Origin of the sequence: Pedococcus bigeumensis (genome assembly GCF_006438965.1) — a bacterium.
Taxonomy (GTDB): domain Bacteria; phylum Actinomycetota; class Actinomycetes; order Actinomycetales; family Dermatophilaceae; genus Pedococcus; species Pedococcus bigeumensis_A.
Map to the genome: position 1 here is coordinate 400641 of NZ_RCZM01000001.1, position 228306 is coordinate 628946.

At 70.3% G+C, this 228306-nt stretch carries 215 protein-coding genes, 4 tRNA genes and 1 other RNA gene (2 of these 220 running past the window's edge); 126 read left to right on the forward strand and 94 right to left on the reverse strand.

Features of this window, described 5'->3' with window-relative positions; genetic code table 11:
- The 3 genes in view from EAH86_RS01780 to EAH86_RS01790 are tightly spaced (at most 1 nt apart) and all read right to left on the reverse strand, a layout consistent with a single transcriptional unit that may run on beyond the window.
- A protein-coding gene (locus EAH86_RS01780; RefSeq protein ID WP_140736900.1) for a hypothetical protein crosses the window boundary here: on the reverse strand, positions 1 to 848 show its 5' portion. It extends 148 nt beyond the left edge of the window; the window shows 848 of its 996 coding nt (coding positions 1-848); its start codon is at positions 846 to 848; the stop codon falls past the left edge of the window.
- 1 nt (position 849) lies between these two features.
- Entirely contained in the window at positions 850 to 1491 is a 642-nt protein-coding gene (locus EAH86_RS01785; RefSeq protein ID WP_140736901.1) for a cytochrome b N-terminal domain-containing protein, read from the reverse strand.
- A complete protein-coding gene (locus EAH86_RS01790) occupies positions 1488 to 1691 on the reverse strand; it encodes a hypothetical protein (RefSeq protein WP_140736902.1) in 204 nt (67 codons plus the stop codon). The genes EAH86_RS01785 and EAH86_RS01790 overlap by 4 nt, the downstream gene beginning before the upstream one ends.
- 377 nt (positions 1692 to 2068) lie before the next feature.
- On the opposite strand from EAH86_RS01790, the gene secA reads away from it, so the two are divergent.
- Positions 2069 to 4999 (forward strand): preprotein translocase subunit SecA, encoded by a 2931-nt coding sequence (secA, locus tag EAH86_RS01795; RefSeq protein WP_140736903.1) that lies wholly within the window; start codon positions 2069 to 2071, stop codon positions 4997 to 4999.
- Between the two features lie 103 nt (positions 5000 to 5102).
- Here the strand turns inward: secA and EAH86_RS01800 are convergent, their stop codons facing one another.
- Entirely contained in the window at positions 5103 to 5642 is a 540-nt protein-coding gene (locus tag EAH86_RS01800; protein WP_140736904.1) for an Rv3235 family protein, read from the reverse strand.
- A complete protein-coding gene (locus EAH86_RS01805; protein ID WP_140736905.1) occupies positions 5639 to 6538 on the reverse strand; it encodes a LysM peptidoglycan-binding domain-containing protein in 900 nt (299 codons plus the stop codon). Before EAH86_RS01805 ends, EAH86_RS01800 begins: the two co-directional genes overlap by 4 nt.
- Positions 6539 to 6713: 175 nt before the next feature.
- On the opposite strand from EAH86_RS01805, the gene EAH86_RS01810 reads away from it, so the two are divergent.
- The gene (locus tag EAH86_RS01810) at positions 6714 to 7280 is read left to right on the forward strand and encodes a hypothetical protein (RefSeq protein WP_140736906.1); all 567 of its coding nucleotides are present in this window, start codon (positions 6714 to 6716) and stop codon (positions 7278 to 7280) included.
- 35 nt (positions 7281 to 7315) lie between these two features.
- Here EAH86_RS01810 and EAH86_RS01815 read toward each other — a convergent pair whose 3' ends face one another.
- Positions 7316 to 7540, reverse strand: coding sequence for a helix-turn-helix domain-containing protein (locus tag EAH86_RS01815; RefSeq protein ID WP_140736907.1), 225 nt, complete (start codon positions 7538 to 7540; stop codon positions 7316 to 7318).
- 258 nt (positions 7541 to 7798) lie between these two features.
- On the opposite strand from EAH86_RS01815, the gene EAH86_RS01820 reads away from it, so the two are divergent.
- Both EAH86_RS01820 and EAH86_RS01825 read left to right on the forward strand, forming a co-directional pair.
- Complete coding sequence (locus tag EAH86_RS01820; RefSeq protein ID WP_140736908.1) at positions 7799 to 8473, forward strand: hypothetical protein; 675 nt, start codon at positions 7799 to 7801, stop codon at positions 8471 to 8473.
- Entirely contained in the window at positions 8470 to 9711 is a 1242-nt protein-coding gene (locus EAH86_RS01825) for an AAA family ATPase (protein WP_140736909.1), read from the forward strand. The genes EAH86_RS01820 and EAH86_RS01825 overlap by 4 nt, the downstream gene beginning before the upstream one ends.
- Here EAH86_RS01825 and EAH86_RS01830 read toward each other — a convergent pair whose 3' ends face one another.
- Entirely contained in the window at positions 9712 to 11061 is a 1350-nt protein-coding gene (locus tag EAH86_RS01830) for a hypothetical protein (protein WP_241668131.1), read from the reverse strand.
- Complete coding sequence (locus EAH86_RS20145) at positions 11058 to 11504, reverse strand: cupredoxin domain-containing protein (RefSeq protein ID WP_161988540.1); 447 nt, start codon at positions 11502 to 11504, stop codon at positions 11058 to 11060. Before EAH86_RS20145 ends, EAH86_RS01830 begins: the two co-directional genes overlap by 4 nt.
- 40 nt (positions 11505 to 11544) lie before the next feature.
- Between EAH86_RS20145 and EAH86_RS01840 the strand changes: the two genes are divergently transcribed.
- From EAH86_RS01840 to EAH86_RS01850, 3 genes are all read left to right on the forward strand, one after another.
- Positions 11545 to 12969: a WS/DGAT/MGAT family O-acyltransferase gene (locus EAH86_RS01840; RefSeq protein WP_140736911.1), complete on the forward strand. Its 1425-nt coding sequence runs from the start codon at positions 11545 to 11547 to the stop codon at positions 12967 to 12969.
- Positions 12966 to 13988: a patatin-like phospholipase family protein gene (locus tag EAH86_RS01845; RefSeq protein WP_140736912.1), complete on the forward strand. Its 1023-nt coding sequence runs from the start codon at positions 12966 to 12968 to the stop codon at positions 13986 to 13988. The genes EAH86_RS01840 and EAH86_RS01845 overlap by 4 nt, the downstream gene beginning before the upstream one ends.
- A 108-nt stretch (positions 13989 to 14096) precedes the next feature.
- Entirely contained in the window at positions 14097 to 14519 is a 423-nt protein-coding gene (locus EAH86_RS01850) for a DUF6912 family protein (protein ID WP_140736913.1), read from the forward strand.
- Positions 14520 to 14527: 8 nt separating this feature from the next.
- Here the strand turns inward: EAH86_RS01850 and EAH86_RS01855 are convergent, their stop codons facing one another.
- Complete coding sequence (locus EAH86_RS01855) at positions 14528 to 15349, reverse strand: alpha/beta fold hydrolase (protein ID WP_161988541.1); 822 nt, start codon at positions 15347 to 15349, stop codon at positions 14528 to 14530.
- Positions 15350 to 15429: 80 nt separating this feature from the next.
- Here EAH86_RS01855 and pruA point away from each other — a divergent pair, with 80 nt between their 5' ends.
- Positions 15430 to 17058 (forward strand): L-glutamate gamma-semialdehyde dehydrogenase, encoded by a 1629-nt coding sequence (gene pruA / locus EAH86_RS01860; RefSeq protein WP_140736915.1) that lies wholly within the window; start codon positions 15430 to 15432, stop codon positions 17056 to 17058.
- 89 nt (positions 17059 to 17147) lie between these two features.
- Here pruA and EAH86_RS01865 read toward each other — a convergent pair whose 3' ends face one another.
- From EAH86_RS01865 to EAH86_RS20390, 7 genes are all read right to left on the reverse strand, one after another.
- Positions 17148 to 17639 carry a DUF2505 domain-containing protein gene (locus tag EAH86_RS01865; RefSeq protein ID WP_140736916.1) on the reverse strand — a complete coding sequence of 164 codons (492 nt, stop codon included), beginning with the start codon at positions 17637 to 17639 and terminating at the stop codon, positions 17148 to 17150.
- Between the two features lie 72 nt (positions 17640 to 17711).
- Entirely contained in the window at positions 17712 to 18605 is an 894-nt protein-coding gene (locus EAH86_RS01870) for a biotin-dependent carboxyltransferase family protein (RefSeq protein ID WP_140736917.1), read from the reverse strand.
- Positions 18602 to 19285 carry a 5-oxoprolinase subunit B family protein gene (locus tag EAH86_RS01875; protein WP_140736918.1) on the reverse strand — a complete coding sequence of 228 codons (684 nt, stop codon included), beginning with the start codon at positions 19283 to 19285 and terminating at the stop codon, positions 18602 to 18604. Before EAH86_RS01875 ends, EAH86_RS01870 begins: the two co-directional genes overlap by 4 nt.
- A 67-nt stretch (positions 19286 to 19352) precedes the next feature.
- Positions 19353 to 20126: a LamB/YcsF family protein gene (locus tag EAH86_RS01880; protein WP_140736919.1), complete on the reverse strand. Its 774-nt coding sequence runs from the start codon at positions 20124 to 20126 to the stop codon at positions 19353 to 19355.
- The gene (locus tag EAH86_RS01885; RefSeq protein ID WP_140736920.1) at positions 20123 to 20644 is read right to left on the reverse strand and encodes a hypothetical protein; all 522 of its coding nucleotides are present in this window, start codon (positions 20642 to 20644) and stop codon (positions 20123 to 20125) included. The genes EAH86_RS01880 and EAH86_RS01885 overlap by 4 nt, the downstream gene beginning before the upstream one ends.
- Complete coding sequence (locus EAH86_RS01890) at positions 20641 to 20988, reverse strand: hypothetical protein (RefSeq protein WP_140736921.1); 348 nt, start codon at positions 20986 to 20988, stop codon at positions 20641 to 20643. Before EAH86_RS01890 ends, EAH86_RS01885 begins: the two co-directional genes overlap by 4 nt.
- Positions 20989 to 21078: 90 nt before the next feature.
- A complete protein-coding gene (locus tag EAH86_RS20390) occupies positions 21079 to 21237 on the reverse strand; it encodes a DUF6131 family protein (RefSeq protein ID WP_170212756.1) in 159 nt (52 codons plus the stop codon).
- A 222-nt stretch (positions 21238 to 21459) separates the two neighbouring features.
- On the opposite strand from EAH86_RS20390, the gene EAH86_RS01895 reads away from it, so the two are divergent.
- Positions 21460 to 26346, forward strand: a complete 4887-nt coding sequence (locus EAH86_RS01895; protein WP_140736922.1) for an NAD-glutamate dehydrogenase — start codon at positions 21460 to 21462, stop codon at positions 26344 to 26346.
- Here the strand turns inward: EAH86_RS01895 and EAH86_RS01900 are convergent.
- Positions 26343 to 26747, reverse strand: coding sequence for a hypothetical protein (locus EAH86_RS01900; RefSeq protein WP_140736923.1), 405 nt, complete (start codon positions 26745 to 26747; stop codon positions 26343 to 26345). The genes EAH86_RS01895 and EAH86_RS01900 overlap by 4 nt on opposite strands.
- 64 nt (positions 26748 to 26811) lie before the next feature.
- On the opposite strand from EAH86_RS01900, the gene EAH86_RS01905 reads away from it, so the two are divergent.
- The 4 genes from EAH86_RS01905 to EAH86_RS01920 all read left to right on the forward strand — a co-directional run bounded on the left by EAH86_RS01905 (position 26812) and on the right by EAH86_RS01920 (position 30229).
- Positions 26812 to 27522, forward strand: a complete 711-nt coding sequence (locus EAH86_RS01905) for an MOSC domain-containing protein (protein WP_140736924.1) — start codon at positions 26812 to 26814, stop codon at positions 27520 to 27522.
- 127 nt (positions 27523 to 27649) lie between these two features.
- Positions 27650 to 28528, forward strand: a complete 879-nt coding sequence (locus EAH86_RS01910) for an SMP-30/gluconolactonase/LRE family protein (protein WP_140736925.1) — start codon at positions 27650 to 27652, stop codon at positions 28526 to 28528.
- Positions 28521 to 29378, forward strand: coding sequence for an arylamine N-acetyltransferase family protein (locus EAH86_RS01915; protein WP_140736926.1), 858 nt, complete (start codon positions 28521 to 28523; stop codon positions 29376 to 29378). Before EAH86_RS01910 ends, EAH86_RS01915 begins: the two co-directional genes overlap by 8 nt.
- Positions 29379 to 29509: 131 nt before the next feature.
- Positions 29510 to 30229, forward strand: coding sequence for a metallophosphoesterase family protein (locus EAH86_RS01920; RefSeq protein WP_161988542.1), 720 nt, complete (start codon positions 29510 to 29512; stop codon positions 30227 to 30229).
- On the opposite strand, the gene EAH86_RS01925 is transcribed toward EAH86_RS01920, so the two are convergent.
- Positions 30206 to 30754, reverse strand: a complete 549-nt coding sequence (locus EAH86_RS01925) for a cyclic nucleotide-binding domain-containing protein (RefSeq protein ID WP_140736928.1) — start codon at positions 30752 to 30754, stop codon at positions 30206 to 30208. The two genes, EAH86_RS01920 and EAH86_RS01925, sit on opposite strands and share 24 nt — an antisense overlap.
- 89 nt (positions 30755 to 30843) lie before the next feature.
- On the opposite strand from EAH86_RS01925, the gene EAH86_RS01930 reads away from it, so the two are divergent.
- Positions 30844 to 32337 carry a sensor histidine kinase gene (locus tag EAH86_RS01930; protein WP_140736929.1) on the forward strand — a complete coding sequence of 498 codons (1494 nt, stop codon included), beginning with the start codon at positions 30844 to 30846 and terminating at the stop codon, positions 32335 to 32337.
- An 82-nt stretch (positions 32338 to 32419) separates the two neighbouring features.
- Here the strand turns inward: EAH86_RS01930 and EAH86_RS01935 are convergent, their stop codons facing one another.
- Together EAH86_RS01935 and EAH86_RS01940 are read right to left on the reverse strand one after the other, a co-directional pair.
- Positions 32420 to 32668, reverse strand: coding sequence for a WhiB family transcriptional regulator (locus EAH86_RS01935; RefSeq protein WP_140736930.1), 249 nt, complete (start codon positions 32666 to 32668; stop codon positions 32420 to 32422).
- Positions 32669 to 33031: 363 nt separating this feature from the next.
- Complete coding sequence (locus EAH86_RS01940; protein ID WP_140736931.1) at positions 33032 to 33910, reverse strand: LLM class flavin-dependent oxidoreductase; 879 nt, start codon at positions 33908 to 33910, stop codon at positions 33032 to 33034.
- A gap of 153 nt (positions 33911 to 34063) precedes the next feature.
- Between EAH86_RS01940 and EAH86_RS01945 the strand changes: the two genes are divergently transcribed.
- Positions 34064 to 34471: a hypothetical protein gene (locus EAH86_RS01945; protein ID WP_140736932.1), complete on the forward strand. Its 408-nt coding sequence runs from the start codon at positions 34064 to 34066 to the stop codon at positions 34469 to 34471.
- Positions 34472 to 34579: 108 nt separating this feature from the next.
- Here the strand turns inward: EAH86_RS01945 and EAH86_RS01950 are convergent, their stop codons facing one another.
- Positions 34580 to 34990, reverse strand: a complete 411-nt coding sequence (locus EAH86_RS01950; protein ID WP_206665699.1) for a PPOX class F420-dependent oxidoreductase — start codon at positions 34988 to 34990, stop codon at positions 34580 to 34582.
- Complete coding sequence (locus tag EAH86_RS01955) at positions 34987 to 39369, reverse strand: FtsK/SpoIIIE domain-containing protein (protein ID WP_140736933.1); 4383 nt, start codon at positions 39367 to 39369, stop codon at positions 34987 to 34989. Before EAH86_RS01955 ends, EAH86_RS01950 begins: the two co-directional genes overlap by 4 nt.
- A gap of 179 nt (positions 39370 to 39548) precedes the next feature.
- On the opposite strand from EAH86_RS01955, the gene EAH86_RS01960 reads away from it, so the two are divergent.
- From EAH86_RS01960 to meaB, 9 genes are all read left to right on the forward strand, one after another.
- Complete coding sequence (locus tag EAH86_RS01960; protein ID WP_241668132.1) at positions 39549 to 40760, forward strand: CpaF family protein; 1212 nt, start codon at positions 39549 to 39551, stop codon at positions 40758 to 40760.
- A gap of 4 nt (positions 40761 to 40764) precedes the next feature.
- Positions 40765 to 41631, forward strand: coding sequence for a type II secretion system F family protein (locus tag EAH86_RS01965; protein ID WP_140736935.1), 867 nt, complete (start codon positions 40765 to 40767; stop codon positions 41629 to 41631).
- The gene (locus tag EAH86_RS01970; RefSeq protein ID WP_140736936.1) at positions 41628 to 42560 is read left to right on the forward strand and encodes a type II secretion system F family protein; all 933 of its coding nucleotides are present in this window, start codon (positions 41628 to 41630) and stop codon (positions 42558 to 42560) included. The genes EAH86_RS01965 and EAH86_RS01970 overlap by 4 nt, the downstream gene beginning before the upstream one ends.
- A gap of 53 nt (positions 42561 to 42613) precedes the next feature.
- The gene (locus EAH86_RS01975) at positions 42614 to 42823 is read left to right on the forward strand and encodes a hypothetical protein (RefSeq protein ID WP_140736937.1); all 210 of its coding nucleotides are present in this window, start codon (positions 42614 to 42616) and stop codon (positions 42821 to 42823) included.
- 3 nt (positions 42824 to 42826) lie between these two features.
- Positions 42827 to 43222: a TadE/TadG family type IV pilus assembly protein gene (locus EAH86_RS01980; RefSeq protein ID WP_140736938.1), complete on the forward strand. Its 396-nt coding sequence runs from the start codon at positions 42827 to 42829 to the stop codon at positions 43220 to 43222.
- Entirely contained in the window at positions 43222 to 43686 is a 465-nt protein-coding gene (locus EAH86_RS01985; RefSeq protein WP_140737476.1) for a pilus assembly protein, read from the forward strand. Before EAH86_RS01980 ends, EAH86_RS01985 begins: the two co-directional genes overlap by 1 nt.
- Before the next feature lie 50 nt (positions 43687 to 43736).
- The gene (locus tag EAH86_RS01990) at positions 43737 to 44153 is read left to right on the forward strand and encodes a pilus assembly protein TadG-related protein (RefSeq protein WP_161988543.1); all 417 of its coding nucleotides are present in this window, start codon (positions 43737 to 43739) and stop codon (positions 44151 to 44153) included.
- Between the two features lie 194 nt (positions 44154 to 44347).
- A complete protein-coding gene (locus tag EAH86_RS01995; RefSeq protein WP_140736940.1) occupies positions 44348 to 45568 on the forward strand; it encodes an acetyl-CoA C-acetyltransferase in 1221 nt (406 codons plus the stop codon).
- The gene (meaB, locus tag EAH86_RS02000; RefSeq protein ID WP_140736941.1) at positions 45569 to 46531 is read left to right on the forward strand and encodes a methylmalonyl Co-A mutase-associated GTPase MeaB; all 963 of its coding nucleotides are present in this window, start codon (positions 45569 to 45571) and stop codon (positions 46529 to 46531) included.
- Between the two features lie 109 nt (positions 46532 to 46640).
- On the opposite strand, the gene EAH86_RS02005 is transcribed toward meaB, so the two are convergent.
- The gene (locus tag EAH86_RS02005) at positions 46641 to 47108 is read right to left on the reverse strand and encodes a group II truncated hemoglobin (RefSeq protein WP_140736942.1); all 468 of its coding nucleotides are present in this window, start codon (positions 47106 to 47108) and stop codon (positions 46641 to 46643) included.
- Between the two features lie 89 nt (positions 47109 to 47197).
- On the opposite strand from EAH86_RS02005, the gene EAH86_RS02010 reads away from it, so the two are divergent.
- The 10 genes from EAH86_RS02010 (at position 47198) to EAH86_RS02055 (ending at position 59704) form a co-directional block, all read left to right on the forward strand.
- A complete protein-coding gene (locus EAH86_RS02010; RefSeq protein ID WP_140736943.1) occupies positions 47198 to 48751 on the forward strand; it encodes a serine/threonine-protein kinase in 1554 nt (517 codons plus the stop codon).
- Between the two features lie 10 nt (positions 48752 to 48761).
- Complete coding sequence (locus EAH86_RS02015; protein WP_140736944.1) at positions 48762 to 50450, forward strand: FAD-dependent oxidoreductase; 1689 nt, start codon at positions 48762 to 48764, stop codon at positions 50448 to 50450.
- Positions 50451 to 50491: 41 nt separating this feature from the next.
- The gene (locus EAH86_RS02020; RefSeq protein ID WP_140736945.1) at positions 50492 to 50920 is read left to right on the forward strand and encodes a DUF4265 domain-containing protein; all 429 of its coding nucleotides are present in this window, start codon (positions 50492 to 50494) and stop codon (positions 50918 to 50920) included.
- A 49-nt stretch (positions 50921 to 50969) separates the two neighbouring features.
- Positions 50970 to 51977 carry a GNAT family N-acetyltransferase gene (locus EAH86_RS02025; RefSeq protein ID WP_161988544.1) on the forward strand — a complete coding sequence of 336 codons (1008 nt, stop codon included), beginning with the start codon at positions 50970 to 50972 and terminating at the stop codon, positions 51975 to 51977.
- A 63-nt stretch (positions 51978 to 52040) separates the two neighbouring features.
- On the forward strand, positions 52041 to 52349 hold the full coding sequence (locus EAH86_RS02030) for a thiamine-binding protein (RefSeq protein WP_140736947.1): 309 nt from the start codon (positions 52041 to 52043) through the stop codon (positions 52347 to 52349).
- 180 nt (positions 52350 to 52529) lie between these two features.
- On the forward strand, positions 52530 to 55649 hold the full coding sequence (locus EAH86_RS02035; protein WP_140736948.1) for an FtsX-like permease family protein: 3120 nt from the start codon (positions 52530 to 52532) through the stop codon (positions 55647 to 55649).
- The gene (locus EAH86_RS02040; RefSeq protein ID WP_241668133.1) at positions 55646 to 56545 is read left to right on the forward strand and encodes an ABC transporter ATP-binding protein; all 900 of its coding nucleotides are present in this window, start codon (positions 55646 to 55648) and stop codon (positions 56543 to 56545) included. The genes EAH86_RS02035 and EAH86_RS02040 overlap by 4 nt, the downstream gene beginning before the upstream one ends.
- Entirely contained in the window at positions 56538 to 57287 is a 750-nt protein-coding gene (locus EAH86_RS02045) for an ABC transporter ATP-binding protein (protein ID WP_241668134.1), read from the forward strand. The genes EAH86_RS02040 and EAH86_RS02045 overlap by 8 nt, the downstream gene beginning before the upstream one ends.
- A gap of 10 nt (positions 57288 to 57297) precedes the next feature.
- Positions 57298 to 57813: a MarR family winged helix-turn-helix transcriptional regulator gene (locus EAH86_RS02050; protein WP_140736949.1), complete on the forward strand. Its 516-nt coding sequence runs from the start codon at positions 57298 to 57300 to the stop codon at positions 57811 to 57813.
- Between the two features lie 151 nt (positions 57814 to 57964).
- Positions 57965 to 59704, forward strand: coding sequence for an acyl-CoA mutase large subunit family protein (locus EAH86_RS02055; protein ID WP_140736950.1), 1740 nt, complete (start codon positions 57965 to 57967; stop codon positions 59702 to 59704).
- Here the strand turns inward: EAH86_RS02055 and EAH86_RS02060 are convergent.
- Positions 59701 to 60342 (reverse strand): TetR/AcrR family transcriptional regulator, encoded by a 642-nt coding sequence (locus tag EAH86_RS02060; RefSeq protein ID WP_161988545.1) that lies wholly within the window; start codon positions 60340 to 60342, stop codon positions 59701 to 59703. The two genes, EAH86_RS02055 and EAH86_RS02060, sit on opposite strands and share 4 nt — an antisense overlap.
- 137 nt (positions 60343 to 60479) lie before the next feature.
- On the opposite strand from EAH86_RS02060, the gene EAH86_RS02065 reads away from it, so the two are divergent.
- The 4 genes from EAH86_RS02065 (at position 60480) to EAH86_RS02080 (ending at position 64580) form a co-directional block, all read left to right on the forward strand.
- Positions 60480 to 61217: a hypothetical protein gene (locus tag EAH86_RS02065; RefSeq protein ID WP_161988546.1), complete on the forward strand. Its 738-nt coding sequence runs from the start codon at positions 60480 to 60482 to the stop codon at positions 61215 to 61217.
- Entirely contained in the window at positions 61214 to 62203 is a 990-nt protein-coding gene (locus EAH86_RS02070; RefSeq protein ID WP_140736953.1) for a hypothetical protein, read from the forward strand. The genes EAH86_RS02065 and EAH86_RS02070 overlap by 4 nt, the downstream gene beginning before the upstream one ends.
- Before the next feature lie 14 nt (positions 62204 to 62217).
- A complete protein-coding gene (locus tag EAH86_RS02075; RefSeq protein ID WP_140736954.1) occupies positions 62218 to 63201 on the forward strand; it encodes a tetratricopeptide repeat protein in 984 nt (327 codons plus the stop codon).
- A 65-nt stretch (positions 63202 to 63266) separates the two neighbouring features.
- The gene (locus tag EAH86_RS02080; RefSeq protein WP_140736955.1) at positions 63267 to 64580 is read left to right on the forward strand and encodes an ATP-grasp domain-containing protein; all 1314 of its coding nucleotides are present in this window, start codon (positions 63267 to 63269) and stop codon (positions 64578 to 64580) included.
- Positions 64581 to 64911: 331 nt separating this feature from the next.
- Here EAH86_RS02080 and pgm read toward each other — a convergent pair whose 3' ends face one another.
- The 6 genes from pgm to EAH86_RS02110 form a co-directional block, all read right to left on the reverse strand.
- Positions 64912 to 66558, reverse strand: a complete 1647-nt coding sequence (gene pgm, locus EAH86_RS02085) for a phosphoglucomutase (alpha-D-glucose-1,6-bisphosphate-dependent) (RefSeq protein WP_140736956.1) — start codon at positions 66556 to 66558, stop codon at positions 64912 to 64914.
- Positions 66555 to 67106 (reverse strand): VanZ family protein, encoded by a 552-nt coding sequence (locus EAH86_RS02090; RefSeq protein ID WP_140736957.1) that lies wholly within the window; start codon positions 67104 to 67106, stop codon positions 66555 to 66557. Before EAH86_RS02090 ends, pgm begins: the two co-directional genes overlap by 4 nt.
- Entirely contained in the window at positions 67103 to 69301 is a 2199-nt protein-coding gene (gene glgB / locus EAH86_RS02095) for a 1,4-alpha-glucan branching protein GlgB (protein ID WP_140737479.1), read from the reverse strand. Before glgB ends, EAH86_RS02090 begins: the two co-directional genes overlap by 4 nt.
- Before the next feature lie 467 nt (positions 69302 to 69768).
- The gene (locus tag EAH86_RS02100; protein ID WP_140736958.1) at positions 69769 to 71208 is read right to left on the reverse strand and encodes a maltokinase N-terminal cap-like domain-containing protein; all 1440 of its coding nucleotides are present in this window, start codon (positions 71206 to 71208) and stop codon (positions 69769 to 69771) included.
- Positions 71201 to 72910, reverse strand: coding sequence for a maltose alpha-D-glucosyltransferase (treS, locus tag EAH86_RS02105; protein WP_140736959.1), 1710 nt, complete (start codon positions 72908 to 72910; stop codon positions 71201 to 71203). The genes EAH86_RS02100 and treS overlap by 8 nt, the downstream gene beginning before the upstream one ends.
- Positions 72910 to 75159 carry an alpha-1,4-glucan--maltose-1-phosphate maltosyltransferase gene (locus EAH86_RS02110; protein WP_140736960.1) on the reverse strand — a complete coding sequence of 750 codons (2250 nt, stop codon included), beginning with the start codon at positions 75157 to 75159 and terminating at the stop codon, positions 72910 to 72912. Before EAH86_RS02110 ends, treS begins: the two co-directional genes overlap by 1 nt.
- Positions 75160 to 75192: 33 nt before the next feature.
- Between EAH86_RS02110 and glgP the strand changes: the two genes are divergently transcribed.
- Positions 75193 to 77772 carry an alpha-glucan family phosphorylase gene (glgP, locus tag EAH86_RS02115; protein WP_140736961.1) on the forward strand — a complete coding sequence of 860 codons (2580 nt, stop codon included), beginning with the start codon at positions 75193 to 75195 and terminating at the stop codon, positions 77770 to 77772.
- A 104-nt stretch (positions 77773 to 77876) separates the two neighbouring features.
- On the opposite strand, the gene EAH86_RS02120 is transcribed toward glgP, so the two are convergent.
- The 3 genes from EAH86_RS02120 to EAH86_RS02130 form a co-directional block, all read right to left on the reverse strand.
- The gene (locus tag EAH86_RS02120; protein WP_140736962.1) at positions 77877 to 78737 is read right to left on the reverse strand and encodes an LLM class flavin-dependent oxidoreductase; all 861 of its coding nucleotides are present in this window, start codon (positions 78735 to 78737) and stop codon (positions 77877 to 77879) included.
- Between the two features lie 179 nt (positions 78738 to 78916).
- Positions 78917 to 79540, reverse strand: coding sequence for an antibiotic biosynthesis monooxygenase (locus EAH86_RS02125; protein ID WP_206665701.1), 624 nt, complete (start codon positions 79538 to 79540; stop codon positions 78917 to 78919).
- Positions 79541 to 79686: 146 nt separating this feature from the next.
- Positions 79687 to 81183, reverse strand: coding sequence for an FAD-dependent monooxygenase (locus EAH86_RS02130; protein ID WP_140736964.1), 1497 nt, complete (start codon positions 81181 to 81183; stop codon positions 79687 to 79689).
- A 389-nt stretch (positions 81184 to 81572) separates the two neighbouring features.
- Between EAH86_RS02130 and EAH86_RS02135 the strand changes: the two genes are divergently transcribed.
- The gene (locus EAH86_RS02135; RefSeq protein ID WP_161988547.1) at positions 81573 to 83375 is read left to right on the forward strand and encodes a GAF domain-containing sensor histidine kinase; all 1803 of its coding nucleotides are present in this window, start codon (positions 81573 to 81575) and stop codon (positions 83373 to 83375) included.
- On the opposite strand, the gene glgX (EAH86_RS02140) is transcribed toward EAH86_RS02135, so the two are convergent.
- A complete protein-coding gene (gene glgX, locus EAH86_RS02140; protein ID WP_140736966.1) occupies positions 83372 to 85528 on the reverse strand; it encodes a glycogen debranching protein GlgX in 2157 nt (718 codons plus the stop codon). The genes EAH86_RS02135 and glgX (EAH86_RS02140) overlap by 4 nt on opposite strands.
- Positions 85529 to 85563: 35 nt before the next feature.
- Here glgX (EAH86_RS02140) and EAH86_RS02145 point away from each other — a divergent pair, with 35 nt between their 5' ends.
- From EAH86_RS02145 to EAH86_RS02160, 4 genes are read left to right on the forward strand one after another with little or no spacing between them, the layout of a single operon-like run.
- A complete protein-coding gene (locus EAH86_RS02145; RefSeq protein ID WP_140736967.1) occupies positions 85564 to 86052 on the forward strand; it encodes a T3SS (YopN, CesT) and YbjN peptide-binding chaperone 1 in 489 nt (162 codons plus the stop codon).
- Positions 86049 to 86843, forward strand: a complete 795-nt coding sequence (locus EAH86_RS02150) for an enoyl-CoA hydratase/isomerase family protein (RefSeq protein WP_140736968.1) — start codon at positions 86049 to 86051, stop codon at positions 86841 to 86843. The genes EAH86_RS02145 and EAH86_RS02150 overlap by 4 nt, the downstream gene beginning before the upstream one ends.
- Before the next feature lie 3 nt (positions 86844 to 86846).
- On the forward strand, positions 86847 to 87797 hold the full coding sequence (locus EAH86_RS02155; protein ID WP_140736969.1) for a class I SAM-dependent methyltransferase: 951 nt from the start codon (positions 86847 to 86849) through the stop codon (positions 87795 to 87797).
- 37 nt (positions 87798 to 87834) lie between these two features.
- Positions 87835 to 88500 (forward strand): acyltransferase, encoded by a 666-nt coding sequence (locus tag EAH86_RS02160; RefSeq protein ID WP_241668135.1) that lies wholly within the window; start codon positions 87835 to 87837, stop codon positions 88498 to 88500.
- Between the two features lie 17 nt (positions 88501 to 88517).
- Here the strand turns inward: EAH86_RS02160 and EAH86_RS02165 are convergent, their stop codons facing one another.
- Together EAH86_RS02165 and EAH86_RS02170 are read right to left on the reverse strand one after the other, a co-directional pair.
- Complete coding sequence (locus tag EAH86_RS02165; protein WP_140736970.1) at positions 88518 to 90053, reverse strand: 1,4-alpha-glucan branching protein domain-containing protein; 1536 nt, start codon at positions 90051 to 90053, stop codon at positions 88518 to 88520.
- A 27-nt stretch (positions 90054 to 90080) separates the two neighbouring features.
- Entirely contained in the window at positions 90081 to 90497 is a 417-nt protein-coding gene (locus EAH86_RS02170) for an MmcQ/YjbR family DNA-binding protein (protein ID WP_206665702.1), read from the reverse strand.
- 195 nt (positions 90498 to 90692) lie between these two features.
- Here EAH86_RS02170 and arfB point away from each other — a divergent pair, with 195 nt between their 5' ends.
- On the forward strand, positions 90693 to 91178 hold the full coding sequence (gene arfB, locus EAH86_RS02175) for an alternative ribosome rescue aminoacyl-tRNA hydrolase ArfB (protein WP_241668136.1): 486 nt from the start codon (positions 90693 to 90695) through the stop codon (positions 91176 to 91178).
- A gap of 31 nt (positions 91179 to 91209) precedes the next feature.
- Here the strand turns inward: arfB and EAH86_RS02180 are convergent, their stop codons facing one another.
- Positions 91210 to 91977: a class I SAM-dependent methyltransferase gene (locus EAH86_RS02180; protein WP_206665703.1), complete on the reverse strand. Its 768-nt coding sequence runs from the start codon at positions 91975 to 91977 to the stop codon at positions 91210 to 91212.
- A gap of 194 nt (positions 91978 to 92171) precedes the next feature.
- Here EAH86_RS02180 and EAH86_RS02185 point away from each other — a divergent pair, with 194 nt between their 5' ends.
- From EAH86_RS02185 to EAH86_RS20905, 3 genes are all read left to right on the forward strand, one after another.
- On the forward strand, positions 92172 to 92954 hold the full coding sequence (locus EAH86_RS02185) for an electron transfer flavoprotein subunit beta/FixA family protein (protein WP_140736972.1): 783 nt from the start codon (positions 92172 to 92174) through the stop codon (positions 92952 to 92954).
- A 48-nt stretch (positions 92955 to 93002) separates the two neighbouring features.
- Complete coding sequence (locus EAH86_RS02190; protein WP_140736973.1) at positions 93003 to 93962, forward strand: electron transfer flavoprotein subunit alpha/FixB family protein; 960 nt, start codon at positions 93003 to 93005, stop codon at positions 93960 to 93962.
- A 263-nt stretch (positions 93963 to 94225) separates the two neighbouring features.
- Positions 94226 to 97897, forward strand: coding sequence for a M6 family metalloprotease domain-containing protein (locus EAH86_RS20905; RefSeq protein ID WP_140736974.1), 3672 nt, complete (start codon positions 94226 to 94228; stop codon positions 97895 to 97897).
- 275 nt (positions 97898 to 98172) lie between these two features.
- Here EAH86_RS20905 and EAH86_RS02200 read toward each other — a convergent pair whose 3' ends face one another.
- Positions 98173 to 99633 (reverse strand): S8 family serine peptidase, encoded by a 1461-nt coding sequence (locus tag EAH86_RS02200; RefSeq protein ID WP_194150726.1) that lies wholly within the window; start codon positions 99631 to 99633, stop codon positions 98173 to 98175.
- 246 nt (positions 99634 to 99879) lie between these two features.
- Here EAH86_RS02200 and EAH86_RS02205 point away from each other — a divergent pair, with 246 nt between their 5' ends.
- From EAH86_RS02205 to EAH86_RS02215, 3 genes are read left to right on the forward strand one after another with little or no spacing between them, the layout of a single operon-like run.
- Complete coding sequence (locus EAH86_RS02205) at positions 99880 to 101067, forward strand: cysteine desulfurase family protein (protein ID WP_140736975.1); 1188 nt, start codon at positions 99880 to 99882, stop codon at positions 101065 to 101067.
- On the forward strand, positions 101067 to 102152 hold the full coding sequence (mnmA, locus tag EAH86_RS02210; RefSeq protein ID WP_140736976.1) for a tRNA 2-thiouridine(34) synthase MnmA: 1086 nt from the start codon (positions 101067 to 101069) through the stop codon (positions 102150 to 102152). The genes EAH86_RS02205 and mnmA overlap by 1 nt, the downstream gene beginning before the upstream one ends.
- 5 nt (positions 102153 to 102157) lie before the next feature.
- Positions 102158 to 102553, forward strand: a complete 396-nt coding sequence (locus EAH86_RS02215) for an MmcQ/YjbR family DNA-binding protein (protein ID WP_140736977.1) — start codon at positions 102158 to 102160, stop codon at positions 102551 to 102553.
- Positions 102554 to 102654: 101 nt separating this feature from the next.
- Here the strand turns inward: EAH86_RS02215 and EAH86_RS20745 are convergent, their stop codons facing one another.
- Entirely contained in the window at positions 102655 to 102969 is a 315-nt protein-coding gene (locus tag EAH86_RS20745; protein ID WP_241668137.1) for a hypothetical protein, read from the reverse strand.
- Between the two features lie 814 nt (positions 102970 to 103783).
- Here EAH86_RS20745 and EAH86_RS02225 point away from each other — a divergent pair.
- Positions 103784 to 104329 (forward strand): hypothetical protein, encoded by a 546-nt coding sequence (locus tag EAH86_RS02225; RefSeq protein WP_140736979.1) that lies wholly within the window; start codon positions 103784 to 103786, stop codon positions 104327 to 104329.
- A 145-nt stretch (positions 104330 to 104474) separates the two neighbouring features.
- The gene (locus EAH86_RS20150; protein ID WP_161988548.1) at positions 104475 to 104750 is read left to right on the forward strand and encodes a hypothetical protein; all 276 of its coding nucleotides are present in this window, start codon (positions 104475 to 104477) and stop codon (positions 104748 to 104750) included.
- Positions 104751 to 104769: 19 nt separating this feature from the next.
- Here the strand turns inward: EAH86_RS20150 and EAH86_RS02235 are convergent, their stop codons facing one another.
- Positions 104770 to 105138, reverse strand: coding sequence for a YciI family protein (locus tag EAH86_RS02235; RefSeq protein WP_140736980.1), 369 nt, complete (start codon positions 105136 to 105138; stop codon positions 104770 to 104772).
- Positions 105139 to 105290: 152 nt separating this feature from the next.
- Here EAH86_RS02235 and EAH86_RS02240 point away from each other — a divergent pair, with 152 nt between their 5' ends.
- The 5 genes from EAH86_RS02240 to EAH86_RS02260 all read left to right on the forward strand — a co-directional run bounded on the left by EAH86_RS02240 (position 105291) and on the right by EAH86_RS02260 (position 109378).
- Entirely contained in the window at positions 105291 to 105878 is a 588-nt protein-coding gene (locus EAH86_RS02240) for a DUF6529 family protein (RefSeq protein ID WP_140736981.1), read from the forward strand.
- Between the two features lie 92 nt (positions 105879 to 105970).
- Entirely contained in the window at positions 105971 to 106216 is a 246-nt protein-coding gene (locus EAH86_RS02245) for a hypothetical protein (protein ID WP_140736982.1), read from the forward strand.
- Positions 106217 to 106337: 121 nt separating this feature from the next.
- Positions 106338 to 107303 carry a S1C family serine protease gene (locus EAH86_RS02250; RefSeq protein ID WP_140736983.1) on the forward strand — a complete coding sequence of 322 codons (966 nt, stop codon included), beginning with the start codon at positions 106338 to 106340 and terminating at the stop codon, positions 107301 to 107303.
- An 88-nt stretch (positions 107304 to 107391) separates the two neighbouring features.
- Positions 107392 to 108393: a methionine synthase gene (locus EAH86_RS02255; RefSeq protein ID WP_140736984.1), complete on the forward strand. Its 1002-nt coding sequence runs from the start codon at positions 107392 to 107394 to the stop codon at positions 108391 to 108393.
- A gap of 7 nt (positions 108394 to 108400) precedes the next feature.
- Positions 108401 to 109378 carry a DMT family transporter gene (locus tag EAH86_RS02260; protein WP_140736985.1) on the forward strand — a complete coding sequence of 326 codons (978 nt, stop codon included), beginning with the start codon at positions 108401 to 108403 and terminating at the stop codon, positions 109376 to 109378.
- A gap of 9 nt (positions 109379 to 109387) precedes the next feature.
- Here the strand turns inward: EAH86_RS02260 and EAH86_RS02265 are convergent, their stop codons facing one another.
- Positions 109388 to 110896 (reverse strand): long-chain-fatty-acid--CoA ligase, encoded by a 1509-nt coding sequence (locus EAH86_RS02265; protein WP_140736986.1) that lies wholly within the window; start codon positions 110894 to 110896, stop codon positions 109388 to 109390.
- A 142-nt stretch (positions 110897 to 111038) separates the two neighbouring features.
- Between EAH86_RS02265 and ligA the strand changes: the two genes are divergently transcribed.
- From ligA to EAH86_RS02285, 4 genes are all read left to right on the forward strand, one after another.
- Positions 111039 to 113201 carry an NAD-dependent DNA ligase LigA gene (gene ligA / locus EAH86_RS02270; protein WP_140736987.1) on the forward strand — a complete coding sequence of 721 codons (2163 nt, stop codon included), beginning with the start codon at positions 111039 to 111041 and terminating at the stop codon, positions 113199 to 113201.
- On the forward strand, positions 113198 to 113665 hold the full coding sequence (locus EAH86_RS02275) for a DUF664 domain-containing protein (RefSeq protein WP_140736988.1): 468 nt from the start codon (positions 113198 to 113200) through the stop codon (positions 113663 to 113665). Before ligA ends, EAH86_RS02275 begins: the two co-directional genes overlap by 4 nt.
- A gap of 340 nt (positions 113666 to 114005) precedes the next feature.
- Positions 114006 to 115400, forward strand: a complete 1395-nt coding sequence (locus EAH86_RS02280; RefSeq protein WP_140736989.1) for an HNH endonuclease signature motif containing protein — start codon at positions 114006 to 114008, stop codon at positions 115398 to 115400.
- Between the two features lie 167 nt (positions 115401 to 115567).
- The gene (locus tag EAH86_RS02285; protein WP_206665704.1) at positions 115568 to 116962 is read left to right on the forward strand and encodes a tannase/feruloyl esterase family alpha/beta hydrolase; all 1395 of its coding nucleotides are present in this window, start codon (positions 115568 to 115570) and stop codon (positions 116960 to 116962) included.
- A 57-nt stretch (positions 116963 to 117019) separates the two neighbouring features.
- Here the strand turns inward: EAH86_RS02285 and EAH86_RS02290 are convergent, their stop codons facing one another.
- Complete coding sequence (locus EAH86_RS02290; RefSeq protein WP_140736990.1) at positions 117020 to 117811, reverse strand: FadR/GntR family transcriptional regulator; 792 nt, start codon at positions 117809 to 117811, stop codon at positions 117020 to 117022.
- Between the two features lie 149 nt (positions 117812 to 117960).
- Here EAH86_RS02290 and EAH86_RS02295 point away from each other — a divergent pair, with 149 nt between their 5' ends.
- The 8 genes from EAH86_RS02295 to EAH86_RS02330 all read left to right on the forward strand — a co-directional run bounded on the left by EAH86_RS02295 (position 117961) and on the right by EAH86_RS02330 (position 127050).
- Positions 117961 to 118506, forward strand: a complete 546-nt coding sequence (locus EAH86_RS02295; RefSeq protein ID WP_206665705.1) for a gluconokinase — start codon at positions 117961 to 117963, stop codon at positions 118504 to 118506.
- Positions 118503 to 119909 carry a GntP family permease gene (locus EAH86_RS02300; protein WP_425325202.1) on the forward strand — a complete coding sequence of 469 codons (1407 nt, stop codon included), beginning with the start codon at positions 118503 to 118505 and terminating at the stop codon, positions 119907 to 119909. The genes EAH86_RS02295 and EAH86_RS02300 overlap by 4 nt, the downstream gene beginning before the upstream one ends.
- Before the next feature lie 174 nt (positions 119910 to 120083).
- Positions 120084 to 121199, forward strand: coding sequence for a peptide chain release factor 2 (gene prfB, locus EAH86_RS02305; protein WP_140736991.1), 1116 nt, complete (start codon positions 120084 to 120086; stop codon positions 121197 to 121199).
- A 151-nt stretch (positions 121200 to 121350) separates the two neighbouring features.
- Positions 121351 to 122040, forward strand: a complete 690-nt coding sequence (gene ftsE, locus EAH86_RS02310) for a cell division ATP-binding protein FtsE (protein ID WP_140736992.1) — start codon at positions 121351 to 121353, stop codon at positions 122038 to 122040.
- A gap of 53 nt (positions 122041 to 122093) precedes the next feature.
- Positions 122094 to 122999: a permease-like cell division protein FtsX gene (gene ftsX, locus EAH86_RS02315; protein WP_140736993.1), complete on the forward strand. Its 906-nt coding sequence runs from the start codon at positions 122094 to 122096 to the stop codon at positions 122997 to 122999.
- A 157-nt stretch (positions 123000 to 123156) separates the two neighbouring features.
- On the forward strand, positions 123157 to 124455 hold the full coding sequence (locus EAH86_RS02320; protein WP_140736994.1) for a M23 family metallopeptidase: 1299 nt from the start codon (positions 123157 to 123159) through the stop codon (positions 124453 to 124455).
- 152 nt (positions 124456 to 124607) lie between these two features.
- Positions 124608 to 125093: an SsrA-binding protein SmpB gene (gene smpB, locus EAH86_RS02325; protein WP_194150738.1), complete on the forward strand. Its 486-nt coding sequence runs from the start codon at positions 124608 to 124610 to the stop codon at positions 125091 to 125093.
- Positions 125094 to 125103: 10 nt separating this feature from the next.
- Positions 125104 to 127050 (forward strand): DUF2207 domain-containing protein, encoded by a 1947-nt coding sequence (locus tag EAH86_RS02330; RefSeq protein WP_241668138.1) that lies wholly within the window; start codon positions 125104 to 125106, stop codon positions 127048 to 127050.
- Between the two features lie 84 nt (positions 127051 to 127134).
- On the opposite strand, the gene EAH86_RS02335 is transcribed toward EAH86_RS02330, so the two are convergent.
- Both EAH86_RS02335 and EAH86_RS02340 read right to left on the reverse strand, forming a co-directional pair.
- Positions 127135 to 127308, reverse strand: coding sequence for a CsbD family protein (locus tag EAH86_RS02335; RefSeq protein WP_140736997.1), 174 nt, complete (start codon positions 127306 to 127308; stop codon positions 127135 to 127137).
- Positions 127309 to 127449: 141 nt separating this feature from the next.
- Positions 127450 to 130827: a pyruvate carboxylase gene (locus EAH86_RS02340; protein ID WP_140736998.1), complete on the reverse strand. Its 3378-nt coding sequence runs from the start codon at positions 130825 to 130827 to the stop codon at positions 127450 to 127452.
- Between the two features lie 339 nt (positions 130828 to 131166).
- On the opposite strand from EAH86_RS02340, the gene EAH86_RS02345 reads away from it, so the two are divergent.
- Complete coding sequence (locus EAH86_RS02345; protein WP_140736999.1) at positions 131167 to 131739, forward strand: hypothetical protein; 573 nt, start codon at positions 131167 to 131169, stop codon at positions 131737 to 131739.
- Between the two features lie 118 nt (positions 131740 to 131857).
- Here the strand turns inward: EAH86_RS02345 and EAH86_RS02350 are convergent, their stop codons facing one another.
- The gene (locus EAH86_RS02350; protein ID WP_140737000.1) at positions 131858 to 132469 is read right to left on the reverse strand and encodes an NAD(P)-dependent oxidoreductase; all 612 of its coding nucleotides are present in this window, start codon (positions 132467 to 132469) and stop codon (positions 131858 to 131860) included.
- A 110-nt stretch (positions 132470 to 132579) separates the two neighbouring features.
- Between EAH86_RS02350 and EAH86_RS02355 the strand changes: the two genes are divergently transcribed.
- Together EAH86_RS02355 and EAH86_RS02360 are read left to right on the forward strand one after the other, a co-directional pair.
- Positions 132580 to 132981, forward strand: coding sequence for a winged helix-turn-helix transcriptional regulator (locus tag EAH86_RS02355; protein WP_140737001.1), 402 nt, complete (start codon positions 132580 to 132582; stop codon positions 132979 to 132981).
- Between the two features lie 64 nt (positions 132982 to 133045).
- A complete protein-coding gene (locus tag EAH86_RS02360; protein WP_241668139.1) occupies positions 133046 to 133735 on the forward strand; it encodes a CAP domain-containing protein in 690 nt (229 codons plus the stop codon).
- 139 nt (positions 133736 to 133874) lie between these two features.
- Here EAH86_RS02360 and EAH86_RS02365 read toward each other — a convergent pair whose 3' ends face one another.
- Positions 133875 to 134516, reverse strand: a complete 642-nt coding sequence (locus EAH86_RS02365; protein WP_140737002.1) for a fasciclin domain-containing protein — start codon at positions 134514 to 134516, stop codon at positions 133875 to 133877.
- A 311-nt stretch (positions 134517 to 134827) separates the two neighbouring features.
- Between EAH86_RS02365 and ssrA the strand changes: the two genes are divergently transcribed.
- Positions 134828 to 135194, forward strand: a transfer-messenger RNA (tmRNA) gene (ssrA, locus tag EAH86_RS02370).
- A 188-nt stretch (positions 135195 to 135382) separates the two neighbouring features.
- Positions 135383 to 136189, forward strand: a complete 807-nt coding sequence (locus tag EAH86_RS02375; RefSeq protein ID WP_140737003.1) for a phosphatase PAP2 family protein — start codon at positions 135383 to 135385, stop codon at positions 136187 to 136189.
- Positions 136190 to 136268: 79 nt separating this feature from the next.
- Here EAH86_RS02375 and EAH86_RS02380 read toward each other — a convergent pair whose 3' ends face one another.
- The 7 genes from EAH86_RS02380 to EAH86_RS02410 form a co-directional block, all read right to left on the reverse strand.
- The gene (locus tag EAH86_RS02380; RefSeq protein WP_140737004.1) at positions 136269 to 136892 is read right to left on the reverse strand and encodes a hypothetical protein; all 624 of its coding nucleotides are present in this window, start codon (positions 136890 to 136892) and stop codon (positions 136269 to 136271) included.
- A 21-nt stretch (positions 136893 to 136913) separates the two neighbouring features.
- Positions 136914 to 137543 (reverse strand): GTP cyclohydrolase II, encoded by a 630-nt coding sequence (locus tag EAH86_RS02385; RefSeq protein WP_140737005.1) that lies wholly within the window; start codon positions 137541 to 137543, stop codon positions 136914 to 136916.
- Entirely contained in the window at positions 137540 to 138250 is a 711-nt protein-coding gene (locus EAH86_RS02390) for a RibD family protein (RefSeq protein ID WP_140737006.1), read from the reverse strand. Before EAH86_RS02390 ends, EAH86_RS02385 begins: the two co-directional genes overlap by 4 nt.
- A complete protein-coding gene (locus EAH86_RS02395; RefSeq protein WP_241668140.1) occupies positions 138243 to 139346 on the reverse strand; it encodes a lysylphosphatidylglycerol synthase transmembrane domain-containing protein in 1104 nt (367 codons plus the stop codon). The genes EAH86_RS02390 and EAH86_RS02395 overlap by 8 nt, the downstream gene beginning before the upstream one ends.
- A gap of 143 nt (positions 139347 to 139489) precedes the next feature.
- Positions 139490 to 140680 (reverse strand): glycosyltransferase family 4 protein, encoded by a 1191-nt coding sequence (locus EAH86_RS02400; protein ID WP_241668141.1) that lies wholly within the window; start codon positions 140678 to 140680, stop codon positions 139490 to 139492.
- On the reverse strand, positions 140677 to 141075 hold the full coding sequence (locus tag EAH86_RS02405) for a 6-pyruvoyl trahydropterin synthase family protein (protein ID WP_140737009.1): 399 nt from the start codon (positions 141073 to 141075) through the stop codon (positions 140677 to 140679). Before EAH86_RS02405 ends, EAH86_RS02400 begins: the two co-directional genes overlap by 4 nt.
- Before the next feature lie 3 nt (positions 141076 to 141078).
- Entirely contained in the window at positions 141079 to 142071 is a 993-nt protein-coding gene (locus tag EAH86_RS02410) for a zinc-dependent alcohol dehydrogenase (RefSeq protein ID WP_140737010.1), read from the reverse strand.
- A gap of 93 nt (positions 142072 to 142164) precedes the next feature.
- Here EAH86_RS02410 and EAH86_RS02415 point away from each other — a divergent pair, with 93 nt between their 5' ends.
- From EAH86_RS02415 to EAH86_RS02425, 3 genes are all read left to right on the forward strand, one after another.
- Positions 142165 to 142926: a CDP-alcohol phosphatidyltransferase family protein gene (locus tag EAH86_RS02415; RefSeq protein ID WP_241668142.1), complete on the forward strand. Its 762-nt coding sequence runs from the start codon at positions 142165 to 142167 to the stop codon at positions 142924 to 142926.
- Positions 142923 to 144659: a CDP-alcohol phosphatidyltransferase gene (locus EAH86_RS02420; protein ID WP_241668143.1), complete on the forward strand. Its 1737-nt coding sequence runs from the start codon at positions 142923 to 142925 to the stop codon at positions 144657 to 144659. Before EAH86_RS02415 ends, EAH86_RS02420 begins: the two co-directional genes overlap by 4 nt.
- Before the next feature lie 77 nt (positions 144660 to 144736).
- On the forward strand, positions 144737 to 145114 hold the full coding sequence (locus EAH86_RS02425; RefSeq protein ID WP_170212758.1) for a hypothetical protein: 378 nt from the start codon (positions 144737 to 144739) through the stop codon (positions 145112 to 145114).
- 27 nt (positions 145115 to 145141) lie between these two features.
- Here the strand turns inward: EAH86_RS02425 and trxA are convergent, their stop codons facing one another.
- Together trxA and EAH86_RS02435 are read right to left on the reverse strand one after the other, a co-directional pair.
- The gene (trxA, locus tag EAH86_RS02430; protein ID WP_140737011.1) at positions 145142 to 145531 is read right to left on the reverse strand and encodes a thioredoxin; all 390 of its coding nucleotides are present in this window, start codon (positions 145529 to 145531) and stop codon (positions 145142 to 145144) included.
- Between the two features lie 2 nt (positions 145532 to 145533).
- Entirely contained in the window at positions 145534 to 146160 is a 627-nt protein-coding gene (locus tag EAH86_RS02435) for an SIMPL domain-containing protein (RefSeq protein ID WP_140737012.1), read from the reverse strand.
- A 23-nt stretch (positions 146161 to 146183) separates the two neighbouring features.
- Here EAH86_RS02435 and EAH86_RS02440 point away from each other — a divergent pair, with 23 nt between their 5' ends.
- The 12 genes from EAH86_RS02440 (at position 146184) to EAH86_RS02495 (ending at position 157352) form a co-directional block, all read left to right on the forward strand.
- Positions 146184 to 146852, forward strand: a complete 669-nt coding sequence (locus EAH86_RS02440; protein ID WP_140737013.1) for a class I SAM-dependent methyltransferase — start codon at positions 146184 to 146186, stop codon at positions 146850 to 146852.
- Positions 146842 to 147420 carry a hypothetical protein gene (locus EAH86_RS02445; protein ID WP_140737014.1) on the forward strand — a complete coding sequence of 193 codons (579 nt, stop codon included), beginning with the start codon at positions 146842 to 146844 and terminating at the stop codon, positions 147418 to 147420. Before EAH86_RS02440 ends, EAH86_RS02445 begins: the two co-directional genes overlap by 11 nt.
- A 17-nt stretch (positions 147421 to 147437) precedes the next feature.
- Positions 147438 to 148892 carry an NAD-dependent malic enzyme gene (locus EAH86_RS02450; protein WP_140737015.1) on the forward strand — a complete coding sequence of 485 codons (1455 nt, stop codon included), beginning with the start codon at positions 147438 to 147440 and terminating at the stop codon, positions 148890 to 148892.
- A complete protein-coding gene (locus tag EAH86_RS02455) occupies positions 148885 to 149316 on the forward strand; it encodes a VanZ family protein (protein ID WP_241668144.1) in 432 nt (143 codons plus the stop codon). Before EAH86_RS02450 ends, EAH86_RS02455 begins: the two co-directional genes overlap by 8 nt.
- 215 nt (positions 149317 to 149531) lie before the next feature.
- On the forward strand, positions 149532 to 151886 hold the full coding sequence (locus EAH86_RS02460; RefSeq protein ID WP_140737016.1) for a DEAD/DEAH box helicase: 2355 nt from the start codon (positions 149532 to 149534) through the stop codon (positions 151884 to 151886).
- A gap of 128 nt (positions 151887 to 152014) precedes the next feature.
- Complete coding sequence (locus tag EAH86_RS02465) at positions 152015 to 152581, forward strand: YqgE/AlgH family protein (protein WP_140737017.1); 567 nt, start codon at positions 152015 to 152017, stop codon at positions 152579 to 152581.
- A 97-nt stretch (positions 152582 to 152678) separates the two neighbouring features.
- Complete coding sequence (locus EAH86_RS02470; protein WP_140737018.1) at positions 152679 to 152981, forward strand: DUF3039 domain-containing protein; 303 nt, start codon at positions 152679 to 152681, stop codon at positions 152979 to 152981.
- A gap of 200 nt (positions 152982 to 153181) precedes the next feature.
- On the forward strand, positions 153182 to 154144 hold the full coding sequence (locus tag EAH86_RS02475) for a zinc metalloprotease (RefSeq protein ID WP_140737019.1): 963 nt from the start codon (positions 153182 to 153184) through the stop codon (positions 154142 to 154144).
- A 115-nt stretch (positions 154145 to 154259) separates the two neighbouring features.
- Entirely contained in the window at positions 154260 to 156014 is a 1755-nt protein-coding gene (locus EAH86_RS02480; RefSeq protein ID WP_140737020.1) for a DEAD/DEAH box helicase, read from the forward strand.
- 101 nt (positions 156015 to 156115) lie between these two features.
- Positions 156116 to 156502, forward strand: a complete 387-nt coding sequence (locus EAH86_RS02485; protein WP_140737021.1) for a DMP19 family protein — start codon at positions 156116 to 156118, stop codon at positions 156500 to 156502.
- Between the two features lie 69 nt (positions 156503 to 156571).
- Positions 156572 to 156979, forward strand: a complete 408-nt coding sequence (locus EAH86_RS02490; protein ID WP_140737022.1) for a hypothetical protein — start codon at positions 156572 to 156574, stop codon at positions 156977 to 156979.
- A 163-nt stretch (positions 156980 to 157142) separates the two neighbouring features.
- Positions 157143 to 157352: a dodecin gene (locus EAH86_RS02495; protein ID WP_140737023.1), complete on the forward strand. Its 210-nt coding sequence runs from the start codon at positions 157143 to 157145 to the stop codon at positions 157350 to 157352.
- A 90-nt stretch (positions 157353 to 157442) separates the two neighbouring features.
- On the opposite strand, the gene EAH86_RS02500 is transcribed toward EAH86_RS02495, so the two are convergent.
- A complete protein-coding gene (locus EAH86_RS02500) occupies positions 157443 to 157925 on the reverse strand; it encodes an Lrp/AsnC family transcriptional regulator (RefSeq protein WP_140737024.1) in 483 nt (160 codons plus the stop codon).
- 107 nt (positions 157926 to 158032) lie between these two features.
- On the opposite strand from EAH86_RS02500, the gene hppD reads away from it, so the two are divergent.
- Positions 158033 to 159253, forward strand: coding sequence for a 4-hydroxyphenylpyruvate dioxygenase (hppD, locus tag EAH86_RS02505; RefSeq protein ID WP_140737025.1), 1221 nt, complete (start codon positions 158033 to 158035; stop codon positions 159251 to 159253).
- 125 nt (positions 159254 to 159378) lie between these two features.
- Positions 159379 to 160365, forward strand: a complete 987-nt coding sequence (locus EAH86_RS02510) for an RDD family protein (RefSeq protein WP_140737492.1) — start codon at positions 159379 to 159381, stop codon at positions 160363 to 160365.
- A gap of 76 nt (positions 160366 to 160441) precedes the next feature.
- Here EAH86_RS02510 and fahA read toward each other — a convergent pair whose 3' ends face one another.
- Both fahA and EAH86_RS02520 read right to left on the reverse strand, forming a co-directional pair.
- Positions 160442 to 161692, reverse strand: coding sequence for a fumarylacetoacetase (gene fahA / locus EAH86_RS02515; protein WP_140737026.1), 1251 nt, complete (start codon positions 161690 to 161692; stop codon positions 160442 to 160444).
- Position 161693: 1 nt separating this feature from the next.
- Positions 161694 to 162548: a hypothetical protein gene (locus EAH86_RS02520; protein ID WP_140737027.1), complete on the reverse strand. Its 855-nt coding sequence runs from the start codon at positions 162546 to 162548 to the stop codon at positions 161694 to 161696.
- Positions 162549 to 162624: 76 nt separating this feature from the next.
- Between EAH86_RS02520 and EAH86_RS02525 the strand changes: the two genes are divergently transcribed.
- Both EAH86_RS02525 and EAH86_RS02530 read left to right on the forward strand, forming a co-directional pair.
- Positions 162625 to 163914, forward strand: a complete 1290-nt coding sequence (locus tag EAH86_RS02525) for a homogentisate 1,2-dioxygenase (protein ID WP_140737028.1) — start codon at positions 162625 to 162627, stop codon at positions 163912 to 163914.
- A 166-nt stretch (positions 163915 to 164080) separates the two neighbouring features.
- A complete protein-coding gene (locus EAH86_RS02530) occupies positions 164081 to 165979 on the forward strand; it encodes a bifunctional metallophosphatase/5'-nucleotidase (RefSeq protein WP_241668145.1) in 1899 nt (632 codons plus the stop codon).
- 45 nt (positions 165980 to 166024) lie between these two features.
- On the opposite strand, the gene EAH86_RS02535 is transcribed toward EAH86_RS02530, so the two are convergent.
- The 10 genes from EAH86_RS02535 to EAH86_RS02580 all read right to left on the reverse strand — a co-directional run bounded on the left by EAH86_RS02535 (position 166025) and on the right by EAH86_RS02580 (position 178438).
- Positions 166025 to 166450 (reverse strand): Rieske (2Fe-2S) protein, encoded by a 426-nt coding sequence (locus EAH86_RS02535; RefSeq protein ID WP_140737029.1) that lies wholly within the window; start codon positions 166448 to 166450, stop codon positions 166025 to 166027.
- A 128-nt stretch (positions 166451 to 166578) separates the two neighbouring features.
- Positions 166579 to 167664, reverse strand: coding sequence for a uroporphyrinogen-III synthase (locus EAH86_RS02540; RefSeq protein WP_140737494.1), 1086 nt, complete (start codon positions 167662 to 167664; stop codon positions 166579 to 166581).
- A 23-nt stretch (positions 167665 to 167687) separates the two neighbouring features.
- Complete coding sequence (gene cobA, locus EAH86_RS02545; RefSeq protein WP_140737030.1) at positions 167688 to 168938, reverse strand: uroporphyrinogen-III C-methyltransferase; 1251 nt, start codon at positions 168936 to 168938, stop codon at positions 167688 to 167690.
- Positions 168935 to 169357: a nitrite reductase small subunit NirD gene (gene nirD / locus EAH86_RS02550; RefSeq protein WP_140737031.1), complete on the reverse strand. Its 423-nt coding sequence runs from the start codon at positions 169355 to 169357 to the stop codon at positions 168935 to 168937. Before nirD ends, cobA begins: the two co-directional genes overlap by 4 nt.
- Complete coding sequence (gene nirB, locus EAH86_RS02555; RefSeq protein ID WP_140737032.1) at positions 169354 to 171933, reverse strand: nitrite reductase large subunit NirB; 2580 nt, start codon at positions 171931 to 171933, stop codon at positions 169354 to 169356. The genes nirD and nirB overlap by 4 nt, the downstream gene beginning before the upstream one ends.
- Positions 171934 to 171943: 10 nt before the next feature.
- Complete coding sequence (locus EAH86_RS02560; RefSeq protein WP_140737033.1) at positions 171944 to 173581, reverse strand: FAD-dependent oxidoreductase; 1638 nt, start codon at positions 173579 to 173581, stop codon at positions 171944 to 171946.
- A complete protein-coding gene (locus EAH86_RS02565; protein ID WP_241668194.1) occupies positions 173578 to 175734 on the reverse strand; it encodes a molybdopterin oxidoreductase family protein in 2157 nt (718 codons plus the stop codon). The genes EAH86_RS02560 and EAH86_RS02565 overlap by 4 nt, the downstream gene beginning before the upstream one ends.
- Before the next feature lie 110 nt (positions 175735 to 175844).
- On the reverse strand, positions 175845 to 177233 hold the full coding sequence (locus EAH86_RS02570) for an MFS transporter (RefSeq protein ID WP_140737035.1): 1389 nt from the start codon (positions 177231 to 177233) through the stop codon (positions 175845 to 175847).
- A 133-nt stretch (positions 177234 to 177366) separates the two neighbouring features.
- Positions 177367 to 177759, reverse strand: coding sequence for a YybH family protein (locus EAH86_RS02575; protein WP_161988549.1), 393 nt, complete (start codon positions 177757 to 177759; stop codon positions 177367 to 177369).
- An 88-nt stretch (positions 177760 to 177847) separates the two neighbouring features.
- Entirely contained in the window at positions 177848 to 178438 is a 591-nt protein-coding gene (locus tag EAH86_RS02580) for an isochorismatase family protein (RefSeq protein ID WP_140737037.1), read from the reverse strand.
- 90 nt (positions 178439 to 178528) lie between these two features.
- On the opposite strand from EAH86_RS02580, the gene EAH86_RS02585 reads away from it, so the two are divergent.
- Positions 178529 to 179119: an RNA polymerase sigma factor gene (locus EAH86_RS02585; protein ID WP_140737038.1), complete on the forward strand. Its 591-nt coding sequence runs from the start codon at positions 178529 to 178531 to the stop codon at positions 179117 to 179119.
- Positions 179116 to 180126 carry a hypothetical protein gene (locus tag EAH86_RS02590; protein ID WP_140737039.1) on the forward strand — a complete coding sequence of 337 codons (1011 nt, stop codon included), beginning with the start codon at positions 179116 to 179118 and terminating at the stop codon, positions 180124 to 180126. Before EAH86_RS02585 ends, EAH86_RS02590 begins: the two co-directional genes overlap by 4 nt.
- A gap of 5 nt (positions 180127 to 180131) precedes the next feature.
- On the opposite strand, the gene EAH86_RS02595 is transcribed toward EAH86_RS02590, so the two are convergent.
- On the reverse strand, positions 180132 to 181451 hold the full coding sequence (locus EAH86_RS02595; protein WP_140737040.1) for a nicotinate phosphoribosyltransferase: 1320 nt from the start codon (positions 181449 to 181451) through the stop codon (positions 180132 to 180134).
- Positions 181452 to 181513: 62 nt separating this feature from the next.
- Here EAH86_RS02595 and clpS point away from each other — a divergent pair, with 62 nt between their 5' ends.
- From clpS to EAH86_RS02630, 7 genes are all read left to right on the forward strand, one after another.
- The gene (clpS, locus tag EAH86_RS02600) at positions 181514 to 181804 is read left to right on the forward strand and encodes an ATP-dependent Clp protease adapter ClpS (protein ID WP_140737495.1); all 291 of its coding nucleotides are present in this window, start codon (positions 181514 to 181516) and stop codon (positions 181802 to 181804) included.
- Position 181805: 1 nt separating this feature from the next.
- Positions 181806 to 182483 carry a DUF2017 domain-containing protein gene (locus EAH86_RS02605; protein ID WP_140737041.1) on the forward strand — a complete coding sequence of 226 codons (678 nt, stop codon included), beginning with the start codon at positions 181806 to 181808 and terminating at the stop codon, positions 182481 to 182483.
- 88 nt (positions 182484 to 182571) lie between these two features.
- Entirely contained in the window at positions 182572 to 183423 is an 852-nt protein-coding gene (gene murI / locus EAH86_RS02610; RefSeq protein ID WP_140737042.1) for a glutamate racemase, read from the forward strand.
- Positions 183420 to 184190, forward strand: coding sequence for an MBL fold metallo-hydrolase (locus EAH86_RS02615; protein WP_140737043.1), 771 nt, complete (start codon positions 183420 to 183422; stop codon positions 184188 to 184190). Before murI ends, EAH86_RS02615 begins: the two co-directional genes overlap by 4 nt.
- A 24-nt stretch (positions 184191 to 184214) precedes the next feature.
- Complete coding sequence (locus EAH86_RS02620; protein ID WP_140737044.1) at positions 184215 to 184709, forward strand: ASCH domain-containing protein; 495 nt, start codon at positions 184215 to 184217, stop codon at positions 184707 to 184709.
- A 50-nt stretch (positions 184710 to 184759) separates the two neighbouring features.
- Entirely contained in the window at positions 184760 to 185281 is a 522-nt protein-coding gene (locus tag EAH86_RS02625) for an ASCH domain-containing protein (RefSeq protein WP_140737045.1), read from the forward strand.
- A gap of 9 nt (positions 185282 to 185290) precedes the next feature.
- Positions 185291 to 186010 (forward strand): MBL fold metallo-hydrolase, encoded by a 720-nt coding sequence (locus tag EAH86_RS02630; RefSeq protein ID WP_140737046.1) that lies wholly within the window; start codon positions 185291 to 185293, stop codon positions 186008 to 186010.
- A 7-nt stretch (positions 186011 to 186017) separates the two neighbouring features.
- Here the strand turns inward: EAH86_RS02630 and EAH86_RS02635 are convergent, their stop codons facing one another.
- Positions 186018 to 186830, reverse strand: a complete 813-nt coding sequence (locus EAH86_RS02635; protein WP_140737047.1) for a deoxyribonuclease IV — start codon at positions 186828 to 186830, stop codon at positions 186018 to 186020.
- A gap of 170 nt (positions 186831 to 187000) precedes the next feature.
- Here EAH86_RS02635 and rph point away from each other — a divergent pair, with 170 nt between their 5' ends.
- Both rph and rdgB read left to right on the forward strand, forming a co-directional pair.
- Complete coding sequence (rph, locus tag EAH86_RS02640; RefSeq protein WP_140737048.1) at positions 187001 to 187747, forward strand: ribonuclease PH; 747 nt, start codon at positions 187001 to 187003, stop codon at positions 187745 to 187747.
- Positions 187744 to 188352 (forward strand): RdgB/HAM1 family non-canonical purine NTP pyrophosphatase, encoded by a 609-nt coding sequence (rdgB, locus tag EAH86_RS02645; RefSeq protein ID WP_140737049.1) that lies wholly within the window; start codon positions 187744 to 187746, stop codon positions 188350 to 188352. Before rph ends, rdgB begins: the two co-directional genes overlap by 4 nt.
- 19 nt (positions 188353 to 188371) lie before the next feature.
- Here rdgB and EAH86_RS02650 read toward each other — a convergent pair.
- A tRNA-Leu gene (locus EAH86_RS02650) sits at positions 188372 to 188453 on the reverse strand.
- Between the two features lie 649 nt (positions 188454 to 189102).
- On the opposite strand from EAH86_RS02650, the gene EAH86_RS02660 reads away from it, so the two are divergent.
- On the forward strand, positions 189103 to 189693 hold the full coding sequence (locus EAH86_RS02660; protein ID WP_140737051.1) for a TMEM175 family protein: 591 nt from the start codon (positions 189103 to 189105) through the stop codon (positions 189691 to 189693).
- A 3-nt stretch (positions 189694 to 189696) separates the two neighbouring features.
- Entirely contained in the window at positions 189697 to 190332 is a 636-nt protein-coding gene (locus EAH86_RS02665) for a DUF1684 domain-containing protein (RefSeq protein ID WP_140737052.1), read from the forward strand.
- A 175-nt stretch (positions 190333 to 190507) separates the two neighbouring features.
- Here the strand turns inward: EAH86_RS02665 and EAH86_RS02670 are convergent, their stop codons facing one another.
- Positions 190508 to 192061 carry a S53 family peptidase gene (locus tag EAH86_RS02670; protein ID WP_140737053.1) on the reverse strand — a complete coding sequence of 518 codons (1554 nt, stop codon included), beginning with the start codon at positions 192059 to 192061 and terminating at the stop codon, positions 190508 to 190510.
- Positions 192062 to 192267: 206 nt separating this feature from the next.
- Between EAH86_RS02670 and EAH86_RS02675 the strand changes: the two genes are divergently transcribed.
- Positions 192268 to 193599: a CoA transferase gene (locus EAH86_RS02675; RefSeq protein WP_241668146.1), complete on the forward strand. Its 1332-nt coding sequence runs from the start codon at positions 192268 to 192270 to the stop codon at positions 193597 to 193599.
- Here the strand turns inward: EAH86_RS02675 and EAH86_RS02680 are convergent.
- The 4 genes from EAH86_RS02680 to EAH86_RS20400 are packed head-to-tail and all read right to left on the reverse strand — an operon-like array spanning position 193596 to position 196273.
- Positions 193596 to 194345: an energy-coupling factor ABC transporter ATP-binding protein gene (locus EAH86_RS02680; protein ID WP_140737054.1), complete on the reverse strand. Its 750-nt coding sequence runs from the start codon at positions 194343 to 194345 to the stop codon at positions 193596 to 193598. The genes EAH86_RS02675 and EAH86_RS02680 overlap by 4 nt on opposite strands.
- A complete protein-coding gene (gene cbiQ / locus EAH86_RS02685) occupies positions 194342 to 195103 on the reverse strand; it encodes a cobalt ECF transporter T component CbiQ (RefSeq protein WP_140737497.1) in 762 nt (253 codons plus the stop codon). The genes EAH86_RS02680 and cbiQ overlap by 4 nt, the downstream gene beginning before the upstream one ends.
- 1 nt (position 195104) lies before the next feature.
- Positions 195105 to 195587, reverse strand: coding sequence for a PDGLE domain-containing protein (locus EAH86_RS20395; RefSeq protein WP_170212759.1), 483 nt, complete (start codon positions 195585 to 195587; stop codon positions 195105 to 195107).
- Positions 195584 to 196273 (reverse strand): energy-coupling factor ABC transporter permease, encoded by a 690-nt coding sequence (locus EAH86_RS20400; RefSeq protein ID WP_170212760.1) that lies wholly within the window; start codon positions 196271 to 196273, stop codon positions 195584 to 195586. The genes EAH86_RS20395 and EAH86_RS20400 overlap by 4 nt, the downstream gene beginning before the upstream one ends.
- Before the next feature lie 121 nt (positions 196274 to 196394).
- Here EAH86_RS20400 and bcp point away from each other — a divergent pair, with 121 nt between their 5' ends.
- Positions 196395 to 196865, forward strand: a complete 471-nt coding sequence (gene bcp, locus EAH86_RS02695) for a thioredoxin-dependent thiol peroxidase (RefSeq protein WP_140737055.1) — start codon at positions 196395 to 196397, stop codon at positions 196863 to 196865.
- A 36-nt stretch (positions 196866 to 196901) separates the two neighbouring features.
- Positions 196902 to 197192, forward strand: a complete 291-nt coding sequence (locus tag EAH86_RS02700) for a DUF3618 domain-containing protein (protein WP_140737056.1) — start codon at positions 196902 to 196904, stop codon at positions 197190 to 197192.
- Positions 197193 to 197281: 89 nt separating this feature from the next.
- Here the strand turns inward: EAH86_RS02700 and EAH86_RS02705 are convergent, their stop codons facing one another.
- The 5 genes from EAH86_RS02705 to EAH86_RS20155 all read right to left on the reverse strand — a co-directional run bounded on the left by EAH86_RS02705 (position 197282) and on the right by EAH86_RS20155 (position 201695).
- Positions 197282 to 197764: a rhodanese-like domain-containing protein gene (locus EAH86_RS02705; RefSeq protein ID WP_241668147.1), complete on the reverse strand. Its 483-nt coding sequence runs from the start codon at positions 197762 to 197764 to the stop codon at positions 197282 to 197284.
- Positions 197761 to 198246 (reverse strand): cysteine dioxygenase, encoded by a 486-nt coding sequence (locus tag EAH86_RS02710; protein WP_140737057.1) that lies wholly within the window; start codon positions 198244 to 198246, stop codon positions 197761 to 197763. Before EAH86_RS02710 ends, EAH86_RS02705 begins: the two co-directional genes overlap by 4 nt.
- A 451-nt stretch (positions 198247 to 198697) precedes the next feature.
- Positions 198698 to 200491 (reverse strand): sensor histidine kinase, encoded by a 1794-nt coding sequence (locus tag EAH86_RS02715; RefSeq protein WP_140737058.1) that lies wholly within the window; start codon positions 200489 to 200491, stop codon positions 198698 to 198700.
- 145 nt (positions 200492 to 200636) lie between these two features.
- The gene (locus tag EAH86_RS02720) at positions 200637 to 201275 is read right to left on the reverse strand and encodes a hypothetical protein (RefSeq protein ID WP_140737059.1); all 639 of its coding nucleotides are present in this window, start codon (positions 201273 to 201275) and stop codon (positions 200637 to 200639) included.
- 276 nt (positions 201276 to 201551) lie between these two features.
- Complete coding sequence (locus EAH86_RS20155; protein WP_161988550.1) at positions 201552 to 201695, reverse strand: hypothetical protein; 144 nt, start codon at positions 201693 to 201695, stop codon at positions 201552 to 201554.
- Positions 201696 to 201886: 191 nt separating this feature from the next.
- On the opposite strand from EAH86_RS20155, the gene EAH86_RS21000 reads away from it, so the two are divergent.
- Positions 201887 to 202108 (forward strand): DUF3263 domain-containing protein, encoded by a 222-nt coding sequence (locus tag EAH86_RS21000; protein WP_425325210.1) that lies wholly within the window; start codon positions 201887 to 201889, stop codon positions 202106 to 202108.
- A gap of 38 nt (positions 202109 to 202146) precedes the next feature.
- Here EAH86_RS21000 and EAH86_RS02730 read toward each other — a convergent pair whose 3' ends face one another.
- The 7 genes from EAH86_RS02730 to orn form a co-directional block, all read right to left on the reverse strand.
- Positions 202147 to 202518: a hypothetical protein gene (locus EAH86_RS02730; RefSeq protein ID WP_140737061.1), complete on the reverse strand. Its 372-nt coding sequence runs from the start codon at positions 202516 to 202518 to the stop codon at positions 202147 to 202149.
- A 445-nt stretch (positions 202519 to 202963) separates the two neighbouring features.
- Positions 202964 to 205354 carry an FdhF/YdeP family oxidoreductase gene (locus EAH86_RS02735; protein ID WP_140737062.1) on the reverse strand — a complete coding sequence of 797 codons (2391 nt, stop codon included), beginning with the start codon at positions 205352 to 205354 and terminating at the stop codon, positions 202964 to 202966.
- A 313-nt stretch (positions 205355 to 205667) separates the two neighbouring features.
- Positions 205668 to 205743, reverse strand: a tRNA-Lys gene (locus EAH86_RS02740).
- Between the two features lie 57 nt (positions 205744 to 205800).
- Positions 205801 to 206436 carry a copper resistance CopC family protein gene (locus EAH86_RS02745; RefSeq protein WP_241668197.1) on the reverse strand — a complete coding sequence of 212 codons (636 nt, stop codon included), beginning with the start codon at positions 206434 to 206436 and terminating at the stop codon, positions 205801 to 205803.
- Positions 206437 to 206526: 90 nt separating this feature from the next.
- Positions 206527 to 207279, reverse strand: a complete 753-nt coding sequence (locus EAH86_RS02750; RefSeq protein WP_241668198.1) for a class I SAM-dependent methyltransferase — start codon at positions 207277 to 207279, stop codon at positions 206527 to 206529.
- A gap of 22 nt (positions 207280 to 207301) precedes the next feature.
- Positions 207302 to 207377: transfer RNA gene (locus EAH86_RS02755), tRNA-His, on the reverse strand.
- Between the two features lie 152 nt (positions 207378 to 207529).
- The gene (orn, locus tag EAH86_RS02760) at positions 207530 to 208159 is read right to left on the reverse strand and encodes an oligoribonuclease (protein WP_206665706.1); all 630 of its coding nucleotides are present in this window, start codon (positions 208157 to 208159) and stop codon (positions 207530 to 207532) included.
- An 87-nt stretch (positions 208160 to 208246) separates the two neighbouring features.
- Here orn and EAH86_RS02765 point away from each other — a divergent pair, with 87 nt between their 5' ends.
- The 3 genes from EAH86_RS02765 to EAH86_RS02775 all read left to right on the forward strand — a co-directional run bounded on the left by EAH86_RS02765 (position 208247) and on the right by EAH86_RS02775 (position 210794).
- Entirely contained in the window at positions 208247 to 209446 is a 1200-nt protein-coding gene (locus EAH86_RS02765; RefSeq protein ID WP_140737065.1) for a PrsW family intramembrane metalloprotease, read from the forward strand.
- Positions 209447 to 209456: 10 nt separating this feature from the next.
- A complete protein-coding gene (locus tag EAH86_RS02770) occupies positions 209457 to 210704 on the forward strand; it encodes a M20 metallopeptidase family protein (protein WP_241668148.1) in 1248 nt (415 codons plus the stop codon).
- Between the two features lie 13 nt (positions 210705 to 210717).
- Positions 210718 to 210794, forward strand: a tRNA-Arg gene (locus EAH86_RS02775).
- A gap of 143 nt (positions 210795 to 210937) precedes the next feature.
- Here EAH86_RS02775 and thpR read toward each other — a convergent pair.
- Positions 210938 to 211504, reverse strand: coding sequence for an RNA 2',3'-cyclic phosphodiesterase (thpR, locus tag EAH86_RS02780; RefSeq protein ID WP_140737067.1), 567 nt, complete (start codon positions 211502 to 211504; stop codon positions 210938 to 210940).
- 60 nt (positions 211505 to 211564) lie between these two features.
- Between thpR and EAH86_RS02785 the strand changes: the two genes are divergently transcribed.
- The 5 genes from EAH86_RS02785 (at position 211565) to ettA (ending at position 218516) form a co-directional block, all read left to right on the forward strand.
- On the forward strand, positions 211565 to 212332 hold the full coding sequence (locus tag EAH86_RS02785) for a hypothetical protein (RefSeq protein WP_140737068.1): 768 nt from the start codon (positions 211565 to 211567) through the stop codon (positions 212330 to 212332).
- 265 nt (positions 212333 to 212597) lie between these two features.
- On the forward strand, positions 212598 to 214304 hold the full coding sequence (locus EAH86_RS02790) for a dynamin family protein (RefSeq protein ID WP_425325203.1): 1707 nt from the start codon (positions 212598 to 212600) through the stop codon (positions 214302 to 214304).
- A complete protein-coding gene (locus EAH86_RS02795) occupies positions 214301 to 216013 on the forward strand; it encodes a YfjP family GTPase (protein ID WP_170212761.1) in 1713 nt (570 codons plus the stop codon). The genes EAH86_RS02790 and EAH86_RS02795 overlap by 4 nt, the downstream gene beginning before the upstream one ends.
- A 162-nt stretch (positions 216014 to 216175) precedes the next feature.
- A complete protein-coding gene (gene ssb, locus EAH86_RS02800; protein ID WP_241668199.1) occupies positions 216176 to 216790 on the forward strand; it encodes a single-stranded DNA-binding protein in 615 nt (204 codons plus the stop codon).
- Positions 216791 to 216833: 43 nt separating this feature from the next.
- Positions 216834 to 218516 carry an energy-dependent translational throttle protein EttA gene (ettA, locus tag EAH86_RS02805; protein WP_140737070.1) on the forward strand — a complete coding sequence of 561 codons (1683 nt, stop codon included), beginning with the start codon at positions 216834 to 216836 and terminating at the stop codon, positions 218514 to 218516.
- A 37-nt stretch (positions 218517 to 218553) separates the two neighbouring features.
- On the opposite strand, the gene EAH86_RS02810 is transcribed toward ettA, so the two are convergent.
- A complete protein-coding gene (locus EAH86_RS02810) occupies positions 218554 to 218874 on the reverse strand; it encodes a hypothetical protein (protein ID WP_140737071.1) in 321 nt (106 codons plus the stop codon).
- Positions 218875 to 218922: 48 nt separating this feature from the next.
- Here EAH86_RS02810 and EAH86_RS02815 point away from each other — a divergent pair, with 48 nt between their 5' ends.
- The gene (locus EAH86_RS02815; RefSeq protein WP_140737072.1) at positions 218923 to 219855 is read left to right on the forward strand and encodes an LLM class F420-dependent oxidoreductase; all 933 of its coding nucleotides are present in this window, start codon (positions 218923 to 218925) and stop codon (positions 219853 to 219855) included.
- A 2-nt stretch (positions 219856 to 219857) separates the two neighbouring features.
- Here EAH86_RS02815 and EAH86_RS02820 read toward each other — a convergent pair whose 3' ends face one another.
- Positions 219858 to 220457 (reverse strand): TetR/AcrR family transcriptional regulator, encoded by a 600-nt coding sequence (locus EAH86_RS02820; protein WP_241668149.1) that lies wholly within the window; start codon positions 220455 to 220457, stop codon positions 219858 to 219860.
- Between the two features lie 86 nt (positions 220458 to 220543).
- Here EAH86_RS02820 and EAH86_RS02825 point away from each other — a divergent pair, with 86 nt between their 5' ends.
- From EAH86_RS02825 to EAH86_RS02840, 4 genes are read left to right on the forward strand one after another with little or no spacing between them, the layout of a single operon-like run.
- Positions 220544 to 221689, forward strand: a complete 1146-nt coding sequence (locus tag EAH86_RS02825; protein WP_140737074.1) for an acyl-CoA dehydrogenase family protein — start codon at positions 220544 to 220546, stop codon at positions 221687 to 221689.
- Between the two features lies 1 nt (position 221690).
- Positions 221691 to 222449, forward strand: a complete 759-nt coding sequence (locus EAH86_RS02830) for an SDR family oxidoreductase (RefSeq protein ID WP_140737075.1) — start codon at positions 221691 to 221693, stop codon at positions 222447 to 222449.
- On the forward strand, positions 222446 to 223237 hold the full coding sequence (locus EAH86_RS02835) for an SDR family oxidoreductase (RefSeq protein ID WP_140737076.1): 792 nt from the start codon (positions 222446 to 222448) through the stop codon (positions 223235 to 223237). Before EAH86_RS02830 ends, EAH86_RS02835 begins: the two co-directional genes overlap by 4 nt.
- A gap of 46 nt (positions 223238 to 223283) precedes the next feature.
- Entirely contained in the window at positions 223284 to 224270 is a 987-nt protein-coding gene (locus EAH86_RS02840) for an NADPH:quinone oxidoreductase family protein (RefSeq protein ID WP_140737077.1), read from the forward strand.
- Positions 224271 to 224291: 21 nt separating this feature from the next.
- On the opposite strand, the gene EAH86_RS02845 is transcribed toward EAH86_RS02840, so the two are convergent.
- Entirely contained in the window at positions 224292 to 224786 is a 495-nt protein-coding gene (locus EAH86_RS02845) for an SRPBCC family protein (protein ID WP_140737078.1), read from the reverse strand.
- Entirely contained in the window at positions 224783 to 225163 is a 381-nt protein-coding gene (locus EAH86_RS02850; protein WP_140737079.1) for an ArsR/SmtB family transcription factor, read from the reverse strand. Before EAH86_RS02850 ends, EAH86_RS02845 begins: the two co-directional genes overlap by 4 nt.
- Positions 225164 to 225263: 100 nt before the next feature.
- Between EAH86_RS02850 and EAH86_RS02855 the strand changes: the two genes are divergently transcribed.
- Complete coding sequence (locus tag EAH86_RS02855) at positions 225264 to 225821, forward strand: nitroreductase family deazaflavin-dependent oxidoreductase (protein ID WP_206665707.1); 558 nt, start codon at positions 225264 to 225266, stop codon at positions 225819 to 225821.
- On the opposite strand, the gene fabG is transcribed toward EAH86_RS02855, so the two are convergent.
- Positions 225794 to 226549: a 3-oxoacyl-ACP reductase FabG gene (gene fabG / locus EAH86_RS02860; protein ID WP_140737080.1), complete on the reverse strand. Its 756-nt coding sequence runs from the start codon at positions 226547 to 226549 to the stop codon at positions 225794 to 225796. The two genes, EAH86_RS02855 and fabG, sit on opposite strands and share 28 nt — an antisense overlap.
- Positions 226550 to 226814: 265 nt before the next feature.
- On the opposite strand from fabG, the gene glgX (EAH86_RS02865) reads away from it, so the two are divergent.
- A protein-coding gene (gene glgX, locus EAH86_RS02865; RefSeq protein ID WP_140737081.1) for a glycogen debranching protein GlgX crosses the window boundary here: on the forward strand, positions 226815 to 228306 show its 5' portion. It continues 674 nt past the right edge of the window; the window shows 1492 of its 2166 coding nt (coding positions 1-1492); the start codon lies at positions 226815 to 226817; the stop codon falls past the right edge of the window.

The window sequence follows — 228306 nt, forward strand, 5'->3', positions numbered from 1 at the left end:
CACACCTGCGCATCGGCGTTCTCCGAGGTGGAGAAGGGCGGTACCTGGTACCAGAACGTATAGAGCCACATCCACGGCTGCCCTGGGTAGTCGCCGGTCTCGTTCATCATTCCCCACTGGTCGCCACCGAGGTGTTGGGCGCGGGCGCTGTCCTCCAGGTAGGCGCCGTCACTGAGCAGCAGGAGGGCTCGAGTCTGGTCCCCGCCGTAGAAGTTGCCGGACGACGTCAGCTGACCTTCCAGACCGCCCGAGAGGGCGACGTCGAGGAACGACCGCGTGAGCACCGGCACGGGGCCATAGCTGCCCGCGGCAACGGCCGCAGGGTTGCCATCGGGCGCCTTGCCCAAGGCGTCGGCGTATGCCGTGGCCCAGCCGATGCGCGTGTCCGCGGCGGCGCTGCGCCAGGTCGCGAGGGCCGCCATGGTCGGGGCGTCCGCCCGGGCCTGCGTGAGTGGTGCCAGGACGAGGGCGGCCGAGTCCACCGGAATGCGGACGCCGCCCCACTTCTGCAGCGGTGCACGCAGGACCTTCTGCCCTTCGGCGGCGCTGTTGTACGGCGCGCCGTACGAGGCGCTCGTGCTGGTTCCAGCCAGCTCCGCGGCAGCAGTCGCCACGACGTCATTGGGAGCGGCCTCGGCCCACCCCGCCATGGTGATGGCGGGTTCGTCGGGGGAGGAGAAGATGGCGGCGAGGCCGACCGTCAGCAGGGACACGGCGATCAGGGCGGCGACGAACTCCTTGACCAGGTCGTAGGGCCTCGTCGCGAAGGAGTGCGAGTCGCGCGTGCGGTCTTCCTTGGCGCGCCGACCCTGCTGCGCGACGGGCCTCGTGCGGGTTGGGATTGCCATCTCACTCACCGTCCTCGGCGTCGATCGGGGGCACTACTCCGTGCCGGCGCACCAGCACCACGTGCATCACGGTGATGGCGCCGACAGCAAGCGGCAGCAGGACGACATGCCACAGGAGCATCTGCCCGGGGTTGAGCACGTTGAACCAGGCGCCCACCCCGATGGAGTTGATGCCGTCCTTGGCCTCCGCACTGATCCACTGGGAGTCGAAGTTCGACTGCGACAGGTACCCGGTGAACGCCGTGCCGATGGAGGCCAGGAAGGCGACCGCACCGGTGACCCAGGTCAGCACGCGGTTGCCCCGCCAGGCCGCCATCCAGAACTTGCCCCAGAGGTGGATGACCATGAAGCCGAAGAAGAGCTCCACGCTCCACAGGTGCAGGGAGTTGACGAAGTGACCGAGCGACGACACGTGCCACCACGCCGAGCCGCCCACCGCCAGCACGCACCCGGTCGCCACGACGACGGTCAGGGCCGCCAGGGTCAGGACGCCGAAGACGTAGATCCAGGAGGAGACGTAGACCGGCTGGCGGTCAGGCAGGGCCTGACCCGGGGGAACGGTGCTCACGATCCGCTCGCGCAACGCGTTCGTCCAGCTATCGGGCGGGCGGTGGACCCGCTCGGCCCGAGGGACGCTGCTCATGACTGGTCCCCGCCCTCGTCCGCGGGCCTGTGGCCCACTGGGGCACCGGCATGTCTTCGGCCGAAAGGCACGAGGAGGGCGACGACGAAGAGCAGGACCATCGCCGCGATGATCAGCAGGTTGGCCAGCTCGATGCTGAACCAACCCCAGCTGAGGACGTGCCCGCTGGGGGCGAAGACCACCGACGCCATCTGGACCATGTCGACCTCGACTCGTGAGCAGACGATCTGATGTCGCCCAACTGATCCATGGTGGGAGTCCTGGAGAGGGGCTCGGAAGGGCCATTGGTCCCGACCACCAGGACCTCCTCGCACTCTGACACCCCAGGTGGGGGAGCCGCGCACCGGCAAGGTGCGCCCGCGGCATACCTCGGCGTTGGCTCCCACGGGGTATGCCGGGTGGGCGCGGAACCGGGGCGCGCTCCGGCACGTTCGGCGGCTGGGGGAGTGTTCCCCCGCCCGCGCGTCCACGGTGACGGGTCGACTCGACTAGCCTAGGTCGGGCCGTTGCCACCCGGATGTCCACGGCTGCGATCGTCCGGGCGTAGCAGGAGATCAGAAACCTCAGGAGATATTGCGTGTCCAAGATCGTCGAAAAGCTGCTGCGTGCCGGTGAGGGCCGCATCCTCAAGAAGCTCCACGGGATCGCCGCCCAGGTGAACTCGATCGAGGAGGACTTCGCCAAGCTCACCGATGCCGAGCTGCGGGCGGAGACTGACGTCTTCCGCAAGCGGCTGGCCGATGGCGAGACGCTCGACGACCTCCTCCCCGAGGCCTTTGCCGCGGTCCGCGAGGCGTCCAAGCGCACCCTGGGCAAGCGGCACTTCGACGTCCAGCTCATGGGTGGCGCCGCGCTGCACCTCGGCAACGTCGCGGAGATGAAGACCGGTGAGGGCAAGACGCTCGTCGCGACCCTCCCGTCCTACCTCAACGCGCTCGAGGGCAAGGGCGTGCACGTCGTCACGGTCAACGACTACCTCGCCGAGTACCAGTCCGAGCTGATGGGCCGCGTGCACCGCATGCTCGGCCTCGAGACCGGCGTCATCCTCGCTTCCATGACGCCCGAGCAGCGTCGCGTCGAGTACGCCAAGGACATCACCTACGGCACCAACAACGAGTTCGGCTTCGACTACCTGCGCGACAACATGGCCTGGTCGGTCGACGAGCTCGTCCAGCGCGGCCACAACTTCGCGGTGGTCGACGAGGTCGACTCGATCCTCATCGACGAGGCGCGCACCCCGCTGATCATCAGCGGCCCGGCCGATGCGGCGACGAAGTGGTACACCGAGTTCACCAAGATCGTCGCGCGGCTGACCCGCGGCGAGCTCGAGTCCGGCGAGGGCGACTACGAGGTCGACGAGAAGAAGAAGACGGTCGGCGTCCTCGAGGCCGGCATCGCCAAGGTCGAGGACTACCTCGGCATCGACAACCTCTACGAGTCCGTCAACACTCCGCTCATCGGCTACCTCAACAACGCCATCAAGGCCAAGGAGCTGTTCAAGCGGGACAAGGACTACGTCAACATGAACGGCGAGATCCTCATCGTCGACGAGCACACCGGGCGCATGCTCGCCGGTCGTCGCTACAACGAGGGGATGCACCAGGCGATCGAGGCCAAGGAGGGCGTCGAGATCCAGAACGAGAACCAGACGCTCGCCACGATCACCCTGCAGAACTACTTCCGCATGTACGACACCCTTTCCGGTATGACTGGCACCGCCCAGACCGAGGCAGCCGAGCTCAACTCGATCTACAAGCTCGGCGTCGTGCCGATCCCGACGAACATGCCGATGATCCGCATCGACCAGCGTGACCTCGTCTACCGCACCGAGGAGGCGAAGTTCAACGCCGTCGTCGACGACATCGCGGAGCGGTATGCCGAGGGGCAGCCGGTGCTCGTCGGTACCGTCTCGGTCGAGAAGAGTGAGTACCTGTCGGACCAGCTGCGCCGTAAGGGTGTCCCGCACGAGGTGCTCAATGCCAAGCAGCACGAGCGTGAAGCCGCGATCGTGGCGCAGGCCGGTCGCAAGGGCGCGGTCACCGTCGCCACCAACATGGCCGGGCGCGGCACCGACATCATGCTCGGTGGCAACCCCGAGTTCATGGCCGTCGCCACCCTGAAGCAGCGAGGGCTCGACCCGGTCGAGACGCCGGAGGACTACGAAGCCGCCTGGGACGAGGCGCTGGTCAAGGCCGAGGAGGCCGTCCAGGCCGAGCACGACGAGGTCACCGGCCTCGGTGGGCTCTACGTCCTCGGCACCGAGCGCCACGAGTCGCGCCGCATCGACAACCAGCTGCGTGGTCGTTCCGGCCGCCAGGGCGACCCCGGCGAGTCCCGGTTCTACCTGTCGCTCCAGGACGACCTGATGCGGCTGTTCAACGCGGCCATGGTCGACCGGTTCATGACCACGGCCAAGATGGAGGACGACGTCCCCATCGAGTCCAAGATGGTCAGCCGGTCGATCCAGAGCGCGCAGGGCCAGGTCGAGGGCCGCAACTTCGAGATCCGCAAGAACGTCCTCAAGTACGACGACGTCCTCAACCGCCAGCGCACCGTCATCTACGACGAGCGCCGCCGCGTGCTCGAGGGCGAGGACCTGCACGAGCAGATCCGCCACTTCATCAACGACGTCGTGGGTGGGTACGTCGACGCCGAGACGGCCGAGGGCTTCTCCGACGACTGGGACCTCGACCGGTTGTGGACCGCGCTCAAGACGCTCTACCCGGTGACCGTCACGCCCGAGGAGGTCCAGGCGGCCGAGGGTGGCTCGCTGACCCCCGACAGCCTGCGCGAGTACATCACCTCCGACGCCCATCACGCCTACGACGCCCGCGAGGAGCAGCTCGGCGAGGAGGTCATGCGTGAGGTGGAGCGCCGGGTCGTGCTGTCCGTGCTGGACCGCAAGTGGCGCGAGCACCTCTACGAGATGGACTACCTCCAGGAGGGCATCGGCCTGCGGGCGATGGCCCAGCGTGACCCGTTGGTCGAGTACCAGCGCGAGGGCTTCCAGCTGTTCGAGGCGATGAACGAGTCGATCAAGGAAGAGTCGGTCGGCTACCTGTTCAACGTCCAGGTCGACGTCGATGGTGACCAGGGCGCCGCTGAGCAGGAGCCTTCGGTGCAACCGATGAGCGTCTCCGACATGCTCGCGGGTTCGGGACTGTCCAACGGTGAGCCGCAGGACAGCGTGGATGGGCTGGCTCCGGAAGACCCCGCGCCGGCACCTGCTGCTGTCGCGGCGACGGCTGGTGCTGACGGGGATGGTCCGGCGGCGGCGCAGTCCGCGGACAAGCACCCGACGTTCCGCGCCAAGGGACTGGAGCAGCCGGAGCGTCGTCCGCAGCAGCTGCAGTACTCCGCACCGAGCGAGACCGGCGAGGTCGAGCACCGCGCGGTCGGCTCAGCCTCGGACACCCTGACCGAGGAGCAGCTCAAGGGCGTGTCGCGCAACGGCCCGTGCCCGTGCGGTTCGGGCAAGAAGTTCAAGATGTGCCACGGGAAGGCCTGACCCCCGTCTGGCTCACCTGATCCGCACTTCTGGCCACTGATGCGGCATCCAGCCCCACTGCGGGAGCGAGGTGCCACACCGGTGGCCAGAAGTCGTTGTGGGGCTAGCCGACCTGGAGGGCCTCGACCCGCCACCGGCCGTCGAGACCGACCAGCCGGAACGCCAACGCACGCACCCGGCCGCCGTCCACCACCACGGCGCTCGCCTCGGCGACGCCGTCCGCGGGCTCGCAGACGCGCACCCCGCGCACCACGGTGCGCCGGGTCGACCCGGTCCCGCGCCGTGCCGACACGGCCGCGCGACGCGCCACCACGGCATACACCTCCGGGGTGGTCCAGCGGAGCACCTGGGGTGCCGGCCGCGCCCCAGCCATCACCTCCACGAGCCCCTGGGCGATGTGACCGGCCCAGACCCGGGGATCGGGCAGGTCGTCGCGACGGGTGGGGCGCTCACCGAAGAGCTGCTCGTCGGTCATGCTGTCGAAGTCGATCGCGAGCGCGTCCTGGACGTAGCGCGGAGCGCAGAGGTCGTCGGGGACCCAGGACTCGGTCTCGGACAGCACCGGCGGGCGGGTCCGCGGGGCCGGGACGATGCGCAGCGGCCTGAGTCGGGAGGTCGGCTGTTGAGCCGTGGCGGCGCTCACCGCGAGGCTCTGGACGACGGGCCGGCGAGGGCGGCAGGGGTCGGCGGTCGCAGGATCTGCCCGGGCCTGATCAGGTCGGGGTCGTCGCCGATCACGGCACGGTTCGCCTCGTGCCAGGCCGGCCAGGCGTGCGCCACCTCTGCGTCGCTCGCGCCTGGGCCGAGGTGGCGGCGGGCGATGTCCCACAACGTGTCGCCGCGGTGGACGACCACATCCGCCGCGCGGTCAGATGCCCCGCCGCCGGTGACCAGGCCGGAGCTGGGGAGGGCTCGCTGCACCGGCCGCGACGGGATCCACCCCGGGGTAGGAGGAGTCGCGGCGGGAGGCAGCTCCACGTCGGGAGCCTGGACTGCACCGGACTCGGTGGACGTCGGGGTGGTCAGGGCGAACCCAGGGCCGCGTTCGCCCACCGGAGAGTTCGTGCCCGCGTTCACCGTGGTCCCTTCCTCGCTGGCCGCCGGGCCGGTCACGCGGTGCGGCGAGGCCACCGTGAAGCCAGGGGCGAGCCCGGAACTGGCCGGTGACGGGCCGGCCGGTCCGTCACCGAGCGCGGTCCCGGGGGCGAGCGCGCCTCCCACGACCGCGCCCACGAGGACTGCGGCAACGCGGCGGGAGACGGACGGGGCCCACGCCTGAGCCCACCGGTCGGCGGCATCGCCGAGCCGTCCGGGCAGGTGGGCCAGCAGGGCCGCGAGGGTCGTGACTGCGAGCCATGCTGCGAGGAGTGCGGCAGTGACCACGATGACGAGGGTCAGCGCCTCGGCCAGACTGGCCGGCCCGGGGTCCTGGACCAGCCGCCACTGGGCGACGGCAGCCAGACACAGGAGTGCCTCCACCACACCCAGCACTGCGAGCCCCGCTGTGGTCGCCATGGCGATCCGGGTCATTCGGCTCATGTTTCCCCCAGAACGTTCGTTTGCTTGTGTTTGCCTGTATTCGAACGTAACAGCATGTGCTTGGACATGGCAAGACTTCGTCGGGTTAGAGTCGTCAGCGCCTGGGTCGCACCGTCGCCCAGCTCGGGTCGCGCGGCAGGAGCCGAGGCGAGGGGCAGCAACGAGGGGGAGCGCGATGCGCTGGGACGACCTGTTCGCCGACCTGGGCGCCCAGTGGGATGCCGAGTCGCGGCGCGAGCTGGATGCCGAGGTGGCCGATCGGACCCGGCGCGAGCGCGCGTCGGTGGGTCTCTACGAGCGGCTGGCGGCGGCCGGCGACGACGTCGTGTCGATCTCGCTGCGCAGTGGCGCCGCGGTCCAGGGGCGGGTCGCCGACGTGGGCGACGGGTGGCTGCTGATCGCGACCGTCGTCAGCGGACACCACGTCGGGCCGCCGATCGGCCCGGCGCTCGTGCCGTTCGCGGCGGTGACCTCGGTGACCGGGCTCTCAGTGCGTGCCGGTGGGACCGAGATGGGGCGCAAGTTCGGTCTGGGCTACGCCCTGCGTGGGCTGAGCCGGGACCGTTCCGTCGTGCTCCTGACGGACCTCACAGGCGCTGTTGCCGCCGGAACGATCGATGCGGTCGGACAGGACGTGCTCGAGCTGAGCGAACACGCTGCCGACCTCCCCCGACGGGCGGAGAACGTCACCGGGCGTCGCCTCGTGCCGTTCTCCGCGCTGGTGCTGCTGCGCCCTGCCTAGGTACCCCCCAGGGCGCAGCAGGTTTCAATGAGCCCTCAGTCCTGACCCTGCCCGAACGGGTGGGCGGCGACGAAGGTCTTGGTCTCGCTGTACATGCGCTGGATGTACCCCTCGAGCTCGGCCACCTCGACGCGCCACTGGCCGCGGCCACCGACCTTGATGGCAGGCAGCTCGCCGGATCGGACCAGCGCATAGGCCTGGGCGGACGAGATGTCGAGCACTTCCGAGACCTCAGCCAGCTGGATGAAGCGCTTTGTCACGTCATTCCCCTCTTCTTCAGCCAGTCGACTTGACTGGAAGCAGACGTTCCCTTGACCGAATTTTTACCATGTTCTTGCGGCTGCGTCTGGTCGATGAGCAGATTCTGGCATCTATAGCCGTTTGGGGGAGTTGGCATACCGACCTTGTGGATGACGGGCGAACCTGTGGATTGAACAGGCGCACAGCCTCCTCCGTGCGTCATGATGGGCCGGCCGGGGGGACAAAAGGCCGGCAAAGCTGATGAAGGGGACATCACGATGACCGATCTGGCCGTTCCCAAGGCAGCCAGGCTGCAGAGACCGGGGTGGCGGGACGCTCGGCTCGTGGTGGGGGTGCTGCTGGTGCTCGCCTCGGTCGCCCTCGGCTCGTTCGTCGTGGCGCACGCCGACGACCGGACGGCGGTGTATGCCGCGCGGGGACCGCTCGTGCCCGGCCAGCAGCTGAGTGAGGACAACCTCACGCGGGTCGACGTCCAGCTCGGCTCGGAGCTGTCGCGCTACCTGTCGGCCACGCAGGGGCTCGCACCCGACCGGTACGTGCTCCGTGAGGTCAGCGCCGGCGAGCTCGTCCCCACCGCGGCCGTCGGAGGCAAGGACGAGGTCGGCGTCCAGCCGCTGACCCTGTCCAGCGATGCCGGATCCGCGGCGGCGCTGCGCGTCGGCTCCCGGGTCGACGTCTACGTCAACCCCGCCGACCACGGCGCCACCTCCACCGGCAAGGCCTTCACCGGTCCCGAGCTGGCCCTCGAGGGTGTCTCGGTCTCGAGCCTGCCCAAGACCAGCGGTGGGCTGGGCGGGGGTGCGTCCGGCGATCGCGCCATCCAGGTGATGGCCCCCACCCCGCAGATCAAGGAGATCATCGCGCAGGTCGACCTGGGCGCGCGCATCACGGTGGTCCCCGTGGCGGGGACCCCGCTGCGGGTCGACCGGTGACCCGTTCGGTCATCGCTGCGCTCAACGGCGCGTGGGAGTCCGAGCTGGTGGCTGCCGTCGAAGCCACTGCCGGCTACACCGTGGCGAGGCGGTGCGCGGACCTGCCCGACCTGCTGGCGGCCGCGGCTGCCGGCTACGGCCAGGTCGGCCTCGTGTCGGCGGACCTGCGGGCGCTCGACCGCCCCGCACTGCACGAGCTCGCCAGCCACGGTGTCGAGGTGGCCGGTGTCGTCGCACCCGGTGACGACATGGGAGAACGACGGCTGCGACAGCTCGGACTGACCGTCGTCCTGCGTGCCGACCTGGCCAGCCACGAGATCGACGACGCGCTCGACTCCCTCGCCTCGCGCGCCTCCTCGGTTGTCGACGAGGTGCTCATCCCCACGGCCGACCTGGACGAACCCGAGACGATCGTCGCTGCCAAGGTCATCGCCGTGTGGGGACCCACAGGGGCTCCGGGCCGCAGCACGGTGGCGCTCAACCTCGCGGCCGAGCTGGCCCGCAGCGCGACGACCCTGCTCGTCGACTGCGACACCTACGGATCCTCGGTGGCGCAGTCCCTCGGTCTGCTCGACGAAGCTCCCGGCGTCGCGGCCGCGGCCCGGGCGGCCGACCAGGGCACGCTGGACCTCGCTGCCCTGGCACGGATCGCCCCGGAGGTGGTTCCGGGCCTCCGGGTGCTCACCGGCATACCCCGGGCAGAGCGGTGGACCGAGCTTCGGGCACCATCGGTCGCCCACCTCCTGACCGTGGCCCGCCAGCTGAGCCGGTTCGTCGTCATCGACTGCGGCTTCGCGATCGAGGACGACGAGGAGCTCTCCTACGACACGCTCGCCCCGCGACGCAACGCCGCCACTCTCACCGCCCTCGAGTCTGCAGATGACCTGCTCGTGGTCGGCGCTGCCGACCCGATCGGCCTGCAACGACTGGTCCGCGCGGTGCAGGACCTCGCGGCCGTGCCCTCGCCCACCCCGCGCATCGTCGTCAACAGGGTGCGGGCCTCGGCCGTCGGCTCACGACCCGAGCGGCGGATCGCCGATGCCCTCGGCCGGTTCGCCGGCATGGAGGACATCACCTACCTGCCGTGGGACCAGGTCAGCCTCGACGGCGCGATGTTCGCCGGCAAGTCGCTGGCCGAGTTCGCGCCGCAGTCCGACCTGCGCCGCGCGATCGCGTCGCTGACCACCTCGTATGCCGTGTCCGCACCCGAGCAGCGCCGCCGCCGCTCCCGACGCTGATCAGGAGCTGAACAGGAGCGTCAGGCCGCCGACGGTGTAGCCCACCATCAGCACGAGCAGCGGCACCTGACCGAGCACCGCTGCCCGCCGGGGGAACAGCGAGACGGCTCGCTCGTGTGCGGCGACAACACCCAGCACATGTCCGGTGATGATGGCCACGACCTGGATGCCGGCGACGAGTCCGGGCGCGATGAGGGACGCCGACGGTGAGATGGACGCGGTTCCGAGCCAGTTGGCGCCGGTCCCGAGTGGGTCCGACATCTTGGCTAGCCCGTTGGTGCCCTCCCAGACCCACAGCGACCAGTAGTGCGCGATCAGGTACCCCGCCGCGATCGGGATGAGCGACGGGGCGAACGCCGTGGCCACGCCGCGCACGCTGACTCCGGCGAGACGCGCGGAGAGGATGGCCGCGGCAGACAGGGAGGCGGCGACGATGAGGCTGAAGGTGACCAGCGCGCCGGTCTCCCACAGCCTCGCCGGGAGGCTGGACGACTGGACGAAGGAGTACCAGCGGGTCTCGCCCGAGAACCCGTCGTAGGCGGTCGTGCCCAGCATCACCGAGGTGACGGCCAGCAGGCCCGGTGCGGCGTCGAGCTCCAACGGGCCGTGCAGCGGCGTCCGGAACACCCATCGTCGGTCGGCACGACGCCCGAGGGGGCTGAGGGTCCCGTAGAGCGAGGACCATGCGGTGAAGGGGTCGCCGCGACGAAGGTAGGGCTCGCCGAAAGCCATCGCCAGCATGAGGCTGACGACGAGGTAGCCGAGGATCGCGATGCGCAGGACGGGAAGATCCGCGTTGTTGGGCGCTATCAGCTCCAACCAGGCGAAGGCCAGCAGGCCTGATGCCGCAGGCCAGTACCCGAGTCGGTACTCGGCGAGGGCGAAGTCCTTCTCGATCCGCAGGGCCGCCAGGATGCCGCGGTGCAGCCAGCGGACCGGGTTGACCAGCCGCCAGATGCCGCCGAAGACCATGGAGATGAAGGCGAGCCCGACCCATAGCCAGACGTAGACGACGGACGGCACCGGGTTGTTGGCGTTGTCCTTGCCCAGCACCAGCGCCACCAGGGTCCACCCCGCGATCGCCAGAGAGGCGATGACGAACAGCCCGCGCACCGCCGCACTGTCGAGCGCCAGGGCGAGGGACATCGGCAGGAGTCGGCCGTCCTCGCGCCGCAGCCGGGGTTGCTTCCACAGCGCACCCAGCGCCACGAAGGACACGACGAGGGCCAGCCCGGCACCGATCAGCAGCAGGTGGAACGGCAGCGGCAGGTCCTCGCGGGACCCGACACCGTGGGCAGGCATGGCCGCCACGGCACGCCCCGGCAGGGCGACGAGGGCCCCGAGGGTCACTTGACCGCGATCTTCAGCAGCCGCAGCTCGGGGTGGTGGGTCTCGACCTCGTACACCCCGGGCTGGTCACCGGTGACGGTCACCGAGAGGGGCTCTCCGGCCACAAGGTCCTTCTCGATCTCGAACCCGTGGATGTGCAGCTGGTCGGCGTGGTCGCTGGTCACCGTCAGGGTGAGCTTCTCGCCCACGGCGAGGTCGACGGTGGCCGGAGGCGGGGAGACCTTGTTGCCGGTCACCGTGACCACGATGGTCCGTCCGGCGGGGGTGGACGACGACGAGGACGACGACGAGGACGACGAGGGAGAGGACGTCGAGGTCGACGAGGTGCTGGTCGTCGTGGTGCCGCCCGGCTCGTCGCTCGAGCCGCCACAGGCGGTGAGGGCCAGCACCAGGCCCAGCCCGGCGGCATACGAGATCGGCACGCGCAGCGTCATCTTCGTCACGAACCCGAGTCTAAACAGCGCAATCTGACACGATGAGCGGGTGCCTGACCGCCTGAACTCCCTCGACGCGTCGTTCCTCTACCTCGAGGAAGCCACCACCCCGATGCACGTGGGCTCGGTCATGGTGTTCGACCCGCCGAGTGACGGTTTCGACTACGACCGGCTGGTGCAGCTCATCTCGACGAGGATCGCGTTCGTGCCGCGTTACCGGCAGCGTGTCCGGCAGATCCCCGGACGGCTGGCCAACCCGGTGTGGGTGGACGACGAGAACTTCGATGTGACCTACCACGTCCGCCGGTCCGCCCTCCCGAAGCCGGGCAACGACGAACAGCTCCAGGAGTTCGTCGCACGGATCCAGCCACGGGCGCTCGACCGGAACCGCCCCCTGTGGGAGGTCTACCTCGTCGAAGGCCTCGAGGAGGGCCGGTTCGCGATCGTCACCAAGTCGCACCAGGCCCTGGTCGACGGCATCAACGCCGTGGACATCGCCCACGTCATCGTCGACGGCGACCCTGCGGCGGAGGGACTGGTCACGGACACTTGGCGCCCGTCGCGCGAGCCCAGTGACGTCGAGCTGCTCACCGGCGCCCTGGTCGATGCGGTCCGCCGCCCCAGCGAGGTCGTCGAGAACATCCGCGGAGGCTTCGTCGACGTCAAGGCGGTGGGAGCCCGCGCCCTTACTGCCGCAACCGATGTCGTGTCCACCCTGGCCCGCACTGCCGCCCGGCCGGCGCCGCACTCGCCGCTCAACGCACCCGTGGGTGAGGCCCGCCGCTACATCATGATCGGCACCGACCTCGAGGACTACCGCAAGGTCCGGAGCCGGTTGGCCCGGGGCAACTACGCCGACGACGTCTCAATCAACGACGTCGTGCTGGCCACCATCTCGGGCGCCTTCCGCACCTGGCTGCTGACCCGCGGCGAGTCGGTCCACTCCGGCACCAGCGTGCGGGCGATGGTCCCCGTCAGCGTCTATGACGCGGATGCCAGACACGTCGGCAGCCGCCTCACGGCCTGCTTCGTCGACCTGCCCGTGGGGGAGCCCGGTCCGTCGATGCGGCTCCACCAGATCGCCTTCGCGATGCGACAGCAGATGGAGGGTGGCCAGGCGGTCGGCGCCGAATCCCTTGCAGGACTAGCAGGGTTCGCCCCGCCGACCCTCCACTCCCTCGGCGCACGCCTCGGCTCCGCCATGTCGCGGCGGCTGTTCAACGTCGTCATCACCAACGTTCCCGGACCACAGCACACCTTGTATGCCGGTGACGCGCGGATGCTGTCCACCTATCCCGTGATGCCGCTCGCCAAGGGCCAGGCCCTCTCGATCGGGCTGACGTCCTACGACGGTGGTGTCTACTACGGCCTCAACGCCGACCGCGACTCGATGCCCGACATCGACGTCCTCGGCCAGAGCATCGTCGACTCGCTCGGTGAGCTGCTCGACAGCCACCGGTCCAAGGCGCGATGACCACCCCGACCGGCGCGAAGTCCCCGCGCGCCCGCCCGCGCGGCCCGCGCCGTGGTCTGGTGCTCGGTGGCGGGGGTGTGCTCGGTGCCGCCTGGATGGTCGGCGCGCTCAAGGCACTCGAGGACGAGCTCGGCGTCGATGTGCGCGAGTTCGACGAGTTCGTCGGCACCTCAGCCGGTTCGGTCCTCGCGGGACTCCTGGGTGCCGGCGTCTCGGTGTCGGACCTGCTCGTCCACCAGCTCGAGGGTGCCATCGACCTGGGGCCCCTCGCGGGGTACTCCTGGGACTACGAGAAGGACACCGGTGGGGACCGCCCTGGCCTACCCAAGGTCGGCTTCGGCTCGCGAGAGCTGTTGCGGCGCAACGCCCTTCACCTCCGCTCGCTACCGCCGACTGCCGTGCTCTCGGCGATCCTCCCCGAGGGACGTGGCAGCATCGAAGCCGTCGGCGCGCTCGTGGGACACGTCGTCCCGAAGGGCTGGCCCGACCGGTCCGGGGTCACCGTCGTCGCACTCGACTACGACACGGGAGAGCGGGTGGCGTTCGGCCGGACCGGCTCACCGGAGGTGGACCTCCCCTCTGCCGTGATGGCGTCCTGTGCCATCCCCGGGTGGTACCAGCCCGTGCGCATCGGCGAGCACCGCTACATCGACGGCGGCGCCTGGTCGTCCACCAACCTCGACCTGATGACCGGTCTCGAGCTCGACGAGGTCTTCGTCCTCGCCCCCCAGGTCAGCTTCGTGCGCGACGCCCCCACCCAGTGGCGGACTCGAGTCGAGCGGCAGTGGCGCAACCGCGTGACGCTCCGGGTGCTCCGTGAGCTGGCCAAGGTCCATGAGGACGGCACCGAGGTGACCGTGCTCGGTCCCGGCGAGGAGGACCTCGAGGCCTTCGGGTCCAACCTGATGGACGTCAGCCGCCGCCCCAACGTCATCGCGACGTCGCTGCGCACCTCCGCTGTGGCGCTGCACGACCCTGCCCCCCTGCCCGACCGCTCAGACTTCGAGGACGTGGGATGACCCAGCCATGACCCAGCCAGACATGTCACGCTCCCCGTCCATCCGGGCCTCGCTCGTTCCGCCCACGCGCAGCGTGGGACCCGGCTCGTGTCCTCAGGAGTTCGTCGTATGACCCAGACCAGGATCTACGTGCCACTGACCCCCGACGACGTGCGTCGGCTCGCCACCGAGCGGCAGATCGGCCCCGCGCCGGTCGCCGCCTTCAGCGTCACCGAGCGCGTCGAACGCGCCGACGCGACGGGCCTCGAGGAGGAGTGGGAGTATGCCGCGCTGACCGAGGCCGTTGACGCCGCAGCCGAGCTCCAGGGCACCTCCGTTGCCAAGCGGGTAGTGGCCGCCGCGGACGTCGACCCGGGTTCGGTGTCGGCCGACGGCACACGGGACGGCCTCGGCGCCGTGACCGTGTCGACCGTCCTGCCACTGGCGCGCGTCGTGTCGTTCCACGTGGACGAGACGGCCGGAGACCAGGGCATGGGCGACCTCCTCTGGTACGACGCGACCGAGCTGGACGAGGTCCTGCGACTGCTCTGATCGGGCGGTCAGAGCTGGTCGGCGAGCCAAGGGTCGACGAGGCCGTGGTAAGCGTCAGGGCGGTCGCGCCGGATGCAGTGGCCGGCGCCCTCGACCACGCGGATGTCGACGTGCGAGTTGTCCAGCTGGGCGGCGCGGGCCCTCACCTCCGGCGTGACCGGCCCGCCACGCTCCGCCAGCAGCACGAGCGTCGGCACCGTGATCGCCCCGACGATGTCGTCCCAGGGCTGGAGCAGGTTGGCGATCCCCAGACCGACGAAGGCGAGGTCGACCTGGGCCTTGGACTCCACCCACGGCGAAAGCTCGACCTCGGGCCAGCTCGGGTTGTCCGCCCGGCCCCTGTCGAGCTGGCCCTGCGGGTCCTCGACGAAGGCGCGGCACTCCGCGACCCGCTCGTGGACGATGCCGCGGGGCTGGACGCGGTGCTCGGGATCGCGCCAGGCGGGGTCTTCCAGGACCGCCGCCGACACCAGTTCGGCGCGGCGCGCGGCGAGTGCTCCGGCGATGCCGCCACCCATCGAGTGGCCGACCACGGCCACCGGCCCACCGTGCGCGGCGGCGACGCGCGCGACGATGACCTCGGCGGCGGCATACATCGCCTCCATCGGGTCGGACGAGGCGAGCTGCTCGGCCGTGAACCGGGGGGAGCGGCCGTGGCCCAGCAGGTCGAGACCGACGAGGCGGTAGGTCGATGACCACCGGCGCACCGCGTCCGGCCAGCAGTCGCCGGAGTCGCCCAACCCGTGCAGCAGCACGACCGTCGGCGCGCTCGGGTCGGTCGGCCCGGACCAGCGGTAGGCGAGGTCGGTGGCGTCGAAGGCGGGCGGCATACGTGACACCATAGGTGCGCGCTGGACTGCCCCCACAGCCGCGCCCGAGCCACCGAAGCGACCCCGAGGAGCCTGTCCACATGGATGCCGTCACCCAGGTGCCCGTCCCCGTCAACGAACCCGTCCTCGACTACGCGCCCGGCAGTCCCGAGCGGGCGTCGCTCGAGGTCGCGCTCGCCGAGCTGGGCAGCGCCAGCATCGACCTGCCGCACACCATTGCCGGCAAGCGGGTCATGGGCACTGGCAAGAAGATCGAGGTGCGCCAGCCGCACGCCCGTCGCAAGGTCCTCGGCACCATGCGCAACGCGACCCTGGGCGACGCCCAGTCGGCCGTCGACGCGGCCAAGGCGGCAGCCCCCGGGTGGCGCGCGCTCTCCTTCGACGACCGTGCGGCGATCCTGCTCAAGGCCGCCGAACTGCTGTCCGGGCCGTGGCGGGCCCACCTCAACGCGGCCACGATGCTCGGCCAGAGCAAGACCGCCGTGCAGGCCGAGATCGACGCCGCCTGCGAGCTCATCGACTTCTGGCGGATCAACGTCCACTTCGCGCGCCAGATCCTCGCCGAGCAGCCGCCGCTGAACTCCAAGGGCATCTGGAACCGCACCGATCACCGCCCGCTCGAGGGCTTCGTCTACGCGATCACGCCGTTCAACTTCACCGCCATCGCGGGCAACCTCCCGACCGCCCCCGCGCTCATGGGCAACACCGTCGTGTGGAAGCCGAGCCCGACCCAGCAGTTCGCCGCCAACCTCACGATGGCGCTGCTCGAAGCCGCGGGCCTGCCCCCGGGTGTCATCAACATGGTCACCGGCGACGGCCTCAACGTCTCCAAGGTCGCGCTCGCCGACCCCGACCTGGCCGCCATCCACTTCACCGGGTCCACGCCGACCTTCCAGCACCTGTGGCAGGAGGTCGGCGCCAACCTGCCGAACTACCGCACCTACCCGCGCCTCGTCGGCGAGACCGGTGGCAAGGACTTCATCCTCGCCCACCCGTCGGCTGACCCGGATGTGTTGCGGACAGCCATGATTCGCGGTTCGTTCGAGTACCAGGGCCAGAAGTGCTCGGCCGCCTCACGCGCCTACGTGCCGCGGTCGCTGTGGAAGAAGATCAAGGCCGACTTGGTGTCGATCACGAACGGCCTGAGCCAGGGCGACGTCACCGACCTGTCCAACTTCATGGGCGCCGTCATCGACGAGCGGGCGTATGCCAAGCACAGCGCGGCGATCGACCGGGCCCACGCCACTCCGGGGGTCGACGTGATCGCCGGTGGCACCTACGACGACAGCGAGGGCTGGTTCGTCCGGCCCACCGTCCTGGAGATCGACGACCCGACCGACGAGTCGTTCCGCACCGAGTACTTCGGCCCGATCCTGTCGGTCCACGTCTACCCGGACCGGCAGTACGACAAGGTGCTCGAGCAGATGGAGAGCTTCGCGCCGTTCGGCCTCACCGGGTCGATCATCGCCCAAGACCGGATGGTCATCGCCGACGCCACGAACCGGCTGCGCTTCGCCGCGGGCAACTTCTACGTCAACGACAAGCCGACCGGCGCGGTCGTCGGACAGCAGCCGTTCGGCGGTGGTCGCGCCTCCGGCACCAACGACAAGGCCGGCGCCGCGCAGAACCTCCTGCGGTGGACCAGCGCGCGCTCGATCAAGGAGACCTTCAACCCTCCGACCGAGCACACCTACCCCCACATGGGCTGACCCCGTCCGAGCAGCCGAAAGGGCTTGGAACCGTTGTGGTTCCAAGCCCTTTCGTATGCCGCGTGGCCAGTTCCTGGCCCCACGTCGCCTCAGCGGGCGAGCCACTCCTGCGCGGTCCGTGCCTCGATGTCGATGGCTTCCTCGATGGGCGGAGCGGCGGCCTTCTCGATCTTGCCGCCGACGAGCGGAATCCTCGCCTTGAGCTCGGCGTCGAGCTTCTCGATGGTCCCCGGACCGCCGGGCGCGAGCCCCAGGGTGCCGTTGAGTGCGATCGGTGCGCCCGCGACCGCCATCTCGACCGTTCCCCGGCGGCTGCCGTCGGCCGACGCCGGGCCCCAGTCCTGCGTCTCGGTGACCTTGAGGGTCTCGCCCACCATCGACTTGGCGAAGTCGGGCAGCCCGTCGCTCGGCAGGATCCGGGAGGTCGTGATGACCGTGTGGTCGCCTACCGTCTCGACGTTCGCGGAGTGCTTGATGGCTGCCGTGGCGGCGCACTTGGCCTCCTGGAACTTCACGTCCGACAGGACGGCGAAGACCTCCTCAGGGGTGGCGGCGTACTCGATCGACTTGGCGATCTTCATGCGTCTTCTCCTGTCACGCAGTGGGTGCCCACCGTGCGGCGGACGTCGCGTGTCAGCGTAGCCACGTGACCGTCAGGACCGCGACGACACCTGCCGCAGCCGCACCGCCTGACCGGCGACGAGCTGAGCGGCTGCGTCCACCGACCGGGAGCTGAGGACGGCGACCACCGGGTAGCCACCGGTGACGGGGTGGTCGGCGAGGAAGAGGACCGGCCGCCCGTCAGCGGGGAGCTGCACCGCACCCTGGACGAGCCCCTCGCTCGGCAGCTCCAGACCCTCGAAACCGGCTGCTCGCGTCAGCGCAGCACCGTCGAGTCGCACGCCGACACGGTCACTCCTCGCGTCGACCTGCCATGGCGTGTCCGTCAGCGCCGTGAGGTCCGCGAGCCAGTCGCCGCGAGGTCCCCGGGTGAGCTCCAACGTCACCAGGCCGCTGGCAGGGGGAGCCACCGGCGCGACATCGACGATGGGTTCGCCGAGAGGCTGACCGACGGCCAGCACATCGCCATCCTCCAGCGGCCTGGGACCGATCCCGGAGAGCGTGTCGTACGAACGAGATCCGAGCACCACCGGCACGTCGATCCCGCCGCGCACACTCACGTAGGTGCGCAGCCCGCTGGTTGGCCGACCCACCTGCAGGACCGAGCCGTCGCGCACGAGGAACGGCGCGGCATACCCGACGGCGGTCCCGTCGACGGTCGTCGGCGCGGGGGCGCCGGTCAGGGTCATGGTGACGCTGCCGTGCGCGCGCAGGGTGAGTCCACCGTGGTGGACCTCCAGGGCGGCGCGGTCGGTGGGTTGGCCGAGCAGCCGAGCGCCGAGGGCGAACGAGCCGCGGTCGGCGGCGCCCGACGGGCCGACCCCCAGCGCCGCCAGGCCGGGTCGGCCCAGGTCTTCGACGAGGGTGAGCGGCCCGGCCGCCACCACCTCGAGCCGCGCGTAGGCCGCGTGGTCACCGGCCCTCACTGGTGGTCCTCCAGAGCGACGAACCTGACCCGCAGCCCTGGTTGCAGCAGTGCCGGGGGGTCGCGATCGAGGTCCCAGAGCGCCATGTCGGTGTGCCCGATGAGCTGCCAGCCACCGGGGGAGGCCCGGGGGTAGATGCCGCTGAACGCACCCGCGAGGCCGACCGCACCGGCCGGCACGCTGGTCCGTGGGGTGGCCCTGCGCGGGACGGCCAGGCGCGGGTCGCCGTCGACGAGGTAGGCGAACCCGGGGGCGAACCCCGCGAAGCCCACCTGCCAGAGCCGTCCCGTGTGGGCCCCGACGACCTCGTCGACGGTCAGGCCCGTGAGAGCCGCCACCTCCGCGAGGTCGGGGCCGTCGTAGCGCACCTCGACCTCGACGACGTCCTCAGGAGACTCGTTGTCAGGGGACCTGTCCCCGGACGCGTGGTCAGCACGCTCCGCGTGTCCCGGCATCGCCGCTAGCTCGCGGAGCGCGGCGTGAGCCCGTGACCGGATGCCCGCCAGCGCTGACGGAGCGTCGCAGACCAGGAGCAAGGTGCGAGCACCGGTGACGGCATCGACCAGCCCGGGTGCCCGCTCGTGGACCCACAGCAGGCGGTGAAGTGCGAGTACCTCGGCAAGTGAGTCGACCTCGACGATGACGGCCTGCTCGCCGTACGCCAGCACCCGACTGGTCACGACGGTCGGGACGTAGGAGGCCGGGACGTGGGCGGTGCTGACGTGGGCGGCACTGACGTGGGAGGCACTACTGGCCCGCGAGGGCGACGAAGGGTGCCAACGTCACGCCCGCGGCCTCCAGGCCGGCCCGGACGGCGGTGGCCATCGACACCGCTCCCGGGCTGTCGCCGTGGACGCACAACGAGGCGGCGTCCACGTGGACGGCCGTACCGTCCGCGGCGTCCACCCGCCCGGTCGCGACGAGCCGGACGGCGCGTGCGGCGACCGTCTCGGGGTCGTGCAGGACCGCACCGGCTTCACTTCGAGGAACGAGGGTGCCGACGGCGGTGTAGGCCCGGTCGGCGAAGGCCTCGGCGACGGTCGGGATCCCGGCGGCTTCGGCGAGGGTGAGCAGCACGGAGCCGGGAAGGCCGAGCAACGGCAGTGAGGGGTCGACCCGGCGGACCGCCTCGACGACCGCACGGGCCTGCGCCTCGTGGCTCACGACGGCGTTGTAGAGGGCGCCGTGGGGCTTGACGTAGCGCACGGACGTGCCGGCAGCCGCGCACACACCCTGCAGTGCACCGATCTGGTAGACCACGTCGGCCAGCAGGTCGGCGGGATCGAGGTCGATGAAGCGGCGACCGAACCCGGCGAGGTCGCGGTAGCCCACCTGTGCGCCGACGACCACGCCACGCTCGGCGGCCTGCTCGCACACACGCAGCAGCCCGCGTGGGTCGCCGGCGTGGAAGCCGCACGCGACGTTGGCGCTGGTGACGACGTCGAGCATGGCCTCGTCGTCGCCGAGGGTCCACCGGCCGAACGACTCGCCCAGGTCGGCGTTGAGGTCGACGGTCCTCATCGGCGCAGCGCTCCGGCATGGGTGGCCAGGACGTCGTGCGACTCGCGAAGGGCTGCGGTGAGTCGGGCCCGGCGCCGGCCCACCAGCGCGGTGACGGTGTCGAGCTCGGCCTGCAGGCGCTCGCGCAGAGCCGTCTGCTGAGTACGTGCCTGCTCGTCCGCGACCCCCCTCACGCCCCAGCCGGCCGTGAGCTCACCGTCGACGACCCGGAGTCCGGCTGCCTCGGCGCGGTCGGTCAGCAGCCGGCTGTGGGCAACCGCCTCGGCCAGGTCGCTGGCGTGGGCCTGGAGGGCCGTGCCGATCCGGTCGACCTCGCGGGCCGCCGTGGCTGCCGCGGTGTCGAGGAGGTCGACGCGGCGCCGGGCCTGCACGAGGACCGGGCCCGGCCGGGCACGGTCGCCGTTGTCGAACGCGTCGTGGGCGGCGCGGCCGGTGCTGCGCAGCCGGGTGGCGAGCTGTCGGAGCGAGCCCCCGAGCTGGGAGCATGAGGCGGAGTCGCCGCTGACGGGACCGGTCACCGGAACCCCTCGCGGGGCGTCGTGCTCGTCCACGCATCGCCGGTCGCAGCGACCTCTCCCCGGGTGTCCTGCTCCTCGTGCGCAGCGGCTGCCGGTGGGCCGACGGCGTTGAGCGCGGCCACACGTAGCCGGTCGGCCAGGTCGGACCCGGTTGCCTCGATCTCGCGCAGCAGGTCGGCGAGCTGGTCCACCCAGCCGTCGAGGGCCGCCTGGGTCTCGCGGTCGCCCAGCTCGGGGAACGGGGCGAGGACCTCCTCGGCCCCCTCCCTGGCGCACTCGCGCAGCGGGCCTAGGGCCGCGCCGAGCGAGCGGAGACGGTCGGGATCGACCGAAGCGGGCGGCATACCCATCACTGTAGTGAGGGCATGACAACGGCCCCCGGAGATACCCACATGGGGGCACCCCGAGGGCCGTTCATCACGAACTAGGTCCGATCAGTACCAGTGCTTCCGGCCGCCAATGGCGCGGCCGGTGCCACCCAGAACGGCCAGGACGAGCCCGACCACAATGAGGATGGCGCCAATGGTCACGAGGACCTTGAGGCTGGCGACCAAGAGGCCAAGAATCAGCAAGACAATGCCGAGGATGATCACAGTGGAGCTCCTTCTGTTCGTGTATGCAAACACCCCACCTCACCACAGATTCGGAAAAAACACACGTTGACCTGCGCAAACGTGGTTCCAAAGGGGCGGAAGGGACGGGGTATGCCGCCCGCCGCCAGCGAGCGATAGTGTCGGTTGTGGCGCACATCGTGGTGCGGCCGGTGCATGACGACCCCAGAGCATGACGACCCACGTGAGGATGAAGTCGACAGCATGTCTGCGTCGCTGGAGCAGTCCCGTCAGCAACTCCTGCACACCGCCGCCGAGCGCGCGGACCACGCAGGGGGTGAGGCGGTCGAACAGTTCCTCCGGACCTACTACCGACACGTGGCCACCGAGGACCTCCTCGCGCGGGCGCCCGAGGACCTGCTGGGCGCGGCTATGGCGCACCGCGAGCTGGCCCAGGACCGGCCCGTCGGGACGGCCAAGGTCGAGGTCTTCAACCCCGAGGTCGAGGAACAGGGCTGGGCCAGCGGGCACACCGTCGTGCAGATCGTCACCGACGACATGCCCTTCCTCGTCGACTCGGTGAGCGCCGAGCTCCAGCGGATGGAGCGCTCCGTGCACCTCGTCGTCCACCCGACGATGCGAGTGCGGCGCAACGCCGCTGGTGAGCTCGAGGAGCTCGTGCTCGGCGACACCGGCAGCTCGGGCGACGGCGACAGCGGCGGTTTCGGCCTGGTCCGCGAGTCCTGGATGCACCTGGAGATCGACCGCGACAGCGACCTGTCCAAGCGCGACGAGGTCGCCGAAGGCCTGCGCGGAGTGCTCGGCAACGTGCGCGAGGCCGTCGAGGACTGGCCCAAGATGAAGGCGACCTGCTCGCAGGTGGCGCAGGATCTCATCGACGCACCGCCCGCCGGTATCGAGGCCGAGGAGGTCGAGCAGGCTCGCGGTCTGCTGGAGTGGCTGGCCGACAACCACTTCACCTTCCTCGGCTACCGCGAGTACGCCCTCCACCGCGGCGTCGACGCCGATCGGCTCGAAGGTGTCCAGGGCACCGGGCTGGGGCTGCTCCGCTACGACCCCACCGGCGACGGAGTGCTGCTCAGCGAGCAGGCCCGAGCCGTCGCCAGGGCGCGTGAGCTGCTCATCATCACCAAGGCGAACTCGCGTGCGACGGTGCACCGCAACACCTATCTCGACTACGTCAGCGTCAAGCAGTTCGACGATGCCGGGGAGGTGACGGGAGAGAAGCGGTTCCTCGGTCTGTTCACCTCCAGCGCCTACACCGAGTCGGTCACCCGCGTGCCGGTCCTTCGCGACAAGGTCGCCGCGATCTTCCAGCGCACCGGCTTCCTGCCCGACTCCCACTCGGGCAAGGACCTGCTCGAGGTGCTCGAAACCTACCCGCGCGACGAGCTGTTCCAGGCCGAGGAGGAGTCGCTCTACGACAACGCGACCGCCGTGCTGCACCTGCAGGAACGGCGCAAGACCAAGCTCTTCCTGCGCCGCGACCGGTTCGGCCGGTTCGTGTCATGCCTGGTCTACATCCCCCGAGACCGCTACAACACCGCGGTGCGGCTCAAGATGGAATCCATTCTGCGACAGGCCTTTCCGGGAGCCACGGTCGACTTCACGACACGAGTGTCCGAGTCCGTCCTGGCCCGCCTGCACTTCGTCGTCCGCGTCCCTGCGGGGGAGTCGATCCCCTCCATCGACGAGGCGGTCCTCGAACGCCAGCTGGTCGACGCCACCCGCACGTGGGAAGAGGACCTGGGTGAGGCCGCTCGCTCCGAGCTCGGTGAGGAGGCCGCAGCACGTCTGTCGGGCCTCTACGGCCGAGCCTTCCCAGAGGCCTACAAGGAAGACTTCAGCTCGCGCATCGGGGTGGCCGACATCCGCCACATGGATGCGCTCGTGAGCGACGACTCGACCGGGCTGAACATGTACCAGGAGCCCGGAGCCCCAGCCAACGAGCGCCGCTTCAAGCTCTACCGGCGCAGCCCCCTCTCGCTGACCGAGGTGCTGCCGATGTTCACCCACATGGGTGTCGAGGTGGTCGACGAGCGGCCCTACGAGGTCTCCCGCGGTGACGGCGTCAACCTGTGGGTCTACGACTTCGGGCTCCGGGTGCGCAACGACAAGGTGTGGACCGGTGATGGTGGCCGCGACCGGCTGCGCGAGCTGTTCCAGGACTCGGTCGGTGCCGTGTGGCGCGGCCAGGCCGAGTCCGACGGGTTCAACGCCCTTGTCCTCGGGGCCGGGCTGACCTGGCGGCAGGTGGTCATCCTGCGCACCGTCGCCAAGTACCTCCGCCAGACCGGTTCGACCTTCTCCCAGGACTACGTCGAGACGGCCTTGAGGTCCAACGTCAAGCTGGCGGGCAAGCTCGTGGCCCTCTTCGAGACCCGTTTCGACCCCAGCCGGTATGCCGGCGCCGCCAGTCCCGAGCGTGAGGCGGCCGAGAGCGCCCTGTGCGAGCGGATCACCAAGGACCTCGACGAGGTCAAGAGCCTCGACCACGACCGGATCATCCGGGCCTTCCTCGGCGTGATCACTGCGACCCTCCGGACGAACTTCTACCAGCCGGACGAGTCGGGGGCGGACAAGTCCTACGTCTCGCTCAAGCTCAACCCCAAGAAGGTCCCCGACCTGCCGGCCCCGCGACCGCAGTTCGAGATCTTCGTCTACTCGCCCAGGGTCGAGGGCGTGCACCTGCGGTTCGGTCCGGTGGCCCGCGGCGGGTTGCGCTGGTCGGACCGGCGGGAGGACTTCCGCACCGAGGTGCTCGGGCTGGTCAAGGCGCAGATGGTCAAGAACGCCGTCATCGTGCCGACCGGCTCCAAGGGCGGCTTCTACGCCAAGCAGCTGCCCGACCCCACGGTCGACCGTGACGCGTGGCTCGCCGAAGGCATCGGGTCCTACAAGGTCTTCATCTCCGGGCTGCTCGACCTCACCGACAACCGGGACGGGTCGCAGATCGTGCCCCCTGCCTCGGTGGTGCGCCACGACTCCGACGACTCCTACCTCGTGGTCGCCGCGGACAAGGGCACCGCGACCTTCTCGGACATCGCCAACGGGGTGGCCCAGTCCTACGGCTTCTGGCTCGACGACGGCTTCGCTTCAGGCGGTTCGGCAGGCTACGACCACAAGGCCATGGGCATCACCGCGCGCGGTGCCTGGGAGTCCGTCAAGCGGCACTTCCGCGAGATGGGCCACGACACCCAGACCCAGGACTTCACCACGGTCGGCATCGGCGACATGTCCGGTGACGTGTTCGGCAACGGCATGTTGCTCTCCGAGCACATCAGGCTGGTGGCCGCCTTCGACCACCGCCACATCTTCGTGGACCCGAATCCCGTTGCGGCGACGAGCTTCCCGGAGCGTCAGCGCCTGTTCGACCTGCCTCGCTCGTCGTGGGCCGACTACGACACCTCGCTCATCTCCAGCGGTGGTGGGATCTTCGACCGGTCGCTCAAGGCGATTGCCATCACGCCGGAGATGACCGAGGCGCTGGGCCTGCCCAAGTCCGCCACGTCGATGACGCCGGCCGCCCTGATGAAGGCGATCCTCCAGGCGCCGGTCGACCTGCTCTGGAACGGCGGCATCGGCACCTACGTCAAGGCCGTCACCGAGAGCAACGCCGACATCGGCGACCGCGCCAACGACGCGATCCGTGTCGACGGCGGGCAGCTGCGCTGCAAGGTGGTCGGGGAGGGCGGCAACCTGGGCCTGAGCCAGCTCGGCCGGATCGAGGCGGCCCTGCACGGCGTCCGGGTCAACACCGACGCCATCGACAACTCCGCGGGCGTCGACACCTCCGACCACGAGGTCAACATCAAGATCCTGCTCACGGCCCTGGTCAAGGCGGGGGACATGACGCTCAAGCAGCGCAACACGCTGCTCGCGTCGATGACCGGCGACGTGGCCCATCAGGTGCTGCGCGACAACTACGAGCAGAACGTCCTGCTCGGCAACGCCCGCGCCCAAGAGCACCCGATGCTCCCGGTGCACCAGCGGCTGATCCACTGGCTGGAGGAGCGCGGAGACCTCGACCGGGCCCTGGAGTTCCTGCCGACCGACACCGAGATCGACCGCCGGTTCGCCGACGGCCTCGGCCTGAAGTCGCCCGAGTTCTCCGTGCTCGTCGCCTACGCCAAGCTGGCCCTCAAGGAGGACCTGCTGCCGTCCGAGCTGCCGGACGACCCGTGGTTCCAGGCGACCCTGACCGACTACTTCCCCGAGGCGCTGCGCGTGCAGTTCGCCGGGGAGCTCGCCGAGCACCCGCTTCGGCGCGAGATCATCACGAACTCGGTCGTCAACTCGATGGTCAACCGCGGCGGGATCACGTTCGCCTTCCGGGCCATGGAGGAAACCGGTGCGACGCCCGAACAGATCGCCCGGGCGTTCGTGGTCTGCCGCGAGATCTTCGACCTGCCGAGCTTCGTCCGCGAGATCGAGGCCCTCGACAACGTCGTGTCCACCGAGGTGCAGAGCCAGCTCTACCTCGAGTTCCGTCGCCTGATCGACCGGTCGATGCGGTGGTTCCTCACCTCTCGGCCCTCCCGGCTCGACGTTGCCAACGAGGTGGCCAGGTTCGGAGCGGTGGTCGGTCAGTTCGCCCCACAGATCCCGGACCTGCTCAAGGGCGCGGAGCTGAAGCGGTTGCAGCGCAACGCCTCCGGCCTCGAGAAGGTCGGCGTTCCCGACGACCTTGCGCTGCGCTCGGCGAGCCTGCTCGACCAGTTCTCGCTGCTCGACATCGTCGACATCGCCACCGACACGGGTGAGGCGCCGGCCGACGTGGCACCGCTCTACTTCGTCCTGTCGGAGCGGTTCGGCATCGACGCGATGCTCACCCGGGTCACCAACCTGCCGCGCGACGACCGGTGGGACGCGCTGGCGCGTGGTGCCCTGCGCGATGACCTGTATGCCGTGCTGGAGAGCTTGGTGCGTTCCGTGATCGACGCGTCGACCTCGGGCGCGACACCGGTGGCGCGCTACGAGGAGTGGGCCAAGGCCAACTCCGAGAGCCTGACCCGCGCCAAGACGGCCCTGTCCGGCATCGAGCGCCTCGACAAGCCCAACATCGCCGCGCTCTCGGTTGCCCTGCGCACCCTGCGCTCGGTGATCCGCTCGGGAGCTGCCAGCTCCTAGGTCAGGGCGTCGGCGACGAGTCCCACGACGACGAGGACCAGGCAGAGGGCGAGGAAGCCGAGTAGCACCAGCACGCAGCCCATCCCGGGACGCGGTTGCTTGGTGAACCCGATGTTCCCCCGGGCGAACTGGTGCAGCGGCGAGGCGTACCAGACCTCGACGACCTGACCGGGTGCCACGGTGGTGTCGATGGCGGCCTGCCCGTAGGTGCGCATCCACTGCGCTTCCATGTCCAGGTGGTTCGGGCCTGCGTAGACCGGCAGGTCCTGGGTCCCGTAGCGAGTCGGGACGGGGTATCCGTTGATCCGCAAGGTGGGGGTGAGCAGGTTGCTGGTCATCACACTGCCCTGGATGGTGAGCCGGATGGTGCCCAGGGGCGCAGCGGCGGACTGTTCGGTCATGGATGGCGAGACTAGGGCGAAACGGTCGCCGATGGAGGGTCATCGGGCCAGTTAGGGTGGCCGGATGGAGGCAGAGATGGCGAGCGGTCGCGTCGTGCTTGTGACCCGGTACCCGGTGAAGTCGATGGGCGGCGAGTCCCTGTCGACGGCGCAGGTAGGGCCTGACGGTCTGCTCGCCGACCGGGAGTACGCGGTCTACGGCGCCGACGGCAAGCTCGCCAGCGGCAAGCACTCGCGGCGGTTCCGGCGGATGGACCCGGTCTTCGACCTGGTCGCCGCCAAGCGCGGTGCCGCCACGGTGGTGATGCTGGGCGATGGAACGGAAGTCGTTGTCGGACAGCAGGACTCGGACGCCGTCCTGTCAGCGCACTTCGGCGAGCCCGTCTCCCTGCGCCGCGAGACCGACGTCATGCACCAGGACGCGGCACAGCTCTCGATCGTCGGTAGCGCGACGCTCGCCGAGCTCGGTCGCCACGAGGGCGACGGCCGACCGCTCGACCCGCGCCACCTGCGCGCCAACATCGTCGTCCAGACCGAGCAGCCGTATGCCGAGGAGGACTGGGTCGGGCACGACGTCACCATCGGCGGGGTTGGGCTTCGGGTCAGCGAGCCGATCGAGCGGTGCCGGATGGTGGGCGTGGCCCAGGTGGGTCTACCGGCCCGCCCCGGAATGCTCCGAGCGATCAGTGACCACCACGACCTCAACGCGGGGATCTACGCGTCGGTCGTCCGACCCGGGGCCATCTCGGTCGGCGACGGACTCACCGTCCACTGACCGTTCACGATGAGTCCCGGACCCCTTCGCGATGAGTCCCGGGCCGTCGGGCAGTCAACATCTCAGCAGTCCACCACAGGGGCGCCGACAGGCGCCCGACGGCACAACGCACCGAGAGGATCCCGAGATGGACACCCTGACGAGCGGTCTCGGTCTGCTGGAGTCACCACGGTGGTCGGGCAACGGCCTCTGGTTTGCCGACTGGACGGCCGGACAGATCCTGACGATCGGCGACTCCGGTGAGCCGCAGCTCGTGGTCGAGCACCGGTCGCTGCCGCTGTGCTTCGACTTCCTCCCTGACGGCTCCCCGGTGCTCGTCTCGGGGCCGAGCAACGCCCTGCTGCGGCTGGGCGCGGATGGCGGGCTGACGAGGTACGCCGATCTGTCGAAGCTTTCGCCCCACGGCTGCAACGACATCGTTGTCGACGGTCGCGGCAACACCTACGTCAACAACGGCAACGCCGACTTCGGCACGACGACTCCTCCGGGTGAGGTCGCTCCGGGGTTCGTGGCCCTCGTGACTCCTGATGGAGCGGCGCGGGTCGTCGCCGACGACCTCGCCTTCCCGAACGGCATGGCCGTGACTGCCGACAACCAGACCTTGGTGGTGGCTGACTCCTACCGCCACCAGCTCGTCGGCTTCGACATCGCACAGGACGGGACGCTGTCCGGCGGGCGGGTGTGGGCCGACCTCGGTGACGACGCCCCCGACGGCATCTGTCTCGATGCCGATGGAGCCGCGTGGTACGCGTCCGTCCCCGGTCAGCACTGCGTCCGCGTGGCCGAAGGAGGCGAGGTCCTCGCCAGGGTCGCCGTCGACCGTGGCGCGTTCGCCTGCATGCTCGGCGGCCCGGACCGCAGCACCCTGTTCGTCGTCGGAGCAACGTGGCCCGGCGCGCAGCACCTGATGACCCACACCGACTGGGACGGCACGGTGTGGTCCGCGCCTGCCCCGGCCGCCGGCGCCGGCTGGCCAGGCCCGATCCGCGAAGGCGCCCATGGCTGACGTCGCCGCCCACGCGGCATACCTGGGGTGGTTGGGACTGGACCACGCACCCGAGCCGACGCTCGAGACGCTGCGGTTGCTGCATGCCCGCCACCTCCCGCGAATCCCCTACGAGAACCTCGGGATCATGCTCGGCCGTCCGCCCTCGGTGGACCCGGACGACTGCGTGGACCGCGTCGGTGAGGTGGGGCGGCTGGGCTACTGCTTCCACCAGAACGCCGCGGCGGAGGTGTTGCTGCGCGGGCTGGGGTACGACGTGGAGCGTAGGCACGGCCAGGTCTGGACCGGCGACTCCGGGCCGGCTGCGGACGGCGACCTCAACCACCTCGTCCTCGTCGTGCGAATCCCGGGCGAAGGCGGCCGCTGGTGGTTCGACGTGGGGCTCGGCGACGGCTTCGCAGCACCGCTGGAGCTCATCGACGGTGACGTGACCGACCCGGCGGGCTTCGCCTACAGCCTCGACGAGGTCGTCGCCGATGGCTGGACGTTCCACCACGATCCGTCCGGCACGTTCACGGGCGTGCTGGTGACCAGCCGTCCGAGTGACGGTGCCGCGGTCGCCGCAGCCCACCGCCACCTGTCGACTTCTCCGGACTCGGGGTTCGTGCGGCGGTTCGTCGCGCAACGACGGGACGCGACCGCCATCGACACCGTGCGTGGCTGCCTGCTCACACGCACGGACCCCAGCACGCAGACCGAGCGAGAGCTGCTCACCTTCGACGACTGGCGGGCAGCGCTGGTCGACGTGGTGGGGCTGCCGCTCGACGACGTCGCACAGGAGGACCTGCGCGGGCTGTTCGACCGGATGCTCACCGACCACCGTGCGTGGGTGGCGGCCGGACGACCCTGACCACGGGCTCGTGGTGATGCCACGTCCGAGGTATGCCGGGCAGCGCGGGCCCGCGCCAGGTCACGCGGGCAGCGCGTCCAGCCGGTGACAAGGGGGCGCGCGGATGGCGGCCGGTCCGCGAGGATCACGCCATGCAGATCCTCGTGGTGTCGGACCTGCACTACCGGCTGCCTCACTACGACTGGCTGGTGGAGGCGGCCTCCGGCGTGGACGTGGTCGCCGTGGTCGGTGACCTGGCCGATGTCGTCAGCCCGGTGCCGCACTCGGTGCAGACGGTCGTGCTGGCCAGGTACCTCGAGCTCCTCGCGGCCCGCGGAGTCGTCCTCGTAGCGTCCGGCAACCACGACCTCGACGGACCCGGCGCGCACGGGGAACAGATGGCGTCCTGGCTGCGGCTGCCCCAACCCGAGTCGGTGCACGTCGACGGCGCCAGCGTGGACATCGGCGACACGCGGTTCACCGTGTGCCCCTGGTGGGACGGCCCCGTGACGCGCGACGAGGTGGCCGCGCAGCTGGCCGCCGCTGCGGTCGACCGTCCGGCCCGCTGGGTCTGGCTCTACCACGCCCCGCCGGCCGGGACACCGCTGTGCTTCGACGGCCGCCGCACCTTTCCTGACCAGGAGCTCGCCGACTGGATCGCCCAGCACGGTCCGGACATCGTGCTCTGCGGGCACATCCACCAGGCGCCGTGGGCCAACGGCGGCTCGTGGCACGCGCGCCTGGGCGACACGTGGGTCTTCAACGCCGGCAAGCAGATCGGCAAGGTGCCACCGCACATCACCCTCGACACCGACGCCGGGACGGCGGACTGGTTCGGCGTCTTCGACTCAGAGCAGCTCAGCCTCGCCTGACGGGTGCTCATGGTGACCCTCGTGGTCGCCCTGGTCGCCGTCGTGGTCACCCTCGGGGTCGCGCGCCGAACCGGTGCGGGCCGGCGGGCCCTGGTGGTGCAGGAGGACGTCGAGGATCTGGTCGACCAGCCCGAGGTGCCCGGCGGCACCGGCGAACTGCTTCTTGACGTCGACCAGGTAGTGCGTCATCCCGTCGAGCCGCGCGGCCGTCGTCCGCAGGACGGTGAGAGCTGCCCCGGGCTGCTCGGTCAGGAAGGCCAGTGGGTCGTCGACGACGTGCACCACGACGTCCTCGACTGCTCGGACCGTCGCGGTCGCGGCACGGTCCAGGACCGCCGACATCTCCCCGAAGACGGCGCCGGGGGTGTCGATGCGGGCGAACCGCACCCCGTCGTGCTCGACCACGACCGAGCCGGAGACGAGCACCAGCATCCGCCCGGCCGGAGAGCCCTCTGCGATGAGCACGTCGCCCGCCCGCACGGACTCCGTGGGCAGGTCGGCGCTGAACGCCAGCAGGTCGGTCACGACCCCAGTGTCGGGCACGATCCCGGAGCCGGACAGGTGCCGCCCACCCGTCGAACAGGGCCGCCCTGACCCGCGATTAGGCTGCCTGCGTGCCCACCCTCAACGAGGTGCTCCAGTCGGCGACCGACCTTGCGCCCGCCGAGGTCGAGTGGTTGCAGCTGCTCGTCGGTGACTGGCAGCTCATCTCCGACCTGTCGTTCGCGGACCTCGTGCTGTGGGTGCCGGGCGGCATCGAAGGGTGGCTCGCAGTCGCCCACGTGCGCCCGACGACCGGGCAGATGGTCTTCTTCGAGGACGTCGTCGGCCGGCGCACCCACCGGGGCCGTCAGTCATTGCTGGACCAGGCCTACCTCGACCAGCGGATCGTGCGCGAGAAGGACCCGATCTTCCGCGACGACATGCCGGTCCGCGAGGAAGCCATCCCCGTCGTCCGCGGCGGCCGCGCGCTCGCGGTGATCACGCGGCACACCAACCTGGCGGCGATGCGGACACCGAGCCGGCTGGAGCTGACCTACCAGGCGCTCGCCGACGCGTTGGCCCGGATGATCGCGGCGGGGGAGTTCCCCAACCTGTCCGCGCCCACCGGGCAGCGCCGCGGTGCGCCGCGGGTGGGTGACGGCGTGATCCGGCTGGATGTCAACGGGATCGTGTCCTACGCCAGCCCCAACGCACTCTCGGCGGTGCACCGTCTCGGGCACGTCGGCGACGTCATCGGCGAGCTGCTGGCCCGGGTGGTCGCCGACCTGCTGCGCGACGAGTCGCCGGTCGACGAGTCGCTCGCGGTCGTCGTCACCGGACGGGCGCCGTGGCGCACCGAGGTCACCTCCCGCGGGGCGAGCGTGTCGATGCGCGCGATCCCGCTGACCGAGGGCGGCAACCGGGTGGGCGCGCTGCTGCTGCTGCGCGACGTGTCCGAGCTGCGTCGGCGGGAGCTCGAGCTGCTCACCAAGGACGCGACGATCCGCGAGATCCACCACCGGGTGAAGAACAACCTGCAGACCGTCGCCGCCCTGCTGAGGCTGCAGGCTCGGCGGCTGCCCGAGGGGGAGGCCGGGCGAGTTGCTCTCGAGGAGGCCGTGCGGCGCGTGGGGGTGATCGCGCTCGTGCACGAGACCCTGAGCGCGGGGTTCGACGAGACGGTGGACTTCGACGACGTCGCGGTGCGCGGGCTCCAGGCCATCACCGAGGTGGCCAAGGTCGAGCACCCGATCGCGTCGGGGATCACGGGGTCGTTCGGCACGCTGCGCGCCGAGGACGCGACTGCGCTCGCGATGGTGATGTCCGAGCTGGTCCAGAATGCCGTCGAGCACGGCCTCGCCGAGACCGGCGGCGGCACCGTCGCCGTGGACGCGCAGCGCTCGACCGACGACCGCGGTGACGAGCTGCTCACGGTGACGATCACCGACGACGGGGCGGGTCTGCCCAGCGACTTCCGGCCGGGCGGATCCGGGCTCGGCACCCAGATCGTGCAGTCGCTGATCCAGGACCTGCGGGGTCGGATCACCTGGGAGGCAGCAAAGCCGCACGGGACGCGGGTGCGTTTCATCGCGCGGCTTCGGCCACTGGGGAGGGAGTCCGCCTAGGCGGTCCCGCTGCGTCTTGACTTGTGGTGGTGGAGCTGTGCGTTCGCGGACCGGGGTCGACCCGGTCCGCGGGGAAGATCGGTCAGCCGGCGCGACGGGCGCGGGCGTTCCTGCGCTTGAGGGCGCGACGCTCATCCTCGGACATGCCACCCCAGACGCCGGCGTCCTGGCCGGACTCGATTGCCCACTTGAGGCACACGTCGACAACGGGGCACCGTCGACAGACAACTTTTGCCTCCTCGATCTGGAGGATGGCCGGGCCGGTGTTCCCAATGGGGAAGAACAGCTCGGGGTCCTCGTCGAGGCAGGCAGCGCGGTCGCGCCAGTCCATGAAGATCGTGCTCCTTGCGGTGACAGGGGGAATTGCATCCGAGCTCTGCGGGTCCAGGGATTGGGGACCTCGCGGCACGGACGCGTCATTGCGGGGGTGTGCAGGGTCGAGCACCTGAGAGTCAGGGCCGACCGTTGAGCCTAGCCGTACCCATTTCCACACAGGATGAAACACGTGCGCACCCATTTTGGTGGGGTGGACGCACTTCTGCCAACGGGTTGCGTCGGCTTTCTGTTCCAGCCTCACAGATCTGGGCCGGAATCGGACTGCTGAGCACAAGATATCCGACAGGTAACAGTGAGGTGTTGGTCACATGTCGGACAGGGCAGCCACAATCCCGCCTGTGGCGCGTCCAAATCCCGGTCATCCTTGGCCGACCAGCCGGTTGACCACACCCACATTCGCCATGAAGCTCGCCAGGTCGGTCTCTCCCTCGCGGGGCTGGAGGAGCACGCAGGTCGCTCCGGCCGTGAAGAACGGTGCGATGGCCGCCGCCACGTCTGCCGTTTCGCCGACGACCATGAGGGCGGGATCCGCAGAACCGGTCCAGCGAACCAGGTCACCCGCGAGCTGCGCCCGCGCGGCGTCCCCGCCGAAGGCCGCGGAGACGAAGACGACGAGCTCGTGCGCCTCGTCTCTCCCCGCGGCAGCGCGGCCTTCGAGTGCGAGCTCACGGGTGCGGGCAACGCGGTCCGGGTTGCTGCCGCCGGGCAGCACGGTGCCGTCGCCGACTTCGCCGGTGAGCCGCACGGTCTTGGGTCCCTCTCCCGCGACCATGACCGCAGGTGCTGTCGCCGGTGGCCAGTCCAGCCGGACCCGGTCGAGCGAGACGTAGCGGCCTGTCGTGCTGACCTCGTCGCCGGCGAGCAACGACCGCAGCGCCGGCACGTACTCGTGCATCAGGGTGAGCGGCGAGGCGACGCGCGCGCCGACCTGCTCCATCCACGGAACCACCCCGTGCCCGACGCCCGGGATCAGCCGCCCGGGGAAGAGCCGCTCGACGGTCGCGATCTCCATCGCGGTGAGCGCGACGTTGCGCAGCGGCATGGGCGCCACTCCGATGCCCACCCGCAGGCGGGTCGTCCAGGCCAGGACGGCGGACGCCGTGGCGAAAGCCGACTCGCGGAAGCAGTCCTCCCAGAGCCAGAGCTCAGGAAGACCTGCCTCGTCGGCGGCTCGCGCGGCGTCGCGCAGCGCCTCCGGCGGAGAGTAGGGGGTGAAGATTGCCCCGACGCGTCCCATCCGAGCACTCTGGCACGCGCCGCCGACAGGCGACCATCCGCGCCGTGGTCCGGAGCGCTCGTCCGGGCCATGCCGCGCAGGACCGATCCGCCGCGACTGCCTCGCCGGTATGCCGTGTGCGCGACATCCGTGCGCGGCCCTAGCCTGAGGCACGTGACCAGTCCGGCCCCCGCTCCGTCCCGCCCGCGCGACCTCTTTAGATCAGTGGCGGCAGGGGTCTGCGGCCTGCAGGTCCTGGCGCTGCTGGGGTTCGTCGTGTTCTACCTGTGGGAGCTGACCCAGGACTCCGCCGACGATGTTGCCCGGGTGGTCATGTCCGCATTGCTGATCGCCGTCTTCGCCGTCGGCATCGGCGCGCTGGCGCGCGGCTGGCTGCGTGGCGACAACTGGCCCAACACCCCGACCGTGGTCTGGAACCTGCTGCTCGTCCCCGTCGGCTGGAGCCTGGTGCAGGGCGATCACGGCGTGGTGGGTGCGCTCGTCATCCTCGTGGCCGTCGTCGGAATCGTGGCGGCGATCCGCGCCGACACCACGGACACCGAGGACGTCTCACCCGAGTGAGGCGGCCTGGCCCTGGGGTCGCGCCCGGTTGAAGGATCCTGTGGGCCATGACCCGCGAAATGCTTCAACCGGCGGCGTGGTGCGGCCCTTGCCGGACCAAGGTCTGCGTCAGGCAGCGTCAGCGGCGGGAGTGATCCGCAGCATGACGCGCTGCGGTGCGCCGCGGCGGAGCAGCCGCTCGACACCCATGACGATGCGGTACTCGAGTCCGTACTTGGCGCCCATCACCTCGCCCAACCGAGCCGTCGCCCCGAATCCCTCGACAACCTCAGCCACTCCCGCGACCGGGGGGACAGACGTGTTGACGGTGCCGCGACGGCTGGACGGCCGGAGCTCGATCCGCTCGTCGTTGCGCAGCCGCTTCACCTTGCCGCTCCCGCTCGGAGTGGTCACGACCAGCGAGTCACCGTCCCGGCCAACCCACACGGTGGTGGGCACACCCACGCCCGACTTGCGGAAGGTGGTGAGGGAGACGAACTTCTCTTCGCCGAGGGAGGCCAGGTCAGGGGTGAGGGTCACCACCTGACACTAGTCGCCTCGAGCGGCACCGGATCGCAGGTCGCCACCTGCAGGGCGGTTGCCACCCCGCCACGGACGAGGTAGCCGCGACCAGGCAAGGCAGCACGGTCGACTGGCACCCGCACGCCGAACACGTCCGCCTCAGCCGGGCTTGCCGGACCAAGCATGATGCCGGTCCGGTGTCGCGCCAGCTCGACCGCGAGGCCGCGGTACTGCACCGAAAGGACGCCTGCATCTGAGCCGCCCACGATCAGACCACCGTCGCGGTCGACCAGCGCGGCCAGCTGCTTGAGCGCCGACTCGACCGGGGTGTCGAGCAGCTCATCGGCGTTGTCCACCAGTACCGCCAGGTCCGGCACCGCCCGGCGCAGTGCCATGAGCTCACCCGGCTGCGCGGGGTCGTCGCACCACACCACCTGCGGGTCGTCGCGAAGGGTCCCCCACGGACCAGGCCGCGTGGCGACGACCGCGACCCGACGGTTGCGAGCAAGCAGGCCGACGGCTAGTGCTGTGAGGGTGGTCGAGACACCAGCACCGTTGCTGCCGCTCACGATCCACCGGCGGCCATCACGGGTTGGGGACAGTCCCAGGGAAGTCAGCTCGTCGCCGCCGAGTCCGAGCAGCACGGTGTCGTCGGGCCCGTCAGGACGGGGCAGTGATGCTGCGTCGACCCGCCGCGGGAGCGGGTCGACCCGCCACGGCAGGCGGGTCGTGTGGGTCGCGTGCCCCGCCTCGGTCCGCCCGGACGACGGTGGGAGGGCGACCTGGACCTCGGTGCCGTCGAGCAGCACCCCCCGACCTGGTGGCTGGTGGGTGGGTAGGGCCTTCGCCGGCAGACCCGCGAGCACCGCATCGGTCCGGTCCGCGAGCCGCAGCAGGACACGGTGGGTCAGTGCCGAGGCTGCGCGGCCGACCAGGAGGGCCCGGTCACCGGCCAGGACTCCCGTGAGCCCGACTCCTGCGCCCTCCCGGAGCACCCCCAGCAGCCTCTCGACGAGGGCGCCGTGCGTGACGTCGTCGGTCCGTTGGGCGAGGACGTCCCAGTCGTCGACGAGGAGGAGCAAGGCGGGCGGCGCCACGGGGTCTCCCGCGTGCCACCACTCGGCGAAGGTGGCGTGGCGACTGGCGGCGACCTGCTGCCGGCGGTCCGCCACGTCGACCGAGAGCCGGGCGACCAGCCGCTGGAGACGTGGCAGGTCGTCCCACACCGCATGGCTGCCGCAGTGGGGCAACGACTCGACGCCGGACAGCGAACCTCCGCTCACGGCATACACGTGCAGGTGTGCCGGGTCGACGGCGGACGCGGCCCGACGGGCCACTGTCAGCAGGGCGGTGCTGCGGCCGCTTCCTGACGTGCCAGAGAAGCCCCAGTGCCCTGGCGCGGCGAGGTCGACCTCGAGGGGCCACTGACGTTGCGCCGCAGGTTCGTCCGCGAGTCCGATGGCGACACGGAAGGCAGACTCGGCGGGTGGCAGGGACTCCGCCGCGAGCTGCGTCGGCAGGGCCGCCAGCCACGGGCTGGGAGCCGGGCGCGCACCAATGAGGACGGCAGCCCCCGACACGACGTGGACGACGGTGGCCAGATCCGTGGTCACCGTTTCGTGTTCGTCCGTAGGGTCCGGCCACGGCGCCGACGTGCGGTCCCACTCCACCACCCTGACGCGTATGCCGCGTGGCTCGGTTGCGCGGGAACGTCCCCCCGCGTGCGCCGCCTGGAACGCCACGAGCGAGCCACCACCGGCACGGGCGTAGCCGCGGCCGGGTACGGCCCGGTCCAGCCCGGCGGCATCAGGGGTGTCGATGACGTCGTCGGAGTCGGCCCGGTCGCGGACCCGAAGGGCGATGCGCAGGTTCACGTTGGCCTTGATGTCGGCCGTCACGACACCGGCGGGCCGTTGCGTCGCCACGACGACATGGACGCCCAGCGACCTCCCGAGAGCGGCGACGCGGACCATCCCGTCGACGAACTCAGGGAGCTCCTCGGCCAGCGCCCGGAACTCGTCGATGACGATCACCAGCCGCGCCAAGGGGGAGGCGCTGGCCGACGACGAGGACTGGTAGGAAACGAAGTCCGCTACATCAGCCTCGGCGAAGAGGCGCTCCCGGCGCTTGAGCTCGGCGGTCAGTGAGGCGAGGGCGCGGTCTGCGAGGTGGTCGTCGAGGTCGGTGACCAGGCCCGAGACATGGGGCAGGTTGTCGCACTCGCGGAAGGCGGCGCCGCCCTTGTAGTCGATCAGGACGAAGGAGAGGTGCTCGGGACGGTTGTGGAGCGCCAGCGACGCGACCAGGCTGCGCAGCAGCTCGGACTTGCCCGCACCGGTGGTGCCGGCCACCAGGACGTGGGGGCCGTCGGTGGCCAGGTCCACCGTGAACGGACCATCGGTGGTCCGGCCCACGGGCACCGTCGTGCGGTGCGGGCGTCGCGCCCAGGTGCGAGCGGCGTTGGCCGCGCTGAGCCCGTCGGCGCTGTCGGGGTCGGTCAACAGCTCGGCAAGCCCGAGAGAGGTCGGCAGTGAGCTGTCCTGGGCTCCCGGGGTCGCGTCGCGAAGTGGGGCAAGTCCCCGGGAGAGCCGGTCGGCCCACCACGGGCCGACCAGGTCGACGACCAGGTCGGTGGCCGCACCACCCGGAAGGTGCAGCGAGGCGCCGGCGGGCGCGGTCAGGTCGACGACCGCTCCGGCCTCGGACGGCAGCTCGGCACGGTCGTCGTTGAGCGCCAGGACACAGATGCCGACGGAGGGGCCGTGCTCGAGGACCTCGGCGAGGTAGGGGACGCCACGCAGGGCTGTCGCCCCGTCCAGGACGACGACCGTGCGGGGTCCGGACCAGGGTTTCCCAGCCGGTGTCGACGTGGTCCGGCGCGTGCTGACCCGATGGGCCAGCTCGGTGACCGCACGCCGGGCGGTGGAGTCGGCGTCCAGGCTGGCGACCCACAGTGCGCCCGCTCGGCCGTCCGGGCGGCGGACATGGGGGAGTCGGCTCAGCCATGACCAGCTGTCGTCGGCTCGCCCGCCCCCCGCGATGAGGACCAGGTCGAGATCGAGGGGCGAGTGCAGCGTGACGAGCTGGCCGACGACGGCGCGGAGCAGCGCCAGCACCGCAGTGCGGTCGCCGCAGACACCGAGGACCCCGATGTCAGCCAACGGCAGGGCACATGGAACCCGTTCCAGCGCAGGGTGTTCCGGAGCCGGATCGCCCGGGGGACGAATGACCCGCAGGGCAGCGGGCGTGGTGCACCGCCCGATGCTGACCGTGAGTGCATCGACGTCCGCGCGCCGCCGTTCCCAGAGCCGGGCCGTGGGCATCGTCGCGATCGCGAGGGTCTCGGCGGGATCCGGCAGCGACCGTCGTAACGTCCGGGCCTCCTCGGCGCAGGCGGCCACCACCCGCTCGCGGGCGCTGGCGAGATGACGCAGGTATGCCGCGTGCTCCACGGCATACCTGCGTCTGCTCCCCACGCGGTCACTGAGGGTGCTGCCCGCCATGAGGATGGGACTCATCAGCGCGAAGGCGAGCATCATCGGTCCGAAGAAGATGGCCATCACGGCTGCGAACGGAACGGGCAGCGCCATCGCGATCCACGGCGCGCCGGTGCGGCGAGGCGGATCGGGCGGTATCGGAAGCGCGATCGACACCGGCGTGGGAGGGGCGAGGAGACGAGGTCGTCGGTTGACGGCTCGGGTCCCGTCCGCCCTCGCGGTGCAGGCGGCGGGCACGGCACCGGCCGGGCGCAGCACCAGAAGGGTGTCGCCGACGCGGACGACCGTACCGACGACCAGGGACTGCGGTTCGGCGCCGACCGGTGCGTCGTCGAGGTAGGTGCCATTGGTCGAACCCAGGTCCGCGAGCGTGATGGCGTCGGCGGTGACGCGGATGGACGCGTGCAGTCGGGAGAGGCCCGGGTCGTCGAGACAGACGGTGGCCTCCTCGGAGCGACCCAGGGTGTGGACACCGGGAGCGAGCTCGACCGTCCGGCCGGCGTCGGGTCCGTGGACGATCGCCAGTGCCACGGGGGTGCGTTGGGTGACCCGGGTTGCGGGGAGTGCGAGAGCCGTGCGGCAGCCCAGCGTGATCGCCGCTCCGTCGACGAGGGGGTCGCGGCCCACGGGTGCGTCGTCGGCGAGCAGGACACCGCCAACCCACATCGCCGGGGCCTGAAGGGCGCCGTGGTTGGACGCGGGTGCGAGGGTGCCTGCGAGGGTGCCTGCGAGGGTGCCTGCGAGGGTGCCTGCGAGGGTGCCTGCGAGGGTGCCTGCGAGGGCGTCGGCGAGCTCGCGCGCCGTGGAGCCCCGGGGAGCCTCGACCTGCACCTCGAGGGGACCCGTCGAGGGCGAGGCCAGGTCTGTGGACCGCTGCACGACGGTCAGCTGGAGTCGCATCCGGCGACGGTAGGCAGCGGGAGGTGAATGCCGCGGCAGTTATCCACCGCCTGTGGATGACGGGCGGCGGACTGCCCGATTTCGCCCTAGTATGCCGCTGACGTCCGCATACGAGGTTAGACGTGGGGTTGGCCTCGACGCGGTGGAGACGTCAGGGGGAGGGTGATGTGGACGCGGTCATGACCGTCGAGTCCGAGGTGCGGGAGCTGATCCGGCGTTCCGGGGTCGACCCTGCCCGGGACGTCGTGGAGCTGGATCGCCTGGTGCGCGACGCGGTGGCCGACTACGACGAGCGCTCGCTGCACGGCAGCCTGCCCGCGCTCGCCAACATCGAGGACGCCGTGAAGTCGGTGAAGGATGCGGTCGCGGGGTTCGGTCCGCTCCAGCCGTACTTCGACGACCCCGACGTCGAAGAGATCTGGATCAACGAGCCGACCAAGGTGTTCATCGCGCGTGGCGGCACCGCCGAGCTGACGACTACGATGCTCACCGCCGACGGCGTCCGCGACCTCGTGGAACGGATGCTCAAGACGAGCGGCCGCCGGGTCGACCTGTCGAGCCCTTTCGTCGACGCGGTCCTGCCCGACGGGTCGCGGCTGCACGTCGTCATCCCCGACATCACCCGGGCACACTGGTCGGTCAACATCCGCAAGTTCGTGGTGCGGGCCTCCCACCTCGACGACCTCGTCGGACTCGGCACCCTGACTCCGCACGCGGCGCGGTTCCTCGGCGCCGCAGTCGCGTCCGGGCTCAACATCCTCGTGGCCGGCGGCACCCAGGCCGGCAAGACCACCCTGCTCAACTGCCTGAGTGCTGCCATCCCGCCACGCGAACGGGTGGTGACCTGTGAAGAGGTCTTCGAGCTGAAGATCCCCCTGCGGGATGTGGCGTCGATGCAGTGCCGACAGCCGAGTCTGGAAGGCACCGGGGAGATCCCGTTGCGGCGGCTGGTCAAGGAGGCGCTGCGGATGCGCCCGTCGCGCATCATCGTCGGCGAGGTGCGTCAGGCGGAGAGCCTCGACCTGCTGATCGCCCTCAACAGCGGGCTCCCGGGCATGTGCACCATCCACGCCAACAGCGCTCGCGAGGCCATCACGAAGATGTGCACGCTGCCGCTGCTGGCCGGGGAGAACGTCGGCAGCCGGTTCGTCGTGCCCACCGTCGCGGGGTCCATCGACATCGTCGTGCACGCCGCCCTCGAGCACGACGGCGTCCGCCGGGTGCGCGAGATCGTGGCGGTGCCCGGGCGGGTCGAGGGTGACGTCGTCGAGACGGCCGACATCTTCACCCAGCGCGAGGGTGTGCTGCGTCGTGCCGATGGTTTCCCGCCGCACACGGACCGGTTCCGACGGGCTGGTTACGACGTCGCAGCGCTGTTGGCGCAGGAGTGACACCGTGACCGGAATCGTCGTAGGGCTGCTGCTGGGGTGTGGTCTGTTCTGCCTCTGGTGGTCAGCCTGGGTGCCGCAGCCGAAGCAGTCGGGACCGCGTCGTACCTCCCTGATGGACCGGTTGCGCGACGAGCTGGTCCAAGCGGGCTATCAGTCGGTCGGACCACGCAGCCTGGTCGTGGCGTGCCTGATGGCGTTCGTGGTCGTAGGTCTGCTGGTCCTCGCGACCACGCGCGTGGGGCCGGTGGCCCTCTGTTTCGCCCTCATCGCGGGGTACGGACCCTTCGCCCTGGTGCGCATGCGGGCAAGGCGGCGGCGTGCGAACCTGCGCGAGCTGTGGCCGGACGCCGTCGACAACATCACTTCCGGCGTACGTGCCGGCCTGGCCCTGCCGGAGGCTCTCAGCCAGCTGGCGATCCGTGGGCCCGAGGAGCTGCGGCCGGCGTTTCGCGCCTTTGCGGAGGACTACCGGGCGAGTGGGCGGTTCCACGACTGCCTCGACCGGCTCAAGGACCGGCTCAGCGATCCGGTCGGCGACCGGCTCGTCGAGTCGCTCCGGATCGCCCGGGAGGTGGGCGGCAGCGACCTCGGCCGGCTGCTGCGCACCCTCTCGACCTTCCTGCGCGAGGACAGTCGGACCCGGTCCGAGCTGGAGACCCGCCAAGGGTGGACCGTTAACGCGGCCCGGCTCGCTGTCGCGGCACCCTGGATCGTCCTGGCGATGCTGTGCACCCGACCCGAGTCGATCCAGGCCTATGCGACCACGACCGGCACGCTGATCCTGCTCGTCGGCGCGGCGGTGTCGGCCGCGGCCTACCGGATCATGGTCTTCATCGGGCGGCTGCCCGAGGACGAACGAGTGCTGCGGTGAGCGCGTCGCTGGCTGGCGCGGCCATCGGGTTCGCACTGGGGCTGGGGCTTCTCCTGGTTTGGGCCGGTCTGCCGCGCAACCGTCGGGCCACCCTCAACGACCGGCTGCTGCCCTACCTGCGCGACGCGCCACGCCCATCGCGGCTGCTGGCCAGTCGCCAGGTCGGCGGGACCGGCGCCCTGCGGGTGTTGGCTGGGCCGGTGGTCGCCGATCTCGGCGGTCGCATCGAGTCCATCCTCGGCGGTTCAGCGTCGGTCAAGCGACGACTGCTGCGAGCGGGCAAGGCTCCGGACGTCGACCGGTTCCGCGCCGAGCAGGTCCTGTGGGGTGCTGTAGGGCTGCTCGTCGGTCTCGTCCTCGGCAGCGTCATCTGGCTCGGCCAAGGCGGGTCGGTGGTTCGGGCGGTCCTCATCGTGCTGTGCAGCGTTGGCGTCGGCGTCGTTGCACGCGACCAGTGGCTCAGCCACGAGGCCAACGTGCGTGAGCAGCGGATGCTCAGCGAGTTCCCCACCATCGCCGAGCTATTGGCCCTGGCCGTGGGCGCGGGCGAGGGCGCCGTGGGTGCGCTGGAACGCGTCTGCCGCCTCTCGCACGGCGAGCTGTCCGCCGAGCTCGGGCGCTGCCTCGCTGACGCGCGGGCCGGGGCCAACCTGCCGACGGCACTGCAGGGGCTGGCCGACCGCACCGGCCTGATGAGCCTCTCGAGATTCGTCGACGGCATGGTCATCGCGGTCGAGCGGGGGACGCCCCTGGCCGACGTGCTCCGGGCACAGGCGCAGGACGTCCGTGAGACCGGGCGGCGTGCCGTCATGGAAGCCGGCGGCAAGAAGGAGATCGCGATGATGGTCCCCGTCGTGTTCCTCGTGCTGCCGATCACCGTCCTGTTCGCCGTCTTCCCGGGTTTCGCCTTCCTGCGGTTCTCGATCTGACCTCCACCAGCACTTCTGATCTGCCACCAGCCACAGCACACGAGAGGAACCTCATGACCACCCTTCACCGATCCGTGGTGCGCGCTCAGCTCGCTGCGGCACGCGCCATCCGAGGCGGCAGCCGACGCAACGAGCGTGGCGACGTCCCGGGCTGGGTCCTGATCACGTTGATGACGGCTGGCCTGGTGGCGGCCCTGTGGGCAGTGGCCGAGGACCAGCTCAAGGCGCTGTTCACCGACGCGCTCAACAGCGCACGGCGGTAGCTCGTGCGGTGGGCCGCGGCCAGACGGCGGGGCGAAGCAGGTGCTGCCATCGTCGACTTCGTCCTGGTCTCGGTGCTCGTGTCCGTGCTGTTCCTCGCCGTGTTCCAGGTCGGCGTGGCCCTGTACATTCGCAACACCATCATCTCGTGTGCCTCCGAGGGCGCCCGCTTCGGCGCGCGAGCTGACGCTGACCCGGACGATGGGGCAGCCCGTACTCGCGAGCTGATCGATGCCTCGCTCTCGGCTCGGTTTGCCCAGGACGTCTCTGCCGAGGTCGAGGATGCAGGCGGCGTGCAGGTCGTGTCCGTGCACGTCCGGGCGCCGCTGCCCGTCCTAGGCCCCTTCGGTCCCGACAGCGGCTTCGACCTCGTGGGCCGGGCCTTCCTGGAGCGGCAGTGATGCTCGCCCTGCGTCGGCGACTCCTCGCCCTGAAGGCGGCGGGCGAGCATGGCAGCGCCATCGTGGAGTTCGTCTTCCTCGCCGTGCTGCTGATGGTGCCGCTCTTCTACCTCGTGATGACCTTGTCCCGGATCCAGGCAGGGGCGTATGCCGCGTCGACCGCGGCGCGCGAAGCCGGCCGGGCCTTCGTGACGGCTTCCGAGCCCGCGGCGGCCGAGGAGCGAGCTCTCGCCGCCGCACGGATCGCCTTCGAGGACCAAGGATTTGGCGTGGACGAGGCGCAGCTGACGATGAAGTGTGACGGCACCCCGTGCCTGCGCCCAGATGGTCGGATCGAGATGTCCACGACGGTCACGGTGCCGCTACCCCTGGTCCCCTCGTTCGTCCGCGGCGTGGTGCCGCTGGAGGTGCCTGTCACCGCCAGCCACGTGGCGGTCGTCGACCGGTTCAGGGGACAGCCATGAAAGAGGCCTGCCGTCGCCGCTTGCACCGTGGCGGCGGGGAAGCCGGTCAGGTGACGCTCTTGGTCCTCGGCTTCAGCATCGTGGCGATCCTGCTCATCGTCGGGACGGTCGCGGTCACCTCCGTCCAGCTGTCCCGGATGAGGCTGCTCGACGCGGCCGACGGCGCGGCCCTGGATGCGGCGGACTCCCTGGACCTCGGTGCCTACCGGGGCGGGCTGGGGGAGGCGGTCGCCGTCAACGACGCCACGGTCCGCGGGACGGCGGTGCAGTACCTCGCCGAGCGACCGAGGCCGGAGAGCATGCTCGCCTGGCAGGTGGCTCCTGGTACGGGTAGCCCGGACGGACAGACCGCGGTGGTCCGCATCTCCGGCCAGGCCGATCTGCCGCTGGTCGGCGGTCTGCTCGACACCATGGGCGGCTCGGTGACGATCACCGTCGAGTCCCGCGCTCGCGCCAACCTCGAGTAGCGACGCCGTAGTCCCTGAGCGGGCGCGCCGACGGCGCCGCGGACGGCACCGCGGACGGCCACAAGTGGGCCGGGAGGCCACCACGCGGCATACCCCAGTGTGGGCAGGACCACCTGCCCGGGCGGGCTCGTGCGAGCGGTGCCGCATTAGAGTGAACGGAGGTAGTCCCCAATGGCGCTGGAGGCCTTGTCACCATGTCTGATCGTCCCGTTTCCGTCATCGTCGCGGGTGCCCGCACCCCCATGGGCCGGCTGCTCGGCTCGCTGAAGGGCTTCTCGGGCGCCGACCTCGGCGGCTTCGCCATCAAGGGCGCCCTGGAGAAGGCCGGCGTGAGCCCCGACCAGGTCGACTACGTGATCATGGGCCAGGTGCTGCTGGCCGGCGCCGGGCAGATCCCCGCCCGCCAGGCCGCCGCCAAGGCCGGCATCCCCATGTCCGTCCCCGCGCTGACGATCAACAAGGTCTGCCTGTCCGGCATCAACGCGATCGCCATGGCCGACCAGCTGATTCGCGCGGGTGAGGTCGACATCGTCGTCGCCGGTGGCCAGGAGTCGATGACCAACGCTCCCCACCTGCTCGAGAAGTCCCGCGAGGGCTACAAGTACGGCGACGTGACGATGCGCGACCACATGGCCTTCGACGGCCTGTGGGACGCCTTCACCGACCAGGCGATGGGCCTGCTCACCGAGCAGGCGAACACCGGCGACCAGGAGTTCAGCCGCGAGCAGCAGGACGAGTTCGCCGCCCGCAGCCACCAGCTCGCCGCCCGGGCCTGGAAGGACGGCCTGTTCGACGACGAGGTCATCACCGTCTCCATCCCGCAGCGCAAGGGTGACCCGCTCGAGTTCAAGACCGACGAGGGCATCCGCGCCGACACGACGACCGAGACGCTCGGCAAGCTGCGCCCGGCGTTCTCCAAGGACGGCACCATCACCGCCGGCACGGCCAGCCAGATCAGCGACGGCGCCGCCGCGGTCGTGGTCATGAGCAAGGCCAAGGCCGAGGAGCTGGGGCTCGCCTGGGTCGCCGAGATCGGCGCACACGGCATGGTCGCCGGTCCCGACTCGACGCTGCAGCAGCAGCCCGCGCGGGCCATCGCCAAGGCCTGTGAGCGCGAGGGCATCACGCCCGCCGACCTCGACCTCGTCGAGATCAACGAGGCTTTCGCCGCGGTCGGCCTGGCCTCGGCCAAGGAGCTTGGCATCGACGTCGACAAGGTCAACGTCAACGGTGGCGCGATCGCCCTCGGTCACCCGATCGGCATGTCCGGAGCCAGGATCGCGCTGCACCTCGCACTCGAGCTCGGCCGTCGTGGTGGCGGCATCGGCGCAGCCGCCCTATGCGGCGGTGGCGGTCAGGGCGACGCCCTCATCGTGCGCGTGCCGAAGACCGACGCCGCCGACGCCAAGGCCTGAGTGGCTCCCCGCACCGTCGACGTCCCTGCCCTGGTCGAATCGGCCAGGGCAGGGTCGCCTCGTGCCGTGGCGCGGTTGATCTCGCTCGTCGAGGACGGCCATCCGGCGCTGCGTGAGGTGATGGCAGCCCTCGCACCCCACACTGGCCGAGCGCACATCATCGGGATCACCGGCAGTCCGGGCGTCGGCAAGTCCACGTCCACCAACGCGCTCGTCGGCGCACTGCGCAAGCAGGGCAAGCGGATCGGCATCCTCGCCGTCGACCCGTCCTCGCCGTTCTCCGGTGGTGCGCTGCTCGGTGACCGGGTGCGGATGCAGGACCACGCCCTCGACCCCGACGTCTACATCCGCTCGATGGCCAGCCGCGGTCACCTGGGCGGGCTCTCGTGGACCACGCCCCAGGCGCTGCGCGTCCTGGACGCGGCCGGGTGCGACGTGATCCTTGTCGAGACCGTCGGCGTGGGCCAGTCCGAGGTCGAGGTCGCTGGCCTCGCTGACACGACGATCGTGCTGCTGGCGCCCGGCATGGGTGACGGCATCCAGGCCGCCAAGGCGGGCATCCTCGAGATCGGCGACCTCTTCGTCGTCAACAAGGCCGACCGCGACGGCGCCGACGCGACGGTCCGCGACATCCGGCACATGATCTCCCTGGGTGACCGCACTGAGCCCAACCTGTGGCGCCCGCCGGTGCTGAAAACCGTTGCGCAGCAAGGCCAGGGGATCGACGAGGTCATCGAGGCCATCAAGAAGCACACCGCGTGGATGGAGGAGTCCGGCGCGCTGCGTGAGCGTCGCATCCGACGCGCAGGAGACGAGATCGAGTCGATCGCGCTGCAGGCCCTGCGCGCCAAGATGGGCGACCTGCGCCACGGCAACGGCGTGGACGAGCTCGCCGCCGCCGTCGTGGACGGCACGACCGACCCGTATGCCGCGGCTGACCAGATCGTGGCCGCCCTCGCCTGAGCGCCCTCCCGCAGTCCGAGGCGGCCAGGGGTGGGTCTTTGAAGGATCCGCCACGTCAGGACGTGGCGGATCCTGCAAAGACTCGCGGTCGCCGGGCCGGCAGAGGTGCTCAGTCGCGGCCGGAGGTGACCAGGCCGTCCCAGTCCCAGCGCGGCATACCGAAGCCGGCGGGGACGCTCGCCCCCGACTCGTGGAACTCGTTGACGTCGGCGACCGCCCACTCCATGTAGGCCCGCAGGGCCGCCCGGAACTCCGGATCCGCCGGCAGCCCGACGTCGTCGGCGGCGGCGACGAAGCAGTCGACGAACCGCGGGCCCAGCTCGAGCATCCCGGGGCCGTTGCCCGCGTGCATGCGCAGCATCGACGAGTGGTCGCTCAGCTGCTCGGAGAACCGTGCTGGTCCGCCGAGCACCTCGGCCCAGTAGGCGGCGAGCCGCTCGACGTGCTGGGGGTTCATGTCCTGCTTGCTGAACGGGTGGTTGAGCAACGGATCGGCGAGGCACCGCTCGTGGTGAGCGCGGGCCAGGGCGAGGAACGCCTCGTCGCCCCCGGCGAACTCGTACAGGCTCGGTCGCATCCCGGCAGCGTCGCACGCGGGGGCGGTGGAGTGTCAAGGAACACCAGCGGCGAATAGGGTGAACCCCGGACCCGACCGAAAGGACCCCAGTGCAGCCCCAGGTGATCGCCGGACGCTACGAGGTGATCCGTTCCATCGGAAGCGGTGGGATGGGCACCGTGTGGCTCTGTCGCGACACGGTCCTCGGGCGCGAGGTGGCCGTCAAGCAGATCGGTGCTCTTCCGGGGGACTCGGCCGGCGTCGCGCGTGCCATGCGAGAGGCCCGCATCGCCGCGTCCCTCAACGACGCGCACGCCGTTGGCGTGTTCGACGTCGTGGACGAGAACGACTCGCACTGGCTGGTGATGGAGTACGTCGAGGGCCAGAGCCTGGCCGAGCAGATCCGCGACGAGGGGGCCCTGCCGCCCACCCGCGTCGCGGCCATCGGCTCCGCCGTGGCGAGCGCCCTGGCGAGGGCGCACGAGCGTGGCATCGTGCACCGGGACATCAAGCCGGGCAACATCCTCATCGACAAGGCCGGCACTCCCAAGATCAGCGACTTCGGGATCGCCCGGGCGCACACCGATGACCAGCTGACTCAGACCGGGTTCATGACGGGAACGCCCGGCTACCTGTCGCCCGAGCTGGCCCGTGGCGGCAACCCCAATGCGGCAACTGACGTCTGGGCGCTCGGCGCGACCCTCTACTACGCGGTGGAGGGGCAGCCGCCGTACGAGTCGCAGGCCAACCCCCTCGCCACCCTCCAGGCCATCGCCCGGGGCGACGCCCGGCCGATGGAGCAGGCGGGTCCGCTCGGTGGCGCCATCGCGGCGATGATGGACCAGGACGCTGACCGGCGCTGGGACATGGCCACCGCGTCCGATCGCTTGGGCCGGATCGCCGCCGGCGACACCACGATGGCCCTTCCGCCTGGCGCGGTCCTCCGAGCGGGAGCCGCGGCCGCGGCCGCCGGGGCCACGGAGGTCTTGTCGGCGCCGCTCGAGACCACTCAGCGGATGGAAGCACCCCCGGTGCCGTCGCCTGTTCCGGCACCCACGGCATACCCGCCTCAGGGTGGCGAGCCGCGGGGGAACGGGCCGCGCGACGGCGAGCGTTCGCGGGCACTGGGCTGGATCGTGGCTCTGGTCGTCCTGGCTCTGATCGGCCTCGGGATCGCGTACGCCCTCACCGACGGGTTCGGCGCCAACTCGCCCACGCCGCGCCAGACGACGACGGTGACGGCACCTCCGAAGACCGAGACGCCGAGCACGACCAAGTCCAGCTCGTCGAGCTCCAGCTCGAGCACGACGTCGAAGTCGACCACGACCACGACGACCACCCCACCCAAGTCCGACGCGCAGCTGACCCGGTTCATCCAGACCTACTACAAGGACGTCACCAAGGCGGGCAAGCGCGACGGGACGTTCGCCGAGCTGACGCCGAAGATGCAGAGCTCCTCGGACGGTCGTGAGGGCTACGAGACGTTCTGGAGCACCATCAAGTCCGTCGAGGTCGGCGACGTGCAGTCCAATGCCGACACCGGCGTGGTGACGGCGCAGCTCAAGTTCACCAGGCAGGACGACACCAAGAGCGACGAGGTCCACAAGATCACGGTCGTGCGGGACGGCGACTCCTGGCTGATCGACAGCGACACCCCGCAGTGACGACCCGGCCATGACCACCCCCGCTCGCGTCCGCCCCGCGATCATGTTGATCGTCGCGGCTGAACACATTCCCACGGTGGACAGCGAGTTCGGGCGTTATGCAAGGGATTACGACATCCTGTGCGCGGACGACGCCGATGGCGGGCGTGAGCTGGTCCGCCAGGCGGCAGAGGACGAGCAACCCGTGGCCCTGGTCGGTGTCGGCTGGTCGGTGCCGGGAGTCGAGGTGGGACTGGACCTCCTCGACGAGCTGCACGCGCTGCTGCCGACTGCGCGCCGGATCTGCCTGACCTCCCGCGGCGACTACGGGCTCTCGATGCCGAAGCTGCGCGAAGCCCTCGGCCAGGGGCGGATCGACACCTACCTGCTCATCCCGCAGGGCCCGCGCGACGAGGAGTTCCACACCGCCGTCACCGAGTACCTCTCCGACTGGGGGTGGACCGCCTCCACGCCAGAGGTCGAGGGCGTGCAGATCATCGAAGGCGGCTCTCGCGCCGAGGTCTCACGGATCCGCGACTTCCTCGACCGGATGGGCATCCCGCACGGCGTGTACTCGCCGGACAGCGAGGTCGGGCGGCGAGTGCTGAGCGAGCTCCCATCGGTGCAGAGCGGTGCATCCCCGGCCTTCCCCGTGGTGGCGGCCGGTGTCGTCGGCCCGGCCCTCGAGGACGCCACCGCCCGTCAGGTCGCCCGGCTGGTCTACGGCTCGCCACAGACCGTCGATGCCGATGACATCGCGGACCTCGTCGTCATCGGCTCGGGCCCGGCGGGTCTTGCGGCGGCCGTCTACGGCGCCTCCGAGGGCCTCGACACCGTCGTGATCGAGTCCGACGCGGTGGGTGGACAGGCCGGCACCAGCTCGATGATCCGCAACTACCTCGGCTTCCCCCGCGGGATCTCGGGCATGCGGCTGGCCCAACGGGCCCGCTTCCAGGCCACCCGGTTCGGCGCGCGGATCTACACCGGGGTCGCCGCCGAGGCGATCGAGCCGGCGGCCAGCCCGGGAGACGCGCACGTGGTCCGTACCGAGGGCGGTGAGCTGCGCGCCAAGACGGTGCTCGTGGCCACCGGGGTCACCTACCGCCGCATCGGGATCGAGGCGCTCGAGGAGCTGGTCGGGCTGGGCGTCTACTACGGCGCCGCGACCAGCGCCGCCCGGGAGATGGAGGGCCGCGATGTCTTCGTCGTCGGTGGCGGCAACTCCGCGGGCCAGGCGGCGGTCTACCTTGCCCGGTATGCCGCGAGCGTCACCCTGCTCGTGCGGCGCCCCGACCTGACGACGACCATGTCGGACTACCTCATCCGGGAGATCGCCTCCACCACCCGGGTCACAGTGCGGACCGCGACCCGGGTGGTCGACGGTGGTGGTGACTCCTACCTCCAGTGGCTCTCGCTGACCGGCCCGGACGGCACCCACCGCGTCGACGCCGGTGGGCTGTTCCTGCTGCTGGGCGCCGACCCGTGCGGCGACTGGCTCCCGGACGCCATCGCCCGCGACGAGCGTGGCTTCGTCTACACCGGCCGCGAGGTGCCCATGTCGCAGTGGGCCGACGGTCGCCCACCCGCGGCCCTCGAGACCACCGTGCCCGGGATCTTCGCGGCCGGTGACCTGCGCGCCGGTTCGATGAAACGGGTCGCCTCCGCCAGTGGCGAGGGCGCCGCCACCGTGGCACTGGTACACGCCCACCTCGCGCCCTGAGCCCGTCCGTGTGCCCAACCACCTCTAACCGGAAGGACCCGATGCACGCCTACGTGTCGCTCGAGCAGGACGAGGGCGGCTACCCGCCGTTCGACAGCGAGGAGCTCGACGTCGAGCTGCGCCACGACGGTGCCTGCACGGTGGTCGGGGTCCCGGTCTTCACGAACGGCATCGCGGTCGACGACATCGTCTCGGTCATCCAGACCGAGGAGGACGACCGCTGGTGGGTGACGTCCGTGATGCTCGCGTCCGGTCACGGCACGGTGCGGGTGGTCCCGCACGGCGACACGTCGTTCGACGAGATCGTGGCCGAGCTCCAGGGCGTCGGGTGTGCGGCCCACGGCACCGACTTCGGAGTGGTGGCGGTCGACGTCCCGCCGGAGGTCGATGCGGACACCCTCGACCGAGTCCTCTCGTCCGGGCGGGCGTCAGGACGGTGGGAGTTCGACGTGGGCGTGGCCGTCGGCTGAGCAGGAAAACCATTGGCGGGCACCAACTCTGCGGGCCTACCGTCGAGGGATGGAGATCCGCCGCCTCAACACCGACGATGAGGCAGAGCTTGCCCGCTTCCACGCGATCGGCGACCGCGCCGAGCGGTTCGAGCGCCCTTACGCCACGACGTGGGGCCTGGACGAGATGCGGATCGAGCTCACCGAGGAGGACCCCTCCGAACGCAAGGACTGCGTAGTCGCGATCGACGGCGAGGAGATCGTCGGAGCAGGCATTGCGTTCTCGGCGACCAACGACAACACGCACCTGTCCTGGCTGATGCCCTGGGTCGAACCCGAGCGTCGTCGTCGGGGCATCGGCTCGGCCGTGCTGGCCGAGCTCGTCGCGATCTGCCGAGCGGACCACCGCACCGACCTGGTCATCGAGTCGGCCTATCCGTTCGACCGGCGCGAGGACCACCCCTACCGCAGGTTCGCGGAGAAGAACGGCTTCGTCCTGGCCAACACCGAGATCCGCCGGGTGCGGACGCTGCCCGTGGAGGACGTCGACCTCGACGCCCTGATGGCCGAAGCGGCCCCACACCACGAGGGTTACCGCATCGAGGCGTTCGAGGACCCGCTGCCCGACGAGCTGCTGCCCTCACTGTGCGCTGCCCACAACCGGCTCGCCGTCGATGCCCCGGGCGGCGACCTGGAGTTCGAGCCCGAGTCGCTCACGCCGGAGCTCGTCCGCGTCCACGAGGACCAGCGCCGGCGCCAGGGGCGTCGCAAGATCGCGACGCTCGCGATCAGCGACGCCGGTGAGGTCGTGGGGTACACCGATCTCGTCATCCCGCCCGAGGACCTGCCCAACGTGTGGCAGTGGGGCACCCTCGTGACGGCCGAGCACCGGGGCCACCACCTGGGCATGGCGATGAAGGCTCGTGCCCTCAAGGAGCTGCAGACCCGGATCGGTCCCGAGCGCACCCGCATCTTGACCTGCAACGCCGAGCAGAACGGCTACATGGTCTCGATCAACGAGCGCCTCGGGTTCCGCGCCGTCGAGGTGACCCCGGCCTTCCTCCTGCGCCAGTCGTGAGCCGGCTGCGGCAACCCACCGGGCGCGTGCCGCGGTGCCGGCCACGCGGCATACGGTGGGGTCATGCTCGTTGCCTTCTCCGTCGCCCCGTCCATCCCCGCCGACACCACCGGTTCGGTGAGTGAGGCGGTCGCCGCCGCCGTCACCGTCGTGCGCGAGTCCGGTCTGCCGCACCGCACCTCGTCGATGTTCACCGAGATCGAGGGGGACTGGGACGAGGTGATGGCCGTGGTCAAGGGTGCGGTCGACGCCGTGGCCGCGTTCGGCCCGCGGGTGAGCCTGGTGCTCAAGGCCGACATCCGCGACGGGTATGCCGGTGAGCTGACCGCCAAGCTCGACCGCCTCGAAGCAGCGATCGACGCCCAGGAGTAGCCCAGGAGCAGCCAGGGAGTCGTCCGCAAGGAACGCTGGCTGGCACGCCCTCCGAGCGTGAATTGTTGCCGGAATGTGGCCCACTGCCGGATGAATCCGCCTTAGGGTCGAGCGGGACCGGGACCGGCACGAGACGCCGGCCCGAGGGGACGAACCGGGACGCACGGAGGTACTGACGGCATGTGGGCTGCGATCAGATATCGCCGAGCCCAGGCCGGGGTCCTCGTGCTGCTGTCGGCGCTGATCGCCACCTGCGCCGTGTTCGCGCCGCTCTACCAGCGGGCGCTCGAGCAGGCGCTCCTACGCTCCAGCATCAGCTCGGCCAGCATCGCCGACACGGCCCTGGTGGTCCGAGCCGGCCGGGGGACGGCCAACCCGAGCTTCGCCAGTGCAGCCCTCTCCGGCAATGTCCCGGCCTCGGTGCAGGTGCTCTACGGCGACCCCATCGGGCAGATGTCCGACGCCATCAGCATCGTGCCGAAGGCCGGCCTCAAGCACTCGCCGGGAGATCTCGTCGCACGTGACCAGGTCTGCCAGCACCTCAAGATCACCACCGGCACCTGTCCCAAGGCGGTCGGCGAGGTGCTGGTCTCCGCGAAGGACATGGCCGCCTGGAAGTGGCCCCTCGGCAAGACGTTCGACACCACGGTGCCCGGTCTCGGCCAGGGTGAGAAGCCCACCGCCACCCTCAAGGTCGTCGGGGCCTACGAGGTCGTGCCGGACGAGGGCTACTGGCTGCGCACCCAGCTGGACGGCAAGTCGGGCTCGCTCATAGACGTCGGTCTCGAGCAGGTGCCGGCCATCGACGACTTCGTCACCCCCGAGGCGACGTTCACCAAGGACTGGAGCGTGGCGCAGGCGACGTTGACGCTGCCGCTGCGACGCGACCTGTTCACGCTGGGCAACCTGCAGCAGATCTCCGACGTGCTGGCTGCCAAGGGCGGCAACCGGGCGGCCGGACAGGGGATCGACGGCGCGCTGGTGGAGACCCAGCTGCCCACGATCATCGACGGGATCCGGGTGGGGCAGCACCAGCTGCGCGTCATCGTCCCGCTCCTGATGGCCCAGCTGGGCCTGCTGGCGGCGGCCATCCTGCTGCTCGTCGCGCAGGCCGCGGTGGAGCAGCGGCGACCTGAGGTGGCCCTGGCCCGGCTCCGCGGCCGCAGCCGTGAGGGGGCCGGGCGGATCGTCATGGGGGAGCTCGCCGCGACCGTCGCGATCGGGCTGCCCATCGGGTTCCTGCTCGCGCTCCTGCTGACCACCCTGGTGCGGTGGTTCCTGCTTCCCGAAGGTGTCCCGTTCGAGGTGCCCTGGTACTCCGTCCTGGCGCTCGCGGCGTCGGCCGTCGTGTGCGCGGTGGCCATCTGGCTCGCCGCGCGCCCCGTTCAGCGGCTCACCGTCTCGGCCCTGCTGCGACGGGTGTCCCGCGAGCGTGCGCGGGCCTTCGGGATCGTGGACATCCTGGCCGTGGCCCTGGCCGCGTTCGGCCTCATCGGGCTGGCGACCGGGACGCTCGGGGGACCGCTGGCCCTCGTGACGCCGACCCTGATCGCCCTCGCTGCCGGACTCGTCGCCTCCCGTCTGGCCGTCCCGGTCGCAGGTGCCAGCGGTCGCGCCAACCTGCGCCGGGGTCGGATCGGGCCGGCCCTGACCGCCTTCGGGCTCGAGCGCCGGCCCACGCTGCGCAAGGTCGTCACCGTGGTCAGCGTCGCCGTGGCGCTCACCGTGTTCGCCGCCAACGCACTCGTCGTGGGCGACCGCAACTGGACGGCGCGAGCCCAGGTGCAGACCGGTGCCCCCGCCGTCATCGACACCGACAGCCGCAACCCCGCCAGCCTGCTGGCCACCGTGCGGGCGATCGACCCGACAGGTACCAAGGCCAGCCCCGTGGCGATCGTCCGACGCACCGACCAGAAGTCGACGGCGACCATGGCGGTGGTCACCAGGGACTTCGAGGAGACGTCGTTCGCGCCGCCTGGTGAGCCGTACCGACTGGGCGCGCTCGCCCCACCCGACATCGCGCCGGTCCAGCTCCGTGGCACGCGGGTCACCGGCCGGATCGCCTGGAACCTCACCACCCCCGAGGGCCAGCTCGCCCAACGGCCGACCGGCCAGTCCGGGGCCCCGCTGCCTCCCGGGGTGGGTCCGGGCTCGGAGGAGCCCTCCGAGCTGCGCATCTCGGTGACGACGCCCCAAGGTCAGCGCCTGACGCGGGTGATCGGCCAGGTCCCGTTGCAGGGCAAGGGATCTGCCGAGCTCAAGGGCTTGCTGCTCTGCCCGGACGGCTGCCGTCTCGACGGGCTCGAGTTCCGCAAGACCGACCAGCAGGCCAGTGAGGTCAGCGGCACGCTCAGCATCACCGGGCTGGGCATCGACGGGAAGTCCCTCGACCTCGCCGCACCCAACCAGTGGAACCCGTTCGTCGCGCCCGCCACGAGCAGCGGAGACGCGCTCAAGCAGGTGCCGGCGACGGGCGACACCCTTGCCCTCGAGCTGGTCAGCACGGGCTTCGCGCTCGAGCTCTCGCACGCCGACGTCCCGGCCGTCGTCCCGGGCCTGCTCGCAGGTCCGATGCCGCCCGGGGGTTCCGCCCAGGGTTTCGACGCGGTCGGCATCAACGGTGCCCCGCTGACGGCAGCCGTCCAGCAGACGGTCGACACCCTCCCGGTCCTGGGCGGCCAGGGGGTCCTCGTGGACTACGAGACGCTGGCTCGCTTGGGTGGTCGCCTGCCCGACAGCGGGACGCTCTCGGTCTGGGTCAGCGACCCTGCCCGTGCCGACGCCGTGGCCCAGAGCCTGACCACGCAAGGGGTCGGCGTCCTGGCCAGGCACAGCGTGGCCACGGCCAAGGACCGCCTCGACGAGTCCGCGTCGGCCTGGGGTCTGCGACTGGCCGCCTTCACCGGTGCGATGGGTGTCCTGCTCGCAGCCCTGGTGGTGCTCGTCATGACGGTCACCGGCTGGCGGGTCGTGGCGCGTGACCTCGCTGCCCTGCACATGTCCGGCGTCCCGCTCAAGGAGCTGCGGCGCTCGCTCGTGCGCGAACAGGTCGTGCTCGTCCTGGTCGGCACCGTGGTGGGGGTGATCTGCGGCGCGGTGAGCTCGTTCATCGCGATGCCACTGATCCCGTTGTTCGACAGCGCCTCCGACCCGGTGCCGGCCCTCGAGCTCGCACCGGACACCCTGGCCATCGTCGGCGCCGCAGTGGTGGCCGGCCTGGTGTTGGTCGCCGTGGGGTGGCTGGCCGCCGTGGGTGCCGGGCGCAGGATCACGTTGCGACGGATCAGGGAGTCACTGTGAGCACCAGCGCTTTGACTGGGGTGAGCGGGAGCTCCGAGAGTCGCGGCACTTCCAGCAGGGGGCTGCGGGTCACCACGCGCGGCCTCGTCCACATCTACCGGGCTGAGGGCCACGACGTGGCAGCCCTGTCCGGGGTCGACCTCACCGTCCACCCGGGTGAGGTGGTCGGGCTGCTGGGTCCGTCCGGCGCGGGCAAGTCGACCCTGCTCACGCTGTTCGGCGGGCTGATGCGCCCCAGCGCGGGCCGGGTGCTCGTCGGGGAGCACGAGCTGTCCACCATGTCCGAAGCCGACCTCGACCGGTTCCGCGCCGCGGAGGTGGGCCTCGTCCTGCAGGGCGCCACCCGAAACCTGTTGCCCTACCTCACTGCCCGCCAGAACGTCGAGTTCGCCCAGAGCTCGGCCCGCAAGGCCGGTCGTGAGGTGCCACCGCCCGGTGAGGTGCTGGAGCTCGTCGGCCTCCACCACGCGGCGACCGCGCCGCTCGACTCGCTGCCGCCGGGACAGCTCCAGCTCGCGGCGCTCGCGGTCGCGCTCGCCAGCCGTCCGGGACTGTTGCTCGGCGACGAGCCGACCTCGCAGCTGCACCACTCGTCCCGCGACCTCGTGCTCGACACGTTGCACCGGGTCAACCAGGAGTGGGGGACCACCGTCGTGGTCGTGACCCACGACCCCGAGGTGGCCGCGCGGCTGCCGCGCACGGTCACCATCCGCGACGGCCGCGTCGGTGGCGAGGGCCGTTCCGGCGAGGCGTATGCCGTGGTGTCAGCGGACGGCTCGCTGCCCCTTCCGCCCGCAGCTGTGGGTGCATTCCCTCCCGGGGCGCTGGTGCGGGTGCACGAGGTCGACGGCGTCTGGACGCTGATCCCGCAGGGCAGGGGTGAGACGGATGAGTAATAACCGCCGCGAGGGTGACGCGGACGTCTGGGCGATGACCGACGGACACCGCCCCGGGGACGGTGCGGAGCTCGAGGACGTGGAGTCGCCGCCCCTGAGCGTGGAGGGTGTGACCGTCCGCTACGGGTCGACGGTCGCGGTCGTCGACGCAGACCTTGAGGCCTATGCCGGCGAGTTCATCGCCATCACGGGCCACAGCGGTGCCGGGAAGTCGTCCCTGCTGTGGGCGATCGGTGGCGCGGTGGCCTGCGAGGGCACCGTCCGGATCGGCGACGAAGAGGTCCGCGACCGCGCCCAGGCCGCCCGCCTGGGCATCGAGGTGATCCCGCAGGGGAGTGCCCTCGCGGTCCTGCTCTCGGCCGAGGAGAACGTCACGCTGCCGCTGCTGGCGCGCGGGGTGCGCGCAGAGCAGGCCCAGCGACGGGCCAAGGCAGCGCTGGAGTCCGTCGGTCTGCACGAGTCCGGCAGCCACCTCGCCGAGGAGCTGAGCGGCGGTCAGCAGCAGCGGGTGGCGGTGGCCCGTGGCCTTGCCCTGCGCGGCAGGGTGCTGCTCGCCGATGAGCCCACCTCCGAGCTCGACCACGACAACCGTGAACGCGTCCTGGCGCTGCTGCGGGCCGAAGCCCGGCGGGGCGCGATCGTCATCATGGCGACGCACGACCCCGAGGCGGCCGAGGAGGCCGACGGCGAGATCCGTCTCGATGATGGACAGCTCGAGACCATCCGCACCCCCGCGGGCTAGCCTGCTGCGCGTGCCGAAGCCGATTCGCCTGCCGTTCGACCCGATCACGCGCGCGGCGCAGCTGTGGACCAGGCGCTGGGGGCGCACCTCCCAGCCGTTGGCGATGGCCAGCGCGACGTCGATCATGCGGGTCCAGCAGCTCCTCATCACCGACTATGACGCGCTGGTCGGCAGGCACGGCCTCACCTTCGCCCGCTACGAGGCGCTGGTGCTGCTCGCGTTCAGCCGTGACGGCAGGCTGGGCATGAGCAAGATCGGCCAGCGGCTGATGGTCCACCCCACGAGCGCCACCAACATCATCCAGCGGCTCGACGCCCAGGGCTTCGTCGAGCGGGTGCCCAACCCCGACGACGGCCGCGGCACCCTCGCGGTCATCACCCCGGCCGGACGCGCAGCAATGGAAGCCGCGACCGCCGACCTGGTGCAGCACAAGTTCGGGCTGGGCATGCTGACCGCCGCCGAGCACGAGCAGCTCTTCGACCTGCTGCGCAAGGTGCGGGTCGGCGCTGCTGACTTCGACGCCTGACCCAGCCACCCGGCATACCCACCCTTGCTCGCCCTGTTGGAAGCGAAACTTCCGGATATCCGGAAGTTTCGCTTCCAACCTGACCGCCCGGGCCGGGGCCGGAGGGAGGCTGGCGTGACATTTACTAGGACGTCCTAGTAAATTGGCAGGCATGCCCGAGAACCCTGCACCCACCACCCCCGCGACGAGCGACGGCGCTGCGCGCTGGCAGGCCCGCTACGACGCGGCCCAGGCGAAGGGCCAGGTGCGGGACGCCGACTTCACCACGCTCTCGCAGATGCCGGTGGAGCCCGTCTACGGGCCGACCGACGGCTCCGAGGTGCCAGAGCGGATCGGCTGGCCGGGGGAGTACCCCTTCACGCGTGGCCTCTACCCGACCGGTTATCGCGGCCGCACCTGGACGATCCGGCAGTTCGCCGGCTTCGGCAACGCGGTGCAGACCAACGAGCGCTACAAGATGATCCTCGAGCGCGGGGGCGGCGGTCTCTCGGTGGCCTTCGACATGCCCACCCTGATGGGGCGCGACTCGGACGACCCGATGGCCCTGGGCGAGGTCGGCCACTGTGGCGTCGCGATCGACTCCGCTGCCGACATGGAGGTGCTGTTCAACGAGCTGCCGCTCGAGGACATCACCACGTCGATGACGATCAGCGGCCCGGCCGTCCCGGTGTTCTGCATGTACCTCGTCGCCTCCGAGCGCCAGGGGGTCGACCTCGGCGTCCTCAACGGCACGCTGCAGACCGACATCTTCAAGGAGTACATCGCCCAGAAGGAGTGGCTGTTCGCTCCCGAGCCGCACCTGCGCCTGATCGGCGACCTGATGGAGTACTGCGCCGAGAACATCCCTGACTACAAGCCGCTATCGGTCTCGGGCTACCACATCCGCGAGGCCGGTTCGACGGCTGCGCAGGAGCTCGCGTTCACCCTCGCTGACGGTTTCGGCTACGTCGAGCTGGGCCTGTCGCGCGGCCTCGACATCGAGAAGTTCGCACCTGGTCTGTCGTTCTTCTTCGACAGCCACCTCGACTTCTTCGAGGAGATCGCCAAGTTCCGCGCGGCCCGTCGCATCTGGGCCCGCTGGCTGCGCGACACCTACGGCGCGAAGACCGACAAGGCCCAGTGGCTGCGGTTCCACACCCAGACCGCCGGAGTCTCCCTGACTGCCCAGCAGCCCTACAACAACGTGGTCCGCACCGCCGTCGAGGCGCTCGCGGCCGTCCTCGGTGGCACCAACTCGTTGCACACCAACGCCCTCGACGAGACCCTCGCGCTGCCCAGTGAGCAGGCCGCCGAGATCGCGCTGCGCACCCAGCAGGTGCTCATGGAGGAGACCGGCGTCGTCAACGTCGCGGACCCCCTCGGCGGCAGCTGGTACGTCGAGGCCCTCACCGACAAGATCGAGGCCGAGGCCGAGGCGATCTTCGACAAGATCAGGGCGATGGGCGAGCTCGGCAAGCCCCGCAACGCCGAGGGCGGTGTCGACCACGCGGTCGGCCCGATGACCTCAGGCATCCTGCGCGGCATCGAGGACGGCTGGTTCATGTCCGAGATCGCCGAGGCGGCGTTCCAGTACCAGGTGTCGCTGGAGAAGGGTGACAAGAAGGTCGTGGGCGTCAACTGCCACACCGCCTCGGTCACCCACCAGCTCGAGATCCTGCGGGTCAGCCACGAGGTCGAGACCGACCAGGTGGCCGCCCTCAAGACGCGCAAGTCGGGCCGCGACGAGGACGCCGTGCGCGCCGCCGTGCAGCACATGGTCGAGGTTGCCCGGACCAGCGGGAACATGGTCCCGGCCATGCTCGACGCTGCGCGCGCCGAGGCGACGCTGGGGGAGATCTGCGACGCGTTGCGGGACGAGTGGGGCGTCTACCGCGAGCCGGCCCGCTTCTAGACCGGGTCGTCGGCCTCGCGCTGCTCGCGGCGGAGCCGGGCATAGGCGACGTCGGCCAGCAGGCCGATGAGCCCGTCGATGAAGGCCTCGTCGGGCACACCCGTCGCCAGCGCCCGGTGCATGACGGACCCGACCACGACGTCGGCGAGCAGGTCGACGTCGATCATGTCCTGGCGGATCTCGCCCCGGTCGATGGCACGCTGCACGGAGGTGGCGACCAGCGCGTGCAACCGGGTCGACAGGGACTCCCGCACGCGCAGGCCGACGCCCCCGGGGTCACGGGCCGACTCGGCCAGCAACGCGGCATACGCACCGCCGGTGGAGGGGTCGCGCAGCAGCCGCGCCGCCTCGCCGATGCCGGCGCGCATGTCCGCCTCCAACGAGCCCTGGTCGCCGATCTCGATCTCGTCGAAGCTCGCGGCCACGGCATGCACAGCGAGCTCGATCTTCGACGGCCAGCGCCGGTAGAGCGTGCTCTTGGCCACACCGGCCTTGGCGGCCACGTGCTCCATCGACATCCGAGCAACGCCCTTGTCGGCGAGCACCTGCCGTGCCGCAGCGGTGATCGCCTGCTCAGTGGCCTCCTCGCGGGGGCGACCGGGGCGGCGACTTCGGCCCTGCCGTGAACGTGAGGTCATCCCGGCGATCATGCCACTGACCGCACGATTTCAGGGGGTGGGGATTTGTCGTGGTGGACCAACCTGGGTCATGGTGGTGTGATTGCCGGCTGCGGGGTACGCCCGTGTGCCGGCCCACTCACGTAAGGATTTCTACTGTGTCGATTGTGGCCAAACGCGCGCTCCTCGCCGCGCTGACCGTGATCGGACTCGTGCTCCTGCTCGTCGGAGCCTGGTTCACCGTCCACCTCGGGTCGTCCGGCAGCGCCGTGCTCAGGTCCACTCCTGCCAGCGACGCGGTCGTCGTCATCGAGCCCTCCGTGCTCAACCGGGTCGACCGTCCGGTGAGCATCACCGCCGTGGCTGCCCCCGGCACGAAGATCTGGATGGGTCGCACCACGCCCACCGATGCAGAGGCCATCGTGGGGGGCGCCGACCGCACGTCGGTCACGGGCGCCCACATCCGGGACTGGAGCCTGGTGCAGTCGCGGTCCGGTGCAGGGACTGCCCCGAACCTGGCGAGCGCCGACATCTGGCGCCAGACCGCGTCCGGCGACGGCCGGGTGCGCATCACGGTCGACCAGAGCGGTGCCCCCGAGTCGGTCGTCATCGCCGCACCGGACGGCAAGCCGGTCGACCTGACGTCACTCCGGGTCACCATCGCGCGACCCACCTGGTTCTTCCAGGCGCTCCTCGCGACGCTGGTGGGACTGCTGGCCACGGTGGCCGGGGCCGCTGGGCTCTGGCAGAGCTGGCGACACCCGACCCGGGGTCCGGCGCTGGTTCCCGCCGACGGGCCGGACGACGGGCCGGACGAGGCGTCGGCAGACCGGCCGGACAAGGCGCCCGTCGACCAGCCAGATACCGACGAACCCACCCAGGAGGTGTCCGCATGAGCCGCTCGACCACCCGCATCGCGCTCGTCGGTGCCCTCAGCCTCGCCCTCGCCGGGTGTGGCGCCGGGGCCGGACTCGCGGGCATCCACGACGCACCCAGCCAGGTCACGACCACCGCGCCGATCTCCGCCGATACTGCCGAGACCATCGCCACCCGGGTCCTCGCCCAGGCCGCCGAGGCCAGTGCGGCCAAGCCCGCAGACGCCGAGGCGCTCCGGACCGAGGCGCTCACCGGCAGTGCGCTCGCCGTTGCCAATGCCGCCAGCCGGCTCGAGACCGATGCACCCGCCCCCACGGCACCCCTGACGCGCGCGGAGCCACCCAAGGTCCTCGGGGTCTCGCGTGGCACGGGCTGGCCGCGGCTGATCCTCGTCCAGACCAGCACCGCTGAGAACGGTGCGGTGCTCAACCTGCTGGTCTCGCCCGATGCCAAGACGCCCTACCGGCTCAGCGCGGCCGCGCCGATGCAGCCGGGTGCCACGGTGGCCGCTCTCGACTCGCTGAGCACCGGTTCGCCGCTGGTTGCCCCCGGTGCCAAGCTCGCGGTGCAGCCTGCCGACCTGCTCAAGGAGTATGCCGCGAGCCTCGCCTACCCCAAGCCGGTCGCCACCACCGATGTCGACCCCGCTGAGCCGTTCGCGACAGCGATCCGCGGGCACGCGGCCGAGCAGGCCAAGACCTTCGGCAAGCTCGCGACCCTCACGCAGGCGCACACGGTCGAGCCGGACAACACCGTCGCCATCTCGCTGCGGGGTGGCGGAGCCCTCGTCTTCGGGCTGCTCGAACGCACCGACACGATCACGCTGCGCCCCGGCGGAAAGTCGCTCACGCCCAGCGCCGACTTCCAGCGGCTGGTCCGCAAGAAGACGCTGACCAAGAGCGCCGAGCTCAAGTCCTACGAGACCGTCGTCTTCACCGTGCCGGTCGAGGGCAAGGCCCAGGTCGTCGCCGTCGACGAGGTGCTGTTCTCGGCCCAGGGCAAGTAAGGGACAATCGCCGCATGAGTGATCGGCCGTTGACCACGGGTGGCCTGCGGGGCGCCATCGACCTGACCGCGTTGCGGAGCCAGCCCCCGTCGGGCGCACCGTCTGCCGCTGCCGGAGGGTCCGCCGCAGGGGCGGCCGGTGGCGCGGCTGCGGGTGCCGGAGTGGCCGGGCGCACCGGCGTGGTCGTCGAGGGGACCGACACCAACTTCCAGGAGATCGCGAACGCCTCGGTCGGTGTGCCGATGCTGTTGGTCCTGTGGGCGGCCCAGATCCCCGAGTCGCTCGACTACCTCGACACGGTCGTCGCGGTCGCAGGCAGCTACGAGGGTCGGTTCCAGGTCGTCAGCGTCAACGTCGAGGAGAACCCGACGCTGCTGCGCGCCTTCCAGGTCCAGAGCGTCCCGGTGACAATAGGCCTCATCCAGGGCCAGCCGGTGCCCATGTTCGCGGGCATCCAGCCCGACACCGCCCTGCGTCCGGTGCTCGACGAGTTCCTCGGCCTGGCGGTGCAGCACGGCGTGACCGGGCGCGTGGACATCGCCGGGGCGGGCGCCGCCCCCGAAGGCGAAGAGGTCGAGGAGCAGCTCCCCCCGCTGCACCAAGAGGCCTACGACGCCATCGAGCGGGGCGACCTCGATGGTGCCGCCACGGCATACCAGCAGGCGTTGAAGCAGAACCCTGCGGACGCGGACGCCGAGCTCGGGCTTGCCCAGGTGGGCCTGATGCAGCGCACCGACGGTGCGGACCTGCAGGCGGCCCGCGCAGCGGCGGCCGAGCACCCGACCGACGTCGCCGCCCAGGGGCTCGTCGCGGACCTCGACGTCCTCGGTGGTCACGTGGAGGACGCGTTCCTGCGGCTTCTCGACCTGGTCCGGGCCACTGCTGGTGAGGAGCGGGAGCAGGCCAAGAACCACCTGCTGCAGCTGTTCGCGGTGGTCGGGTCGCACGACGAGCGGGTGCGCAAGGCGCGCACGGCGCTGATGAGCGCGCTGTTCTGACAGCTGTCCCAGATGTTGGGGGGAGGGGGTAGTAAGCGCGCCCCCTGAGCCGACAGGATGGGTGCATGGCAAAGACGCAGGAACACCTCATCGGACTGTTGCTGGGCGCGGAGGGTGACTGGCCGCGCGCGTTCGAGACGCTCGCCGGGCGGCTGGGCGTCCTGACCGGCCCCGACGGCTCGAGCCACCAGATCAACACCGAACGCATGACGATCGAGCCGTTCAACCTGCGGGACAAACCGCGGCAGGACCTGGTGATCGACCGACTGGCCTACTGGTACTACCACCCGCGGGAGTGGCTCAAGAAGGCCGCCCTGATGGATGACGTCTACCTGCTCAACAGTCCGTTCACCTTCCAGTCCATGGAGAAGCACTCCGCCTACTGTGCCCTGCTGCGCCTGGGGATGAACGTCCCCGAGACCGTCCTGGTGCCCTACAAGAACCCCATCGACAACGCGCGCTGGGCCTTCACGGCGGCCCGCTACAACAAGGAGTTCGACCTCGACGCGATCGCCGAGCAGATCGGCTACCCGCTGTTCATGAAGCCGTTCGACGGTGGCGGCTGGCGCGGCGTGTCACAGGTCAAGAACGTCGACGACCTGCACAGCGCCTACGACGACTCCGGCGAGATGCTGATGCACCTGCAGGCGTCGGTAGCGGACTTCGAGGTGTTTGCGCGCGCGCTGACGATCGGGCCCGAGACGATGGTGATGAAGTTCCAGCCCGACGAGCCGATGCACAACAGGTATGCCGTCCAGCACGGCTTCCTCGGCGAAGGCGTGGGCACCGAGGCGGTCACCATCGCCCAGACGGTGAACGCGTTCTTCCGGTGGGAGTTCAACTCCTGCGAGATGCTCGTGAAGGACGGCGTGGTCTACCCGATCGACTACGCGAACGCCTGCCCGGACGTGGCTGTCACCTCGCTGCACTACTACTTCCCGTGGGCGATGAAGGCGCTGCTCAAGTGGTCGGTGTTCTGCGTGGCCACCGGACGCAAGGCGCGCACCCAGGTCGACACCGGGCCGTGGTTCGAGATCGCCGACGACGCGGCGCTCGACTACGGCGCGAAGCTCGGGGCGTACCAGGGGCTGGCCGATGCCCACTTCGACACCGACCACTACCGCGAGTTCTGTGAGGTGGCGCTCCCGAACATCGACGACATGGTGCTCGAGTGGGTGGACTCACCCGACTTCCGCAGCCTGCTGACCGACACCATCCAGACGACCTATCCCCAGCACGAGTGGGACAAGTTCGAAGGCCACTTCGGCGGCCTGACCAAGATGTGGGTCAAGGACGAGCAGTCCCGGCTCGGCACTGGCAGCTCTGCTGTCGACGAGACCGTCGTGAGCGGGCCGGCGCCCGCCCTCACGGCCGACTGAAGGTCAGTCGCCTGCTGGACGCACGATGAACGGGCCCCGCCAGTCTGGCGGGGCCCGTCGGGTCATGCGGGGTGCGGGAGCCTCAACAGGCCCGGCACTCCTGTTCGATCTGGTGTCGGCGTGCCTCGGGCTGCATGAGCCGGGGGCGACGCAGGCCGCGGAGCTGGTCGAGTGTGGCAATGTTGGGACGCGAGCTGCCCATGCGAGGCAACGTGCGAGGCCCGGGCGTGTGTGGCGGGTTCGTGGGCGTCATGTCTTGGTCAACGGAGCGTCCCTCCGGTTTGTTCCGGAGGATGCCTCCGAATTTATCCGCCCCGGTCAGCCGCCTCGGTCAGCCGCCGAGGGCCGCTCCGACGACGTCCTTGGCCTCGGCCTGCACCTGGGCGAGGTGCTCGGCGCCCTTGAACGACTCCGCGTAGATCTTGTAGACGTCCTCGGTCCCCGACGGACGGGCGGCAAACCACGCGCTCTCGGTCGTCACCTTGAGACCGCCGATGGCTGCCCCGTTGCCGGGCGCCTCGGTCAGCTTGGCCGTGATCGGCTCACCGGCCAACGAGTCGGCAGCCACGTCACCGGGGGAGAGGGCGGCGAGCTTGGCCTTCTGGTCGCGGGTGGCCGCGGCGTCGATGCGTGCGTAGGCCGGGTCGCCGTGCTTCTCGGTCAGCTCGCTGTAGTGCTGGCTGGGGCTCTGGCCGGTCACGGCGAGGATCTCGGAGGCGAGCAGCGCCAGGATGATGCCGTCCTTGTCGGTGGTCCAGGCCTTCCCGTCGCGGCGCAGGAACGACGCACCGGCCGACTCCTCGCCACCGAAGCCGAAGCTCCCGTCGATGAGTCCGGGCACGAACCACTTGAACCCGACCGGCACCTCGACGAGCCGCCGCCCGCCGATGTCGGCAGCGACCCGGTCGATCATGGAGGAGGACACCAGCGTCTTGCCGATGGCGGCATCGGCCGGCCAGTCGGGGCGCGCGCCACCGAACAGGTACTGGATGGCCACAGCGAGGAAGTGGTTGGGGTTCATCAACCCGCCGTCCGGCGTGACGATGCCGTGCCGGTCGGAGTCGGCGTCGTTGCCGGTCGCGATGTCGTACTCGTCCTTGCGCTCGATGAGGGACGCCATCGCGTAGGGGGAGGAGCAGTCCATCCGGATCTTGCCGTCCCAGTCCAGGGTCATGAACCGCCAGGTCGGGTCGACGAGAGGGTTGACCACGGTGAGGTCGAGGCCGTGGCGCTCCGCGATCTCCCCCCAGTAGTGGACCGCGGCGCCGCCCAGCGGGTCTGCTCCGATCCGCACGCCGGCGTCCTTGATCCGTTGCAGGTCGACGACGTTCGGTAGGTCGTCGATGTAGGTACCCAGGAAGTCGTAGGGCTGTGCGTGGGCGCGAGCCCGGCTGAAGGGGATGCGACGGACGTCCTTGAGGCCATCGGCGATCAGCTCGTTGGCGCGGGCAGCGATGACCTTCGTCGCATCGCTGTCCGCGGGCCCTCCGTGCGGCGGGTTGTACTTGAACCCACCGTCCGCGGGCGGGTTGTGGGAGGGGGTGACGACGATCCCGTCGGCGAGCACCGACCCGCTGGTCCGGCCCTCGTTGGCGCGGATGATCGCGTGGCTGACAGCGGGTGTGGGGGTGTAGCCGTCGCGGTCGTCGACCAGGACGATCACGTCGTTGGCTGCCAGCACCTCGAGCGCCGAGGCCCAGGCCGGTTCCGAGAGGCCATGGGTGTCACGACCGATGAACAGCGGACCGTCGTAGCCCTGAGAGCTGCGGTAGTCGCAGATGGCCTGGGTTGTCGCCAGGATGTGGGCCTCGTTGAAGGCCGTCTTCAGGCTGGACCCCCTGTGGCCCGACGTGCCGAAGGCGACCTGTTGGTCGATGTCGTCCGGGTCCGGCACCAAGGTGTAGTAGGCCGTGACGAGGTGGGCGACGTCGACGAGGTCGGAGGGCTGGGCGAGCTGTCCTGCGCGCGGGTCGTTCATGGGGCCACCCTTCCACTTTCGCGCCGTGCTGCCCACCGCAGTCCCACGAGCAGGATCCCCGCAGCCAGCCCCAGCAGCACTCCCGTGAGGTTGTCGGCCAGGTCGGTGGTGTCGCAGGCTCGCTGCAGCCCCCGGAAAACCTGCTGACCGGCCTCGTAGCCGAAGGGGAGCGCCGCCGCCACGGCGACGACCGCCAGCCCCTCGGGACGGCGCAGCCGAGTGGCGACGAGGGCGGCGAAAACCCCGACGGGCACGAGCAGCAGCACGTTGAGGATGCGCTGGTCGTCAGCGGTGACTGCAGCGAGCCCCAGGGCCACCGGGTGGATGGCACACGACCGGTCGGGTTCGAGGACCCCGGTGTCGGTGACGCCCGGCGGCGACATGGTCACCACGGTGGCGAAAGCCACCGCACCCCCGAGCAGGACGCGCTCGAGGGTGACGACGAGGTGGGCGCGGCCGCGCCAGACCCACCACGCCGCCAGCACGGCATACGCCAGGACGACCGGGACCACGAGCACGGGGATCCGGTAGCCCCAGAAGTGGGTCACCCGGCAGTGTCCTCCACGGGGGCGAGGTAGACCGCGGTGAGGGCCGCCACCCGAACCTCGACGGAGTAGGGCTGGCCGTCGGCGCCCTGGTCCTGGGCCGTGACGACGACCTCCGCCTGGCTCGGGGTGCCGAACTCGTCGTATCCGCTCGTGTCGAGGATGACCTTCCAGTCACCGGCTCGCGGAACACCGATCCGCATCGGGTCACGGGCGAGCCCACCGAAGTTGACCACCACCGCAACCACGGCTCCCTGGCGGTCCGGCGTGCCGAATCGCAGGTAGGAGTAGGTGTTCCACGAGTTGTCATCCGCGTTGAGCCACTCGAAGCCGGCAGGGTCGGAGTCCAGCGCCCAGAGCGCCTCGTTGCCGCGGTAGACCCGGTTGAGCTCCTTGACCAGGTTGTGCACGCGGTAGTGCGCGGCGTGGTCGAGCAGCCACCAGTCGAGCCCTCGGCCGTCGGCCCACTCGGCCTCCTGGGCGAACTCGGTGCCCATGAAGAGCAGCTGCTTGCCGGGGTGGCTCCAGATGTAGGCGAGGAAGGCACGCACCGTCGCCAGCTGGTCGTAACGGCTGCCGGGGACCTTGCGCAGCAGCGACCCCTTGCCGTGCACGACCTCGTCGTGGCTGATCGGGAGAAGGTAGTTCTCGCTGAACGCGTACATGAGCGAGAAGGTCAGCAGGTGGTGGTGGTACTGCCGGTGGATCGGGTCCTCCTTGAGGTACTTCAAGGAGTCGTTCATCCAGCCCATGTTCCACTTCAGCCCGAAGCCGAGCCCACCCGTGCTGGTCGGCTTGGTGACGCCCGGCCAGGACGTGGACTCCTCGGCGATCGTGACGATCCCGGGCACCCGCTTGTATGCCGTGGCGTTGGCCTCCTGGAGCAGGCCCACCGCCTCGAGGTTCTCGCGGCCGCCGTGGATGTTGGGGATCCACTCGCCGTCCTTGCGGGCGTAGTCGAGGTAGAGCATCGAGGCGACGCCGTCGACCCGGAGGCCGTCTATGTGGAACTCCTCCATCCAGTAGACCGCGTTGGCCACGAGGAAGTTGCGCACCTGCATCCGGCCGAAGTCGAAGATGTAGGAACCCCACTCGGGGTGCCAGCCCTTGCGCGGGTCGGCGTGCTCGTAGAGCGGCAGCCCGTCGAACCGCGCCAGCGCCCAGGGGTCGGTGGCGAAGTGGCCGGGCACCCAGTCGAGGATCACGCCGATCCCGGCCTGGTGCAGCCGGTCCACGAGGTAGCGGAACTCGTCAGGACGACCGAACCGTGCGCTCGGGGCGTAGTAGCTCGTCACGTGGTAGCCCCATGACGGCGGGTACGGGTGCTCCATGACCGGCATCAGCTCGACGTGCGTGAAGCCCAGGTCGGCCACGTAGTTGACCAGGTGCTCCGCGAGGTCCACGTAGCTGTGGTCGCGGCGCCAGGACCCGAGGTGCAGCTCGTAGACGCTCATGGGGGCCGTGTGCGGGTCGCTCTGGGCCCGCGTGGTCATCCACTCGTCGTCGTCCCAGCGGTAGCGCGACTGCACGACCGACGAGGCGCGACCGGGGGGCAGCTCGGTGGCACGGGCCATCGGGTCGGCCTTCTCGCGGACCTTCCCGTCGGCCCCCCGCACGAGGAACTTGTAGAGGGTGCCGTCGCCGACGCCCGGGATGAACAGCTCCCAGACCCCGGACTCGCCGAGCAGTCGCATGGAGTGGCTGCGGGTGTCCCAGCCGTTGAAGTCGCCAGCCACGTGTACGGCCTGGGCGCGTGGTGCCCACACAGCGAAGGACGTGCCGACCACGGTGCCCATCGGGCCCGGGTACTCGCGGACGTGGGCGCCGAGGACGGTCCACAGCTCCTCGTGCCGGCCCTCACCGATGAGGTGCAGGTCGATCGGCCCGAGCGTGGGGGCGAACCGGTAAGGGTCGTCCATCTCGTGCTCGATGCCGTCGGCGTAGGCGACGATGAGGCGGTAGTCCTGGGTCTCGGTGGCACCGACGCGCAGGCCACCCCAGACGCCGTCGCTCTCGTGGGTCAGCTCGATCCGCTCGCCGTCCTGGAACCGCACCGCCACCACGGACGCGAACGGCCGGTAGGCGCGCACGATCAGGCCGTCCGCCTCGAGGTGGTGGCCGAGCAGGTCGTGCGGCTGCTGGTGCCGGCCGTCGGCCAGGGCGCGGATCGCCTCGGCGGGCGTCGTGGGTGCGGGCACCGGCTCCGGGTCGCGGTCGACGGGGGGCTCGGTGACCGGCCGGGCAGCAGCGCGAGCCGCGACGCGGGTCGCGGGCGCAGCCGGTTGCTCCGCATCAGTAGCGGCCTCCGGGTCGGGGAGGCCGAACCAGGTGCGCGTGGCGGGGGCTTCGGCGGCCGGTGCATCGGTAGCCGACGTCGACTCAGCGGCGTCCTCAGTGGCGTCCTCGGCGGAGGTCGGCTCGACTGCGGCATCCGAGGCCGTCAGGTCGGCCACGTCAACAGCGGGCGTCTGCTCGGCGCCGTCATCCGCGGGCGTCGGCTCCGCGTCCTCGGTGGCCGTCGGCGCGGCACCATCATCGGGCTGCGCCGGCTCCGCCACGTCCTCGACCGGTGTCGCCTCCGGGGCGACCTCGGGTGCCGAGGCCTCGTCGGGCGTCGTAGCAGCAGACGGCTCCGACTTCTGCTTCTTCTTGCCGAACCGTGGGCTCATGTCAGGTCTTTCCTCGCGTCGTCGAGCAGTCGGACCACGGCAGCCGTGGGAATGGTCAGCCAGGTCGGCCGGTTGCGGGCCTCGTACACGACCTCGTAGAGGGCCTTGTCCAGCTGGAAGGCAATGAGTAGCGCGGCGTCCTCGCGCGGGTCGCGACCGCACTGCGCGGCGTACCCGTCGAGGAAGGCCTCCTGGGCGCCCTGCGCCCAGTCACGGGCGCTGCCGCCGGGATGGGACTGCTCCCACGAACCCGCGGCGTAGTCGAACGAGCGCAGCATGCCGGCGATGTCGCGCACGGCGAGGTCGGGCAGGCTGCGTTCGGCGAGCGGACGCAGCGGCTCGCCCTCGAAGTCGAGCAGCACCCAGCCCCGCTCGGCCACCTTGAGCACTTGGCCCAGGTGGTAGTCGCCATGGATACGTTGCAGCGCAGGCCAGCTCGCGTTCACGGCGCGGTCGACCACATCGGCGATCCGGTGCTCGTAGGCCGCGAGTGCCGGGACCTCGGAGGCAGCCGCGATGTACCGCGCGCGCATCCCTGCCGCGACACCGGCGATCGCCTCGGGGGACACGGGCTCGGTGGGGAGCACCTCCGCCAGGCGGGCGTGCACCTCCGCGGTGGCCGCGCCGAGCTGGCGGGCCGACTCGTCGAAGTCCTCGTGGGCGGCGACCGCGCGCAGCGCGACCCGCCAGGCATCTTCGGTGCCGGGGAAGAACTCCTGTGCGAACGCCAGGTGCCCGTATGCCGGCTCGTCAGCGTCCGCGACGCTCGGCCAGGTGGCGCTGACCGTGCCGACCATGGTGGGCACGCGCGTCGAGCCCGCCTCGGACAGCGCCCCCTGCACCGTGACATCGGGGTTCTCGCCGGCCTGCAGGGTGCGGAAAACCTTGCAGATCAACGGCTTCGGCACACCATCGCCGTCGGTGCAGTCGAAGATGATCGAGGTGTTGGACTGCTCGCCGGACAGCACCTTGGCGGACTTGAGCAGGGTCTCGGACGTCCACGACGGGTGTCGTTTGGACACGACGGCCGGCTCAGGGGTGTCGGAGGCGCTGCCCGCCTGGGGGGCGGCCTGCTCGAGGACCAGGGCGAGCAGCTGGGCGGCATAGACCGGGTCGTGGGTGCCGTCGTAGACCCAGCGCTTGCCCAGCACGCTGTGCTCCATGGTGCCCACGAGCGCGTGCTGGCCGCCATCGAGCGGCGCGCCGCGGTAGGTGAGCGGGACCTGGTAGAGCACCGGCTCGGGGCCGCCCTCGTCGACGACGAGCAGCGTCTCGATGCCCACCGCTCCGGCCGGGTCGTCGAGCCGCCACGACCAGACCTTGCGCAGCACCGGGAGCCGGCCCTTCGCGGCATACCACCGCTGGCGCGCCATCCACGGACCGATGAGCTCGAGCTTGGTCGGGGAGATCGTGGCGGTGTCGTGGATCTCAGCCATGCGCTGCACCTGGCACCAGTCGGAGCCAGAAGAAGTCACGGGAGCCGAGGGTCAGGGTGATGGTGCCGTCGTCCGAGATCTTCGGGAACCCTTGTCCGCCAAAGAGATCCTCGAGGTTGGCGCCCCGGAACTCGTCAGGGACGCGGATCACCGTGGCTTGCGGACGGCTGGCGAGGTTGTTGACGCACAGCACCGCCTCGGCATCGCCGCCGCCGTCCTGGTCCCAGGTGACGCGCAGGTAGGACAGCACCGCCTCGTTGTCCGAGGGGCAGATCTCGAAGTCGCCGAGCCCGAACACCGGGTGCCGCTTGCGGATCTGGAGCATCGCCCGCACCCAGTGCAGCAGCGAGGAGCTGCTGGCCATCTGGGCTTCGACGTTGACGTTGTTGTAGTGGTAGACGAGGGACGACACGACGGGCAGGTAGAGCTTGCCCGGGTCGGCGGACGAGAACCCGGCGTTGCGGTCCGGCGTCCACTGCATCGGGGTGCGCACGGCATCACGGTCGTTGAGCCAGATGTTGTCGCCCATGCCGATCTCGTCGCCGTAGTAGAGGCACGGTGATCCGGGCAGCGAGAGCAGCAGCGCGTGGATCAGCTCGATCTCGGCCCGGCTGTTGTCGAGCAGCGGCGACAGCCGCCGCCGGATGCCGACGTTGGCCCGCATCCGGGGGTCAGGGGCGTACCAGCCGTACATCGCGGCGCGCTGTTCCGGCGTGACCATCTCGAGGGTGAGCTCGTCGTGGTTGCGCAGGAAGGTGCCCCACTGGGTGCCCGGCGGCTTGTCCGGAGTCTCGGCGAAGACGTCGACGATCGGCGCCGCCTTCTCCTCGCGCAGCGAGTAGTAGAGCATCGGCATCACCGGGAAGTGGAAGCACATCTGGCACTCGGGCGCCTCTTCGGTGCCGAAGTAGTCGACCACGTCGGCCGGTGGCTGGTTGGCCTCGGCGAGCAGGATCCGCCCGGGGTACTCGGCGTCCACCATGGCGCGCAGCTTGGCCAGGAACTCGTGCGTCTTCGGGTGGTTCTCGCAGTTGTGGCCCTCCTCCTCGTAGAGGTAGGGGACCGCGTCGAGCCGGAAGCCGTCGATACCCATGTCCATCCAGAACCGGACGACGTCGAACATCGCCTCGTGGACAGCGGGGTTCTCGAAGTTGAGGTCGGGCTGGTGGCCGAAGAACCGGTGCCAGAAGAACTGCCGGCGCACCGGGTCGAAGGTCCAGTTGGACACCTCGGTGTCGATGAAGATGATCCGGGCGTCGGAGTAGGCGTCGTCGGTGTCGGACCAGACGTAGAAGTCGCCGTACGGCCCTTCGGGATCCGAGCGGGATGCCTGGAACCACGGGTGCTGGTCGCTCGTGTGGTTCATCACGAAGTCGGTGATGACGCGGATGCCGCGGGCGTGCGCCTGCGACACCAGCTCCTGGAAGTCCGGCAGGGTGCCGAACTCGGGAAGCACCGCGGTGTAGTCGGCGATGTCGTAACCACCGTCGCGCAACGGCGACGCGTAGAACGGCGGCAGCCACAGGCAGTCGACGCCGAGCCAGGCGAGGTAGTCCAGCCGGCCGATCAGCCCGGTGAAGTCACCCGACCCGGCGGCGTTGGAGTCGCCGAAGGCGCGCACCAGCACTTCGTAGAACACTGCGGTCTTGAACCACTCCGGGTCGTGCTTGAGCCCCGGCTGGCTGAGGTTGAGACCCTGCATCAGAACCTCCGGATTGCGACGATGTGGACGGGCTCGGTCTCGGGTCCGAGTCTGACGTAGACGTGCTCTCCCCAGTGCCACGACCCCCCGGTGATCAGGTCCTGGGCGGCGATCCCGTCGTGGTAGTCGAGGCCGAGCGCAGGCATGTCGAGGTGCACGGTCGACTCGCGCGTGCTGTGCGGGTCGAGGTTGGCGATGACGATGATGGTGTCGTCCGTGCCGTCGGCCAGGATCCGCCGCTTGGAGAACGCCATGATGTTCTCGTCGTCCACGTGGTGGAAGGTGATGTTGCGAAGCCAGTGCAGCGTGGGGTGGTCGCGGCGGATCTCGTTGAGCTTGGTGAGGTAGCCGGCCAGTGACTGGCCCTCCTTGACCCCGCCGGGCTCGTAGTCCTCCCAGCGGCGGTTCTTGTACTGGTACTTCTCGTTGTCGATCTGCTCCTCGGCGCCCGGCCGGGCCACGTGCTCGATCAGCTCGTAGCCGGCGTAGATCCCGTAGGTCGGCACCAGTGTCGCCGCCAGCGCGGCTCGCAGCTTCCACGCCGCGGGACCGCCGAACTGCATGTAGGGCGTGAGGATGTCGTGCGTGGTGGGCCAGAACGACGGGCGCATGTAGGCCGCAGCGTCGCCGGCGAGCTCCTCGACGTACTCCTCGAGCTCCCACTTCTGGTTGCGCCAGGTGTAGTAGGTGTAGGACTGCTGGAAGCCGACCTTGCCGAGCGAGTGCATCATCGCCGGTTTGGTGAACGCCTCGGCCAGCCAGATCACGTCGGGGTGGTCACGGCCCACGTCGGCGATGATCCACTGCCAGAACTCGACCGGCTTGGTGTGCGGGTTGTCGACGCGGAAGATCTTGACCCCGTGGTCGATCCACACCTGGATCACCCGGCGCATCTCGGCGAACGACCCGACCGGGTCGTTGTCGAAGTTGAGCGGGTAGATGTCCTGGTACTTCTTCGGCGGGTTCTCGGCGTACGCGATCGTGCCGTCGGCACGGTGCTTGAACCACTCCGGGTGCGTCTTGACGTAGGGATGGTCGGGGGAGGCCTGGAGCGCGATGTCCATGGCGATCTCCAGGTCGAGCTCGGCAGCCCGCGCGACGAAGTAGTCGAAGTCGTCGAAGTCGCCGAGGTCGGGGTGGATCGCGTCGTGGCCGCCGTCGGGGGAGCCGATCGCATAGGGGCTGCCCGGGTCGTCGGGGCCGGCGCCGAGGGTGTTGTTGGGTCCCTTGCGCGCTGTCGTGCCGATCGGGTGGATCGGCGTCAGGTAGACGACGTCGAAGCCCATCCGAGCGATCGCGGGCAGCCGCTCGGCGGCGGTACGCAACGTGCCGCTCGTCCACTTCCCGGTCTCGGGGTCCTGCACCGCGCCTTCGGAGCGGGGGAAGATCTCGTACCACGCGCCATACAGCGCACGCTCACGCTCCACGAGCAACGGGTATGCCGTGGACGGGCTCACGTACTCACGCAGCGGGCGGGCGGCCAGCTCGGCCCGCACGGACGGGTCGGTGCCGGCGTGCAGCCGTGCCAAGGGCGGGCGGCGGGTGTCACGCAGCGCGGTGACGGCGTCCTCGAGGACGGCCCGCTGCTCCGCGGTGCGGCTGACCTCGGACAGGGCGCGCTCGAGCACGAGGGCGCCCTCCTCGAGCATCAGCTCGGCGTCGACCTCGGCCGTCACCTTGATGGTCGCGTCGTGGTCCCAGGTGCCGTACGGGTCGGACCAGCCCTCGACGCGGTAGGTCCACCACCCCTCGCTGTCCGGCTCGACCACGGCGCTCCAGGTGTTCAGGCCCGGGTTGACCGACGTCATCGCGGTGAGCCGCTCCGAGCCGTCCGGCGCCACGAGGACGACGGAGGCGTTGACGGCGTCGTGTCCCTCGCGGAAGACGGTGGCTCCGACGGTGAACTGCTCACCCACGACGGCCTTGGCCGGCCGGGCTCCTCCGTCGACGACCGGGCTGACGTCCTGGACCGGGATCCGGCCGATCGGGGCCTGGGGGGGAGTCGTCGTCGGAGCCGCGGGGGCGGTCTGCGGAGCAGGCTGTGGTGGTGCCTTCGTCGGAGTGGTCGCGCCCGATGACCTTCGGCTGGTGCGTCGAGCGGCGGATGAGTCAGGAGTGTCAGGTGTGGTGGCCTGTGGCGTCGCTGTCACGGGCCCGACGCTACTCGGTCTGGGGCGACGCGCACCTCCCCATCTGCACAGATGGACGGCGTGATGCAATTTCTTGAAAGTTCTGCAAGAACGCGTCATTCAGATTGAGGTTCAGGCCTTAGGATGCCCCACGTGAAGGCGATCCGACGCTTCAGCGTCCGTACTGTTCTGCCCGCGCCGATTGCCGCTCTCGGCGACCTGGCCAGCAACCTGCGGTGGTCCTGGCACCCACCCACCCGCGACCTGTTCCAGCGGATCGATTCGCAGCGGTGGGACAAGGTGCGCAAGGACCCCGTCCGCCTGCTCTCGACGCTGTCGCCGAAAGAGCTTTCCGACCTTGCCGGCGACTCGGAGTTCGTCTCTGCGGTCTCGGCCGCCAAGGCGGACCTGGACCGGTACCAGTCGGAGCCGCGGTGGTTCCAGGCGTGGGCCGGCGAGGTCGAAGGCGGCGCCCCCAAGGCGATCGGCTACTTCAGCCCCGAGTTCGGCATCACGGAGGTGCTGCCGCAGTACTCCGGGGGCCTCGGCATCCTCGCCGGTGACCACCTGAAGACGGCGTCCGACCTCGGTGTCCCGATCGTCGGTGTCGGCCTCTTCTACAAGACCGGCTACTTCAAGCAGAGCCTCAACCGTGATGGCTGGCAGCAGGAGACCTACCCGGTGCTCGACCCGGACGGGCTGCCGCTCAGCCTGCTCCGCGAGGAGGACGACACCCCGTGCGTCATCACGCTGGCGCTGCCCGGCGGCCGTGAGCTGCACGCCCACGTCTGGAAGGCGCAGGTCGGCCGCGTGCCGCTGCTCCTCCTCGACTCGGACGTCCCCGACAACGACGACGCCGCCCGCAACATCACCAACCGCCTCTACGGCGGCGGCGGCGAGCAGCGGCTCCAGCAGGAGATGCTGCTCGGCATCGGTGGTGTCCGTGCGCTCCGTCTCTGGTCGCGACTGACCGGCGCCCCGACGCCGGACGTCTACCACACCAACGAAGGCCACGCCGGGTTCCTCGGCGTCGAGCGGATCCACGAGCTGACCCAGTCCGCGGGGCTCACCTTCGAAGAGGCCCTGGAGGCCGTCCGCGCCGCCACCGTCTTCACCACGCACACCCCCGTGCCGGCCGGCATCGACCGGTTCGAGGCCGACCTCATCACCCGCCACTTCGGCGGCGACCTCGCCGTCGAGGGCGTGCCGATCGACCGGCTGCTGACCCTCGGCGCCGAGGACTACCCCGGCGGCCAGGCGGGCATGTTCAACATGGCCGTGATGGGCCTGCGCCTCGGACAGCGGGCGAACGGCGTGTCGCAGCTGCACGGTGTGGTCAGCCGCGAGATGTTCGACGGGCTGTGGCCGGGCTTCGACGACGACGAGGTCCCGATCACGAGTGTCACCAACGGTGTTCACGCCGGCACCTGGGTCGACCGCAAGGTCTACGAGGTCGCCGCCAAGCACCTCGGCACCACCGACATCGAGCGCCACAACGCGTGGGACCGCATCGGCGAGGTGCCTCGCGACGCGATCTGGTCGACCAAGCGCGAGATGCGCGAGCAGCTCGTCAAGGAGGCCCGCCGTCGCACCAGGTCGTCGTGGAAGAAGCGTGGCGCCAGCCCGGCCGAGCTCGGCTGGGTCGACGACATCCTCGACCCCGACGTCCTGACCATCGGGTTCGCCCGCCGGGTGCCGACCTACAAGCGGCTCACCCTGATGCTCCGCGACCCCGACCGCCTCAAGAAGCTGCTCCTCGACGAGAAGCGGCCGATCCAGCTCGTCATCGCCGGCAAGTCCCACCCGGCCGACGAGACCGGCAAGCAGCTCATCCAGCAGATGGTCCGCTTCGCCGACGACCCGGAGATCCGCCACCGCATCGTGTTCCTCCCGAACTACGACATCGCGATGGCGCAGTACCTCTACCCGGGCTGCGACGTGTGGCTCAACAACCCGCTGCGCCCGTTCGAGGCGTGCGGCACGTCCGGCATGAAGGCCGCTCTCAACGGCGGCCTCAACCTGTCGATCCTCGACGGGTGGTGGGACGAGTGGTTCGACGGCGAGAACGGCTGGGCCATCCCGACCGCTGACGGTGTCGAGGACGCCGAGCGCCGTGACGACATCGAGGCCGCTGCGCTCTACGACCTCATCGAGAACTCGGTCGCCCCGCGGTTCTACGACGTCGACGCCGAGGGACTGCCGCAGAACTGGATCTCGATGATCACGCACACCCTGGCGACGCTCGGGCCCAAGGTCCTGGCCAGCCGGATGGTGCGCGACTACACGACCCAGCTCTACGGACCGGCTGCCCGGGCCGGGTGGTCGCTCAACGGTGCGACGTTCGAGGGCGCCCGCGACCTCGCCGCCTACAAGACCAAGGTCAAGGCGGCGTGGCCGAGCGTGCACGTCGACCACGTGGAGTCCTCGGGTGTCGGTGACAGCCCGCAGATCGGCGAGACGCTGCACGTCCGCGCCTACGTCTCCCTCGCCGACCTCACGCCTGACGAGGTCGACGTCCAGGTCGTCTACGGCACGGCACGCGACTCCGACGAGCTGCGCGACGTGTTGAGCGAGCCCCTGCAGTTCGTCGAGTCCTACGAGGGTGGTCGACACCAGTTCGCGGGCGACCTCGCGCTGGCTCGCACCGGGTCCTTCGGCTACACGGTCCGGGTGCTGCCCAAGCACGCCGGTCTGGCCAGCACGAGCGAGCTCGGGTTGGTGGCCAACGCCTGAGGCGTCCCCCGAGGTCACCACAAGCCAACAGCAGCAAGGTATGCCGCGTGCGGAGGTCCGCACGCGGCATACCTTTGCCTTGGGTCGAGTGGTGCTCCTGGGGCTCAACGGCCCTTGAGCAGCTCGACGACGGGAGCCAGCCGATCGGCGTTGTCGACACCGGCGCAGACGTAGGAGACCCCGGTGACCGCGCGACGTCGCTGGAGGGTCTCGGCCATCTCGGCCGGGCTCCCGGGGAGGTAGCTCGCGGCCCCGGTGGCGAGCAGCTTGTCGACGGTCAGGCCCATCCGCTCCTCCAGCCAGGCCGGGATGTCGTCGCCGACGGCGCTGAGGTTGGTGTTGAGGACGACCTGCCTGCCGGCCTCGGCCGCAGCGTCGGTGACGACCCGGCCCATCCGGGCGACCTCCGCCTCGTCCGCGAAGGGTGAGGCGCCGAGCGCGACCACATCGGCCGTGCGCCCGGCGAGGGCCAGCATCTTCGGCCCGGAGGCTGCCACCGTGACCCGCACTGCGGGGGTGCGGGCGCGGACGGCGGTGATGGTCTGCTCCAGGTGCGACATCCGCTCTGTGGGCGTGCCGAACGGGATCCCGAGCCGCTCCGCCTCGGCCTTCGAGTCGGGACGGCCCGCGCCCAGACCCATCTCGACGCGACCGCCCGAAAGCTGGTGCAGCGCAGCGGCATCCGCGGCGACGTGCCCGGGGCTGCGCAAGGGCGTGGCGATGACGTAGGGGCCCACGCTGAGGCGCTCGGTCACGGCCGCGGAGGCTGCATTCGCGACCACCGGGGCCACGGCGTCGAGGTTGTCGGGCACCAGCAGGCTGTCGAAGCCCAGCGCCTCCACGCGGCGCGAGAGCTCGAGCCAGTCCAGTCCCGGGCGCGGCATCGCGACCAGCCCGAACCGGAACTGCGCGGTGGATCGGTTGGTGGGCGCTGTGGTGGTGGTGTGGTCGGTCTGGCTGGTCATCGTCGCTCCTCGGTGGATCTGCGGACCTCTCCACCGTCCCGCGGCGAACGGACCGAGGCATCCTCCGAGGGGCGACACCGGGCCTACTCCCGCGGGAGCAGCAGACGCCGGATCGGCTCCCACCGTCGACGGTCTTCGAAGGTGGGAGCCTCGGCGCGGCGCGATTCAGGCCGTCGGTGTCACGCCATCTCGGGCAGGTGGAGGTGAGCGAACGCCACCTCCAGCTCTGCGACTTCGTCGATGGTCGCTCCGATGTCCCTGCTGGCGGCTTCGCGGATCCCAGTAGCGGCGTCGCGGCTGGCCTCGACCTGTTCGCGCCGCTCGAAGGTGACGGTGCTCACCGCGCGGCCGGTCTCGCGGCTGATGAGCAGGCTGGCGCTGCAGAAGCCGTCGAGCTCCTGGACCTTGGGGAGGACGGCCATCCGGAAGACGTCTGCGGCACGGTCGCCGTTGTCGGCCATGCCGCTCAACCAGGTGACCCGGGCGCAGGCACCGTCGGGCATGGCGTGGTCACGGTGGACGACGGCCACCTCCCAGGTGTCAACGGTGCTGGTGCTGGCGCCCAGGGCTCGCTCGGCTCCATCCCGCAAGGGGCGCACCCTGTCGGCGCTGTCCCGCAGTGCAGCCTCGGACTCCCAGGACGACGTAGCGATGCAACGGCCGGACGCGCGGTCCGCGAGCATCGACATCCCGACACAGCCATCGATTCCGGTGATCACGGGAGTGACCTCGTCCCGGACGTTGGCGATGCCGTCGTCGATCTTGGAGGGTTCTGCCTGGACGGTGGTGGTGCGTGCATACACGACGAAACTCCTCTGCTCGGGGCAGCGCCCCGACGGCGCTACCGTCATCGTCAACACTGCTCCGGTGCCCGGGCCGCGGCAAGAGGGATGCCCGAAATGCTCCCCGTCGTTTTTCGACGGAACGGCCGTCCGCTTCCGACCTGTCGTCAGGCGTCGCCGGTCGGTTCCTTCGTGACACGTCGCTCCGTGGCGTCGGGGGTCCCGAACCAGGTGGTCAGTGCCTCCTCCAGCCCCGCCGGGGTCCCGTCTCCCACCCAGGCGACGTGGCCGTCAGGTCTGACCAGCACCGCCACCGGAGGGTCGACCGGGCCCACCACGGGGAGCTCCCAGACGCCGTCGTAGGAGGCATCCACCAGCTGCACCCGGTCCGCCCAGGGCCCCTCGGTGACGCTGCCAGGGGTCCCGAAGTTGACCAGCACCGGGCGAGCCGCGTGCAGCAGGGAGTAGGCCGTCATTTCGCCGTCACCAGTCTGCAGGTCGAGGTCAGGCATCCGCCGGCCGAGCAGCGGGTGCCCTTCGCCCAGGTCGTAGTGGACGGTGAGACCCGAGATGAGGCCGACCAGGTGCCTGCGTGGCTCGTCCATGGCGACCAGCTCGTCCAAGAGGTCGCGCACCGAGGCGATCCGCGCGTCCTGGCGCTGGAGTGCGCTCGTCGCCTTCGAGTACTCCAAGGCTCTGGCTCCGGCTGGGTGCCGCTCTGCGTGGTAGCTGTCCAGCAGGCTCTCCGAGGACACGCCGTGGACCACCTGGGCGAGCTTCCAGCCTAGGTTCGCCGCGTCCTGGATGCCCAGTCCTATCCCCTGGCCGCCGGCGGGTGAGTGGATGTGCGCGGCATCACCGGCGAGCAGCACCCGCCCGCTGCGGTATGCCGCCGCCTGACGGGTTGCGTCGCTGAACCGCGAGATCCAGGTCGGGTGGTGCACCCCCAAATCGGTGCCGTAGACCGAGGTCAGGTTCTCGCTGAGGTCGGCCAGCGTGGGCTCCGTGGTGATCCCGAGCTCCGGCTCGCTGGAGACCACGCGCACGGTCCGGCCGTCCTCCATGAAGCTCAGTCCGTGCAGGCCGGCGGCGTCGAACTTGATGCCGACCGGCAGCTCCTCGGTCACCTCGACCTCGGCGATCATGGCGCTCGTGGTCGCCTCCCACCCGGGGAAGTCGATCCCGGCCGCCTTGCGGATGGGGCTGCGCCCGCCATCGGCGCCGACGACGTACTTGGCGCGCAGCTCCTCGCCGCCAACAAGCCGAACCACGACGCCATCGTCGTCCTGGACGCAACCAGCCACCTCGAGCCCGCGACGGATCGGCACTCCCAGCTCGTCGACCCAGCCGGCCAGGATCCGTTCGATGTGGTTCTGCCACAACCCGAGCGTGTAGGGGTGACGGGTCGGGAAGTCGCTGATGTCCAGCAGCAACCTCCCCGAGAACGGCACCTGGTGCTTCGTCCCCTCCGCGAGGAACCGGTCGGCGATGCCGCGCTGGTCGAGGATCTCGATCGTGCGCGCGTGGAACCCGCCCGCACGCGAACCCACCAGCTCCGCCGTGGGCCGGCGCTCCACGATCACGACATCGACCCCCGCCAAGGTCAGCTCGCCGGCCAGCATCAGGCCAGTTGGACCCGCCCCCACCACAACCACGTCCACCATGCGATTCCCTCCTCAGTGCCGTCCCGCACGGTGCCGTCGTGCACCGTGTCGCCCAGGCGCAATGCCGCCCATCTCAGGGCACGGCCGCCCAGTGTGAGCCACCGCAGGGGCCTTGTCGCAAGCCCCCCTTGGCGCTATATCTTGGAAGTGGCAGGGAGCGTTCGCTCCCTGCCACTGCTGTCTCCGCTCCCAGCCGTGGGTGCGCTCGCAGGGGTGCGCGGGGCACTTCGGCCACAGCCCCAGCGTGCCCCAGCGGTCGGCCCTAGTCCGTTAGGTTCGAGCGGTTGCACAAACCCGGAGAAATGGGCAGAACCGGATGCAGTTGCGGCTACCCTGCAGCGTGTGCTGGGGAGCCGCAAATAAGAGTCTGGGGTGAGCGGTCGGTGGTCTTGACCTCGACGGGAGTGCAGGCGCTGCGAGGCCTGTCGGAGCTGATGAACCGCGCCAGCGGTCAGGAGAGCCTGCAGGACGTGCTCGACCTGATCGTCGAGGGCGCAGCAGACGTGGTGGGCTTTCGGGTGGCCGCGGTCAGCCTCCTGCAGCCGGACGGGGATCTCGAGGTGGTCGCCGTGGCTGGTGACCCCGGAGCACGTCGCGAGCTGATGGGACGACGGACCCCGCGAGGCCTGGTCGAGGCCGAGTTCGACATCGCCGAGCAGTGGGGCACCCTGCGCTTCGTCCCGGCGAACCGGCTGCCGCAGACGTCGGATCCCGGCTGGGTGGCGGAGGGCTGGGATGCCGCGACCGGGGAGCCGGACTCGTGGGACCCCCAGGACACGTTGCTGGCGCCCTTCTACGACGTCGCCGGCAAGTGGCTCGGGATGATCTCCGTCGACTTGCCGCTCAGTGGGAAGCGTCCTGACGAGATGCAGCAGGGCCTGCTGGAGGTCTTCGCGAACCAGGCGGGTATCGCCATCAACGGCGCCCGACAGCGGCTCGCACTGGCCGAACAGATACGTCTCGCCGCGGCGGTGCACACCGTCTCCCGGATCTCCCAAGAGGTTCTGGACCCCGCTCGTGCCGTCGAGGCTGTCGTCGAACCGGTGCTGGAGGGTCTGAAGGGGTCTGCCATCTGGGTGCGCACGTTCGGCCACGAGAACGACCCAGCCGTTGACAGCGTCGTCGCCCATTCCGGACAGGGCACGGCCACCGCTCCGGCCGAGGTCGTGGAACTGGTGCGGCGGGTGGCGCAGCGGTGCTGGCGACAGCGGACCGCGGCCATGGTGCGTTCAGGGGCCTCCTACCCGGAAGGGCTGCTGACCGACCAGGAAGTCGGCATCATGCTCGGGTTCACGGCGTCCTTCAGCGGCGGGGCGGTGATGCTCGCCCCTATCGGTGCGGCCAGCGAGTGCCTGGGGCACCTCGCCATCGCCCGGTCGGCCCAGGAGCCGGAGTGGAGCGACGCGGAGGCGGCTGCGGCCCTGGAGATGGGCCGGGACATCGGACGCGCCATCGTCAACGCGCGGCTGCTGAAGCTCGAGCGCCGCCTGGTCGACCAGTTCCGCCAGTCCGACCGGGCGAAGACCTCGCTGTTCGCGACGGTGGCGCACGAGCTGAAGAACCCGCTCACGTCCATCGTCGGCCACCTGGAGCTCCTGCGCGACGACCCACAGACGGACAGTGACTGGTCCCTGGGGGTCATGGAACGCAACACCCGCCGCTTGCAGTCACTGGTCGACGACCTGCTCACCCTGGCGAAGGTCAGTGACCCGGACCGTCCCCTGGTCAGCGGCCAGGTCGACCTCGCCCGCCTGACCCAGGACGCGATCGACATGTTCCTGCCCGGCGCCGACCAGCGCGGCATCCAGCTGACCAGCGACCTCGTCGAGGGTCTCGCCGTGGTCGACGGCAACGCTGACGAGCTCGCCCGGGTGGTCGACAACCTGGTGAGCAACGCGGTGAAGTTCAGCCCCGACAACGGAGTCGTGCAGCTGAGGACACGTCGTGACGCCGACACCGTCGTGCTGCTCTGCTCCGACAGTGGGCTCGGGATCTCCAAGGAGGACCAGGGGTCCCTGTTCACCGAGTTCTTCCGCAGCACCAACCCCGCGGCCCTCGAGGTCCCCGGCACCGGCCTCGGCCTGAGCATCGTCGCGCGCATCATCGCGCGCCATGGCGGCACGATCAGCGTGGAGTCCGAGCTAGGCAGCGGCACGACCTTCGAGGTGGCGCTCCCGGCCACCACCGCCTAGGTCGGGTCGACCGCGCGGTACACCCTGATGCAGGTGGGGCCGATCTCCACCGGTCCGGGAAGCGTTGCGGCAGTTGGTGATGCGGGCCGTTCGTCGGTCGAGTCCCACAACAGCTGGTATGCCGTGAGGCCGGCTACCGCCGGCAACGTGACCTTCTCGACGTCCGGCGCGCCATGGAGTACGACGAGCAGGGAGGCCTGACCGATCCAGGCGCCGTTGAGCAGCATCTGGAGGGTGCGGGTGGACGGATCCTCCCACCGGCCGTTGGCCATCGGGTTGCCCTCGACGTCGAACCAGGCGAGGTCGGTCGAGCCGTCCTCGTGCACCTCACGTCCGGTGAAGAAGGTGCGCTGCCGCAGGACCGGGTGGTCGGCACGCAGCCGTGTCAGGAACCGGGTGGTGGCCAGGAGGTCCTGCTGCCAGCCCTCGAGACCCCAGTCGAACCAGGAGGTCTCGTTGTCCTGGCAGTAGGGGTTGTTGTTGCCCCCCTGCGTGCGGCCGAACTCGTCGCCCGCATTGAGCATCGGCACCCCGGTCGCGAGGAGCGTGGTGGCCAGCAGGTTGCGGACCGACCGCCGCCTGACCTCCTCCACCTCCGGGTCTGCGGGGCCGGTCTCCGGGCCCTCGACCCCGTGGTTCCACGACTGGTTGTTGTCGCTGCCGTCCCGGTTGCCCTCACCGTTGGGGCCGTTGTGCTTGGAGTTGTAGCGGGTGAGATCCGTGGCGGTGAAGCCGTCGTGCGCCGCGACGAAGTTCACCGACGCGACGGGACCCCGGTCCCGCGCGCCGAACAGGTCCTGCGACCCGGCCATCCGGGTCGCCAGCTCGCGCACCCCGTGACCCTGGTGGTGGCCGGCTGCCTGCGCCTTGAGGTCGTCCAGCCAGAAGGTGCGCACCGAGTCGCGGAACCGGTCGTTCCACTCGGCGAAGGGTGGCGGGAACTGGCCGGTCCGCCAGCCGTGGATGCCGACGTCCCAGGGCTCGGCGATGAGCTTGACCCGGGACAGCACCGGGTCGGTCCGCAGCGCCACGAGGAACGGGTGGTTGGGGTCGTAGTCGTCGTTCTGGCCACGGCCGAGTGCGACCGCCAGGTCGAACCGGAAGCCGTCGACGTGGCACTCGTTGACCCAGTAGCGCAGCGAGTCGAGCACCATCTTGCAGACCATTGCGTGCCGCAGGTCGAGGGTGTTGCCGCAGCCGGTGACGTCGATGTCCTGGCCGCGCTCGTCGAGCCGGTAGTAGGCCCGGTTGTCCAGACCGCGCCACGACAGCGACGCACCGGTGCGGCCCGCCTGCTCGGCCGTGTGGTTGTAGACGACGTCGAGGATGACCTCGATCCCCTCGGCGTGCAGCAGCCGCACCATGCCCTTGAACTCGTCGAGCGCGCCCTGCGGGTCGGGAGTCGAGGCGTACATCGCGTGGGGGGCGAAGAAGCCCAACGTGTTGTAGCCCCAGTAGTTGCTCAGCCCACGCTGGACGACCTCTGGTTCGGACGTGAACGCCTGCACCGGGAGCAGCTCCACCGCGGTGGCGCCCAAGGCCTTGAGGTGGGCGATCACGGACGGGTGGCACAGGCCGGCATACGTGCCCCGCAGGTGCTCAGGCACCTCAGGGTGCTGCCTGGTCATGCCGCGCACGTGGGTCTCGTAGACCACGCTGTCGGCGAGCGGGGTGTGCGGAGGTGCGTCGTCGCCCCACGCGAAGCCTTCGTCGACGACCACGCAGCGCGGCACGGCGCTGGCGCTGTCGAGGGTGCTGCGCACGAGGTCGTCGCCCTTGAGGCGGTGGCCGACCCGGTGGGCAAAGACCTCGGGGGTCCATGACACGTCGCCCTCGATGGCGCGCGCGTAGGGATCGAGCAGGACCTTGGCCGGGTTGTAGCGCAGCCCCTCGGCCGGACGCCACGGTCCGTCGACCCGCAGGCCGTAGCGCTGACCGGCCACGACGCCCGGGAGGAATCCGAACCAGGTGCCATGGGTGCGCTCGGTGAGCGGCACGCGGCGCTCCGAGCTGCCGTCCGCGTCGTCCTTGTCGAACAGGCAGACCTCGACGGAGTCGGCATGCCCGGCGTAGACGGCGAACTCGGCCCCGCCCTCGACGAGGGTCATGCCCAGGGTGGGAGGAAGGTCACGCGGGCGCGTGGCGGGCGACATGGCCCTCAGCCTAGGCAGTGGTTACGGTTGGGGACATGACGGATCCGACTTCGCTGCCCAACTTCCCGCCCCCCGCGAACGAGCACCCGCTCCGCGGTCGGGTCCTGGACGCCCTCATCGACCAGGGACTGGCGCCCAACGTGGACGACGACGGCGATGTCGCCTTCACCGTGCAGGACCAGCAGCTGTTCGTGCGGTGCAGCGAGGGCGACTTCCAGATCATGCGGGTCTTCGGCCAGTGGGCCATCAGCGACACCGTCCCCAGCGACCCGCTGACCCGACTCGCCACCTGCAACGAGATCACCCTGCAGATGAACGTCGTCAAGGCCGGCCTCGCCAACGACACCCTGGTCGTCACCAGCGAGCACATCGTCGACCAGGCCAGCAACGTGACGGCCCTGGTCAACGTCTCGACCCAGCTCGTCCTGGCCGGCGTGCAGATGTGGCACGAGCGGATCATGGGCGGCGGGGACGACTCCGGCCCCGGTGCGGGCCAGCCCGCTCCCGAGGGCGACCCGGCATGAGCGACGGCCCCTCCAGCAGCGTCGTCTCGCTCGAGGTCGAGGGGGGGATCGCGACGATCCGGCTCAACCGCCCGCCGATGAACGCGCTCAACGCCGAGGTGCAGTCCGCCCTGTCCGCCGCCGCGATCGAGGCCGGTCAGCGACGCGACGTCTACGGCGTCATCCTCTACGGCGGCGAGAAGGTCTTCGCAGCGGGTGCGGACATCAAGGAGATGGAGAGGATGTCATACACGGACATGGCCGACCACTCCGGCTCCCTCCAGGACTTCACCCGCACCATCGCCAAGATCCCGAAGCCGACCGTCGCCGCCATCACCGGCTACGCCCTCGGTGGCGGGTGCGAGGTGGCGCTCGCGTGCGACTTCCGGGTCGCCGCCAAGAACGCCAAGCTGGGCCAGCCCGAGATCCTGCTCGGCGTCATCCCCGGCGCCGGCGGCACGCAGCGACTGGCTCGCCTGGTCGGGCCGGCCAAGGCCAAGGACATCGTCTTCTCCGGACGTTTCGTGTCCGCTGACGAGGCACTCGCGATCGGGCTCGTCGACGAGGTCGTCGAGGCCGAGGACGTGTATGCCGCCGCGAAGGCGCGGCTCGCGCCGTACGTCGGCGGACCGGCCTACGCCATCCGCGCCGCCAAGGAGGCCATCGACCGAGGCCTGGAGACCGACCTCGAGACCGGCCTGGAGATCGAGCGGATGCTGTTCAGCTCCCTGTTCGCCACCAAGGACCGCGAGATCGGGATGAAGTCGTTCGTCGAGAACGGTCCCGGCAAGGCGAAGTTCGAGGGCGCCTGAGCAATGGCAGCCACGAGCAAGGCGGCGACGGCCGAGCAGGTGGCCGCGGCCTATGCCGACAACAAGCTGGCCCAGGTGCTCTACCACGACTGGGAAGCCGCGACCTACGACGAGAAGTGGTCGATCTCGTTCGACCGCCGGTGCATCGAGTACGCACGCGACCGGTTCGAGGCCATCACCGGCTCGCCGGACCCGCTGCCCTACGCCGCGGCACTCGAGCTCGGCGCGGGCACCGGGTTCTTCTCGCTCAACCTCAAGCAGGCAGGCATCCTCGACGCGGTGCACGTCACGGACCTGTCGCCCGGGATGGTCGAGGCAGCCAAGGCCAACGCTGAGATGCTCGGCTTCTCCGTCCAGGGCAGGGTGGCCGACGCAGAGCGAATCCCCTATGACGACAACACCTTTGACATCGTCGTCGGACACGCCGTCATCCACCACATCCCCGATGTCGAGGCCGCCTTCCGCGAGGTCCTCCGGGTGCTCAAGCCCGGTGGCCGCTTTGTCATCGCCGGTGAGCCCACCAAAGTGGGCGACAGGTACGCCCGGCGGCTGGGCAGCCTGACCTGGAAGGCGACCAAGGCCGTCACCCAGCTGGCGCCCCTGCGGGACGCCTGGGCCAAGGACAAGGAAGCCCTCGACGAGTCGTCCCGCGCCGCCGCGCTCGAGGCGGTCGTCGACCTGCACACCTTCGACCCGGACGAGCTGGCGCGGATGGCGCTGCGGGCCGGTGCGGTCGGGGTGGACACCAAGACCGAGGAGCTCACTGCCGCCTTCGTCGGGTGGCCGATCCGCACCTTCGAGGCAGCCGTCAAGCCCGGCGCGCTGGGCTGGAACTGGGCGATGTTCGCCTACGGCTCGTGGAAGCGGCTGTCCGCCGTCGACCGGGTCCTCGCCAAGGCGGTGCCCGCGCGGTTCTTCTACAACGTCGGCATCACCGGCGTGAAGCCCGGCTGACGGCACGACCACGGAAGACCCCGGAATCGAGCCACCAGTGACTTCGGCAGCAAACGCGGACATGTCGCCGTCCGACCACGGCGAGCGCGCCCGGCACGGTCCCACCGGGTCGGTCCGGCCGCTTGCCTGGTTCCGCTGGGTCGGCTGGGCGATGGCCAACAAGGCGTTCACGCGGCACCACCTGCTGAGCTACCTGCGGATGGCGCGAGCCAGTGCCCGCTACCCGTCGCTGCGGTTCGAGGGCCCCTGCTTCATCGGGCCGGACGTCCGGTTCGAGGTGCGCGAGGGCTACGGCCGCCTCGTGGTGGGCGCCTACACCCACTTCGGGGCGCACGCCCGGGTGCGGGCCCACGAGGGGACCCTGCGGATCGGTGCGAAGTCGGTCATCGGCATCCGCAACACCCTCAACTGCTGGATCGACATCTCGATCGGCGAGGCCTGCCTCTTCGGTGACGACATCTACGTCTGCGACTTCGACCACGTGACGACCTCGCTCGAGGTGCCGATCAAGGACCAGGGCATCGTGAAGTCGCCGGTCCGGATCGGTGACGACGTCTGGCTCGGCACCAAGGTCGTCGTCACGCGAGGCACCGACATCGGTGACCACTGCGTCGTCGCGGCCTCGGCCGTCGCTCGTGGTGAGTACGCGCCGCGGTCGATCATCGCCGGCATACCGGGCAGGGTCGTGAAGGTGCGCACCTGACCCCTGGTGGTCGCGCGTCAGGTGGCGTGCGGAACGGTCACGCGCGCGTCGAGTGAGGGGAACGCCCCGTCCCTGGCCGCCAACCGGGAGGCCTCGGCGCGTGCGTCGTCACGGCGGCCGTCCTGGACGAGCTGGGCCAGCTGGTGGAAGTCGCGGCGGTGCAGCTCGGCCCGTCGCCTGGCGTAGTCGACCGACTGCCCCCGCGTCACGAGGAACGCCCAGTCGCTCGACAGGGCATGGAACAGCGACGTGAGCAGCTGGTCGAGGTCGGGCCTGCGGGTCTGCAGCCGACCGGCGGCGCGTTCCCTGCCGACGAGGTCGAGCCAGCGACGTTGCAGCCACTCGTTCTCGTGCGCGATCTGCCGCACGCCCGGGCCGTCCCAGACCGAGAAGTCCTTACCGGCACCCCACGACCCGGGCCCCAGGTCCAGCTCGCCCGCAACGTGTCCGGCGGCGAGCGCCTGCCCGACGGTGGTGACCGTGACACCGGCGGCGCGCAGCGCACGGATCGCCTTGCCCAGGAAGGCCGGGCCTTCGTGCCACCAGTGACCGAACAGCTCGGTGTCGTATGCCGCGACGACCAGTCCCGGGGTCCCGGTCACCTCGTGCGCGTGGCCGAGCCGCGCACGGACCGCGCTCACGAAGTGCTCCACGTCGGCGTCGACCTGGGCTGCTGCGGCGACGGGGTCGTAGGGCGACTTGTGCTCGACGCCCACGTCGGGCTCGGTGATGGCCCAGAGCCGGATGCCGGTGAACTCCTCGCGGGCGTGGAAGTCGCGGTAGGCGGCGGCGCCGGGATACCCGCTGCGGGAGGACCAGATCAGGTTGGTGACGTCGAGGTCGCGGGGGACCGCCAACAGGTCGCTCCCGGCAACCCGCCACGCACCGTGCGGGTGGCCGCCGGCGTCTCCGACGGTCTGCTCGTCGACGACGAAGTGGCTGATCCCGGCCGAGGTGAACGCGGACGCCAGCGCGGGGGACCACGCGCACTCCGGCGCCCAGATGCCTCTGGGACGGACCCCGTGGCGCCAGGCGCTGTCGGCCAGACCTGAGTCGAGGGCCGTCGCCACGAACTCGGGCTGGAGCAGCGGCAGCAACGGATGCGCGGCCGGACCGCCCAGCAGCTCGACCACGCCGCCGTCGCGCAGCGAACGCAGCACGGGAGCGCCTCCAGCCCGCCAGCGCGACTCGAGCAGCCCCTGGACCCGGCTCGCGGCGGCATACTCGTGGGCAGCGGTCCCGCGACGGTGGGGGTCGTCGTCGAAGCCCATCTCACGGGCCCGCTGCTGCCACAGGCCGACCCACGTCTGGGTGTCGGCTCGCATGCGCGGGTGGTCGAGCTGGGCGGCCAGCACGGGGGTGACCCCGAGGGTGAGGACGTCGCGATGACCTTCTGCCGCAAGGGAGTCCAGCTCGGCGACCAATGGGACGTAGGACTCGGCCCAGGCCTGGAACAGCCATTCCTCGCCCAGTGGCCACACCCCGTGACCGGGCAGCCAGGGGAGGTGTGAGTGCAGGACGAGGCAGAAGGAGCCCGGCACCGGAGGAGTCACGAGGAACCAGTCTGCCGCACGCCCGGCTCAGGTCGCGGGACGCTCCACGAGCCGCGCGAGCTTCTGCGGTGCCATCAGGCAGTAGCTCTCGGTCAGCAGCTCGGTGACCTCAGACCAGTCGGCGTCGGTGGTCAGCACCAGGCCGACGACCTGGGGGTTCCACTCCGGCTTGTAGAACGGGAACCCCGACCCGACCAGCGCCTCGAGCTCGTCGCCTGCGGAGCGGAACGTGATCACGTCGATCGGGCCGGTCGCGCCGGTGGCGCGGCCGAACACCGAGCGACCAGCCGGGTCGACCCGGGCCAGGTGGGCGAAGGTCCGCTGCCGGATCCGCCAGCGCACGCCGATCCAGGCGTCCTGCTCGTGGGCCCCGGGCAGGGCCAGGCAGATCTCGCCGACCCGCGCGACCAGGGGCGGGGCAAGGTCGAGCTCGATGGCGCCCACGGATCCGACGGTATGACGAACCACCGACACCCGTCCGCCGCCGTGCCTGGCCGGACAGTGATCGGGCGGCCCGACCAGCAGCCGCGTGACCTCTGTGCACAGAGGTGAGGCCGACTGCGCACTGAGCGGGTCTCTGTGCAGCTGTCCGATCGTCTGTGCACAGATGCGGGGTGGACCATGTGGTGGAGTGGACCCGTGGCCTCACCCATCGCCGGACGACCCCAGCCCGGCACGGCTCTGTCCGTCCCCGCCGGCCCCGGGCTGAGCCAGGGCCTGGTCATCGACGCGGGCGAGCTGGTGGAACGGTTCTCCCGCTCGTCCGGTCCAGGCGGCCAGGGGGTCAACACCACCGACAGCCGGGTCGAGCTCGACTTCGACCCCAGCACCTCCCGAGCCGTCGCGGGGCTGCCCGACGCGGTGCGGGAGCGGCTGCTGGACCGGCTCGCCTCCAGGCTCGTCGGCGGCAGGCTGATCGTCGTCGCGTCCGAGCACCGCTCCCAGCGCCAGAACCGGGTGGTCGCCCGTCAGCGCCTGGTCACGATGGTGCGAGAGGCCGCCGCACCCGACCCTCCGCAACGCCGACCCACAAGGCGCACCAAGGGTTCGCAGCGGCGCCGGATCGAGAGCAAGAAGCGCAGGGGTCAGCTCAAGTCCGCGCGCCGCACCACCGACGACGGCTGAGCCGGCGAACCGGTCACCGAGCCCCTGGCAGCTACAGCTCCACCACGGCGAACAGGTCGAGACAGGCGTCCTCGGGATCGCCCAGGAGGAAGTCGTCGACCGTCACCGACCCGACCACGCCATGCAGGTCGTCGCGCCAGTCGTCGGGCGCCATGTCCTGTTGCGCCACGACGATCGACCCGTACTCGTCCTCCCAGCGCAGCAACCGCTCGCCGTGACCGAGGCCCAGCACCGTCACCCCCGCGCCAGGTAGCCAGCGACCCAGCTCACCGGCCAGCTCGTCGGCGTCGTACTCGCGGCAGTGGTAGAGGTTCGTCGGCCGCTCCCGCCGCCCGAGCCCGGGGGAGAAGGTCGCCCGGTTCGGCGTCGACAGCACCACGACACCGCCCGCGCGCGTGACGCGGGCCAGCTCGCGCACGTAGTCGTCCGGCGTCCAGATGTGCTCGAGCACCTGGAGCGAGACCGTCAGGTCCGCCGCGCCCGTCGCCAGTGGCAGCGCCGTCAGCCCACCCCGGAGGTATGCCGTCCGCTCACCTCCGTGGGTCCGTGCGGCGTGCGACGTGGTCGCTGAGTCGTAGTCGACGCCGACCACGCACAAGTCCGGCCACGCCTCGCGAAGGAGGCCCGCGGCATACCCTTCACCGCAGCCGGCGTCGAGGACGACGCGTGGCGTGGTCGGAACCCAGCCGGGGACGGCGGCATACCCGGCCTCGTGGCGACGGAACCAGTAGTTCTCGGCCGCGATGCCAGGGATGGTGCGCTCACCGGTGATGGTCAGCGCGGTGGGTGGTGTGGGCACCGTCACCTCCTCTGCGCGACTTCGGACTTGCACGGGTGGCCTCGTGGTGAGCGTCACGCGGTGCTGGCGTGTCGATTCCGGGGCGGGGCTGTAAGGATGGCACCTGACCAATTTCGAACCCAGCAGGTCGACCAAGAGAACCCTGCAGTGTCGACCCAACGGTCTTCATTCACAGAAAGAGGGACGAGCAGCGCATGAACATCGTCGTCTGCGTGAAGTACGTGCCGGATGCACAGTCCGACCGCACGTTCAACGAGTCCGACAACACCACCGACCGGGTGGGCGTTGACGGTCTGCTGTCCGAGCTCGACGAGTACGCCGTCGAGGAGGCCCTCAAGCTCGTGGAGGCCGGGGAAGGCGAAGTGACCGTCGTCACCGTCGGACCGGACCAGGCTGCCGACGCGCTCAAGAAGGCGCTGCAGATGGGTGCCCACAAGGCCGTCCACGTCAAGGACGACGCGATCCACGGCTCGGACGCCGTCGCGACGTCGCTGGTCCTGGCCGAGGCGATCAAGAAGACAGGCACCCCCGACCTCGTCATCACCGGCATGGCCTCGACCGACGGCACGATGAGCGTCGTCCCCGCGATGCTCGCCGAGCGACTCGGCCTGCCGCAGGTGACCTTCGCGTCCGAGCTGTCCGTCGACGGCACGACCGTGACGATCCGCCGCGACGGTGACGCCGCCTCGGAGACGATCGTCGCGACGCTGCCCGCGCTCGTGTCGGTCACCGACCAGATCAACGAGCCGCGCTACCCCTCGTTCAAGGGGATCATGGCCGCGAAGAAGAAGCCGGTCGAGGAGTGGGCGCTCGCCGACCTCGGCATCGACGCCTCGCAGGTCGGCCTCGACGCCGCCTGGACCAAGGTCGAGTCGTTCACCAAGCGCCCCCCGCGCGAGCAGGGCCAGATCGTCACCGACGACGGCGACGGCGGCACCAAGCTCGCGGAGTTCCTGTCCGCGCAGAAGTTCATCTGAGCCGGCCAGAACCGCTGCGTAGGACCAACAGAAAGAGGAACACCACTCATGGCTGAAGTACTCGTCCTGGTCGACCACGCGAACGGCACCGTTCGCAAGACCACCTCAGAACTGCTCACCATCGCCCGCCGCCTCGGCGAGCCCAGCGCCGTGTTCGTCGGCAGCGGGTTCGACGCGGCCAAGGAGACGCTGGCCAAGTACGGCGCGGAGAAGGTCTACCGCGTCGAGAACGCCGACGTCACCGACTACCTCGTGGCTCCGCAGGCCGAGCTGCTCGCGCAGCTCGTCGAGAAGACCGGCGCCGCCGCGGTGCTGATCCCCAGCAACTCGGCCGGCAAGGAGATCGCGGCCCGTCTGGCAATCAAGACCGACTCGGGTCTGATCACCGACGCCGTCGACGTCCAGGCCGGTGAGGGCGGTGGCGTGTCCACCACCCAGTCCGTCTTCGCTGGTTCCTACAGCGTGAAGTCGACCATCACCAAGGGCACCCCGATCGTCACGGTCAAGCCCAACTCGGCGGCTCCTGAGGAGTCTGCCGGCGCGGCTGCTGACGAGGCGTTCGAACCGACCATCTCCGAGGGTGCCAAGGGCGCCAAGGTGACCGAGTCCAAGCCGAAGGAGGCCACCGGTCGCCCCGAGCTGACCGAGGCCGCCATCGTGGTCTCGGGTGGTCGTGGCACCGGCGGCGACTTCTCGCCGGTCGAGACCTTCGCGGACTCCCTCGGTGCCGCTGTCGGCGCCTCGCGTGCCGCCGTCGACGCCGGCTGGTACCCGCACACCTCGCAGGTCGGCCAGACCGGCAAGCAGGTCTCGCCGCAGCTCTACGTCGCGTGCGGCATCTCCGGGGCCATCCAGCACCGCGCGGGCATGCAGACGTCCAAGACGATCATCGCGATCAACAAGGACGAAGAAGCCCCGATCTTCGAGCTCGTCGACTTCGGTGTCGTGGGCGACCTGTTCACGGTCCTCCCGCAGGCCACCGCGGCCGTCAACGCCAGCAAGGGCTAGTCAAGGCAAAGACACGCATCCGAAGGGCCCCGACCGCGCTGGTCGGGGCCTTTCGGCGTATGCCGGTCACCCGGCATACCGGGGAACGTCCCGGACCGCACGCGACCCGGGGCGCCGCCGCTGCCGGCAAAGCCGCGGCACCATGCGTGGGTACGGACGTGGGTCATGCCAACGGCCTACGTCAGATGTCCCGTCGACCCCATCCGTACGGCCCGTGTGCTCCCTGCCGGGCACCCCTAGCGTGACGGCACGAGGAGGCCGTCATGCAGGCACGGCGAGTCATCACCATCGGGGCTGCGCTGGCCGCAGGGCTGCTCTCGGTGCCGATCGGCCTGCCGGCAGCCGCCGCGCCCCCTCCGTCACCACACGGTCCGCGACCCCAGAGTGTTCGCAACCTGCCGGTGGCCGACGTGCGGGGCGCCCCGGTCGACACGAGCCCGCGGGTCCTGACGCAACCGGACGGCACCGCTCTCACCGTCCGAGCGGTCGGCGACGGCGTCAGCCACGGGGTGGAGACACTGGACGGCTACGCCGTCGTCCAGACGCCCACGGGCCGGTGGGAGTACGCAGCCGGCCGCGCCGCGAACGGCAAGCTCAAGCCGTCGGGCAAGGTGGTTGGCAGGGACCGTCCTGCCGTGGGGACTGCCAAGCACCAGCGGGACGTGGCAGCCACGCCGACCACGACCCTGGTGCCGGCGGCACTCAACACGGGCACGCAGCGCACCTTGGTCATCCTCGTGCAGTTCACCAACCAGGCGAGCGTCGGCAGCACCCCCGCCCAGTGGAGCGGGAAGTACTTCGGTCCGGGCAACAGTGTCCGGTCGTACTACCAGCAGGCCTCGGGAAACCAGCTCGACTTCGCACCCGCTGCCGAGTCCAGCGGAACGCCGAACGACGGCGTCGTCGGGTGGCTGACGCTGCCCTATGCGCACCCCAACTTCGGGGGGAACTTCGGCGCCGTGGTCAACGGGCTCCTTGTCGAGAAGCAGCTGACCAGGGACGCGATCCTGGCCGCCGACCCGTACGTCAACTTCGCCTCGTACGACACGAACGGCGATGGAAACCTGCAACCCTCGGAGCTGCACCTCACCGTGATCGTCGCGGGCTACGAGAGCAGTGTCTTCAACTCGTGCGGCCCGAGCGTCTGGGGTCACAAGAGCAACCTGTACGGCTCGTACACGCCCATGGTCGACAACGTCTGGGCGGGAAACCTGGGGTACACCCAGTTCGGTGAATGGCACCGCACCTGCAGCACGGCGACCTGGAACAACATGGCGACGATCGGGATCATGGCGCACGAGATCGGCCACGACCTCGGCTGGCCGGACCTCTACGACACCGTCCCCGGGGGAAACAACCCCGACTCGTCCGGGATCGGCGCGTGGAGTGTCATGTCGGGCGGTTCATGGGGGACCGTGCCGGGCCAGAACATCGGGGACAGTCCGGTGCTGCCGGATGCCTGGTCCCGCTCGTTCCAAGGCTGGGTGACGCCGACGCCGGTGGGTGCGAGCACGACCGTGATGCTCCGCTCCGCGTCCACGAGCCTTGATGCCGTGCGCCTGCGGGACAACCCCAACGGCGTCGACTGGGCGTACGGAGCCAGCGGCAGCGGGGAGTACTTCCTCGTGGAGAACCGACAACGGACCGGCTTCGACGCGGCCCTTCCCGGGTGCGGCCTCCTGGTGTGGCACGTCGACGAGACACGTCCGGGGGACAACAGCGCCAACTCGGACGAGCTGAGACGGCTGGTGGACCTCGAGCAGGCGGACGGTCTCAAGCAGCTCGACGCCCCTGGACAGGACGGGGACAGCGGCGACCCCTTCCCGGGCTCCACGCATAACCTGGCGTTCACCGGCGCGACCAACCCCGACAGCAACCTCTACAGCGGTGCAGGGTCCGGGGTCTCCATGTCGCTCACCAACCAGGCCTGCGCGCCGAGCATGAGCGCGACGGTGGCAGCCGTGGTCGGGACCGCACCCGAGAATGACGGATTTGCCACCGCGCAGGTGCTGCCGGGGTCGTCCGGCAACGTGACCGGGACCTCGGTGGGCGCGACGAAGGAGTCGGGTGAGCCGGACCATGCGGGCAACCCGGGTGGCGCGTCGGTCTGGTACTCGTGGACCGCGCCAACTTCGGGGAAGCTGACGCTGAGCTCGGCGGGGTCGAGCTTCGACACGTTGATGGGCGTCTACCAGGGGTCGACCGTCTCGGCACTGACGGAACGGGGATCGAACGACGACGAGAACCATGCGAGTGGTGTCGTCACGTCGCGGATTGCTGACCTGGCCGTGACCGGTGGGCAGGTCTACCGGATTGCGGTGGATGGGTTCAAGGACGGTGTCGCGGCGGCCGAGGCGGGCACGGTCAAGGTGGCCTGGTCGTTCGCAGCGACGCCTCCGGCGAACGACGCCTTCGCTGCCGCGCAGGTGTGGTCTGGGTCGTCGGGCAGCGTGACGGGGACGTCGCTGGGTGCGACGAAGGAGTCGGGTGAGCCGGACCATGCGGGCAACCCGGGTGGCGCATCGGTCTGGTACTCGTGGACCGCGCCATCTTCGGGGAAGCTGACGCTGAGCTCGGCGGGGTCGAGCTTCGACACGTTGATGGGGGTCTACCAGGGGACGAGTGTCTCGGCTCTGACCCTGCGGGCCTCCAACGACGACGAGGACAACGCCGGCGGGCTCTACACGTCGAAGGTGACGGATCTGGCGGTGACGGGAGGGCAGGCCTACCGGATCGCCGTCGATGGCTACCAGGAGGGTGCTGCGGCGGCCGAGGCGGGCGCGGTCAAGGTGGCCTGGTCGTTCGCGGCCACCCCGCCCGAGCCCAGCCACTTCACCCCCCTGACGCCGGCCCGGTTGCTGGACACGCGGTCTGGTGTCGGTGCGCCGAAGGCGGCGGTTGCTGCGGGTGGGACGGTGTCGTTGAAGGTGGCTGGGTTGGGCGGGGTGCCGGCCACTGGGGTGGGGGCGGTGGTCCTGAACGTGACGGTGGCACAACCGAGTGCGGCTGGTTTCGTGACGGTGTGGCCGGCGGGGGAGGGCCGTCCGGTGACGTCGAACCTCAACTTCGTGAAGGCTCGGACGGTGCCGAACCTGGTGGTGGTGAAGGTGGGTGCGGGTGGCTTCGTCGACCTGTACAACTCCAGTGGGAGCACCCAGCTGATCGCCGACGTCATGGGCTGGTTCCCCGAGGGCAGTGACTTCACGGGGGTCTCACCGACCCGCCTGCTCGACACCCGGTCAGGCAACGGGACGCCTCAGGGTCCGGTGCCGGGCGGCCAGGCTGTCTCCGTCGACGTCACCGGGCGTGGCGGGGTCCCAGCCACCGGGGTGGGTGCGGTGGTGCTCAACGTGACGGTGACCGGTCCGACGACCTCCGGCTACGTCACGGTCTGGCCGCACGTGCAGTCCAGGCCGGCGACCTCCAACCTGAACTTCTCGCCCGGCCAGACGGTGCCGAACCTCGTCATTGTCAAGGTCGGTCCGGACGGACTGGTGGACCTGTTCAACAGTGCCGGTCAGACGCACCTCCTGGCCGACGTCATGGGGTGGTTCCCCGACGGCAGCGAGTTCACCGGCCTGACGCCGGCCCGGTTGCTGGACACGCGGTCTGGTGTCGGTGCGCCGAAGGCGGCGGTTGCTGCGGGTGGGACGGTGTCGTTGAAGGTGGCTGGGTTGGGCGGGGTGCCGGCCACTGGGGTGGGGGCGGTGGTCCTGAACGTGACGGTGGCACAACCGAGTGCGGCTGGTTTCGTGACGGTGTGGCCGGCGGGGGAGGGCCGTCCGGTGACGTCGAACCTCAACTTCGTGAAGGCTCAGACGGTGCCGAATCTGGTGGTGGTGAAGGTGGGTGCGGGTGGCTTCGTCGACCTGTACAACTCCAGTGGGAGCACCCAGCTGATCGCCGACGTCATGGGCTGGTTCCCCACCCCGTAGCCGACGCGTTGCTGCCGGGCGGAGTCAGCCGGCCACACGGCATACGCCGGTGTGTGCACAGAGGTTGGGCTTGGTGGGCAGAGATCAGCTCTCTGCGCACCTTGGCTGGGCTCTGTGCACAGAGGCTGGACAGGCGCCCGGACACCCAGAACGCCTCGGACCACAGGGGGTGGTCCGAGGCGTTCCGCCGGTCCGGCGCCGTGCGCACGCTGGAACCGGTGAAGCCCCCGGGACCCCCTCACAGGGCCCGGGGACTTCGTACCGTCCGCTGGCTGCTAGCGGACGGCGTTGGCGGCGGCGACGACGTCGACCAGGCCGTGGCCCTTGTCGAAGCTCGTCGTGCCGTTGGTGCCGGCTTCGTAGGCCGCACCGTTGGTGTACTTGTACGCCGTGGTCTCCAGGGCCGCCTCGATCTGCGCCGGGGTGGCGTTCGGGTTGGCCTGGAACAGCTGCGCGACGATGCCCGAGATGTGTGGGGTGGCCATCGAGGTGCCGCTGATCGTGTTGTAGTCGCCGTTCTCCTTAGGGTCGAGCCCAGAGGAGCAGATCGGCAGGTAGATGCGGCACGAGCTGGTGATGTCCTCACCGGGCGCCGAGATGTCCGGGTAGGTCGACTGGTCGCCGGCCTTGCCGCGGCTGGAGAAGGTCGAGACGGTGCCGTCACGGGTGCCGGTGTTCTGGTCGAAGAACGAGGCGACCGAGAGGATGCCGGGGGTCGGGTCCATGCCGGGGGGGTTGGACAGCGAGGTGGAGCCGTCGCCACCGTCGTTGCCGTTGGCCCAGACCGTGACGACGCCCTCCTTGACGAGCTCGCGCTGGATCTTGACCGTCGCCGAGTTCGGGTCGAACGCGCCACCACCGGTGGGGCCGTAGGAGTTCGACGTCACCTTGATCGGCGGGCAGGTGCTCGCCGGGACGCCCGCGCCACAGGGGGCGTTGTGGTTCTCGAGCACCCAGTTGAGCGCCGCGTCGGCGCCGATGATGAACAGCACCGCTCCGGTGCTGATGCTGACCAGGCTCGAGCCGGGTGCAGCACCGTGCATCTTGGTGCCGTCCGACAGGGTGACGTCGCGCCCGGCGACGATCCCGTTGACGTGCATGCCGTGTCCGCCACCAGAGAGCAGGTCGGTGTTGAGCGACCCCGCATCGACCGGTGCGCAGGTGCTCTCGGTGAGCGGCTCACACACCATCTTGAGGTTCTTGACGACGGCGGAGGTGCCGTCGGCGTTCTGCAGGAAGGGGTGGGTGGGGTCGACACCCGAGTCGATGACGGCGACCGAGACGCCCTTGCCGTCGAGGGCCGAGCCGTTGGCGCCGGTCAGGGTGCTGCGTGCCTCGGAGCCGCGGGTGGCGGTGTTGGAGGTGGACAGCAGCATCTCGATGGGCTGGTTGCCCTCGACGTAGGTCACGCCGGGCTGCGCGCGGACGGCCTGCACCTGGGCCGGGAGACCCGTGGCGACGACGACGCCGATCTTGTCGAACGTGGTCACCTTGCGCAGACCGCTGGCCTGGACGGCGTTGGTGGCGGCTGCGGTGTCGGTCCCGTGCACGAGGACGGTGGTCGGGGTGGCGGCCTTGAGCACGCCCAGCTGGGAGGCCAGCCAGGGCTGGACCGGCGCGAGCGCCTTGCCGGAAGACAGCAGACCTGCGGAGGCAGGGGTGGCGAGGGCCATGGCGGCGAGGGCGGCGGCTGCCGCTGTCGCGACGACGACCCGGGTTCTCTTCACGGTGTGCATTGACTTCCCTTCGTGACTGACCAGCTACGGCGATGGTCGGTATGCCGTGCTCAACGAGGGGAATCGGGTGCGGTTACGCCGCGGTAGGTAAAAGGACGGTCAGTTTCTGCGGCTCCTTCCCCGGGCTCGCTCAGCGGACGGACGGCTCGGGCGGCCGGCTCAGCGGGGCGCCACGGCAGGGCCACGAGATGGCCCCTGGCCATCCTCGGACAGAAGGTTGGGCAGTTGACGCGTAAACTTTCGCCGGTGACCGCCTACCTCGACCATGCCGCCACCACGCCGATGCTGCCGTCGGCCATGGCGGCCCTGGCCGACCAGCTGGCGATCACCGGAAACGCGTCCTCGCTGCACACCGCAGGCCGGATGGCCCGACGGGTCGTCGAGGAGTCACGCGAGCGGCTGGCCAAGGCCCTCGGGGCCCGGCCCTCCGAGGTGGTCTTCACCTCAGGGGGCACCGAGTCCGACAACTTGGCCGTCGCCGGGACGTTCGAGGCGAGGCGCGAGGCTGATCCCGGCCGCATCCGGATCGTGTGCAGCGCGATCGAGCACCACGCCGTCCTCGACTGCGTCGAGCACCTGGTCACCCACGATGGCGCCAAGGTCACCTGGGTCGAGCCCGACGCGCTGGGCTACATCACCGTCGAGGCGGTGCGCGCCGCGATCGAGGAGGATCCCGACTCCGTCGCCCTCGTCACAGTCATGTGGGCCAACAACGAGGTCGGGACGGTCCAGCCCGTGGAGGCGATCGCGGCTCTCGCCCATGAGTTCGGGGTGCCGTTCCACACCGATGCGGTCCAGGCAGCCGGCCACCTGCCGGTGAACTTCGCCGAGTCGGGCGCCGACCTGATGACGGTGACCGGCCACAAGGTGGGCGGTCCCCTGGGGGTCGGGGCGTTGTTCGTCCGTCGGGATGCTGTCCTGGTGGCACAGAGCTTTGGTGGGGGACAGGAGCGCCAGGTCCGCAGCGGGACGCTGGACGTCCCCGCGATCCGCTCGTTCGCGGTGGCCATGGAGGAGTCCGTCCGGACCATCCCTGTCGAGCCGACAAGGCTGATTGCCTTGCGGGACAGGCTGATCCGCTCCGCGATGGATCTCGGCTACGACATCACGCCGACGGGCGCATGGGAGGCCGGTGACGGCATACACCGCCTGCCCGGCAACGCCCACCTGCTCGTGCCGGGCTGCGAGGGTGACTCGCTGCTCTACCTCCTCGACGCAGCCGGAGTCGAGTGCTCGACCGGTTCGGCCTGCCAGGCCGGCGTTCCGCAGCCGTCGCACGTGCTGCTCGCGATGGGGATCCCGGAGGAGACCGCCAAGGGTGCGTTGCGCCTGACCTTGGGCCACACCTCCACCGACGCCGACGTCGACGCGGTCCTGGCTGCGCTGCCCGCGGCGATCGACCGCGCCCGGCGGGCCAGCGGATGGGCCGACTGATGCGGGTTGTCGCCGCGATGTCCGGCGGGGTCGACTCAGCCGTCGCCGCCGGCCGGATGCTCGACGCCGGGTACGAGGTGGTCGGGGTGCACCTCGCCCTGTCGCAGAGTGCCGCGACGCTGCGCGAGTCGGCCCGTGGCTGCTGCACGATCGAGGACGCCGGGGACGCCCGCCGGGTCGCCGACATGCTCGGAATCCCTTTCTACGTATGGGACATGGCCGAGCGGTTCAAGCGTGACGTGATGGAGGACTTCGTCGCGGAGTACTCCGCCGGGCGCACGCCGAACCCGTGTCTGCGCTGCAACGAGAAGATCAAGTTCTCCGCCCTGCTCGACAAGGCGGTGGCCCTGGGTGTCGACGCGGTCGCCACCGGCCACTACGCCCAGGTCGTGGAGCGCGACGACGGCGGGCGCGAGCTGCACCGGGCCGTCGACATGGCCAAGGACCAGTCCTACGTGCTGGGTGTGCTCGACGCCGACCAGCTGGACCGGGCGTTCTTCCCCCTGGGTGACACGGCGAAGCCGGAGATCCGTGCGGAGGCCAAGGAGCGCGGCTTCTACGTCGCGAGCAAGCCGGACTCGCACGACATCTGCTTCATCGCCGACGGCGACACTCGCGGCTGGCTCACCTCACGCCTGGGGGAGCAGCCCGGCGAGATCGTCGACGTGGAGTCGGGTGAGGTGGTGGGTGCCCACCAGGGTGCCTACTCCTACACCGTCGGTCAGCGACGTGGCCTCGGGCTCGACCGGTCGGTCATGGACGGTGACGCTCGCTACGTCGTGTCGGTGGACGCGGCCGCGAACCGAGTCATGATCGGCACGTCGGACCTGTTGGGCGTCAACGCAATTCGCGGCGACCACGCCAGGTGGTGCGGCCCCCCGCCTGAGGGCGTTGTCGAGGTGGGAGCCCAGGTGCGGGCCCACGGCGAGGAGGTTCCGGCTCAGGCGTGGGCCGAGGGCGACGACGTCGAAGTTCGGCTGTCCGGCCGTCTTCGTGGGGTCGCTCCCGGACAGTCGGTGGTCCTCTACGAGGGGACGCGTGTGGTCGGTTCGGCCACCATCGCGTCGACCTGGCTGGAGCGCTAGCCCGTATGCCGCGCGGGGAGATCCAGGACGGGTCGCCCTTGGCGCGGGTGCGGTCCCTGTGTCTGGCCTTCCCGGAGACCGAGCAGCGGGAGTCGCACGGCGAGCCGTGCTGGTTCGCCGGTGGCAAGAAGACGTTCGTGATGGCGGCCCAGGAGCACCACGACGACCGGACCGCCATCTGGGTGGCAGCACCCGAGGGTGTGCAGTCAGCGCTGGTGGCGGGGGAGCCGGGGCGCTACTTCCGGCCGCCCTACGTTGGTCATCGAGGCTGGGTCGGGGTCTTCCTGGACATCGAGACCATCGACTGGCCGCACGTCGAGGAGATCATCGAGGACGCCTGGCGCTGCGTCGCACCCAAGCGCCTGCTGGCGACCTTCGACGCCTCGACCGACAACACCTGAGCGTGCGCCCTTCGGACGCAGCTCCGGTTGACCGAGTGCGTCAGACACTGAGGGGGCCGGTCGCAGGACCGGCCCCCCGTTGAGATGTGTGTTGCGAGCGGTCAGCTGGCCGCGATGGAGACCGAAGCGGTCGAGAGGCTGCCACCGAGGATCCCCACGTAGGCGGACGAGCACGAGGGCCGGTTCGCCGTGACGTTCGGGATCGCCGCCGGCGAGTTGCAGCCCGGCTGGTTGACGGTCAGGGTCGCCGCGCCGAAGCCGGTCCTCGCCGTGATCGCCCACGCGTCACCGAGGGTGCCGATCAGCAGGATGCTGCCCGACGGACGCTGGAGGGTGACGTTGCACGTCGGCGTGCCCAGCATGACCGTCCCACCCGGCCAGTGCTGCGCGAAGTCACTGTCCTTGACGCCGGTCATGGTGTTCGTCAGGGTCGTGGACGAGCACGTGGGCGGTGGTGTCGCCCCACTGCACACCAGCGTGCCGGCCAACGAGAAGCCCGTCACGTTCTGCCCGGTCGGACAGGTCAGCCCGGCAAGTCCGGTGATTCCTGGCGCGCCTTGGGGTCCGGTTGCGCCGGCGGGCCCGGTTGCGCCGGCAGGTCCGGCAGGTCCGGCAGGCCCAGCAGGTCCGGTCGCACCGATGGGGCCAACGGGTCCGGCAGGTCCGGTCGCACCGATGGGGCCGACGGGTCCGGCAGGTCCGGTCGCACCGATGGGGCCGACGGGTCCGGCAGGTCCGGTCGGCCCCGCAGGTCCGGCAGGTCCAGCGGGTCCTTGGATTCCCGTCATGTTCCAGGAGATCGGGACCTCAGACTTGCGGCACGTCTGGTTGCGGACGAGCAGCCGCAGCATCCCTTGGTTCTTCTGGTAGCAGGCTTTGATGACGCCGGAGGCGGGCACGCTTTGGCCCGGTGGAGCCTTCGCGGCGACGGCTTGCGCGCCGGTCACGAGCAGGAAAGCGGAACCGATCACCGCCAGGGAGACTCGCCAGTTGGGTCGAGACATCGTGGATCCTTCCTGTCAGAAGGGTGCGTAGGCCCCGGCCCGTCGCCGGATGCGTTGCGTCGCCCGTGTTGGATGCTACTCAGCGTCGCACGGTGCACAATCGGTCCAAAGCCTAAGTTTGATGAACAGCGGTGCTGTTCATGGCTTTTCGCGGCGGTATGTCCTTGCTAGCCCGTTTTGCCGGATGCCAACGCCCGCAAGGTCGGGATGGTGAATGATCACGGGTATGGGCGTGCTCTTCGACTACTTCGCCGCCGCGTCCGACGAGGAAGCGGCCGCAGTGATCGACCTGCCAGGGGGACCAGCGTCGACGGCGGCGGCGCTACCAGGGAGCCCCGGGCCCAAGCGCGGGCTCTTCCGCCGGCGAGGTCAGACAACGGAGCCTGAGCCCTCGGCCGGCTCAGCCGTGACACCCCTCGACGCGGTGGCCGGCAGGGGCATCGACCCGGTGGTTCAGCTCGGCACGCTCGAGGAGCTGCTCACAGGTCGACCGTACGACGAGGTCGTTGCCGACCCGCGAAGCGGGCTGGACCTCGCCGTCAGGGATGGTGGCGAACGCCTCGTCCTGACGGTCACGGACTCACTGAGGGCGGCATTGGCGAACGCCAAGGACGACGCCCTGGAACGAGTCGCTGAACCCTGGTCCGGAACCGAGGAGTTCTGGGGTGCTGCTGATCCGGCCGAGCTGACAGTTTTCCTGAAGGACCTTGCTCGCCTGGCGACGCGAGCCCAGGACGCCGGCCAGCGGATCTACTGCTGGGTGTGCGTGTAGCACTCCGGGTCGCCTTGAGTGGGTTGATGATCACCCGATCGGGCATCCCCCGTTTGGCAGTGGAGTCCGGCTCATCACCCGATCGGCCAACGCCGCCATCCGGCGTTCAATGGGACGACCGACGACCTCTGCAAAGGCGGGCCCGATGTACCACTCGACAGACGACCAGTCCACCGACGCGGTTGCCGCCTGCACTGTCGACGCGGTCCATCGACGCGACCACCGCCACGAAGGTAAGGAGACCTGTCACCCCCACCTGATCGAGGTCGTCCACCTCGGCCCCCGAGCTGTCGCGGTGTGCCACGACTGTGGCCGAGACTCCGGCTTCCTTCCCGAGCGCGACGCCGACCAGCTGGCCTCCGCGCACCGCCACGAGACGGCCGCGGACGGGTACTCCCCATTCGCCTCGCGGGTCGCGTGAGCGCCCCTGACTGCTGAGCTCAGTCGCCCGGCGGCACCTGGAAGGCCCGGACCTCGATCCGACCGCCTAGGGCCTTCGACGCGCGGGCAGCCCAGCCAAGGGCGGCCTCCTCGTCGGCGACGTCGATCACCCAGAAGCCCCCCAGGTATTCGGGAGCCTCGACGAAGGGGCCGTTGACGGTGCTCAGCGACGATCCCGTGTTGTCGACGGTGATCGCGCTCGAGGGCGGCGTCAGCCCGCCGGCGAAGACGAAGGCGCCGCTCGAGGTCAGCTCCTCGATGATTACGCCGGTGGCAGCCAGCGCCGCCTCCAGCTCGGCCGGGTCCATGGTCTCCATGGTCGGCTCCTCGTCGGAGTCGTGCGGAACGGACAGCAGGTATTGGCTCATGCGTAGTAGGACCGTCGTCGACGCGAGAACTCATCGGCCGACCTCCGCCTCCGCGTTCGCGGGTCTCGTTCGCCCTCGGTGCCCTCGGTTGCGGGAGAGGTCGCCGGTGGGTTCCCCTCGCGGACGGGGCAGGGCAGGAGCATCCTGACCCCATGGGAGAGCACGCGCCGCCCAGGAGCATGGCCATCCCCCTGGCGGCCTTCGCCGCAGGAGCGGTCGTTGCGCTGCTCGTGGGGGTCTTCGGCAAGGTTCACGACGCCACCCTCGCGGGCACGACCACGCTCGGCTTCCGCACGGTCATCGGCATGAAGGTCGTGCTTTCCGTGGCGATCGGGGTGCTCGCCGTGTTCCAGCTCATCGGAGCGCTATGGATCTACGGCAAGCTCGGGCGCACGGCGCCGTCATGGCTCGGAACCGCGCACCGCACCTCGGGCGCGATCGCTGTCCTGCTCATCGTCGTGGTTGCCTACCACTGTCTTTGGGCGCTGGGCCTGGAGTCCGGGACCTTGCCGGACGGGGAGCCCGTGTCGACGCGAACCGTCGTGCACGGCCTCCTCGGCTGCGCCGTCATCGGTGCGTTGGTGGTCAAGGTGGTCGCAGTGCGGTCGAGGCGCGCACCCGGGTGGTTCCTGCCCGTGGCCGGCGGTCTGCTCTTCTCGGTCCTCATCGGGGCGGTGCTGACCTCGGCCGTCTGGTACCTCAGCGCCAAGGGCTGGCCGGCCTCCGGTGGGTACGGCTGAGTCCCTGTGCCGTCGCTGGTATCAACCGCGCGCCTGCTCCCTCCTGAGTAGAAAGGGTTGGGCGTCGTGCCCAGCCCAGGTTGGAGGTCGTCATGCGTGACGAATTCGCAGCCAGGGTCTCGAGCCTGGCGGTCGTCGTGGCAGCTCTCTCGACCCTGGGAGCAGTGATCTACCTGTCGGTGCGTGGCCAGCCGGTGAACGAGTACCTGGCCGGTCTGGCTGGCCTCACCGTCGGCGCCCTCCTGCCGTCCCCACTCACCTCGACCCGCACCGCCCCTCCGCGATCCGTGGAGGGACGCCACCGGGTGCCCCGCACCAGCGCCGACCTCGCGCGCTGAGGTCCGCAGCGCGGCATACCCGATGGGTTGGTTTGGCTGACCACCCGCCCCCCCGGTGTGTTGCGTTTCGCCCTCGGTGAACCCCGGAATCCCCGCGTGCCCACCGCTCGTTGACACAGCCATGAGCACCGACCCAGAGGGGGAGACCACCGACCCGGTAGCGGAGTCCGCCGCGTTGGACGCCTACTCGGCGATCGTCACCTCGGTTGCAGCGCAGCTGACGCCGAAGGTTGCCGCCCTCCGGATCCGGTCCCGCCGCGGGGAGTCCGCCGGGTCGGCCGTGGTCCTCACCGGCGAGTCCCACCTGGTCACCAATGCCCACGTCGTCGGGGATGCGAGCGGAGGCAGCGCGGAGTTCGCCGACGGTACGGTCGCCCACTTCGAGGTCGTGGGCCGTGACCCGCTGTCCGACCTCGCCGTCATCCGCGCGGACCGTGAGGTGCCGAGCCCACCCGAGTACGGCGACGCCAGCTCGCTCCTGGTCGGCTCGCTCGTGGTCGCCGTCGGCAACCCGCTCGGCCTCTCGGGCACGGTGACGGCGGGCGTCGTGAGCGCCTTGGGCCGGAGTATGCCGGTGCGCACCCGCACGACCGCGCGGCTGATCGAGGACGTGATCCAGACCGACGCGGCGCTCAACCCCGGCAACTCCGGTGGGGCGCTCGCCGACAGCCGCGGTCGGGTCGTCGGGATCAACACCGCCGTCGCCGGGGTGGGCCTCGGCATGGCTGTACCGATCAATGCCACGACGCACCGGATCATCTACGCCCTGATGCATGACGGACGGGTGCGGCGCGCGTACCTCGGGCTCGTGAGCACCCCTGCACGCCTGACGCCCGCCCAGGCCGAGCGCTACGGGCAGCGCGGTGCGTTGCGAGTCGTCGAGGTCGTCGAGCGGAGCCCCGCCGCCCAGAGCGGGTTGCTCGCCGGCGACCTGGTCCTCGCGATCGACGGCGCCCCCCTCGGCGACGCCCAGTCCTTGCAGAAGCGGCTGTTCAGGGAGGCGATCGGGCAGCGGATGGAAGTCACCGTCATCCGCAACGGCGCGTTGGTGGACGCCGTGGTGCTGCCGAGCGAGCTCCCCGACTGACGACGCGTCCGGCCTCGGGTCTCGAGAGCCAGACCGTGGTGACCGTGCGCTGACGACGGTGTCGGCGCTGCTGACTAGTCTCGGAGCCGTGGCTCGCGCAACTGGCATCGGATCTCTTCCGGGCACCGACATCCGCGAGGCGCTCAAGGGTGTCCGTGACATCCTCGGCGACGGCCACCTGCCCTACCTCCCCGAGCTGCCCACCCGCGGCCCCGGCGCCGACATGATCGGCCGCGCGGCCGGCCTGCTCGTCGACCTGCACGTCGACCTCCAGCCCAGCGGCTGGCGGTTCGTCGAGCGAGGCGGCCACGACGCCAGCCGCACCAAGGCGCTGCTGCGCCAAGACCTCGACGAGCTCGCCGAGGCGTTCGACGGCTACGAGGGCGACCTCAAGGTGCAGTGCACCGGCCCCTGGACGCTCGCCGCCGGCGTCGAGCTCCAGCGCGGTGAGAAGGCGCTCGCCGACCCGGGCGCGCTGCGCGACCTCGTCGGCTCGCTCGCCGAGGGTCTTCGCGTCCACCTTGCCGACATCGCCCGTCTCGTCCCGGGCGCCTCGCTGGTGCTCCAGCTCGACGAGCCGTCCCTGCCTGCGGTCCTCGCCGGCCACCTACCCACCGCGTCCGGCTACGGCCACCTGCGTCCCGTCGACCCGCTCGCGGCCATGAACGGCCTCCGCGACGTGCTCGCTGCCGCGACCGACAACCCTGCCATCGAGGCAGCGGCGACGGTCGTGCACTGCTGCGACCCCGGCATACCCCTGCCTCTGCTGCGCGCCACCGGCGTCGGCGCCGTCGCGCTCGACGTCACCGCCCTCACGCCACAGCGCTGGGAGTCCATCGCCGCCACCGTCGAGGACGGCGTCGCGCTGTATGCCGGCTGCCTGCCCACCGATGGCAGCGGCACCGTGCGCGCGGCCACCGACCTCGTGACGAGGGGCTGGCACGACGCGGGCCTGTCCACGAAGTCCCTGACCGACATCACCGCGAGCCCGGCCTGCGGGCTTCCCGGGCTCACACCCGAGGGGGCTTGGCGCGTTCAACGTGCAGCGGTCGCCGTGGCCGCGGAATGGTCCGAACGAGCCGAAAGTTGAGCCACCCATGAGCAGCGTCGCCGCCGCCCCCACCGTCCCGCAGACTCGGGCGACCCGGGTGCCCTGGCAGGCCAAGTACGTCCTGCTCGCCCTCATCTGGGGGTCGAGCTTCCTGCTGATGAAGGTCGGGCTGCGCACCATGGCCCCGCTGCAGATCTCGGGTCTGCGCATCTTCGCCGGCACCGCCACGCTGCTTGCCATGCTGGCGGTCACCGGTGGCAAGCTGCCGCGTGCGCGTCGGACGTGGGTGCACCTGGCCGTGTCCGGGGTGTTCCTGACCGCGCTGCCGTTCAGCCTGTTCGCCGCCGGTGAGGTGCGCGTCTCGTCCGCCCTCGCCGGGATCGGCAACGCCACGACCCCGTTGGCCGCCGTCTTCTTCGCCCTCGCTCTCCTGCCGAGCGACCGGCTTTCGCCGCGCAAGCTCGCGGCCGTGATCATCGGGTTCGTCGGGGTCATCGTGATCATGCAGCCGTGGGAGTCCGCCGGACGCCCGGATCTGCTGGGCTTCGGCATGACGCTGGTCGCGGGTGCGTGCTACGGCCTGGGCTGGACCTACAACCGGCGGTTCCTCGGCGATGCCGACCTCGGCGGGTTGTCCATGCCGACGGCGTTGCTGCTGGTCGGGTCCGCCCTGATGGTGCCGGTCCTGCTCGTGTGGTGGCTCTTCAACCGTGACACGTATGCCGCGCCGTGGTCCGGGCACGTCAACCTCGAGTCCGGGGGAGTGCTGCTGCCGCTGCTCTGCGTCCTCGCGTTGGGCGTCGTCGGGACAGGGCTCGCCTACATGCTCCAGTTCGACGTGGTCAGGGGAGCGGGTGCGACGGTCAGCACCACGGTGACCTACCTGATCCCGGTCGTGTCGGTGCTGCTGGGCGTGGCCGTCCTTGACGAGCACCTGGCCTGGCCGCAGCTGCTAGGCGCGGCCATCGTGCTCGTCTCGGCCGTCGTCATCGGCCTGCCGGCCAGGCGCCGCAAGGACGCCTGACCGCCGAGCTCAGGCGTCGGCGTCGGCCGGCTTGTGGACCTCGCGGCGCAGGATCTTGCCGGTCGGGCCCTTGGGCAGCTCGTCGACCTGCCAGATGTGGCGCGGGTACTTGTAGGCAGCGATCTTCTCCTTGACGTACGCCTGGACCTCGTCCATCGTCGCCGTCGACCCGGGACGCAACGCCACTGCTGCACCCACGTCCTCGCCCAGCCGGTCGTCCTTCACCGCGACCACGGCCGCCTCGAGCACGTCGGGGTGGGTGTAGAGCACCTCCTCGACCTCACGCGGGTACACGTTCATGCCGCCGCGCAGGATCATGTCCTTCTTGCGGTCGACGATCGTGAAGTAGCCCTCGTCGTCCACGGTGGCGAGGTCGCCGGTGCGGAACCAGCCGTCGGGGATGGCTTCTGCGGTGGCCTCGGGGTTCTGCCAGTAGCCCTTCATCACGTTGTCACCGCGGATCGCTATCTCGCCCACACCATCGCCGGCCGGGACGTCGTTGCCGTCGAGGTCGACCAGCTTCATCTCGCAGCCGGGGATCGCGACGCCGATGGTGCCGGGCTTGCGTTCCCTCGTCGGCAGGTTGAAGGACGCCACCGGCGAGGTCTCGGACAGGCCGTAGCCCTCGAGGATCATGCAGCCGAACTTCTCCTCGAACGCCTTCATGACCTCCAAGGGCATCGCGGAGCCGCCCGAGCAACAGGTGCGCAGCGAACTCGCGTCGAGGGCGTCGGAGTCCGGGTGGTGCAGGATCGCGGCATACATCGTCGGGACCCCCAGGAAGATGGTGACCTTCTCGTTGCCGATCACCTTGATCGCCTCGGCGGGGTCGAAGCGCGGGATCAGGGCCAGCGCCGCGCCCGCGATGACCGCGGCGTTGAGCCCGACCACCAGCCCGAACACGTGAAACAGCGGGAGGCACCCCATCACGACGTCGTCAGGGGTGATGGCCTGGATCTCTACGGCGCTGCGGTGCGCGTTGAGGTGGACGTTCTTGTGGGTGAGCTCCGCGCCCTTGGGCCGGCCGGTCGTGCCCGACGTGTAGAGCACGATCGCGGTGTCGTCGTCGTCCCGCTCGACCGGCACGGCGATCGGGTCGCCGCCCTCGAGCGCTCCGTCGACGGGTCCCATCGGTCCGCAGGGGATGATCCGCGTGCCCGAGTTCTTGGCGCCCTCGGTGGCCTCGCTCACGAAGTCCGGCCACACGAACGCGACCTTCGCGCCGGAGTTGGTGAAGAAGAAGTCGATCTCGCCGGACTTGAGCAGCGGGTTCATCGGGACGACGATCGCACCGGCCAGCAGCGACCCGAAGAACACGACCGGGAACGCCGGGATGTTGGGCAGGATGATCGCCACCCGGTCACCGGGTTCGATGCCCGCAGCCTTGAGCGATCCCGCCACCTTTGCTGCCATGCCGTGGATCTGGGCGTAGGTGATGTCGTTGCCCATGAACTTGATGGCGGCCTGGTCGGGCCGCTCCTGGGCAGTGGTCACCAGGTTGGTGGCGAGATTGGTCATGGCGAGGGCTCCTCGACGCTGTGGGGTCCGGTTCCAGCCATCCTCTCCGCTGAGCAGGTGGTTTGGCTACGTCTTCGCGGTATGCCGTGTGCCCGGACCTGGGCGGCTGTTGCCGCAGCGGGCGTCGGGGGTGTGCGGCAGGATGGGCAGCGTGACCAAGACTGACTTGACGGCCGCAGCAGAGGCCGCACCTGAGCCCGCTCCCGAGCCTGCGACCGAGGCGGCGCGCCACGAGTGGACGGACCTCGCGGAGCAGGCCACGGCGGCCCAGTTCGCCTATCACGTCAAGGATGCGCCGACGATCAGCGACGGTGACTACGACGCACTGATCCGCCGGCTCAACGAGCTCGAGGAGGCGCACCCGGAGCTGCGCACCCCCGAGAGCCCGACCCAGCAGGTGGGTGGCGCGGTCTTCTCGACCGACTTCACGGCGGTGGACCACCTCGAGCGGATGCTGAGTCTCGACAACTGCTTCTCGCCCGAGGAGCTGGCCGCCTGGGCGGCGAGGGTGGCGCGCGATGCCGGCTCCGCGGCATACCACTATCTGTGCGAGCTCAAGATCGACGGCCTGGCCGTCAACCTCCTCTACGAGAGGGGGCGGCTCGTGCGGGCGCTCACCCGCGGCGACGGCCGTACGGGCGAGGACGTGACCAACAACGTCAAGACGATCGAGGGCATCCCGCACCAGCTCGCCGGGTCCAACCACCCGACCCGGGTCGAGATCCGGGGTGAGGTCTACTTCCCCGTGGAGGCGTTCGGCGACCTCAATGCCAGCCTCGTGGAGGCGGGCAAGGCGCCCTATGCCAACCCACGCAACACCGCCGCAGGGTCGTTGCGGCAGAAGGACCCCCGCGTCACCGCCAGTCGTGGGCTGCGCATGCTCGTGCACGGCATCGGGTTGCGTGAGGGGTTCGAGCTGACCAGGCAGTCGCAGGCCTACGACCTGTTCCGGGAGTGGGGGCTGCCGATCTCGACGCACTACCGCGTGCTCAACTCGATCGACGGCGTGCAGAAGTTCATCGACCAGTACGGCGAGGAACGGCACAGCGTCGAGCACGAGCTGGACGGCATCGTCATCAAGGTCGACGAGATCTCATTGCAGCGCCAGCTCGGGTCCACCTCGCGCGCCCCGCGCTGGGCGATCGCGTTCAAGTACCCTCCCGAGGAGGTCAACACCAAGCTCCTCGACATCCAGGTCAACGTCGGTCGCACCGGTCGCGTCACCCCGTTCGGCGTGATGGAGCCGGTGGTCGTGGCGGGCTCCACTGTCGAGCGGGCCACCCTCCACAACGGCGACGAGGTGCGTCGCAAGGGCGTGCTGATCGGCGACACCGTGGTGCTGCGCAAGGCCGGTGACGTGATCCCGGAGATCCTCGGGCCGGTCGTCGACCTGCGCGACGGGTCGGAGCGCGAGTTCGTCATGCCCACCGAGTGTCCGTCCTGCGGGACGCCGCTGGCGCCGGAGAAGGAAGGCGACAAGGACATCCGCTGCCCGAACTCCCGGACGTGCCCGTCGCAGCTGCGGGAGCGGCTGGCCGGGTTGGCCGGGCGCGGCGCGTTCGACATCGAGGCCTTGGGCTGGGAGGGGTCCGTCGCCCTGCTCGAGTCGGGAGTGCTCGAGGACGAGAGTGGCCTGTTCGGGTTGGCGGGGGAGTCGGGGCGCACCCGGTTGGCGACGGTTCCGTTGTTCACCCGAGCTGCCAAGAAGACCGACCCGCCGGAGTCCGTCGTCGACGGAAAGGTGCTGTCAGCCAACGGGATCCGTCTGTCGGAGAACCTCGAGCAGGCCAAGCAGCAACCGCTCTGGCGGGTCATCGTGGCCCTGTCGATCCGGCATGTCGGTCCCACGGCTGCGAGGGCGCTGGCGCAGCACTTCGCCACGATGGACGCCCTGCGCGAGGCGGCCAAGGAGCGTCCCGAGGAGCTGGCCGGTGTCGAAGGCGTCGGGGGAGTCATCGCAGAGGCAGTCGCCGCCTGGTTCACCGTCGACTGGCACGACCAGATCGTCACGCAGTGGCAGGCCGACGGGGTGGTGATGGCGGACGAGCGCGACGAGTCGGTCGAGCAGACGCTGGCCGGTATGACCATCGTCGTCACCGGGTCACTCGAGACGTTCTCGCGCGACTCGGCCAAGGAGGCCATCCTGTCCCGCGGCGGCAAGGCGTCGGGGTCGGTGTCGAAGAAGACCGACTACGTCGTCGTCGGCGAGAACGCCGGCACCAAGGAGGACAAGGCCCGCGAGCTGGGTCGCCCGATCCTCGACGAGGCAGGGTTCCAGCGGTTGATCGAGACGGGCCAGCCGTGATCGAGCCGGACACCTACCTGCAGTTCTGCGACGAGGCCCTCGTGGCGATGCGTGACATCGTCGTCGACCTCGGAGACGACCTCGCCAACCAGCGGCTAGATCTGCCGGATGCCAACAGCCCGCTTGCGATCCTGACCCACTGCCTCGGTGTGACCGCGCGGTGGGCCTCGACGGTCAACCTGGGTGAGGTCGTGCCGCGTGACCGCGACGCCGAGTTCGCCGCCACTGGCCCCGTGGCCGGCCTTGCGGCCGACACCGACCGGATGCGGGAGTCGTTGCGGGACTGGGTCGCCCGCGCCGACGTCGACGCGGCGCCGGTCAACCCGCCAGCGGCGCCGAAGGACCACGCGCCAGACTTCTTCCTGACAACTCAGGGCGGCATCCTGTTCCACGTCTACGAGGAGCTCGCCCAGCACCGCGGGCAGATGGAAGTGACCCGCGACATCCTGCGCGCCTCCGTCTGACGTCGGGCGTCAGCGGCTGTCCCGTCGGCTGACGTGGCGCAGTTGGGGCTGCGGTGGAGGGCCAAGCTCGTGGCCGGGCATCTCGGCAGGTCCTGCGCGAGATTGGTCCCGCCCTGTCCGGGACCCCTTTCCGAGGCGTCTCTGGCTGGCTCTTGATTCCGCACGCTGTTGATGAGCGGTGCCGATACGGCTCAGTATCTGAGCCGTATCGGCGCGATTTCGCATCGGGGTTCACTGGCGCCACAGGTGATCCACAAGGGGCGGGATCTATTGCGTAGCAGGCGAATTCGCGTTCGGGCGGGCGAGTTGGGCTGTCGGTGGTGTCGTCTAGGTTTGGGTCATGGCAATCTCGCCGCACGAGGCAACGCACGGCCAGGCCGATCACGGTCGACCGGTGTTGGGCGCCGCTCGGGCGGCGTGTCACACCTTGGCGAGTGCCCGCCCGGAACGGGTGTGGGCGCTGTCCGACCGCGAGGTCGAGGACGCCATGACGACCCTGGGTCAGCTGCACGCATGCGTGGAGGCGCAGCTGGCTGCCGTGGTGGGTGAGGCACGCTCGCGTGGGCTCGGTGTCGGCGACGGGTGGGGCGCCCTGGACTGGGCGCGGCTGAGGGCGCCCGGGCTGGGTGCGCGACTGCTGGCCGATCTGGACACGGTCGCCGGTGCTGCGGGTGAGACCCGGCTGGCTCGGGTGCGGGACGCGGTGGCGATGGGCGCGGACCCAGAGACGACCGACGCACTGCCGGTGGCGAAAGCGGCGATGCTGGTGCGGTTCCACCAAGCGGTTCGTGGCCTGGCCGAACCGTCCCAGCTGGAGGACTCCACCGCCGAGCTGCTGCGCGGTGCGCGGGGCCATGACGGGATGCCCGAGAAGGTGCTCGCCATCGCGGTGCGCCGCACCGCCGACCTGATGCGCCCCGACCGGCTGGTCGAGCACGAGGCGGAGGTCCGTCGTGCACACCGGTCGCTCGCCAGGGGCAGGGGTCCGCTGGGGATGTGGCGCTACACGATGCTGTTGGACGACGAGGGTGCCGCGGTCGTCGATGCCGCGGTCGACGCCCTGGCCAAGCCGGTGACAGACCCGGAGACCGGCGAGCACGACCCGCGCACCCCGGGCGCGCGGCGGGCTGATGCATTGATCGAGCTGGTGCGCAGGGCGGTCAGCGCACCCGATGGGGTGCCGCGGCAGGCCAAGACCAGCCTCGTGGTCACCATCGGGTTGGCCGAGCTGCAGCAGACCTGTCGCGGGGCCGGCCTGACCCTGAGCGGGGAGTCACTGTCCATCGAGAGCGTCCGTCGCCTCGCCTGTGATGCCCAGGTCATCCCAGCGGTGCTCGGCAGCCACGGCGAGGTCCTTGAGCAGGGCAGGGCCGAACGCCTCTTCAACCGCGCCCAGATCCGCCACCTGTGGCAGCGCGACCGGCACTGTTCGTTCCCGGGGTGCATCAAACCCGCCACCTGGTGCGACGCCCACCACCTCATCCACTGGGCCGACGGCGGACCCTCCGACACCGACCACGGCGCGCTGCTGTGCCAGGCACACCACACCGTCGTGCACGCCAACCGCTACGCCGGCCAGGTCATCACCGGGCCCAACGGACCCTTCGTCCGATGGGATCTCACACCTGGGTCCTACGACACCCGGCTCGCAGCATGGCGAGCCAGCCGTCAGGTCCCACGAGGGTCCTCCCAGGTGCCCGCGCAGGCTCGCGACGGTGGGCCGCCGCGACGATGACCCCGCCCCGCACCCCGCCACACTCGGGCGGGGCGCGAGGCGTGTCCGGGCGCGCGAACCATCGCTGCTCGGCCGGCCGGATTCCAGGGGGCCGCACACGCGGCATACCGGCTTTGTGTGGGGCACCCACATTGAGGGGTGCGCTGCGCGGCGGTTGCATGACTCGCATGCCACTGACAACGACGTCACGTCGCCGCACCGCCGCCCTCGCCACCTCCGCAGTCCTGGCCATCGGGGGAGCGCTGGCGACGGCCGGGCCGGCCGCCGCGGACAAGCCGCAGGGCGGGCACTGCGCGCGCCAGGCCAAGATCGCGGTGCCGGGCGCCGAGATGCAGAAGGTCGCCTGCCTCGACGACCTCACCACCGCGGGCACCGTCGCGAGCGGCCACACCAACCCGATCGACTGGGCCGGCCTCAACCCCGCTGGGACGAAGAACCCGAGCGGGGTCCCCGGGATCCAGGTCGACGGGTACTTCCCCGACACCTCGACAACCAACACCAACAACGGCTGGAAGCACGACAGCCAGTTCGTGATCCGGATCCCGGACCACTGGAACGGCGGCCTGATCGTCAGCGGCGCCCCAGGCGTGCGGGCGCAGTACGCCAACGACTTCATCATCGGCGACTGGGTGCTGAGCAAGGGCTACGCGTTCGCCTCGACCGACAAGGGCAACACCGGCTCGTCCTTCTACGACGACGGGTCCGCCCCCGGTGGGTCGATCGCGGAGTGGAACCAGCGCGTCACCGAGCTCACCCTCGCCACCAAGCGGGTCGTCAAGCAGGTCTACGCCAAGGTCCCGCAGCGCACCTACATGTTCGGGATCTCGAACGGCGGTTACCTCACCAGGTGGCAGCTCGAGAACCGCCCCGAGCTCTACGACGGCGGCCTCGACTGGGAGGGCACGCTGTTCCGCGCCGAGGGCCCCAACCTGCTCACCTACCTGCCCACTGCCCTGAAGAACTACCCCAGGTATGCCGCGACCGGCGACCAGGCGGCCCACGACGCGATCATCGGGGCCGGGTTCGTGCCCGGGTCGGAGTTCCTGTGGCCGTTCCACGAGACCGTCTACTGGGACCTGACCCAGCGCATCTACCGCGAGGAGTTCGACCCGGCTTTCGACGGTGACCTCAAGGCCGGAATCCCGTTCTGCGCCAGCGGAACTCCCTCCTGCGACGCCGACTACGACTACGCCTCGCGGCCCCAGTCGGTGAAGGACGCGGTCGCCTCGGTGCAGCTCACTGGCGCCATCGGGAAGCCGATGCTCACCGTGCAGGGCACCCTCGACACGTTGCTGCCGCCGGCCATCGACGCCGACGTCTACGACCGGCTGATCGACCAGGCCGGCGCCGGTGCGCTGCACCGCTACTACAGCGTCGCGGACGGCACCCACACCGACGGCTTGTATGCCGCGTTCCCTGACCAGCTGCGTCCGCTCCTGCCGTGTGCGCGGACCGCGTTCGACGACCTCACCGGGTGGGTGGAGCGCGGCGTGCAGCCTCCGGCTGACGGGGTGCGGGCGCGACCGGCATCGGGCGACCTCGTCAACACCTGCGACCTGTGAGCTGACCCGGCGCCCGACCCCGACCCCGGGTCCCGGGCGCCGCCGCGAGCCCTCGGCTCAGCTGCGGTGCCCGGTGCCCTTGGCGTCGCGGACGGCGGCGCTGGCCTCGTCGATGATGGAGGCCATCGCGGCACTGGCCGCTTTGCCGTCACCTGAGCCGATCGCCTGGGCGACGTCACCGTGCAGCCGGATGGCGGCGGGGTTCGGAGTCCGCGGCATCAGGTCGTGGTGGGTCCGACCGGAGAGCACCTCGGCGACCACGGTCGAGAGGGAGGCGAGCATCTCGTTGCCCGACGCCTCGAGCATGGTCCGGTGGAAGTCCTTGTCGGCCTCGAGGTAGGCCACCAGGTCACCAGACTTGGCGTGCACGGTCATCTGCATGACGGCCGCGGCCATCGCGCCGCACTGGTCGGGGGTCGCTCGGTCGGCGGCGAGCTCGGCAGCCACGGGTTCGAACCCGCGGCGCAGCTCACCGAGCGAGACGAGCTGGTCCTCACGGTCCGGGCCGTCGAGGCGCCACCGGATCACCCGCGGGTCGAACACGTTCCACTGCGACCGGGGGCGGACCCGCACCCCGAGCCGGCGCCGGGTCTCGACCAGGCCCATCGACGACAGCACCCGGACGGCTTCGCGCACCACGGACCTGGAGACGCCGAAGCGTTCGTCGAGCTGGTCGATCCGGACGACGCTGTCGACCGGCACGGTCCCGGACACGATCTCCTGACCGAGCTTGTCGAGCACGCTCGCGTGCAGTCCGACCTCGGGCCCCGTGGCTGGCTCGGACGCGGGGGACTTGCCCTCGGGGTCACCAGCCGCGGCCGAACGTTTCGCGCCGGGACGGGTGGGCATGCGGCAAGTCTCCCAGACATGACGTGTCCGGGCATAGTGAGTCTTAAATAATATTTATTGGGTTCACCCTCTTGTTAAAACGGTTCTGATCGGTCACTCTGGATGTCAGGACCTCGATGACGAGCCCGAGCCGACACAGGAGTCAGCCCATGCCTGAAGAGATCGATCAACCCGCACCGCCCCTTGTCGTGATGATGGGGGTGTCCGGGTCAGGCAAGACGACTGTCGGAGCGGCCCTCGCCCAGCGGCTGCGCGTCCCCTTCGCGGACGCCGACGACTTCCACCCCGAGGCCAACATCGCCAAGATGTCGGCCGGGATCCCGCTCGACGACGCCGACCGGGCTCCGTGGCTCCGAGCCATCGCCGACTGGCTGGTCGAGCACAGCGAGAGCGGCGGTGTCGCCAGCTGCTCGGCGCTCAAGCGCTCCTACCGCGACGTCCTCACTGACGCGGCCCCGCACGCGGTCTACCTCCACCTGCACGGGGACCGCGACGTGCTCGCCGCCCGGGTCGCCGGCCGTCCGGGCCACTTCATGCCCGCCGCCCTCATCGACTCCCAGTTCGCCACCCTCGAAGGGCTCCAGCCCGACGAGATCGGCGCCGTCCTCGACGTCGCCGAGCCGGTCGACACCCTCGTCGACGAGTCCCTCACCGTGCTCTCCTCCCTCGCTTCGAAAGGCGTGACCCAGCCGTGAACACCGACTTCTTCGCCCTGCTCCAGCCGGCCCTCACCGCGGCCGACGCCGCTGACATCCCCGACATCCCCGCGGCACGGCTGATCCCCGCGGCGCTGCTCGGCATCGCGGTGATCGTCGTGCTGATCACCCGCTTCAAGCTGCACCCCTTCCTCGGGCTGACCCTCGGGTCGCTCACGGTCGGCGCCGTCGCCGGTGTGGCGATGTCCGACACGATCGACAGCTTCACCAAGGGCTTCGGCTCGACCGCGGCCGGTGTCGGCACGCTGATCGCCCTCGGCGCGATGTTCGGCAAGCTGCTGGCCGACTCCGGCGGTGCGGACGAGATCGTCGACACCATCGTCGGCCGGTCGTCGCCGCGCACGCTGCCCTGGGCGATGGCGGGCGTCGGCGCCCTGATCGGTCTGCCGATGTTCTTCGAGATCGGCCTCGTCCTGCTGATGCCGGTGATCTTCCTGGTCGCCCGCCGCTCAGGACTCTCGGTGATCAAGGTCGGCATCCCGGCGCTCGCGGGCCTCTCGGCGATGCACGGCCTGGTGCCCCCGCACCCTGGTCCGCTGGTGGCCATCGACGCCCTCAAGGCCAACCTCGGCATCACGCTGGCCTTCGGCGTCCTCGTCGCGCTGCCGACCATCGCCATCGCCGGCCCGCTGTTCGCGCGCTTCGCCGGCCGCTGGGTCGACGTCCCCGCTCCCGAGATGTTCGGCGCCGACGACGAGCGCGAAGCCCGCCTCCAGCGCCCGACCTTCGCCGTGACCCTCCTGGCCGTCCTCACTCCGGTGGTCCTGATGATGGGCAAGGCGCTCGCCGACATCTTCGCGGCCGAGGACAACCCGGTCCGCACCGTGCTCGACTTCCTCGGCACGCCGATCATCGCGCTGCTCATCGCCGTGATCGTCGGCATGTTCACCCTCGGCCGCGGCGCGGGCATGGGCACCAAGGACCTCGCGTCCTCGCTCGAGAAGGCGCTGCCGCCCATCGCCGGCATCCTGCTCATCGTGTCCGCCGGTGGTGGCTTCAAGCAGACCCTCGTCGACACCGGCATCGGCGGTCTGGTCGCCGACTGGGTGCAGGGCAGTGGCGTCAGCGTCCTCCTGCTCGCCTGGGTCGTGGCCGTGATGATCCGCCTCGCCACCGGCTCCGCGACCGTCGCGACGGTGACCGCCTCCGGCATCCTCGCCCCGCTCGCCGCCGGCATGAGCACCCCTGAGGTGTCGCTGCTGGTCCTCGCGATCGGGGCCGGCTCGGTCTTCTTCTCGCACGTCAACGACGCCGGCTTCTGGCTGGTCAAGGAGTACTTCGGCCTGTCCGTCGGCCAGACCCTCAAGTCGTGGTCGCTGATGGAGACGCTGCTCTCCGTGTCCGGCCTGGTGTTCGTCCTCATCCTCGGCCTGGTCGTCTGAGGCCGCACGGCACCAGGGACAGGTATGCCGCGTGGCCCAGCCACGCGGCATACCTGCGCTCTGTCTGTTGATCGGGTCTGTCTGTTGATCGGGTCTGTCTGTTGATCGGGTCTGTCTGTTGACCGGCTCTGTGCCGGTCGGGGTGCGGGGCACGGTGACATACAGTTGGGTCTCGTGGCCGTCGACTTCCAGCAAGAGATCAAGCAGCTCCGCAACACCATGGACTCCGTGCGCGAGGTGACCGACCTGGCCTCCGTCCAGCAGCAGATCACCGAGCTCGAGGCCAAGGCCTCGGTGCCGAACCTCTGGGACGACCCGGACGCAGCCCAGCAGGTCACCTCCGCGCTGTCGCGGGCGAACTCCGAGTACGAGCGCGTCACCGGCATGGACCAGCGGATCGACGACCTTGAGACCCTCGTCGAGATGGGCACCGAGGACGGTGGCGACCCCGAGACGATGCTCGAGGCGGAGAAGGAGCTGGTCTCCCTCCAGAAGGCCGTCGGCGAGCTCGAGGTCCGCACCCTGCTGTCGGGCGAGTACGACGAGCGTGCGGCCGTCATCACGATCCGCGCCGGCGCCGGCGGCGTCGACGCTGCGGACTTCGCCGAGATGCTGATGCGGATGTACCTGCGCTGGGCCGAGCGCCACAACTACCCGGCCCAGGTGATGGACACGTCCTACGCCGAGGAGGCCGGGCTCAAGTCCGCCACCTTCGAGATCAACGTGCCGTACGCGTTCGGCAACCTCTCGGTCGAGGCCGGGACGCACCGCCTGGTGCGGATCAGTCCGTTCGACAACCAGGGGCGACGCCAGACGAGCTTCGCCGCCGTCGAGGTCATCCCGCTCATCGAACAGACCGACTCCATCGACATCCCCGAGAACGAGATCAAGGTCGACGTCTTCCGCTCCAGCGGCCCCGGTGGGCAGAGCGTCAACACCACCGACTCCGCGGTCCGGATGACGCACATCCCGACCGGGATCGTCGTGTCGATGCAGAACGAGAAGTCCCAGATCCAGAACCGCGCCGCCGCGCTGCGTGTCCTCCAGTCCCGGCTGCTCGTCCAGCGCCAGGCCGAGGAGGCCGCTGAGCGCAAGGAGATGGCCGGCGACGTCAAGGCCAGCTGGGGTGACCAGATGCGTTCCTACGTCCTGCAGCCCTACCAGATGGTCAAGGACCTGCGCACCGAGTTCGAGGTGGGCAACCCCTCCGCTGTCTTCGACGGCGACATCGACGGCTTCATCGAGGCCGGGGTCCGGTGGCGCAAGGAGCAGGAGAAGCTGGCCCAGTAGTCGGCTCGCGTGTGGGGGCCGCAACGCCGAGAAGGTGCGGCTGCGCGGCATACCAAGTTCGGCAACCTATCCTCGGGTGGGTCGTGCGCGTCCGCGCGTTTCGACCGGTATGTCGTCCCATTCGTCCCCCCGTAAGGCTCACCCCGCGCGCATGATCCGTTTCGAGAACGTCAGCAAGGTCTACGCCCGGTCCACCCGACCGGCGCTGAGCGACATCAACCTCGAGATCGAGCGTGGCGAGTTCGTCTTCGTGGTGGGGGCGTCCGGCTCCGGCAAGTCCACGCTGCTGCGACTCGTCCTGAAGGAAGAGGGCGTCACCCAGGGGACCGTGCTCGTCGCAGGCCAGGAGGTCGGCAGCCTGCCGCACCGCAAGGTGCCCCGGTTGCGGCGCGAGATCGGGACGGTCTTCCAGGACTTCCGCCTGCTCCCGAACAAGAACGTCTACCAGAACGTCGCCTTCGCGCTGCAGGTGCTCGGCCGCTCCGGTCACGCCATCCGCCAGGTCGTCCCCGAGACCCTGGAGATGGTCGGGCTCGAGGGCAAGGAGAAGCGGCTGCCGCACGAGCTCTCCGGTGGTGAGCAGCAGCGGGTCGCGATCGCGCGGGCGTTCGTCAACAAACCGCCGATCCTGCTGTGCGACGAGCCGACCGGAAACCTCGACCCCACCACGAGCCTGGACATCGTGCGGCTGCTCGACCGGATCAACCGCACCGGCACCACGATCGTGATGGCCACCCACGACGACGACATCGTCGACCAGCTGCGCAAGCGGGTCGTCGAGCTCAAGAACGGCCACATCATCCGCGACGAGAACAAGGGTGTCTACGGCAGCGGCAGCTGACCGCCGCGCCCGACGCCCCACCCGAGACCAGAGACCACCGGAGACCCACCCCCATGCGACTGCAGTTCATGCTCAGCGAGATCGCGATCGGCCTGCGCCGGAACCTGTCCATCGCCGTGTCGGTGATGCTGGTGACGATGGTGTCGGTCTATCTCATGGGCATCGGGTTCCTCGCCCAGGGCCAGGTCGACACCCTCAAGGGCTACTGGTACGACCGCATCCAGGTCTCGATCTTCATGTGCGGCAAGGACTCCCTCGACGCCAACTGCGACGGCAAGGCCGTCACCGACGAGCAGCGCGACTCGCTGCGGTCCCAGCTCGACGAGATGAAGCCGCTCGTCAAGAACGTCTACTTCGAGTCCGAGCAGCAGGCCTTCGACCGGTTCAAGGAGCAGTACCGCAACTCGCCGCTGTCGGACTACCTGCAGGTCGGCGACATCCCGCAGAACTTCCGGGTCCAGCTGAACGACCCGAAGAAGTACGACGTGGTGGTCAGCGCCTTCGAGGGTGCGCCCGGCGTCGGCCGCGTCCAGGACCAGCAGAAGACGCTGGACAAGCTCTTCACCGTGATGAACGTGGTGACCATCGGATCGCTGTTCCTCGCTGGTCTGATGGTGCTGTGCTCGATCCTGCTGATGGCCACGACTATCCGCCAGGCTGCCTTCAGCAGGCGGCGCGAGACCGGGATCATGAAGCTCGTCGGTGCCTCGAACTTCACCATCCGCCTGCCGTTCGTCATGGAGACGGTGCTCGCGGCGCTCACCGGTACCGGTTTGGCCATCGTCGGCCTCTGGGTCACCGCGGACTCGCTGCTGCCCAAGGTCTCGGCCGTGCTGCAGGACGCCCCGCTCGTGGGCACGACCGACATCTGGTTCGTCGCGCCGTGGCTGGTCGGGTTCATGCTCGTCGTGTCGGTCCTCACCTCTTGGGCCACGCTGCGCCGCTACCTGCGCGTCTGAGCGCCCGGCTGCCACGACGGTTCGTCGTCGCGCACAACCTCGGCCGATCGGGCAATTCACAGGCTGGAATCCCCAGAAACTGGTGTGGTGTGTGTTACCAATGAGGCCTATGAGCGCAATCCCCCCGCGTCTTCACGCGTCTCATCGTGTCCGCCTGATGGCCATCGGGCTCGCGGTCGCGTGCTCCCTCGGTGTCGCCACCCCGTCGGTCGCGGCGGCCATCGCCCAGCCGTCGTCGGTCCGCGCCGCCGCGCCCCGCGCCGACGACCCGAACAAGGCCAAGAAGAAGGTCGACAAGGAGATCGACGCGCTCAAGGGCGAGCTCGAGGACACCTCGGCCAGCCTCAAGGACGCGTACATCGCCCTGCAGCGCACCCAGGCCGCCCTCCCCGCGGCCCAGGCGGCAGTCGACAAGGCCGAGGCAGAGGTCGCCAAGGCGGACGCCTACAACGACGAGATGGCCGTGCAGCTGGACGTCGCCCGGGCCAACGAGGCCCGCGCCGTCGACGCTCTTGCTGCGACCCGCACGAAGCTCGCCGAGACCCGCACCCGCGTCGCCCGGTTCGCCTCGCAGCTCTACCAGGACCAGGGGATGGGCCAGCTGTCGGTGGCACTGAGCGCGACCACCCCGGACGACTTCGCCAACCGCATCGCGATGAACGACACGGTCATGGACGTGCAGAACCAGTCCCTCTCCCGGCTGGCTACCGCACGAGCCGCCGCGAGCGCGCAGGAAGCCCACATCAAGGCCCTCAAGGTGCAGGTCGAGGCCGCCAAGAAGCAGGCCGAAGCCGCCCTGGCCAAGGCCGAGCAGGCCCGGGCTGCCGCGACCGCCGCCAAGGCGAAGCTGGACGCCCTCGCGGTCCAGCAGGCCGCCCAGTCCCAGGCCCTCGAGGCCCAGAAGGTGGCCGAGAAGGCGAAGCTCGACGCCGCCCAGAAGGAACAGCTGCGCCTGCAGGCGGTGCTCAGGGCGCAGGCCAAGGCCGCCCGGGCCGCCGCCGCTCGCCGCGCCGCAGCCCTGCGCAGGGCCGGCAAGGCGGTCCCGAAGGGCCCCTCGAAGTCGACCGGCTTCCTGTCCCGCCCGTCGGAGGGTTGGATCTCCTCCGAGTTCGGGATGCGCTTCCACCCGATCCTGCACTACTGGCGGCTGCACGCCGGGCGCGACTTCGCGGCCGACTGCAAGACCCCGATCCGGGCCGCCGCGAGCGGCACCGTCATCTCCGCGGGCTGGGGTGGCGGGTACGGAAACCGCATCATGATCGACCACGGCATCGTGCGCGGTGTCGACCTGGTCACCACCTACAACCACATGAGCCGGTATGCCGTCCACGGCGGCCACGTCTCGCGTGGACAGATCATCGGTTACGTCGGCACCACCGGTTCCTCCACGGGGTGCCACCTGCACTTCGAGACCTACGAGGACGGCGTCCCGAAGGATCCCCGCCGGTGGTTGTGACAGTGATGGCTGAGACCCACGCTCCGTCCTAGCAGCGCCGTCGCAGCGAAACCGACTGGCCGGCATACCCCGCCCTGCAGGTAGCGTTGCCTCGCTGGGTCGGGAGTCGACCACGCAACGATGCAGCGATGACCGAAGGACGTGGACGGGCAGTGGCCAAGGAACAGGGTCGCAAGGTGGTGGCGAGCAACCGCAAGGCGCGCCACGACTACCTCATCGAGGACACCTTCGAGGCCGGCATCGTGCTCATGGGGACCGAGGTGAAGTCGCTGCGGATGGGTCGCGCGTCGCTCATCGACGGCTATGGCACCTTCCGCGGTGACGAGCTCTGGCTCGAGGGCGTGCACATCCCCGAGTACGTCAACGGCAACTGGACCAACCACACCCCGCGCCGGCGCCGCAAGCTCCTGCTGCACCGCGCCGAGCTCGCCAAGATCATGAAGAAGTCGTCCGAGAGCGGGCACACCATCGTGCCGCTGCAGCTCTACTTCAAGGACGGCCGGGCCAAGGTCGAGATCGCGATCGCCAAGGGCAAGCGGCAGTACGACAAGCGGCACGCGCTGCGCGAGCGCCAGGACACCCGCGACACCCAGCGGGCCATGAGTGCAGCGCGACAGACCTCGGGCAAGGGGCGCTAGGAGCATGCACGTGCGCGGGGGGACGCGCCCGTGTGCCGCGGGCACCAGGGGACCGCGCCGGTATGCCGCGGGCGCCGGGCTGGCCGTGCTGCTCGCCTTCGCGGCGATGGTCCTCACCGGGAGTGCGGCACAGGCGGCGTCGAGCGACGACCTGGCCACCCGGTTCCACGTCGACATCACGGTCAACGAGGACGGCTCGCTGGACGTCGCCGAGAACATCACCTGGCACTTCCCGGACGGCGAGGAACGGCACGGCATCGAGCGGTTCGTCACGGTGCGGGTCGGCTACCAGGACAAGACGGACACCTACCGCGAGTACCCCCTCTCCGACGTCACCGCCACCTCGCCGTCGGGGGCCCCGGCCGACGTGTCGGTCAACGACGCCACCGACGGCTCCTCGGTGCGAATCCGGGTCGGCCGGGCCGACGAGACGGTGAGCGGCACCCAGACCTACGTCGTGCGCTACCACCTCGGCGCCTACGTCAACGGCTTCACCGACCACGCGGAGGTCTACTACAACTTGGTCGACGCCTCCGACGACAACACCTACAAGGACGTCAGCGCGACGGTGACCGGTGCGAGCCCCAGCGATCGGGCCGAGTGCTTCATCGGCGAGTTCGGGTCGACGGAGCGCTGCACGGCGACACCGGGTGCCAGTGCCGAGTTCAGCACCCCCGAGGCGGGCAACGGGCGCGGTGTCTCGATCCTCGCGTCGCTGCCGATCACCGACTTCGGCTCACTCGAGCCGGTCCTGCACCAGGGTGAGGTGTCCAGCGACGGCACCGTCATCGCCTCGGACACCTCCAAGGCGCTGGGCGCCCTGTTCGCGGGGGCCGGCGTGACGCTGCCGCTGCTGGCCGCCGGCCTGATGGGCACCCTGGTCTACACGCGCGGACGCGACGAGGCGTACGCCGGCCTGACGCCTGGCCTCAGCCCCGTCGGCGGTGCCGACGGACCGGTCGTCAGGGGGCGAGCCGGTCCGGTGGCGGTCCAGTTCACCCCGCCGGAGGGAGTCCAGCCCGGTCTGGTCGGCACGGTCATCGACGAGGAGGCCAACACCATCGACGTGTCCGCCACCCTCATCGACCTCGCAGCCAGGGGTCACCTCACCATCGCCGAGGAGGAGGGCGGCTTCCTGCGCAGCAAGGACTGGCGGCTGACCCGCACCACCCCGAGCCCCGAGCAGGCCCGAACCGCCCTCCTGCCCTACGAGGAGGCGCTGCTCGCCGGGGTCTTCGCGACCGAACCCAGTCGCACCCTGTCCAGCATGAAGAACACCTTCAAGCCGACCCTTCAGCGGGTCCAGGGGCTGATGTACGACGAGGTGGTCCGGCGCGGCTGGTTCCGCCGGTCGCCGGCGGCGCAGCGCGGGACGTGGACCGGGCTCGGTGGGCTCCTGGTGGTGGGCTCGGGCCTGGCCTTCGCCTTCCTGTCCGGACCCCTGTTCAGCCTCGGGGCGGGCACTGGCCTCCCGGTCCCGCCGGCCGCGATCCTGCTCGGCGGCGGCGTCGTGGCCGGGTTGATCGTGGTGTTCCTGGGACGGCGGATGGCCGCGCGCACGGCGGAGGGCAGCGCGGTCAAGGCGCAGTCCGAGGGGTTCAAGAAGTACCTCGTGACGGCCGAGGCCAACCAGATCAAGTGGGAGGAAGCGCAGGACATCTTCAGCCGCTACCTGCCCTACGCCATCGTCTACGGCGTCGCCTCGCAGTGGGCCGGCACGTTCCGCCAGGTCGCGGAGTCCGCTGCCGCGGCCGGCCACACCCTCACGCCCCCGCTCTGGTACATCGGGAGCGGCGCCTTCGACTACGACGGTATCGCCAACGACATGGACTCGTTCGCCACGACGGCTGGTGGCACCTTCACGAGCACGCCGGGCAGCTCGGGCGGCTCCGGCTTCTCCGGGGGCGGCGGCTTCTCCGGTGGCGGTGGCGGCGGGAGCTCGGGCGGCTCCTGGTAGCCCCGGCCTGCCGACCGCACCGGCACGTCACAGAGGTATGCCGCGCACGATCGCTCGCACGCGGCATACCCGAGGTGGTGACGCCTAGTTGTTGAAAGCGTCCTTGACCTTCTCGCCGGCCTGCTTGAGGTCGGCTTCCGACTGGTCGACCTTGCCCTCGGCTTCGAGGCGCTCGTTGTCGGTCGCCTTGCCGGTGGCCTCCTTGGCCTCGCCGGTGGCCTTGTCCTTGGCGTTGTCGAGCTTGTCAGTCAGTCCCATGGTGGGCTCCCTCCGTTGGGTGCGTGCTCGTTGGGTGGTGCTTCCTTCTGACACAGCCGCTTCTTGACCGCGTACCCTTCGACCGTAACCCGAAAACGACATTTGTGCAGGTCAGGGGCGTAGCGAGTCGCTCAGACCGGCCTAGCCGAGCACGATCAGGAGGTCGCCGCCCTCCACCTGCTGCTGCGACCCGATGGCCAGCCGCTGCACGGAACCAGCCACGGGAGCGGTGATGTTGGCTTCCATCTTCATCGCCTCGATGGTGGCGACCACGGCGCCGGCCTCGACACTGGCGCCCTCCTCGACCGCGAGGCTGACCACGCCGGCGAACGGTGCCGCGACGTGCCCCTTGGTGCCCGGGTCGGCCTTCTCGGCGGCCTTGACGTCGACGGCGATCTTCGCGTCCCGCACCTGCACCGGCCGGAGCTGGCCGCCCATGGTGAACATCACGGTGCGCATGCCGCGGTCGTCGGCGTCGGACACCGACTGCAGGCCGAGGAGCAGACGCTTGCCGGGCTCGAGGTCGATCTCGTGCTCGAACCCGACCTCGAGGCCGTGCAGGAACTCGCGGGTGCCGAGGACACCGAGGTCGGAGTAGGCCTCGCGGGACTTCTCGAAGTCCGCGGTGGGCCCGGGGAAGAGCAACCGGTTGAGGGTATGCCGCGGGCTCGCCTTGAGTGCCTCGCTGTCCTCGTCGCTCAGGTCGGTGACGCGGGGCTTGACCGTGCGGCCCTCGAGCGCCTTGGTCCGGAACGGCTCGGGCCAGCCACCGGGCGGGTCGCCGAGCTCGCCGGACAGGAAGCCGATGACCGAGTCGGGGATGTCGTACTTCGTCGGGTTGGCCTCGAAGTCCGCCGGGTCCGCCTTGGCGCCGACGAGCGCGAGTGCGAGGTCGCCGACGACCTTGCTGCTCGGCGTGACCTTGACGATGTTGCCGAGGATCCGGTTGGCCGCGGCATACATGTCCTCGACGGCCTCGAAGCGGTCACCGAGACCGAGGGCGATGGCCTGCTGCCGCAGGTTCGAGAGCTGGCCGCCTGGGATCTCGTGGGTGTAGACGCGACCGGTGGGTGAGGGCAGCCCCGACTCGAACGGGAAGTAGAGCTGGCGGGTCGCCTCCCAGTAGGGCTCGAGGTCGTTGACGGCCGCAAGGTCGAGCCCGGTGGCGCGTGGGGTGCCGTCGGTGGCGGCGACCAGGCTCGACATCGGTGGCTGGGACGTCGTGCCCGCCATGGCGGCGCTGGCCACGTCGACCGCGTCGACCCCGGCGTCGATGGCGGCCAGCAGGGTGGCCAGCTGGCCCCCGGCCGTGTCGTGGGTGTGCAGGTGCACGGGCTGGTCGAAGCGCTCTCGCAGGGCGGTGACCAGGGTGTGCGTCGCGGGGGCACGCAGCAGCCCGGCCATGTCCTTGATGGCGATGACGTGCGCACCGGCTTCGGCGATCTGCTCGGCGAGGCGCAGGTAGTAGTCGAGCGTGTAGAGCTTCTCGCCGGGGCTGGTGAGGTCGCCGGTGTAGCAGAGCGCAACCTCGGCGACGGCGGTGCCGGTGGCGCGGACGGCCTCGATGGCGGGACGCATCTGGCCCACGTCGTTGAGCGCGTCGAAGATGCGGAAGATGTCGATGCCGGTGCGCGCCGCCTCGGTCACGAAGGCATCGGTGACGGCGGTCGGGTAGGGCGTGTAGCCCACGGTGTTGCGCCCGCGCAGGAGCATCTGCAGCGGCAGGTTGGGCATCGCCTCACGCAGCTGCGACAGGCGGTCCCACGGGTCTTCGGCCAGGAACCGCAGCGCGACGTCGTAGGTCGCGCCACCCCAGGCCTCGACGGACAGCAGCTGCGGCGTCAGCCGGGCGACGTGCGGGGCGACGTGCATGAGGTCGCGGGTGCGGACCCGGGTGGCGAGCAGCGACTGGTGGGCGTCGCGGAAGGTCGTCTCGGTGACTCCGACGGCCTCCTGGGCGCGCAGGGCCTCGGCGAACGCCTGGGGTCCGTGCACGAGCAGCCGGTCGCGAGCGCCGGGCGGCGGGGGAGTGCCGCGGTCGATCGCCGGCAGCTTGGAGCGCGGTGAGACCCGGGTGCGACCCGGACCGTGCGGCTGGTTGACCGTCACGTCGGCGAGGTAGGTGAGCAGCCGGGTGCCGCGGTCGGCGGGGAGCCGGGCTGTCCGCAGGCCGGGGCGTTCGTCGATGAACGCCGTCGTGATGTGGCCGGCCAGGAAGTCGGGCTCCTCGAGCAGCGCCTGGAGGAACGGGATGTTGGTCGAGACACCGCGGATCCGGAACTCCGCCAGGGCGCGCCTGGCCCGACGCACTGCCGTCGGGAAGTCCCGGCCGCGGCAGGTGAGCTTGACCAGCATCGAGTCGAAGTGGGCGCCGATCTCGGCCCCGACGAAGATGGTGCCGCCGTCTAGCCGGACGCCCGCCCCGCCCGCCGAGCGGTAGGTCGTGATCCGACCGGTGTCCGGCCGGAACTCGTTGGCCGGGTCCTCGGTGGTGATGCGGCACTGGAGTGCCGCGCCACGGATCTGCAGGGTGTCCTGCGAGAGGCCGAGGTCCTCGAGGGTCTCGCCGCTGGCGATGCGCATCTGGGAGCTCACCAGGTCGACGTCGGTGATCTCCTCGGTGACCGTGTGCTCGACCTGGATGCGCGGGTTCATCTCGATGAAGACGTAGCGGCCGTCAGGGGCGAGCAGGAACTCGACCGTGCCCGCGTTGACGTAGCCGATCTCCTTGGCGAACGCGACGGCGTGGGCGCACATCCGCTCGCGCAGCTCGGGAGGCAGGTTGGGTGCCGGGGCGATCTCGACGACCTTCTGGTGCCGCCGCTGGACCGAGCAGTCCCGCTCGAACAGGTGGATCACGTTGCCGGCCGCGTCCGCGAGGATCTGCACCTCGATGTGGCGGGGGCTGACGACAGCCTCCTCGAGGAAGACGGTCGGGTCGCCGAACGCCGACTCGGCCTCGCGCATACAGGCCTCGAGCGAGTCGCGCAGGTCCTCGCGGCGCTCGACCCGGCGCATCCCGCGACCGCCGCCGCCCGCGACTGCCTTGGCGAAGATCGGGAAGCCGATCTCCTCGGCGGCAGCGACGAGGGTGTCGATGTCGGTGCTCGGCTCGGCGCCCTTGAGGGTGGGCAGGCCCGCCTTCTTGGCCGCGGCGATGGCCCGCGACTTGTTGCCGGTCAGGTGCAGCACCGACGCAGGCGGGCCGACGAAGGTGACACCGGCCTTGGCGCACTCCTCGGCGAGGTCGGGGTTCTCGGACAGGAAGCCGTAGCCGGGGTAGACGGCATCCGCGCCGGCCTCGACAGCGGTTCGCACGATGCCCACCGGATCGAGGTAGGCCCGGACCGGGTGCCCCTCCTCGCCGATGCGGTAGGCCTCGTCGGCCTTGAGCACGTGCTCGGACTTGCGGTCCTCGTAGGGGAACACCGCGACCGTCTTGGCGCTGAGCTCGGTGGCGGCACGGAACGCCCGGACGGCGATCTCACCACGGTTCGCGACGAGGACCTTGCTGAACACTTGACCTCCAGGGGTTCGGCACCCGGGGGTTGGTGGGGCCGGTGGGGGGACGGGCAGCGTGCCTCCGATCCTAGTGAGATCCCGACTCGTGAGACGCCTCGCCCGCGATGCGGACGCGTTGGCTGGTCTCCCCACGCGCCCTGCCCTGTTGGAAGCGAAACTTCCGGCTTTCCAGTAGTTGCGGCACCGACTCCTGGCGAGAGGTCGTTACCGCCAGCCACCGGTAAGTCGCCGTCATCGGCTCGGTGCCGTGGCTACGCTGGATGGGCGTGCAGGGGCCGCGGCGACGAGCTGCGGCAGGCAGACCGATGGATGTCGAGTCACGAACCGAGGCAGCCCATGGCTGGCAAGCATGCGCGCAGGGCCCCCGTGGTCATCTCGCGTGCGGTTGCGACCCTCGTGGTGTCGGCACTGCTCCTCGCGGTCGGCGTGGCAGCCATGACGGTGTTCAAGAGCGGGGACCGGCCTGCGACCGGAAGGCCCAGGGCCGGTGGGCCGACGGTGACCACCGGGCCGTCAGCCGCGCCGACCCCCACGACCGGCGCGACCTCCGGCGCCGAACAGGGCGACGGCGCCACCGGCGACGCCGAACCCGGCGGAGCCTCGAGCGGTGGGTCGTCCGCGGCGGGAGGTGGGGACTTCCTCGACTTCACGTCCACGGGCGGCAGTGGCACGACCCCGGCCGGTATGCCGCCGGGTTCCGCGAGCAGCGCGGCGGCAGCCACGCTGCCGGGCGTTGCTCCCGAGGTGGCCGCTTGGTCCAGAGGCTGGGTGCAGCGCAGTGACACCGGCCGCAGCCACGGCAGGTCGCTCGGACTCCTGCGGCGGCTGGCGGCTGCGCACGGCTGTCGCCCGGTCCCGACGAAGGCGAAGCCGGTCACGGCGCTTCCAGAACCCGTCGCCTGCCGCTGAGGCAGCGACCGAGGCGTGCCCACCGCGGCCACCCGTGCCACCCGTGCCACCCGGCATGCCGACCCGTCGCGCCAGCCCTGAGGCCTGGCTGCGGCCAGGCCTCAGGGGCGCCCCTCGCTCAGCTGGCGGCGGTGAACCGCTGGCGACGGTGCTGCGGCTGCTCGAGCTCGTCGACCAGGGCCACCGCGTAGTCCTCGGCCGAGATCGAGTCACCGGCGGGCGACTCCAGGCCCAGCGTGTAGTGGCCGGTGCGCTCACCCGGGGCGATGACGGGCGCAGGGGAGAAGAAGGTCCAGTCCAGCTCCTGGGGTGCAGCCCGGAAGGTGTCCAGCGCCGCCGCACCCGCGCGGGACTCGGCGAGGTACTCCGGCGGGAAGCCCTCCGAGTCCAGCAGCCGCGTGCCGTCCTGCGTGAGGAGCGAACCGGCGCCGCCGACGAAGACGACCCGGGCCGCGCTCGCGTGGTCGACGAGGTTCTGGACCGCGGTCAGCCACGGCTCGTGGCTGCCGCCGGTGCGGCTCGGGCCGGTGGCGGACACGACCACGTCGTGCGTGGTGGCCGCCTGCTTGACGGTGGTCTCGTCAGAGAGGTCGCCGGTCGCTGCCACGGCACCGTCCGGGAGAGCGGCTCCGCTGCGGGTGTAGCCGGTGACCTCGTGGCCGCGCGACAGGGCCTCGGACGCGATCCGTGAGCCGATCATGCCGCTCGCGCCGAACAGGGCGATCTTCATGGTGGTGCCTTTCCGTGGGGGTCGGGGTCAGGTCCACCCGGAGGTGACCTGTCGTCTGGTCCCATAGTAACCACTGGTAACTGAGCACTTCAACGTGCTATAAGTACCTGATGGTTACCAAGCAGGCTGCTGAGTTGCGGGCCCTCACCGAGGGGCGCGGGAACGCCTTCGACCCGGACTGCCCCACGCGGGTCGTGCTCGACCGGATCGGCGACAAGTGGACCGTCCTCGTGATCGGCGCCCTCGTCGACGGACCCCGGCGCTTCACGGCGCTGCGCCAGCACATTGGCGGGGTGGCGCCCAAGGTGCTCACCCAGACGCTGCGCGCCATGGAGCGCGACGGGCTGCTGACCAGGACCGTGTACGCCCAGGTGCCGCCGAGGGTCGACTACGCCCTCACCGACCTGGGGGCCTCGCTCGGTGGGCCGATCGCCGTCCTCACCGACTGGGCCGAGCTCAACGTCGCCAAGATCCTCGCCGCACGAGACGAGTTCGTGGCCCAGGAAGCGTAGGTTGGGCCGCTGGCCCGCCCTTCCAGCCCGAAGGGTCACGCACCCATCTGGGAGGCGCATCCTCGTGATCGGCATCGACCGCCCCGCCGTTCGGCTGCGTGTTGGCGCTGTGGCAGCAGCGAGTGCCGTGGTCCTCTCGGGGTGCACGGGATCCGCGGAGCGGGCTGCGACGACCACGCCAGGTGGATCCGCGTCGTCCACGAGCGCCGTCACGACGTCGACGACGACCACCACGTCCGCCGCGGTGACCCGTTCGTCCACCGTGCCGGCCCAGCCGATGCGCACCACGACACCGACGAGGGCGCGGGTCCCGCCCAGGCCCCGCTCCACCCCGAAGCCGAGCCCGAAGCCTGCCCCCAAGCCCCCGTCCGGCACCGGCGTCACCGGGCAGTTCCTGTCGCTCGTCAACTCAGAGCGGGCCAAGGCGGGGTGCGGCGCCGTCCGCTCGAACTCGGCTCTGCAGCGGGCCGCCCAGGGGCACAGCGCCGACATGGCCGCGAAGAACTACTTCTCCCACACCAGCAAGGACGGTCGCACCTTCGCCGACCGGATCCGCGCCGCCGGCTACGGCGGCAGCACGATCGGGGAGAACATCGCTGCCGGCCAGTCCACCGCGTCGGCGGTGATGCGGTCGTGGCTGGCCAGCTCAGGCCACCGCGCGAACATCCTCAACTGTGCGTTCACCGCGATAGGGGTCGGTTACGCCAGGGGCGGTTCCTACGGCCACTACTGGACGCAGGACTTCGGCGGCTGAGCTTGCCTGGTGCCGCGGCCGAGCCGGCGTCCGCCGCGGCTGACCCGGCATCCGCAGGGGCTGGGCCGGCCGTGGGACCTGAGACAGCCGCGGCGCGACGTGTGCCGCGGCTGCCTCAGGGGAGGGGCGGGTGCGTTGCTCAGAGGTCGAGCGGGCGCAGCACCTCGGAGATGCCGTGGGCGATCTGCAGGTTGCCCTTGTTGATGTCGGGCCGGACGACCCAGGGGTTGCGGTCGTTCGGGTCGGCATCCTGCAGCTGGACCAGGTACCGGCAGACCACATGCACGGTCACCGAGCCTCCCGAGGCGGTGGTCAGGGTTGCCCCGTCGGAGCGCAGCGCCTGGCGGTAGGTCACCGTGGCGCCGGGCACGACGTGGTAGAGCAGCACCGCCTCCACGGTGTCGATGCCGAGCGAGGCCACCGCGGCGAAGACGGCTGACTCCGACCGGTAGTGCTTGCCGGTGAGGTCGGTCGCCAGGTTGCGGAACGCCCTGTCCGTCGGCAGGAACGCCGTGAGGGCGACGGTGCCGTCGGCCAGGACGCCAACGGGTGACCCGGGTTTGGCGCTCAGCACGGCGGTCACCGCGTTGTCGACGATGTCGAAGTCGTTCCAGTTGCGGTCGAAGCCGCCACCGTCCTTGGCGAGCACGGCGGCCAGGCTGCGGGTGCCGGTCGTGGAGTGGCTGTCGCCGTGGGCTGAGGCGGCTGGTGCGCCGACCAGTGCGGCAGCTCCGGCCAGGCCGAAGATGGCGACGGCGGTTGTGAGGCGTCGAGAGATCATTGCTGTTCCTCCAGGGATCCACTGCGGTGTGGCGGTCCCGGGCGGTGCTCACCGCGCGTCACAACCCGGACCCTGCATACGGGATTCGGAGGGGTTCGGGCGCCGGATTGGACAAACTTTGGACAGATTGCGGGAGCAGCTGCCGGGGCATCGTCCGGGCCCGCGTGCGGGCGGGCCGGCGCCGTTCAGGACCGCCCGCGCAGTGCTGTGCCGGAAATGGGTGAGGGCCTGTCGCTGTTGGACGGTAGGCTGGCGACAGCAACACCAACTGAACAGCGGTCGTGTGAACACCCCTGCACTCGCAGGAGCACGGGGGTGATCGGTTTCGACATTGGTCGGCATATCAGGGGAAGCGGGTCGAGGATGCCCGGTTATCTCGTTAACGATCCTGGCAAACCAATAGGTGCCGATTCCAAGCGCACCGACTTTGCCCTCGCCGCCTGAGCGAGCTCCAAAGTCCGTCAGCCTGAGCTAGTTCTCGTCTCAGTGTCTGGCGTCAACTAGAGAACTTGCTGCGCAGTCATGTCGAGGGGCTGCGCGGGACTCTTACTCGACTGGGCCTGTCAGTGGACGTGTGCGTGCGAGCACTGGGGCCGAGAAAATCCATAGCGCACTGCACCCGGAGAAGCCCTGGTTTCCCGTCAGTGGACGCGGGTTCAATTCCCGCCACCTCCACCACCGCGGTGTTCACACGGCAGTTCAGCCTCGAGGCCCGGTCGTTCGCGACCGGGCCTTCGTGGTGCCCGCCCGCGTCGGTGCCGTGCCCGCCCAACCCGGGCACGCGGCATACCGGGTCGTGGGGCCGCGGCCGCCGCCACGCCTGACCTGCGGGTATGCCGCCGGGTCGGCTTTGCGAGGATGGTCCGATGCTGCGCGACGACACCTCCGCCGAGGAACGGATCGGGTCCCGGGACCTGACCCACTGGCGCACGCCGGCGGGGCGACGACTGGCCGCGTGGGTGGTGCGGCAGGCCATCGGTGTCGCCCGGTGGAGCGCCGCACACGTCGCGCTCGTGGTGACTGCGCTGGTGGGTGGGGCTGCAGCGGTGGCGCTGACCGCGGTGGCGGCCGAGGTCTACGACGCGGTGACCGAGGCCGACGGCATCGCCGGGCTCGACCAACCCGTGCTGGACCAGGCGATCGCCTGGCGCTCGCCCGGCCTCGACCACGCGATCACGCTCTACACCGACATCGGCGGACCGATCGGGATGCCGATCGTCGCGGTCGTCCTGACTGCTCTCATGGTGTGGCGGTGGCGGTCACGAACTCCGTTGATGCTCATCGTGATCGCGGCGATTGGCTCCCTCGCGATGACCACGACGGGCAAGGCCCTGATCGGCCGGAACCGCCCGCCGCTGGCCGACGCGGTGCCGCCCTACGAGACGTCGCCGAGCTTTCCGAGCGGGCACACCCTCAACGCGACGGTCATCGCGGCGGTCCTGGTCTACCTCCTGCTGCGACGGCTCGACGCCGCCTGGGCCCGCACTGCCGCGGTCGTCGTCGGTGCCGTCTTCGTCGTGACGATGGGGCTGAGCCGGGTCTTCCTGGGGCACCACTGGCTGACCGACGTGGTGGCCGGGTGGGCACTCGGGCTGGGGTGGGCCGCCGCGGTCATCACGGCGCACCGGCTCTTCCTTACCGTCCGCCGAGCCGCCCCGACTCCGGGTCTTTGAAGGATCCGCCACGCCTGGACGTGGCGGATCCTTCAAAGACCCGCGCCGGGGCGGGGTCAGGGGGTGCAGGTCTGGTCGGTCAGGCGAGGTCGGCGACCCAGTGGTCGCCCTCCTCGCGGAAGCCGAGCCGCGCGTAGTACGGGTTGACCATGCCTGGCGGCGTGACGATCTGGCGGATTCCCTTGCCGCGGAACAGTCCGCTGCTGCGGTAGACGAACTCGCCGGGGGAGAAGTCGCGGAACCGCGGTGTCACGTAGTCGAGCTCCACCCGGGCAATGCCGTCACCAGCGTCACGCACGACGACGACCCCGACGGTTTCGTTGCCGCGTTCGACGAGGTAGGCGCTGCGCCCGACACCGAGGTCGGCCGGGTCGAACTGGGGGAAGTGCCTGGCGATGTCCTTGCCCTGCACCTTGAGGAAGTGCTGGAGGTAGGACTCGTCCGGGCCGACAGCCACCACCTCGTAGACCGACTCGTCGCCGCGTTCGCCCAGCAGCTTGGTGACCATCCAGATGTTGATGCCGGCGGTGACGGTGTTCATGCCGACCATCGGCCAGACGTGCAGCATCGCGTTGAAGACGATGAGCGTGCAGCTGGCGGTGAGGTTGAGCAGCCGGAAGCGCAGCACGCGCTGCTGGAGCAGGGAGAAGATGAGCAGGGCTGAACCCGCCCACCCCAGAGCTTGGATGGACCACGAAGACATAGGGCGCAGTCTGCCAGCGGTTCAGGAGGGTGCTCGACCACGCAGCAGCTTGGTTGCCAGGTAGCGGCCGTTGGCGTCCGACCTGTGCACCCCGGTGGGGACCCGCTGGACGACGTCGACTCCGAGTCGGGTGAGCTGGGCGACCTTGTCGGCGTTGTTGGTCAACAACGCCACCCGGTGGACGCCGAGGGCCGCGAGCATCTGGGCTGCGACGAGGTAGTCGCGTTCGTCCTCGTCGTAGCCGAGGGCCAGGTTCGCCTCGTAGGTGTCGAGGCCGTCGTCCTGGAGCAGGTAGGCATCGAGCTTGGCGTAGAGCCCGATGCCTCGTCCCTCCTGCCGCAGGTAGAGCAGCAGCCCACCCTCATCGGCCAGGCGGCGCAGCGACTCCTGCAGCTGTGGACCGCAGTCACACCGCCGGCTGCCCAGAACGTCGCCGGTCAGGCACTCGCTGTGCAGCCGGGTCAGCGGTGGGTTCACGAGGGCCGACGCCGGGACCGGCTGGTCCGCCCAGCCGCCCAACCCGAGTGCGATGTGCTCCCTGCCGTCGACCAGCCCGGTGAAGGTGAACGCACGTGCGGTCGTCTCGAACCCGTCGTGGAGGGTGAGGGGGATGCTGACCTGGGCGCGGAGCACGGCCGCGGGGAGGCTCACGACAGCCCCTCTACCGGCTGCTCGCCGAAACGCGGGGAGAGCGCGTAGCGCAGCAGCGCCACGTCGCCGATGTGGCGCACCTCGACGAGCGACGCGCGGCGACTGGCCGACCAGGGGAACCCGCCGTCACCGACGAAGCGGCGACCGCGTGAGTCGCCCACGAAGAGCGGCGCGACCACCAGCTGCAGCTCGTCGGCGAGGTCGTCGGTCAGCAGCTGGGTCAGCACCGAACCGCCCCCTTCGACCATGAGTCGGCGCACCCCGCGCGCGTGCAGGTCCTCGGTCACCCAGCGCAGGTGCACCGGGGTGCCGGCGTCGACCACGGTTGCCACGTACCCCAGCCGTCGAGCGGCTTCGTCGACCTTTCCGCTGTCGCAGTAGACGAGCTTCTCGCTGTCACCGGCGTCGAAGAACGCGGCGCCGGCATCGAGGTCCGCGCCGGTCGTCACGGTCACCTTCGTGGGCGACGGAGGGCAGCCACGCGCGACCCGCTCGGCACGCCGTCCGGGGGACCGCACGAGCAGGCGCGGGTTGTCGTTGCGGATGGTTGCGGCGCCGACCAGGATCGCGTCGCAGGTCGCCCGCTCGGCGTCGACCCGGTCGAAGTCAGCCGCGTTGGACAGCTGGAGCCGGCCTCCTGAGGCGTCACCGAGGTAGCCATCCATCGACATGCTGCAGCTCAGCAGGGTGTAGGGACGATCAGGCACGCGCTGCCTCCCCGAGGTCCAGCGCAGCCGTGCCGACGCGGCCGGGGGCCGAGGGCCGGGCCGGGGCGAGCGTCGGGGCGAGCGTCGGGGTGAGCGTCGGGGTACCAGTTCCAACGCCGGTGCGGTCACGGCGAAGGCTGGTCAGGATGACCACGCCGGCCCCCGGCAGGCTGGCCACCAGGACCAGGACGCCGTAGACGACGGCGGTCGACAGTCCTGCCTGGGCGCCCAGCCCGGCTGCCCCGAACGCCCACGCTGCCACGCCCTCACGGGGCCCCCATCCGGCGATGTTCATGGGGACACCCATGCCGATCAGCACGACGAACGCGAGCGGGACGAGCCGTCCCAGTGGTGCAGTCGCCCCGGCGGTGCGGGCCGCCACGAGGAAGGTGAGGACGTGCCCGGTGACCGCCAGCGCCGAGGCGACGGCGACAAGGGGCCAGGTGCGACGGGCGAGGGCACCCTCGCGGAGCTCCACGAACATCGCCCTCGCGATCGACGCAGCCCGCCCGGTTGAGGTTGATCCGGTCCTGTGCCAGACGAGGAGGAGACCGGGCACCCCAGCGGCGACCGCGCACCATACCCAGCCCATGTGGTGCCGCAGTGGAGACGGCAGGACGGTGAGGGCCGCCAGGGCCATCACGGCCTGGACGACCTGTCCCGCGGTCCGCTCCCAGACGACGGACCGGACTCCCCGGCCGGTGTCGCCGTGCTGGCGGCCGTGCCGCACGCCGCGGTGCACGTCCCCGAGGACACCGCCCGGCGTCGCGGTGTTGAGGAATGTCGAGCGGTAGCAGGCCGCGACGGCACCCCGCAGGGGGACGGCGACACCGATACCGCGCGCGACGAGGCTCCACCGCCAGGCGCAGCACACGGTGGTGAGCGCGGCCAGGGCGACGGCGACCAGGAGCGCCCTCGCATCGATGGCACCCACGGCGCGCGCGGACGGGCCCACCCCCAGCCGCCACACGAGAACTCCGAGAACCGCTGCGCCTCCCAGGTGGCGGACGACCGGGGAGCCGCCGACGCGACGCACCACCCGGGTCAGGTGACCGGCTGCCCGCGACAGGTGGTCGCCGCGCGTCTTCGTCGGCACGGCACGCCCCCTCTGGTCGGGTCCCGTCTGGTCAAGTCCTGCACAGACTCCTACGTATGCGGCGTGCCTGCGGTTCACCGCTCCGCTCCGGTCCGCATCGAGGATCCCTGGGTGGCGGCTGCGCGAAACTCTTGGCGCGAGGCTCATGCTGCGAGTCCGGACAGGACGTCGGAGACACGTTGAGCAGTCGTGGGCCACGGCGAGAGGGTCGCCCGCCGCCGGCGGGCTGCCGCCCGCAGTCGCTCTCTGAGGTCCACGTCCTCGAGCCAGGACCGCAGCGCTCGGCCCAGCTCGTCCGGCCCGGTCGCCGGAACGAGCACACCAGGGAGCACCGCGCCGGCGGTGCCGTCCGCCGCCTCCGCAACACCGCCCATCGCCTCGGCGACACCGCCCACAGACGTCGCGATGACGGGAAGGCCATGGGCCAACGCCTCGGTGACGACGAGGCCGTACGTCTCGATCCGCGACGCGAGGACGAGGAGGTCCGCCGCGGCATACGCCTGCCTGAGGTCGTCGCCCACGAGCGGGCCTACGAAGGTGACCCTCTCGGCAATCCCCGAGTCGAGGCACTGTCGACGGAGGTGGGCGACGTGGTCGGGGGCGAGGTCCAGCGCCCCGACGCAGCGGAGTCGCCAGGGACGGTCGGCCACCGATGCCAGCGCAGCGAGCAGGTCGAGGTGACCTTTGGCGGGCACGACGGCCGCGACGCAGAGGAGCTCGGTGCCCGACGGTGTGCCGGTGCCGGTGCCGGTGCCGGTGCCGGTGCCGGTGTCCGCCCGGTCGGCCCCTGGCTGGGCCACGTGCAAGCGGTCCGGGTTCAGCCGATAGCGGTCAGCGAGCCACTCCCGCGTCCACCGGCTCGTGGTCACTACGGCCGCCACGGTCTCGAGCACCGCTCGCTCGCCTTCCGCCGGGGTGAGGGCGTGCGGGCCTGCCGCGTCGCCCGTGGGTCTGCGGGCCGCCTCGCCTGCCAACGGGTGGCCGAGAGGAAGATGCACGAGCACGGCGACGCGAAGTCGCGTCGCCTCGGGCACCACCACGCCGGGTGCGCTCGAGGCCACCAGCCCGTCGACCAGCACGAGAGCGCCTTCAGGGAGCGCCTCCAACTCACGGGCGACGGCAGCGAGAGCGACGGCGTCGGGGTGCGGCCAGCTCCCCGCAACAGCGTGCACCCGCACCGTCCAGCCGAGGGTCGCCAACCCGGCGCAGACCCGGCGGTCGTAGGTGTTGCCGCCGCTCGGGTGCGCGGGGTCGTCGATCGAGTCCGGGACGACGACGTGCACCGTCCCGGCGTGCCTCGCCCCGACGTTCGTCGTGGAGTCGCCCCGCGTCACAGGGTCCGCTCGTAGCTCGCCCACGCCACCGGTGACTCACCCAGGGTGACCGTGATGGCCGCGACGCCGCGGGCGCCGTCGCCCAGCTCGCCGGCGTGGATGCGGTCGGCGAGGCGGTCGGCGACGACCCGGGCGAGGACCTCGGTGGTCGTGTTGGTGCCGGCCAGGGACGGGTCGTCGTCGAGGTTGCGGTAGTTCAGGTCGGCGAGGGCCGCATGCAGCTGCTCGCCGGCGCGACCGATGTCGACCACGATGCCGTCGTCGTCGAGGTCCTCGCGGTGGAAGGTCGCGTCGACGACGTAGGTGGCGCCGTGCAGCGACTGGGCAGGTCCGAAGACCGCGCCGCTGAAGCTGTGGGCGATCATCATGTGGTCCCGCACGGTCACTCTGAACACGGTCTACCCCTGGTCGTAGGTGATGATCTGGCAGATCGCCGGGAGGCTCCCGTCGCTCAGACGAGCCATCACCTCCGGCAGTTCATCGAACGTCGACCGGCCCGTCACGAGGGCATCGAAAGCCGGGTCGTGCAACAGGTCGAGCGCCAGCGCCAGCCGGTCCGCATGGGTGCGCCGTGACCGTCGAGCCCGGGACACCGCCCCAACCTGGCTCGCCCGGATGCTGAGTCGGCGCGAGTGGAACGACCCGCCGAGGGCGAGGCTCACCTCTAGGTCGCCGTACCAGCTGAGCTCCACCACCTCGCCCTCGTCGGCCATCAGGTCGAGGGACAGCTGCAGGCCGGCTGACGTCGCGCTCGTGTGGACGACCAGGTCGTGTGCGCCCGGTCCCCACCCGCCGGCCTCGGCGGCGAGGGCGAAGTCGACACCGAGCGCTCCTGCCACCGTCGCCCGGGACTCGTCCACGTCGACCAGGGTGGTGCGGACGCCGGGAATGCCGGACAGCAGGTGTGCGACGCAGCACCCGACCATGCCGGCCCCGACGACCGCGACCCGGTCACCAACCAGCGGCGCCGCGTCCCAGAGGGCGTTGACCGCGGTCTCGACCGTGCCCGCGAGCACGGCACGCTCAGGAGGTATGCCGTCGGGAACGGGCACGACCGCGTCGGCCGGGACGACGTACCGGGTCTGGTGCGGGTAGAGGCAGCAGACCAGCCGGCCCAGCAGGTGGGCCGGGCCCTCCTCGACGACGCCGACGCTCAGGTAGCCGTACTTCACCGGCCCCGGAAAGTCGCCCTCCTGGAACGGTGCCCGCATCGCGGCATACTGGCTCTCGGGGACTCGGCCGCCGAAGACCAGCGTCTCGGTCCCGCGGCTGATGGCCGAGCAGACGGTCCGCACCACCACGTCCCCGGGTCCAGCGGGGGGCAGCACCACAGGCCGGATCTCGCCCACCCTGGGTTCGGTCAGCCAGTACGCACGTGCAGCCCCGGACACGCGCTCAACCCTAGCGAGCCGCTCCGTCCGGAGCCGATGAACTCCCGTGCCGGCTGAGCCGTCCTAGGGGCAGATTCGAGAGAGGTGGAGCTGGTGCGCACGAGTCGAGCCACTGCGGCGCCGCTGGTCGGGCAGTTCGTGCTGCTCGGCGCGCTCCTCTGGGCAGCGGGCGCCAGCGCCGCGGGAGCGGTGGTGGCCGGCACGTGCGCGGTGCTCGGCTGGGTCGTCCTGGCCACGGCGCTCGCGGAGCACGACCGGCCCGGTCTCGGGCCGGCCGACCACGTGACGGTCACGCGGGGCACCCTGGCCTGCGTCGTCGCCGCGCTGACCGTGGACGCGGCGGTGGGATCCACCTCCGAGGGCACCCTCGTGCTGCTGGCCGGCGTGGCGCTGGCCCTCGACGCCGTCGACGGCTGGGTGGCCCGACGCACCCGGACCGCCTCGGCGCTCGGCGCCAGGATGGACATGGAGGTGGACGCGTTCCTCATCCTCGTCCTCAGCATCGCTGCCGCAAGCGTGCTGGGCCGGTGGGTGCTGGTGATCGGCGCCTTCCGTTACCTGCTGGTGGTCGCCACCTGGGCGATGCCCTGGCTCGGCGGCGGCGTCCCCCCGCGGTACTGGCGCAAGGCGGTCGCGGCCCTGCAGGGGATCGTCCTCACCCTGACCGTGGCGCGCGTAGCTCCTGATGGCGCTGCTGCCGCGTTCGTCGCCGCGGCGCTCGCCCTCCTCGCGTGGTCGTTCGGCACCCAGGGTCTCGAGCTGTGGCGGGCCCGCCCGGCACGCACCGATGCGCTGGGCGACGAGCTCGCTCCCGCCCACGAGCCGGGAGCGCAGCCGCTGCAGGTCCTTCCGTGAGCGAAGGCCCTCCCTCGGAGAGCCGGCAGCGCCCGTCGGCCGCGCCGCGAGCGCGATGGCGCGGATGGCGCGGACCGCGCGGCGCCCGCCTCGCGGGGACCGGCATCGCCGTGCTGTCGGGCCTGGTCGTGTGGGTCGTCCTCGAGGCGCCTGACGACCCGCTCAGCCAGCCGCTCGGCTGGCTCGTACGACTCCCCGTCGAACCGATCCTCTTCGTGGCGCTCATGGCCGTGCTGCCCCGGCGGTGGCGGCGACCTGCCGGGCTGGTCGCTGGCGGCCTGCTCGGGCTGCTCACCCTGGTCAAGCTGCTCGACGTCGGCTTCACATCGGCCCTGCGGCGGCCGTTCGACCCGCTCACCGACTGGACCTACCTGCGGTCGGCGCGCGACCTGCTCAGCGACTCGACGGGGCCGGGCTGGGCCGCGGCCGCCCTGGTCGGGGCTGCCGTCCTCGTCGTGGCGCTGCTCGTGGTCGTGCCCCTCACGGTCGGCCAGCTGGCGCGACGCCTCGACCGGCGCCTGGACCGCGGGCAGCGCGGGTGGACCCGAGCCCTGGTTGTCCTGAGCACCGTGTGGGTCGCGACCGCGGTCACGAACGTCCAGGTCGCCCCGGGGGTGTCACTTGCCTCGACGTCGTCCGTGGACCTGGTTGCCGACCACGTGGCCCAGGCCAGGGCGTCGGTTCGTGACCGGGCGGCCTTCGCGCATGCTGTCGCCACCGACTCGTTCGCGACGGTGCCCGGCAGCGACCTGCTGAGCGGCCTGCGCGGCAAGGACGTCCTCGTCGTGTTCGTCGAGAGCTACGGCGAGGTGGCAATCGACGGCCAGGCCGAGTTCACCGGCGTCTCCTCGACCCTGGACCGGGCCGCGAGCCAGCTGGCTGCCGACGGCTACCAGTCCAGCAGCGCGTGGCTGGACTCGCCGACCTTCGGCGGCACCAGCTGGCTGGCGCACTCCACGCTCCAGTCGGGGGTGTGGGTGAACAGCCAACGGCGCTACGACGAGCTCGTCGCGACCGACCGGCTCACCCTCAGCGCTGCCTTCCGGCGGGCGGGCTGGCACACCGTGTCGGATGTCCCTTCGGACCGTCAGGACTGGCCGGAGGCGCGGTCGTTCTACCACTACGACCAAGTCTACGACGCCCGCAACGTGGGGTATGCCGGGCCGAGGTTCGGCTACGCGACGATGCCGGACCAATACACCCTCAAGGCGTTCGCGGACCGTGAGCTGACCCGCGGCGAGCGACGCCCCGTGATGGCCGAGATCGACCTCGTGACCAGCCATGGGCCGTGGGCGCCGCTGCCCCGACTCGTCGACTGGGCCGCCGTGGGGGACGGGTCCGGCTACGGGCACATCCTCGCGCAGGCCCGGACCAGGGCGGCGGTCTGGCGTGACCCTGCGTCGGTCCGCGCGGCCTACGGCCAGTCGATCTCCTACTCGATCGACAGCCTGGTCTCGTTCGTGCAGGCGGCCCACGACGACAACCTCGTGCTGGTCCTGCTCGGCGACCACCAACCCGCCACCATCGTGTCGGGACCGCAGCCCAGCCACCGGGTTCCGATCACCCTGGTGGCCCATGACCCCGCAGTCACCCAACGCGTCGGCGGCTGGGACTGGCAGGAGGGCATGCGGCCCGGCCCCGACGCGCCGGTCTGGCCGATGAACGAGTTCCGCGACCGGGTGCTGACGACCTTCGGGCCACTCCCGACCACCCTTGCCGGCGCCGCACGGTGAACCCTGACCGCAGCTGAACCGTCTTGAGTGGCAAGGGCGCCGGCGTGGGCGGCCGGCCTGAACGGACGGAGAACATCATGAACTGGCGAGCACTGGGTGCGTTGGCGTTGGTGGTGTCGGCCGCGGTCCACCTCAAGCTGTGGTTCGGCGGCGTCCGGGACCAGTCGGTCGGGCCGGCCTTCATGGTCAACGCGGTTGCCGGGGTGGTCATCGCGGTCCTGCTGTTGACCTGGCAGCACTGGCTGCCCGCGTTCCTCACCCTGGGGTTCGGCGCATCGACCCTCGGAGCCTTCATCATCTCCACGACCGTGGGTCTGATGGGCGTGCACGCCCACTGGGAGGGCTTCTACGTCTACGCGGCAGCGGTCGCCGAGGTGGTCTGCATCGCCGTGGGCGCCGGCCTGCTGCTCCGGGCCCGAACCGGTCGGCTGGTCACCGCCGGCCGAACCGCCTAGTCCTGCTCAGCCCCCGCGAGGCCCTGCTCAGCCCTGCGCGGCCTGCTGCGTCTCGGTGGCCTTCTGCGACTCGATGTCCGCGCGCACGGCGTCCATGTCGAGACCCTGCACCTTGGCGATGACGTCCTCGAGCATCGGCGCGGGCAGGGCACCGGCCTGCGCGAAGACGAGGATGCCGTCACGGAAGCCCATCAGCATGGGGATCGACGTGATGTTCGCAGCCGCGGCGAGGGCCTGCTCGGCCTCGGTGTCGACCTTGCCGAAGGTGATGTCGGAGTGCTGTTCGGAGGCGGCCTCGTAGACCGGCCCGAACCGCTTGCACGGCCCACACCACTCGGCCCAGAAGTCCACCAGGACGGTCCCGCCCTCGAGGATGGTCTTCTCGAAGTTCTCCGCCGTCAGCGTCGTGCTAGCCATGTCTACGTCCACTCCCATCGGACCGCGACGGTCGCGGTCACCGAGTTCTCGCCCAGCTCGACGGACAGGTCGGCTGCCTTGCCGGCCGCCATCATGGCGAACCGGGGCTGGGCTCCACCTCGCTCAACATCGGACAGCCGCTCAACCTTCCCGAGCTCGCGACCGGCCAGCGCGGCATACTGCTCCGCCTTGGCCTTGGCGTCCGCGAAGGCGGCTTCCCGCGCCTGCGCGAGCAGCGGCGCGGAGTCGGCCAGCTCGAGCCCGATGTGGTCGATGGTCAGCGCGTTGCCGGCGGCGCCGGCGAAGGCCTCCACGAGGCTCCCCACGAGCGCCGGGTCGCGCACCGTGACCGACAGGCCCTGGTATGCCGTGTAGCCGACGACCGTGACTCCCTCCCGGTCGTGCCGGGGGTGGACCCTGGTGCCCGTGGTGCGCAGGTCGGCGGCTGCGACTCCGTGGTCGCGGGCCGCCTGGGCCAGGCCCTGGGCGCGGTTACCGGCGTCCGCCAGCGCGGTCGAGACGTCGTCCCCGTCGCAGCGCACGCCGGCCCTGACGCGGACCACGTCGGGCGCCGCGGAGGCAGTGCCCGAACCGGTGACCTCGACGTGTGACCCACTGTGTCCTGTCATGGAACAAGCCTAGGCTGGTGGTGATGAGCACTCCTGGAACCAGCACCGACCAGATCCGCCGCTACTGGGACGACTTCGCAGCCGAGTACGACAGCTACCCCGACCACGGGCTGCTCGACTCCGACACCCGCTCTGCGTGGAAGGACCTGCTGCGCACCTGGCTGCCGACGACGCCGTCGCTGGTGGCCGACCTGGCCTGCGGCACCGGCACGATGAGCGTGCTGATGGCCGAGATGGGGCACCAGGTCCGCTGCGTCGACCTCTCGACCGAGATGGTGCGGCTGGCGCAGGCCAAGGCAGCACCGTTCGGTGCCGCGATCGAGGTCCGGCAGGGCGACGCGGGCGACCCGCCGTTCGAGCCGGGCTCGTTCGACGTGGTCTTCGCCCGCCACATCCTCTGGACGCTGCCCGACCCCACCGAGGCGCTGCGGCACTGGGCGGCGCTGTTGCGCCCCGGCGGCCGGATGGTGCTGGTCGAGGGACGCTGGGGCCTGGAGGCGGCCGAGGGCAAGCCGGAACTGCCGTGGCGCGCCGGGGTGCCGTCCGACGAGCTGGCGGCCGTCGTCGGTGAGCTGGTGGGGGAGTCCGTGGTGGTGCAGCTGGACGACACGGTCTACTGGGGCAAGGAGATCGAGCACGAGCGCTACCTCCTGCGGGCCGACGCCGGGAGGTCAGCCGACGATGGCGACTGACGCGAACGCGGACCCGCAGCCGGCCCCGGCGGCGGATGGACCGCTGGCCGCCGCTGCCGGCGTCCCGCCGACGCTGGAGAGGACCCGCCGGGTGGTCACCGTCGGGTGGCTCTTCACGGCACTTGCAGTCCTGCTCGTCCCGTGGACCGCCTTCTTGTTCATCACCCTTCCGAGTGAGGCGCGGGCCGAGCACTACGACCTCGCCTGGGGTGGCTTCGACGTCGGACTGGTCGTGCTGCTCGCCCTGACCGGACTGGCGGCGGTGCGGCACAGCCCTTGGCTGGCGGCGGTCGCCGGTGGCACCGCCACAGTCCTGGTGGTCGACGCGTGGTTCGACGTGGTGATGGCGGAGGGCGGCGCCGACCGTTGGGTGGCGATGGCGATGGCCGTCGGGGTCGAGCTGCCGCTGGCGGTGGTGTGCGGCTGGCTCGCGGTGCGAGGACAGGTGCTGCTGGCCCGACAGCTCCACTGGGCCGCTTGGCGGTCCGCGCGTCGCCGGCGCCAGGACGCTGCGCGCGCTGCCGCGGCAGACCACGATGCGACACCGGTTCGGCGTACCCCGCGGTAATCGAGAGAATGCCGACCATGAGTGCAGCCCCGTCCGTGTCCAACTCCATCACCGTCCGGTTGACCCTCCCGGCCCGCGCCACCGCGGTCTCCGAGCTCACCGGCGTCATCGAGAAGGGCGGCGGACTGGTCACCGGTCTCGACGTCACCGCCTCGGGTTCCGACCGGTTGCGCGTGGACGTGACCGCAGCGGCCCGTGACACCGACCACGCCGATGCGCTGGTCGAGGCGATGCGCGGGGTGCACGGCGTGGAGATCGGCAAGGTCTCCGACCGCACCTTCCTCGCCCACCTGGGCGGCAAGCTCAAGATCGAGTCCAAGGTCCCGATCCGCAACCGCGACGACCTTTCGCTGATCTACACCCCGGGCGTGGCCCGCGTCTGCCTCGCAATCGCCGAGAACCCCGCCGACGCCCGACGCCTGACAATCAAGCGCAACACCGTGGCCGTGGTGACCGACGGGTCGGCGGTCCTCGGCCTGGGCAACATCGGCCCACTCGCGGCGCTCCCGGTCATGGAGGGCACGGCCGCGCTGTTCAAGCGGTTCGCCGACATCGACGCCTTCCCGATCTGCCTCGACACCCAGGACACCGAGGAGATCATCCGCACGGTCAAGGCGATCAGCCCCGTCTTCGCCGGCATCAACCTCGAGGACATCTCCGCGCCCCGCTGCTTCGAGATCGAAGCGCGACTGCGCGAGGAGCTCGACATCCCGGTCTTCCACGACGACCAGCACGGCACCGCGATCGTCACCCTGGCTGCGCTGCGCAACGCGCTGCGCGTGGTCGGCAAGGAGCTCAGCGAGTGCCGCGTGGTCATGTCGGGTGCGGGAGCCGCCGGCACGGCGATCCTCAAGCTGCTGCTCAAGGCCGGCGCCACCGACGTCGTGGTGGCCGACCAGTTCGGTGTGCTGCACGCCGACCGTGAGGACATCGCGTCCGGACAGCACCCGGCGCTGGCCTGGTCGGCCGCGAACACCAACCACCGTGGCGTGACCGGCTCGCTCAAGGACGCTATCGCCGGTGCCGACGTGTTCGTCGGTGTCTCGGCGCCCGGCATCCTCACCGGTGACGACATCGCCACGATGAACGACGGGGCGATCGTCTTCGCCATGGCCAACCCCGAGCCCGAGGTCGACCCCATCGCGGCCGCGCAGCACGCCGCCGTCGTGGCCACCGGGCGTTCCGACTTCGCCAACCAGATCAACAACGTGCTGGTCTTCCCCGGAGTGTTCCGCGGCCTGCTCGACGCTGCCTCCAAGTCCATCGACGAGGACGTGATGCTGGCCGCGGCCAAGGCACTCTCCGAGGTGGTCCACCCGGAGGAGCTCAACCCCGCCTACATCATCCCCAGCGTCTTCCACCCGGACGTCTCCAAGGTGGTCGCGGCCGCGGTCAAGGCTGCGGTGCTGGGCACGACTCCCGAGACCGTGCCGCTGCGACGCATGGCGGAGGAGCCCGAGCTCATTGGCTAGCTCGTCGCCCGACGACCAGGCTCCGCCCGACTCCTCCCGCGTCGCGCTCGGCTCGCCCGCTGGGCGCGCCACCATGGTCGTCGGCCCACCGCGCCGGACTGCCGTCGTCGTCTTCGCGCTCCTGCTGGCCGCCCACCTGGCTGCGCTCTACTGGCCGCGGGTGGACATCCAGGGCCCGGTGACATGGACCGACAAGGTCGTCCACGTCCTGCTGTTCCTCGCGCCCACGCTGGCCGGGCTGCTCGCCGGCGTCCGGCCGGCCTACGTGGTGGGGCTGTTGGCGTTGCACGCACCGGTGAGCGAGCTGGTCCAGCACTACTTCCTCCCGAACCGGTCCGGCGATCCCTGGGACGCCGTCGCAGACCTTTGCGGGGTGGTGCTCGGGGTCACGTCGGTGATGGTCGGGAGGGCGCTGCGGCGCTGATAGACTGCTCTGGCTCAGTTCGGCGGCGCCTGGCAGCGCCATGAGGTGGCATAGGCGCCACAGACGCATTCCCTACTCCGACTGCAGTCCCACCGGATGACAACTGTCGATCCGGTCCAACGGGCCCCAGGGGCCTGAGGCTCGTCTTCTTCGTTGCCCTCGCCAGGTCGCTCGAGACGTGTCTACCTCGAGTACCTGAAGTGAGTTGAATATCAGTGCCCAAAAACCTGCGATCCGGCGCGCCCAAAAAGGCCCGATGGACCCCAGAAAAGAAGGCTGACGCGAAGAAGGGCCCCAAGAAGGCTCACCGCGGCCAGTCCGCTGCGCCCTCCGCCGGCAGCTCGTATGCCGCCCGTCCGGCCCGTGACGGTGACCGTCGCCCCGAGCGCAGCGACCGTCCCGCCCGCAGCTTCAACCGTGACGACCGCCCGGCCCGCAGCTACGACCGCAGCGACCGTCCGGCCCGCTCGTTCAACCGTGACGACCGCGCGCCGCGCAGCTACGACCGGAGCGAGCGTCCCGCACGCAGCAACGACCGCGACGACCGTCCGGCCCGCAGCTTCAACCGTGACGACCGCGCGCCGCGCAGCTACGACCGCAGCGACCGTCCGGCTCGCACGTTCAACCGTGACGACCGCGCGCCGCGCAGCTACGACCGCAGCGACCGTCCCGCACGCAGCAACGACCGCGACGACCGTCCGGCCCGCACGTTCAACCGTGACGACCGCGCGCCGCGCAGCTACGACCGCAGCGACCGTCCGGCCCGCAGCTTCGACCGCGACGACCGTCCGGCTCGCACCTTCAACCGTGACGACCGGCCGCAGCGCCGCGACTCCACCCGTGACGACCGCCCGGTTCGTCGCAATGACCGTGATGCCAGTGACCGTAGTGAGAACCGTGGTCCCCGTCAGTACAACCGTGAGGACCGCCCTGTGACCAGCTATACCCGTGACGACCGTCCGGCCCGCAACAACGACCGACCCGCGCGCAGCTTCGACCGCACCGAGCGCCCGGCCCGCAGCAACGACCGGACCGACCGGCCGGCTCGCAGCTACGACCGCAGCGACCGCCCCGCCCGCAGCTTCGACCGCAACGACCGTCCCGCCCGCAGCTTCGAGGGTCAGGTCGACCCCGAGGCCGAGCGCATGGAAGCCGACACCTGGGTGAAGGCGACCCGCAAGACCGTCGACGGTCCCGTGACGGTCGACGCCGACAACGGCTTCGCCGGACTCGGCCTCTCCGAGCGCCTGGTCGAGCGACTGGCCCGCGACGGCATCACCACGCCGTTCCCGATCCAGTCCGCGACCATCCCGGACGCCCTGGCCGGCATGGACATCCTCGGCCGCGGCCAGACCGGCTCCGGCAAGACGCTGGCCTTCGGCCTGCCGATGCTGTCCCGTCTCGCCGACGGCGAGAAGGCTGCTCCCCGTCGTCCCCGCGCCCTGGTGCTCGTGCCGACCCGCGAGCTGGCCATGCAGGTGTCCGACGCGCTCGAGCCGCTCGTGCACGTCCTCGGCCTGAAGCACAAGCTGGTCGCCGGTGGCCTGTCCTACACGACCCAGATCAGCGCGCTGAACCGCGGCGTCGACCTGCTCATCGCCACCCCGGGCCGGCTCAAGGACCTCATCGAGCGCGAGGCCGTGCAGCTGCGCGACATCCAGATCGCCGTCCTCGACGAGGCCGACCACATGGCCGACATGGGCTTCATGCCCGAGGTCACCGCCATCCTCGACCAGATGCCGGCAGGCGGTCAGCGGATGCTCTTCTCGGCCACCCTGGACAAGGGTGTCGACAAGCTGGTCGAGGGCTACCTCACCAACCCGCAGACGCACTCGACCGACGACGCCAAGGCCTCGGTCACCACGATGGAGCACCACGTGCTGCTCATCGACCCGATGCACAAGAAGACGATCACGGCAGAGGTCGCCAACCGTGCAGGCCGCACCGTGGTCTTCGTGCGCACCAAGCTCGGTGCCGACCGCGTGGCCCTCCAGCTGCGCGAGCAGGGCGTCTTCGCGGCTGCCTTGCACGGTGGGCTCAACCAGGGCGCGCGCAACCGCGTCCTCGGCGCCTTCCGTGACGGCAGCCTGCCGGTCCTCGTCGCCACCGACGTCGCCGCCCGCGGCATCCACGTCGACGACGTCTCCGTCGTCCTGCAGGTCGATCCGCCGGCCGACCACAAGGACTACCTGCACCGCTCCGGCCGTACCGCCCGCGCGGGCGACAAGGGCACCGTCGTGACCCTCGCCCTGCCGCACCAGCGTCGCACCATGGAGCGGATGGCCAAGGACGCCGGCATCGACGCCGTCCCGACCAAGGCGATCCCCGGTGACGCTCGCCTCGCGGCGACCGGTGCCGTGACCCCCAGCGGCATCCCGGTGCCCGAGGACAAGGTTCGTCGCGTCCTCGAGGGCAACAAGCGCAGCGGACGCCCGTCCGGCCAGGGCGGCCCCCGTGGCGGTGGCCCCCGCGGCCCGCGCCAGGGTGGCGGCAGCCGCTCCTTCCGTGACGACCGCTCCGGCGGCTCGCGCGGTGAGCGCCCCAGCTACTCGCGCGCCGCCCGGGGCTGAACCACCCGGCATACCCGGCCCACAGGTGAGGCGAGCGGCAGCTGATCGCCGCAGCACCTGAGGCCCGCATCACCTGAACGGCCAGAGCCCCGGTCCCCGCGACCGGGGCTCTGGCGTCGGCAGGCAGAATGGGGGACGTGGAGACCACGGACCTGTCGGGCAACCTGCTCGTCGCGACACCCCAGATCGTCGACGGGGTGTTCTGTCGCAGCGTCGTCCTCCTCCTGCACCACGATGCGGAGGGCGCGCAGGGAGTCGTGCTCAACCGTCCGATGGACGCCCGCGTCGACGCCGTCCTGCCCGACTGGCAGGCGCACGCCACCGCCCCCTCGGTGCTGTTCGAGGGCGGACCGGTCGGCCTCGACAGCGCACTCGGGCTGGTGACCGTCCCCGGAGACGTCGAGCCGCTGGGCGTCAAGCGGCTGTTCCGCGGCTTGGGCCTCGTCGACCTCGACACCCCGCCGGCGATCGTGGTGCCCGAGGTGGCCGGCCTGCGGATCTTTGCCGGGTATGCCGGGTGGTCACCGGGGCAGCTCGAGGAGGAGGTTGCGTCGGGCAGCTGGTACGTCGTGGAGTCCGAGGGGCGCGATGCCTTCGACGCAGATCCCGAGCAGCTCTGGACCCGGGTGCTGCGCCGCCAACGGGACCACCTGGCCTTCGTCGCGACCTTCCCGACCGACCCCGAGATGAACTGAGCCAGCCGCCGACTGCGCCTGTTGGAAGCGAAACTTCCGGATCTCCGGAAGTTTCGGCTCGGACCGACTGCCGTTGCTCACGGCATACAATCGCGGGATGAGCGAGCCCCAGATCCCCCTGGACGACCCGCTGGCCCCGCAGGCCCAGCCCACGACCACGACCGCCGTGCTGGAGCGCGAGCAGGTCGAGGAGCAGCTGCAGGAGCCGGGCGACCACGAGCGCTTCTCGCACTATGTGCGCAAGGAGAAGATCCTCGAGAGCGCCCTGTCCGGCGACCCGGTCGTGGCGCTGTGCGGCAAGGTCTGGATCCCGGGTCGGGACCCGAAGAAGTTCCCGGTCTGCCCGACGTGCAAGGAGATCTACGAAGGCCTGCGCGCACCGCAGGACGGCGGGGAGTGAGCTGACGCGGACGGGCGTCGACGCAGGTCCCGCGTGGGCATGTATCGGTTTGCGTCCGGTTGGGTACGGTTCGACCCAAAGCCTGAACGACTCTTTACCTCTGCCTGCCTCTTTGCATCCCTGAGCAGGGGCGTCGGCTCCTAGCGTGCAAGGTCGACCCACCTTCCGATCCGGAGGTGGTGACCCGCGAAAGGACGCTCATGAAGCTTCGCTCTCGAATCGCCCTGTCCTCCCTGATCCTCGGAGCCGCCGCACTCGGCCTCGGTCAGGCCGGCGCAGTTGCCCAGCCGATGGCCGGTCTGAACACCGTCGCCGCCGACTGCGCGACGCACACCGACGCGGTCAACTCCGCGAGGAGCGCGCAGGGTGGCAACCGCAAAGACGGCAACGAGCTGTCGGACGCCCAGGCCAAGGCCATGGAGGCCAGCCTCGCCAAGGCGATGGCAGCCAAGGGCTTCACGAAGACGGCCAACGGCTCGGCCCGGAAGCCGGGCGGTGGCGGCGCCTTCACCCCCACGCCGGTCAACGTCTACTTCCACGTGATCACCAGCGGCACCACCGGGGACGTGTCGGGTCTGGTCAACAGCCAGCTGAGTGTGCTCAACAGCGCCTACAGCGGCACCGGCTTCTCCTTCGTCAATGCCGGGGTGGACAAGACCAACAACTCCACCTGGTACAACCTCGCCCAGGGCAGCGCCGCCGAGCGCTCCATGAAGACCGCTCTGCGCAAGGGCACGATGGACGACCTCAACATCTACACCGCGAACCTCTCCGGCGGGCTGCTCGGCTGGGCGACCTTCCCGAAGTCGACCTACGACGCGATGGACGGAGTCGTCGTCCTCGACCAGAGCCTGCCCGGTGGCAGCGCTGCGCCGTACAACCTGGGTGACACCGCCACCCACGAGGCCGGCCACTGGTTCGGGCTCTACCACACGTTCCAGGGCGGCTGTAACGGCAACGGCGACTACGTGGCCGACACGAACGCCGAGGCCTCCCCGGCGTTCGGGTGCCCGACCGGTCGTGACAGCTGCGCCAGCAAGCCCGGCCTGGACCCGATCAAGAACTTCATGGACTACACGGACGACGCGTGCATGAACTCGTTCACGGCCGGTCAGGTCACCCGCGCGCAGAACGCCTGGGTCACCTACCGACAGGGCCACTGACCACCCCCTGACGTGACGCCTCCGGGCGACACGCTCTAGCACACCACCGAGGCCCCGGCGCAGACGCCGGGGCCTCGGCATGTCGTTTCACGGCAACGGATAACGTGGCCGCCCTATGAGTACCGCCGCCGCCTCGCACCTTTCACCAGCGTTCCCGGAGCGGGCGGCCTGGGGCACTGCCGACAAGCTGCGCGCCTGGCAGCAGGCCGCGCTCACGGCATACCTGCGGGTCGACCCCAAGGACTTCCTCGCGGTGGCGACGCCGGGCGCCGGCAAGACCACCTACGCGCTCCGCCTGGCCACCGAGCTGCTCGGCCGCGGCACCATCTCGGCGGTGACGATCGTGGCGCCCACCGAGCACCTGAAGACCCAGTGGGCCGACGCCGCCGCCAAGGTCGGCATCCACATCGACCCGAAGTTCTCCAACACCTCGGCCCGGCACTCCAGCGAGTACGACGGCGTCGCGCTGACCTACGCCCAGGTGGCGAGCAAGCCGTCGCTGCACCGCACCCGCACCGAGTCCGCGCCCACCCTGGTGATCCTGGACGAGATCCACCACGGAGGAGACGCGCTGTCGTGGGGCGACGCGATCCGCGAGGCGTTCGAGCCCGCGACCCGGCGGCTCGCACTGACGGGAACACCGTTCCGCTCCGACACCTCACCGATCCCGTTCGTGACCTACGCCGAGGACCGGGACGGCATCCGTCGCTCGTCCGCCGACTACACCTACGGGTATGCCGAGGCGTTGCGTGACGGTGTCGTGCGGCCGGTGCTGTTCCTCGCCTACGGCGGGGCGATGCGCTGGCGCACCAAGGCCGGCGACGAGATCGCAGCCCGGCTCGGCGAGATGCTCACCAAGGACTCGATGGCGCAGGCTTGGCGGACCGCGCTGGACCCCAAGGGGGAGTGGATCCCGTCGGTGCTGGCGGCGGCCGACAAGCGGCTGACCGAGGTGCGTCGCGGGGTGCCGGACGCGGGCGGCCTCGTCATCGCGTCCAACCAGACCGCGGCGCGTGCGTATGCGCGGATCCTGGAGGCCCTGACAGGCGAGAAGCCGACGCTCGTGCTCTCCGACGACGCGGGCTCGTCCGCGCGGATCGAGGAGTATGCCGCGAGCGAGTCACGCTGGATGGTGGCCGTGCGCATGGTGTCCGAGGGTGTCGACGTGCCGCGGCTGTGCGTCGGTGTCTACGCCACGTCCACGTCGACGCCGCTGTTCTTCGCGCAGGCCGTCGGCCGGTTCGTCCGGGCCCGCCGCAGGGGCGAGACGGCGTCGGTCTTCCTGCCGTCGGTCCCGGTGATCCTCGAGCACGCGGCCCGCCTGGAGGACGAGCGCGACCACGCACTCGACCGGGTGAGCAAGGATGACAGTGCCGCGTCGATGTGGGCCGAGGAGGACGCCCTGCTCGACGCCGCCAACCGGACTGCCCGCACCCCCGACATCGACGCGATGGCCTTCGAGGCGCTGGAGTCCGACGCCGAGTTCGACCACGTCCTGTTCGACGCCAAGCAGTTCGGCCTCAACGCCGTGACCGGGTCCGACGAGGAGCAGGAGTACCTCGGGCTGCCCGGTCTGCTCGACCCTGACCAGATGGCGGTCCTGTTGCACGAGCGGCAGGCAGCCCAGAGCACGCGCCGGCCCAAGAGCGCTGCGCCGCAGCAGGTTTCGGCGCACCGAGCTCTGGCAGCCCAGCGACAGGAGCTCAACAAGCTGGTTGCCGCGTACGCCCGCAAGAAGGGCGCGCCGCACGGCGTCGTGCACAACGACCTGCGGCGGGCCTGCGGTGGACCATCCCTCGAGGAGGCCACCTCCGAGCAGGTCGTGGCGCGGGTCGAGAAGATCAGGGCCTGGTTCGTCGGACGTCGCTGACCGGGCGCACGCGAGCTGCCTTCGGGACGACCATTCCGTGGCGCTGACGGGGTTTCGCCCTGCGCCGGCCCAGCAGGAGGTGACATGCTGCCCTCATGGACGTGGCTGACAGCATCTGGAACCGTGCGGCACTCGAGTCCGGAGGCCCGACGCCGGGCGCCGGTGACCAGGCCCTCGCTGCCGCACTGAGGTTGCACAGCTCCGCGATGTCGGGTGGTGTCCTGGACGCCGTGGAGAACATGACCGACGAGGAGCTCGACGCCGCCGAGGCGGGCTACCGCTGGCTGCACGTGCCGGCGGCATCGGAGGCCATCGCGGCCGTCCGTCGGGCGATCGCGGACGGGGCCCTCGACGATCCTGATGCCGCCAGCGCCCTCGAGCTGTCGTCGGAGAACCACTACGACGAGGCCATCGAGGACGACGCGGCCCTCGACAACGCGTTCCGGGCGCGGCTGAGCACCGACCCCGAGGCCTTCTCCTCGGTCTAGGTCGCGGTTCCACGCAGTCGACTCCAGGGCACATTGCACTGGGCAGCCTCCTCACGACAGGGTGTCGGCGTGGACCTCGTCAACGCAGTCTGGATGCTGACCGCCCTCGCCGCGGTCGTCGTGATGCTTACGCGCTCACGGCTGATCGCCACCGAGAAGCAGTCCGGGGTGACCGAGACCCCGCGCGGACTGCTGAACTCGCACACGACGCTGGGGGTGGTCGCGCTCGCAACGTGGATCGCGTGGCTCGTCGGCGCGCCCCGTCTGGTCGGCTGGGTGGCGATGGTCGCCCGGTGGGTGGTGGTCCTGATCGGCCTGATCGTGCTGGCCCGGTGGTTGCCCACCCGAGGTCGTCACGCGACCGGCGCCACCGACGACGGCTGGGCGCACGGACCCTGGCTGTCGGCACTGGGGCACGTCGGAATGCTGCTCGGAATCGCCTTCTTCACCTGGGTCTTCGTCGGCGACCGTCTCTGACGGTGACCCACCGGCGCTCTGACGGTGACCCAGTAGCGCGCTGACCGTGACCCGCTGGCACTCTGACGGTGACCCAGCAGCGCTCGGACGGTGGCCGCGCTGCCGGCTGCGGCGCTAGCGTGACGAGGACGGCGACACTGGGCCGCCGAGGACGGAGCAGGCCATGGCCAACCACGTGTACTCCATCTCCGAGGTCGTCGGCACCTCGCCCGACAGCGTCGAGACCGCGGTCGCCAACGCTGTCACTCAGGCGGCAAAGACGCTGCGCAACCTCGACTGGTTCGAGGTGCAGAGCGTTCGCGGGCAGATCATTGACGGCGCGATCGCGCACTGGCAGGTAACCGTCAAGCTCGGCTTCCGCATCGACGACTGATCCACGCGCCCGACTTCTGGCCACAGGTGTCGCATGAGGCGCCGGTTCCGGGCCTGAACCCGCCACCGGTGGCCAGAAGTGCGGGAGCGGTCAGGACTGTGGGGGCCGCTCGCTGGCCGACTGCACGAGCGGCAGGGTGCGCAGCGGGATGCGCGTCGCCAGCGAGATGGCCGTGTTGGCCCGGATGACGTGCTCGTCGTCGACGACGGCGTCGATGACCCGCTGCAGGTCGGCGTTGTCGCGCGCGACGATGTGGATGAACAGGTCGCCGGATCCGGTGATCGTGTGCGCCTCGAGGACCTCCGGGATGCCGGACAGGTGGTCGACGACGGGGGTGTGTCCGCGACCCTGCCGGATCTCCAGGGTGCAGAACGCCGACACCGGGTATCCCATCGACGCGGGGTCGATCTGGGGCGCCCACGAGCGGATCACCCCGCGATCGCCGAGCCGGTCGATCCGCGCCTGGACCGTCCCCCTGGCGACCCCGAGATCCCGGGAGGCCCCGAGCACGCCGATCTGCGGCTGCGCGGTGAACAGGGTGATCAGTCGTCCGTCGAGCTCGTCGAGGTTCATGGTCACATTGTCCACACTCGCACCCCAACAAGCCAGCATTGTGCGCAGACTGTGCACCGCGGCGGCATACAGTTGCACACCCGGGACGTAGCCGCCACGCTGCAGGGATGACGACCCACGCGACCGACACCGCCCTTGACCTGACCCCGCAGGAGCGCGAGGCCAACCTCGACATCGAGCAGCTCAAGCAGCTGGTCGGCCTCGTCGAGTACGACGAGAGCAAGGACCCGTTCCCGGTCACCGGCTGGGACTCGATCGTCTTCGTGGTCGGCAACGCCAGCCAGACCGCGCACTACTACCAGTCCGCATGGGGCATGGAGCTCGTCGCCTACAGCGGTCCCGAGAACGGCCAGCGCGACCACAAGTCGTTCGTCCTCAAGTCCGGCTCGATCCGGTTCGTCATCAACGGCGCGGTCAGCCCCGACAGCCCGCTCATCGAGCATCACGCCAAGCACGGGGACGGCGTCGTCGACATCTCCCTCGAGGTGCCCGACGTGGACAAGTGCGTCGCCCAGGCCAAGTCCGCCGGTGCCCGCGTGGTCCGCGAGGCCGAGGACATCACCGACGAGCACGGCACCGTCCGGATCGCGTCGATCGCGACCTATGGCGAGACCGTCCACACCCTCGTCGACCGCTCCGGCTACACCGGTCCCTACCTGCCCGGCTACGTCGCGCGGCAGTCGTCCTGGGTCAAGCGCGACGGCGCCCCGAAGCGGCTCTTCCAGGCCCTCGACCACATCGTCGGAAACGTCGAGCTCGGCAAGATGGACGAGTGGGTCACCTTCTACAACAAGGTCATGGGCTTCGTGAACATGGCCGAGTTCATCGGCGACGACATCGCCACCGACTACTCCGCGCTGATGTCCAAGGTGGTCGCCAACGGCAACCACCGCGTCAAGTTCCCGCTGAACGAGCCGGCCATCGCTAAGCGCAAGAGCCAGATCGACGAGTACCTCGAGTTCTACAACGGTCCCGGCGCCCAGCACCTCGCGCTGGCGACGAACGACATCCTGCGCACCGTCGACGAGCTGCGCGCCAACGGCGTCGAGTTCCTCGACACCCCGGACTCCTACTACGGGGACGAGGAGCTGCGCTCGCGCATCGGTGAGGTGCGTGCGCCGATCGAGGAGCTGCAGAAGCGCAAGATCCTCGTCGACCGCGACGAGGACGGCTACCTCCTGCAGATCTTCACCAAGCCGCTCGGCGACCGCCCCACGGTGTTCTTCGAGATCATCGAGCGGCACGGCTCGCTCGGCTTCGGCAAGGGCAACTTCAAGGCGCTGTTCGAGGCCATCGAGCGCGAGCAGGACGCCCGCGGCAACCTCTGAGCGACAGGCAGGGTATGCCGGGTGGTCGCCACCCGGCATACCCGGCGTCTGTCCTGGGGCTGGGGCTGCTCTCTGCGCTGGCATGACTGGCGGGGACCTCGCAGCCAGCGTGAGAGGCTGGGCACATGGACATGCCCACGAAAGCCGGCTGGTACGACGACCCCGAGAACGACCAGCAGCTGCGCTACTTCGACGGTGTGGTCTGGTCCAAGCACACCACCCCGCGCTCGACGAGGGTGAACTCCGCGGCTGCCCAGCCCGGTCAGCAGGAGTTCCCCGGGCAGGGGCACGCACCCCAGTACCCCGGCCAGGTCCAGGCGCAGGCCCCCCAGCAGGCCCCGGGGTATGCCGCGCCGACGGCTCCCGGAGCAGGCGCGCCACCCGCTGGGCCCGCAACCACGCCCGGAGCACCACAGGCGACGTCGCCCGGTAGTCCCCAGCAGGCCGGCTGGCAGCAGCCGGGCCAGCCCGGTCAGCAGTACCCGGGCCAGAACCAGCAGTTCCCCGGGACCCCGCAGCAGGGTGGCTGGAACGCCACCGCCTACCCGGGCTGGCAGCCGGTGCCGACGACCCCGGACGGCCAGCCCCTGGCGAGCTATGGGCGACGGGCTGGGGCCTTTGCCATCGACTTCGTCGTGACGAGCGTCCTCGGCGGGCTGTTGTCGGCGCCGGTGCAGCTCAGCTCCAGTGGCGAGCTGCAGAAGGCCGTGGACGACTTCGTCGCCGGTGGCACCTCCACCAGCTTCCTCGACGCGGTGATGAACATGTCGGAGCAGAACCTCGTGCCGCTGACCCTGATCGGGCTGGCGACGAGCTTCCTCTACCACGTCATCTTCGTCGCGCTGTTGTCGGCGACACCCGGAAAGCTGCTGCTCGGGATCAGTGTCCGTCGACGCGCGGCGCCCGGACGCGTCGGCTGGTCGATCGCCGTCCGCCGTCGCTTGCTGCAGACGGTCCTGGGACTGCTGCCCCTCGTCCCGCTGCTGCAGCTGGCCTACCTGCTGGGTTCAGCGGTCGACCTGAGCTGGCCGCTCTGGGACGACAAGAAGCAGGCGCTGCACGACAAGATCGCCGGCACCAACGTGGTCGTCGGCAGGCAGCCGCCCCGCTAGCCCTGCCGCCGCGCCAGCCCTTCCGCGCGGCGCTGCCCGGTGGGTACGTGCGCGGCGGGTAACGCTGCGCGGTCGCTCAGCGAGCGGGGAGGATCCGCCCGCCGACCTCGCCGAGCCCGATCCGCGAACCAGCGGGACCCGGCGCCCACGCGCGCAGCACGACGGTGTCACCGTCCTCGAGGAAGCTGCGCTCGCTGCCGTCGGTCATCGTGACCGGCTCGGTGCCGTTCCAGGAGAGCTCGAGGAAGCTGCCGCGGCTGTCCCGAGCCGCCCCGGAGATGGTGCCCGAGCCGAACAGGTCACCGCTGCGGATCGACGCCCCGTTCACGGTCAGGTGCGCGAGCATCTGCGCGGGCGCCCAGTACATGTCGCGGTACTCAGGGCGTGACACGACGGTCCCGTTCCACTCGACCTCGACGTGGATGTCGAGCCCGAAGACGGCATCGGCGGCGCCGCGCAGGTAGGGCAGGGGGAGCGGGTCCTGGGTCGGCAGCGCTGAACGTGCCGCCTCGAGGGCAGCCATCGGCGTCACCCAGGCAGAGATCGACGTTCCGAACGACTTGCCGAGGAACGGGCCCAGCGGGACGTACTCCCAGGCCTGGATGTCACGCGCGCTCCAGTCGTTGAGCAGCACGACCCCGAACAGGTGCTGCTCGGCGGCCAATGAGACGTCGACGCTCGCGCCCAACGTGGTGCTGCCGCCCACGACGAACCCCAGCTCGGCCTCGATGTCCAGCTTGCGGCTCGGCCCGAAGGTCGGTGCCGGGTCGGCAGGAGCCTTGCGCTGGCCGCTCGGTCGGACCACGTCGGTGCCGGACACCACCACCGTGCCTGAGCGGCCGTGGTACCCGATGGGCAGGTGCTTCCAGTTCGGGGTGAGCGGCTCGGAGTTGGGACGGAAGATCTTGCCGACGTTCGTGGCGTGGTGCTCGCTGGCGTAGAAGTCGACGTAGTCGGCCACCGCGATCGGCAGGTGCATGGTGACCTCGCCCAGCGGGATGAGGTGAGGTCGGACAGCCTCCTCGTGGACCGCCTCCGAGAAGACCTCGGTGAGCCAGTCCCGCGCGATGGTCCACGCCTGATGCCCAAGCTCGAGGAAGGGGTTGAGGCTCGGGTTCGCCCACGCCACAGCGAGATCCGGCCCATCGCCGACCCCCACCGCGTCCTTCCCGATCTGCGCCACCGCGCCGGCGTCGAGCACCCAGTCACCGATCCGCACCCCGACCCGGGGGGCGGTGCCGTTGGTCGAGAAGACGCCGTAGGGCAGGTTGGCGAGGCCGAACGGGTGGTCGTCGGGCAGGTCGAGCCAGGTGCTGGCGGAGGACAAGTCAGGCTCCTTGGACGAGGCCGAGCGTGGTGAGCTCGCCGATCGGGTCGGTCACCTCACAGCATCCGTATGCCGTGAAGAAGGCCCGCACGATCGCCGCGTCGGCAGCGCTCATCCGGGTGATCTGGGGGACGAGGACGGCCGGATCGCGTTCCGCCAGAAGGGGAACGAGCTCGTCGACCTCCTCGCCGTTGAGCGCCCACCGGACGGCGGCGAGGACGTTGAGCAGGCCGTGCTGCTCCTCGCCGTCGTGGGTGCCGCGAAGGGCGTGATGCAGGCCGCCGGTGAGCTTGAAGCCGAGGTCGTGGTCGATGGCCGCGCGGACGAACGTCGCCAGCTCGGTCTCGTCCGGCCAGGCCCACGTCTCGGTCGCGCCGGTGCGGAACTTCGCCTGCAGCGGGGCGAGATCCGAGGCGTCGGAGGCGATGTCGGCGATGGCAGCCACCTGGTCCGAGCCTCGGGGCACCTCGAGACTGAGGGGCAGCCCGCCGAGGTCGGTGGCCCGCCAGTCGGGCGTCCAGCCGAGCTCTGCACCCGCGACCTCGACTCCAGTGGTTGAGCGCAGCACCCCGACGGCGGCGGCCACCACCTCGCCGGGGGTGCCGGGGCGACCGATGACCCCCACGCGCAGCGGCTCACGATCGAGCAGGGGCTCGAGGTCACCGGCCGCGGAAGCGGGGACGAGCAGCGGACCCACGCACGCGGCATACCCGCTGGTGCGGTGGACGCGGTGCCTGCGGACCGCTTCGGGAAGCGGCGCGTTGCCGGGCGGGAAGACCGCGGCGTCGTCCACGAGGGAGGCGAACAGGGACGGCTCGGCAGGGCGGTCGGCGCGGGCATCCGACAGCGGTGGCATGACGGGCAGGCTACTAGGGTGGGACGGGGCCGAGGACCCGGCCCGCACCGACGCGAGACCACACCGAGGTGGACCTGTGGCGCACTACCAGGCGATGGGCAGCATCCCGCCCAAGAGACACACCCAGCACCGCCGGCCGGCCGGCCGCGGGAAGAAGGGCGAGCTCTACTACGAGGAGCTGATGGGGGAGGAGGGGTTCTCCTCGGACTCCTCGCTGCTCTACCACCGCAACATCCCCTCGACCATCGCGGCTGCGCGCGAGTGGGCCATCGGCGACCTGTCGACCACGCCGAACCACCCGCTCACGCCACGGCACCTCAAGCTGCACGACCTGTTCGAGGCCAAGGACGTCAAGAACACCGACGTCGTGACCGGGCGTCGTCTCGTCCTCGGCAACGGTGACGTCCGCATCTCGTATGCCGTGGCCGGGGCTCCCAGCCCGTGGTACCGCAACGGGATCGGTGACGAGTGCGTGTACGTCGAGCGCGGGGCGGCGCGCGTCGAGACGGTGTTCGGCGCGTTCGACGTGGCGCAGGGCGACTACCTCGTGATCCCCCGGGCCACGACCCACCGGTGGATCCCGAAGCGCTCCACCAAGGAACCGCTTCGGGCCTACTGCATCGAGGCCAACTCGCACATCGCGCCGCCGAAGCGCTACCTGAGCAAGTACGGGCAGCTGCTCGAGCACGCGCCCTACTGCGAGCGCGACCTGCGACAGCCGTCTGGGCCGCTCCTTGCCGAGGACGTGGGTGCCAAGGCGGGCGACGAGACCGAGGTCTACCTCAAGCACCGCGGCACCGGGCCCGGGGGAATCGTCGGGACCGTGCACACTCTGCCGTTCCACCCGCTCGACGTCGTGGGCTGGGACGGCTGCCTCTACCCCTACGCGTTCAACGTCAGCGACTACGAGCCGATTACGGGGCGGGTGCACCAGCCGCCGCCGGTGCACCAGGTCTTCGAGGGCTGGAACTTCGTCATCTGCAACTTCGTGCCGCGCAAGGTGGACTACCACCCGCTGTCGATCCCGGTGCCGTACTACCACTCGAACGTCGACAGCGACGAGATCATGTTCTACGTCGACGGCGACTACGAGGCGCGCAAGGGGTCGGGCATCGGCAAGGGCTCGATCTCGGTGCACCCCGGGGGTCACGCGCACGGCCCACAGCCTGGTGCGTCCGAGGGCTCGATCGGCGTCGAGTACTTCGACGAGCTCGCCGTCATGGTCGACACGTTCCGACCCCTGGAGCTGGGCGAGGGTGGCCGAGCCGTCGACGACGGCAAGTACGCGTGGTCCTGGAGCCGAGGTCGGGCCGCCGCCGGTGGTGCGCCGAAGGGTGCCGACGGGTCGGACTACAGCATCGGGTGACCCAGCGGTGGGGTGAGCCTCGTCGATGAGCGGGGCTGTCTGGGACACAGCATGTCGAATGTCCGTTTTCGCGAGTAGGGTTGGGAACCCCCGCCACGTCGACGCAGCCGTGGCTTGCGCACCGGGCACTCCGTGAGCTCCCGGCCACTTGTCGTTGGAGGCAATCGTGACGTCCGCACGCACCGCCGTTCAGGAGCTCGCCCAGCAGGAGCGCAGCCGTCGCGAGATGATCGCGCTCGCCGTGGTGGGTGGAGCAGGGGCCGCCGTCTTCGGCGGCGCCACGCGCGCAGACGCAGCGCCCGAGAAGGGGCCACTGAAGTCGGACCAGCCGGCACGGTTCCGGCTCACCGTGCTCGGGACGACGGACACCCACGGCAACGTCTTCAACTGGGACTACTTCAAGGACGTCGAGTACGACGACTCGGCCCACAACGACATCGGCCTGGCCAAGATCTCGACTCTCGTGACGGCGATGCGCGCCGAGCGGGGCGAGGCCAACACGCTCCTGCTCGACGCCGGCGACACGATCCAGGGCACCCCGCTGGCCTACTACTACGCCAAGGTCGACCCGATCACCGGTGGCTCTGTCCACCCGATGGCCAAGGCGATGAACGCCATCGGCTACGACGCGGCCGCCCTGGGCAACCACGAGTACAACTACGGCCTCGAGACCCTCCGCGCCTTCGAGTCCCAGCTCGACTTCCCCCTGCTCAGCGCCAACTCGGTCGACTGGGCCAGCGGTGCGCCCATCTTCAAGCCCTACCTCATCCGCACCTTCAAGGCTCGCGGCAAGGCCGTCAAGGTCGGCATCCTCGGGCTCGTCACCCCCGGCGTGGCCATCTGGGACAAGGCCAACGTCGAGGGTCAGGTCCGCTTCCCCGGGATCGTCGAGCAGGCCAAGGTGATGGTGCCCAGGCTCAAGGCAGCCGGGTGCGATCTCGTGATCGTGTCCTGCCACTCAGGTGCCACGCCCGGCTCCTCCTACGGCGACGCACTGCCCTTCCCGGAGAACGCGTCACGCCAGCTCGCTGAGGAGGTGGCGGGGGTGGACGCCGTGCTCGTCGGACACGCCCACGTCGAGATCATCGAGAACCTCGTCGCCAGCAAGGTCACCCCCGGCAAGAAGGTGCTGTTGACCGAGCCGCTCAAGTGGGGCATGCGCCTGTCGGTCATGGACTTCGACCTCGACTACGTCAAGGGACGCTGGGTGCTGGTCGACGCCCACTCGCACGTGCTCAATGCCAACACCGTCACCGAGGACCCCGAGGTCGCGGACCTCGTCCGTGACGACCACGCCATCGTGCGCACCTACGTCAACTCGGTCATCGGGACCTGCACGATGGCCATGTCGGCCGCCACCGCACGGTTCGAGGACACCGCCGCGATCGACTTCATCAACCACGTCCAGGCCGGCGCTGTGAGGGCCGCCCTGGTGGGGACGGCGGACGAGTCGCTGCCGGTGCTGTCCATTGCCGCGCCGTTCAACCGGGACGCCGCCATCCCCGCCGGCAACGTCACGGTGCGTGACGTCGCGGGCCTCTACATCTACGACAACACGTTGCTCGGGATCCGCTTCTCCGGCGCCCAGGTCAAGGCCTACCTCGAGTACTCGGCGGCCTTCTTCAAGACGGTGACCGGCCCCGGGCCCTATGCCCCTGACGACGTGACCGGCGCCCTCAGCCCCACGACGGGGACCACGATCCCGGACTACAACTACGACATCATGGGCGGGCTCGACGCGTCGCTCGCCTACGACATCGACATCGCCAAGCCGGTGGGGCAGCGCATTGCCAACCTCACGTACGCGGGCCAGGCGATCGACCCTGCGGCCCAGTTCGTCATCGCCATCAACAACTACCGACAGTCCGGTGGTGGTGGTTTCCCCGGCGTCACCACCGCGCCCGTGCTCTACAACGCGCAGGTCGAGATCCGCCAGCTGCTCATCGACTGGACCGTCGACCAGGGCGTCATCGACCCGACCACGTTCACGACCTACGACTGGAAGCTCGTGGCCAACGGCCAGCCGGTCGTCGTCGAGGGTGCAGCAGAGGGCGGCCGGCACTAACCGGGCGCCCCGCCACTCATCGGTCACCGATGGGCGCCCCGGCGCCTAGGCGCCGATGCTCACCCCAGCCAGGGTGGCTCGTGGACTGCGGGCAGGGCCGACGTGGACGACGTCACCGATGAGCTCCACGGCGAAGGTGCGCAGCCGCTGCTGTGGCATGTCGATGGCGTTCAGGCACGCGCCGGTCCGCAGGTCGAACACGAGGTGGTACATCGGCGACACGACCACGGGTGTGTGACCGACCCGTGACAGCCGGCCACCTGCGATGCCACAGGCGGTGTAGGGGTTCCGGTCCTCGACCGCCCAGACCCGGTCACCCGACCGGAACAGCGCGACGGCCTCGCCGGCAACCGGGAAGGACGCGCCGTGCCGGGTCGGCAGGTGCTTGAGCCCGATGAGCGCCACCATGTCCCGCGCCGCCCTCGGCGACGCCACCGGCGGCCCCGTGGCACCATCGCTGTCCTCGTCCACGCCGTCAGGCTAGGGACGGGCTGTTTCGCGGCGACGGTGCTCGTGTGACGTCCCTGTAAACCCTCCGCCCGGAAGGCTGGCCCTGCCCTCATCGGGCGGTCGCGGGCCATCGCCCGGTGGGGCCGGCTTCACGTGGCCAGACGGTAGCCGCGCTTCACGACAGTCTGGATCAGGGCGCGGCCGCACACGTCGCGCAGCCGCGCGACCGCGACCTCCGCCGTGTGCGGGTCGGCCGAGTCTCCCGGAAGCACCGCAAGGACCTGTGCACGGGTCACCACATCGCCCCCGGCGTCGGCGAGCAGGCGCAGCACCTCCAGGCCGTTGGGGGAGACCGGAAGGACGTGGCCGTCGAGCAGGGCAACAGTGCTGCGCACCTGGAGTGGCCCGGCGCTCGTGAGCACCGCGGTCGACTGTGCCTGCTCGAAGTGCCCAACCAGGGCCCGGACCAGCGCCCCCAACCTGCCGCGGTCCGGTATCAATGGCGTGATTCCCCTGTCCTGCAACGGCTTTGCCGTGACCGGACCGACGGCAGCCGCCACCAGGGCGCCGGACGCCATACGCGCGGCGATGCCCGTCCACTGGTCCTGCAGCTCGGCCTCGGCCAGCCAGGCAGCCGCTCCCGGCGCGGACGTGAAGACGACGGCGTCGATCTGTCCTGCGGCGGCAGCGTGCACGGACTCGCGGAGGGCCGCTGGCTGAGGGGACGGACCCCACCGGTAGACCACGAGGCTCACCACGTCCGCGCCGGCAGCCGAGAGCTCGGTGTCGACACCGTCAGCGCCCGCGCCGTGGTGCTGCACTGCGATGCGCACTCCCGCGACCCCTTCGGTGAGGAGCAGGTCGAGGATCTCGGCAGAGGTCTCGGACTCTGCCACCCAGTCGGCCTGGAGTCCCGCGGCCTGGATCGCGCCGTGTGCCTTGGGTCCACGGGCGACGATCCGGGCGCCGGACAGCACGTCGATGAGCTCGTCCGCCACCCCGGCCGCGTCGGCGGCCTCGACCCACCCTCGGAACCCGATGCCGGTGGTGATGACGACGATGTCCGGAGGGGACTCCAACAGGCGCTTGGTGTCGAGGAGGAGCTGGTCGTCGTGCTCGTGCGGCACGATGCTCAGGGCTGGCGCGTGCCGGACCGTGGCGCCGCGCCGAGTCAGCGCCGACGAGAGCTCGGCCGAGCGGCGGTCCGCCGTGACGAGGACGACGCATCCGGCCATGACCTGGCTGAGTCGGCTCGCCGTCACGTGCTGGCCGCCGCATCGAGTGTCGCTGCGTCAACCGGCGCTGCGGCGAGCAGCGAAGGATCTGCGACGGCGCCGACCACCACCACCGCGGGTGCCTTGACTCCCCGAGCGGCCGCCGCCTCGACGATCTGCCGCAGGGGCGCGCGCGTCACGCGCTGGGTCGGCAGGGTGGCGTCCTCGACGATGGCCACAGGCACCAAGGGGTCGGATCCGGCGGCGAGCAGCTGGTCGACGTGCGAGGCGAGACGGCCGACCCCCATGAGGACCACCAACGTCGCGTGGCGACGGACCACGACGTCCAGGGCCGACTGGTCCAGCTGGCGATGACCGTGCGTGACGTGGACCGAGGCAACGGTGCCGCGGTGGGTGACCGGGATGCCGGCGGCCAGCGGGGCGGACAGCGCCGACGTCACCCCCGGCACCACCTCGACGGGTATGCCGTGGGCCGCCAGCGCCTGCTGCTCCTCGCCCCCTCGGCCGAAGAGGAAGGGATCGCCACCCTTGAGCCGGGCCACGACCCGGCCGCGTCCCGACTGGTCGATGAGGATGGCGTTGATCTCGTGCTGGGTGGCGGCGTGACGGCCTGGTGCCTTGCCGACGTCGATGACCTCGACGTCCCCCGGGAGCGAGTCGAGGATCGAGGTCGGCCCGAGTCGGTCGGTGACCACGACGTCCGCCTCGAACAGCGCCCTGCGCGCCCGGACGGTCATCAGGTCCGCGGCACCGGGGCCGCCACCGATCAGGATGACCCGACCGCGTGAACCGCTGCCGCGGCGGTGGTGGCGCAGGTCGAGGGTGCCCATGGTCAGCGTGCCGGCGAGCTGGTCCCGGACTCGCGCGGCACGAGCCGGGTCGGGGTCGCCCACGGAGGTCACGGCCACGGTGAGCCCGGCGTGCCGAGTGCTGGCCGGGGTGCGAGCCGTTCCCAGCGAAGCGCCACTGGCGCAGACGCTCCACACTCGTCGGTCGGTGGCCCACCGGCAGACCTCCGCGTTGACCGCGGAGTCGTCGGTGGCGGCGTGCACGAACCACACGCCGTCGAGGTCGGACTGCTCCACCGGGCGACGGTGCCAGACCACCTCGTCCGCCAGCACGCGGTCGACCAGGTCCTCGCAGAGCTGCGGTGCGACCACCGTGACAGCAGCACCACCATCGAGCAGCGTGGCGGCGCGGCGTGCCGCCACGGGCCCTCCGCCGGCGACGAGCACCGCACGTCCGGCCAGGTCCAGCCCGACGAGGGTCGTCATCCGGTGCCGCGCTCGACTGCGTCGGGCAGGAGGGCCTGACCGGGCTCCACAGGTGGGCCGACGCTGACGACGTCATCGGCCACGTGCACGGCATAGGCGAGCAGGTGGCGGGGGTCCTTGCCGACCGGGTCGAGGCACTGCCCGGTCCGCAGGTCGAAGACCTGTTTGTACATCGGTGAGGCCACCGTGGGTGTGCCGCCCCGCGTGCCCACGATCCCGCGCGACATGACGTGGGCGCCGCTGTACGGGTCGAGCTGCTGCACGGCATACACGGTGTCGTCGAAGGTGCGGAACAGGGCGACCTGGCTGCCGTGGACCAGGGCACACGCCCCGCGCTCGCGGGGCAGGTCCTCGACGGTGCAGACCGGGAGCCAGCTCGGCTCCAGCGCCAGCGGGGACAGGCTCGTCTCGGTGGTCATCGGCGCACCTCCAGGGTCGTGCCGGCGATGAGGAGGGAGCCGCCTGCTCGCTCGGACTCCGTTGCGGGACGGGCCTGTCCGCGCTCGTTCACATAGGCGAGTGAGTCGTCCGGCTGGTCCGGCGCGTTGACGAAGGACCCGAACCGCCGCAGCTTCTCCGGGTCATTCAGGGCCGCGGCCCACTCGTCCTCGTAGCCCTCCACGTGGCCGGCCATGGCCTCGTCGAGGTCGGCGCCGATGCCGAGTGAGTCCTCGAGGACGACGTCGCGGATGGCGTCGAGCCCACCCTCGTGGTCCTCGACCCACACGGCGGTGCGCTGCAGCCGGTCCGCGGTGCGGACGTAGTACATGAGGAACCGGTCGATGGTGCGCACCAGCATCTCGGTGTCGAGGTCCTCGGCCAGCAGCTCGGCGTGCCGTGGGGTGAAGCCGCCGTTGCCCCCGACATAGAGGTTCCAGCCGTTGTCGGTCGCGATGACACCGACGTCCTTGCCGCGGGCCTCGGCGCACTCACGCGCGCACCCGGACACGCCCAGCTTGATCTTGTGCGGGGACCGCAGCCCTCGGTAGCGCAGCTCGAGGGCGATGGCGAGACCGACCGAGTCCTGCACGCCGTAGCGACACCAGGTCGAGCCGACGCACGACTTCACGGTGCGCAGCGACTTCCCGTAGGCGTGCCCCGACTCGAAGCCCGCGTCGACGAGCCGCTTCCAGATCTTCGGCAGCTGCTCGATGCGGGCGCCGAAGAGGTCGATCCGCTGGCCGCCGGTGATCTTCGTGTAGAGCCCGAAGTCCTTGGCCACCTCGCCGATAACGATGAGCCGCTCCGGCGTGATCTCGCCGCCGGGGATGCGGGGAACGACCGAGTACGAGCCGTCCTTCTGCAGGTTGGCCATCACGTGGTCGTTGGTGTCCTGCAACGTCGCCCGCTCACCCTCGAGGATGTGCCCGGTGCCGAGCGAGGCGAGGATGGAGCCGATGACCGGCTTGCAGATGTCGCAGCCGCGGCCGTTGCCGTGCCGGCCGATGATCTCGCTGAACGTCGTCAGGCCCTGCACCCGCACCACGTCGAAGAGCTGCGCGCGCGACAGCTCGAAGTGCTCGCAGAGCGCGTTGCTCACCTCGACGCCGGACCTCTCCAGCTCGGTGGTGACGAGGCGCTTGACCAGCGGGAGGCAGGAGCCGCAGCTCGTGCCCGCCCTCGTGCACGCCTTGACGCCGGCGAGGTCGGTGCAGCCGGCGTCGGTCACCGAGCACCGGATCGCACCGGCAGTGACGTTGTTGCAGGAGCACACGGCTGCGTCGTCGGGCAGGTCGCCGGCAGCAGCCGGAGCCGCCCCTTCGGGGAGGAGGTATGCCGCGGGGTCTCCGCCCAGCTCGCGGCCCACCATCGGCCGCAACGCGGCATACGCACTGGCGTCGCCGACGAGGATGCCGCCGCGCAGGGTGCGGGCGTCGTCGGACATCACGAGCTTCTTGTAGACGCCGGCGACCGGGTCGGAGATGACGACCTCGAGTCCGCCGGCCTCGGCCGCGAAGGCGTCGCCGAAGGACGCCACGTCGACTCCGAGGAGCTTGAGCTTCGTGGACAGGTCCGCACCGGGGAAGGTGCCCTCACCGCCGAGCAGCCGGTCGGCGACGATCTCGGCCATCGTGTAGCCCGGGGCGACCAGTCCGAGGGTCCGGCCACCGATGCAGGCCACCTCACCGACCGCCCAGACCGCAGGATCGGCTGTCGCGCACGAGTCGTCGACCACGACACCACCGCGCTCACCGACCTCGAGGCCGGCCTCGCGGGCGAGCTCGTCGCGCGGTCGCACGCCGACGGCGAAGACGACCACGTCGACGTCGAGGCCAGGGCCGTCGGCGAACTCCATCTTCGAGACGCGGCCGAGGAGCCCCACGATCTTGGACGTCGCGGTGCTCGTGCGCACCTTCACGCCCAGGGCCTCGATGAGCCGGCGCAGTGCCTCGCCGCCACCGTCGTCGACCTGGAGCGGCATCAGCCGGGAGGCGAACTCGACGACGGTGGTCTCGACCTGGAGGGCGGTGAGGGCACCTGCGGCCTCGAGACCCAGAAGTCCGCCGCCGACGACCGCTCCACGCAGCGGGCGGCCCACCTCGTCGCGGAGGTTCTCGACGTAGGCGCGCAGGGCGGCGACGTCGTCGATGGTCCGGTAGACGAAGGCGCCGCGGAGGTCCCTGCCGGGCACCGGGGGTACGGCGGCATACGAGCCGGTCGCGAGGACGAGGGAGTCATAGGGGAGCGTGCGGCCGTCCGATGTGGCGATCGTGCGGGCCTCGCGGTCGATCGCCGTCGCGGCGACCCCACGGCGGAGCGTCACCAGCGGGTCGTCCCAGATCTCCTGACCTCCCAGGGCGAGGTCGTCGGGGTCGCGTCCGGTGAAGTACGAGGTGAGGGCGACGCGGTCATAGGGAGCCCGTGGCTCCTCGCACAGGAGGGTCACCGCCCACTCACCAGCGGTGTCGCGCGAACGCAGGGCGTCCACGAGCCGTCGAGCCACCATGCCGCCGCCGACCACGACGAGCTCGCGTGGAGACGGGGGCTGGACCATGGCGCCCACGCTAGGAGGCTGCCGTTTCGGCGTTGTGGTTCATGTGTTTCCCCTTCGTTACGTGGTTCTCACCCGGACGGACGTCGGAGGGTGAGAAGGCCATGGCGGTCGTGCCGAGGGCGTCCTTGCTCGTGCTTGCCGCCGGCGACAGCCACTCGACGAGCGCGCACACGTCGTCCGAGCACCCGCCGCAGCCGGTGGTTGCCCGGGTTGCCGCGGCGACGTCCGGGACACTGGTCGCCCCGTCGTGCACGCAGGCGACGATGGCCGCCTTGCTCACGCCGTTGCACCGGCAGATGGTGGCGTCGTCCGGGATTGCGTCGGGCGAGGTGGGTGCGCTTGCCGGGCCCGGCATCAGGGCAGGCAGCAGCAGGTATGCCGGGTCGGCGGGTACCGGGGTGCGCCGGGTGTACGTCGTGACGAGGTCCGCCGCGACCGCGCCCGCACCGACGCAGGTGGCGCCGACGAGGAGCCCACCGGACACGACGACCTCGACGTGCCGGCCGACATCGGGGTCGCTGAGGCGAAGGGTGCGCTGCGCCGGGTCGTCGACACGTTGCGAGCCGCACACCCCCATGGTCACGACGTCGAGGCCGTGCGCCTTGAGCCGCACCACGTCGCTCCCGACCGAGGAGGGTCGTGGTGACGCGGCGGTCGGGCGGGTCGGCAAGAGTTCCGCCCCGCCGCTGATGCTCCCGCACAGGAGCGCGGCGAGGCGGCGGGACTGCTCCCACCCTTGGGCGACGAGGCCGGAGCCACCCTCGGGTGGCTGGGCGCAGTCGCCGATGGCAAACACGCGGTGGTCGTCCGGCGAACGCAGGTCGTCATCCACGACGACGCCGCGGTCGACCGATAGCCCGGCAGTGGTCGCCAGGACGGTGCTGGGCACCGTGCCGGTCGCGAGCACGAGCAGGTCGGCAGGGACGATCTCGCCGTCATCCAGACGCAGTCCCCGGAGCCGACCATCCTCGACCAGTGCCTCGGTGGCTCCGACGCCGACCCGGTGGTCGATGCCCAGACCGGACATGGCGAGCTCGACCACCCGGCCGGCCTCCTCGTCGAGCTGACGCTCCATGAGGGTGCTCGCCGGGTGGACCACGGTGACGGCGACCCCGCGTCTGGCGAGGCCGCAAGCAGCCTCCATGCCGAGGACGCCCGCCCCGAGGACCACCGCTCGTTGCGCGTTCAGCGTGGCGGCGACGATCTCGCGGGCGTCGTCGATCGAGCGCAGGCCGTGGACGCCGTGGGTCAGCGTGCCGTCGTCTGCGCCGCCGCCATCGCCTCGGTCCGCGGCACGCAGACCGGGCAACGGCGGGACCCGGGCTGCGGACCCGGTGGCGAGGACCAGCCGGTCGTAGCGCAGCCGCCCACCACCGGCGGTCACGACGACACGGTCCTCGCGGTCGAGGTGGTCCGCCTGCTCACCACGCAGCACCGTGAGGCGAGGGCTCTGCGGAGTGGGGAGGGTCAGCGCCGACAGGTCGTGCTTGCCGGCGACGACCTCGCTGAGGAGCACGCGGTTGTAGGGCTCGCACGCCTCGGCCCCCACGACCGTCACGTCATAGCGTCCGGCCGCGTCGGCACCGAGGAGGTCCTCGACGAAGCGCGACCCGACCATGCCGTTGCCGATGACGACCAGGCGGGTCATGCGGGGGTCTCCGTGCCCACGTGATCCGGCTCGGGGTGCGTTTCCCGACGCGCGAGGTGGCGTCGCGCCGGGGTGATGTCGACAGCACAGACCTTGAACTCCGGCATGCCCGACACCGGGTCGGTCGCGTCGGTCGTCAGCCGGTTCACGCTGGCGGCACCGCTCCAGTGGAACGGCATGAAGATGGTGTCCGGTCGGATCGAGTACGTGATGCGTGCGGGCACGGCGACCGAGCCGCGGCTGGTCGTGAGACGCACGCGCTCACCGTCGACCACTCCCAGTCGGGCTGCGAGCAGCGGGTGCACCTCCGCGGTCGGTCCGGGGACCGCGGTGGCCAGCGTCGCTACCCGCCGGGTCTGCGCGCCGGACTGGTAGTGCTGCAGCACCCGCCCGGTGACGAGGTAGAGCGGCGCGTCCGGACGCAGGTCGTCGGCCGGGCCGACATGGTCCACGGCGACCATGTGAGCACACCCGTCGTGGGTGGGGAACGAGTCGGCAAACAGGCGCGGGGTGCCGGGGTGCGGTGCCACACCGCCACCGGCTCCGGTGGCCGGGCACGGCCAGTACAGCGCCTCTTCGGTGTCGAGTCGGGCGTGACTGAGGCCGCTGTAGTCGGCGCGTCCGCCCCGGCTGGCGCGCGCCAGCTCGTCGAAGACGAGGGTCGGCTCGGTGTCCCATGTCCCCTTCGAGCCGAGACGGGCGGCCAGCTGCGACCACACCCAGAGCTCGCTGCGGACACCGCTGGGTGGGTCGATCGCCTTGCGGCGCCTGATGACTCGGCCCTCCAGGGAGGTCATGGTGCCCTCCTCCTCGGCCCACTGGGTGACTGGCAGGATGACGTCGGCGAGCATGGCCGTCTCGGACGGCACGAAGTCGCAGACCACGAGGAGGTCGAGGGCGGCGAGCCGCTCGGCGACCTGTTGGGCGTTGGGGGCGCTGACCAGCAGGTTGGAGCCGTGCACGAGCAGGGCGCGTGGGCCACCGGGCGTCCCGAGCGAGGCCAGCAGCTCGACGGCGGGTTGGCCCTTGCCCGGCAGGGACGACTCAGGGACGCCCCAGACCGCGGCCACGTGGGCGCGCGCGTCCGGGTCGTTGATCATCCGGTAGCCGGGGAGCTGGTCGCACTTCTGGCCGTGCTCGCGGCCGCCCTGGCCGTTGCCCTGTCCGGTGACCGCGCCGTACCCGCTGCCGACGCGACCCGGCAGGCCGAGCAGGAGGGCGAGGTTGATGGCGGCCGAGACCGTGGCCGTGCCCTGGCGGGACTGCTCGACGCCCCGTCCGGTGAGGACGAACGCTCCACGACCGCCCCTGGCGGGACTGGCGGCCGCGAGCAGGCGTGCTGCGTCGCGGAGCACGCCTGCCGGGACCCCGCACACCTGCTCGGCCCGCTCCGGCCACCACAGCGCCGAGCGCCGGCGGATCTCCTCGAGGCCGGTGGTGCGTGCCTCGAGGTAGTCGAGGTCGGCGAGGCCCTCGGTGAGCAGGATGTGCTGGAGCGCCATGAGGACGACCAGGTCGGTGCCCGGCACCGGCTGCAGGTGCAGTCCCTGGCCGTCCGCCGCGAGGTCGGCCGTCGCGCTGCGCCGCGGGTCGACGACGACCAGGCCACCGCGCCCCCGGACATCCGCTAGGTGGGCGACCGAGGGCGGCATCGTCTCGGCGAGGTTGCTGCCGAGTAGGAGCACCGCGTCGGCACCGCTGAGATCGGTCAACGGGAATGGGAGCCCGCGGTCGATGCCGAGGGTCTGGTTTGCGGCGGCCGCCGCGCTGCTCATGCAGAAGCGGCCGTTGTAGTCGATGTTTGCGGTGCCGAGGGCAATACGGGCGAACTTGCCCAGCTGGTAAGCCTTTTCGTTCGTCAGGCCGCCCCCACCGAACACCGCCACGGCGTCCGCACCGTCCTCGTCGCGGATGCGGCGGAGCTGGATGGCGACCAGGTCCAGCGCCTCGTCCCAGCCGACCGGAACGAGGTCGCCGTCGGCAGTGCGCACGAGCGGGGTGGTGAGTCGGTCGGGCGCCGCCAGCACCTCGGCGCTGGTCCAGCCCTTCTGGCACAGTCCGCCGCGGTTCGTCGGGAAGGCCCGGCCCTCGACGGCGACGCCGTTATCGCCGTCGAGGCCGGGGTTCGGGGTGAGGGTCTGGGCGCACTGCAGCGCGCAGTACGGGCAGTGCGTTGCGACGCCTTCGGTGCCGGCACCGCCGGTCGCAGCGGTGAGGGCGGTGTCGGTGTCGCGGGGGAGAGGGGTCACGAAGGGTCCCGGACTCAGATCGTCTCGGCGGCGAGCGGGGAACCGCGCCGGGCGTACACGGCATACGTCGTGATGGCCATGAGCAGGTAGGCGGCGATGAAGACCCACAGCGCTGGGACGAGAGAGCCGTACTGGGCCTTGGCCATCGCGAACCCGCGGGGGATGAAGAAGCCCCCGTAGGCGCCGACAGCACCAGCGATCCCGATGCACCCGGCTGCCGTCTTGCGCGCGATGGGCAGGCGGTCCGCGCTGACCCCGGCCCGGAACACCGCTGGGATCATCCGGTAGGTCGCGCCGTTGCCGATTCCGGCGCCGACGAAGAGCACGAGGAAGGAGCTGAAGAAGACCGCGAAGCTGTGCGACGTGAGCCCCTCGATGGCACCCACGGCCCCGAGGGCGAGGAGCACGAACGAGCCGATCGTCACGCGGGCTCCACCGAACCGGTCAGCGACGATTCCGCCGAGCGGCCTGGTGAGGGCCCCGATCAGTGCGCCGAGGAACGCGATGGTCGTCGGCGTCTCGGGGAACTGGGTCTTGAGCAGCGTTGGGAAGGCCCCCGAGTAGCCGATGAACGACCCGAAGGTGCCGATGTAGAGGAACGAGATGATCCAGGTGTGCCGGTTGCGGGTGGCCGCGGCGAAGCTGCCGTAGTCGGCCTTGACGCCGGTCAGGTTGTCCATGCCGCGCCAGGCGAGCACCGCAGCGAGGATCGCCAGCGGGATGAACATCAGGCCGGCTCGTTCGAGGTGCGTGCCGGCGCCGATGGCGATCACTGCCGGCACGACCAGCTGGACGAGACCGGTGCCGAGGTTGCCCCCGGCGGCGTTGATCCCGAGGGCCTTGCCCTTCTCCGCCTCGGGGAAGAAGAACGAGATGTTCGTCATCGAGGAGGCGAAGTTGCCGCCGCCGAAGCCCGCAAGGGCCGCGCAGCCGAGCAGCAGCCCGAACGACGACGACGGATCGCTCACCACCCAGGCGAGGGCTGACGCCGGGATGAGCAGGAGCAGTGCCGAGATGATGGTCCAGTTGCGGCCGCCGAAGCGCGGGACGGCGAAGGTGTAGGGGATCCGCACGGTCGCGCCGACCAGGCTGGGCACGGCGATCAGCCAGAACTGCTGATCCAGGGTCAGGCTGAACCCGGCCGCTGGAAGCAGAGGGACGACGACGCTCCAGAGGGCCCAGACGCAGAAGCCGAGGAACTCGGCGAGGACGGACAGGCTGAGGTTGCGTCGCGCGATCGACCGCCCACCTCCGCGCCAGAACGTCGGGTCCTCAGGGTCCCAGTGGTCGATCCACCGGCCCGACCGATGGGTCGGCGCTGCGGTGGTGGCTGGCGTGGGGGCAGCCGGGCTCACCGGTGCCGTGGTCGTCGCGGAATCGCCGGAGGTCAGGTTCGTGGTCACCCGGGAAGCGTGACCAACCGATGTTTCGCAACCCTGCGACCGCCGTAAAGCGTTCGTAACAGTTGCCGCACAGTCCCGTCACCGGGGCTGTGAGAACTTCGATCCAGGTATGCCGCAGACGGGCAGTGACCGGTCAGCCGCGCGGCATCTGCATGGGAGAGGTAGGCGTCGAGTGTCGCCGCCACACCCGCCAGGAACCGTCGTCCCCGCGCAGCCAGGTGTCGCTGAGGATGAAACGACTGCTGCGGTCCTGACCGAGGACCGTGGCGTGCTGTGTCGCCAGGGTCAGGGCGCAGGCTGTGTCGTTGCCGACGTGCAGGAACTGTTCGTGCACCTCGTAGTGGTGCACGACGTAGTCGGGCAGCACGCGTAGCCACTCCTCCCGGTCCACGGTCACGGCAGCCGGGACCACCAGGACCAGCGCGTAGTCCTGGTGCAGGAGGTCCTGCGCAGCCACCACGTCGCGTCCTTGGATCGCGGACTGCCACGCGTCGGCTCGCGCCCGGACATCGTCGTGGTCACTCACCGGGTAAGCATGGCACCGAGCGCGACGTGACGTGCGGCCATCGATGCAGGCCGTGGGCACCGCATCCTCCAGCACCTGCGGGCAGCGGCTATTCGCCCGCGACCTCACCGCGGGTGGCAACCTCTGCGGCGGCCAGGTCGGCCAGTGCCGTCGCCGTGCTCGCGGGTGCCACGCCGGCCGTGAGGTCGAGCAGCACCGTCGTCTCGAAACCCTCCTCCGCGGAGTCGAGGGCGGTGGCGCGCACACAGTAGTCGGTGGCGATCCCGACGACGTGGACCTCCTCGATGGCCCGGTCGCGCAGCCAGTCGGCCAGGCCCACCTTGGCGTCGGCCTGCACCGTGTGCCCCTCGAACCCGCTGTAGGCAGCGGTGTGGTGACCCTTGCGGAAGATCGCCTCGACGTGCTCGAACGCGGGTTCCGCGGCCGGGTGGAACAGCGCCCCGTCGCTGCCGACCCGGCAGTGCGTCGGCCAGCTGTCGACGAAGTCCGGCGAGTCGCTGAAGTGGGCGCCCGGGTCGTCGTGCCAGTCGGCGGTGGCGACGATCGCGGCATACTCCCCGAGGTGGGTGAGGACGTGCTCACTGATCCGTCGCGCCACCTCGGCTCCGCCGGCCACGGCGAGCGAACCGCCCTCGCAGAAGTCGTTCTGCACGTCCACGATGACCAGCGCCCGGCTCATGGGACGACGCTACTGCGCCCAGGTCGGTAACGCTCCGTCCGGTGCCGGACATGAGGGGAGTGTCAGACTCTCGGCCGTGGAGGGGGATGGATGAGCTCGCCGGAGGAACGTTTCTCGGCGCTCTTCGAGCGAACGCACGTGGCACTGCTGGGGTATGCCGTGCGGCGGGTTGCGGACCCCGCTGACGCTGCCGATGTGGTGGCTGAGACGTTCCTCGTCGCGTGGCGGCGGCTCGAGGACGTGCCGGTGGGGGAGCAGGCCAGGCCGTGGCTGTTCGGTGTCGCCCGCCGCGTGCTGGCCAACCACTACCGCGGCGAGCGACGGCGGGTGGCGCTCGCTGACCGTCTGCGGGACTCCCTGCACGAAGCCGTCCAGCCACTCGAGGTGCGCGAGGCGACCGCCGTCGAGCGGGCCCTCGACCGGCTGCCGGACGACGACCGTGAGCTGCTGCGCCTGCTGGCCTGGGAGGAGCTCGCCCGCGAGGAGATCGCCGTGGCGATGGGCCTGACCAGAGGGGCGGTGCGGGTGCGGCTGCACCGAGCCCGCACGAAGCTCAAACAGGCGATGGAGGACATCGATCGCGAGACGGATCGTGTTGCGGTGAAACGCAGCTCGAGTACCGGACATGACTCAGGCAGATGGGCACTCGCCCGTCGCGACCCCAGGGAGGAGATCTCATGAAGGACCACGAGCTGATGGACGCACTGCGCACAACGCGTCGCGTGCCGGACGCCGTGATCGCCCGAGGGGTCGATCGACACGCGCTCGGCGCGCTGCGTGACGGGATCATCATGACCGACCGGAACCAGCTCGACACCATTGAGGCGCCGCGGAGGGGTCGGCGCCTCGGCAGACGGGGCATGGCCGCAGGGGCCCTGGGCATCGTGCTGATCGGCAGTGGGGCGGCCTATGCGGCCTACAGCCAGTGGTACGTCGGTGGTGCAGCGGACGGCCTGACGTGCATGACGACGTGGGCAGACCCGCTGGACAGTGAGCACGCTCTGGATGGTTCGACGGGTGGTCCGCCGTTGACAGGTGACCCCGTCGCCGACTGCCAGCGGTACCAACAGCTGTCCGGCAAACCGGCGATCCTCGACCCCGTCGCCTTCACGCGCAGCGGGCAGGTCTTCGTCGTCCCACGCGAGCAGGCGCCGACAGATGGCCAGGCGCTCGTGACCGATCCCGCTGACCGAGCGGCAGCGATCCGGCTGGACGCCGCGTTGGAGGACTGGATCGACGGAGGCAGCAGCGGGTGCTTCACGAGAGCCAACGCGGTGCCCTACATGGCGTCCGAGATCAAGCGTCTCGGCATGGTGGGGTGGACGACGAAGGTCATGCCGGACAACCGTCCCTACGAGGACGGTCCGTGCGGCTTCTTCGACACGGACCCGGCCACCCGGACGGCCCGGTTCTTCCCCGACCGTGTGACCGACCCCAACATCCGCAGGCCGGACAAGGATGTGGCTGGGTTCGTCTACGACGTGCGCGACGCACTGCGCTCCGGAATCACCAGCAGGTGCACCTCGACGGGGGAGGCGGAGGCGGTCGTGGCGAAGGCGTTGGGGACGCAGCACCACTGGCCGACCACCGTGGTGGTCGACGACCAGGCGAAGTGCGCGAGCGTCGACCTGCAGGTGGGGGGCAGCATGCAGATCTGGATCTACGGACCCGGGGCAGCCAAGCCCTGACTGAACTACTCGGCGTCGAGGTAGGTCGTCGGGATGGCGGGCTCTCCCCGTTGCAGCCTCCGGGCCGCGGCGGGGAGCTCTGCGCGGGACGTCGTGTGCCGCGTCCGCGCCGCCTCGAGGTCCACGGCCGCGTCGTCCACCACCCTGCCGTCAGCCATCAGGGGGACCAGCAGCGCACGGTCGTCACCATCGTCGTCAGGCGGCTGCCCGATGCCGATCACCTCCGCTTCCGCGATGCCCCGGGCGTTGCGGCGACGGAGCGCGTACTTGCGCCCGGCCACGGACGCCTTGTCCTTGCTCTTCTTGGCGACGCCGACCATCACGCCGGCGTCGTCGGTGCGGGCCACGAGCTTGTAGACCATCCCCGCGGTTGGTGCCCCGGACCCGGTGACCAGCGACGTCCCCACGCCGTAGCGGTCCACCGGTCCCGCGGCCAGGGCGGCGATGGCGTACTCGTCGAGGTCGCTCGTCACGATGATCTGGGTGTCCGTGGCCCCGAGCCGGTCGAGCTGGTCGCGGACCTCGCGCGCCTGGACGAGCAGGTCACCCGAGTCGAGTCGGACCCCGCCGAGCTCGGGCCCGGCCAGCTCGACAGCCAGGGCGACCGCCGTGGGCACGTCGTAGGTGTCGACGAGCAGCGTCGTGCCCTTGCCGAGCGCGGCGATCTGGGCGCTGAACGCCTCGCGTTCGTCGTCGTGCAGCAGGGTGAACGCGTGCGCCGCCGTGCCCGCCGTCGGCACCCCGAACCGGCGCCCGGCCTCCAGGTTCGACGTGGTCGCGAACCCCGCGATGTATGCCGCGCGGGCAGCCGCGACCGCCGCCTCCTCGTGGGTGCGGCGCGAGCCCATCTCGATGCAGGGCCGGTCGCCGGCGGCGGAGGTCATCCGCGACGCGGCGGACGCGATGGCGCTGTCGTGGTTGAGGATGCTCAGGGCCAGGGTCTCCAGCACCACCCCGTGCGCGAAGTCGGCCTCGACGACGAGCACCGGTGAGCCGGGGAAGTAGCACTCGCCCTCGGCATACCCCCAGATGTCGCCGTCGAAGCGGTAGTCCGCGAGGAACCCCAGCGTCGCCTCGTCCACGACGCCACGCAGCTGGTCGAGCTCGTCGTCCCCGAACCGGAACTGTTCGATCGCGGCGAGCAACCGGCCGGTCCCGGCGACCACGCCGTAGCGCCGTCCGTCGGGCAGCCGCCGCGCGAACACCTCGAAGACGCACCGACGCGAGGCGGCACCGCTGCGCAGGGCGGCCTCGAGCATGGTGAGCTCGTAGTGGTCGGTCAGCAGGGCCGTGCTGGACGAGCTGCTCGATGAACGTGGGGTCACCTCGGCAGCCTAAGGTGGTGGCCGTGCCGAGTGCCTTCCCCATCATGACGTCAACTGCGGTGATGTCCATCGCGCCTGTCGAGCAGAAGAGTGCCTCGACGGACGAGCTGACGGAGGTCGACGTCCCGTGGATCACGTTGGTGTGGAACGACCCGGTCAACCTGATGTCCTACGTCACGTTCGTCTTCCAGAGCTACTTCGGCTACTCCAAGTCCAAGGCCGAGCGGCTGATGATGGACGTCCACGTCAAGGGTCGCGCGGTCGTGTCGACCGGTGCCCGCGAGCGCATGGAGACCGACACCGAGGCGCTCCAGGGCTACGGCCTCTGGGCCACCTTCCAGAAGGACGACTGACGTGGCGCGGGGGTTCAAGCGACGCCACGGCCGCTATGTGGCCACCCTCGACGCGGTCGAGCGCGGTCTGGTCGTCGGGTTGATGGAGCAGGTGCTCGAGCTCATCGAGCCCGAGCAGGCGCCGAGCGGCGATGGCGCACCCGGCGCGGATGGCGCGGATGGCCCCTACGGTCCGGGCGGCGAGAGCGGTGGGGACGAGTTCGACCAGATCGTGGCCGGGCTGGGCGGGATCGGCATGGGGGTGTCGCTGTCCGCCGCCGACCAGGCACCGGAGCTGACCGGATCGTTCCCGCGGGACCGCGACCCGGCCCTCGAGCGGATCTTCCCGACGGCCAACCGCGAGGACGACCAGATCGCAGCGGAGTTCCGGAGGCTGACCGAGGGCGGCCTGCGGGACCGCAAGTCGGCCAACCTGACCACGGCGATCCGGGCGCTGTCCGGCATCGAGGACCAGAAGATCTCGCTCGAGCAGCCGCAGGCGCTGGCCCTGCTGATCGCGCTGACGGATGTCCGGCTGGTGCTGGGCGAGCGGCTCGGGCTCCAGCGGGACGACGACTTCGACCTGCTCGAGGAGCAGGTGTCGGGCCTGCCGCCGGACGACCCGGCCGTCTATGCCCTCGCCGTCTACGACTTCCTCACCTGGCTGCAGGAAACCCTCGCCCACGCGCTCACCCCCTGACCGGCCCTGACCACGTCCGTCCCGGGTGTGACACACCAGACGCCGTACGGATGAGGTCAGCAGGGGTGCGCGCACCTAGCCTTGACCCGTGGCGGATGCACCCATCGGGATCTTCGACTCGGGCTACGGCGGACTGACCGTCGCACGCGCCGTGCTCGACCAGCTCCCGCACGAGTCGATCGCCTACTTCGGCGACACGGCCAGGGCGCCCTACGGACCGCGTCCGATTGCTGAGTCCCGTGAGTTCGCCCTCGAGTGCCTCGACCGCCTGGTCGACCACGGCGTCAAGGCCCTCGTCATCGCCTGCAACACCGCCAGCGCGGCCGTCCTCCACGATGCCCGGGAGCGCTATGACGTGCCCGTGGTCGAGGTGATCCGGCCCGCCGTGCGTCGCGCCGCCCGGGCCACCCGCAACCACCGGGTGGGCGTCATCTCGACACAGGGCACCCACCAGTCCGGTGCCTACGTCGACGCCTTCGCCGCGGCGCCCCACCTCGAGGTGACCAGCGTGCCGTGCCCGCGGTTCGTGGAGTTCGTCGAGTCCGGTGTGACCAGCGGGCCCGCCGTCATCGACGTGGCCCGCAGCTACCTAGCGCCGCTCATCGACGGCGACGTCGACACCCTGGTGCTCGGCTGCACGCACTACCCCCTGCTCACCGGCGCGATCTCCTACGTGATGGGTGACGGGGTGACCCTGGTGTCGTCCGCCGACGAGACGGCCAAGGACGTCTACCGCGTGCTGGCCGACTCCGACGCGCTGCGCCCGGCCCACCTGCCGCCGCCGAGCCACGGGTTCACGACGACCGGTGACGCTGCAGAGTTCACCCGCCTCGCGCGCCGGTTCCTCGGTCCTGAGGTGGGGGCCGACAGCGACGCCGTCTTCGGGGACGCGGTCGTCCGCTCCGTCGTGACGCCCGTCGCCTCGGGAGGACCCCGATGAGGCTCACCGTCGTCGGCTGCTCCGGCTCGTTCGCCGGTCCCGACTCGCCCGCCTCCTCCTACCTGCTGCAGGCCGAGCACGAGGGCCGCACCTGGTCCGTCGTGCTCGACCTGGGCAACGGCGCCCTCGGCCCGTTGCAGCGCTACGTCGACCTGGCCGAGATCGACGCGGTGTTCATCACCCACCTGCATCCCGACCACTGTGTCGACGTCTGCGGCCTGTACGTCACCCGCAAGTACCGCCCCGGCGGCCGGGTGGAGGGGCAGCTCGCGATCCACGCACCCAGTGGAGCCGAGGAGCGGTTCGCCCTGATGTACCACGGGCTCGAACGCGGTGGGATGAGCTCCGAGTTCGCTGTCCACGAGCTCGCTGACACCCAGGTGACGCGCGTCGGGCCCTTCGCCATCACGGCATACCGGGTGAACCACCCCGTGGAGGCCTATGGCTTCCGCGTCGAGGCCGACGGGGTCGTCCTCGCCTACACCGGTGACACCGACTCCTGCGACGCGCTCACGCCCTTGCTCGCCGGGGCCGACCTGGCTCTGGCCGACAGCGCCTTCATCGACGGCCGCGACGACGACTCGGTGGGCATCCACCTGTCCGGCTCTCGAGCGGCCGCCGCCGCGGTGGCCGCGGGTGACGTGCAGCGGCTGATGCTCACGCACATCCCGCCCTGGAACGACCCCGAGGTATGCCGCGCGCAGGCTGCCGCCGTCTGGTCCGGTCCGCTGGACCTCGCCGTCGCCGGCAAGACCTACGAGCTCTGAGCCGAGTCCCCTAGGCTGCCGCCCATGAGCGAGCAGGTCCCGATCGACCGGGAGGCCGGTCTGCGGATGTACGCCGACTTCCTCCGCGCCCACCCGGACGTGCCTCCGCAGCCGGACGTGGAGGTGGTGTGCTTCGGCGACCGCCCGGACCTCGCCGACGAGCTCGGCGGCTTCATCGTCGACGGCTTCAAGCGGGCCACCGCGTCGCTTGTCGCCGGGTACGTCGCCGCAGGCGAGCCGCTGCCCCCGCTCGGCGCCTACTGGGTCTGTTGTGACGGGTCGGGACAGCCCCGCGCGATCCTGCGGACCACCGAGCTCCGGCTGGGGCCGTTCCGCAGCGTCGACACACAGTTCGCCTGGGACGAGGGAGAGTACGACCGGACCCTGCAGACCTGGCTGGCTGGCCACCGCAGCGCCTACGAACGGCAGTGCGCGCGGCTCGGCATCGAGTTCTCCGAGGACCTTGAGGTCTGCTTCGAGCGGTTCGTCCTCGTCTGGCCGCCGGACCTCGCCGACTGACCCCAGCGCGGACCGACGAGCTCTGAGCCGAGCCGTCTAGGCTGCCGCGCATGAGCGAGCCCGTCGAGGTCGACGTTGATGCGGGGCTGGCGATGTGGGCCGACTACCGCGCCAGCCACCCCTACCTGCCCGACGAGGGCGAGCCGCCGGTGGAGTGTTTCGGCGACAGCCCGGAGCTCGCCGACGAGCTGATCGCGTTCGTCACCGACGGACCGAAACGGGCGACCGCGGGACTCGTGGCCGCGTATGCCGCGGACGGCGACCCGCTGCCGCGGATCGGTGCGCACTGGGTCGCCTGCGACGGCTCGGGTGCGCCCCGAGTCGTGCTGCGGACGCGCGAGCTGCGGGTCGGGCCGCTGGACAGCGTCGACGCCCAGTTCGCCTGGGACGAGGGCGAGTACGACCGCTCCCTGGAGTCGTGGCTGGAGGGCCACCGGCGGTTCTTCCAGCGGGAGTGCGAGCGGATCGGCCTCGCCTTCTCGGAGCACCTGGAAGTGGTGTTCGAACGGTTCAGCATCGTCTGGCCGCCGGAGCTCGCCGACCTGGAAGCGCTCCGGACCCAGGAGACCTAGGCTCAGCCCATGGCCAAGACCCTCGCTGTCGCCCTCGCCCCCGGTGTGTGGCGCATCCCCCTGCTCGGTGACTTCGTCAACGGGTTCATCCTGCGCGACGACGACGGCCAGGTGACCCTGGTCGACATGGGCGTCAAGCAGTCCGGGGCCAAGGTGCTGGCTGCGCTCGCGTCCATCGGCTCAGGTCCGAGCGACGTCACCCGGCTGATGCTCACCCACGCCCACCCCGACCACGCTGGTGGTGCAGCGCAGGTCGCCCGCGCGACGGGCAAGGACTTCGGCATCCACGAGGACGACGCCCCGTTCGCCATGGCTGGCGCGTCGCCGCCCCGCGACCACGCGTTCCTGCTGGGCCGGCTGATGGACCGCCTCCCCGGAGGCGGCTTCGCAGCGCTGACGGTGGGGGAGACCTTCACTGATGGCCAGGTCGTGGCGTTCGGCAGCGGGGGCATCGAGGTGGTCCACACACCGGGGCACTCACCCGGCCACGCGGCATACCTGCATCGCGACTCCGGGGTGCTCATCACCGGTGACTCGATCTTCAACGTGCGCAGCCTGCGCTGGCCGATCAAGTCGTTCTGCAGCAACTTCGCGCTGACCCAGAAGACCGCGCACCGGTTGGGCGAGCTGGACTACACGACTGCGGCGTTCACGCACGGCCCGCACCTGGCGGACAACCCGCGCGAGCACATCCGTCGGTTCCTGGCGACGCACCCGCTGGTGGACTGACCTCGGCCTAGAGCCGGGCGCGCAGCCAGTCGAGGTCGGCGCGCTGGCCGTCGAGACCGCCCCGGGTCTCGATGACGACGGGCGAGCCTGCAGCCCGGACCGCACCGGCCAGCTCGTCCGGGTCGATGAGGCCCTCGCCGAGGTTGGTGTGGCGGTCGGCGCCGGAGTCGAACTCGTCGCGGCTGTCGTTGCAGTGCACGAGGTCGATCCGGCCGGTGATGGCCTTGACCTGGTCCACCGCAGTGGCGAGCGGGATGCCGCCGGCGTGCGCGTGGCAGGTGTCGAGGCAGAAGCCGACGTTGTCGGATCCCTCGGCGCTGCCGATGGCGTCCCAGACCCGGGCGATGCGCTCGAGGGTGCGAGCCATCGCGTTGTCGCCACCGGCGGTGTTCTCGAGGAGCAGCGGGATCTTCAGGTCGGTGGCCTCGATCGCTTTGCGCCAGTTGTCGAAGCCCTTGTCGACCTCCTCGGCCTTGTCGACGTGGCCGCCGTGCACGATCAGCCCTTTGGCACCGATCGCGGCCCCCGCGTCGATGAACTGCTGGAGCAGCTTGCGGCTCGGGATGCGGATCCGGTTGTTGGTCGTCGCGACGTTGATGAGGTAGGGCGCGTGGATGTAGAGGTCGATGTCGGCAGCCTCGGCGGCAGCACGCAGCGCCTCGGGCCCACCCTCGTACTCGTACTCCGGACCCTTGTAGCCCTGCGGGTTGCCGAGGAAGAACTGGCTGAGGCCGGCACCCCGCTCCTGGGCGGCCGTGATGGGGTCGGCCGAGTCGACGTGGGCACCGAGTCGCGGGGCCAGGGAGGTGGTGTCAGCCATGGGGACCAGCCTAGGCCGGGCGACTGACGCCCGACACGTCCCCGCTGCCCGCCCCTGCTCGCCCCCTGTTGGAAGTGAAACTTCCGGATATCCGGAAGTTTCACTTCCAACAGGAGCCGGGGTGTGGGGTGTCGGGGAGCACCCGGCATACCCCCGTTAGCCTTGCCGGCATGACTCGTCACGACGGCCGCACCCCCGACCAGACCCGCGAGGTGCGCATCACGCGCAACTGGCTCGACCACGCGGAGGGCAGCGTGCTCGTCGAGTTCGGGCGCACCCGAGTGCTGGTGGCGGCGTCGTTCACCGAGGGGGTGCCGCGCTGGCTCAAGGGCAAGGGCACCGGCTGGGTGACGTCGGAGTACGAGATGCTGCCGCGCTCGACCAACACGCGCTCCGACCGCGAGTCCCGCAAGGGCAAGGTCGGTGGCCGCACCCACGAGATCAGCCGCCTCATCGGCCGCAGCCTGCGCGCCATCATCGACACCAAGGCGCTCGGCGAGAACACCATCGTGCTCGACTGCGACGTGCTCCAGGCCGACGGTGGCACCCGCACCGCGTCGATCACCGGCGCCTATGTCGCGCTCGTCGACGCCATCGAGGACGCCCGCGCCAAGGGCCTGATCAAGAAGGACGCCCAGCCGCTCACCGGGTCCATCGCGGCCGTCTCCGTGGGCATCGTCAAGGGGGAGGCGGTGATCGACCTCGACTACCCCGAGGACTCGACCGCCGAGACCGACATGAACGTCGTGATGACCGGCGACGGACGCTTCGTCGAGGTGCAGGGCACGGCCGAGAACGGCGCCTTCGACCGCGAGATGCTCGACAAGCTGCTCGACAAGGCCACTGCCGGCTGCGCCGACCTCACCCGCAAGCAGCAGGAGGCGCTGGCAGCCACACCGCGGGAGCGCGTGCTGTGACTCGCGTCGTCCTCGCCACCCGCAACGACCACAAGGTCGGCGAGCTCCGCGCCATCCTCGCCGACGTGTGCGAGGAGCTCGGCCTCGAGATCGTTGGTGCGTCGGAGTTCCCGGGGGCGCCAGACGTGGTCGAGGACGAAGTGACCTTCGAGGGCAACGCCCGGCTCAAGGCCGAGGCGCTCGCCGCCTTCACCGGGCTCCCGTCGCTCGCCGACGACTCGGGCCTGGCCGTCGACGTGCTCGGCGGCGCACCCGGCATCTTCTCGGCGCGCTGGTCAGGTCGGCACGGCGACGACCAGGCCAACCTCGACCTGTTGTTGGCGCAGGTCGCCGACGTCAAGGACGAGCACCGTGCAGCGGCGTTCGTGTGCGCTGCCGTGCTCGCCCTGCCGGACGGCACGGTGCGTGCCACCGAGGGGCGTATGCCGGGTGCCTTGGCCCGAGAGCCCAAGGGCGCCAACGGTTTTGGGTACGACCCGGTCCTCGTGGTGGAGGGTGACACGCGCCACGCTGCCGAGCTGTCTCCCGACGAGAAGAACGCCATCTCGCACCGTGGCAAGGCGTTCCGCGAGATGGTCCCGCACCTGCGCGAGCTGCTCGGCTGAGCCCGCGACGAAACCCTTGTGCCAGAGGGGGGACTCGAACCCCCACGCCCGAAGGCACGGCATCCTAAGTGCCGCGTGTCTACCAGTTCCACCACTCCGGCGAGCGGCGTCAGTTTACGCAGACCCGTCTTCGAACAGGGCACCCTCTCCCGCCCCGTGGCGGTAGCCGCCCTTTCCGCGCCCGGCGAAGTTTGGCGTCTGTGCGTGGCAGTTCGGGCAGAGAAACCTCACGTTCTCGATTCGATTGTCGTGAAAGTCGCCGCTGATGTGGTCGACGTGCAGTGTCAAAGGCAACTCCTGCCAGTTGTTGCTCAGGTCGCAGAGTGCGCATCGATACGGAACGCCAGTCTCAATCAAGGCGCGGCGCAAGAATTCTGGCCGCATTCGTCTACTGCCGAACGGCACCTCACGGAGGATCTGGGCTGGCGTCAAGCGATTGTGGCCTCCACCCCGCCTGTGTCTGTCGAAGTGTGATGTATCGATCCCAAACTCCCGGATCTTGCGACTGATGTGCGCGTGCGTTCCCCCCGCTTGGGGCATCCCCAAGAATCGAAGAACACCCATGACGGAGTCGCAGGCGTCGACAGCCTCCTGTAGCAGTTCGGGTGTGTACTTGCGATGCCTCGTCCCCATCCACGAAACCTAAGGCGATGCACCGACGGTCGAGGAAGGTAGGCAAGACCACCAACCACGCGGGTTCGCGATCGCTGGAGCAGGACCTCGCTCCTGGGATCTGCCTAGACTCCCTCCATGCGGACCGGTCGGCTCGAGGCGTTCAGCGACGGGGTGCTCGCCATCCTCATCACCATCATGGTGCTCGAGCTCAAGGTCCCCGAGGAGCCGACGTTCGAGGCCCTGAGGCCGTCCCTGGTCGGGCTGTTGACCTACCTGCTGAGCTTCGTTTACATCGGCATCTACTGGAACAACCACCACCACATGTTCCAGCTGGTCCGGCACGTGAGCGGCGCCATCCTCTGGGCCAATCTCGGACTGCTCTTCATGCTCTCCCTGGTGCCGTTCACGACGGCGTGGATGGACGACACGCGGTTCGCGCAGCTGCCCGTCGTCGTCTACGGCATCAACCTGCTGGGGGCGGCCATCGCCTACTACGTCCTCCAGCTGACGGTCTTTCGCCGCGACGGACCGGACGGCCTGCTGCGGCAGGCGGTGGGGCGCGACCTTAAGGGCAAGCTGAGCCCGGTCGTCTACGTGCTCGGCATCCTCGGATCGCTCGTCGCACCGTGGATCGGCGTGCTGGCCTACGTCGCCGTCGCCGTCACGTGGCTGGTTCCCGACCGTCGAGCCGAGCGGTTCGTCCACGACCATGCCTTGGAGGACTGACCCATGACCCTTGCCGACGACGATCAGGACGAGCTGCAGTACCCCGGCGCCCTCGACGTCGCATCGTGGCGGCGTGAGGTGCACGCCCTGTATGCCGCGGTGCGCGCCGAGCCCGACCCGGTCGCCGCCCACGCGGTGTGGGTCGACACCCGTTCCCGACTCTTCCTCGAGCACCCCGCCTCACCGCGGCGGGACGAACAGCAGCTGCGGCACGCGCCCTACGACGCGGCATACCGGTTTGTCGTCGAGGTGGAGGAGGTCGGCGACGACCAGGAGCCGTGGGAGTTCAGGTCCGCGACCGACGGGATCGTGCCCTTCGCCGGCGCCGGGCGCGTCACGCTGGACGGCCTCGGGACCCTCGACCTCTGGTGGCTGAACTCCTATGGCGGCGGGCTCTTCCTGCCCGTCCGCGACGGCTCCGCCGGGAGCGAGACCTACGGTGCGGGGCGCTACCTGCTCGACACCGTCAAGGGCACCGACCTGGGCCGCGACGACGCCGGCCGCTGGGTGGTCGACCTCAACTTCGCCTACAACCCGTCCTGCGTCTACGACTACCGCTGGGTGTGCCCGTTGGCACCCGCCGCGAACCGGCTCGAAGCGAGCACGCCCGTGGGCGAGCTGCTTCCCGAGGGCTACTGAGGCGGCCTGTGTTCACGCTGGTCGGAGCGGACGGAATGCCTTGTGCGAGTGAGGTCCCCGGCACGGCAGACCCGCCGGACCGGCGCCCTCTTGATCCCACAAACCGCCACACGTGACCGCCGTTCCGGGGCAGTCCTGCTGCCCCGGAACGACGGCCCGCCAGTCACCGCTGTCGTCAGGGTGCTGCCGTGAGCCCTGCGACGTAGCCGGCGGCCTTGGGACTGCCCCAGCCGGTGGTGAGGTCGTAGCCCGACGTCGTCGGGACCCCGGGCACAGCACCCGGCGTGACGAACCCGTCGGAGCCGGTCTCCCACATCCGGTTGTCCTGCAGGACGCCGCTGGGTGCGGTTCCGTAGGTGTGCGGCGTGACGTCGCTGAAGGCACTGGCCCGGGGGAAGCTGCTCGCATAGATCGCCGCGTTGAGGTTGCCGATACCGGGCTTCCCTGCGGCCTTGCGTGACGCGTTGGCGATGGCGGTGACTGCCGCGACCTGAGGTGAGCTGGCCGAGGTTCCGCCGAAGACCCCCCACGCCGCGGGGCCTTCGATTTCGGGGAAGTACGAGTAGTAGACGAGCACGCCGCCGTTGACCGCCGCGTTCCACGCGAGGTCCGGCACCCCGCGGTGGGTGCCCACGACGCCGGCCACGGTCGACTGGTACGCCGGACGCGGGTAGACGCTCGAGAGGCCGCCTCCGGTGCCGATCGACGCCCAGCTCTCGTTCCAGACGGCCTGGCTGCTGCCGCCCTGGGTCCAGGCCCAGTAGAGCGGGTTGCGGCTTCCGTCGTCGTTGAACGGCTTGTCCTGCGTCGGCGCCCACGTCCAGCCGGACTGGACTTGCGTGCCGCCCACCGAGGTCACGTATGGCGAGGAGTTGGGGTAGCTCACCGACGGGTGGTCCAGCGTCTGCCCCTGGTGGTGTGCGCGACCGGTGCCGAGCGACCCGTCGTCACCGGACGACGCGAAGAACGTGTCGTGCTTGGCGAGTCCGCGCTGGAAGGTCTGGTCGAACTTCGCGAACTGGGGGGCCGCTGACGCACCGCCGAAGGCTTCCTCGCTGGTGCCGAACGACATGGAGAACACGGTCCCGGCGGGGTACTTGGCGATGGCCCAGTCGATCGCCTTCATGAAGTTGGGCATGCCCTGCACGCCCTGGGTCTCGGCCACCGGCGTGCCGACGAGCACGATGTGCGCCTTGGGAGCCATGGCGTAGGCCCACTGGACGTCGAGGTTGGCCTCGCCCGCCCAGCCGTCGGCGGACGTCGGCCCAGCGGTGCCGCTGCCGTTGCCGGTGGCGTGGGTGTAGTCGACCTTGCCGAGGGGAAAGACCGCTTCGAAGTCGGGGGTCGGCCCGTTGAAGGTCTTGGCGAAGAAGGCGACGTCGTTGGCCGCGGTGGGGCTGCCGTACGAGTCCACGAGGACGATCGTCTGTCCGGCTCCGTCCGTCGTGGCCGGGGTGAGTGGGGACAGTCCGTAGAAGGCACGGATCTGGTCGGGGGTGTAGCAGTGGATGGTCGTGGACACGCGCCCGTCCGGGGCGGGCCGCGTGCAGCTGGCTGGGTCGGCCGCGCCGGCAGCGGCACCGGCCGCATGGAAGGCGGACTCGGGTGCTCGTGCGGACAGAGAGGTGCCGGTGGAGACCGGCGTCGTGGTGCCGGCCAGGGCGGGTGCCCCAGCGGCGAGGCCGAGACATCCGGCCGCGGCTACCGCCAGGCCAATTCGAAGGGTCATCGTGTGCTCCCGTGATGGAGGGGTGGGGCCTCGTGGTCCCCTGGTGACACCGTGGGTGCGGCGTCACTCGCAAGGCTCCGTCCAAAGCACGAAATGTCCCCATGACAATTGTCATCACCGGGACGCCGACCCCGGGACCGCGGGAGGGCTGCGGACCGGGACCGGCTCTGACCGCCAGCGGGCCCTCCGGGTTCTAGAGTCGAGGGGTGAACCACCTGCTGCGTGAGGTGCTCCCGGCCCTTGGCCTCGACGAGGGGTATGCCGCGGCGCACCTCGACCTCGCGACCGGCAGTGCCCTGCCTGCCGCCCTCCCGGTCAACACCCTCGCCTGCGGCTCGGTCGCCGCGGCCGGCCTTGCCGGTGCCGCCCTGCGTGCAGGAGAGCGGGTGCACATCGACCCACGCCAGGTGGCGGTGTCCTTCCGGAACGAGCAGACGGTCAACGGGAAGCACGAGCCCGGATTCGCCCCGCTGTCAGGTTTCTTCGAGGCACGGGACGGCTGGGTTCGCACCCACGCCAACTATCCGCACCACCTGGTTCGGCTGCTTCGGGCGCTGGGTCTGGCTGAGGACGCCACCCGTGAGGAGGCCGCGGCGGCGATCGTCGACCGTTCGGCCCAGGAGGTCGAGGACGTCGTCACCGCCGACCACGGGATCGCGGTGCGGGTGCGGACAGTGGCCGAGTGGATGTCCTCGGAGGCGGGCCGGTCGGTGGCCGCGCACGACCTGCTGAGGGTGGCCGCCACCGCGACCGCCACCCCTGTCGAGGTGCCCCGTCGACCACGAGTCCTCGACCTCACCCGGGTGCTCGCGGGTCCGGTCGCCACCCGGGCCCTGGCGCAGCTCGGCTGCGACGTCCTGCGGGTCGACGGCCCGCACCTTCCGGAGCTCGAGGCCCTCCATCTCGACACCGACGCCGGCAAGCGCTCGACCCTGTTCGACCTGCAGGACGAGCACGCCCGGCACCGCCTCCACGAGCTCCTGGCCGAGGCCGACGTGCTGGTGACCGGCTACCGCCCCGGCGCCCTCGCGGCATACGGACTGGACCCCGACCACCTCGCCGAGCAGCACCCGCACCTCGTCTGCGCCACGCTCACCGCCTGGACCCCGAGCGGCCCATGGGGGAGGAGGCGCGGGTTCGACAGCATCGTCCAGGCGGCCACGGGGATCGCCCTCATCGAGTCACGAGACGGGGTCTCGCCGGGCGCGCTACCCGCCCAGGCTCTCGACCACGCGACGGGTTACCTCCTCGCTGCCGGGGTGCTGAGCGCCCTGCGGCGGCGGGCCACCGAGGGTGGTACGTGGCGGGTCGAGGCGCACCTGGCCCGCACCGCCCACTGGCTGCTCCAGACCGATGCACTCGACGGACCCGCCGCGCCGGTGGACGATCCGGCTCCGTGGCTGGTCGAGTCCAGCTCCGTGTACGGCCGGGTCGCGCAGTCGCGACCGGCCTTCGGGATCGATGACGCACCAAGGGAGTTCGCGTGGGTGGGTCGACGCTGGGGGAGTGACGAAGGGGTCTGGGACCCGACCGGCTAGGGCGCTGGGATGGTCCGCGGGTCGAACCCGAAGGGCAGCTCGAGCCGGTGCGCAGACATCAGGGCGTCATCGGTCAGCACGTCGCGGGTGGGCCCGTCCGCCACGACGACCCCGTCGGACAGCACGACCGACCTCGAGCACAGCTCGTAGGCATAGGGCAGGTCGTGGGTGACCATCAGCACCGTGACGTCGAGCGAGCGGACGATGTCGGCGAGCTCTCGCCGCGAGGCGGGGTCGAGGTTGGACGACGGCTCGTCGAGCACCAGGATCTCGGGCTCCATCGCCAGCACGGTCGCCACCGCGACGCGGCGGCGCTGGCCGAACGACAGGTGGTGCGGCGGCCGGTCGATGTAGTCGACCATCCCGACCTGGTCGAGGGCGGCGACGACCCGCGCCTCGAGGGCGGCTCCGCGGAGCCCGAGGTTGGCCGGCCCGAACTCGACGTCAGCCCGCACCGACGGCATGAAGAGCTGGTCGTCGGGATCCTGGAAGACCACGCCCACGCGACGCCGGATCTCCATCAGGTTCTCCTTGGCCACCGGCATCCCGGACACCGACACCGAGCCTGCGCCAGCCGTGAGGATGCCGTTGAGGTGCAGCACGAGTGTGGTCTTGCCGGCGCCGTTGGGGCCGAGCAGGGCAACGCGTTCTCCTTGGTGCACATGGAGATTCACGCCGAACAGAGCCTGGTGGCCGTCCGGGTAGGCGTAGGCCAGGCCCTGGACGTCGAGGATGGGGGCGCTCACAGCGCCACCGCCACGAGGAGCGTGGCCAGCGCCGCGGCGGGGAGCATGCCGGCCCGTCGCCACTGCTCGGCGGTCGCCGTCATGGGACGGGTCACCGGCAGCTGGCCCGTGTATCCCCGGGACAGCATGGCGAGGTGGACCCGCTCACCTCGCTCGTAGGAGCGGATGAACAAGGCGCCGGCGGTGGTGGCGAGGACCGGCCAGGACCGGATGCTGCGGGCCTGGAAGCCGCGCGACTCCCGGGCGACCTTCATCCGCGCCATCTCCCCGGTCACGACCTCGAGGTAGCGCACCATGAAGCCCATGATCTGCACGAGCTGGTCGGGCAGCCGCAGTCGTTCCAGCCCGCCCACGATGTGCCGTGGCTCGGTGGTCGTCGCGAGCACGAGGGAGGCCATCACCCCCAGGGTCCCCTTGGCCAGCAGTGCCCAGGCGCTGAGCAGTCCGCTCTCGGACAGCCGCAAGGGACCGACCTCGACCCGGGGCCCAGTGGCCACGAACGGCATCAGCAGGGCGAACACGACGAAGGGCACCTCGACCACCATCCGCTTGGCGTAGTAGCCGAACGGCACCCGGGAGCAGCGCTGGGCGACGAGGACGAGGGGGAGGTAGACGGCATACGCGGCGAAGGCCGTCCGTGGGGTGAGGACGACGGTGACGACAAAGCCCAGCAGCGCCACGAGCTTGGCGTGGGCGGGCAGCCGGTGCGCGAGCGAGTGCCCGTGGAAGTGCAGGTGGTGGCCGTGTCCTGCGCCCACGTCAGCCGTCGCCGTCGCTCGGGGAGTCGCCAGCAGCGCCGCCAGCAGCGCCGCCGGCAGTGTCGCCAGCCGTGTCGCGCTGGTCGCGGCGTCGGACGACAAGGAAGAGGCCACCGGCGAGCACGAAGACCAAGGTGGCGCCCACGACGCCCGCAAGACCGCGCGAGAGCCTGGCGTTCTCGACACCCCGGGTCGAGTAGCCGGCGAACGGCGAGCCGTCGCTGGCATGGGCGCCCGCAGAGTGCAGGAAACCCTTCTCGCCGGCCACGAACGCCAGTCCGTCGGGGTGGGTCGAGGCGTAGAACGACACGACACCGGCGAGGAAGAGCGACACGAGGATGCCGACGACGACGACCCGTCGGGTGCTCACTCGAGGCCGGGCCGAGGGAGATCCCTTGGGGGTCTCGGTGGCACCGGTCGTCCGGGCCGCATCGGTCTGGCTGCCGGGATCGGTCGCGCTGGTCGCGGGGCTGGCCTTGGTCATGCCGGCACCTCGTCACGGATGGTCAGGGTGCGCTGGCGCAGGGCGGGTCGCGCGCCGTAGACGAGGTCCGGGCGGACGGCGACGATGCTCGACACGGCCAGTGCCGTAATGGCGGCCTCGCCCAGCCCGATCAGGCTGTGGACGCCGACCATCGCGGTGGCCACGGTCGAGAACGGCACGTCGGCGACGCCTCCGATGGCGAACAGGACCGAGAACGCGAACGCGGCCGTCGGCACGGACACGAACGCCGCGACGCAAGCGGCCGGGACGACGGAGGCGGGGCGCCTGGGCAGCACGCGGCGCAGGGCGATGAAGACCAGCCAGCCGACCCAGACCCCGACGAGGCCCATCAGGGTGATGTTGGTGCCGAGTGCGGTGAGCCCACCGTCGGCCATCAGGGTCGCCTGGACGATGAGCACGACCGTGATCGCCAGGGTCGCCGTCCACGGGCCGACCAGCACCGCCGCGAGGGCGCCACCGAGGAGGTGGCCGGACGTCCCGGCGCCGATCGGGAAGTTGAGCAGCTGCGTCGCGAAGATGAACAGCGCGACCAGCCCGGCCAGGGGGGCAGTGCGGTCGTCGAGCTCGCGACGGGCGCCCCGCAGGGCCAGTCCCACCCCGGCTGCGGCGACGACGGCGGTGCCGACCGACGTGGGTGCGTCGAGGAATCCGTCGGGGACGTGCACGAGGTGCTCCTGCCTGCTCGGGTGGGCCGCCTGCTGCTGGGATAGGTTTGACGCAGGACGTGAACCAGCCTATTGCAAACTATTCGCAATAGGCACCTTGCCGGATTGGAGACCAACGACCGTGAGCGAGCGACTCAGCCCGGGTGACACCGCACCCGACTTCACCCTGACCGACGACAAGGGTGCCCAGGTCAGCCTGTCCGACCTTCGCGGCAAGAAGGTCATCGTCTACTTCTACCCGGCCGCGATGACTCCGGGCTGCACCACGCAGGCCTGCGACTTCAGCGACAACATCAACACCCTGCACCGCGAGGGCTACGAGGTGCTCGGCATCTCGCCCGACAAGCCGGAGAAGCTGGCCAAGTTCCGCGAGCAGGACGGCCTCACCATCCAGCTGCTGTCCGACGCGGACAAGTCGGTGATGAACGCCTACGGCGCGTTCGGCGAGAAGAAGCTCTACGGCAAGACCGTCCAGGGTGTCCTGCGCAGCACGGTGGTCGTCGACGAGTCCGGCACGGTGTCCAACGCCTGGTACAACGTCAAGGCCACCGGCCACGTCGCCAAGCTGCGCCGCGACCTCGGCCTGGCCTGACCCGCTCCACCCACCCGATCCACCGAGGAGCGCCGCATGAGCGACAACAGCACGAGCAAGCCGTCCAGCGAGCGCAGCAAGTCGGTCGACCAGATCGAGGCCGACATCGCCGCGGCGCGGGAGCGCCTCGCGGGCACCGTCGACGAGCTGCACACCCGCACGGCGCCGCAGGAGATCGCCCGCCGGCAGGTCGAGTCGGCCAAGACGAAGTTCACCGAGGCGACCCGCACCGAGTCCGGTGACCTGCGCACCGAACGCATCGCGGCGCTCGCTGCCGCCGCTGTCGCGCTCATCGGGTTGGGCGTCGTCCGACGCCGTCGCGGCTGAGTCCCACGCGGCCGGCTGCGGACCGAGGTCGCGCCACGGCACACGGAGGTGAGGTATGCCGCGGGGCCAGCCCCACGGCATACCTCACCTCAGCCGGCGACCGGCAGACCCGCCTCGCGCCAGGCCCGGAATCCGCCGACCACGTCGGTGGCCCGGCGAATCCCCAAGCGGAGCAATGCGTCCGCTGCCAGTGACGAGGTGAAGCCCTCCTGGCACAGGACGAGCACGCGGGTGTCGTAGGCGGCGATCGGGAGACGCGCCTCGTGCCGCGGGTCGAACCGCCACTCGAGCACGTTGCGCTCGACGGCCAGCGGGCCGAGAGGGGCCGCGACCTCACCCTCGAACGCACGCTGCGTCACGGGCCGGATGTCGACGAGCACGCCACGGCCGTAGAGCACCTCCTGGTAGGCCCCGCGCGCGCTGACCCGGTCCAGCCGGCTGCGGGCGTCGGTCAGCTGGTCGTCGATGCCCGCATAGGTGGGGGCTTCCCAGCCGCGGCCGCTCGCCGGTGCTGGCGTAGCCGTCGGGTCGCTGAACAGCCGCGTCTCCCAGTGCACGGTCGGGGCGCTCACCACTGCTCACCCGCCTTTTCGACACTGGTCTGGCGAAGCGTGGTGTCCAGCAGGGCGTAGCGGGTCATGCCGCGCAGGGCGGGGGAGTAGACGTGGACGGAGAGGGCGGGTCGGTCGCCGAGGTTGGTCACGTTGTGGATGTGGTGGGGACCGAACGAACGGCCCTCGCCCTCCCAGAGGTAGCGGTCGTGGGCCGCGTTGCCCGACCACGACTGCTCGGCCAGGTCGCCCTTGACGGTGAGGAAGGCTCCCTCGGACTGGAGGTGGTCGTGCCAGCCGGTCGAGGACCCGACCGGCCAGCGGATCAGCCAGATCTCGAGGTGGTCGGTGGCATCGAGCCGGTGCCAGCTGCGCTCGGTGGCGTCGAGGTCGACCTCGCGTTCGAGGTCGGGGTCGGTGGCGAACAGCCGTGCGGTGCGCAGCAGCTGGCTACGGGTGAAGCGGTTGACGCCGGGAGTGCCGGCGGTGGTGATGGCGGTCATGGTGTCTCTCCTGCTCGTGAGTCTGGGTCGAAGTGTCGGAATGCGGCGCGTGGCAACACATTCGGGGACACAGCGATCCCTGCGTCAGGAGCAGGTCGAGGTGGATGCGGTGGTATGCCGCGTGGCTGAGAAGGGGTGAAGCCATGGGTTCGTCTCCGGTTCGGGCGGCGCGCTCACAGAGGTGCGCCGGGGCTGGTGCGGGCTGGGGTCAGGCGCAGCAGCAACACCGCATGGCGCCGCCGCACATGGAGCCCATGTGCATGCGGAACGCCGCGGTGGTCGAAGACATGGCACCAGTGCAGCACGAGGTGCGGGGAGCCGTCCACGGGGAAGGGTCCCGTCTCGCAGATCGGACCATGCGGTGGGTCCGTTCGACGCGTCCGGGTCAGGCTGGGCGACTCTGCATCGTCAGTTCGTCACGGGCGTTGGGAACCTCGTGGATCTGACTACCTCAGGAGGACGTTCGATTGGCGGCGCTGAGTGCGCGTCTCGCGGAGATGTACTTCTCGTTGTCGGGTACCTGCCAGGCCTGTGGCGCGAGATCTTCTGCCTCGGCGGGTGCCAGCGGAAGGCGGATCACGAACGTGCTCCCGGAGCCGTAACTGCTCTGGACCGTGATGGTTCCGCCCATCAGCTGAGTCAGCTCCTTGCAGATTGCCAGACCCAAGCCACTACCGCCGTAGTTCCGGGTCGTGGACCCGTCGACCTGGTTGAACGACGCGAATATCGAGTCCTGGTCCTGCGCCCGGATCCCGATGCCCGTGTCGTCGACGCTGAACCTGACCACCTTGCTCGCACTGCCATCCCCGGCGGCGGTCGTTTCCGGGCCGACCGCGAGGGTCACCTTGCCTTGATGGGTGAACTTCAGCGCGTTGTCGAGCAGGTTGGTGAGAACTTGGAAGAGTCGCGCAGGGTCGCCGACGACCAGTTGCGGTAGTCCCGGGTCCAGGTGGCACTCGAATCCGATTTCGACCTGTGCCGCCCGTGGCCCGTACACGTCCGCCGCATCTTCAATCATGGCGTGGAGGTCGAACGTCTTGGGGGACAGCTCCAGCTGACCTGCCTCAATTCGGGAGAAGTCGAGAACCCCCTCGACCAGCGTCTTGAGCATCTCCCCCGAGCGGTGCATCTTTCCCAGCAGCTTGAGCTGGAGGGTGTTCAGGGGTGTGTCTTCCAGGATCTCGGCCGCAGCGAGCACGGTCGTCAGTGGTGTGCGGATCTCGTGACTCATGTTCGCCAAGAACATCGACTTGGCACGGGAGGCCTCAAGAGCCGCGTCCCGCGCCTCTTCCAGTTCTCGATGTGCGTGCTCCTCGGAGCGGAGCAACCGCGCGGTCCGTACGAACGCCAGCGCCACGACCGCTGTAGTGCCGATGAACAGCTGCAGCGGGTCGTCCGGCGCCCCACGGAGGTGAGCGATGAGCTCAAGGGCCGGAGGCGCCAGGAGAGGACACACCGCGACCATGAGCTGAGGCACCCGACCGCCGGTCGACGAGTCTGCAACCTCGGTGGTCTCGAAACCGGACCGCCATGCAGCGCGGGCCATGAGGACGGGAGCAACCATCCACGCGGGGTCCAGCCAGGTCTGCTGGAACGAGCTGCTTGGTTCCAACATGTAGGTGATGTCGGCGGCCAGCCACAAACAGGTTCCCACCGCGAACGACATGCCGGTGGCAAGACGGGCACCCCGGCTCATCAGGGTGCGGACCACCAGCGCAAGCAGGACGGCGTCCGCAATCGGGTACGCCGCCCAAACCGTGCGCACGAAGGGCGCGACGCTGTGGTCAGCCACGATGGGCCCAACGGAAAAGCTCCACATGGCCAGCACGCTGACGACGATGATGGTCCCCGCGTCGACGACGAGGTCCATCTCGGCCCTGGCGGGGCTCGCCCCACGACCCGTCACGAGCACCCGCCATAGTGCCGCGCAAAGGACGACGTAGGCGGCGAACCAGGGCGGGTCCGCAATCGACACGTCCGTACCGGCGCCCAGCTCGTCGAGCAGGGTCCACAGAGCGTCACCCAGCGCTGTCAGGAAGAGTCCTGCGGCGATCAGTCGCGGCACCAGTTGCTGTCCACGTGGTGCGCGCGCCGCGCCGATCCACGCGCCCACGCTGGCGCCCACCAGGACGCCGAGGTAGCAGAAGGAGACGAGCGCATCGTTGTCCGAGACCACGTGGACCAGGACTGCCGCGGCGACGGCGAGCGCCAGAGCGCCGCTCGCCAGCCGTGTCCTCGTGACCATTCAGGGACTCTACGATGCGGGCGTCCCCATCCTTGGACTGAACACAACTATGTGCCTGAAGGGACGAGCGCCGACCGCCAAGGAATGATCCCCTCAACGGGAGCCCGAGATGTTCTTCGGGTCCGAGGGTGGTCTCGTCAGCAGGTCAGGGTGGCGATGTTGCTGCCAGCCGGGCACCTTCGCTGAAGAAGGCCGTGATCGCTGCGACGTCGGCGAGCTCATCGACCAGCCGAGCGGCGCCGAAGGGGGCGTTCCAGAAGTCACCAGTCCGTGGGCGGTGTGGTCCCACGTAGGCGTACGGAAGTGCCAAGTAGTCGTCGCCAGGGGAGACACCGTAGTTGACCCCCTCCACAGTGGTGGCGACGTCGAAGTGTTCCGGCCAGAGGGTGCGCTCGGCATCTGGTCGGAACGCGCGCAGGGCGTTCTCGCCGAGGCGGAACGCCGTCTCGACCACGTGGACCGACGCTGGGTCGAGACGAACTGTCTCCGAGGGTGAGACATGAGGGCCGTCGTTGTAGACGTCATCCAGTGGGCTGGCCTCCAGCCCCGCCCTCAGCGCGGCGTCCGCGATGGTCAATCCGTCGACGGCGATCCGCGAGGAGGGTGTGACCAGCTCACCGCCGGCCAGCAGGACGATGGGACCGTCCCAGGTGCCGATGCCCTCCGGATGCACGCGCAACCGCAGGTCGCCGGTCTGGCGGAACCGCGGGCCGGCGACGACCAGCTCCGCCAGTGCGTGAAGGCTGCGACGGGTCTGGGTGTAGGTGTCGGTGGGTACGGCCATCTCGTCCTCCTCGAGCTCGGTGTGGACACCGGCGTGATCGTGAGACCAAGCATCCCGCGGACGACAAGAGGGCCGTCGCACAGCGATCGGCCCTCTCGTGGATAGTGCGCCATCAGGGACTGGAACCCCGAACCAGCGGATTATCCAAAGGGGATTCGCGTCGTTGCCCGTCCCAGCCCGCGAATGCCCCCCTCTGGCCTCCCTCAGGTCGCGGTGCATAGGCACGTTTGCGCTGATCAGTAGCCGGGTAGGCATTCGCCGTCACGGCGTCGGGGATCAGCGGGGGACGCAGCCACGGCGCCGTGACTCTCCACAAAACAGCATGGCGGCGAGTGCCTGTTCCTTGGCGCTCGTGAACCGGTCCCCTGGCTCGGACAGCTGCTGGTTGGACGCGCTCTCGGCGAAGATGACACCAGGCATGAGAACTCCATCCGTCGGGGCGGTCTGCCCTGCCCGAACCCCCGTCACATGCCCACTGGGCGGCACCTACACCTCACCTTAGGGAAATGGCGGACGCGTCGAGGGATTGATGAAGACCACGAGTGGGTAAGGAAGCGACATGCACGCCCGTCGGGCGCGCGCCCTGCGGAAGGAGGTCTTCGATGACCGACATGGAGATGGCCATCCTTGACTTCGAACGAGAATGGTGGCGTCACGCTGGTGCGAAGGACCGAGAGGTCTCCCAGCGTTGGGGCATCAGCGCCTCTGAGTACGACCATCTCCTGGCCGCGGTCGCCGTGCGTCCTGAAGCGATGGCTTACGACCCTCTGACGGTGCGGCGCATTCGCCGGCGACTCGTGCCCCCGAGTAGTAGGCGGTTCGGAAGTAGCTGACCGGACGATCGCGCTGGGATGCGTTCGCGGCACGGAGTTCAGCGTTCTTGGCCGCTGCCGGGCCGGTTCGTGATCGACCGCAGCCCGGCTCCGGCGTACGTCGCGAGAAGGGCTGGCAGGCAGAGCACGAGCAGGCTGGCGGCGCCAGGCAGGCCGGGCGGCTCGAGGTGATGAAGGCGATCAGGCGCGACAAGAAGCAGGATGAACGTGGCTGCTGCAGGCACCATCCCCAGTGCCAGGCCGGTCGCCCAGGCCAGGGACGGAGCCAGCGTGCCGAGGGCGAAAGCGGTGGCCAGCAGGACCAGGAGGACCACCGGGCCCGCGTCGTCCGAGTTGGGCAGCAGATCGACAACCAGGACAGCGACGGTGGCGCCCGACAAGGCGATGCCGTACCTGAGAGTGTGCGCCATGCAGACCTCCCGACAAGATCAACCCACGGAGTTGTTTCCGTCCCGCCACCGATGATGCAGTCCCCGGGACCTCAACCTGACCTGTACCCATCCGAGCCCGTTGGCCCTGGGTACATATCGTCGCGACACATCACGCCCACGGGCAACAACGGTGGGTCGCGATTGCGCGAGGGACGCGGAACCTGAAACTGCTTCTTTCGAGCGGATCGCGGCAGGTCCAGGCGCGCGAGGCCTCATTAGACGTCGTCGTGCCCGAGGGGTGGAGGCCAGTTCTCAGTGGGAGTCGGCCTGGGCAAGGAGGAGCGGGCCCTTGGTCTCAGAGAGGCTGACTGCTGGGCCACGAGCTCGGTGCGGAAGAAGCCTGCGGGGAGGCTGCCGGCTGTGACGCGGGGCGACTGATCAGCCCGTCCCCGGTCGATGTGGGTGACGCCCACCGGGATGCTGTTCAGGACAGGTGCTTGGGCTCCGGGGTCTTCTTGTGGTCCCAGTCCGAACCCGTGGGGTTCTGGGAGCTGCCAGGGGTCTCCGCCGACGTGGTGCCGTTCACCGCACCGGGGCCGGTGGCCGGCGTCAGGGACACCACCACCGACTTGGAGGTCGGCGTGTTGCTCCCGATGGCTGTCGAGTCCAGCGGCACCAGCGGGTTGGTCTCGGGGTAGTAGGCGGCGGCCGATCCGCGCGGGGTGTCGTAGCTGACCACGCGGAACCCGCGAACGCGGCGGTCGATGTCGTCACCGGCCCACCGCGTGGTGAGGTCGACAAGGTCGCCGTCGTTGAGCCCGAAGGCAGTGATGTCGTCGGGGTGCACGAAGACCACCTTGCGGCCCCCCTCGATGCCGCGGTAGCGGTCGCTGAGGCCGTAGATCGTGGTGTTGTACTGGTCATGGCTGCGCAGGGTCTGGAGCAGCACGTGGCCCTCGGGGACGTGGACGACCTCGATGGGAGAGGCGACGAACTCGGCCTTGCCTGACTTGGTGTCGAAGGTCCGGGTGTCGCGCGGCGGGTGCGGCATGATCATGCCGCCGGGCTTGCGGACGTTGACCTCGTAGTCCTCGCACCCGGGGACGACCTTGGCGATGTGGTGACGGATGACGCGGTAGTCGTCACGCATCGCCTTCCACTGCAAGCCGTAGCGGTCCCCGAGCGTCGCCTCGGCCATGCTGGTGACGATGTCGACCTCGGACCTGAGCTGGGGGCTGGCCGGTTCCAGCGGGCCGCGGGAGGCGTGCACGGAGCAGGTGGAGTCCTCGACGGAGATCCACTGGGCGCCACTGGCCTGGATGTCCTTCTCGGTGCGGCCCTTGGTCGGCAGGATCAGCGCGGTCTCCCCGCAGACGAGGTGCGAGCGGTTGAGCTTGGTGGACACCTGCACCGTCATGCGGACCTTGCGCATGACCGGGATCGCGGTGTCGGTGTCTGAGACCGCCTGCACGAAGTTGCCGCCGAGGCCCATGAAGAAGTGGACCTTCCCGTCGCGCATGCCGCGTAGGGAGTCGACGACGTCCAGGCCGTTCTCACGAGGCGGGTCGAAGCCGAACTCCTTCTGGAGGGCGTCGAGGAAGGCGGCGGGCGGTCGCTCCCAGATGCCCATCGTGCGGTCGCCCTGGACGTTGGAGTGGCCGCGCACCGGCAGCAGACCGGCGCCCTCGCGGCCGATGTTGCCCTGCGCCAGGGCGAGGTTGACGACCTCCTTGATGGTCGCGACCCCGTTGCGGTGCTGGGTCAGGCCCATCGCCCAGCAGTAGACGGTGCGCGTGGAGCCGCGCAGCATCTCGGCGGCCTGCGTGATGAGCTCGCGGGACAGCCCGGTCACCTCGACGACCCGGTCCCAGTCGACGGCGCGGACGTGGTCGCGCCACTGTTCGAAGCCCGTGGCGTGGGTGTCGATGAACTCGTGGTCGAGCGCGTCCCACTCGACGAGGAGCGAGCCGATCGCCTGGAAGAGGGCGAGGTCGCTGTTGACCTTCACCGGCAGGTGCAGGTCGGCCATGGCCGTGCCGTGCCCGAGGACGCCCTTGGGCTTCTGCGGGTTCTTGAACCTGACCAGCCCGGCCTCACGCAGCGGGTTGACCGAGATGATCTTCGCACCGTTCTGTTTGGCGATCTCGAGGGCCGAGAGCATGCGCGGGTGGTTGGTCCCGGGGTTCTGGCCGGCGATGACGATGACGGATGCGGTGTGGACGTCATCGAGCGTCACGCTGGCCTTGCCGATGCCGATGGACTCTTGCAGCGCGATGCTCGTCGACTCGTGGCACATGTTGGAGCAGTCCGGCAGGTTGTTGGTGCCGAACGCGCGGACGAACAGCTGGTAGGCGAACGCCGACTCGTTGGAGGCCCGCCCTGAGGTGTAGAACGTCGCCTCGTCGGGGCTGGCGAGCGAGCACAGCTCGGCACCGATGAGGTCGAATGCCTCGTCCCACTCGATCGGCTCGTAGTGCGTGCCTCCGGGCCGCTTGACCATGGGGTGGGTGATACGGCCCTGCTGGCCGAGCCAGTGCTCCGTGTGGGCGTCGAGCTCGGCGATGCTGTGCTGGGCGAAGAACTCCGGCGTGGCCCGGTCGCGGGTCGCCTCCTCAGCGACGGCCTTGGCGCCGTTCTCGCAGAACTCAGCCGTGTGGCGGTGGCCTGGGTCGGGGTCCGGCCACGCACAGCTCATGCAGTCGAAGCCCTCGGCCTGGTTGAGCTTGAGAAGAGTCTGCGCGGTCCGCTTCACACCCATGTGGTCGAGGGACCGCTTCATCGACACCGCGACCGCGGTGGGGCCGGCTGCGTGGTCCTCCTGACCCTTGACCACCAGGTCCGCCTCGGAGTAGTCGCCCTCGTCGTGCTTGGACATGCTGAGCCTCGTTCTGCGGGTGCGTGGGCAGCCCCTCGTGGGACGTGCGTGGGTCACCTCGAAAGTACCCACTCGCGCCCGGGACAAACCACTCGGAGGCCGTCACGTGTGTCGGGCCGTCACGGTCCCGAGGGAGCCAGGGAGCTCGAGAACGACGTCTGGCATCGAGGGTCTGTGGGGAGAGGAACGCCCAGATCAGATGGATACGTCTTGAGAGCAGTGCACACGTCGGCGCCGAACCCCGAACCCCGGCGATAAGAGTTACCTCACGTCGGGAAGCAACGAGCACCAACGGACCTCTGACCAGCAGTAATGGTGCGCCATCAGGGACTCGAACCCCGAACCCGCTGATTAAGAGTCAGCTGCTCTGCCAATTGAGCTAATGGCGCGCGAGGAGAGACCTTACAGGACGAAGCGGGCCGGGTGAAATCGGCTGACGCGACGGCTCATTCGCCCGGATCCCGGCCGGATTGGCGCCGGCCCGAGGCGACCAGGGCGGTCCCGCCAGCCAGGGCGAGAGCCGCGACTCCGACGGCCAGTCCGATCCGTAGTCCCCGCCCGCTGCCGGCCGCGTCCGCATCATCGGGGACGGTCGACGCAGCACTGCTTCTGGACGCGCTCGGAGTAGCCGGCAGCGGCGTCGCCGACGGCACGCTGGTCTCGGAGGCCGAAGGGGTGGAAGTGGCAGCAGCCACCGTGAAGGTCGTCCTGTCCGACACGGGGTGCCCGTCCTCGCTGACGACGCGGTAGGTCACGGTGTAGCGGCCGTTGGCCAGGTCGGGGGCGAGGGCCTGGGTGACGGTGCCGCCGTCGACGACCGTCTTGCCGGCGGAGACCACACCATCGGCTCCGGTCACCGTGACGGTCGCAAAGCTGGTGCTGATCGGTTCGTTGAAGGTCAGCACGACCTGCGTCGGCGTGGTGGACACCGAGGAGCCGTCCTTGGGGGAGATCGACTTCAGCGCGGCGTGGGCGTCGGCGCCGGTCGCCATGATGATCGAGCTGAGCACGCCGAGGAGCAGGCCGAGGATCGCGACCCAGACGCCGATCCGGATGACCCTGCGTTTGCCTTCGGAGTCCATGAACACGCGACCATCTTGCCTGACGTCTGCCGAGCCGAACCCGCGACCCCGCTGCCGCTGTCGCTCCACCCGCGGCGCGTCAGCAGCCGGTCAGCCCGCCTCAGCCGGTCCGCCTGCCTCAGCCGGTCCGCCCGCCTCGCGGGCCAGGCCCTCGACGTGCCAGACGAACCCGCGTCGGGCGTGCACCGCCGTCAGCCCACGTCCGCGAAGCACCTCGAGCATCGCCTCGGGCGGGTGTGTGAACGCCTGGAACCGGCGACCCGTCAGTCGCAACACAGCGTTTTGCGCGGAGACGAACGCCCTGCTGGCCAGGTTGCGCGGGGGGTGGCTGAACACCAGCAAGTGCCGGGCATGGTCGGCCGCCGCGCCCAGGAGCCGCTCGTAGTCGGGGTAACAGCAGACGACACGGTGCAGCACCACGACGTCGGCCTTGTCGACCTCGTCCGGCGCCTCGACGATGTCGTGCAGCCGCCGCTCCATCTGGTTGCCGAAGCCGGCTTCTTCCGCGAGCGCGCGGGCCGGGCCGTCGTAGGACGTCACGAGCTCGAGGTTCGTCGTCCGCGCCGCACCACGCTTCAGCAGCTCGAGCTGGATCTCGCCGACGCCACCACCGATCTCCAGCACCGAGGCGCCGGACAGCCCACGGCCGGCTAAGAAGTCGACCATGTCGCGCTCGGTCTGCCCGAGGCCGCGCTTGCGGTAGCGACGGGCCACCCGCCGGGCGAAGCGTGGCCCGAAGATCTCGTCGTACCCCTGGGGGTCGCAGCAGCCCGGCATACGCCCAGTCTCCCGGCGCGCGTCCGCCGGCACCAGAGCCGAGCGACGACGAAGGCCCCCGACCATCACGGTCAGGGGCCTTCGGTATTGGGGTGAGCGACGGGGCTTGAACCCGCGACCCCCGCGACCACAACGCGGTGCTCTACCAGCTGAGCTACGCCCACCATGCGTCACGACCGGACAAATGCCGGCCGCGGAAGCGACGCCAATAGTACCTGTTCCGGACCGGTGCTCGTGACCACCCCGTCGACCGCCGCCCAAGGCGAGGGGCGCGCTGCCGGCGACCCGGCGGCATACGGATCGGTCGTGGTCAGGGTCAGCTGTGGTCGACCACGTGACGCGCCGCGAGGCCCTTGGCCGTGTCGCTGTCGGGTCCGGGCGTCGGGACGAACACGGCCTCGCGGTAGTAGCGCAGCTCGGCGATCGACTCGCGGATGTCGGCGAGCGCGCGGTGGCCGCCGGACTTCTTGGGCGACCCGAAGTAGGCGCGCGGGTACCAGCGCCGCGACAGCTCCTTGATGGAGGACACGTCGATGATGCGGTAGTGCAGGTGCGCCTCCAGCTCGGCCATGTCACGGGCGAGGAAGTTGCGGTCGGTGCCCACGGTGTTGCCACCCAGCGGCGCCTTGCGCGGCTCGGGCACCCACTCGCGGATGTAGGCGAGCACCTGCTGCTGCGCGTCGTCCATCGTCGTGCCACCGTCGAGCTCCTCGAGCAGCCCCGAGGTCGTGTGCATGTTGCGCACGAAGTCGTCCATCTGCACCAGGGCCTCGCCCGGCGGCTTGATCACGACGTCGACGCCGTCCCCGAGCTGGTTGAGCTCGAAGTCGGTCACGAGCGCCGCGACCTCGATGAGGGCGTCGGCCTCCAGGGAGAGTCCGGTCATCTCGCAGTCGATCCAGACGATGCGGTCGTTGACGGACTTTTCGGTGGGGGTGGCAGTCACCGGAACACCATATGGCCCCGCAGTGACAAAGCAGTGGCAAGGAAGCGACGAGGCAGTGCCACGACCGCCTCGACTACCCTGCCCGTCATGACGTGGGGACCAGAGCAGGGGTATGCCGCGGCCGCACCGCCCGCGGGCGGGCCCGCCTCGGGGGCGGCGGCCGCCGGTGGGACGGGTGCGACCGGCCGGGGGAGGTTGCGTGGGTGGTTGCTCGCGGGCTTCATCCTGGTTGGCTTCGGACTGGCTGCGATCGTCCTGTCCGTGTACTACGGGGCGACGCTCGGGTTCGTCACCACGCTGTTGGCGGTGGTGCTGGCGGCCATCCCGTTGGGCATCGTCATCCCCACCTTCCTGTGGCTCGACCGGTTCGAGGCCGAGCCGTGGCGCTACCTCGTCACGGCATTCCTGTGGGGAGCCCTCGTCGCGGCGCTCGCCGCCGGCGTCTTCAACACCGGGGCCAACATCGCCTTCCAGGCCGCGACCGGCCAGGACGACAATGCGATGCTCGCCACTGCCGTGTTCTCGGCGCCGCTCGTGGAGGAGGCGTGCAAGGGTCTGCTCGTCCTGCTGATCTGGTGGTTCCGCCGTCGCGAGTTCGACGGGATCATCGACGGGATGGTCTACGCCGGGGTCGTCGCGGCCGGCTTCGCGTTCACCGAGAACATCCAGTACCTCGGGATGGCCTACAGCGACGGTGGCGACTCGGCTCTCACGGGCACGTTCATCGCCCGGTGCCTGTTCACGCCGTTCGCCCACCCCATGTTCACCGTGCTCACCGGCATCGGCATCGGCATCGCCGCGACCACCGGCAACCGTGCGCTGAAGGTCCTCGCGCCGGTGGGCGGCTACCTCCTGGCGGCGCTCTCCCATGCGGTGTGGAACCTCGCAGCCATCACGGGCGGAGCCGGGATGCTGTCGGTCTACTTCATCGTCGAGGTGCCGATCTTCATCGCCTTCGTCGTGCTCGTGGTCTGGGCCCGACGCCGGGAGGGCCGCCTGATCGGGCGCCACCTCAGCGAGTACGCCGACGCCGGGTGGCTGTCGCCCAGCGAGGTCCGCATGCTGTCGACGATGAACGGCCGCCGGTCGGCCCGCGTGTGGGCCCGCACCTCCGGTGGTCGCAGCATGCTGCGGTCGATGCGGCGCTTCCAGGACACGGCCAGCGAGCTGGCCCTGCTGCGCGCCCGCATGCACCACAGCGCTGCCGATGCCAGGGCCCTGGAGACCGAGCGCGAGCTGCTCCAGACCATCACCGCCAGCCGCAGGGACTTCCTCGGGGCGTACTAGCGTGCAGGTCGTGCGCACCCAGGAGATCGCCTCGACCATCGCCCCCGACCTGATCGCGCTGCGGCGTGAGCTGCACCAGATCCCGGAGCTCGGGATGTCACTGCCCCTGACACAGCAAGCCGTCGTGGACGCGCTGAAGGGACTCGATCTCGAGGTCACCCTGGGGAAGTCGCTCTCCTCGGTCGTGGCCGTGCTGCGCGGCCGTGGCGGCGCCGGATCCAGCGCCGCGACCGGCGCTGGCGGCGGGCGTCCCGTGGTGCTGCTGCGCGGCGACATGGACGCGCTGCCGGTGACCGAGGACCTGTCGCTGGACTTCGTGTCGCGGCACGAAGGTCTCATGCACGCGTGCGGCCATGACCTGCACGTCGCGGGGCTGGTCGGCGCCGCACGGATCCTGCACGAGCTGCGCGACGAGCTCGAGGGTGACGCGGTGTTCATGTTCCAGCCGGGGGAGGAGGGTCCCGGCGGTGCGAAGCCGATGATCGACGAGGGCCTGCTCGAGGCGGCTGGAAGGCGCGTCGACGCGGCATACGCGCTGCACGTGTATTCGTCCGAGCATCCGCTCGGGATGTGGTTCGGACGTCCCGGGCCGCTGATGGCGGCAGCCGACGAGATCAAGGTGCGGGTCGTGGGGGAGGGCGGCCACGGGTCGCAGCCGTTCCGCGCCAAGGACCCGATCCCGGTGGCCTGCGAGATCGTCGTCGCCCTGCAGACCCTGGTCACGCGGCAGTTCAACGTCTTCGACCCGGTGGTCATCACGGTCGGCAAGTTCGCGGGCGGGACCAAGGACAACATCATTCCCGACGACGCGGTGTTCGAGGCGACGGTGCGCAGCCTCTCGGAGGTGGCGCGGGCCGAGGTCGCCCGCAAGATCGAGCTGCTCTCCACCCAGCTGGCCGAGGCGCACGGGCTGACGGCGGAGGTCGAGTACCTGCCGGGCTATCCCGTGACGGTCAACGACGACGCCGAGTATGCGTTCGCCAAGGACACGATCATCGACCTGTTCGGGGCGGATCGGTACACGCACCAACGCGATCCGGAGATGGGTTCGGAGGACTTCTCCTTCGTCGGGCAACTGGTGCCGAGCGCCTACGTGAACCTCAGTGCCTGCCCGGCCGCGGATTTCGACGCGGCCCCGGACAACCACTCGCCGAGAGCGGACTTCGACGACTCGGTCGTGCCCGACGGTGCAGCCCTGTTGGCCGAGCTCGCCCTGCGTCGGCTGGCGCAACTCAACGCGGGCTCGCCCTCGTCCTAGACTCTGCGGCATTGCCCCCGTAGCTCAGCTGGATAGAGCAAGAGCCTTCTAATCTCTAGGTCGCAGGTTCGAGTCCTGCCGGGGGCACCACTCGCGGGTCGATCGGAGCGAGGACGGGCCGGCCCCGACGGGGGGTCTGGTCGAGTGGCCACGACGCGCTGACGTCCGGGCGCGGCCGCCAGCGTGTCGTGGCCACTCGACTGCCGGACCCGCTACTCGGCAGAGACTTTGGCTCAGCCGGAGAGCTCGACCACGGCGACCGGTTCGTAGTGCGGGCGGCCCTTGCCTTCGCCGCGGTGGGACGCGAAGAGGGTGACCTCGTCCGCGGTCCAGGCCGGCCCGGCATACGCGTCGAGCACTCGCAGCCACCGGGTCGCCTCGAACGGGTGGCGCGAGCGCGCCACCGTGAGGTGCGGGGTGAAGGGGCCGCCCTCGGGGTTGGCGCCGGCGTGGCTGCAGGCGCGCCGCACGGCGCGGGCCAGACCCGCGAGCGACTCCAGGGACTCCGGCTCGCCGTCGACGCCCATCCAGGTGACCCGGGCTTCGTAGGGGTTGGGGAACGCCCCGCCACCCTTGATGCGCAACGGAATGGGGCTGCGGTCGCCCACCGCCTCGGCGATGCCGTCGACCAGGCTCTCGACCAGGCGGCTGGGCACGTCCGCCATGAACGCGGTGGTGACGTGCCAGAGGCTCGAGTCGGTCCACCGCAGGTCGGGCCCTGCGTCCCGGCGGGGGTCGAGGAACTCGGCGAGATCCTCCAGGGCTGCCTCGGTCGGCACGACGGCGGCAAAGATGCGCATCGCCCCATTGTGGCGGGGGCGGGCTCGATTAGATTGGACGCCGGGAGGAAGGGGCCAACCATGAAGCTGATGTCGGGGCGGCTCGACTGGAGCCTGCCGCGCACCTGGTTCGTCACCGCCCGGGTGCTCGAGGTGACGGCCGGCGTGGCGCTCGCCGGGTCGGCCTACCAGTGCTGGCTGGTCTTCCGCACGTCGACCCAGGCCTTCGGACCCAACGGTGAGATCCTGCCCGCCGGCCCTCCGTTCCTCGACCGGATCGCGCTGTTCGCCATCTACGGGACCGGGTTCGGGCAGTCGCCGGTCAGCGCCTTCCTGGCCTGTCTGCTGGTGCCGGCGGTGCTGGCCGTGCTGCTCTTCGCCCAGCCGGTGGCTCACTCCGCGCTGCTGCGCTGGGAGGTCCTCGCCGTCGGGTCGGTGGTCGTCCTGCTGAACGTGTTCCTCCTCGCCTCGGCGGCCGTGGGACTGGTTCGCGGTGACCCCAACGCGCCGACCGACGGCACAGCCACGTACTACGGCGGACCCAACCCCACCGAACAGGTGCTCAACGGGGTACCCATCCCGGTCATCTGCCTGCTGCTGATGGGGCTGTCCGCGATCTGGTGGCTGCGCCTCCCAGATGAGTTCGACGAGTCGGACGCAGAGCCGGACGGCGAACGCGCACGAGAGCGGCGACGGTGGCGCCCAGCACCGGCACAGGACGCCAACATCGACGACCTCACCCTCGAAGGTGTCGAGCTGATCGAGCCCGTCGAACGCCTCCAGCCACGAGGCGGCGGCAGCGACGGCTCGACGGCCAGCGGCTACGACGACTACTTCCGGCGCTTCTAGCCGCCAGGCGCTCCCAGCCGTCGGCCGCTCCCAGCTGTCGGCCGCTCCCAGCCGTCGGGCGCTCCCAGCCGACAGGCCCCTCCAGCGCTCGGGCCCTGACCCCTTCGGACGGGCCGTTGCGGTCGACGGTCCGGACCGGATGTCACCGCCCTCCGCTGGGGGCGGATGTCGCGCTCGTCCGTTTGGACAGGATCTTTACCGAACGCCTGCTCCGACCGGGTCTGTCGCGCACGGTGCATGGCGTCCGGTTCGTTAGGCTTGCGGTGTGATTTCAAGGGACGACGCCATGTTGATGCTGGGCGCCGTGACGACCCTCCGTGAACGGGTCGAGGAGGCGGATCTGCCGCTCGACATCCCCGACGTCGTGACCGGCCGGGCGACCCGCGACGCGCTCCTCAAGCAGCTCGACGACTACGTCATCCCGCGCCTGCGCTCGCTCGACGCACCCCTGCTGGCGGTCGTGGGTGGCTCGACCGGTGCGGGCAAGTCGACCCTGGTGAACTCCATCGTCGATGCCGAGGTGAGCCGGTCCGGGGTGTTGCGTCCGACGACGACCACCCCCGTCCTGGTGCACCACCCCCAGGACGAGCGGTGGTTCTCCGACGACCGCGTGCTGCCGGGACTGAGCCGCGTGACCGGTGCCCCGAGCAAGGACGACGGGGGCAACGCGCTGCGCATGGTCGCGTCCACCTCCCTGCCGCCGGGCATGGCCCTGCTCGACGCGCCCGACATCGACTCGGTCGTCAGTGCCAACCGCGCGCTCGCGACCCAGCTCCTCGCGGCGGCCGACCTCTGGCTCTTCGTCACCACTGCCGCCCGGTATGCCGACGCCGTCCCGTGGGACCTCCTGCGGCAGGCGTCTGAACGCGGCACGGCCGTCGCGATCGTGCTCGACCGGGTGCCGCCCGAGGCGATGGCCGATATCCGCAGCCATCTGGCGTCGATGCTCCGCGAGCAGGGGTTGTCCACCGCACCGATCTTCGGCATCCCCGAGGCCGGACTGACTGCCGAGGGGCGGCTGCCCGAGCAGGACGTGGCCCGGCTCCGTTCGTGGCTGACCGCGCTCGCGAGCGACGCGCGCGCCCGCTCGGTCGTCGTCACGCAGACCCTCGACGGCGCTCTCGGCAGCCTCGACGCCAGGGCCGACGTCCTCGTCGACGCGACCCACCGGCAGGCCCACGCGGTCGCCGCGCTGAACAAAGCCTCCCACGTGGCATACCTCGACGCACTGTCCAACGTCGAGCACGGCATGACCGACGGCACCCTCCTGCGCGGCGAGGTGCTGGCGCGGTGGCAGGAGTACGTCGGCACCGGCGAGTTCTTCAAGCAGGTCGAGTCGACGATCTCCAAGGTGCGTGACCGGATCACCGCGGCGCTCAAGGGCCAGGCGCCGCCGGCCGGTGACCTGGGCGAGGCGCTCCAGACCGGCGTCGCAGCCCTCATCAACGCGCAGGGCCAGGGGGCCGCCGCGACCGTCGCCCGCCAGTGGCGTCAGCTCCCCGGCGGCGACTGGCTGCTCGACCAGACCCCCGAGCTGGCCAAGGCGTCACCCGACCTGTCGCCCGCGATCGAGCGACTGGTCCGGGACTGGCAGGGCGAGGTCCTCGAGCTCGTGCGCGGCGAAGGCAAGGACCGCCGCACGACGGCCCGCATCGCGGCATACGGCCTCAACGGCATCGGGGTGATCCTGATGCTGGTGGCCTTCGCCCACACCGGCGGCCTGGTGGGCGCCGAGGTCGGCATCGCCGGAGGGACTGCTGTGCTCGCCCAGAAGGTGCTCGAGGCGATCTTCGGCGACCAGGCCGTGCGCGACATGGCGACCAAGGCGCGCAAGCGTCTGCTCGAGCACGTGCAGGAGCTGTATGCCGCGGAGCGACTTCGGTATGCCGCAGCACTCGACGGGGTGGGAACCAGAGAACGCCAGGCAGAGCGCTTGGCGGACGCGGCAGCAGCGGTGAAGGCGGTTCGATGAGCCCGGTGAAGATGGGCCGCAAGCAGGTCAAGTCAGTGAGTGGCGAGGAGCTGACCGCGCGGTCGCGCGCCCTCGAACAGGCGGTGGCGGCAGGCGGGCCCCAGCTCGACCCCGCGGGTGTTGCGTCGGCCCACGCCGTCGTCGCCAAGATCACGCAGCGGATCTCCAAGACAGGCAACCACACCGTGGTCGCCCTCGCCGGGGCCACGGGTTCGGGCAAGTCCAGCCTGTTCAACGCACTGGTGGGCTCGACCGTCGCCCTCGTCGGCGCACGGCGCCCGACGACCTCTCGACCCGTCGCAGCAGTGTGGGGCGACGAGGATGCCACGGACCTGCTCGACTGGTTGTCGGTCGCCCAGCGGCACCACGTGGACCCGCCGCCGGAGTCCGATGACGCAGGCCCCGGGACGCCCTGGAACCTTGACGGCCTGGTGCTGCTCGACCTGCCTGACTTCGACTCGCGGGTCGAGGCCCACCGTGCCGAGTCCGAGCGCGTGCTCGAGCTCGTGGACGTCTTCGTCTGGGTGACCGACCCCCAGAAGTACGCGGACGCGCGCCTGCACGACGACTACCTGCGCACCCTGTCGACCCACGACGCCGTGACCGTGGTCGTGCTCAACCAGGCCGACCGCCTGTCTGGCGAGGCGATGAGCCAGATCCGCGGCGACCTCGCGCGGCTGGCCGCCGAGGACGGCATCCCCGGCGTCCAGGTGATCGCGACCTCGGCCGCCACCGGCGCGGGGGTCGACGACCTCCGGCTGCGGCTCGCGACGGCGGTGGCCGCCCAGAACGCCGCCCAGCACCGGCTCCTCGCCGACATCTCCGCCAGTGCAGCCTCGTTGCGCGGGGGAGTCGCCCTCTCCGAGCCGACGCTCTCCGACACGGTGGACTCCGAGCTGGTCGACGCACTTGCTCGTGCCGCAGGCATCCCCACGGTCGTGGCGGCCGTCGAGCGGGACTACCGCAACCAGGCCTGGGGTCGCACCGGATGGCCGTTCACCCGCTGGGTGCGCGCGCTGCGCCCCGACCCGATGAAGCGGCTGCGACTGAACACGCGGGACGCCGTGGAGGAGAAGCTCGCCGTCACGGCGGGCGACGTCCGCACCGTGCTGGGCCGGTCCTCGCTCCCACCGCCCACACCGGCCGCGCGGTCTGCGGTCGAGCTGGCCACCCGCCGGGTCGGGGACCAAGCCGCCGAGGGCCTGCCCAACCGTTGGGCCGAGGCGGTCGCGGACGCAGCCACGCCACCGGGCCCCGAGCTGGCGGACGCGCTCGACCAGGCTGTCGTGGGCACATCGCTGAAGATGAGGGCACCCATGTGGTGGCGAGCTTTCGGCCTCGCCCAGCTCGTCCTCGCGTTCATCGCGGTGCTCGGCATCCTCTGGCTGGCCGTGCTCGTGGTGATGGGTTGGCTGGCGCTCCCCGACATGGACACCCCCCGGGTCGGGCCGCTGCCCTACCCGTTGCTGATGTTCGCCGGAGGCCTGCTGCTCGGGCTGGCGCTGGCCGCGTTGGCCCGCACGCTCGGACGCACCGGCGCCCGTCGCCGCGGACAGCAGATTCGACGCCGGTTGACCGACCAGATCGCCGAGGTGGCGCGTGAACGCATCGTCGGACCGGTGCGCGCTGTGCTGGAGCGGCACCGCACCACCCGCGAGTCGCTGGACCGGGCGGAAGCTCGGCTGGCCCCGGCCAGCACGCGCCGCTGACGACTCTGCCTGGTACGGCGCCGATGCGGCGCGGCCTGCACACAGCCGGCCGCGTCTGACCCTTGTCGTCCACAGCGGGCGCTGCGCGCTCTCGTCCGTGCCTGCCGGACCCACCACAGTTGCGTCAAACCCAGAGGGATTGACACAGATGAGGTGAGTGAGATGAACGAGTCCTACATCACGGTGACCGGCCGGGTCGTCGCCGATCCGGAGTCACGCACGACGCGCAACGGAGTGCCGTTCGCGGCCTTCCGGTTGGCGTCGACGGTGCGCCGGCTGAACCCCAAGACGCGCGACTACGAAGACGCGGGCACCAGCTTCTACAACGTCACGGCGTTCAGGTCGCTTGGCGCCAACGTGGCCAACTCGCTCAAGAAGGGCGAGCCGGTGGTCGTCTACGGACGCCTTCGGGTCAACCAGTGGATGCGGCAGGACAACACCCACGCCACGTCGGTCGAGATCGACGCCTACAACGTCGGCCACGACCTCAGCTGGGGGACCACATCCCTGACCCGCGTGACGCGGGCGCAGCTGGACACCCACGACCGGATGGCCGACGACGGTGTCCAGGACGCGATGGCGTCGCTCGAGGGCGAGGAGCCCGCCCAGGAGGAGGACTTCGCCTCGTACGACTCCGGCGACCTCGCGGGGCGACGCACCTCCGGTGAGGACGGCTCGGAAGCGGACGCCGCGCAGACCGACGACTACGTGGTGGCACAGGAGCCGACCGGTCTGGTGTCTCGGGAGGACGGGGAGCGCGAGCTCTCGGCCGTCTGACGCGGATTCGGGCGTGGGGGCGCCGGCCGATAGCCTTGCCCCCATGCCTGAGTTCATCTACGTCATGTCGAAGGCCCGCAAGGCCCACGGTGACAAGGTCATCCTCGATGACGTGACCATCTCCTTCTACCCCGGCGCCAAGATCGGCGTGGTGGGACCCAACGGAGCCGGCAAGTCCTCGGTCCTGAAGATCATGGCCGGTCTGGACCAGCCCTCCAACGGTGAAGCCCGCCTCACCCCCGGTTACACCGTGGGGATCCTCATGCAGGAGCCCGAGCTCAACGAGGAGAAGACGGTCCTCGGCAACGTCGAGGAGGGCGCCGGCGAGATCAAGGCGAAACTGGACCGCTACAACGCGATCTCCGTCGAGATGGCCGAGCCGGACGCCGACTTCGACGCCCTGATGGAGGAGATGGGCAAGCTCCAGGAGGCGATCGACTCCGCCGACGCGTGGGACCTCGACTCCCAGCTGGAGCAGGCCATGGACGCACTGCGCTGCCCTCCGCCGGACGCCGATGTCACCGTGCTGTCCGGTGGTGAGCGCCGCCGGGTTGCGCTGTGCAAGCTGCTGCTGCAGAAGCCCGACCTGCTCCTGCTCGACGAACCCACGAACCACCTCGACGCCGAGTCGGTCCTGTGGCTCGAGCAGCACCTCGGCGCCTACCACGGTGCCGTCGTCGCAGTCACCCACGACCGGTACTTCATGGACAACGTGGCCCAGTGGATCCTCGAGCTCGACCGCGGTCGCGCCTACCCCTACGAGGGCAACTACTCGACCTACCTCGAGAAGAAGCAGTCCCGCCTCGAGGTCCAGGGCAAGAAGGACGCCAAGCTCTCCAAGCGCCTCAAGGAGGAGCTGGAGTGGGTGCGCTCCAACGCCAAGGCCCGCCAGGTGAAGTCCAAGGCCCGGCTCGCTCGCTACGAGGAGATGGCCGCCGAGGCCGACCGCACCCGCAAGCTCGACTTCGACGAGATCCAGATCCCGCCCGGCCCGCGGCTCGGCTCGACCGTGATCGAGGTCAAGAACCTGAAGAAGGGCTTCGGCGACCGGGTCCTCATCGACAACCTCTCGTTCACGTTGCCCCGCAACGGGATCGTGGGAGTCATCGGCCCCAACGGTGTCGGCAAGACCACGCTGTTCAAGACCATCGTCGGCCTCGAGGAGGCCGACGATGGCGCCGTGAAGGTCGGCGAGACCGTCAGCATCTCGTACGTCGACCAGAGCCGCTCCGGCCTCGACCCCACCAAGAACCTGTGGGAGACCGTGTCCGAGGGCCTGGACTACATCCAGGTCGGGCACGTCGAGATCCCGTCCCGCGCCTACGTGTCGCAGTTCGGGTTCAAGGGCCCAGACCAGCAGAAGATGACGGGCGTTCTCTCCGGTGGCGAGCGCAACCGGTTGAACCTGGCCCTGACCCTCAAGCAGGGCGGCAACCTGCTGCTGCTCGACGAGCCGACCAACGACCTCGACGTCGAGACCCTGGGTTCGCTCGAGAACGCCCTGCTCGAGTTCCCCGGGTGCGCCGTGGTCATCAGCCACGACCGGTGGTTCCTCGACCGGGTGGCGACGCACATCCTCGCGTACGAAGGCACCGACGAGAACCCGGGCAACTGGTACTGGTTCGAGGGCAACTTCGAGTCCTACGAGGCCAACAAGGTCGACCGTCTCGGTGCCGACGCCGCGCGCCCGCACCGCGTCACCTACCGCAAGCTGACCCGCGACTGACGTTCCCGTCGCGTCGTTCGGCGCCGTCGGTCGGGCTCTAGGACCCGCCGATGGCGCCGATCACGACGACGAGCAGCACGGCTCCAAGCAGCAGGAAGATGCTGAACCGCTTCCAGATGCTGGGTCGCAGCTGTTCGCCTCCGAGCAGCTGGAGGGCCTCGGCATCAGTGACGCCACGAGTCGCCCAGCCCTGTTCGGTGGCGGTCGCCACCGCGTACGTGTAGCCCCACGTCGTCGTGAAGACAAACATGAGGTGCAGGTAGCGGTAGGTGAGCAGCACCGCCTGCTGCGGCGACATCTGACGGGTGATGTTCTTGCGACCCCAACCCCAGAACAACATCGAGACCCCCGGGTCCATGCGGCGACCCCTGCGGCGCCGCGGCGACTATAGGGGCAGGATGGGCAGATGCGCCTCGGACTGCAAGTTTCGTACTTCTCCTGGCCGGATGCCCCGGCCTCCATCGGGCCCACCTTCGGGCGGATCGCCCGCAACGCCGAGGGGGCAGGGCTGACCAGCCTCTGGGTGATGGACCACTTCTTCCAGATCTCCAGCATCGGGCCGCCCGAGCTGGACATGGTCGAGGGCTACACCGCCCTGGCCTTCGCAGCCGGCCAGACCAGCCGGATCGAGCTCGGCACCCTGGTCACCGGTGTCACCTACCGGCACCCCGGACTGCTGGCCAAGATCGTGACCAGCCTCGACGTCCTCTCCGGTGGCCGGGCCTGGCTCGGGATCGGCGCGGCCTGGAACGAGGACGAGCACCGTGGACTGGGCGTGCCGTACCCGTCGACGAAGGAGCGGTTCGAGCGGCTCGAGGAGACGCTGCAGATCTGCCTCCAGATGTGGGCGGGTGACGAGAGCCCGTATGCCGGGCAGCACTACCAGCTCGACCGTCCCCTGAACGTGCCGCAGAGCCTGCGTCGACCGCACCCACCGATCCTCATCGGCGGTGGCGGTGAGAAGAAGACGTTGCGGCTCGTGGCGCAGTACGCCGACGCCTGCAACCTGTTCGACACCGGGCTCGGGCCCGATGGCATCCCGCGCAAGCTCGAGATCCTGCGCGGTCACTGCCAAGAGGTGGGTCGCGACTACGGGCAGATCCGTAAGACGGCACTGGCCCGGGTCAACCTCGGCCCGGCAGGGAGCACCGCCCCGTCCGGCGAGCCCTGTGTGTCGGTCGACGAGACGGTCGAGCGGTTCGGCAGGCTCTGCGAGGCGGGAGTCGACGACCTCATCCTCAGCATGGGCAACGACGCCGACGACGCGGTGTACCCGTTGCTGGCCGACGTCGTCGGTCAGGTCGGATCCTTGACGACGCCCGAGCGGACCCAGCCCTAGAGCTAGCTCGCGCGGACGAGACGCAGGCCGAGCTCGGCGTAGGCCGCGCCGATGGCTTCGGGAGTGCGCTTGATCTCCGGGTCGTACCAGCGGGCGACGTCGACGGCCATCGACATCAGGGCCAGCGTGGTGTCGGGCACGTCGTCGACGGTGAACTCGCCGCTGGCGACACCGGCCGTCACGACGTCCCGCACCACCGCGTCGATCTGCTTGCGCAGCGTGAGGACGGCGTCACGGTGTTCGGACGTCAGGTTCGCGAACTCGTACTGGACGATGCGGGCGACCCGGAAGTGCTCCGCGTGCCACGTGGCGAACCTGCCCATGATGGCGCGCAGCGCCTCCGTGGGGGTGGACGCGCCTGCGGCTGCCGCGAGCAGCATGTCTCGCGCCACCTCGTGCCCCTCACGGCTGAGCTGGTAGAGCAGCTCCTCCTTGGAGGCGAAGTGCACGTAGACGCCCGCGGGGGACAGGCCCGCCCGGGACGCGATGTCGCGGGTGGTGGTCGCGTGGAAGCCCCGGTCCGCGAAGGCCTCGGCCGCTGCCTCGAGCAGTCGGTGAGGGGTGTCAGTGACGGAGTCGACCGAACGCGCGGGGCTGGACATGGTTGACAGCATGCCCCAGTCATCGCAGACTAAGCAAGCGCTTAGTTACCTGTGTCAGTGTTGCCTGTTCAGCGTCAAGGAGAGCCATGCCCCGCAATGTCTACGGTCCCGATCACGAGGCCTTCCGCAGTTCGGTCCGCGAGTTCATCGAGCGGACCCTCAAGCCGCGCGCTGAGCAGATGCTCGAGGTCAAGTCGGTCGACCGTGACATCTGGAAGGAAGCCGGCAAGCAGGGCTTGTTCGGCCTCGACATCCCCGAGGAGTTCGGCGGCGCGGGCGCGGAGGACTACCGCTTCAACGCGATCGCGGCCGAGGAGATCGCCGGCTTCAACTTCGCTGTCTCCTCCTGCTTCGGGATCCACTCCGACGTGTGCCCGCCCTACATCGTGGACCTCGGCACCCAGGAGCAGAAGGAGCGCTGGCTGCCGGGCATGGCCAACGGCGACCTGATCTGCGCGATCGCGATGACCGAGCCCTCGGGTGGGTCGGACCTCGCCGCCCTCAAGACCACCGCCGTGCGGGACGGCGACGGCTGGATCCTCAACGGTTCCAAGACCTTCATCACCAACGGTTACCAGGCCGACCTCGTCATCGTCGCCGCCAGGACCGACCCCTCCAAGGGCGCCAAGGGCATCACCCTCTTCATGGTGGAGGCCGGCATGGAGGGCTTCAGCCGGGGCCGCAAGCTCGACAAGGTCGGACAGGAGGAGGCAGACACCTCCGAGCTGTTCTTCGAGGACGTGCACCTTCCCGACACCAACCGGCTGGGCGACGAGGGACTGGGCTTCATCTCGATGATGCAGCGGCTGCCGCAGGAGCGCGTCGGCGCGAGCGTCGCCAACACGGCCCACGCCTTCCAGATCTTCCGCGAGACCGTCGAGTACACCAAGGAGCGCAAGGCGTTCGGCCAGCCGATCGGCGCGTTCCAGCACAACAAGTTCAAGATGGCCGAGCTGCAGACCAAGCTCGAGGTCACCCAGGCCTATGTCGACGACTGCATCGCCGCGCACGCCGAGCAGAAGCTCACGGCGATCGACGCGGCCAAGGCGAAGTGGTGGTCGGCGCAGGTGCAGAACGACGTGCTGGACGAGTGCGTGCAGCTCTACGGCGGCTACGGCTTCATGAACGAGTACCGCGTGGCCCGCGCCTGGCGCGATGCCCGGGTCTCGAAGATCTGGGCCGGGTCGAACGAGATCATGAAGGAGCTCATCGGCCGGGACCTCGGTCTCTGACGTGGGGGTCCACGACGGCGCGGTGGCCATCGTCACCGGCGCCTCGCGGGGCATCGGGCTCGGCATCGCCGAGAAGCTGGTGGCCGAAGGTGCTCGGGTCGTCATCACCGCCCGTAAGCCCGAGGCGTTGGCGGAGGCTGTCGCCCACCTGGGTGGCGAGTCGAAAGCCCTTGGTGTCGCGGGGAATGCGGCGGATGCGGCGCACCAGGACGAGGTGATCCGGGCTGCCCGCGAGACGTTCGGCGGCCTTGACTACCTCGTCAACAACACGGGGATCAACCCGGCCTACGGTCCGATCATCGACACCGAGCTCGACGTCGCCCGCAAGATCATGGAGGTCAACGTCCTCGCGGCGTTCTCCTGGACCCAGAAGGCGATCGCCGCTGGGATCAGCACCGGCGAGGTGCCCGGGTCCGTGGTCAACGTCGCGTCCATCGCCGGACTCGGGGCCACCGGTTCGATCGGCTGGTATGCCGTGAGCAAGGCCGCGCTGATCCACCTCACCGTCGAGCTCGCCTACCAGCTCGGCCCGCAGCTGCGCGTCAACGCGGTGGCCCCGGCCATCGTCAAGACCCAGTTCGCGCAGGCCCTTTACGAAGGGCGCGAGGAGAAGGTCGCCGCCGGCTACCCGATGAAGCGACTCGGGGCTCCCGAGGACATCGCGGGTGCCGTGTCGTTCCTGCTGTCCAAGGACGCCGGCTGGGTGACCGGTCAGACGCTGGTCGTCGACGGCGGCGTCACGCTCGGAGGCGGCCTGTGACGCTCGACCTGGCTGGCCGCGGCGTCGTCGTGACGGGCGCCGGCCGGGGGATCGGCGCCGCCTACGCGAAGGCGTTCGTGGCAGCCGGCGCACGAGTGGTCGTGAACGACCTCGACCCGGCGACGGCGACCTCCACCGCCGACGAGCTCGGCGCCGTGGCGATCCCGGGGGATGCCTCGAGCGAGGCGGGTGTCGCGGCGCTCGTCGACGCGGCACGTGCTGAGCTCGGCCAGATCGACGTGTTCTGCGCCAATGCCGGCGTGGCGCGTGGCGGCACCGAGGCCGTCGATGAGAAGGCGTGGGAGGTCTCGTGGAACGTCAACGTGATGGCCCACGTGCGCGCTGCCAAGCTGCTCGTGCCCGACTGGCTGGAGCGTGGCGGCGGCACCTTCGTGACGACCGCGTCGGCTGCCGGTCTGCTCTCGATCCCCGGTGCTGCGCCCTACGCGGTGACCAAGCACGCGGCCGTCGCCTTCGCCGAGTGGCTGTCGATGACCTATGGCGCCAAGGGAGTTCGCGTTCACGCGGTGTGTCCGCAGGGCGTGCGCACCGACATGTTGTGGAGCTCCGGCTCGGCGGGCCGCGCCCTCATGGAGCCGGGTGCGGTGGACCCCGACGATGTTGCCCGCGACCTGGTGGCTGCGATGGAGGATGGGCGATTCCTCGTCCTGCCGCACCCCGAGGTCGCCGAGATGTATGCCCACCGTGCTGCCGACCCGGACCGCTGGCTCGCCGGGATGCGCAAGATGGCGGCCGCCCTCCCGGCGGTCACCATGGGCACCGACTGAGGCTGCCCGACACCGACCGCGACCAACACCGACCCGAGGAGCACCCGTGCAGGCATGGCAGGTCACCTCCCTCGGCGAACCCGCCGACGTCATGTCGCTGGCCGACATCCCGGGTCCCAGCGTCCAGCCGGGCCACCTGCGGGTCCGGGTGCTGGCGGCAGCCCTGAACTTCCCCGACGTGCTGATGGCGCGCGGTCACTACCAGGTGCGTCCGGACCTGCCCTTCACTCCCGGGGTCGAGGTCTGCGCAGAGGTGCTCGACCTCGGCGAAGGCGTTTCGGGGTTCGCCGTCGGGGACCGTGTCGTGGGAACCACTGCTGTGCCGCACGGTGGACTCGCCGAGCAGGCCCTGATGCCCGCGTCCGGCGCGTTCCCGGCGCCCGAATCGCTGGCCGACGCGGAGGCGAGCGCGCTGACGATCGGCTACCAGACGGCATACGTGGGGCTGGTCCGTCGGGCTGGCCTGCAGGCTGGCGAGACCCTGCTGGTGCACGCCGCAGCCGGGGGAGTGGGCATCGCCGCCGTGCAGGTGGGCAAGGCGCTCGGTGCGACGGTGGTCGCGGTGGTCGGTAGTGCCGCCAAGGCGGAGGTCGCCCGCGCGGCGGGTGCGGATGTGGTGGTCGACCGCTCGGCCGGCGACCTCGTGGCTGCCCTGAAAGAGGTCGTGGGGCGCTCGGGTGCCGACGTCGTGTTCGACCCGGTGGGTGGCGCCGCCTATGAGGCGTCGACCAAGGTCGTCGCATTCGAGGGGCGGATCGTGGTTGTCGGCTTCACCAGCGGGACCATCCCCGCTCCGGCGCTCAACCACGCCCTGGTCAAGAACTACTCGATCCTCGGCTTGCACTGGGGGCTCTACCTCCAGCGCGACCACGCGGTGGCCGCGGCTGCCCATGCCCAGCTGACGGAGTGGGCTGCCAGCGGGATCGTCAATCCCTTTGTGTCCCAGCAGGTTCCGTTCGAGGATGCGCCCAGCGCTCTCACCCGGCTCGGCGCCGGGGAGAGCACCGGGCGCATCGTCGTCCTCTGCAGCTGACGTCCGACACAGGCAGCCGGCTCAGGCTGCGAGGTCCTGGGCGACCTTCTCGAGGGCGTCGTAGGAGTCGTTCATGCCGGACTCCATGCCAGACGCGAGCACCATCTGGACCGTCTCAGGCGAGTCGTAGGTGATCACGGCCCGCATAGTGGTGAAGCCGTCCTGCTCGGTGAACGTCGACTCGATGACCGACTCGGGGCTCTGGATGTTGTCGAAGATCTCGGTGTGCACCATCCGGCTGGGCGGGTCCAGCTCGCGGTACTCGCCCGAGAACGACACCTCGTCGCCCGCGGAGTTGGTCTGCGCGAAGTGCCACTTGCCGCCGACGCGCAGGTCGACCTCGCAGATCGTGACCTCGCCATGGCCGGCACCCCACCACTGACGGATGTGCTCGGGCTGGGTCATCGCCTCGTAGACGAGGGCGGCTGGGGCGGTGAAGGTCCGGGTGATGACCAGCTCGCTGCCTTCGTGGGTGAGGGTGGCGCGCTGGTTGGTCTCGGCTGCTGCGTTGCTCATGACTTCTTCTCCTGTTCAGCGGTGGGAATGTCGGTCCGCCGGACGGGGAGTGCGGCCCCCTGGAGGCGGGTGAGGTAGGCGTCGAGGTGGTCGAGGTTGGCCTCCCAGTGGCGGCGGTACTCCTCGAGCCACGACGTCGCGCTCTGCAGTGGCGTGGCGGTGATCCGGCAGTTGCGCCGCTGCCCGTCACGGTCCTTGGCGACCAGCCCGGCCCGCTCCAGCACAGACAGGTGCTTGGAGATGGCCGGCAGGGTCATGGCGAACGGCTCCGCGAGCTCACCGACCGTGGCGTCGCCCCCGGCGAGACGCTCGAGGATCGCGCGTCGGGTGGGGTCGGCCAGGGCGGCGAACGTGGCGCTGAGCGGGTCGTGGTCCATTGTCCTTAACCGATCGGTTTATTAACTACATCGGAAACTATCAACCCGGGTCAGCCCCGCTGTCAAGGGGTATGCCGCGTGGGCGGCGTAGCGTGGCGCGGTGCCCGATGCGCGTCGTCCCGATCGAGCGGCCCCACGCAGCCAGAGCCTGGCGCCGTGGCTGCGAGCTTCCTTCGGCGCGCCGAATGCGTTGTACGCCAACGGGTTTGGTTGGCTGCTGGGGCGGCGGTTCCTCCGGCTGTCGCACACGGGGCGGCGCAGTGGACGGACCTTCCACGTCGTCCTCGAGGTGGTGCGCTACGACCGGACCACCGGCGAGGCGACCGTGATCTCCGGCTTCGGTGAGACGGCCGACTGGCTGCGCAACCTGCGTGCCGGTGGTCGCGTCGAGGTGGACTTCGGCCGCGGACCGAGCCCCGCGGCATACCGGGTCCTGGGGCTGGACGAGGCGGAGGCGACCTATGCCGCCTACGAGCGGCGCAACCTGCTCATCGCGCCACTGGTGCGGTGGACCCTGACGGCCCTGCTGGGTTGGACCTACGACGGCAGCCGGGCGGCTCGGCGCCGGATGGTCGCCGAGCTCCCCCTGGTAGCGCTGCGGCTGGCGGCACACCGGACGGCTCGACCGCCTCAGTCGAGTGGGCCACCCGCCACATAGATGACCTGGCCGGAGACGAAGCCGGCGTCCTCGGAGCAGAGGAATCCGATGGTGGCGGCGATGTCCTCGGGCTGGCCGACCCGCTGCACCGGGATCGCCGCGGCCGAGTGGGCGATGAAGTCCTCGAACGAGACTCCGAGCCGCTCAGCCGTCATCTTGGTCATCTCGGTCTGGATGAACCCGGGAGCCACCGCGTTCGCGGTCACACTGAACTTGCCCAGCTCGATCGCCAGGGTCTTGGTGAAGCCCTGCAGTCCGGCCTTGGCAGCCGAGTAGTTGACCTGGCCCCGGTTGCCCTGGGCGGAGCTGGAGGAGAGGTTGACGATGCGCCCGAACTTCTCCTTGGTCATGAAGCCCTGGACGGCGCGCGTCATCAGGAAGGACCCGCGCAGGTGCACGTTGATCACGGCGTCCCAGTCGTCCTCGGTCATCTTGAACAGCAGGTTGTCGCGGGTGATGCCCGCGTTGTTGACCAGGATCGTGGGGGCTCCGAGCTCGTCGGCGACGCGCTGCACGGCGGCTTCGACCTGCGCCGCATCGGCCACGTCGACCCCCACTGCGAGGGCCCGTCCACCGGCGTCGGTGATGGCAGAAACCGTGTCTGCACAAGCTGACTCGTCGAGGTCGAGCACCGCAACGGCATGTCCGGCGGCGGCGAGTCGCTTGGCGGTGGCAGCGCCGATGCCGCGGGCGGCTCCGGTGACGATCGCGGTGCGCGGGGTGCTCATGAGGACTCCTGGGGGTTGGCTGGGGGTGGGCTGGGGATGGGCTCAGGTGCGGTGGGGCGGTCCAGGAGGCCGAGCGGGGACCCGGCTGGTGGACAGATCTGGGGAAGGTGTGCAGGTCAGTGTACTAAGCGTGCGCTTACCCGTGGGGTGGGCGGTGGCGTGAAAAGGTCGTGGGCTCGGGCACAATGAGAGGCGCTCGGGGCCGCTGAAGTCCTCCCGCGCCGCAGCTGGCCCCAGCCCCGGCACCACACGACGAAGGCGATACATGGAAATCTGGCCCGGCAAGTCCTACCCGCTCGGCGCCACCTACGACGGCACAGGCGTGAACTTCGCGCTGTTCTCCGAGGTGGCCAACAAGGTCGAGCTCTGCCTCATCGACGACGAGGGCGCCGAGACCCGCGTCGAGCTCCCCGAGGTGGACGGCTTCGTGTGGCACGCCTACCTGCCCGGCGTCCAGCCCGGACAGCGCTACGGCTACCGGGTTCACGGCCCGTACGACCCCGCGAACGGTCACCGCTGCAACCCCCAGAAGCTGCTGCTCGACCCCTACGCCAAGGCGATCGACGGGCAGCCGGACGGCGACCAGTCGCTGTTCTCCTACGACTTCGACTCGCCCAGCGAGGACCCGTCCAGGGCCAATGTCGAGGACAGCCTCGGTCACACCATGATGGGCGTGGTCATCAACCCCTTCTTCGACTGGGGCCAGGACCGCCTGCCGCGCCACGAGTACCACAACACGGTCATCTACGAAGCCCACGTGAAGGGACTCACCGAGACCCACCCCGACATCCCGGAGGAGATCCGCGGCACCTACGCCGGCATCGCCCACCCGGTGATCATCGAGCACCTCAAGGGCCTCGGCATCACCGCCATCGAGCTCATGCCGGTGCACCAGTTCGTCAACGACTTCACCCTGCGCGACAAGGGGCTGTCCAACTACTGGGGCTACAACACGATCGGGTTCCTCGCGCCGCACAACGGCTACGCGGCATACGGCACCCGCGGTGAGCAGGTGGCCGAGTTCAAGGGCATGGTCAAGGCGCTCCACGAGGCCGGCATCGAGGTCATCCTCGACGTGGTCTACAACCACACCGCCGAGGGCAACCAGCTCGGCCCGACCATCTGCTTCCGCGGCATCGACAACGCCGCCTACTACCGGCTCGTCGACGACGACAAGGCGCACTACTACGACACCACCGGCACCGGCAACAGCCTGCTGATGCGGAACCCGCACGTCCTGCAGCTGATCATGGACTCGCTGCGCTACTGGGTGACCGAGATGCACGTGGACGGGTTCCGGTTCGACCTCGCGGCGACCCTGGCGCGCCAGTTCCACGAGGTCGACAAGCTGTCGGCGTTCTTCGACCTCGTCCAGCAGGACCCCGTGGTCAGCCAGGTCAAGCTGATCGCGGAGCCGTGGGACGTCGGCGACGGTGGCTACCAGGTCGGCAACTTCCCGCCGCTGTGGACCGAGTGGAACGGCAAGTACCGCGACACCGTCCGCGACTTCTGGCGCGGCGACAGCGCGACTCTCGGCGAGTTCGCCTCACGCCTCACCGGTTCCAGCGACCTGTACGAGCACAGTGGCCGCAAACCCATCGCGTCGATCAACTTCGTCACCGCCCACGACGGCTTCACGCTGCGGGACCTGGTGTCCTACAACGAGAAGCACAACGACGCCAACGGCGAGGACGGCAACGACGGCGAGAACCACAACCGCTCCTGGAACTGCGGCGTCGAAGGTCCTTCGAAGGACA

Bases quoted from the DNA above. Each gene is read 5' to 3' on its own strand.
- EAH86_RS01785 (WP_140736901.1), bottom strand. From the start codon at position 1,491: ATGAGCAGCGTCCCTCGGGCCGAGCGGGTCCACCGCCCGCCCGATAGC.
- EAH86_RS01790 (WP_140736902.1), bottom strand. From the start codon at position 1,691: ATGGTCCAGATGGCGTCGGTGGTCTTCGCCCCCAGCGGGCACGTCCTC.
- EAH86_RS01805 (WP_140736905.1), bottom strand. From the start codon at position 6,538: ATGAGCCGAATGACCCGGATCGCCATGGCGACCACAGCGGGGCTCGCA.
- EAH86_RS01810 (WP_140736906.1), top strand. From the start codon at position 6,714: ATGCGCTGGGACGACCTGTTCGCCGACCTGGGCGCCCAGTGGGATGCC.
- EAH86_RS01820 (WP_140736908.1), top strand. From the start codon at position 7,799: ATGACCGATCTGGCCGTTCCCAAGGCAGCCAGGCTGCAGAGACCGGGG.
- EAH86_RS01845 (WP_140736912.1), top strand. From the start codon at position 12,966: ATGACCACCCCGACCGGCGCGAAGTCCCCGCGCGCCCGCCCGCGCGGC.
- EAH86_RS01850 (WP_140736913.1), top strand. From the start codon at position 14,097: ATGACCCAGACCAGGATCTACGTGCCACTGACCCCCGACGACGTGCGT.
- EAH86_RS01855 (WP_161988541.1), bottom strand. From the start codon at position 15,349: ATGCCGCCCGCCTTCGACGCCACCGACCTCGCCTACCGCTGGTCCGGG.
- pruA (WP_140736915.1), top strand. From the start codon at position 15,430: ATGGATGCCGTCACCCAGGTGCCCGTCCCCGTCAACGAACCCGTCCTC.
- EAH86_RS01865 (WP_140736916.1), bottom strand. From the start codon at position 17,639: ATGAAGATCGCCAAGTCGATCGAGTACGCCGCCACCCCTGAGGAGGTC.
- EAH86_RS01880 (WP_140736919.1), bottom strand. From the start codon at position 20,126: ATGAGGACCGTCGACCTCAACGCCGACCTGGGCGAGTCGTTCGGCCGG.
- EAH86_RS01890 (WP_140736921.1), bottom strand. From the start codon at position 20,988: ATGCCGCCCGCTTCGGTCGATCCCGACCGTCTCCGCTCGCTCGGCGCG.
- EAH86_RS01895 (WP_140736922.1), top strand. From the start codon at position 21,460: ATGTCTGCGTCGCTGGAGCAGTCCCGTCAGCAACTCCTGCACACCGCC.
- EAH86_RS01900 (WP_140736923.1), bottom strand. From the start codon at position 26,747: ATGACCGAACAGTCCGCCGCTGCGCCCCTGGGCACCATCCGGCTCACC.
- EAH86_RS01905 (WP_140736924.1), top strand. From the start codon at position 26,812: ATGGAGGCAGAGATGGCGAGCGGTCGCGTCGTGCTTGTGACCCGGTAC.
- EAH86_RS01910 (WP_140736925.1), top strand. From the start codon at position 27,650: ATGGACACCCTGACGAGCGGTCTCGGTCTGCTGGAGTCACCACGGTGG.
- EAH86_RS01915 (WP_140736926.1), top strand. From the start codon at position 28,521: ATGGCTGACGTCGCCGCCCACGCGGCATACCTGGGGTGGTTGGGACTG.
- EAH86_RS01920 (WP_161988542.1), top strand. From the start codon at position 29,510: ATGCAGATCCTCGTGGTGTCGGACCTGCACTACCGGCTGCCTCACTAC.
- EAH86_RS01935 (WP_140736930.1), bottom strand. From the start codon at position 32,668: ATGGACTGGCGCGACCGCGCTGCCTGCCTCGACGAGGACCCCGAGCTG.
- EAH86_RS01940 (WP_140736931.1), bottom strand. From the start codon at position 33,910: ATGGGACGCGTCGGGGCAATCTTCACCCCCTACTCTCCGCCGGAGGCG.
- EAH86_RS01955 (WP_140736933.1), bottom strand. From the start codon at position 39,369: ATGCGACTCCAGCTGACCGTCGTGCAGCGGTCCACAGACCTGGCCTCG.
- EAH86_RS01960 (WP_241668132.1), top strand. From the start codon at position 39,549: ATGACCGTCGAGTCCGAGGTGCGGGAGCTGATCCGGCGTTCCGGGGTC.
- EAH86_RS01975 (WP_140736937.1), top strand. From the start codon at position 42,614: ATGACCACCCTTCACCGATCCGTGGTGCGCGCTCAGCTCGCTGCGGCA.
- EAH86_RS01985 (WP_140737476.1), top strand. From the start codon at position 43,222: ATGCTCGCCCTGCGTCGGCGACTCCTCGCCCTGAAGGCGGCGGGCGAG.
- EAH86_RS01995 (WP_140736940.1), top strand. From the start codon at position 44,348: ATGTCTGATCGTCCCGTTTCCGTCATCGTCGCGGGTGCCCGCACCCCC.
- EAH86_RS02005 (WP_140736942.1), bottom strand. From the start codon at position 47,108: ATGCGACCGAGCCTGTACGAGTTCGCCGGGGGCGACGAGGCGTTCCTC.
- EAH86_RS02015 (WP_140736944.1), top strand. From the start codon at position 48,762: ATGACCACCCCCGCTCGCGTCCGCCCCGCGATCATGTTGATCGTCGCG.
- EAH86_RS02020 (WP_140736945.1), top strand. From the start codon at position 50,492: ATGCACGCCTACGTGTCGCTCGAGCAGGACGAGGGCGGCTACCCGCCG.
- EAH86_RS02025 (WP_161988544.1), top strand. From the start codon at position 50,970: ATGGAGATCCGCCGCCTCAACACCGACGATGAGGCAGAGCTTGCCCGC.
- EAH86_RS02030 (WP_140736947.1), top strand. From the start codon at position 52,041: ATGCTCGTTGCCTTCTCCGTCGCCCCGTCCATCCCCGCCGACACCACC.
- EAH86_RS02035 (WP_140736948.1), top strand. From the start codon at position 52,530: ATGTGGGCTGCGATCAGATATCGCCGAGCCCAGGCCGGGGTCCTCGTG.
- EAH86_RS02045 (WP_241668134.1), top strand. From the start codon at position 56,538: ATGAGTAATAACCGCCGCGAGGGTGACGCGGACGTCTGGGCGATGACC.
- EAH86_RS02055 (WP_140736950.1), top strand. From the start codon at position 57,965: ATGCCCGAGAACCCTGCACCCACCACCCCCGCGACGAGCGACGGCGCT.
- EAH86_RS02060 (WP_161988545.1), bottom strand. From the start codon at position 60,342: ATGACCTCACGTTCACGGCAGGGCCGAAGTCGCCGCCCCGGTCGCCCC.
- EAH86_RS02070 (WP_140736953.1), top strand. From the start codon at position 61,214: ATGAGCCGCTCGACCACCCGCATCGCGCTCGTCGGTGCCCTCAGCCTC.
- EAH86_RS02075 (WP_140736954.1), top strand. From the start codon at position 62,218: ATGAGTGATCGGCCGTTGACCACGGGTGGCCTGCGGGGCGCCATCGAC.
- EAH86_RS02080 (WP_140736955.1), top strand. From the start codon at position 63,267: ATGGCAAAGACGCAGGAACACCTCATCGGACTGTTGCTGGGCGCGGAG.
- pgm (WP_140736956.1), bottom strand. From the start codon at position 66,558: ATGAACGACCCGCGCGCAGGACAGCTCGCCCAGCCCTCCGACCTCGTC.
- EAH86_RS02100 (WP_140736958.1), bottom strand. From the start codon at position 71,208: ATGGCTGAGATCCACGACACCGCCACGATCTCCCCGACCAAGCTCGAG.
- treS (WP_140736959.1), bottom strand. From the start codon at position 72,910: ATGCAGGGTCTCAACCTCAGCCAGCCGGGGCTCAAGCACGACCCGGAG.
- EAH86_RS02110 (WP_140736960.1), bottom strand. From the start codon at position 75,159: ATGACGCGTTCTTGCAGAACTTTCAAGAAATTGCATCACGCCGTCCAT.
- EAH86_RS02120 (WP_140736962.1), bottom strand. From the start codon at position 78,737: ATGACCAGCCAGACCGACCACACCACCACCACAGCGCCCACCAACCGA.
- EAH86_RS02130 (WP_140736964.1), bottom strand. From the start codon at position 81,183: ATGGTGGACGTGGTTGTGGTGGGGGCGGGTCCAACTGGCCTGATGCTG.
- glgX (WP_140736966.1), bottom strand. From the start codon at position 85,528: ATGTCGCCCGCCACGCGCCCGCGTGACCTTCCTCCCACCCTGGGCATG.
- EAH86_RS02145 (WP_140736967.1), top strand. From the start codon at position 85,564: ATGACGGATCCGACTTCGCTGCCCAACTTCCCGCCCCCCGCGAACGAG.
- EAH86_RS02150 (WP_140736968.1), top strand. From the start codon at position 86,049: ATGAGCGACGGCCCCTCCAGCAGCGTCGTCTCGCTCGAGGTCGAGGGG.
- EAH86_RS02155 (WP_140736969.1), top strand. From the start codon at position 86,847: ATGGCAGCCACGAGCAAGGCGGCGACGGCCGAGCAGGTGGCCGCGGCC.
- EAH86_RS02185 (WP_140736972.1), top strand. From the start codon at position 92,172: ATGAACATCGTCGTCTGCGTGAAGTACGTGCCGGATGCACAGTCCGAC.
- EAH86_RS02190 (WP_140736973.1), top strand. From the start codon at position 93,003: ATGGCTGAAGTACTCGTCCTGGTCGACCACGCGAACGGCACCGTTCGC.
- EAH86_RS20905 (WP_140736974.1), top strand. From the start codon at position 94,226: ATGCAGGCACGGCGAGTCATCACCATCGGGGCTGCGCTGGCCGCAGGG.
- EAH86_RS02200 (WP_194150726.1), bottom strand. From the start codon at position 99,633: ATGCACACCGTGAAGAGAACCCGGGTCGTCGTCGCGACAGCGGCAGCC.
- mnmA (WP_140736976.1), top strand. From the start codon at position 101,067: ATGCGGGTTGTCGCCGCGATGTCCGGCGGGGTCGACTCAGCCGTCGCC.
- EAH86_RS02215 (WP_140736977.1), top strand. From the start codon at position 102,158: ATGCCGCGCGGGGAGATCCAGGACGGGTCGCCCTTGGCGCGGGTGCGG.
- EAH86_RS20745 (WP_241668137.1), bottom strand. From the start codon at position 102,969: ATGACCGGCGTCAAGGACAGTGACTTCGCGCAGCACTGGCCGGGTGGG.
- EAH86_RS02225 (WP_140736979.1), top strand. From the start codon at position 103,784: ATGGGCGTGCTCTTCGACTACTTCGCCGCCGCGTCCGACGAGGAAGCG.
- EAH86_RS20150 (WP_161988548.1), top strand. From the start codon at position 104,475: ATGTACCACTCGACAGACGACCAGTCCACCGACGCGGTTGCCGCCTGC.
- EAH86_RS02235 (WP_140736980.1), bottom strand. From the start codon at position 105,138: ATGAGCCAATACCTGCTGTCCGTTCCGCACGACTCCGACGAGGAGCCG.
- EAH86_RS02240 (WP_140736981.1), top strand. From the start codon at position 105,291: ATGGGAGAGCACGCGCCGCCCAGGAGCATGGCCATCCCCCTGGCGGCC.
- EAH86_RS02245 (WP_140736982.1), top strand. From the start codon at position 105,971: ATGCGTGACGAATTCGCAGCCAGGGTCTCGAGCCTGGCGGTCGTCGTG.
- EAH86_RS02250 (WP_140736983.1), top strand. From the start codon at position 106,338: ATGAGCACCGACCCAGAGGGGGAGACCACCGACCCGGTAGCGGAGTCC.
- EAH86_RS02260 (WP_140736985.1), top strand. From the start codon at position 108,401: ATGAGCAGCGTCGCCGCCGCCCCCACCGTCCCGCAGACTCGGGCGACC.
- EAH86_RS02265 (WP_140736986.1), bottom strand. From the start codon at position 110,896: ATGACCAATCTCGCCACCAACCTGGTGACCACTGCCCAGGAGCGGCCC.
- ligA (WP_140736987.1), top strand. From the start codon at position 111,039: ATGGGCAGCGTGACCAAGACTGACTTGACGGCCGCAGCAGAGGCCGCA.
- EAH86_RS02280 (WP_140736989.1), top strand. From the start codon at position 114,006: ATGGCAATCTCGCCGCACGAGGCAACGCACGGCCAGGCCGATCACGGT.
- EAH86_RS02285 (WP_206665704.1), top strand. From the start codon at position 115,568: ATGCCACTGACAACGACGTCACGTCGCCGCACCGCCGCCCTCGCCACC.
- EAH86_RS02290 (WP_140736990.1), bottom strand. From the start codon at position 117,811: ATGCCCACCCGTCCCGGCGCGAAACGTTCGGCCGCGGCTGGTGACCCC.
- EAH86_RS02295 (WP_206665705.1), top strand. From the start codon at position 117,961: ATGCCTGAAGAGATCGATCAACCCGCACCGCCCCTTGTCGTGATGATG.
- ftsE (WP_140736992.1), top strand. From the start codon at position 121,351: ATGATCCGTTTCGAGAACGTCAGCAAGGTCTACGCCCGGTCCACCCGA.
- ftsX (WP_140736993.1), top strand. From the start codon at position 122,094: ATGCGACTGCAGTTCATGCTCAGCGAGATCGCGATCGGCCTGCGCCGG.
- EAH86_RS02320 (WP_140736994.1), top strand. From the start codon at position 123,157: ATGGCCATCGGGCTCGCGGTCGCGTGCTCCCTCGGTGTCGCCACCCCG.
- EAH86_RS02335 (WP_140736997.1), bottom strand. From the start codon at position 127,308: ATGGGACTGACTGACAAGCTCGACAACGCCAAGGACAAGGCCACCGGC.
- EAH86_RS02345 (WP_140736999.1), top strand. From the start codon at position 131,167: ATGGCTGGCAAGCATGCGCGCAGGGCCCCCGTGGTCATCTCGCGTGCG.
- EAH86_RS02350 (WP_140737000.1), bottom strand. From the start codon at position 132,469: ATGAAGATCGCCCTGTTCGGCGCGAGCGGCATGATCGGCTCACGGATC.
- EAH86_RS02355 (WP_140737001.1), top strand. From the start codon at position 132,580: ATGGTTACCAAGCAGGCTGCTGAGTTGCGGGCCCTCACCGAGGGGCGC.
- EAH86_RS02365 (WP_140737002.1), bottom strand. From the start codon at position 134,516: ATGATCTCTCGACGCCTCACAACCGCCGTCGCCATCTTCGGCCTGGCC.
- EAH86_RS02375 (WP_140737003.1), top strand. From the start codon at position 135,383: ATGCTGCGCGACGACACCTCCGCCGAGGAACGGATCGGGTCCCGGGAC.
- EAH86_RS02380 (WP_140737004.1), bottom strand. From the start codon at position 136,892: ATGTCTTCGTGGTCCATCCAAGCTCTGGGGTGGGCGGGTTCAGCCCTG.
- EAH86_RS02425 (WP_170212758.1), top strand. From the start codon at position 144,737: ATGAACTGGCGAGCACTGGGTGCGTTGGCGTTGGTGGTGTCGGCCGCG.
- trxA (WP_140737011.1), bottom strand. From the start codon at position 145,531: ATGGCTAGCACGACGCTGACGGCGGAGAACTTCGAGAAGACCATCCTC.
- EAH86_RS02435 (WP_140737012.1), bottom strand. From the start codon at position 146,160: ATGACAGGACACAGTGGGTCACACGTCGAGGTCACCGGTTCGGGCACT.
- EAH86_RS02440 (WP_140737013.1), top strand. From the start codon at position 146,184: ATGAGCACTCCTGGAACCAGCACCGACCAGATCCGCCGCTACTGGGAC.
- EAH86_RS02445 (WP_140737014.1), top strand. From the start codon at position 146,842: ATGGCGACTGACGCGAACGCGGACCCGCAGCCGGCCCCGGCGGCGGAT.
- EAH86_RS02450 (WP_140737015.1), top strand. From the start codon at position 147,438: ATGAGTGCAGCCCCGTCCGTGTCCAACTCCATCACCGTCCGGTTGACC.
- EAH86_RS02465 (WP_140737017.1), top strand. From the start codon at position 152,015: ATGGGGGACGTGGAGACCACGGACCTGTCGGGCAACCTGCTCGTCGCG.
- EAH86_RS02470 (WP_140737018.1), top strand. From the start codon at position 152,679: ATGAGCGAGCCCCAGATCCCCCTGGACGACCCGCTGGCCCCGCAGGCC.
- EAH86_RS02475 (WP_140737019.1), top strand. From the start codon at position 153,182: ATGAAGCTTCGCTCTCGAATCGCCCTGTCCTCCCTGATCCTCGGAGCC.
- EAH86_RS02480 (WP_140737020.1), top strand. From the start codon at position 154,260: ATGAGTACCGCCGCCGCCTCGCACCTTTCACCAGCGTTCCCGGAGCGG.
- EAH86_RS02495 (WP_140737023.1), top strand. From the start codon at position 157,143: ATGGCCAACCACGTGTACTCCATCTCCGAGGTCGTCGGCACCTCGCCC.
- EAH86_RS02500 (WP_140737024.1), bottom strand. From the start codon at position 157,925: ATGAACCTCGACGAGCTCGACGGACGACTGATCACCCTGTTCACCGCG.
- hppD (WP_140737025.1), top strand. From the start codon at position 158,033: ATGACGACCCACGCGACCGACACCGCCCTTGACCTGACCCCGCAGGAG.
- EAH86_RS02510 (WP_140737492.1), top strand. From the start codon at position 159,379: ATGGACATGCCCACGAAAGCCGGCTGGTACGACGACCCCGAGAACGAC.
- EAH86_RS02520 (WP_140737027.1), bottom strand. From the start codon at position 162,548: ATGCCACCGCTGTCGGATGCCCGCGCCGACCGCCCTGCCGAGCCGTCC.
- EAH86_RS02540 (WP_140737494.1), bottom strand. From the start codon at position 167,664: ATGGCCGGATGCGTCGTCCTCGTCACGGCGGACCGCCGCTCGGCCGAG.
- cobA (WP_140737030.1), bottom strand. From the start codon at position 168,938: ATGACGACCCTCGTCGGGCTGGACCTGGCCGGACGTGCGGTGCTCGTC.
- nirD (WP_140737031.1), bottom strand. From the start codon at position 169,357: ATGACCACCGAGACGAGCCTGTCCCCGCTGGCGCTGGAGCCGAGCTGG.
- nirB (WP_140737032.1), bottom strand. From the start codon at position 171,933: ATGGTCCAGCCCCCGTCTCCACGCGAGCTCGTCGTGGTCGGCGGCGGC.
- EAH86_RS02560 (WP_140737033.1), bottom strand. From the start codon at position 173,581: ATGACCCGCCTGGTCGTCATCGGCAACGGCATGGTCGGGTCGCGCTTC.
- EAH86_RS02580 (WP_140737037.1), bottom strand. From the start codon at position 178,438: ATGAGCCGGGCGCTGGTCATCGTGGACGTGCAGAACGACTTCTGCGAG.
- EAH86_RS02585 (WP_140737038.1), top strand. From the start codon at position 178,529: ATGAGCTCGCCGGAGGAACGTTTCTCGGCGCTCTTCGAGCGAACGCAC.
- EAH86_RS02590 (WP_140737039.1), top strand. From the start codon at position 179,116: ATGAAGGACCACGAGCTGATGGACGCACTGCGCACAACGCGTCGCGTG.
- clpS (WP_140737495.1), top strand. From the start codon at position 181,514: ATGTCCATCGCGCCTGTCGAGCAGAAGAGTGCCTCGACGGACGAGCTG.
- EAH86_RS02615 (WP_140737043.1), top strand. From the start codon at position 183,420: ATGAGGCTCACCGTCGTCGGCTGCTCCGGCTCGTTCGCCGGTCCCGAC.
- EAH86_RS02620 (WP_140737044.1), top strand. From the start codon at position 184,215: ATGAGCGAGCAGGTCCCGATCGACCGGGAGGCCGGTCTGCGGATGTAC.
- EAH86_RS02625 (WP_140737045.1), top strand. From the start codon at position 184,760: ATGAGCGAGCCCGTCGAGGTCGACGTTGATGCGGGGCTGGCGATGTGG.
- EAH86_RS02630 (WP_140737046.1), top strand. From the start codon at position 185,291: ATGGCCAAGACCCTCGCTGTCGCCCTCGCCCCCGGTGTGTGGCGCATC.
- EAH86_RS02635 (WP_140737047.1), bottom strand. From the start codon at position 186,830: ATGGCTGACACCACCTCCCTGGCCCCGCGACTCGGTGCCCACGTCGAC.
- rph (WP_140737048.1), top strand. From the start codon at position 187,001: ATGACTCGTCACGACGGCCGCACCCCCGACCAGACCCGCGAGGTGCGC.
- EAH86_RS02660 (WP_140737051.1), top strand. From the start codon at position 189,103: ATGCGGACCGGTCGGCTCGAGGCGTTCAGCGACGGGGTGCTCGCCATC.
- EAH86_RS02665 (WP_140737052.1), top strand. From the start codon at position 189,697: ATGACCCTTGCCGACGACGATCAGGACGAGCTGCAGTACCCCGGCGCC.
- EAH86_RS02670 (WP_140737053.1), bottom strand. From the start codon at position 192,061: ATGACCCTTCGAATTGGCCTGGCGGTAGCCGCGGCCGGATGTCTCGGC.
- EAH86_RS20395 (WP_170212759.1), bottom strand. From the start codon at position 195,587: ATGACCAAGGCCAGCCCCGCGACCAGCGCGACCGATCCCGGCAGCCAG.
- EAH86_RS02700 (WP_140737056.1), top strand. From the start codon at position 196,902: ATGAGCGACAACAGCACGAGCAAGCCGTCCAGCGAGCGCAGCAAGTCG.
- EAH86_RS02710 (WP_140737057.1), bottom strand. From the start codon at position 198,246: ATGACCGCCATCACCACCGCCGGCACTCCCGGCGTCAACCGCTTCACC.
- EAH86_RS02715 (WP_140737058.1), bottom strand. From the start codon at position 200,491: ATGGTCACGAGGACACGGCTGGCGAGCGGCGCTCTGGCGCTCGCCGTC.
- EAH86_RS02720 (WP_140737059.1), bottom strand. From the start codon at position 201,275: ATGGCCGTACCCACCGACACCTACACCCAGACCCGTCGCAGCCTTCAC.
- EAH86_RS20155 (WP_161988550.1), bottom strand. From the start codon at position 201,695: ATGCCTGGTGTCATCTTCGCCGAGAGCGCGTCCAACCAGCAGCTGTCC.
- EAH86_RS21000 (WP_425325210.1), top strand. From the start codon at position 201,887: ATGGAGATGGCCATCCTTGACTTCGAACGAGAATGGTGGCGTCACGCT.
- EAH86_RS02730 (WP_140737061.1), bottom strand. From the start codon at position 202,518: ATGGCGCACACTCTCAGGTACGGCATCGCCTTGTCGGGCGCCACCGTC.
- EAH86_RS02735 (WP_140737062.1), bottom strand. From the start codon at position 205,354: ATGTCCAAGCACGACGAGGGCGACTACTCCGAGGCGGACCTGGTGGTC.
- EAH86_RS02745 (WP_241668197.1), bottom strand. From the start codon at position 206,436: ATGGACTCCGAAGGCAAACGCAGGGTCATCCGGATCGGCGTCTGGGTC.
- EAH86_RS02750 (WP_241668198.1), bottom strand. From the start codon at position 207,279: ATGGTCGGGGGCCTTCGTCGTCGCTCGGCTCTGGTGCCGGCGGACGCG.
- EAH86_RS02765 (WP_140737065.1), top strand. From the start codon at position 208,247: ATGACGTGGGGACCAGAGCAGGGGTATGCCGCGGCCGCACCGCCCGCG.
- thpR (WP_140737067.1), bottom strand. From the start codon at position 211,504: ATGCGCATCTTTGCCGCCGTCGTGCCGACCGAGGCAGCCCTGGAGGAT.
- EAH86_RS02785 (WP_140737068.1), top strand. From the start codon at position 211,565: ATGAAGCTGATGTCGGGGCGGCTCGACTGGAGCCTGCCGCGCACCTGG.
- EAH86_RS02795 (WP_170212761.1), top strand. From the start codon at position 214,301: ATGAGCCCGGTGAAGATGGGCCGCAAGCAGGTCAAGTCAGTGAGTGGC.
- ssb (WP_241668199.1), top strand. From the start codon at position 216,176: ATGAACGAGTCCTACATCACGGTGACCGGCCGGGTCGTCGCCGATCCG.
- ettA (WP_140737070.1), top strand. From the start codon at position 216,834: ATGCCTGAGTTCATCTACGTCATGTCGAAGGCCCGCAAGGCCCACGGT.
- EAH86_RS02810 (WP_140737071.1), bottom strand. From the start codon at position 218,874: ATGGACCCGGGGGTCTCGATGTTGTTCTGGGGTTGGGGTCGCAAGAAC.
- EAH86_RS02815 (WP_140737072.1), top strand. From the start codon at position 218,923: ATGCGCCTCGGACTGCAAGTTTCGTACTTCTCCTGGCCGGATGCCCCG.
- EAH86_RS02820 (WP_241668149.1), bottom strand. From the start codon at position 220,457: ATGTCCAGCCCCGCGCGTTCGGTCGACTCCGTCACTGACACCCCTCAC.
- EAH86_RS02825 (WP_140737074.1), top strand. From the start codon at position 220,544: ATGCCCCGCAATGTCTACGGTCCCGATCACGAGGCCTTCCGCAGTTCG.
- EAH86_RS02845 (WP_140737078.1), bottom strand. From the start codon at position 224,786: ATGAGCAACGCAGCAGCCGAGACCAACCAGCGCGCCACCCTCACCCAC.
- EAH86_RS02850 (WP_140737079.1), bottom strand. From the start codon at position 225,163: ATGGACCACGACCCGCTCAGCGCCACGTTCGCCGCCCTGGCCGACCCC.
- fabG (WP_140737080.1), bottom strand. From the start codon at position 226,549: ATGAGCACCCCGCGCACCGCGATCGTCACCGGAGCCGCCCGCGGCATC.